The organism is Paenibacillus sp. FSL R7-0048 (assembly GCF_038004505.1).
In the GTDB taxonomy this organism is placed as follows: domain Bacteria; phylum Bacillota; class Bacilli; order Paenibacillales; family Paenibacillaceae; genus Paenibacillus_AQ; species Paenibacillus_AQ odorifer.
The window spans coordinates 1,095,759-1,326,444 of sequence record NZ_JBBORF010000001.1; the positions used below are offsets into that span (position 1 = coordinate 1,095,759).

The window sequence follows — 230,686 nt, forward strand, 5'->3', positions numbered from 1 at the left end:
GCACAGCTTATCGTAACGGACATCCATAAACCAGCCGTTCAACGTGCAGTAGAGGCCTATGGCGCCAAGGCTGTAGATCCAGGCGATATCATCAGTGTAGATTGTGATATTTATGCTCCTTGCGCTCTTGGAGCGACAATTAACGATGAATCCTTACGGGTAATCAAGGCGAAAGTGATTGCAGGAGCTGCTAATAATCAGCTGAAGGATTCCTCGCATGGTGATGCACTTCATGAGATGGGTATTGTATATGCTCCAGATTACGTGATTAATGCAGGTGGCGTCATTAATATTGCGGACGAGCTGAACGGCTATAATAAGGAACGTGCCTTTAAGCAGGTGGCGAAGATTTACGACAATATTACCCGCGTAATGGAAATTTCCCGTTTGAACGGAATACCTACTTATGCCGCCGCGAACCAGCTTGCAGAGGACCGGATAGCGCTATTAAGAAATAGCCGCAGCACCTTCCTGCGTAATGGTCAACATGCACTTAGCAGAAGATCGCTGCGGGGATAAGCTGTAAAAAAACTCGGCAAGCTCCATCCGATTACAACTTCGGAGGGACTGCCGAGTTTTTTATGTTCTTTTATTTCTACAAGAAACGTTTATTCTCTTTCGAGGACGGTAACGTGGTTTCTGCTTATTCCTAATTACTGAACCTTTTGCGGTTCTGGGTAAGTGACGCCGAAGGTGTCGACCGTCACCTTTTTCATGACTGGTGGCTCATCTGGACGATCAGAACCGTCACGAGGCAGGCTCACAATTCTTTTTACAGCTTCGATACCTTCAGTTACTTTACCAAAAGCGGCGTAGCTTCCATCTAGACTAGGGTAAGCTGCATCCATAATAAAGAACTGGGAACCGGCAGAGTCAGGAGCCTGTGATCTTGCCATGGATAGAACACCTTCTGTATGCAGAAGGTTATTGGTGAACCCGTTGCCAGAGAATTCTCCGGCGATACTGTAACCCGGGCCTCCCATACCTGTACCATCAGGGTCGCCGCCTTGAATCATGAAGTTAGGAATTACTCTATGGAATATAGTGTTATCATAAAATCCTTTTTGAATAAGTGAGATGAAATTGTTTACGGTGTTAGGGGCAACCTCAGGGTATAGCTCAGCTTGGATGATATCCCCGTCTTCCATTTCAATGGTTACTAAGGGATGACTTGCCGTAGCTGAAGGAACGCCTTCAGTTGGGGCTGCACCTTCCCCAGGTGCTGATCCGCTGCTTCCATTATTACTGCTTCCATTATTACTGCTTGCATTGTTATTGTTTGGCTTGTTACCGCAACCTGCCGCAATAACCATGACCAGGCATAACATGATCAGAAGAATAGCGGATTTTGTTCGTGTAGACTTCACTAAATAATCTCTCCTTTTTATTGAATAATCTCGTAGGTACTTCCCATAATACCTCCTTTGTCCTATTACATGCAAAGGTCAGTTATGACTTCTGGGATTGGCACATCTTAAAAAGAAGTTTACAATGGTAGGATGTTTCCAAAGAGAACATCGAGAAAGGATGTGCATAGGATGCTCTTTTCGTGGAAGCGGAATTTGATCGTGCTTTGGGTAGGGGTTTTCTTTTGTAGTACAGCTTATTCGATCTCGATTCCCTTCCTTTCCATTTTTTTGAGCGACGAACTTGGGGTTTCAAATCATTTGGAGATTTGGTCAGGGGTTAGTTTTGGAATAACCTTTCTTGCCAGCGCTTTAATCTCTCCCTATTGGGGTTCGCTAGCCGACAAGTATGGTCGGAAACCGATGCTTATTCGCTCGGGTTTTAGTCTGGCAGCTTTATACCTTATTAATTATTTTGTACATGATCCTTATGTTTTTTTGATTGTGCGTGTGCTGCAAGGACTGCTTGCCGGTTTTGTTCCAGCAGCTATTGCAATGGTAGCCACCAATACACCTGAGCATAAGACGGGGTATGCTTTAAGTATTATGTCTACAGCCGGAGCGACAGGTAGTATTATTGGACCATTAATTGGCGGTGTAGTGAGCTATTATACCAGCAACCGGATTGCTTTTTTATTCTCAGCGGGTATTGTACTTATCTCAGCGCTCATTGCTACTTTTTTTGCAAAAGAGGAGAACTTCGACCGATCGGCTCCAAGGTCACATGTAAGTGATGATATCAGGGAAGCGAGAAGTAACCGAGCTTTTATTACTTTGCTCTCGCTGGCGGGAATCAGTACCTTCTCCGTTATGATTCTGGAACCGTTAATCCCAATTTATCTACTGGACATGGGGATCTCCAAAAATAGTGCCTCGCTAAGCTCGGGAATCGTATTCTCCGCTGTGGGGATTGCTACGGTGCTGATGGCTCCGCAGTGGGGCAGACTCGGCAGCCGAAAAGGCTTTGGGATGATCTTATTTATTGGACTGATCGGGGGCGGCATCGGTAATATTCTGCAGTTTTTTGTTTCGGGCTATGTAGAGTTCGCTATCCTTCGCTTTGCTTACGGCTTGTTCTATGCAGGTGTGCTGCCATCAGTGAATGCTATGATTGTACAAGTAATTGAGCCGGGATTCCGTGGACGGGCCTTTGGCCTGAATCAGGCGGCATCTCAGCTTGCGACGATGGCTGGACCGATTATCGGCGGCTTATTGGGCGCGGTTATTCCAATTCGCTGGGTGTTTGTAATCAATGGAGTGATGCTGCTGGTAGCAGCGATATTGGTTAAGACCCGCAAGCTGGAAGCACAAATCGCCGCTGCTCGTCCCGCAGAACAGCCAACAACGATGCAGAGCTAACTGCTACCTCATTGAGCATGTCGTTATTTAGAAGAAACAACATAAAGCCACCGGGCTCACAGCCCGGCGGCTTTATTCATATTAAGCTGCTATTCTCCCTGCGAACCGTTCAAAACGTCTGTTCCCGGCATAACATCCACTGGCGGGGAGGCAGGGTCAATAATGGAATTTGGATATACATCGTCTGCATCTGGAACATCCTCCAGCGGCTGATCTTCTTCTTCCATCTCCAAGAGTTCCTCATCCTTAGTATAATCCGTATCATCTAGGGTTAATCCTGCGGTTTCAGCGGCTAGATATGCATCGGATTCCACCAGCTCATCTCTTTCGATTACATCCTTAGGTGAGTTTAAACCAATATCTGCTGCCAAGTATTTATCGCCAACCAAGACAGGATCTGCGTCATCATCAACAATATCCTCTTCATCCATATCAGCTTGTATATAACGTTCATATTCAAAGTCAGCTTCAGTTTTATTTGGTGAACTATCCATAGCCGTTCACTCCTTTTTTATGATAAAATTTGAACTTCCTATGTTTATCTTTACCCGTTTGACCATGATCGAATCGCTGATCCAATAAATGGGTATGTCTATATTGGATTAGTAAAAAATGGGTGAAAGCAAAAGCCGATGAAAAACGTTCTTTTTCGAGAAAATTTACAAGAATAGGCAGGGATAGTGCGAAGCTTGTCGAAATTAAGAAGCATATATGAACGTTTAAACAACTAATGAATTACTGAGGTGCTACGATGAAGTTGCCAAAGCCCAATATAGCGGCTGCTTTTTTATTAATTCTACTGCTGACCGCTATGGTTCCTTTTGGTACGGCGATAGTGAGTGCTGAATCATCAGACTCTACGCTGCCCAATTGGGAGATTAAATTTGAACGTATAGAAATAGATCATATTGAAGAAGCTGTGGCAGCTCTTGATGAAGAATGGACTCGTGTTATGCCTCATGGGAAAAGCCCAGAGACTCCAAGTGGAGCAACCTCAGCCTGGCTGCGGTTTACTTTACCACAAATTAGTGATAAATCTGCGTTATTCATAGATAAAGTATATGGAAATAATGTTAAGGCTTATTTAAATAACGAATTAATATATGATTCCGGAAAAGATTTTAATTTCAATGGCAGTAAGGTTTTCATTCCTCTGTCCAAAAGTGTTGGAGGACAACAGCTATATTTATGGACCCATGGTGGCAGCAAAGACTTAGGGATTCACGGCGAAATAAGAGTAGGCCAATACGATGAGCTGTTATCTGTTTATGTAAAGCAGGGCTTAATGGATCTGATCATTGGAACGACGCTTATTTTTATTGCGATTGTACTGCTGATCTGCTCGCTATTCATGAGAAAAGGCTATTTTTCAGGCGGATATCTATTGGTGCTGATTATTTTATCCATTGGCGTCTTAGTGGTAACGTATTCATCGTTCCTGCCGACAATCCTCGGCGATTATGGAGAGATCGTACTTGTTTTCTTTGATGTAGCTTTATATACGCTTTTGCCATCCTTTACATTTTATTTTGAGAAAATATTTGGTCCAGGGAAAAAGAGAATCGTTACACGATTCCGTAAGTTTCAAATTGTCTATTCTGTATTTTGTTTTTCCCTAATGGTTATTAATATTCTTTTGTCCTATCAGGTAGATGACTTTTATAGATTGATGACTACGAGTGTGCTAGGTATCCTTATGATTGTACAAATTATACTTTTGATCAGCTTAGCGTTTATACACGCGAACCGTGGCAATGTAGATGCTGTTATTTTTACTTCAGGGTTCTCAATATTTGCTTTCATGTCTCTTAGTGAACTGGTCATGTTCTATGCATCGGGGCAATCCTATCAATTATATTGGTGGAAATGGGGAATGGTGATTTTCGTAATTGCCTTAATCGTCATTCTGGGAAGAAGGTTTACTCGAAACCATGAACAGCTTATTGAATATTCCCATCAGCTTGAGAAGTTCAATAATGATTTGCAGCGCTCGGAGAAGATGGAGATTATTAGTGAGCTGGCAGCTTCGGTTGCCCATGAAGTACGGAATCCATTGCAGGTTACCCGGGGGTTTCTGCAGATTCTTGGGGAGCGTTCAGATCAAAAGGAGCGGGAATATCTGCAAATGGCAGTGACAGAACTGGATCGAGCTACGCTCATTATTACAGACTTCCTAACCTTCGCTAAACCAGGACTTGAAACCGTAGAGCAGCTTGATGTGTCTGAAGAGTTGAGGCATGTGACGGGTATTCTTTCTCCGTTAGCGAATCTGCAAGGGGGCGTCATTGAACTTAATCTGCAGCCAGGACTTTACGTTACTGGATCATCTGCCAAGTTCAAGCAAGCGTTTATCAACATACTCAAAAATAGTATTGAAGCTTTAAAGGACAATGGGCTGATTAAAGTCACAGCCTGGAAGTCTGGAAAACATATAATAATCAGTGTTCATGATAATGGGGAAGGGATGAACCGGAATGAGCTGGCTCGGTTAGGGGAACCATATTACTCCAATAAGACCAAAGGAACGGGGCTTGGACTGATGGTAACCTTTCGGATTATTGAGGCGATGGAGGGATGCACTGAGTTTCGCAGTGAGAAAGGGGAAGGGACTGAAATTATAGTAAAAATACCAGAACTTAGAAGAATTTAGAAGTAATTTATGATAATTCCGTTTTTTAGAAGGAAAGAGTGAGGGGCTGAGCGAAGTAGTACAGACAGAATATTGTTTCTGATACTTACTTCTGAGGTGCATATATGCGCTTGATGATTAAAGTCCTACATATAGCAATAGCTCTTACTCTCCTTCTGATAGGATATAGTTCAATTGTTGTATCAGCAGCGACCCCATATCCATCCCAAGAAATTACCAGTTGGCAGATGAGATGGGGCGATGGAACCGAAAACAGCGGCATAGAGGTTCCACAGAATAATGACCAGCAGTATTGGATAAATGTGAATGCTACGAAGGAAATCCCACATCTGCCATCAGGCGTATCCACTTCTTGGACTCGTATTTCCATACCTAACTTTAGTTATATCTCCCCTTCAATCTACATTGATACTTTATATGCTCTTCATGTGAAGGTGTATGTGAACGACCGTTTGATCTTCGAGGAAGATCGTAATTATATTAAGGATAACTATTCTTTGTTGTTGCCTTTGAGTCAAAGCGATAGTGGGAAAACATTATACATTTGGACTGAAACGCTGCAGGATAGAATCGGAATTAAAAATGAAGTAGTGATCGGTGAACACAACCTGTTAATCAATGATTATATTAAAAATGGACTCAGCGATGTGATTTTGGGCTGTGCTTTTTTTCTTGTGGCTATCGTTCTATTTATAAGCTCTCTATACATTAATAGGGACTATTTTTCCAGTGTGGCTTCACTAGCCGTTGTAATAGGTTCAACCGGAATTCTTTCGATAACCTATTCTCCTTTTATTTATACCTTTTACAGCGATTTAGGCGCGATTAGTAATGTATTTCTTGATTTGGCTTTATTCTCACTTTTACCGGCGCTTACTCTTTTATTTGAAAAAATATTTGGCAGTGGAAAATATGCGATCGTCCGTCGTTTTCGTCAATTTCAAGTCATTTACTCCTCATTTTGTTTGCTATGTCTTTTGATCAATTTTCTATCGAATAATAGCTATATTGAGTTTTATTATTTTGTATCCACCACTATTATCGGGTTCATCCTCATCCTTCAGTTCATCTTGCTGATCGTATGTGTGATTATATTTTCGCTTAAAGGGAATAGGGACGCTATCATTTTTGCCATTGGCTTTGGAACGGCTGCATTTACTGTAGTGTCAGAGTTACTGTGGTATTACATTCATAAGGGGAACTATGATTTATTCTTGTGGAAGTGGGGCATTGTTGCCTTCATAATCTCCTTGATCGTAATTCTGGAGCGAAGACTAGCCTATAGCCATCAACAGGTTGTTAACTATTCTAAAGAATTAGAGCGTTTTAACAACGAATTGCAGCGTTCAGAAAAAATGGAAATTATTAGCGAGCTTGCTGCATCTGTTGCTCATGAAGTGCGGAATCCACTCCAGGTAACTAGGGGGTTCCTTCAGCTGCTTAGCGAGAAATCCGTTGGTGAAGAGGAAATATTTATGTCGATGGCCCTTAGTGAGCTGGATCGTGCTTCCGGGATCATTACGGATTTCTTAACCTTCGCAAAACCGGAATTTGAGACGATTTCCAGTCTGAATTTGTATAATGAATTTAAGCATATTGAGAGTATTATGCAGCCGCTTTGTCATTTAAATGGAGGAAAAATGATTCTCGATGTATCGGGCGAATTATGGGTGAAGGGGAATTCCTCAAAGTTTAAGCAAGCCTTCATCAACATTATCAAAAATAGCATTGAATCTTTCCGTGACGAAGGGTTTATCTATATGTCGGTGTATGCGGAAGAGGAGAACGTAATCATTCATATCAAAGACAACGGGGAAGGGATGGACGCGGATGTCCTGCACCGATTGGGAGAGCCTTATTTCACTAAAAAGAATAAAGGGACAGGTCTTGGATTAATGGTCACTTTCCGTATCATCGAAGCTATGCAAGGTAAAGTGAAATTTACAAGCAAAAAAGGAGTGGGAACCGAATCCATCACCATACTGCCATTGGCAGAAGCTCCGGATGATTCTCACTCCTTAGGGGGTTAATCTTGTTGTCTTACCACGAACCGCGTGGTGCTGCGGTTGCCTTCAATACATCGGAAGTAGGACTTGGTGGAATTACAAGATAGAATTCGTTGGAGCCTTCTTCAACGGCTTTCAAGGTAACGCTGTCGGGAATGATTACGCCTAATGCTTCTTGGAGAGCCGCTTTTGGGTCTGAGAGTAGTCTTTTCTTGAAACTTGGATCTTCCCATGCCTTTTGAATGACTTGATTTCTAAGAATTGCTTCTGACATAATAATCACCCTTCCCAAATTGTATATATTTACCTTTAATAATATAACATAGCAAAACTACTAATACTATTCTTTTTATTACAAAATAATAGAATTAATGGACATTTTTTGACAACCAATGATATAATCCTCCGTTTAGCAAGAGCTGCTTGTCCGCTTCGATGGAATCAGAGATCTGCTGTAAGTTACTTACTAGCATGGAATGGAACGCAATAAGATGAGGGGCATCAAGGTCGGAAACTGTAACTTTGTTATGTGTGTCGTGTGCTAATTGCGTATAGGTATGTAGACCATTTGCAGTGAATAGATAAAATTCGACCTCTTGCGAAGTGAGTTTAGCTGCACTGCTGTTTGGCAGATGTTTGCGAGTTAGGGAGAGAAGACAATTATAGTTGCCTGCGGATAAATCTTCTTTCCAGTCCTCATAGTCATCCAGCATTTGCAGTGTAAGCAAAACCGAATGGATAAGCTCTTCAGCTTGCGGCACTAAATCACTCTTTCCAGACATCAGAAGGGCAGCAGTGCTGGATAGCTTGAGCGGACTGGCTTTATAGGCAATTTTGACCCGATCATTAAGAAAATAGTCACTGGTATTTTCGTTGCTAACACTATCTGCCCACTCCATGATATAACGATTAAATAAGATCCAGAAAGCGGATGGCTCCGGAAATAGTATCCGGTAGATATTTAAAAATTCGACATAAAGCAAATTTGCCAAGGGCAATTTTTCGTATGCGGAGGATTCTTGGCTGTCCATCAGGTCATCCTGTATGAAGAAATACAACATAAAAAAGACGTTGCCCATCGACATCTGGCGAGTAACCTCTGCAGAGATTCCGCATCCCTTCTGCAGCCAAAAGGGTAAAAGATAACATATGTAGTTTTTGTGGCTTTCAGCGTTAAATACGTTAAAATGCTCAAGATAGGACATACCTTGTTGATTTAGAGGTTCTGGAAATTCGGAAATAATCCGTCTGCTTTCTTGGAATACCAAGCGTAGTTCATCTTCGTAGTCATTTAGCCAATCCATAACAACCCTCCTATAAAATTTTTACGAAAATGGTTCTTTTGCCCTGATTATAGCTTTCTCTTTATTCCATTACAACTAAAATTTAGGAGGTATTAGCAAATATGGAATGGTATACTTTCGGCCAAATGCTTATGGCGATTCGAATGGGTCAAAAGGCGGAAACACCGGATGGCCGCATGGTTATGCGTACCTCCACAGGACTTTTTTGGATAAACGGAATCCTGCAGGGAAAAGTGGTAGAAATCAAAGACTATCTGTTCTCTGACCTATGGCGAATCTATGAGGATGAGGAAAGCCAGCAGGAGGGAATTGGCAGGGAACAACACGAGCAACGTGAGCGGGAGATGCTTGAGAATCAATATGAAGAGCTGCGCTGGGCGAACCGAAAACGTTAGTTCAACGTTCGATTACCCAACAGCAGCTATATAGAGAATCTTAATAAGAGGGATTAGGAACTTACGGATGCGGAGAGCTCTGATTTTAATGCTTCATATTGACTACGCAGGCGTTGAAGTTTCGAGATACTTTGCTCCAAGCCGCCGAGCCGGTTGCGTTCCGTCCACAAGAGACGATATTGGTGAAGGAGTACATCAAGATCATTGATTTGCTTCGTAATCAGCGCAGGATCAAGCGAATCTGGTGCTGATGTCAACTGTAGCTTGATTCTGCCAAGCTGCACAGCATGCTTCACGAAATGGATGCCATTACTCAATTCTTTCAGCACAAGAGCAGCATCCTCGCATTGAAGATCTAGCCCCGATAGCCGCGCCTCAATGGAGAGCAGATATTCTTCGAGATGATTGAAGTGTTCCTCAGTAAGCTTCTCTATGATTAGGAAATTGTCCAGATGGGTACGCAGCAGCAGGGACATTTCTGCATCATTCGAACGGTTGATACTGGATTCAAGCTGATAGTAATTGCCGAGATCCAGGAGCAGCTGGCCAATTCCCTCAGAACGATCTGCAAAAATAAATCTATTTAAATACTGTGCAGTATCTGCTTCCAGATTATGATCTACACTCCAGGATAGGGCTGCGCCGTAGGCGAAGCCGGCATAGCTGACCGGCAGATGCTGCCAGTGTCCAAAATCTCCCCAATCCGTAATGAGATAACCGATAGCACCGTTGTTTTTGCCATGAATAGCTGCACTGCGCAGATTGGCTAACATATTGTCCGTGCGTCCTGTAATGGAGTTCCATGAGCTGGTGCCTGGGCAGACATAAAAAGGAATACCTGCTTCACGGAATTTGAGCGTATCGGACTCGAAGGGATGCTCCGCGCTATAACCCCATTCCATAGCAATAATATCCTTAGGAAGCTGAGGAATCAGTTCGGGATGCTGGATAATGATATCGCCCCAGAATTGCATCGTTTTGCCACGTTTTGTAACCAACTCATAAATCTTTTGCAGGAATGATAAATAGAGTTGACCTTTGCCTTGTGTTTCAGCCAGAGCTTTGTTTTTACCAAGGCCGAGTTCATAGGTCTCATCGCAGCCTACATTAAACTGATTGGAGCTAAAGTAGGGCAGCAGATCGTCAAACATTTTGTCTAGCAGAGGTAGTACAGCAGGATCTTCGGTATCAAAAGTACCAGGGTGCATAAATAAGCCTTCTGGATAAACGTCCTGCGCATACAAATTCTTCGGAAGCATAAAGCCTTCGGGAATTTCAGCTAAAGCGTTGAATTCTGGACGAGAGAGCCAGCCCTCCATATGCCCAAAGCTGTTCTGATTGGGAACAAGCTCTATATAACGTGCTTTGCAATAGGCATCCAGAAGCAGGATTTCCTCTCCGGTAATTGGGGTTTCAAGCTCCCAGACTTGAGGGAAGGATTCATAAGCGAACGGAGCACCTTCTATATATAGCTGAAGTTCATTTATCTTCAAATCAGCCATAAGGTCAATGATCCGGTACAAGGTTTCTTGCTTCGGGATTTTATTGCGGCTGATATCTATGAGCAGGCCTCTGGCTCCAAAATCAGGTTCATCGCGAATATGCAACTGAGGTATAGATTTTCCACTTTGTTCTATGATTTGTTTCAGGGTTGCTGCTGCGTAGAAAGCGCCTACAGGAGAGCTATAGGAGACAACGATACCCTTCTGTTCGACAACAATCTCATAGGCCTGTGCAGACAATAATGGCACATAGTTAAAGTTACAGACAGATACAACGGTTGGACGTAAGCCAATGGATAAAGTCAGCTGCAGATTCAATGCTTGTGCAATTACTTCCTGTAGTTTTCGTGCAGCTGGCATGGCAGATTGTTCTTCCATATTAGGAAGTACGATGCTTCCGCTTGTTGGGAAATGGAAGGAGCCTTGTGACAATGTGATTTCACGCGGATTAGGGAAAAGCAGTAGTGTAGAATGATTAAGCATAGCGTGGACACCTCTTATTCATGTAGAATATGATCATCTTCACAATAACCTTATCACTACTAAACAAGGGGAGGAATGCCTATAATGTCCAAGCACATGGATTATATGATCAGTCCATATCCAATAAGAATTATTGATCCCAAGGTTGAATCCTCCAAGCTGAAGCTCAAGAATATAAGGGTGGGACAGGCAGGACATCTGCCAGGAAGAACGTTATTCCGTTCAGGTGTAGTTTTTGAGCACTGGGCCATTGTTTACATAGTGTCAGGTAGTGGCTCCTACATGGAGATTGGGGGAAAAGAGCAGCAGGTGCGTGAAGGCAGCTTATACTTTTTCCGCCCAGGTTACAGTTATAACTTTGGTCCACCACCGGGAGGCAGCTGGGATGAGTATTATATTAACTTTAATGGCACGCGTGTATCCGAATGGCTGGAATCGGGCCTCATAGCCGGGGGAAATGTTTTTCAAGCCCAATCTATAGTAGGTCTTACTACCTTATTTGAAGAAGTGCTGGAACGGATGGAGAGCGGAGAACCTGTAGATGCGGATCGGGCAGCATTATTGCTCGAAAGAATGCTGCTGGAGTGTTCTTTTATAATAGAAGAAAAAAGTTGGAATTCTCAGGCTGATTATATGCGTCAGATTCGGGAAGACCTGAACTTATGCATTTATGGTGAAATGGACCTAGAACAAATAGCGGCAAAACATCATGTTTCGATGTCTACACTTCGTCGTCTTGTTCGGCGCAGCAGTGGATACCCGCTTCATGAATATATTCACCGTCTAAAAATGGCGGAAGCCAAAAAGTTGCTTTTCAACACCTCATTACAAATTAAGGAAATTTCTAGTATGCTTCATTATAATGATCCGTTCTATTTTTCTCGTTTATTTAAAAAATATATGGGGATCGCACCCCAGCTTTGCCGGAATAACATTTAAATCGACATCATCCTACTAGAGTCCCAACAGCAATTGTTATAATTTGTATAATTGTTGTCGTTTTATAAGATATGTTGAAAATTATGGATTAATATTACATAAATACGTTAGTTCTTATTAACTATAGTGGATAAAATTCCAAATTTTAGTGATAAAACCTACTAAAAAAATAATAAATTTTTTGTAACTATTTTTCAAATGGAAGCGCAAACATGGGAAATGTCAACTTGTTATTGTGATTTTTCTCATGTATGATGCTTTTATCGAGCACAGTACAATCTTGCATTTTCCAAAAAACTGGAGAATAGGGTGGTGGGATGAAAATCAAACCAACTGTAGAAGACAAACTGATTGCGTATTACAGGTATTTTTCCTTGTCCCTCACATCACTCATGTATCTTCTAGATCAGACGGGACCTTCCATAATTTATAAATCACTTATTATTGCTATACTTGTTATGTTTGCACAAACGTTCTCATTTTGTTATCGAAGGCTACGCAGCAGGCCGAAGACTCTCGTCCTGGCTGTTAGTATAGAGATGGTGGGAATTATCGCATTGACCTTGTTTACGGGTGGGTACGAAAGCTCTTTTAGGCTTTATGTGCTAAATCCTGTATTGATTGCTGCAGGCTCATTGTCCATTTATTTTGGATGGTCGTTGCTCTTAAGTTACATCAGTATTTTTGCGGTGCTCTGTTATTTTTTTATCAATTCTGCGAACAGAAATTTTCTGGAAATTGTATTTATAAATGGGAATCTGTTTCTAACACTGGTACTTACGGTTATAATAATGCAGATCGTTAATCGGATGAAGCGGCAACGTGAAGAATCGAATGCTCGCACGAAAGAGACGATGGAGCATATCAAATCCCTGTACCATATCGTGGAAACCTCAAGCCAACATGATTTCATGAATATCGGTCAAGTGATCACCGATTATGTTGTTAAGCTAACGAAGCTGGATAAGGCTTTGTTTTGGTTCGCCAAGAAAAGCGGAGAACCAGCTCCGCAGAGCAGGCAGACCGGCTGGCAGCAGGAAGAGGAACAGTTCCTATTCTCAGAACTGGGAAAACATGAGCATGAATGGAGATTGCAGCGAGAGCCTATTTTTAGAAATCTGCCGGGATTAGGAGATTTCCTGCTGATGCCTGTACGGATGAGCACCCGTTTTGTAGGGATGATTGGACTCAAGCTGGAGTCTACAGAGGGGCTGGAAGGCCGCAGATGGTATATTCAACAATTGATATTCTTATCTGAGCTAAGTGCGAATATTCTTGAAAGACATGAGCTTGGTGTGATCGAGAACCGGTTGATCATCACGAACGAACAGAACCGGATTGCGGATGAAATGCACGACAGTGTATCGCAGAGCCTTTTTGGTATTGTGTATGCGACGCATTCGCTGAAGGAATCGTGGAAGAGAATGTCAGATCATGAGCTAGAAGAACAAATTGAGCTTATTCATGATTCTGCTACAAAGGTTGCTAAAGAACTGCGGATCACGATCTACAGTCTTAGCTCCAAGAAGAGTGGCGGTCCTACTTGGTTGGGCATGGTAAGATCACATTTGAAGAGCTTATCCAGGTTAAATGATGTTGATATTGATTTAAAAATAACGGGCGATGATTTCAGTCTCCCTTATCCTTACCACAAAGCGCTTTTTCGGATTATCTCCGAAGCCACTGGTAATGCCATCAGGCATGGTGCTGCCAGTCGAGTGGATGTAGAACTGTCTCTAAAGCCGACTTGGATTCGATTATTGATTTGTGATAATGGTGTTGGTTTTGATACTGATTTGTTATGGATTGAATCTGAAGATAGTGTAAGCGGACTTGGCATGAAGAATATGCAATATTTGACCCAGTCGCTCGGCGGCGACTTTCAGTTGTCCAGTAATGAGAGCACAGGAACAAGAATTATGATTTCGATTCCTGTCGGTGTAGCTGAATTAAAGAATGCATAAACTTTAGGCGGGAGGTCGTTTCTGTGAAAATCGTCATTGTAGATGATCATCCTTTAGTTAGAAGAGGACTGGCATCTGTCATTTCAATGCAGCCGAATGTGCAGTTTGCAGGTGAGGCAACGAATGGCCAAGAAGCGCTTCTTGTGATTGAGGAGACGCAGCCTGATCTTGTATTGATTGATCTTAAGCTAGCAGATGAATCGGGATTGGATGTCATTAAGACAGCACGTGCTCGTGGTATCGTTAGTAAGTTCATTCTGTTGACGTCATCTGCGAGCAGAGAGGATTTCCTGAAGGCTGAAGAAGTACTGGTAGATGGATATGTACTGAAAGAGGCGTTGCCTGAGGAGTTACTGTTTGCTATCCAATTGGTGCATAAGGGAAGAAAGTATTACGATCCTGGTCTGATGGAAGATAAAATGCGCATGAGTGGAAGCAGCCCAACGGATGAATTGACACCCAAAGAAAAGGAAGTCCTGATCGAGCTGGGGCAGGGCGCATGCAACAGAGAAATTGCTTCACGTCTTTTCATTAGCGAATTTACGGTGAAAAAGCATGTCAGTCAGATTTTAGCAAAATTACAGGTGGCTGATCGTACACAGGCAGCGCTTTATGCAAATGCTGTCGGATTAACCAAATATGAAATGTCATACGAGTGAAAATTGAAATAATTCGTAAGCATTGTACATGAACACGGACAGGTTGTCCGTGTTTTTTTGTGCGTTAAAACTTAAATCAGCCCTATATATGGCACTAAAGTATACCTAATCCCCCTCTTAAGAGGTATAACGTCTTACTCCAAAGTGAAGAGGAAAGTGATGGTATGAGCCATGTGGCGAATGGTGTGGATTGATAGAATTAAAGCAACAACTGAAACTTTCATGAATGCTTTCAGAATGTAATTTTAGCGGAAGGAGGGTTACTGTGGAAAAGACGATTCTGGATTACATTAACCTGATTAAAAAAAGGTTTTGGCTCATCATGGTGTTCGTTTTGATCTCCTGTGCTACGACTTACTATGTTAGCAAAAACTTCGTTGAACCCGTCTATTCCGCTTCCGGACAGCTACTTGTCAACAACATTGCCAAAGCTCCCGAGAGCAACAATCTTAACGATTTGAGCTTTAGCCTGAATTTAATTGAGAGTTACAAGGAAATTATGAAATCACCAACCATCATGAAAAGCGTAATAGAAAATCACCCGGAGTTTGGTCTCACGGCCGATGAACTAAGTCAGAAGCTTGAGATTAAAACTTCAGAGAAGAGTCAGGTGATCAACCTCAATGTTCAGGATGAAAGCTACACCAAAGCTGCCGGGATCGTAAATGCGGTATCGCAGACATTCATTCGTGAATTGCCGTCGCTGATGAGGGTAGACAATGTTACCTTGCTGACACCGGCCGATCCGACTGATGTTCCAGGGCCCTCGAACGGCGGGTTTGCGATGAATCTCATCATTAGCTTTGTTGTATCCCTTATGGCTGCCTTAGGAATTATTTTGCTGATGGAAACACTTAACGGCACATTAAGGTCTGAAAAGGAAGCGGAATATGACCTTGGTCTACCGGTAATTGCTTCGATCGCAACCATTCGCAAACGTGATTTGGGTAAGGCGGCAGGCGACACCAGAGTGAAGGAGGGTGCTTATGTTGCGGCTAAATAAGAGTCTGGTTACAGACGTTAATCCATCCTCGCATATCTCCGAATCGTTCCGATCACTGCGCACATATATACGTCAGCTTGAACTAGCGCAGGGCGGCGGAGGAAAAGTGCTGCTCTTTACATCAGCAGAAGCTGGGGCAGGCAAGACGACAATCTTGTCGAATCTCGCGGTTTCTTTCGTCCAGGACGGCAAGAAGGTAGCGGTGGTTGACTGCAATCTGAGACATCCCGGTCTTCATACCGTGTTTGAAGTAGAGGGGAGTGACGGGCTTGCGGCTTATTTAAGTGGGCAAGAGGAAGCAGATAACATCGCAGTCCTCGGAAACTTAGCCAATCTGTCAGTCATCCCGGCGGGAAAAACTCATGTTAGTCCGCCGGATTTGCTGGGGAACTCCAAAATGACCGCTTTGCTTGAGGAACTAAAAGAAAACTACGATCTGATCCTGCTGGATTCTCCTTCGGCAGTCGATTTCAGTGATGCTCGTATATTGGCACCTCAAGCGGACGGCGTGATTCTGGTGGCCAGATACGGAAAGTCCAAACGGGAATCGATTCGCAAAGCGAAGACGCTGCTTGAACAGACCGGCTCTAATCTAATCGGAATTGCCATGAACCAGGCGAAGTAAATGTTTATGCTTTCGAAGGAAGTTTTGCTTGAAGTCAAATTATTGAAGCTAATGCTCACAAAACTTAAGTTTATGCTTTCGAAGTGAGTTTTGTACGAAGTCAAATCATTGAAGCTAATGCTCACAAAACTTTTAGGAGGTAAAGTGCGATGAAAAAGGTAAAAAAAGTAATCATACCCGCGGCAGGACTAGGTACGCGCTTTCTTCCTGCAACGAAAGCCATGCCTAAAGAAATGCTTCCGATTATCAATAAACCAACCATTCAATACATTGTTGAGGAGGCTATTGCTTCCGGTATTGAAGATATCATCATTGTTACTGGTAAAGGTAAAAGAGCCATTGAGGATCATTTTGACAATGCGTTTGAGCTGGAGTCTAGGCTTCTGGAAGATGGAAAGCTGGATCTGCTTAAAGAGGTTCAACGTTCAGCTAAGGTAGAAATTCACTATATCCGCCAGAAAGAACCGAAGGGTCTGGGGCATGCCGTATGGTGTGCAAGACGGTTTATCGGAGATGAGCCATTCGGTGTCATGTTAGGCGATGATATCGTCACAGGAGCCGTACCTTGCCTTAAGCAGCTGATCGATCAATATGAAGAAACACAAAACTCGGTTATCGGAGTTCAAGAGATTCCTGATGAATTCACGAATCGTTACGGTATTATTGAACCGGATTTGCAGGACGGTAAATTGTATCGGGTTAACAATTTTGTAGAGAAGCCGCCACTAGGTACGGCACCTTCCAATCTTGCGATCATGGGCCGGTATGTGTTTACGCCGAAGATCTTTAAGTATCTCGATTTGATGGAAGAAGGCGCTGGCGGAGAGATCCAGTTGACAGATGCCATTCAGAAGCTGAATCAGAGCGAACGGGTATATGCCTATAATTTTGACGGAACTAGATATGATGTCGGCGAGCGGCTTGGATATATTTTGACAACACTTGAATTTGCACTGCAAAGCGAAGATTTGCGCTATCCGGTGATGGATGCAATGGCGGAATGGCTGAATAAAATGGGACAAACCAGCTTGAGTAGTTAAGTTGAGTTCGCAAAATTTTAGATGAGGAGGATGAGCATGCAAAAACTGCCGGAAGACTACGAGGCGGTCCTGCCGAAACTTTACATGCTGCATACCGATGAGAGAAGGAAAGAAGCAGAGTCCTATTTGATAATGAAACGGATGATCGATATCTTTTTTTCCGCTCTTGGTCTTCTCGTGTTAATGCCATTATTTGTTGTCGTGGCGATTCTGATCAAGCTGGAGGATCCGAAAGGAAAGGTGTTCTTTCGGCAAAACCGGGTTGGGAAGAATGAAAAGCAATTCCCGATGTATAAGTTCAGATCCATGGTCAGTAACGCTGAGGAGTTAAAAGAAAACCTGATGGCCTATAACGAAGTGAGCGGTGCCATGTTCAAGATTAAGAACGATCCGCGGATCACACAAATAGGGAGATTCCTGCGCAAGACGAGCATCGATGAGCTACCTCAGCTGTGGAATGTGCTGATAGGTCAAATGAGTCTGGTCGGTCCTCGTCCTCCGCTGCCAGAAGAGGTGGCTCAGTATACGGATTATGACAAACAGCGTTTGACGGTTACTCCAGGTTGTACCGGATATTGGCAAGTAAATGCCCGAAACAGTGTCGGCTTCGACGAAATGGTACAGCTGGACTTAACCTACATCCATATTCGGAGCACCATGCTGGATCTAAAAATCATTGCTAAAACCGGACTGATGTTACTCGGTTCAAAAGATGCTTATTAATAATGTGGAAATTAGGTGAATGCCGATGCGTGAATACGGAGACGTTCCTAAGCTTTCCATTATCATCTGTACCTACAACAGAGCACCTTTATTGATCAAGACGCTTCAGTCACTTTTAAAGCTGGATCACTTAGAGCAGGCGGAGATCATTGTTGTGGATAACTGTTCCAAGGATGATACTGAAGCTTGCGTCAAAAAGTTTATAGGAAAGCATGGAGCTGATGTGGATATCCGCTACATGATGGAGCCGATGCAGGGGCTTTCAGCGGCTAGAAATACAGGAATTCTGGCTTCCAAATCGCCGCTGATTGCCTTTCTCGATGATGATGCGATACCTTGCCAGCGTTGGATAACAACGATTGTCAGTACTTTCGAGAGTAAACCGGAGGTCATGGCTATGGGAGGCAAAATCGCTCCGATATTTGAAAGTAAACGTCCGGACTGGTTGATTAAACCCTTTGAGCTTCCGTACACGATTGTTGATTTAGGTAGCCGGATTAAGGAATATCCCAAGCAACTTCATCCTTGTGGGGCCAATATGGCGATGCGGAAGCTCGTATTCGACATCAGTCTTTTTCCCCTAGATCTCGGAAGAAAGGGTGATTCTCTGCTCTCTGGTGAAGAGACCTGGTTATTCGGACAGATTCAAAAAGAAGGGCATTCCATCCTCTACCATCCGGAAATGGCGGTTGACCATTTCGTGCCGGCGGCCCGTTTGACGGAAGACTGGATTATGAGGCGCTATTATAGCCAAGGTATCTCTAACGCTATGAAAAGCGAAGGACTAAAAGGCAAGCTGCTTCTAGTGGGAAAGACAGCCGCTAAGCTCGTGTATATCCTGGCTGATTCTATCCTCTCAAGAAGTAAAGGAAGAAGGCTTTTGAATAAATGCAGGCTGGAGAGTATTCGTGGAACGCTTCATATGATTCTCAATCGGGAGAGGCATTCCGCAGCGGGGTGAGGGATTAACATGACAAATTTTGAGTGGGGCTCCAAATTAAATGTTTTGCCATACGGGATGCTCTATCTCATGTCGGCCCTGTTCTTTGGAACGGCGGTCATCTACCAGCCGATGATTGCGATAGCTGCCGTGCTTCTGATTATTTTGCTGGGAATCTCGATTTCACGGCCTGAACTGATCAGTTATTTCGTTCTAATCACAACGGCAATATCGATTAACTTTTTATATGATGGCAGCATGTTCGGAATGGAGATACTGTCCCTTTATAAATTGGTTATCGTGATGCTGCTTGTTCCTTGTATTCTTGTCAATGGCTTGCGGTTTCGTCTGAGTCACCCCTTGTGGGCAATGGTAGCGCTGCTGGTGATTACCTTTGGGTCTTCGATCTGGCTGCCGGAAATGACCTCATCCATTGCAGTTAAAGCTTTTATCGGTCTATCCATTCCATTCGTATTTTTATTAATCAACTGGAAAAAGAATGTAGCCGAGCTGCAAATCAAAATTATCTGTATGCTTCCCCTTGTTAGTGTAGTGGTTGGTTTGTTGCTGCAGCTTGCGCATGTTCATAATTTTCTCAACATCGAGTATACAGGCGCTGTACGGATTCAGGGGGCTAATATTCCTGCGCATCTAGCGATGCTGGCCTTTATGGGAGTAGCGATTCCATTTATAGAGGTGAAGCGGAATCCGCAGCAAGCACGCTTTTTCTATATCATGTTAGTTCTAAATTTCTTTATCTTGATTGGAACAGGAACAAGAGGGCCTATATTGGCACTTGGACTTACCGTTCTCTATTACTTCTATGATATTCTCCGCCAATATTTGAAGGGCAGAACCTATCTGCTAATTCCGTTGATGGGTGCATTTTTCCTGATTATGGTCGCCGTTTTCTGGCAGCTCGATAATTTTGAGAAACGTTCCTTTGAGAGACAGACAGATACGGCTGTTGATTTATCAGGAAGGTCAGAGGCATGGGAGTATTTTTTAAACAAGGCTGCGGACTCTCCTTGGTCTGGTAGAGGGCTTGGAGCAGTGACGGTAGCAAATGATGGAACATTGTATAAGGGTTTTGTAGTTCCGCACAACGAGTATATCCGCTTTTACTTCGATGGGGGATATATTGGCGCTATTCTGTTGATGTTCTCTTTATTGGCTGTATTTATTCTGGTGTACAGAGCATTGGCTCCGCCGATCAAACCTTATTATCTGTTATTTATTGCAGCGTTTTTAATCTACTCATTCTCCGATAACACGCTGTCGACGGTCCAATTTATTATTCCGTTCTGTTGGTACCTGAACTGCCTGTATCGATCTTCACAGCCAACCGATTCCCCACAAAAAGAAGTGATACGATGAGTCAAGTGAATATGTTCGATGTCAATTTTGATAACTATGATTTCATGGATTTGCTTGATTACATTGATAAAACCATTCAGGAGAGGAATCAGTCTTATATCCTCACTTGCAATGTAGATCATGTGATCAAGCTTCGTAAGGATAAAGAATTTCAAACGGTATATTCGAAGGCAGGCGCAGTTGTTGCTGACGGAATGCCACTGATCTGGGCATCCAAAATGCTAGGCAAGCCGCTTAAGCAGAAGGTATCCGGCGCGGATCTATTTAATCGATTGGGCAACGCCTTTGAGCAAAGGAAGTACCGGCTGTTCTTCTTAGGCTCAGCTGAAGGCGTGGCGGAACGGGCAGCGATGAATTTGAAAACAGCACATCCCGGAATAAATGTGGTTGGCTGTTATTCTCCATCCTATGGATTCGAGCACAATGAGGAGGAGAATGAACGCATTATAGAAATGCTGACAGAGTGCCAGCCAGATATCGTGTTTGTTGGTGTAGGAGCACCTAAGCAGGAAAAGTGGATTTACCGCCACTATACCTCTTATCAAGCTCCGATATCGATCGGAGTGGGAGCGACCTTTGATTTTCTGTCAGGCTCAGTGAAACGAGCGCCTAGCTTCATGCAGAAAACAGGGTTCGAATGGTTCTGGCGGCTTAGCCAGGAGCCGGGCCGGCTCTGGAAAAGATATCTTGTGGACGATGCACAATTTCTACTTTTATTACTTAAGGAACTGCGTAAGCGGGATAAGGTGAAGGAAGGAGGCTTGGAATGAGTGTATTTACGCCCCCATCACTTAGGTTCATCAAGACAGTTGGATTAATAGGGGGGACTGCTGCTGTAGGTGTCTCTCTTCCGCTGATCATCGGCTTCTCCAGTGCGATGCTGAGTTCATCGAACAGTCTGCAGGGAGCCATTCTCTCAGCCATCCTATTCCCAGCTTTCTTGTTAGCCATACTTAGACCGAAAATGCTGGTTGCTTATACCTTGCTAATCTGGGCCGTAGCTCCAGAGCTGCGCCGCATTGCTGACTGGTCAGAAGGAGTGTATCACTCTGTATCCTTGCTGAGCTTAGCTCCCTTGTTAACCGGTGTAACCTTGATCATTCCGCTGCTGAAGGAGATTCATAATATTCAAAAAGCCTCCACGCGGATCATGTTAATGTTCGCAGTTGCGCTGGGTTATGGTGCTTTAATCGGTTTGGCTAAGAATGGCATGGGCTCAGTTTATGACTTAGCGAATTATATTGTGCCACTGCTGTTATTGCCGTACTTTGCCGTCACGAAGTTCAAGCCGAAGGATATCGATCGACTGCTTACCGCTTTTGCCAATATTGCAGTCCTAGTTGCCATTTACGGGATTGTTCAGTATTTGACGGTGCCACCTTGGGATGTGTTCTGGATGAAACATGCGGATATGATGTCCATCGGAAATCCATATCCATTGGAAATCCGAGTGTTCTCTACGCTGAATTCGCCCGGACCGGCTGCAACCTTCTTAGCGTTTGCTTTAGTTCCGATGATACTGGAGAAAAAATGGCGGGGAACATTGCGCTGGATCGGCGTTCTGCTAGTTGTAATCTGCCTGCTGACTACTTTGGTACGTGCGGCATGGCTGATACTCCTGGTGATGCTGCTCATGTATATTGGAACCTCTCCTTCTAAGGGAAAGTGGAAAACCTTGATCCAATTAGTTTTTGTGGCTGCTGCGTTGTTCTGGGTTGTGCCGAAATTGCCTGGTGCCGAAGGACTGGTTGCTCGGGTAGAGACACTTTCTTCTGTTCAAGAAGATCACTCTTATAATGAACGGCTAAGCTTATGGCAAAACATGCTGCCGATGGTTGCCGCCAATCCAGTAGGTCAGGGAATTGGTAGTGTAGGCCAAGGGACTAAGCTTGGTAATGACGGCGAGCTTGGAGAGTACGGAATTATGGATAACGGAGTTATCGCTTTACTGCTTACCTTTGGTGTTCTGGGTGCTGTTTTCTTCTTCGGAGCTTTAGGCGCAGTTGTCAAACAGATATTCGCTAGAGTAATCAGCAGGGACCAATTGCAGCCCTACGCCCGACTTGCGTTAGCTACTTGGACCGGTGCGATTGTCAGTCTAGTTTCAGATAATGGGTTTCCCGGACTCAAGGGATACTTAATCTGGATGCTGATCGGTCTTGGCCTCAGCGCAAGGGAGATTACTCAAAGTAGAAGGAAGGGAACACCGTATGCAGCAGTTGAATGCAAAATCTCTCCCCGCTAGAACGATCTGGTCATCTTTTAGATTGTTCGCCAAGAGCAAGGACAACAGCTCGGCAGCCGTAAAAACTATGTTTGTCAGTGTCATGATCCTATTGATTAACATGTTAACTGGTGTACTGACCGCACGTTATCTTGGACCGACAGGTCGTGGGGAACAGACGGCAATGATTAACTGGTCACAGTTTCTGGCGTTTAGCATGAGCTTTGGCATTCCTTCAGCTCTCATCTATAATGCTAAGAAAAATCCGGAGGATGCCGGAGTGCTTTATCGTATGGCATTGCTGCTCGGTACCATTTTTGGAGTCATAGCGATGATTATAGGTATCGTGGTCTTGCCTTATTGGCTGAAATCCTTCAGTCCGGAGGTCGTGACCTTTGCTCAGTGGTCTATGATTCTGTGTCCGATTATAGTGATCTCTCAAATTAACAATGCAGCTTTTCAATTCAGAGGTGAATACAAGAGGTTTAATTGGATTCGCTATCTAGTGCCGTTGCTTACACTGACGATGATCGGGATATTGATCGCGCTGGATCAGATGAATCCATTTACAACTGCAGTTGCCTATCTTCTTCCGGGAGCTCCGCTGTTTATTGGAATGACGATTTCCTTGCTTCGTACCTATAAGGTGAAGATGAGAGGGGCCTATCAGAATTTAAAAAGATTGTTTACTTACGGGCTTGGTTCCTACGGCAATGACTTGCTTGGCAATTTCTCTACCTATATCGATCAGATCGTAATTGCCGGTTTGTTAAGACCTGCTGATTTGGGGCTGTATGTAGTGGCTGTGAGTCTATCACGAATGGTTAATTTTTTCTCAAGCTCAATTACGATCGTGTTGTTTCCTAAGGCTTCTGAGCTGTCCAAAGAACAGGCAGTTGAGTTAACATTCAAAGCCTTCCGAATAAGTACGACCTTCACCATGCTTGGCGGAGTATTCCTGATGCTCTTAGCCCCTTTAGTAATTCCGTTGATGTACGGCAAAGACTTCAATGCGGCATTAACCGTGTTTCGCTTATTGCTCCTTGAAGTGACCATTAGCGGAGGGACGATCATACTGGCGCAGGCATTTATGGCGTTAGGCAAGCCAAAAGTGGTTTCGATGCTTCAAGGTTTCGGCTTACTTTTGGTTATCCCAATGTTGTTCCTGCTCATCCCTAAATTTGGCTTACTCGGAGCAGGGATAGCGATGTTGTCATCAGCAATCCTGCGATTTTTCTTCATTGTTCTCAATATAAAGTACACCTTAAAAGTTAAACTTCCGCGGCTGCTCATTACCCGGGAGGACATTCAGTGGATGAAGACGACGATGAATTCTTACATTCGCAAGAAACCTATGGATATGAATGGATAATGCGAAAGATAAAGGAGGAAACCTTCATGGATTCAGTAAAAAGCGTGGTAGGCGGCCAAGGCAATTATCCAATATCGGCTGTCATCATCGCTCAGGATGACGAAGTTCGAATATCTAAGGCCATACAATCCTGCAGGTTATTCGCCGACGAGGTGGTTGTGATTGACGGAGGCAGCAAAGACGGGACAGTACAGCTTTCTGAAAGCTTGAATTGTCGTGTATACGTCAACCCTTGGCCCGGATATGCGAAACAGAGGGAGTTCGGAGTAGAACGCGCGGTTCATGATTGGGTCTTCCTTATTGATACTGACGAAGTGGTCAGCGACGAGTTGGCCGCGAGTATTCTTGAACTGAAACCGGGGCTTATGGATCAATCGGTTGCCTATTCTATCTACCGGATTGGCGATTTCATGGGCAGATGGCTGGATCGTGGCGAATATCTAGTGCGCCTCTACAACCGCAAAGCGTATGGAATTCGAAATAGCTTGGTGCACGAGATGCCCGAGGTCTCTGAAGAGCGAACCATACGTTTGACAGGAACCCTCTGGCATTATGGTTACCGCAGTATTAACGATCATGTGGCACGTTTCAATAAGTACACTGACTTGGAAGCTGAAAGTGCGTATGCCAAGGGCAAACGATTTCGGGTCAGTCATCTGCTGTTAAGACCACCAGCCCGTTTCCTGCAAAAGTATTTCTTACACGGGTTGTTCAAGAAGGGAATGTCAGGTTTCGGAGTATCCGTATTCTGGGTCATGTATGAATTCATGGTCGGCTTCAAGCATTACGAATTAATTAGATCGGGAAAGCTGACTCAGCACAATGCGAAGACGAGTCAGACCGAGAAGGAGAATAAAGGAGAGAGAAGCTATGCCGTACAGTGACGGATTGAACATTATGACGACAGGCCTTAGCTGGCCGTCGCTACAGCCGGGTGGGCTTAACACGTATTTCAAATCCGTTTGCGAGCAACTCTCCTCACGTAATCGGGTGCATGCGCTGATTTGCAGTCAAGAGACGCCTGCTACCCCTGAGGAATTGATTATTCACAATGCCGGAGATCCAAAAGATGGGATCTGGAAACGTAAGGATGCTTTCCAGCGTAAGGCGGCCGATCTGATGGGAGAGGGCAGTGGTCGTATAGATATTTTATACACTCACTTTGCTCCTTATGGTATTGGTCCAGCCCTGGAAGCAAAGAAACGTGGGATTCCTGTAGTGATGACTTTTCATGGCCCATGGAATGAAGAAATGAAAATCGAAGGCCAAGGCATTAAGCACCGGGTCAAAACAACCATCGCCAAATCCATTGAACATAGAGCCTATAAGCTTGCGGATAAGTTCATCGTGCTTAGTGAGACGTTCCGCGATATTCTCCATAAGCTGCACGGAGTGCCACTACACAAAATTATTGTGATTCCAGGCGCAGCTAATGTGGAACGTTTTATCCCCGCTACGAATCGATTGGCGATTCGCCGAACCTTGAATTTACCTGAGGGAGCAACAACCGTGCTGACTGTCCGGCGGTTGGTCAATCGGATGGGACTACTCCAGCTGCTTGAAGCCTGGAAGCAAGTTGCGGAGCGATTCCCGAATGCAATTCTGCTGATTGGTGGTAAAGGGCCGTTGCGGGGGGAACTGGAAGAAAAGATCGCCGACTATGGCTTAAGCAACAAGGTAAGGCTGCTAGGCTACATTCCTGATCATGAACTGGCCTCTTATTATCAGGCAGCGGACATGTTCGTGGTTCCCTCACAGGCATTGGAGGGCTTTGGTTTGATTACCGTTGAAGCCTTATCTTCAGGATTGCCAGTGATGGCTACACCGATTGGCGGCAATAAGGAAATTTTGCAAGGCTTCCGGCCGGAGCTGCTATTTAAGAGTTCAAGTAGCGACCACATGGCTGAAGGCATGATCCATATGCTTAGCAATCGAAAGCTGCTTCCGAGCCGGGATGAATGTAGGGAGCATGTACTGGAGAGATACACCTGGGAGCATGTTACGGATCAAGTAGAATCCGTGTTCCTACAAGCCTTAGGAGAGGAGGTGACCACGTAATGCTTAGAGTGGCCTATATAGATCACACTGCTAAATGGAGTGGTGGAGAAGTTGCCCTGTTTAACATCCTTACCCATATTGGAGAACAGATCGATCCCCTGGTAATCCTGGCTGAGGATGGTGCCCTGGCTGAACGGCTACGAGAAAAAGGGATGGATGTCCGTATTATTCCGCTGGATGAGAGCATCAGAAGTCGTGGTAGAAATGCAGTTAACTTGGGAGCACCTGCTGCAGCCTTCAAGCTGTTGGCTTATGGCCGCAAGCTTGCGCCGCTTTTAAAAGCGGAGAAGGTAGATTGCGTGCACACCAATTCCCTGAAATCTGCATTATACGGAGCCATCGCTGCAAAAATAGCGGGCGTTCCATTGATCTGGCACATCCGGGATCATATTGGAGCTCCTTATTTAAAGCCAATCGTTGCCAAAGGAATTCGTTTGCTGTCGCGTCTGCTCCCAAATGGAGTCATCGCAAATTCACATTCTACGCTGAATGCTTTGGAGCTGCCGCGTTCGAAAAAAACGCTGGTCGTATACTCCGCTTTTGCTAAAGCGATTGGTAATGGAATCGGTATGCGGGACCAGAAGGATTTTAACGTACTGCTAGTTGGTCGATTGGCGCATTGGAAAGGTCAGCATATTGTGCTGGAAGCCGCAAAAAGCTTTAAGAACGAACCTCGTGTGAAATTCTGGCTGGCCGGAGACGCTCTGTTTGGAGAAGAGGCTTATAAGCAGGAATTGCTGCAAAAGATAAAAAACGACGAGCTTACTAATGTAAGCATGCTAGGGCATGTGGATGATATCCAAGGCCTTATGAATACTGCTGATTTACTGATTCACACTTCGGTAACTCCTGAGCCTTTTGGCCAAGTTATCGTTGAAGGAATGGCAGCGGGATTGCCGGTGATCGCCTCCAATGAAGGCGGGCCGGTAGAAATTGTAGTTCAAGGTGAGACAGGGCTACTGATAGAGCCTGGTGACGCGGCGATACTGGCAGACTCCATTAAATGGATGCTGGATCACCCAGAGGAAAGACGGCGGATGGCGGACAATGGGATGAAACGAGTGAAAGAGCATTTTGTTATCGAGAATACGGTCAAGGACATCGTTGACTACTATAAAGGTTTGTTGGCGGGCACCTGACAGATGATATGACGCGGTAATTCTGAAGATGATGCTCCATAAAACTTTGAGGATGATTCACATGAAAATTGCGATAGCGCACGATTACTTAATCCAAATGGGCGGCGCGGAAAGAGTGGTGGAAGTCTTTCATCACATGTATCCCGAGGCTCCAATCTACACAACGGTTTTTAACGGAAGCCGCCTTACTGACAATCTCAAAGATGCGGATATCCGTGCCTCCTGGCTGCAAAAGATTCCGGGGGTAAAGACCAATTTTAAAGGGGTGCTGCCACTTTATCCAATGGCCATCCGTGATTTGGACTTTCGCGGTTTCGATATCGTCCTGAGTTCCAGCAGTGCTTTTATGAAAAGTATTCAAGTTCCTAAACATACGTTTCATCTTTGTTACTGCCATACGCCTATGCGCTTCGCATGGGATTATGACACCTACATGGAACGTCAGTCGAATTCCGGGCTGTTCAAAAAAATGCTTAAGGTATACATGCAGCAGCTCAAAACGTGGGACCAACGGACTTCCAAAAATGTGAATCAGTTCGTAGCCAATTCTTCAGTAGTGAAGACGAGAATTCAGAATTATTATCACCGGGATGCAGATGTCATATTTCCACCGATTAATACAGCCCGGTTTACAAGCTCTTCTACCATTGGTGACTACTATTTAATTGTCTCCCGGCTTGTTTCCTACAAGCGGATTGATCTGGCAGTAGAGGCTTTCAATCGTAACGGTCTTAAGCTTTATATCGTAGGGGATGGACCGGATCGCAAGCGTCTCGAAGGCATGGCTAAGGATAATGTATCGTTTCTGGGCCGGCTAGAAGATGAACAAGTAACTGGAATGATGGCACAGTGTAGAGCATTTATTTTTCCAGGAGAAGAGGACTTTGGAATTACACCGCTGGAAGCGAACGCTGCAGGAAGACCGGTAATTGCTTATCAAGCAGGTGGGGCACTAGATACTATTATTCCTTATGTAAATGGTGTGTTCTTTCAGCATCAAGAAGTGGAGGATCTACTTAAGGCTATTTATGAGGTAGAGTCCTACGCTTGGGATATCGATCAAATTATGGAGCATGCACGTAAATTCGATGAGCAGGCGTTTATGGTTAAGTTCAAGCAGTATGTTGAGCAGGCGTACGTCAATTTTCTAAAAGGAGGATGATTATATGAAGCTGACAGTAATCGGTACTGGGTATGTGGGTCTTGTATCTGGCGTGTGCTTTGCACTGGGCGGACATCATGTCATCTGTGTGGATAAGGACGAGGAAAAGATTAAGAAGCTGAAACAGATGGAATCGCCCATCTATGAGCCGGGAATCGAGGAACTGATTGAACTGAATCTTCGTGAGGAACGGTTATCTTTTTCTGCAGATCTTCAAGCGTCGGTGCGCCGTTCAGATATTATCATTCTTGCTGTAGGTACGCCATCATTGCCTAACGGTGAAGCAGACTTAACCTACATTGAGGGTGCAGCCGCTGAAATCGCCAAAGCGATGGAAGGGCACAAAATTATAATGACTAAATCTACAGTTCCAGTAGGAACAAATGAAAAAATCTCTCAAATGATCTCTAAGTATACCCAACATTCTTTTGATATCGTGTCTGCACCTGAGTTTTTACGTGAAGGGTCAGCGATTCGCGATACCCTCCATCCTGATAGAATTATCATTGGCCTTGATAATCCAGAGCTGGAACCAACAATGCGCGAGCTTCATAAGGGTTTCACAGAAAATGTATTTGTAACAGATATACGCAGTGCTGAAATGATCAAATATGCTTCGAATGCATTTTTGGCCACGAAGATTTCCTTTATTAATGAGATCGCCAATATTTGTGAAAAAGTGGGAGCTGATGTAACCGAGGTAGCACAAGGAATGGGTATGGACCAAAGAATCGGGTCATCCTTCCTGCAGGCTGGTATCGGTTATGGAGGCTCCTGTTTCCCGAAAGACACTAATGCGCTCATTCAAATTGCGGGCAACGTCGATTACGAATTCAAATTATTGAAATCTGTAGTCGAAGTGAACAAGGGACAACGGTTTATGATCATCTCCAAGCTGCATGAATCACTTGGCAGCCTGCGCGGTTCGACGATTGGGATATGGGGGCTTGCCTTTAAGCCTAATACTGATGATGTCCGCGAAGCTCCCGCCAGAGAGATTGTTGAGGCACTGGTGGCTGAAGGGGCAACAGTCAAACTATATGATCCAATCGCAGCTACAAATTTCAGGCAGCAATATGATCATCCGCAGCTTCGCTGGTGCAATCTGCCTGAGGAAGCGGCTGAGGGCAGCGATGCCGTATGCCTCTTGACCGATTGGAGCCTACTCAAGGATATTGATCTGCATCAGCTGGCGAAAAGCATGCGCAATGGGGTGCTGATCGATGGACGCAATGTGTATTCCAAGGAGCAAATTGAGGGTACCGGCCTCGTTTATCATTCTGTCGGTCGCCCGCAGATGGGTGGATTGAGCGGTTATTCTGCTAGTGTGGCTGGAGCGGTTTAATCTAAGTTATATTGATTGAACTTGTGATTTTTCTATTTAGGGATGAGCCGTGACTCCAGAGAATGTTTGGACTTCCAGCCCCTGTTGTCTGCAGATTTCCTGATTTTAACCGCTGATAGCGGTAGAAATCCGCAGACAAAGGCGGACGCTAACGCTCTTACAGTTCCCAAATTCCCCTCCGCCCCTTCGTTCCCTTATTTTAAGGTTCTAAGCAATTTATAAAGTTAGGTACTCTGATTATATACCGCAGTAGCATTTGTAGTTGTCATTGTCTCTGTCTCTGTCTCTGTCTCTGTGGTGGCAACTAGTCTTGCTCTTGTAGTTGCAGTTGTTCTTACAGTTGTTGCAGTTGCAGCTGCCTCCCCCGGAGCAGAAGCAAATCTTTAGAAAAACGTGCTTGCTTCCGGCTGGTACAGCCCGGTACGCACGGATCAGTGTTAAAAAGTAGTTGGTTAGGTTAAGAACGGAAAGGGAATTTGGAACTGTAGAAACGGAGTGTTCGCCCGAAAGATTTCCGTAGGAAAGCTAGCTTCGAAAGCATATGCTATCCTCGGATTTCTACCGCGAGAAGCGGTTCAATCAGGAAATCTGAGGATAACAGCGATCGGAAGTCCAAAATCCCTTGGAGTGGTTTCTACCTAACAAATTTTTTTAGTGCATCCGCTCGAAATAAGGCTAAGTGGAAGCTGACGTTTTGATAACAATTCAAATATGCTCGATTTCCATAATTCAAGGAGGGTTCATTCTATGAAAATGGTACTTCTATCAGGCGGTTCAGGTAAACGGTTATGGCCGTTGTCCAACGACTCACGTTCAAAGCAATTTCTAAAGGTACTTGAAAGCCCTCAAGGTGAACCAGAATCCATGGTACAACGTGTCTGGAGACAGCTGGAGGAAGCAGGGATGGCAGAATCATCTTATCTGGCCACCGGCCGTGGCCAAGTAGAAATGATACAAAGCCAGCTGGGAAGTCATGTGCCGATTATCGTTGAACCGGAGCGTCGGGATACTTTTCCGGCTATCGCCTTAACAGCTACCTATCTTTATTCAGTGGCAGGTGTTTCTCCAGCGGAGACGGTAGCAATATTGCCTGTTGACCCTTATGTAGAAGCATCTTTTTTCGATACCATAGCTATGCTTGAGGGGACCATGCTGGAAAGTGGAGCAAATCTGGCTCTAATGGGTGTTGTTCCTGAACATGCCTCAGAGAAATACGGATATATTATTCCTACCACCGAAGAGGCGGGGGAAAATGGTTTTATGAAGGTGAGTCACTTTCAAGAGAAACCTGACCGCATACAAGCAGAACAGCTCATCGAGCAAAATGCCTTGTGGAATTGCGGAGTGTTTGCCTTCCGCTTAGGGTACTTGTTAGATATTTTGCAGCGTAAAGGGTTGCCTTTAGGATATGAAGAATTGCAGAAGCAGTATAAGCTATTGTCTTCCATCAGCTTTGATTATGAAGTGGTGGAGAAAGAAGAACATATTGTGGTACAGCCGTATGATGGATTCTGGAAGGATCTTGGAACGTGGAATACGCTGACAGAGGAAATGAGCAGCAAGCATGTAGGAAAAGGTTTTGTGACGGCGGATTCTGAGGGGACTTGCTTGATTAATGAGCTGGACATTCCGATTACGGTAATTGGTGCGAAGGATCTGATCATTGCGGCTAGCCCGGATGGGATTCTAGTTACCCATAAAGCTGAGAGCCCACGGATTAAAGAAGTGCTGAAGACCTTTGAACAAAGACCGATGTACGAGGAACGCCGTTGGGGTCATTACAAAGTTATTGATTATGTGAAATATGATGAAGGCAATGAAGTGCTGACCAAACGGATTTTTATATCCGAGGGGAATAATATCAGCTATCAATTACATCGCAAGCGTAGTGAAATTTGGACAATCGTCAGCGGCGAAGCAAGTATTGTGCTGAATGAGAAAAAACATAATGTGAAGGCTGGGGACGTGGTACGTATACCGGAAGGAACGAAGCACGCGATCCTTGCTTTGACGGATGTTGAGTTTATAGAGGTACAGACGGGGTCTGAATTAGTAGAAGAAGATAACATACGTATTACTTTAGACTGGAATGATATAGAACTACAACAATTCATTTCATAGGTCTAACCTATCTATTTAACCAATTCAAAATTTCTTGAAACAGGTAAATTGACTCAATTATCAAAAAAAGTCATAAAAACACTAAATATATCATTAATTGTCGTCGATACTTACGGTAAGAGAGATTATTTCTCTTAAATTGAAAAGGCAAACCTATCGAAAGGTAGGGACGCAAAGCTATAGGGCCTTCGAAAGAGTGGCAGCCTGGCTACCGAAAGGGAGATTATTTTGAAAGCTTACCGTACGTATCGATTGTTTGGTGCATTTCTGTCACTCGTCCTGTTTCTGACTGCACTTCCGCTTGCTGTTGGAATTTCGCCGTCTGTTGTCATAGCTGCTTCAAATTCTGGAACGCCAGTTACCCCAGGTGCCTCACCTGAAGCCGTAAAGCTGCTTAACTATTTTTACTCGATCTCAGGAAAAGGTATTATTGCCGGTCAACATGACTATTTAGAAAGTCCAGATGAAATTAACAATATGCTGAAGGGAACCAGCGGACAATATGCGGCTCTTCACGGTTATGAAATGGGTGCGATCAGTGGCCAGTCCGAAGCAACGATGGCTTGGCAACGTCAAAATGTGGTGAACAGCGCCATCAACTGGAATAAAGCGGGCGGGATCGTAGCTATGACTTTTCATGCTAACCTGCCGGGCACCTCTTATGACTGGGATAATGTGAAAAAAACACTTAGCCAGAGTGAGTTCGATAGTTACGTTACACCGGGTACCAAGCAATATAACAATCTGATCGCTGAGCTTGATAAGGTGGCCGTCTCTTTAAAAAGCTTGCGCGATGCCAACGTTCCGGTGCTTTGGAGACCCTATCATGAAATGAACGGGAACTGGTTCTGGTGGGGGAAGAAAAATAACTTTTCTAAACTATGGAATATTATGTATGACCGTTTTGTTAACGTTCATAAATTAAATAATTTGTTATGGGTATGGAGTCCGAATGCTCCCAATGTTTGGTCAGATCCTTATGCGCTAACTTATCCAGGTGCTGATAAAGTAGATATTCTGGCAGCAGATATATACGAAAATGATTACCAGCAAAAATACTATGACAGCTTATTGAGTCTAGCCGCAGGCAAACCGATTGCGATCGGGGAAAATGGTGAAATGCCTAATCTGGAGAAGCTTCAGCAATCGCAAAGTAAATGGACGTATATGATGAGCTGGGGAAAAATGCTCTACGAGAATAACAGTGCAGACACAATCAAAACATTTATGAATAGCAACTATACCCTGACCAGAGATAAATTAAATACTGGTCTGGCACCGACACCTAGCGCCGCACCAGCGCCGGCACCTTCTGAAGAAGAGGGGGAGGCAGCAATTCCTCTCGCGAAGGGGCTTGCAGGAGAGTATTACAACAACATGCAATTGTCGGGAGCAGCAACTCTTAACAGAACTGATGCAATAATCGATTTCAATTGGCGGCAAGGCTCCCCGGATGCCGCCCTCGGGATTGATCGGTTCTCCATACGTTGGAGCGGTAAAATTAAGCCATTATATAATGAGCAATATACATTTTACACTACCTCAGATGATGGTATCCGTGTCTGGGTGAATGAGGAATCCGTGATTGATAGTTGGACTAAGCAAAGTGGTACTGAGCGTAAGGGCACTATAACGCTGAAGGCTGGCCAGCTATATGATATCAAGGTGGAGTATTACGAGAATGAAGGCGATGCGAGAGTCCGCTTGATGTGGGAAAGTGCTAGTCAAGCTAAAGAGACAGTTCCAGCAAGTGCACTTTTTCTTCCGGATGTCTCCTGATTGATGAAAATTAAAGGTCGATCCTTAGTGGCTCTGCGTTATTGCAGAGCTACTAAGCTATAGTCCTCATTAGGTCAGAAGACGATTGTCCGATAACAGGTATGTTTTTAACACCTGTGGAGGCAGTACAGCTACCGAAAGGAGGATTTATTTGCGTAAATATTATAAGAAAAATAGATTGTTGTTTACTATGTTACCGGTCTTTATTATTTTTTCCTTGCTGCCTTGGGGAGAGGTTAAAAGTCTTCCGAAGGCTATGAGTGTTTCTTCCTCCCTACCTCCGGCTATACCAAGTAATCCTTCGGCTTCTGAAGAAGCCAAGCAACTGCTAAGTAATTTGGTAAATCTACGTGGCAAAGGGCTCTTGTCCGGCCAGCATGATTATCTAGAAAGTCCAGATGAACTGGTTCATAAGCTGAAGAATACTTCGGGACAAAATGCTGTTCTACATGGTTATGAATTAGGGGCGATTAATAATCAATCCGAAGAGACGATCGCAGAACAGCGGCAAGCTGTTATAGACAGTGCAATTGAATGGCATCAAGAGGGTGGCATTGTAGCGATGACCTTCCATCAGAGCTTACCGGGAACCTCTCCAGAGTGGTCCAATGTAAACAGAAGTCTCAGTCAAGAGAAATTTAATGCTTATGTTACACCTGGGACAGCTCAGTATAAGAGGCTAATCTCAGATCTAGACGAGGTTGCTGGATATTTGGGTCAGCTGCGTGATGCCGGAGTTCCGGTCTTATGGCGACCTTACCATGAAATGAATGGTGGTTGGTTTTGGTGGGGGAAAAAGGACAATTTTTCAGAGCTGTGGAGTATTGTCTATGATCGTTTTGTAAACACACACAAGCTAAATAATCTACTGTGGGTGTGGAATCCGAATGCGCCGAATGAATGGTCAGATCCATATGCTGCATATTATCCCGGTGGGGATAAACTCGATGTTCTGGCTGCGGATATCTACAATAACGATTATAAACAGTCCTACTATGAGGATCTGCTCGCATTGGCCGAGGGTAAACCTATCGGAATCGGGGAGAGTGGGCAACTGCCGAACCCGGATGTATTAACTGAGAAACAAAATAAATGGGTCTATATGATGACCTGGGGAAAATTACTGACAGAAAATAATACACTACAGTCAATTAAAAGCTTTATGAAAGACTCGTTTATAGTATCAAGAGAGGACTATGTTCTCACAACAGGAGATCCTTCGATAGCACCCGTAACTCCGGTAACCCTAACGGGTTTAACTGGAGAATACTATAACAATACTGATTTAGAGGGAGAAGCGGTACTTATCCGCAATGACCGTAAGATTGATTTTAATTGGCATGGTGGGTCTCCTGCCTCAGAGATAAATGAAGATCACTTTTCTGTACGCTGGAAAGGGAAACTCAAACCCGAATTCAGTGAAAAATATACGATTTCGGCATCCTCTGATGATGGAGTCCGTGTCTGGATTGACGGAAAGCTGATCATCGACAATTGGAAAAATCAAAGTGCAACCCTTCATAAAGGAAGTATCCCACTCACAGCCGGAACGCTTTATGATATCCAAATTGAATATTATGAGAATGAAGGAGATGCCAATCTTCGTTTGCTATGGGAGAGTTCCAGCCAGAAGCAGCAGGTAATTCCACAAGGGGCATTGTTCCTTCCTTAATCTAATGAAATGATAGGGTAAGACATTCCGGAAGAAAGAGAGGACCTATGGATGGGAATAACGAGGAGAATATCTAATAGAAAAAATAAGATATCTGCAAACAAACCATTACTGTTATTACTAAAATTCGCCGCATTAACCGTCTTGTTTCTGTTGTCTGTCTCTGTCTTCGGAACGAATAGGACAAACGATTATAAGGTAGGTGCCAATATACCGAGACTATCTGCAGGAACTGATGCTGCAGCAGAAATACCGGATGGTACTGTGATCTGGAATCTGGGACAACATGATGGCTCAGCAGCTGAATTCGCTGCGAGTGGCACTTCTGGCAGCAAGAAGGAATTTAATGTTACTTCTTCGGTGCTCAAATCATCGGCTCTTCAGAGCTTGCCTGCAGGCTTGAATGGAAAGACCCAGCCGGAATTAACGATCACCTATCAGCTAAATAAGATCCCGGAGAATGGGGTCTTATTTAGCGTAGGTATTCTGGATGCTTATAAATCCGTGCCGCAAATGAGTGTGTTCTCCAATCATCAATTGTCGGGGATCATTCAAATTGCGGGCGTTGCTGGCACAGAAAGCGAATATAACTTTCAAAAGACCTATGAATTATATATTCCCAAGGAGCAATTGAAGATAGGAACGAATGAATTGAAGCTGCAAACGGTTCGCTGTTTATATTGCAGTGACAAAGAAGACGAATATTCCTGGTGGACTTGGGATAATCTCCGTTTAGAATCTCTTAACGCTCCAATTTCTGAGCCTATCCATGGCAGCTATACACTGACGGGAACAGTAGTGAATAATAAACAATTTTATTTCGATGAAGGTGCAGTTACGCACTTGCCTTATGTTATCAAATGGCTAGGGATGGCTTATAGCGGGAATGTGATGCGTACTAGCTGTGCCAGTGATGTCGGGAGATCCTGCTCGGATATGATGGAATATTACAAGGTATTGCAGGATTACAACATGCAGGCGGTTGCTTTGTATTTGCATACTGGTGATATTAAGCTTAAGGCAGATGGATCGTTGCCTGCTGACGCGGAGAAAAAGTTGACAGATTATTTTGAGCAATATAGCCCCTATTTTCAATATTATGAGGTAGATAATGAGCCGGGATTATTCAATCGTTCTAAGGCAGTGAACCTGGCGATTGCGGACTGGCTGAATAAAAAGGGCAAGCAAATCGCGCCCCATTTACAAACTGTTGCTCCGGGCTGGGCATATTGGCCGAGCTACAGTGAGGATTCTTGCGGTAATCAGAAGGGAACTGGGAAGGAATGTGGAGATCCGGATGGCTGGGAACGTGATCCAGAGCAACGTATGGAGCTGGAGAAGGTTACGGATTTGACCAATGGACATTCCTACGGTGACTCTTATATTTTTAGTAATGGAGGAAGCTTTACTGAGAATTTGAAGACCTTCACTGGTGCAGACAATGGACTCGGCAAAAAAATGCTGACCACTGAATTTGGTACCTCGGACAGTCATGTGGATGCCTATCAATACGGGGCAACGGAGCGGACAGCGGCTGTATTCGACCGGATCATGCGTGCACATATTGGTTATGCGGATATGTTTGTGCAGCATGCTGCTTTTTTTAAGGATTTCAGTTTATTCAAATACGGGTTTAATTTAGAAGAGCATGATCCGGCGACCACAGAGATTTATTATACAAAAGAAAATGAGGATTCACGTGTCAGCATCATGAGAAGGCTCAGTCTTGCCTATGCTACACATGGAGCTCCGCTAACTTATCAAATTGCCAACAAAGATGTGTTAGCCGACAAACTGGTATATGTTCGGGCCGTGGATACTTCTACATTGAAGCCTCTTGCGGGAAGCGGAGCGACCTCAAATAAGGTGCTGGTTAATTTCGTTAACTTTGAATCTACTCCACAAACTGTGAGTGTAAATGTGACTATGCCGAAAAACGGGGTGTATGAAGGGGAACGTTTTGGAAACGGGAATACGTATGAAAAAGCAAGAAGTTATGTAACAGGTAAAAAGGCTACTCCTACGTTAACCTTTACGGAGACCCTTGCTCCAGGAGAGGCTGTGCAGTATATTTTGCAGCCTTCCTCTGAAGTAAAGCCGTCGGCACCTAAAGGATTCAAAGCCGCAGCAACAAAAGGTTTAGCTGTAAAATTAAATTGGTTGGAGGCACCAGGAGCAAGCTATGAGCTGCTTCGCGCTGAAGGTAGCGGCGGGGAAATGAAGGTGGTGGCCACCGATGTGAAGCTTACAGAATTTACGGATCATAATTTACGTGAAGGGACGTTATATACCTACGCGGTAAGGGTATCCGGCTCTAATTTACTGTCCGATAAAGTTCAGATTACAGCCACCGGACTGGTTCCTCTGGATCGTACTAAATGGAAGGTATCCTCAAATGTGAATACGGCAGCATCAGCTCCTAGTCTGGCTATCGATGGGGATCGGCGCACGCGCTGGGATACGGGGAAACATCAGGTTTCCGGTGAGTATTTTCAGATTGATCTGGGTGAAGCACATGAAATTGAAAGAATAGATTTGGATAGCACGTTATCACCGTTTGATTACCCAAGAGACTATGTAGTCTATATTTCTGACGATGCTCAAAACTGGAAAAAACTCACGTCTGGTAAAGGTACGAAAGAGCTTACTAAGATATCCTTTTCTAAAGTGAAGACGAGGTATGTCAAAATTGTACAGAACGGAGCCGGCGGGAATTATTGGTCTATTCAAGAGCTACAGGTGTACTCCAGAGAATAAGCAATTATTTGAATTTATATAACTGTTAATAGAGCATACTAAATAACCTCAGCGGGATCCTTCTCCCGCTGAGGTTATTTTTGTGCTTTAAATAAAATGGAGACCTGACATATAAGGTAAAGGAATTGCCTCAGATTCCCCTGAGGAATCAGAGGTACGAAGCGGGCTCGCTGGATCAAACAGCAGCGAGATCAGCTCCTTGTCGTCCACGGACGACAAGTCGAGGCTACGATTGCGGCATACTTCCGTCTGCCGCAAAAGCGCTTCCCGGTCTGCGATGCAGACCGTCCCGCTATTCGCGCCGGCGCTTAAGGAGGCGCCGGCGTCCCGCAGAAGCGCGAGCAGGCTGCGCTCCTGCCACGGCACAGGCACTTGCAGCGTGCCAACGCCGCTGCACAGAGCCGCCTTGGCCAGCAACGCCGCTACCGCTTGCGGCTGGCCCGCCCATTCCACCGCCGTCGCTGGGCTCGGCGCCGGCACATCCGCCGCAGGCACAGCCATCGCGGCGAACCCCTCGATGCTGCCGTCCCGCACGGCTACGAGTGTGCGCTGGGACAAGCCCAGCACACCCGCGTAAGCCTCGGCACCCAGCAGCAGCGCCAGCTCACCCGGACTGTACACCTGTCCGGCTTCGCGTTCATTCAGCAGCCGGTTGACGGCGAAGAAGTCGCCCGGCTGCATGGGCCGCAGCGTCCATTCTTCCCCTGCTGCGGCAGCAAGTGCGTGAGCCGAGCTTGCGTTCAGCTCGGCCAATTGCGTACCGCCGAACGGTACGCATCCCGCTCGGGTATACAGCGAGCGGTCACCCGAGACAAAGATAAGCGATGCGCCGGCATTCGCAGCATGGGTCTGGCATAGCTGTAGAAGCTGACCGGCTAGTCCCTGTCCGCGATAAGCAGGATCTGTGCAAACCGCGCCGATGGAGAACACGTTCAGGAGAGCTTCTCCAGTGCGGATCGTGGAGGGCACTAATCCCATAAAAGCAGCGATGTTACCGTCCTCGGCAACGGCTGCATAAGAGTGAGTGTAACCAGGGCTAAAAATCAGCGGAAACAGCTCTTTCATAGAAGTGTCGCCAGCTTTACGAAAGATGGAATGGGCTAGAAGAGCGGCTTGCTCCAGCTCCGCAGGTGTTATTAATCTCAATTGCATATACAGTCAGCCTCCTTATATGTAAATACGAGTAGGGTAGAAAGGAATTATTTTAAGTATAAGCCCCAGCGGATGAAATCTTCAATCCTGCTTATATTATTCAATGTCTCAAAAGGAGGTGGATAAGGGTAATAACGTACATAAATAAGGAAGCTTATATTTTAAGCTAGAAGCGAAAGGGAAGTGAATAAACGGTGACCCAACTTGCAGATAATATCATATTATTGCTGGCAGCTCTCTTACTTGTAGGTGTGTTTTCCACCAAATTCTCCACTAAATTTGGAATGCCAGCTCTAGTGCTTTTCCTTGCTGCGGGGATGGTACTGAGTCAATTTATCTTTTTTAACAATGCTTCCTTAACACAAATGGCTGGGATTTTTGCGCTGGTTGTTATCTTGTTCGAAGGTGGGATGCAGACCAGTATTAAGGATATCAAGCCTATTATTCGGCCGGCATTATCCTTATCCACGGTAGGCGTATTGTTAACGACAGCTATCGTTGGGGTGTTCGCTAAGCTGATTCTTGAGGTGTCATGGGCAGAAAGTTTTTTGTTCGGAGCTATCGTGGGTTCGACTGATGCGGCTGCGGTCTTTTCGGTATTAGGCGGTAAGAATATTGACAAACGACTGACCTCGACACTCGAAGCGGAATCAGGCAGCAACGATCCTATGGCGGTATTTTTGACAGTATCGCTGATCGAATGGATTCAGCATCCGGATATGGCGATATGGGGACTTGTGCTGTCCTTTATATGGGAGATGGCAGTTGGTTTGGTGATAGGGATTGTACTTGGTAAAGTCGCAGTATATCTTATCAATCGAATTAACCTGGATTCTACGGGACTTTACCCGGTATTGGCAATTGGATTTGCTGTCCTAACCTACGGCTTATCTGCACTCGTTCATAGCAGCGGCTTGCTGGCTGTCTATGTAATGGGTCTTACCCTTGGCAATTCCGAGCTGATGTATCATCGAACCATTATGAATTTTAGTCATGGCTTTGCTTGGATGATGCAAATATTTATGTTTATATTGCTGGGTCTACTGGTATTTCCACAGGAGCTGGCAGAGGTGGCTTGGCAAGGTATATTGCTGTCCGTCATTCTGATGGTTGTGGCAAGGCCAATAGGAGTGTTTATAAGCTTGCTCTTTTCCAGATTCTCTATTCGTGAAAAAACACTAATTTCTTGGGCCGGCCTGCGCGGAGCCGTTCCAATTGTGCTGGCAACCTATCCGCTGCTAGCTAATCTTCCCCACGGCCGACTGTTCTTCAATGTGGTATTCTTCGTCGTGCTGACCTCAGCAGTGATTCAAGGAACAAGCATTTCACCGCTGGCTTCCCGGTTGAAGCTGGTGGGGCAAGAGGATTCAGCACAGCCATCCCTGATGGAGCTGGTCGCCCTTGGCAAGACGGATTCCGAGTTCAACCACATAGGAATTGAACCTTACATGCCCATTGCCGGGCAGAAAATCTCCGATATCGGACTGCCAGATGATATCTTATTTACTGCTATTATCCGGAATAAAAGCATTGTCACCCCCCATGGCAGTACCGTCATTAAGCCAGGGGATACTGTATATGTCTTAAGTCCAAAGAGCAAACGCGATGAGATGAGGGCTTTTTTCCGGAGTCAGAAAGGGAAGACGGCGGAGGAAAATATATCTTTGATTTAAGTCTAGAAAGAGGACGTTATCCAGAGTGTGACAGAGATAATAGGCGTTATAACAAAAGTTATGCTAGAATCGGCAACATGCAAATCTTCAGAGTGGTTGCAAAAAGCAAAAGGATGTGTTAAATTGTATATAGATTTAGAACGAGTCTAAATACAATATAATAAATTAACCATAGGAGGTTTTATTAATGACTACACAACTAAAGAGCCAAACTGAACTGCACGCTGCTTTGAACCGCCAGACCGCGAACTGGTTCCTGCTTGGGGTAAAGCTTCATCATTATCACTGGTATGTTAGCGGATCCCAATTCTTCACGCTGCATGAGAAGTTTGAAGAACTCTACAATGAAGCTGCTGGTTATGCAGATGATTTGGCTGAGCGCCTGCTTGCTATTGGTGGACAACCTGCCTCCTCTATGAAACAATATCTGGAGCTTTCCGATTTACAGGAAGCTCGTGGCGGCGAAGATGCCAAGGGTATGGTAATGGAGCTGGTTAGAGACTTTACAACTGTTTCTAAAGAACTGCAGGCTGCGATTGCTACTGCAGAAGAACTGGCTGATCAACCCACTGCGGATCTGCTGATTGGTATTAGAAGCAGCATTGAGAAACATGCTTGGATGTTGAATGCTTTTATCGCCTAAGACAACATTCTTATAAAGGATAGAACCACAAAGAGCGCCTGCGTATAGGATACGCATGGCGCTCTTTGTTTTGTTGTTTTACTGCTGAACACAACTATTTAATAAACACACCCCCGAAGGGAACTACCTCGCGTAGAAATCGTTTAACAATTCCATCATCGTTGTTATCTCTTTCGAATCGGCGGTTCTGACGTCCTGCCTGAAACAGCACAGGCCCGTGACCTGTCATCTTCCAGTGATAGCTCATATGCTGGCTAGCCAAATGGTTGCCGTAAACGGTGAGCTCCAGCTTGGCATTCTCAGGGTAGGCAATAATGCTGCCTGCATCGACATAAAGGGGGTTGGTCGGGTGCAGTACAGCTTCACAGACCGTACCCTCCGTCAGTATGCCAATCATGCCATTGCCCGAGAATTTCACTTTTACAATGTCCCGTGTAACGAGCACATTCTTCATGCTTAGCACTCGGGTCTCCAGTGAAATACCTATACTGTAGAAGAAGAGATGCTTAAAGTCGTACAGCAGATCGCTTTTGCCATCGAGCTGCAGGATTTTTATGCGATAGCCTGGTGGAAGGGCGGCGACGAAATGGCAAGGACCTGCCATATCGGAACGAATCAACTTTCGCTTGCGGTATATGCCCTTCACATCCATAAATCTGTCCGCTCGTCCTGAGGAAGGACCTTGATAAGCGATAATTTGTTGTGGATGGAGTACATGAACCTCTTCCTTCTCCTCAAGGGAGAAGGCTACGGCTTGTCCGCTTCCACTGTCGCTTTCATCTTGGATATCGATGTTCATAGTTCATCTCCCTCATGCTGTGACTGTGATCTTCAATGAATACGTAAGACTAACGCAGACGGTCGCCTTTTCGCGAACGGTAAAGCATGCTGAAACGAATAAAACGGATCAGTATAAAATAACCTAGGATTAGTCCAATCCCTGTAAAAATAGTCACTTTGATTTTATGATAATATTCTTCGCGTGCCGTCCGGTCATTTTTTAATTCATCAACCATCTGCGTTAGTTGGCGATTCTGCTCTTGTAGGCTTTCGTTCTGTATCCGGTAAGCTTCTATCTCCTGCGTGGTATTCGCGAGCTTATCCTTTGCCTGCTGAAGCTCTTCAGCGGTTTGCTGAAAACCTTCCTTTAATTCATTCACTTCGTTTGGCAGCTCGGAGAAATTTTTAACTCCATTATAGATATCACTGAATATATTAGCTTTTGCTACAGGAGCTGGCAGGCATACAGTAAGCGTCAGCAAGAACAGGAGCGAATATAACAGCTGTAGATATGCTCGGGATTTATGTTGTTTCATCTATATAATCACCACCCAATTTAGGCTTGTAGTTCTTTTATTTTAACACAGCTTGACAGCTTCTGACAGCGTACGCCATGGGACTGGTAATGCTTATAATGAAAGTAATTTTTACCTCCTTAAGGTTTTCGTTTACTCATTATTAAACACGATCGGTCCGTGATTATCTCGATTGAGAAGAGGTACTATTTATCGTATACTTTGGACGAAAGGGGCTGCTGTCGATTGAACAAATGGCTTAAAACAATATTGCTTCTGATCGGATCTGCTTTTTTGACTAGATTGATCCCATTTTCATCTTTGTTTCGGAATTTAGACACGATGATTCATGAATTTGGTCATGCTCTGATGACCTTACTACTGTCGGGTAGTGTGCTGAGGATTGAATTATACGCAGATCATAGCGGTGTAACCTATTCAGCTATTCAAGAAGGGGGCAAGGCAATATTAGTTTCCCTCTCGGGTTATTTGCTAGCCTCCTTATTTGCACTTCTGCTCTTCTATTTATACAGTAAGGGACGCCATGATTGGGGCCTTATCTTAGCTACGGGTGTGGCGTTGATTATGCTCCTGCTATACGTGCGAGGAAGCTTTGGCATGATGTGGTTGGGCGGATTTATTGCGCTAAATATTCTAATGCTGGTGGTTTGGAAGAAGGCCAGCAAATATTATTATTTGTTATTGGCCTTTTTAACCTTGGAGGAGTCTGTAATGGGAAGTTTATTTCTGGTATACGCGGCTGCTGTATCACCGTCCCGTGCAGGAGATGCCAGCAATCTGGCAAGAATGACTCCCATACCCGCTATATTTTGGGCTACACTGTTTTTTATATTTTCTCTGTTGTGTGCCAAATGGGCACTGGGACTATTTTTCAAGCGAGAGCGAATGCAGACTAAATTAGGGAGTCGATGAGAAAAAAACATAAAATTTTCGTCATAAATAGACAAAAGGAGTTGTTTTTACAAGAGTCAGTCTACTAAGCATGTAGAATGACTCTTTTTTTGTCGATAATATAGAACCGAACATACATTCCATGACATGGAGTTGTCCGCCATTATTGGTACATTAATAGAAGACCCAAAAAAAGAAAGAGGTGGAAATAATGATAGAAAGTATTCATCCCGTATTCACATGGAGTCAAAATCGTATTTTTGCAGGCGGCAATCGTAAGGTTATTTTGCTTGTCGAATGGAAAGGGAGTATACCTGCAGAGCACAGCCGACCCAGCAGTTATAAAGTGGTTGCGCGTGAAATTGAGCTGCGGGTTTGGCTTGAACCCCATGTAACTTTTAAGCGTTCGTATGGGTGTGAGTTTGAAGTCGGTGAAGGCAGATCGCTACTTCTTAAGCTTGGCAAAATAAAAACGGGGCAACGAAAGTTTATTGCTTTGGAATTCAATATCTCTACTACTATTGCAGGTAGATATGAAGCTCTTTCCTTACAGTGGAAATATAAAAAGCCAACCGTAGAGCGTGTTCAAGAGCTTCCAGTAAAGGTTCTTGAGCTAGAATACACGCATCATACTCAGGTTCTGAGTGAAACCTGCTGCTTTCACGTAGAGAAACATCTGGAATTGTTAAAAACAGCTGAAACGATTGAGGAGGCAACCACGTTGCAAAATGAAGGACAACATAGTCAAGCTCATGAAAAGCTTTGCCGTCACGCAGATAAATTACTATTACTAGCCGTGCGTTCTGGAGATCCTTTACTACTTAAAGAGGCCGAAATGTTGTATAAACAGATTGGATTCGAGTATCAGAAGCGGGGGAAAACTGCTACTGGAAATTGATATAGGACATACAACTAGAAGATGCATATTGACGAAAAAAGACCTATACATAAATTTGTTTTGTCAGCGGGTTCGGCGGAAAATAATCAGAAGAATTGTAATATAAAATGTGGTAACATAGTAAAAAAGTTCTATCACACTATTACTTTTTTTCATAAAATAATGGGTCTATTTAACCATAAATCAAGGGGAACTGAATATGACAGACCGATTAATCCGACTGATGCGCATTATTACACTTGTTCAAGCCAAGCCAGGGATATTAGCCCGTGAATTGGCGGAACGCTGCGGCAACAGCGAGAGAACGATATACCGGGATATGGACGCGCTTAGCGCCATGCATATTCCTATAACCCACCTTGGACATGGAAAAGGCTATGCTTTTATTGGCAATTTTGCACTTTATCCTTTGGATTGGTCGGAAGAAGAGGCGTCTGCGTTTTCGCAACTACGCTATATTATGGAAGATATTAAACCCGTTCTGCCTATCGATTTTGAAGGCGCTTATGAAAAAGTAGTTGCAGCTGAATACAAGCGAAAGGCGGAGCGGGAAGAAACGATAGAACGTGCAAGAAGAGAAGCAGGTACAAGCTGGTTGGAAAGAAGCGGTGCACAGATGGAGCATCAATCTTTTTTAACACCTATATTGGAGGCTTTATTAAAGCAGAGGAGTATTCAAGCGAATTATTGTGAGAATGCGGTGGAGGAGAAAGAAATAACCATTGATCCTTATTGTTTAGTCCCACTGGAAAATCGTTATCATCTCATTGGATTTTGCCATCATCAGGGTGTTATTCGTACATATCATATCAACGATTTTTCAAACGTGAAGCCACTAAACCGCTGCTTCTCAAAGGAATCATTTGATTTGCAAGCTTTTATGAAGCAAAAATGGTCACTTGACCGCGATAGTTTGCAGGTAGAGTTTAAAGTGAAATTTTCGGAGCGAATCATGGAAGGGCTAAAGAGAGAGGATCTGCCCTATAAGCCGAATAAAGTAGACCGTCAAGCTCGGTGTTGTTATTTTAAAGTCGCGTTGGAACAAGATATTGCGTTTGTCCGCTGGATTAAGAGATTCGAAGAGGATGCTGAAATCATAGAGCCGTTATATTATCGTGAAGTGCTCAGGCAGCAGTTGGAGAAATGGATATCACAATATAAATAAGATGGATTCTCACCTTCAAATGAAATATTCGTTTACATATATTGTTACAAATCAAAAATTATAGAATATTTCTCTTGTTTGGTGAGTCTTTTTATAATATCATCATACATTAAATAACATAATTATAATTTATAGGGTTATTTCTATCCTCGAATTTGACCTTTGTTCAATTTTATATAGAAGAAAAGTATTCTTAAGATTCATTTGATTCTTAAAAATGAATATATTAATCCGGGTGAGGTTCCTGGGGGAGTGGATTATCCATTATGTTGAATGTACTGGGCTTTAACGTGAAGAATTAATATCATTCGTGTTAGGTGTCTTTGCAGCCCTATTTAGGGGTGTCAGAGGCATCTTTTTTGTGTGCAAAAAGCCAAAATCATCGTTGTATATTGTCTAATTATAACAATATATAACTAAACATATACAAACACAACTGTACTTATAGAAAAACGAAAAACTGTATGCTAGAATAGCATCTAAATATATACATACGAAATTGGGAGGAATGGAAATGTTTAAGAAATGGGCACTCTCCGTGATGGGGATATTGGCAATCCTTCTGGTTGTGAATTTATCTGCAGGTTCAGGTGTAGAGGTGCAAGCAGCCACCAAGAAGACCGAAATTATTGTTTCCGCAGCGGCTAGTTTGCAAGACAGCCTGGATAAGATTGCTCTCCTTTATGAAAAGAAACATCCCGATATTGATTTGGTTTTTAATTATGCAGCATCCGGCACTCTGCAAAAGCAGATTGAGCAAGGGGCCCCGGCGGACCTGTTCTTCTCTGCAGGTGATAAACAGATGAATGCACTGGTGGAAGGTGGACTTATCTCCGATCATAAGGTTCTGCTTAAGAATCAATTGGTTGTAGTTGTACCCTCAGATTCAAAGGTCAAATTAACTACGATTACTCAGCTTACGGATAAAGCTTTTAAGAAGGTGGCAGTGGGACAGCCTGAATCTGTGCCGGCGGGTCAATATGCTCAGCAATCGCTGGCAGCGAAAAAGGTATGGGATCCGCTGCAAAGCAAACTCGTATTCGCCAAGGATGTACGTCAGGTTCTCTCTTATGTAGAAACAGGAAATGCCGATGCCGGTTTTGTCTATAAGACAGATGCGCTTACTTCAAAGAAAACTAAAATCGCTTTGACGGTCGGTCCCCATGTACACAAAGCCATTAATTATCCGGCAGGCATCGTGAAGAGCTCGAAGAATCAAAAGGCAGCTAAGGAGTTGTATAGTTACCTTCAGAGCAAGGAAGCTAATGATATCTTTGTAAGTTATGGCTTCCTGCTTCCTTAAATAGAAATTACGAGTAGAAGCGGGTGGAATAAGGTTGGAAATAAACTGGACTGATTTCTTCGCCCCGGTATGGCTTTCCGTAAAAATATCTGTGATTACCAGCATTATTGTATTCATTTTGGCAACAGCTGCTGCGAAGGCCATGGCAGGCCGGAAGTTTCCTGGCCACAGCTTGGTAGAGACTATAATGCTGCTTCCACTCGTTTTGCCGCCGACGGTCGTAGGATTTGTACTTTTAGTTATTTTAGGCCGACGAAGCTGGATCGGTAGATGGTATGAACAGATGACGGAGCAGACGATCCTGTTCACATGGGGGGCAGCTGTTATCGCTGCTGTAGTTGTAGCTTTTCCACTCGTATATCGCACAGTGAAGGCGGGTTTCGAAGGGATAGAAGCAGATCTTGAAGATGCAGCGCGGGCACAAGGGGCAAGTGAACTGCAGGTACTGCGCTATGTCACGCTGCCGCTTGCGGGCCGGTCGCTGGCAGCCGGTTATGTTCTTGGCTTTGCCCGCGGTCTTGGGGAGTTTGGCGCTACCATTATGGTAGCTGGCAATATTCCGGGCCGTACGCAAACCTTACCCACAGCGATCTATGTTGCGGTAGATGGAGGCAATATGACGCTCGCGTGGATGTGGGTATGCTCAATTATTGTTATTTCAGCCGCTATGCTGATGTTTGTGAATCGGCGTTCTTAAAAAACACCAGACAGCGATTCTCCGGTTATGGGAGAGTTGCTGTCTGGTGTTTTTGGTTTGAAGCGGGCGGCTTGAGCAGATGCTGGGCAAGTGGAAACCCGGCGACTTTGATGCAGCTTTTAGCGCCGCCAAATTTTGATGGGAGTCTGTGAGTTAACTGCATTCTATACAGTTATTCGGTCTGCATAAGGGAACGTTCTAGTTTTAATTGTATTCTATACAACTAAAACTAGAAAAGACGCCTATGGGGTAGTAAATCAAAAGAAATAGGTGTACCAAATACAGTTATATCTAATTTGCTAGTTGTTCGAAGTTATATAGTTGTACGAAATACAGTTAAACGCTTCTGCAGATTGCTTCCTTCTTCTGTCTGCGACCATTAAGTCTCATAAATTATCGTCCCAGTTTCCGTGAGATCATATCCGTGAATGGATCCTAGCTCACTCTGGAAGGCTGGTGAACGCAAAATATCAATCACGGCAGCGATCCATTGCTCATGCTCCGGTTTTTTTATCATCACCAGGTCGTAGCACTCCTGAATCATAGGAATAAAATCAACGCCGTCGACAATCTTGGCGGCTTTCTCGGTGCCGATGGCTACATCAGCTTCTCCCCGGGCCACTTTACCGGCAACTGCCAAATGGCTGTTCTCCTCGTTCATATAGCCTGATAGGCTGGCTGCTGGAATGCCATGCAATCGAAGCTGTTCATCCAATAATACGCGTGCACCTGAGCCTCGTTCTCTATTGATCAGCGTGAGTCCATCCTGCTCTAAGTGAGACCATTCCTGAATACCTCTGGGATTCCCTTTTTGTACGTATAAACCAGCACTTCGGGTTAGCAGGCGAACTACAACATAAGAACATCCGACGAGTATTTTACGGATATAGGGTAGGTTGTATTCTCCAGTATCCCCGTCGAGTAAATGTGTGCTGACAATGTCCGATTCCCCTTTATACATGGCAATCAGGCTGTCTAGACTCCCGGCATAAGAACGAAGAGGACGTTCAGTAGGCAGAGCCCGTTCTAAATAGGTAGCTAGAATATCCAGTGACATATCCTGACCTGTAATCACCAAGCTGTGTCCTACAGCTTTAAGGTGAGGAGATTGTGCTGGCATTTGAGCTGGATTTGTACCGGAAAAGGCCAAGGGGATTGCTGGTGGAGTCTGGCCCATTATAGTAGTAGGGTTAGCGGTAGACACCCCACTCCGTGTATTTTGTTTGTAGGCTTCCAAATCGGATTGATCCACGCGCATTTGTTTTCCTACACGGTAGGAGGGGAGCTCCCCTTTTTTAATTAGATCATATACTTTTAATTTTGATATTTTTAATAAGCGGGCAATTTCTTCTGTCGTATAGGATGTATTATCGGACATCACAAAAGCCTCCAGAACTTCATATTAGGACAAGACTACCCTATTTTGAAGTCCTGTGCAATTAGGCTATTGTTGTTTCCCAGCCTGTTGTGTACTGGATAATTTGATCAACTCAGAGACAGTGACAAATCGAAAGCCTTTCTTTTCTAATTCGGGCAAAATAATTTTAAGCGCTTCTCTAGTTTGTGACTGCCCGTGCACATGATCATGAAACAGAACGATGTCTCCATTACGTGCATTTCGAATGACCTTGTTCGAAATACTGTATACCCCTGGGCGATTCCAGTCACGTGTATCTTGATGCCAGGACCATAATATGGGCTTCAAGCCCATATTGTTAGACAGATCTACTAAGGTCTCGTCATACATGCCACCTGGTGGTCTGAACAGTGAACTATGTTTACCGGAGACTTTTATAATCTCTTCTTCGGTCAATTTTAGCTCCTGCTCAAATTGGGCTTCATTAATAGGTCTTTTAAAATAAACGTGATTGTAGGTATGGTTAGCTAATTCATGCCCCTCAGCAATCACTCGTTTCGCTACCTCTGGATAGGCTGCAATTCTTTTTCCTATCGCAAAAAAGGTGCATTTCGCATGGTATTGATTCAATACCTTTAAGATTTGATCGGTTTCAGTAGGGTCAGGACCGTCATCGAACGTCAATGCAATCACTTTTTGGTTAGTATGTACTTCCCAAATCATGTCTCCTCTTTTTTCGTAGTAGTCGCGGTTTTTGCTTGGACTGCCTAGAGCAGAGTTCGTGAAGCATAAAAAGAGTGTAAGGGTGATCATCATAATTTTGCTGCGAGTTTTCATCATTTCACCTGTTTTTTTTATTTTAGAGTGCTCCTTTTGGGGGTCGGTATATTCATAGTTTAAGTTTTGTATAGACAACCAGTCTTTTTTGGTGCTCTTTCTTCTTTCTACTATCCTTCATGTACAGGTTATGAGATTCATTTTGGCTTCTGATGATTACATAGTTATCGACATGCCCGTTTATAATTAAATTAGCTTTTGTATTTTGATGTGAAAATAGTTATGAAAATGCCTTATAATGAAGTACTATATACAGACATTTGGTTAGGGGTGGGAATATGACACTTATTGAAAAAAGAGAACACCGGCAATATCCGGAGATTACCCGCCTTGAAACGTCGAGAGCTGCTTATGAGCGTGATTATTCACGCCTGATTCATTCGCCTACTTTCCGTAGGCTACAAGGTAAATCACAAGTATTCGGAGCAGGGACGGGTGATTATTACCGTACGCGTCTGACTCACTCACTTGAAGTTGCGCAGATTGCCCGTGAGGCGGCGAAAAGTCTGCTGCGATCGTATCCAGAAGTGGAAACCACTAAGGCGGAGAATCCGGGTCTTGTTATCGATCCAGAGGTAGTGGAATGCGCAGCTATCGCTCATGATTTTGGCCATCCTCCCTTTGGACATAAAGGGGAAGAAGTGCTGGATAATATTTTGGAACAGCTTATTGAAAAGAAAACTAACGAAGCTGCGCTGCAATCAGGCGCAACGGGTGTGGATCGGCTGCTGATCCATGAGCAGATGAAGCAACGTTATGAGCATTTCGAAGGCAATGCCCACAATTATCGGCTGATTATGTTTCTGGAGAAGCGTGAAAATATTGATGGCCTAAATCTGTCGGATGCTGTGCTGCTAGGCATAAATAAGTATCCTTTTCCCGGCACCTCGCTGAAGAAGGGGATGTACCTGAACGAATGGGGATATATTTCGGAGATCCGCAAAGAGTGGGGAATACCAGCAGGTAAGAAAACGTTGGAGGCTCAGCTTATGGACCTTTGTGACGATATCGCTTATTCTGCACATGATCTGGAGGATGGGATTAAAGCCGGAAAGATTGAAGTGCATGAACACTTTATGCATGATTCTTATATCCAACGGTTAATCGTGGAGAAAATCACCACGCTCGAGGATTTCTTCTGGAAGGGCTGGGAAGAGGAAGGCATTCGCGCGAAGGTCGAGGAAGTGCTCAGTTCATTTCTTCGGGTTTGGAAGGAAAAAATGCCAACCTGTGAAAACGACTATTCCCGCACTCGACGTGAAGTTAAGGCTTATTGGGTAAGTACCTTTGTCGCAAGCTTGGGAGTGATCCAAGATGGAGACTGGAAGAAGGTCACCTTTATAAAGGAAGGAAAAGAAGATGAAGATATGCTGCGGACCGTCAGTGTGTTGAAAAGCTTCGCATGGGTCACTATGATCCGTGATTTGCGTGTGCAGCGGCTGCAGAAACGTAGTGAGTGGATTTTGCGCCGACTATGGGGAGCATTTCTGGATCCACAGACCTCTAAAGCCATTATTCCATCGGATTGGCTGCAGCGCTTTGAGAAAGATCAGAAGCAGGCAAAGCCGATTTGGACTTGGGAGCATATGGTGATTGATTATATCGCAGGGATGACTGATGCTTTTGCAGAGAAAATATATAATGAGCTGTACGGACTGAAAGTCGGCTCGATTTATGATTTGGATTAGAGGCTCTTAGACAAGTAGTCCCTGCTGTTCATTTAGATCATCTAAATGAACAGCAGGGGCTATTTTTATAAGGATTATTGATTTAAATACCACTCATATGCAGTTTTTTCAAGATTAACCACAAATTCTTCTTTCCCGTCTATATAAGCTCCAATATCCTCTGGGAATTGTTTGGCAAGAGTATCTTTTAAATCTCCGTACTGTTTAACCGCCTCCGGATATGATCGAAGGTAGTCTCTTACAGCCAGATGACGACCGATATCTATCTTATTATCCATTTGGAAGACATGAACATGATGGGTTCTGCTATTTCCGCCTTTTCTGAAATATCTTCTGCCACTGATACCGAACTCACCCATACATTCATAACCAAGTGCTGTCATTTGCTGGTTGAACTCATCTACAGCTTCGATATTTCGTACTACTGGCATTATATCTATGATTGGTTTCGCTTTGAGTCCGGAAACAGAAGTGCTGCCAATGTGGTGAATATCAACGAGGGCATCAGCAAAGATATCTTTAATCTTCTGAGCTTCTTCGTTGAACATTAGACTCCATTGTTCGTTAAATTCTGTGACCGTGACCTTCATTGCACTAACCCTCTCTTTATGGATAACTTTGGATTTTCTTATTATAGAACAGATGTTCCTGTTTTGTAAAGCTTATTATTAATATTGCCGGTCATAATCAACAAGATTTAGAGAAGGTGTGCCTGATGATAAGTAAGACTTCACATTTTCGGTAAAAATATTAACGATCCGGTCAGCGTATTGATCTGTAATTCCAGCGGAGTGTGGAGTGATAATAACCTGCTCCATAGACCAAAGCGGATGATCCTGCGGAAGGGGTTCGGTCTCAAAAACATCCAACCCAGCACCACGGAGTTGTCCGCGATTCAATGCATCGATCAGCGCCTCTGTATCGGTAGTTGCGCCCCGGCCAATGTTAATGTAATAGGAGCCTTCTTTAAACGCGGAGAAGCTGGTGGCATTAAATAAATGCTTGGTCTCATCGGTAATAGGAAGGGTATTGATGATGAAATCGCCTTGACTTACAGCTTCGGATAAACGATCTGTTGTATAGATTTGATCAAAGTCTGCGACTGGCTTACCGGAACGGCTGACACCGATAGTCTTCATCCGGAAGGCTTTAGCAATTCTGGCGGTTTCACTGCCGATCGCTCCAGTTCCAGCTATTACGGCTGTTTTACCGAACAGCTCGCTTTCACTGCCATCAGATTTCCAAATCCGGTTCTGCTGATTGCGTACAGCTGTATGCAAATTACGGGTGAAGAGAAGAATGAACCCGAAGATTACCGCAGAAATAGGTTCGGCATGAACTCCGCTCCCACTGGTGAGCAGGATTCCTTGTTGCTTAAGACGATCGAGAGGAAGCTTCTCAATACCAGCAGACCAGGACTGAACCCAGCGAAGGGAGGACTCAGGGCGAAGGAGTGTATCCGAAATACCTTTTGCCCAGCCAATTACAATTTCTGCTTCTGCAAGCAGCTGCAAATCCGGATTTTTTGCGTCTCCTTGTGTAAATGTATAGCCTGGGGCAGCCGCTTTGATCCTTTCCTGCTGCTGAGATGTAAGTGGTTGTAGACATACTATAGACTTAGTCATGATGTGTTCCTCCTACTTTGTGGTTTAATGGATATGGATCATGTTATAGGTTAAGAATACCAAATCTATTGGAGAAGGTGAAATTGACCATGGATGCTAAAGCATCAGAGAACGAATCAGAACGGCTTTTTTTAGCTGTGAAATTACCTTCTGAGCTGCAAGAAATAGTGGCGCAGGCATGTTCAAAGCTATCTGAAAATTTTGATTTTGCTAAATGGACAAATCCGCAAGATTATCATATTACCCTGCAATTTTTAGGAGATACCCCAAAGGCCAAAATTCCAGATTTAGTGAAATCCTTGAGGCAGACTGCGGGTCAAGGCAGACCCTTCAATCTCTCTTTGGACAAATGGGACACATTTGGTCTTCCAGCTTCCCCAAGAGTCCTGTGGATAGGGGTTTCCGGCGAAATAGAGGCATTAAATCAATTAGCTGCCAGAGTGCATTCAGCGACGTTTCCACTAGGTTTTTCAGGCGAATCCAGGGCCTATAAACCGCATCTTACTGTGGCTCGAAAGTACCGGGGAAAAAATTCATATGATGATAAATTGCTGGAAAATTTACTGAAATTGGATGATGATTGGAACCTAAAAAACTATCAGAGAGACTGGACGATTGATAGTTTTGTGTTGTATGCTACCAGAATGTATGCCATTCCTATGTATGAAATTATTGAAAAGTTTACAGTTTAAAATCGATAATAAAGTTTTCAAAGCTTCCGTTTTCGGTTACATACAATAGGAATGTGCCGTGAAATAGGAGGAATATCATGTTAATTTTTAAACAAAACCGCTATATTGCGTTGCTCGTTGGCGTTATACTAGTGTGTTTCTCTGCCATAAGCTTATTGCAACCCGAACAAGTTGCGGAAGGGAAGATGGACAGGGTGCAGATGGATAAGTTGCAATCCACTAGCCGTGCATCCGTACTTTCTCTTTTGCAAGATGAATCGAAGTCTAGTATAACGAGTAGCATTACGAGGGGCATTACTGAAGTTACACAAGCCAATAAGCTTAATAACACATTCAGTCTTTTAAGTTCCGCTTGGAAACCGGCGAAGGGTGTGGAATGGCTTAGTGTAAAAAAATTAAAACAAAAAAACACAAAAAACACATCGAACGTTTCCATTATTCGGGTGAAGGCTGATGTAGTACAATCCAAGCCAGCTGCGCAAAAAGCGTCGCAATTGGCGGAAACAGCAACAAAGAGTAGTCAGGCGACAGCGAAGACAGTCTCGGCTTCTCAGAAACATCCCCTCACAACATTGTACTTCTCTCGGACAGAGCTATTAAGCCAGGAGCAGCAAAGTAAAGCAACCCGGCGCTACGCTGTATCCGAAGAAGAACTGCTTCTGCTACAAAAAATTGTAATGGCAGAGGCGGAAGGTGAACCGTACAAGGGCAAGGTGGCAGTTGCCAACGTTGTTCTGAATAGGCTGCGGTCAGCCAATTTCCCCGACACGATATATAAGGTTATTTATCAGAAGAGCCAGTTCAGCCCTGTAGCTAACGGGCGTCTTAACCGTGTGAAGCCTAACGATGATAGTATTAAAGCGGTGAATGCTGCACTCTCCGGAGTAAAGGAAGTTCCCGATAATACTTACTTTTTCTTGTCGCTAAAACTTGCACAGGATCTGACCGTACATCATACACAGACTTATGTTAAAACCATTGGCAATCATACTTTTTATAAATAAATTTGGTGGATCTGTGAACCTCAGCGCTATATAGGGTAAACTAAACTATATGAATCTGGAGGTGGAAGATAACCATGAAAATCACTTATTATGGACATTCAGCTCTGCTGGTAGAGACGGAGAACGTGAAGGTTATTATTGACCCTTTTTTGTCAGGCAATCCGAACTCCGGTATTTCACCTGCCAATATTTCAGTTGATGCCGTTCTGCTTACTCACGGCCACTCTGACCATTTTGGAGATGCTGTCGAAATTGCCAAGCAGAATGATTGTCCGATCTTTGCGGTGTTTGAGCTTGCCGAATATTGCCGGATGAAGGGTGCACAAGTAAAGCACATGAATATAGGTGGTAGTCATACCTATGCCGGGATGACTGTGAAATTTACGCAGGCATTTCATTCCTCATCCATTCAGGAGGGCGACTCTTGGATTTATGCTGGACAACCCGCGGGGATTTTGTTGACGATTGAGGGCAAGACGATTTTCCATGCGGGGGATACCGCGCTATTCAGCGATCTGCGCCTCATTGGAGAAAGGAATGCGATTGCCCTGGCAGCTCTGCCTATAGGCGATATGCTAACCATGGGACCAGATGACGCCTTGCTGGCCGCACGCTGGCTGCGGGCGGATAAGGTGATCCCGCTACATTACAATACATTTCCGGATATTGCTCAGGATGGTGCTGATTTCTGCGATCGCCTGCACCAAGAGGGAGTAGAAGGTTTCCCGCTTAAAGCTGGTGAGAGTGTAGAAATTTAAACCAACCCGATTTATATTAAAAAAAGCAGGTAGCCGGGAGAAATTCCCTGACTACCTGCTTATTCTTTAAGGTGTAATACATACAGGTTCTTCATTACGTGCTTGCGCTCTAGAGCCTCTGATTTCAGTTGCCTCGCTTACGGGGTTACCTAACATCTTCAGAACAGTAGTCGCACAGCTTTGCGGTTGATGTTTATCTGGAGCGAGACGTCGTCTGCGTTGCTCTTCCAGAACTGAATATTCACGAAGCATCATAGTGAACCATTTGTTCACTACTTCCGAGTCGAGCACCTCTGCCAGCCCAAGCTCTACGAAATATTGGCAGTTTTTCTCTTCCTGACCTGGAATAGCTTTATAGAAAAGCATCGGAATTCCTTTGGCCTGACCTTCTGTGCAGGTCATCCCTCCAGGCTTCGTGATCAGCAGGTCTGAGGCATCCATCAATTTATTGATTTCACTGCTATATCCCAGAATTTTAACATTGGGATGATTAAGCAGTGGATTGGACTTCATTTTGGCGATTAGCTTCTCATTGCTGCCCATACAGAACACGAGCTGAATATCATCCATTCTGGCGGTGAGGGAATGCATAATCTCTTTGCCGAACATTAACCCCCAGCCTCCACCCATAATGAGTACGGTTGGGATATCAGCCAATCCCAGTTCCTTGCGCAGCAGCGTCTTGTTGGAGCGTTCCCAGAACTTTGGATGCACTGGGATGCCAGTGACGGTTACTAGCTCTGGAGCGATCCCACGGCCTGTCAGAATGGATTTGACGCGTGGGGTAGATACGAGATAACGATTGACCTCGGAATTTACCCAGCTCCCATGTGCATCATAATCTGTAATTAATGTATACAGAGGCACATTTAATCCACGACGCTTTAGTCTGGAAATGACCGCAGCCGGAATGGGATGAGTGCAGATAATCAAATCAGGCTTTAGCTGTTCGATCACCTGTGAAGCATGTGTATAAAAAATCCGGTGAAGCGCCATTTTAGTCAACGGGTTCAATGATTTATGATATTGTGTCTTATACATCATGCCGACCAGCTTAGGCTGGCTGCTAACTGTTTTGCGGTAAGCGGAAAGAATCCAAGGGGCGACCGTCGGGTTAAGAAATTTCCCCAGCTCGATGACTCGGCACTGGACATCCGGATTCAGCAGCTTTATTCCTTCGGCCAGAGCATAGGCTGCTCCTGTGTGGCCCGTACCGAAGCCTTCCGAAAACAGCAGTACTCTTTTCTTTCGCATAAGTTCACCTGCTACTTTCCTTTTCTATAGAAATGCTTTCCTTCTTCTAATTATACTAGGAAATCTATACTATACTCACATTATACAAGTAAGACGTAAATAGAAAGTTAAAACCCTGCAATAAATAAAAAAATAAAAGGTTCGCCCAAAGTATTGCAAACTAGAAAACAACATGATAAAGTAGTGAATGACCAATTGACCGGATTAGTAAAGTGGTCAGAAGTCAGCGGGAACGATATTTTCTGGAGAAAGGAAGTGTGCACAGGTGGCAGTGGTGGATCGAAGACAGCAGGTGCTTCAGGCCGCAGCGAAATCTTTTTCATTATTTGGCTATAAGGCAACTACAATGGATCAGGTTGCTAAGATTGCAAATGTCGGTAAGGGAACCATCTACACCTTTTTTACAAACAAAGAGCAATTGTTTGACGAGATCCTGCGCGATATGATGATGGAAATGAAGACGATAGCTGAACGGGAGATCAGGCGAGACAGACCTTTCTTTGATAACTTGCATCGTGTGCTGGATGCTCTGCTTGAGTTTCGAAGTGAGCAGGAGCTATTCATAAAACTTTCCCAGGAGAATCGCGAATTCGGTACGCCGCAGGCTGGAGAAGGACTCGAGAAGATCGAGAACGTAGTTTTAGAATATTTAGAACGGGAGGTGCAACAAGCGCTCCAACAGGGAGAAATCAAACCTTGCGATCCCAAAATCGTCTCGGTAGTCATGTTCAGATTATATATTGTATTGACTGCTGAACTGAATAAAACACATACTCCCTTGGACAAGGAACAGATCAAGATGTATTTTCATTTGTTTCTCGCCGAAGGATTGGCACAGTAAGGGTTGATTCAGGATAGGGATGGCGTTCTCAGCATCACTCGATTCGCTTTCCCTTAACAATTCTCAAGATGATTAGGCATTGAAGAAGAGCCGCAAGGCATTTTTTTATACCCTGAATTGACCGAATGGGGAAAACAGTCACTTAGTGTTACGTAATATTTCGCAAACAAAGCATTTTAAAGAGAGCATAAGCTCATAAGGAGAGAACCAGAATGAAATCATTATCCGTATTTACCAAGGATCTTGGCGCAGCCCTTAGAAATCCGAAGGTGCTGATTCCAATGATTGCTATCCTATTTATTCCGGTGATGTACAGCGGATTCTTCCTGAAGGCATTCTGGGATCCGTATGGCAAGATGAATGAACTTCCGGTTGCTGTGGTCAACCAGGATGTCGGCGCTAATTATGAAGGCAAGCAACTACAAGCCGGTAATGATCTTATAGAAGAGTTGAAGGTAACCGACGGCTTCCAGTGGAACTTCGTTTCCCTTGAAGAAGCGGAAGCAGGAATGAAGGACAATACTTATTATATGTCGATCATTGTTCCGGAAGACTTTTCTGCCAAAGCTACTACTCTTATGGATGATGAACCACAGCCGGCAAAAATTATTTATGAGCCAAATGAAGGTTATAACTTCTTGGCTGGTCAGATCGGTGGTACGGCTGTAGCAGAAATTAAAAATAAAGTATCTGCTAAAGTAACAGAAGCTTATGTGGAGTCTGTATTCAATCAGATTACAGAAGTATCTGATGGATTGGGCGAAGCCGGAGATGGTGCTTCCAAGATCGCTGATGGCGCTGGTAAGCTAGATGACGGAGCCTTGAAGCTGAAAGATAATCTACTTGTACTGACAGATGGTACAGGTAAACTTCAAAATGGTGTAGAACCCCTTACACAAGGCGTGACTGATTTGAATGCAGGTGCTACGGCGCTTAAAACAGGATCAACCACGTTGGCAAGCGGATTGCAACAATTGTCTACTGCACATACGCAACTTCAAGACGGTGTTGCCCAAAGTTCTGCCGGCAGTAAACAGCTTAGTGACGGCTTGAAACAAGCTGTAACAGGTGCTACACAGCTTCAGGCGGGAACACAGTCTGCTGTGGATGGTACTTCTAAACTACAAGCAGGAACACAATCTTTAGTTGATGGCAGCGCGAAGCTGGAAGCGGGCTTAACTTCTTCCGTAGATGGCAGCGCGAAACTGGAAGCGGGTTTGCAAGCTTCCGCCGCAGGCAGCACGAAGGTAACTGAGGGTGCTAAAGCGGTAGCTCAAGGATTGGAGCAATTGGCACAGGCTAGTCCTGAGCTGGCACAAAATCCAGCGGTACAGAAGCTGCTGGCAGCTAGTGCAGCCGTGGCACAAGGCAGTGAGCAACTGCAACAAAGCCAAGAGCAGCTGGCACAGGGTGCTACTGCACTCCACAGTGGGCAAGAGCAACTGGCACAAGGTGCAACTCAACTGCACTCGGGGTCACAGCAGTTAGCTGCTGGTGTAACTCAGTTGCATGATGGAGCTAAGCAATTAAATGCTGGTAGCACACAGCTGTTGACAGGACAACAAAAACTGGCACAAGGCGCATCTGCACTTGTAGCTGGTGGCGATAAGCTGAATGCAGGAATGCAACAATTTGGTGCGAAGCTTAAAGAAGCTGCAGCTGGAGGCAGCAAGCTGGCTGAAGGCGGTAAAGCACTTGGTGATGGTACCTCAAAACTACTTAGCGGTGTAGGCGAACTAGGTTCCGGTATCAGTGCGGTAGCAGATGGTTCGAAAAAACTGGCTGATGGCGCAGGCGAGCTGAAAGATGGTATGGATGATCTGAAATCTGGATCAACAGAACTGGCAACTAAGCTTGGCGATGCTGCTGAAAAAACAGGCAGCGTGAACAAAACAGATGCAATGATGGAAATGTTCGCACAACCAGTTGTGGTTGAGGATAAAGTTGTGAATCATGTTCCGAACTATGGTACAGGTTTTGCTCCTTACTTCCTATCCCTTGGATTGTTTGTAGGTGCTTTGATTTCAACAATTGTTATTCCAATGCGTGATTCGGCTGTCCTTGGTGCTAGCCGTATGAACCGTTTCATCAGCCGTACGCTTACCTTCACAATCATGAGCTTCATCCAGTCTATGCTGGCTGCTGTGGTTGTATTGTACGGACTTGGACTGGAAGTACAAAGTAAACCGCTATTCTTCGTATTTACATTCTTAACAAGCTTAGTTTACACATGGGTAGTTCAAGCGATTGTTACTTGGATGGATCAACCGGGACGTTTCGTTGTTATCGTTATTCTGATTTTCCAATTAACAACTAGTGCCGGAACATTCCCACTTGAATTGATCCCTGACTGGATGAAATTCTTTAATCCACTGCTTCCAATGACTTACACAGTTAGTGGTCTCAAAGCAGTAATTTCTACAGGTGATTTCAGTGCAATGTGGGGAGATGTAGGTATCCTGGCAATCTTTGGTCTTGGATTCCTTGCTCTTACCTTCGCTTACTTCATGACACGTAGCCGTGAGAATGAAGTTGGAGTGAATAGTGAACAAGTTTTGACTGTATAAACTGATAAATTTTTTGAAAAAAAAGTATAAAAAAGCGTCTCCTCTGGGAGACGCTTTTTTTGATTTAAAATCATAAAAACCCTTTTTCTTGCAAACATATTAGAAGGAGTGAAAAATCTTGTAACGCTTTCATTGCATATGCACTTATGCGTTATTTATGTATAATTATGCAACATGAAGTTTTTTTAAACTTTTACTCGCTAAAGCTGTGATGCAAAAACAATTGTTAATCAGCATCATAAAAAAGTTTAAATTGCGCTGATGATACCTCGGTGATAAAATAATAGCACTAATCTGGATTGAATAATTATTAAGATTTTCATGTGAAAAATTTTCCTAACACATTGCATACTTTATAATAGAAAGGTTGCGTTCGATGAAACACACTGAACTGCCCGTAAAACAGGGCCTGTATGATCCCCAGTTCGAAAAAGATGCTTGCGGCATGGGATTTGTAGCTCATATTAAAGGCACACCGTCTCACAATATCGTAAGTAATGCTTTGACAATGCTCTTTAATATGGAGCATCGGGGAGGCCAAGGTAGCGAACCCAACTCTGGTGACGGAGCAGGTATCATGCTTCAAATTCCGCACCGTTTCTTTGCAAGCGAAGCTCAGAAGCTAGGCTTTGCTTTGCCGGAACAAGGCCATTATGGCGTGGGCATGATCTTTTTATCTCATAACGAAGAAGTTCGGGCGCAGCATGAAGCTCTCTTAAGCAATATTATTGCTGAAGAAGGTCAAATAGTACTCGGCTATCGTGATGTGCCTACCTATGATGAAATGCTTGGCAAGACAGCGAAAGCTGCTAAGCCTTTTGTGCGTCAAGTATTTATCGGCCGCTCGGCTTCGGTCACGAATGAGTTGTCTTTTGAACGTAAGCTTTATGTAATCCGCAAACGTGCAGAGCTTGCCATTCGTTACGGTGGTGCAGAAGAGGATGAATCCTTCTATATTCCAAGCTTGTCGTGCCGTAAGATTGTATACAAAGGCATGCTGACTACAGAACAAGTCGGACAATTCTACCTGGATTTGCAGAACGAAGAGCTGGAATCAGCGATCGCGTTAGTTCACTCCCGTTTCAGCACGAACACCTTCCCAAGCTGGGAACGTGCGCATCCCTACCGCTTTATGATCCACAACGGTGAGATCAACACCTTGCGTGGTAATGTGAACTGGATGCATGCGCGCCAGTCATTGTTTAAGAGCGAAGTGTTTGGTGAAGATCTGAACAAGATCAAGCCTGTTATTAACCCGGATGGATCGGACACTGCAATGTTCGATAACACCTTTGAGTTTCTCTATTTGAGCGGACGCTCCCTGCCACAGGTAGCCATGATGATGGTTCCTGAACCATGGAGCAATCATGATAGTATGGATGCTGATAAAAAAGCATTTTATGAATACCACAGTACTCTAATGGAGCCGTGGGACGGGCCTGCTGCAATGGGCTTTACCGATGGTATACAAATCGGCGCTATTCTGGACCGTAATGGCCTGCGTCCTGCTCGTTATTATGTAACGAAAGACGATATGATTATTTTATCCTCAGAAGCCGGTGTACTGGACATTCCAGCAGAGGACATCTTATATAAAGACCGCCTGAAACCTGGACGCATGCTGCTCGTGGATACGAAGGAAGGCCGCATTATCTCCGATGAGGAAGTTAAATCGGCTATCGCCTCTGAGAAGCCTTATCGCCAGTGGCTGGATGAGCATTTGATCAGTCTTGATGAGCTTCCGGATGCACCTGAACTGCCAAATCCTAAGCATGACAATGTACAACAGCTACAGCAGGCTTTCGGCTATACTTTTGAAGACTTGCGCAAGGTGCTTGAGCCAATGGCATCTACTGGTGCTGAAGCTGTCGGTTCCATGGGTTATGATGCTCCGCTCGCCGTATTTTCGGACCGCCCGCAACGTCTCTATAACTATTTCAAACAAATGTTTGCTCAGGTAACGAATCCACCCATCGATGCCATTCGTGAAGAGCTGGTTACATCCACAACGACTACGATTGGACCAGAGCGTAATTTGCTTAAACCGGAACCGGAAAGCTGCCGCCAGATCTCGCTGCAAACGCCAATTCTTTCGAACGAAGATTTTGCTAAGATTCGCCATGTTCGCCGTGCAGGCTTCAAATCGATGTCTATTCCAATTCTTTTCCCGGCTGAGCTTGGGGCAGAAGGATTACGCATCGCGCTTGAGCGCATGAACGAGGCTGCTGACCGTGTTATGGCAAAAGGGCATAACATTCTGATTCTGACTGACCGCGGTGTGGACAGTGAGAATGCTGCGATTCCAGCTCTGCTTGCGGTATCGAGTCTGCATCACCATTTGATCCGCCAAGGAACACGGACGAAGGTTAGTATTTTGCTGGAATCCGGTGAACCACGTGAAGTCCATCATTATGCGCTGCTGCTCGGTTATGGTGTGAGTGCAGTAAACCCTTATCTGGCTTTTGAAAGCTTGGATGACATGATCGGCCAAGGCTTATTGCGGGGAATCTCGCATGAAAAAGCAGTGAAGAACTATATTAAAGCTGCGACTAAGAGCGTAGTTAAGATTCTTTCCAAAATGGGAATTTCGACGATTCAATCTTACCGCGGTGCGCAGATTTTTGAAGCTGTCGGTCTGAACTCTGAGTTCGTGGATCGTTACTTTACTTGGACACCTTCCCGCATTGGGGGGATTGGCCTGGAGGAAGTGGCAACTGAGGCGCTTATCCATCATAACCGTGCTTTTACAGAAAAAGACGGAAATGATAAGGTGCTTGACTCCGGTGGCGATTATCAATGGCGTAATGATGGGGAAGAGCATCTATTCAATCCACAGACGATTCATCTGCTTCAGCACTCTGTGCGTAGCGGGAATTATGATATGTACAAGAAATATGCTGCCCTTGTTCAAGGAGAAAGCGAGAAGCAATTGACGCTTCGTTCCTTGTTGCAATTCAAGTCAGCCTATGAACCGATTCCACTGGAAGAAGTAGAATCTGCATCGTCCATTATGAAACGGTTTAAGACGGGTGCAATGTCCTTTGGTTCCATTAGTAAGGAAGCACATGAGACACTGGCCATTGCGATGAACCGTATCGGTGGTAAGAGTAATACGGGGGAAGGCGGCGAAGATCCAGCCCGCTATATTCCGGATAGCAATGGTGATTCACGTCGCAGTGCGATTAAACAAGTAGCTTCTGGACGTTTTGGTGTTACCTCGAACTACCTAGTTAACGCTGATGAGATCCAGATTAAAATGGCTCAGGGTGCTAAACCAGGGGAAGGTGGACAGCTTCCGGGACGTAAAGTTTATCCTTGGGTCGCTGAAGTACGTGGCTCAACAGCAGGTGTCGGTCTGATCTCACCTCCACCGCATCATGATATTTACTCTATCGAGGATTTGGCAGAGCTGATCTATGATCTGAAAAATGCAAATCCACGTGCAAACATTAATGTTAAGCTCGTATCGGAAGTTGGAGTGGGTACGATTGCTGCGGGTGTAGCCAAAGGGCGCGCTGATATTATCTTGGTTAGTGGCTATGATGGAGGTACAGGGGCATCGCCGATGAACTCCATTCGTCATGCGGGTCTTCCGTGGGAGCTTGGCTTGGCTGAAACCCATCAGACATTGATGCTCAACAATCTGCGTGACCGTGTAGTTCTGGAAACAGATGGTAAAATGCTAAGCGGCCGCGATTTGGCTGTAGCTGTATTGCTTGGGGCCGAAGAGTATGGTTTTGCCACTGCTCCGCTAGTATCTGTTGGCTGTATAATGATGCGTGTCTGCCAAATGGATACTTGTCCGGTTGGTGTAGCTACACAGAATCCGGATCTTCGTAAGAATTTTACCGGTGATCCGCAGCATGTAGTTAACTTTATGACCTTCGTGGCACAGGATCTACGTGAAATTATGGCAAGTCTCGGCTTCCGTACAATTGAAGAGATGGTAGGCCGTACCGATTGTCTAGACGCAACTCAGGCGTCGAAGCATTGGAAGAAGAAAGGCATAGATTTGAGCAGCCTGCTGCATACACCGGAATTACCGGAAGGAAGCACACGCTTCCGCAGTAAATACCAGAATCATGGTCTGGAAGAGACACTGGATGTTTCGCAGCTGCTCGACCTGGCAGCACCTGCACTGGAATCAGGTACGGCTGTTGAGGCATCACTGCCAATCACGAACGTTAATCGTGCCGTCGGAACTATCCTTGGCAGCGAGCTGACCCGCAAGTATGGGGCCGCAGGTTTGCCGGATGATACGATTCGGCTTCATTTCACCGGTTCTGCTGGTCAAAGCTTGGGTGCATTCGTGCCTAAGGGAATCACGCTTACGGTGGAAGGAGATTCCAATGACTATGTAGGTAAAGGATTGTCGGGTGGTAAGATTATTATCAAGCCATCTCCGAAAGCTACCTTTGCTGCTGAGGACAATATCATTATCGGAAATACTGCATTCTACGGTGCAACAGGTGGAGAAGCTTATATTAACGGTATCGCTGGTGAACGTTTTGCCGTCCGTAACTCCGGAGCGAAGGTTGTTGTAGAAGGCGTGGGTGACCATGGCTGTGAATACATGACTGGAGGCCGAGTGGTTGTCCTTGGTGAAACTGGCCGTAACTTTGCGGCAGGGATGTCAGGCGGTATCGCTTATGTCTACGACCCAGATAGAACCTTCATCGGCCGCTGCAATCTCGAAATGGTACTGCTCGAGAGAGTGGAAGAGTCTGAGGAGATCGAAGAGCTGCGTGAGCTGATTATCCGCCATACCGAGCTTACAGGTAGTGCGGCTGGCGCACGAGTACTGAATCAGTGGGCAGATAGCTTGCCGAACTTCGTTCGTGTCATTCCGAAGGATTACAAACGGATGATGGAGCAAATTCGCAAGGTAGAACAAACCGGATTGACCGGAGAAGCTGCGTTGATGGCTGCATTTGAAGCAAATATGCGCGAGCTTGCCCGTGTTGGCGGTTAAACTGTTGTTCTTGAATGAAATAGGAACTAAATGAATAAGGGGACCTGACTCTTCCTAATACCGGAGAAGTCAGGTTCCTTTTTTAGCTGGCAGACTCTTATCCTCTAGTGATTTTCGAAAAAAAGGGTATATGTGGTAAACTAGGTTATAGATGAAAGGAAGTGAGACTATGTCGAATACAGAAATATTGATGGAGCCTGTTGCCCGCCTGCAGGGAGTCACCAAAAAAATCGGCTCGAAAACGCTGGTGAGCGATTTAACGCTGGACATCCCGCCTGGACAAATCTTCGGTTTTTTGGGACCCAACGGAGCAGGTAAGACTACTACAATACGGATGATGGTAGGGTTGATTTCCATTAGTCGTGGAGACATCTTGATCTGTGGCCGTAGTATTAAAAACCATTTTGAAGAGGCTATCGCAAATATAGGGGCCATTGTAGAAAATCCAGAGATGTACAAGTTCCTCACCGGTTATCAGAATCTGCGCCAATATGCACGGATGGTGCCAGGGGTAACAAAGCAACGGATAGATGAGGTTGTCGAGCTAGTCGGACTAGGTCAAAGAATTCATGACAAAGTTAAGACCTATTCGCTAGGTATGCGTCAGAGGCTGGGAGTGGCTCAAGCACTGCTGCACAGACCCAAGCTGCTGATTCTAGATGAGCCAACCAACGGGCTGGACCCACAAGGGATACGCGAGCTCCGAGACTATTTACGCCGTTTATGTCAGGAAGAAGGAACAACTGTATTCGTCTCCAGTCATTTACTTTCCGAGATGGAGCTCATGTGTGACAGCGTTGCGATTATCCAAAATGGACGACTGGTGGATGTGAAGCAGCTGAAAGGGGTAGGCAATACTGTAATGCCTCTGGGAGAAACCTTGTTCGAGGTTGATAATGCTGAGGCTGCGTTAGCCCTCATTGGACGTGGAGTATTTAAGAGTGGGGGACTTGTGCTTGAGGCAGAGCGTGAGGAGATTGCAGAATTAAATGCCAAGCTAGTGGCAGGTGGGATTAAGGTGTATAACATCAGAACCCTTGCCCGTACGCTGGAGGATCAATTCTTAGAGGTTACAGGAGGTGAAGGAATTGGGTGAGTTTACAGCTCTCATACATAATGAGAATATCAAAATATACAGCCGTGTCCGCACATGGATTATGCTGCTTATTCTTGCAGTGATGAGCGTGCTGCTTCCTGCGCTTATTTATTTCACAAGCGAAGGCGATTCATCGCTTATGGGGCTTTGGGACAACTTTCAGATGACGGTGAGTATTGCGTTCTTCTTGAATACAATCTTTACCGTTGTAGTGGCTTCTGACTCCGTAGCGGGCGAATTTACCTGGGGAACCATTAAGCTGCTGCTGATTCGCCCGTGGAGTCGCTCCAAGATCCTGCTCTCGAAATATATTTCCATGGTGTTATTCAGTTTGCTTAGCACCGCAGTATTGATTGCTTTTGGGTTTGGTGCTTCGTTAATCTTCTCCTCATCTTCGGGAGATACGATGTCATCCATTACGGCTTGGAGTCCAGCGGAATATTCCTTCCTAGATCTCCTATGTCGTTACATTGAGCTTTTCCTGACTGCTGCTCTGGCTTTCATGGTATCTAGCGTATTCCGCGCAAGTGGGCTGGCTATTGGATTATCCTTATTTATTATGTTTGCCAAGAGTATTTTTACGGTTATTTTTAGTCCAGAACGGTTTGAATGGGCCCAATACTTGATCTTCACACATATGGATCTAAGAGGTTACCTATTGTCGGATACGGGTCCGGGGGGCTCAACACTTGGCTTCTCCATAGCTGTATTAGCGGTGTACTATATCCTATTCCTGGCCATTTCCTGGATTGTCTTCCGTAAAAGGGACGTTGCTTCATAGAAATAAGTCTAGCCGGCCTCAAGTGTTCCTTGAGCTTTGGAGGAGCGCTTGGCTGCCTTGTCCTTTTTCATATTACTTTTGGGCTCACCTGCTTTTTCAGAGGTGGGCTGTTCTTGCATGGCAATGGAGCCATTCAGGAGGCTGCCTTCCATAATGCTAAGTGCTCCTGCTGAAATATTGCCATGCAATTCTCCGGTTCCGGTCATAATGAGTCTGCGATCTGCCGTAACATCCCCGTATACTTTGCCGGCAATCACGATTTCTTCCGCTTTAATACTGGAGCGCACTGTTCCTTCTTCTCCTACAGTCACGACACCACTGCAAATAATCTCACCGCTAAAGGTACCCTCAATCCGCAGGTTTGTATCACATTGCACCTTACCCTCCAGTGTTCCTCCATGCCCAATTAGGGAATCGGTAGATTTAAAGGGGACACGCTGTTGCCGTTTGTTCCACATTTATAAATTCCTCCTATTTTGAAATTAAATGCAACCCTTTAGGGTTTGACATACGCCAAAGGGTTGACTGTTTTATTCTGCTTCACAACCTGAAAATGAAGATGAGGACCTGTGCTTCGGCCAGTGCTTCCAAGCAAGCCGATTTTCTGCCCTTTGCTAACCTTGTCTCCCGCAGATACGATCATTCCGTTCAAATGCATGTACCAGGTTTCCAATCCATTTGAATGCTTAATCACGATGTATTTTCCGCGTGCGCCCATTTGTTCCGCAGTAATAACCTCGCCATCTAAGGCAGCATATACAGGATCACCGATGTTCCCAGCAATATCGACACCGGAATGGAACGCAGACAAACCTTTGAATGGATCTGAGCGGTAGCCGAAGCTTGAAGAAATGACTTTGGACTCGGTAGGCCAGAGCGGTACAGCGTTAAGTTTAGCCTTTTCTGCACGGGCCTTTTGAGCTTGCAGATTTGCCTGTACGTTATTCTCATGCTCTGCCTGTGTGATCGTCTGTGTGATACTTTCCACCATTTCATCAAGCATCCCGTGAATCTCCTCAAAGTCATCCTTAGTTTCTTCCACCAAGCTCGTAGCGTCGTTCTGATACACCGCGATGTATTCTCCACCAACCTGCGGGGTGAGTGTTTTTGGAAGGGCTGCGGTGATGGCCCCAAAGCGGAAACTTATAGCGGATAGAGAAGTGGAAGATGAGTTCTCTTCTGTACTCTGCTTAAAGGAAGTCTCTTTAGGAACAGGAGAAGAAAGACGGTTCGATAAACCTAATGTTGAATTTGAAGTGGCCGATCCAGCTTTTGATCTTTCTGTTGCGGATTTCTCCGGTTGAGATTCATTCGTGTCTGTAGCGGCAGCAGCACCTTTGCTTTTGTTAATCAATGCTTGCAGCTCCTGTTCCAGTGCATTTACACTCTTCAGCTTGTCTTTAATGTTATCTGCCTCTTCCGAAAGTTCGCTGACCTGGCTACGAAGCTGTGTTAAATCTTTATCCTTGTCGGCGACCTTCATTTCCATGCGGAGATTGGTTAGCGATAGTGCGGCTGCCTCGGCTTCTAGCTGTGAGATGGACTGAGAGGCATGGAAATGCATAGAGGTGACCAGACTGGAGATAGACAGGGCTGCTGCTGCCGGTAAGGCGAACGCTAGCGGTTTGGAGATGTGGAGCTGTTTGACTGGACGTCCGGCATCCCTTACGACAAGCAGCGTAATCCGTTTATGATCTGGCTGACTCTTCATGGCTTCTCCTTTCTGCGGCTTATGGCAGCCGCTTGCGATACCTGAGGCTAACGACTTTTCTTCCATTAGGCTCATCCGAATTGTCCTACTACTCTATGTATTCCATATCTTTCAGGAACATGACAACGGTTTGTTTGAATAAAGAAGGAGAGTTACGGCAAAACCTGTACTAGAGTCATCGCAGAGAGTCTATTGCATCTGTTTTTATTAATTGAGGGGGTAGAGAATTGAAGATTTTCGCGATAATTCTAATTCTTTTTATCATACAGATTGCATTGATTGTATTTCTGGAGTACCGACGCCCGCAAAGGGCTATAGCATGGTTGTTTATTTCCTTCTGTTGTCCACCGCTCGGTCTGGCATTCTATTATTTTCTAGGTCGTGACTACAGACAGAATAGAAAATTGAACAAAAGATGTACTTCACTCTTCCGGGAAATCCGTTCGTATGTCACTGGTAAGATTAAGGTAGTAAAACAAGCGTCGGATACTGGAAACGCTCAGTTTGAGAATAACGAGGGTTTATTGGTTTTGCTTGCAAAGCTCTCGGAAGGGCCTATTACAGGCCATAACAAAAGCAGAGTGCTGTCAACTGCAAGAGAAGCTTACGACGCTATGCTGGAAGCCATGGAAGAGGCAAAAGAACATATCCACATGCAATTTTATATTTATCGTGATGATGAGATTGGAGAACAGTTTCAGGACGTTATGATTCGAAAGGCGCGGCAGGGAGTAAAGGTGCGTTTGCTTTGTGATGGACTGGGCAGTCATCGATTAAGCCGTAGGTTTATTCGAACCCTGAGAAATGCCGGGGTGGAGTTCCACTTTTTTTTACCTCCGATTAGTTCTTTACTGGATCGTCGGTTTAATTTCCGCAATCATCGGAAGATCCTAGTGGTGGACGGATTGATTGGTTTTACGGGGGGAATGAATATCGGTGATGATTACTTAGGAAAGGACGCCAAGATGGGTTACTGGCGCGATACCCATCTGCGTTTAGAAGGAGATTCTGTTTATTATATTCAGTATGTCTTCCTGAAGGATTGGAGACTGGCCTCTGGTGAAGGTATGAGTCATCCTCGTTTGTTCCCTGAGCACTCTTGCAAGGAGCAAGAAGCCGTGCAGATTGTAGGAAGTGGACCGGATGCTGCGATCGATGCTTCTCAGGAGATGTATTTTGCCGCTTTTTGCTCTGCTAGGGAACGGATCTGGATTACTTCACCGTATTTTATTCCGGATCCTGCGATTTGTCGTGCTTTGAAGAGTGCAGTCCTTCGTGGAGTGGATGTTAGAATCATCATTCCGGCGAAGCCTGATAATAAGCTTGTTTATCATGCTTCTTTGTCTTATCTGGAGAATTTACAAGATGCAGGCGTGAAGTTCTATCGCTACACCAAAGGATTTATGCATGCCAAAGTCATGATAGTGGATGATCTGCTGGGTACGGTGGGAAGTGCGAATCTGGATATGCGCAGCTTCTATTCTAATTTCGAAATGACAGCGGTTTTGCTGCATCCTGAGACGATAGCAGAGCTAGTCGCGGGGTTTGAAAAGGATCAAAAGAACAGTGAATTCATTGATCCTGTAAAATTTAAGGAGAGAGGGAGAATTGTCAAACTCGGTGAAGGGCTATGTCAGTTGTTATCACCGCTGTTATGACCGGAAAGAGGACTAAATCTGAATTTTTCGAAGGATAGTACGTGTTCCATTCATTATTAGAGCATATTTTGTGATATAATAATTGTATAAGAAGAAATGTAAGAAAGTATAGATTGTAGTTATACTTCCGAATGTTTCAAAACTATACTGTTAAATTGTAGGGGGAGTTCTATGAATGTGAGTCCACAAATGTTTACCAAAGAGGAGCAGAACAAACTGCAGAAGACCGGTGCCCATAAAATGGCTAAGTTCGCGCAGCGTATGATCATGTTATCCGTAGGGGCCGCCATGATGGCTGTTGCACTTGAGATATTCCTAGTACCTAATCAAATGATTGATGGCGGGATTACCGGTATCTCCATTATTTTATCACATTTATTTGACATTCCTCTGGGTATATTATTGACACTGCTCAACCTTCCGTTCCTGTTAATCGGTTATAAGCAAATCGGTAAGACATTTGCCTTATCTACCTTATATGCGATTTTACTTATGTCTATCGGCACTTCAATGCTGCATCATGTAGAGGCCTTTACAGTTGAACCGATGCTTGCTGCCGTGTTTGGCGGTATCATTCTAGGTGTAGGTGTTGGATTGGTTGTACGTTTCGGGGGATCTCTAGACGGTACAGAAATTGTTGCGATTTTGGTAGCCAAGAAGCTTCCCTTCTCTGTAGGTGAAGTAGTTATGTTCTTCAACCTGTTCATCTTGTCCGGAGCTGGATTTGTGTTCGGTTGGAATAACGCGATGTTCTCCCTGATTGCTTATTATATTGCATTTAAGGTTATTGACATCACCCTTGAGGGTCTGGATCAATCGAAATCAGTATGGATTATCAGTGATAAATTCCGCGATATCGGGGAAGCTCTGACAGAGCGTCTTGGACGTGGTGTTACTTATTTAGATGGAGAAGGCGGATTTTCCGGTGAGAACAAGAAAGTGATCTTTGTAGTTATCACCCGTCTGGAAGAAGCTAAGCTTAAAACCATTGTTGAAGATTGGGATTCTGATGCATTCATCGCAATAGGTAACATCCATGATGTTAAAGGTGGCCGCTTCAAGAAGAAATCCATCCACTAGCGTAGCTCTTAAGTATCATTAACTGAAAGAAGGTATTTTTACGGATAAAAAAGCAATAAATACGGTGAACAAAGCTCGGCCTGCCGTATTCTTATATAGTATACCTTCTGTCCTTGAGTGGGACGCCAAATAAGCTCGTAGCATGTAGTTGATGCTGCGGGCTTATTGCTGTTTTTAGGGTCTTTTTTCTATGGGATTGCTCCTTTATGGGAGCTTAGCAATGAGCTGTTCAACGGGCTGTGGGGGCACTTTCTCTAAAAGATCTCCCATACGCAGAAGGCGTTCCTCGATATTGAGCAGATGAAAATTAGAGGGAGATACATTTTGCTGAACCTCCTCCCATAGCAAGGGTGTAGAAACTGTAGCAAGTGGTCTTGCACGTGGTGTGTAAGGTGCAGCTAATGTTTTGCCGCTATAATGCTGGAGGTAGTCAAAATAGATTTTATCTCCGCGATTCTTTTTTAGACGTTCCAGGGTGAACAGGTTGGGATGCTTTTCGGTGACGTAACGACCCACAAAATGCCCGATTTTCCGCAATCCATCAAAAGTAACGCCAGTCTCGATAGGGACAATGATTTGCACCCCGGTAGCACCGGAGGTTTTGGGTACAGAGGAGAGGCCAAGGGAGGTTAAGACCCCCCCAACGATCGCAGTTGCTTCCATGATACGAGGTTCGATTTCAAGTGACGGATCAAGATCAATCATCCACTCACAGGGCAGCTCGCTGCCTACATAATGCAGGGAAGGGTGGAATTCCAAAGCGGCGAGATTTCCCAGCCAAATCAGCTCAGGTAAACCTTGCAGCTTGATATAGTTAATATTCTCGTGCACAGCGGTTTGGACAAAGGCCGGGAGCGGATCAGGTGCATTTTTTTGATAAAAGGACATTCCAGAGATGCCGTGCGGATAACGAATGACGGTAAGCAGCCGGTCTCGGCAATAACGCAGCAGATAGGGAGAGAGTGCAGCGAGCTTTTGCAGATAAATCCGTTTGGTAATGCCACATTCGGGCCACAGCAGCTTCTCTGGGTTAGTGATGATGATTTCTTCTCCGTCTATGGTAATTGTACCTTTGATCGCTGCCGGCATCGGGGAAACTCCTTTCTGTGATAGGAATGAAGGTATTATGTGTCAGTCTGCTCCTTTTCATGAAAAAAATATTCCCAAAGTGTCCCTTTTGGATGATCATAAGACTTATAAGGATATACGTTAATGAGAAAGGGGAGTTTGCTGATTTTGGACGGGATCGAGCACACTGTTGTTCGGGTACAGTCAGGCGAGGTAGATTCCTATGCCTTGATCGTCGAGGCTTTTCAAAAGCCGATTTACCGCTATTGCTGTCGGCTGCTTGGGAGCCGTACTGAAGCGGAGGATGCAGTACAGGAAATTCTGGTAAAGGCATATCAGCATATAGGCACATACCGCCCTATCGCGAGCTTCTCTTCATGGCTATATAAAATTGCCTACCATCATTGCCTCAGTCTGATCCGCAAACGTCAAAGCCAAATAAAGTTTATGGCGCTTTTTCAACCAGATCCGCCTGCAGAAAGCCCGGAACAGTTGATGGACCGTTACATATTTAACGAACATCTGACTTTTGCCCTCGAGAAGCTGAAGACAGAGGAGCGAAACCTGTTAGTACTTAGAATCTTTGAGGAACAGAGCTTCCCGGAGATTGCGGAGATTCTGGATAAGAATACTGATGCTGTGAAGAAAAAATACAGGCGAACGATTACGAAGCTTGGCAAAATGCTGAATGCTCAGAAAGGGGGAACGGAATGGTGCGGCAACGAGGCTTTGTTGAAGAGAAAATGATCAAGAAAATGGATGCGGTAGGGAGCTGCCAAGAGCTGGATGTAAAAGCAGCTGTTATGAAGCGGGTAAGAGCAATTCATGAACAACAGAATAGGATTGACGGTGAAAGGACGAACATCGTTATCGAGCTGAAGCCGTTCCCAGAACCGGAAGATCCTATTATGCAGAAGCAAAAGGAGATGCCCCAACACCCGTCTAGGTTTAGAAAAAGAGTGCTCACAGGAGTCTCCGCGGCTGTATTGCTAGGGATTATCGGGTTGGGTGCTTTTCAGCTATCTGCTGATGGAGATTTATCGGAACAAGGTAGCCAGGTTACAATTGATATCTCAAAACCCCAAGGTGGTAATATTACACTAGTGAACAGCGGAGGGAAGGCTGTTGTGAAGACGGTGCATAATAATACGCCTGATCCGACAACCTCGCCTGCGATAGAGAAGTATCAGAGCTTATCTATGACTTATAAAGAGCAAGTGCTTGCTCGTTTAAACACTGGGGAAATGGCTGCTTATTATGTGAAGGATGCTGAATTAAATAAGCTGGAGTTAGGGTTAGGCTATGGAAATCAATTGCAGTTTGCTTTTATTTCGCCGGTGTATTCGAAATATCAAGACTTCGTAAAAGAATTAAAAACGGTTGGCGATTTCTGGCCAGGGTTGCCTTCCTCGTTAGCTGATGGTTATGAATTCGAGCAAGGAACTTTTAATGCAGCTCCCCTATACAAGTCGCTAGACACAGAATATGAAGAAATCCTTGAACAATTTCAAAAAAAGGCTACAACCGATAAAACTGGACAAAACTTGTTTATGGAGAAGATAGCTGCAAATTCCATAGATAATGCTGAGGTTACCTACCACAACGGAGATCAAAGAATTACACTATCCTTAAGGCAGAGTGTTTTTAAGGGTTATACCATGCAAGTGTCTATCTTGGAAGGCCAGACTGCTGAAAAATGGTCTGTGACAGGTACAGGTAAAGAGGCAATATTTATCGCGGCGGGTACTGGAAAAGGGAAGAATGCTTGGTCTTCTCAGAATCGATTGTATTGGTATGATGAAGCCACCCAGATGGTTCTTTCTCTGAGCGACAAGCAGGAGAATAAACTGACTCGTGAGCAATGGCAAAAGATTGCCACCAGTTTTATTCACTAGCTACTGTTCTAACTGTACATTAGGAGAAGCTGTCTCAAAAGTAGTGAATTCTACTTGGGAGGCAGCTTTTTTATGGAATAGGGGAATAATGGATTTTACTGTGCCATGTGACGATATGCCACGCGTAGAGTTCTATGCTAATGGTTGGGACGGTGGGCGATGTGCGATGTGCTATGTATGATTTTCGTGCGGCTTGCAGTAGATGATTTGTGGAATTAGTGGTATATGTGACGGTGGACTATGGGCGATACGTTCTGTGTTTGTACAATGTATAGAATGCTTTAAACTAATTAGGGAAAAACTCCCTGAAAATAGCCGCTATTTGCTCTAAATGAACGAAATCAGGGAATTCCTCCCTAATAATCAGGAGAATTGCTTTATTCGTTGCCGAGTTGGCTGAATTTCAGGGAAGTTTTCCCTAATTATAGGTCCGATGAACAGAAATATCTGAGGTTTAGGGAGAAATTCCCCAATTGTTCTATAAGTACTTCACTTATTGCATCATTAGGAGCATCACTTGATGCGTCACTTGTAATGTTAAGAACAAAAAAGAGGCTTTCCCAAGCAACTATTTCATGGCTTTTGGGACAGCCTCTTTTTTGTGAGAAAATGTCCCTTTTTCTAATGTTGGATTGTTATAGAAGTGTAGTTAAAAAACAGGGGTGAAAATACATTTACCTTATTGAAGGAGAGGATGTTAGAAATTGAAGCTCCATTCTGATTTCAAAAAAACAGTTATCGCGTTCTCTGCAGCAATCTTGCTGGGAACAGGAGTGGCCGGGGGTGTGGATGTACCCGGCTTGTCTCTTACAATTGCGGCGGCATCAGGAGCGCAGGTTGCATCACAAACCGATCAGAAGACCCAAAAGGAATTGCAGGCACTCGTAGCTGGAGTGAAGGAAGGTACGCTTTTGGCCTACTACGTACGGGATAAAGTCTACAATCCACAGGATGCGATCAGCTTCTCTGGCAAAGGGTTTGTTTTTAAGGACTATAAATCCTTTGCTGCGAAGTTTAAAGCGCTAAGGGGTCCGTCTATTCCGCAGCCCGGAAATCTTCCTAAAGGCTTCACTCTGGAGAGAGCCATCATCTATCCACCGGCTGTAGCTAATGATTCAGAGCTGTATTTGCAACTAGAGCAGGAATTGAAGGCAGCAGCGGTTGCTGGTAATTCTAATAAACAGTTGTTTAGTAAAATCATCAGCTGGAACCAGACGAATTTGTCTATGCAGCTGTATGCCAAAGGAAAAGCCAATTTTAGCATTGTAACTGGGTCGCCGCCCGCCAAACTTCCGGAAGGAGCGGTACCTTTTGTAAGAGCCTCGGAATCTAAGAAAGAATTAACGGTCAACGGCAGGAAAGTAGTACTTACAACTGATTCCGCTAAAGACGCAAGCTTTAACACAAAGCTAGTATGGCTGGATAACTCAGGCACGATACAATATACCCTTTCAGACAATCGGGCCAGTACGCTGACGACAAATGAAATGCTGGCGGTAGCTAAAACCATGATCAAATAACCAAGGGGTAAAGGAGGATATTATAATGATGATTAAGAAAAGCGCGGCGATTACAGCCATAAGCTTATTAGTATTGATGAGTGCGGTGAGTGGAACAGCAGGCGCAGTGCCTGCGGGGAGTAATAATAAAAGTAAAGCTACCGCACCCGTTGAGCAGAATACGCCCATATCTTCAACGATTGAAGCTTTGATTGCCAAAGAAAATACAGTTCCCTTACAAGCAGGCGAACTTAAGATCCTGTATGTAAATGATAAGAAATCTAATCCACATGAAACCTTGAGTATAAGCTATATGCCATATAGATTCAGTTCTATAAACGAAGCGGCGCAGAAGTTACTTTCATTAAGCGGGAAGTCACTCCTGATACCTACTTCTCTACCAGAGGATTATAAGTTACAGGGTGTCGTTTTAAATCCAGTGATTCCAATGTTTTTTAGCTCAGAGTATAAAACCCTTAGGGATCAGTTAAAAGCTAAAGCCCAAGCTGGTGGTAAAAAGGTGATTTCGCAAAGCTTGAAGTGGAGCAATACAGAAACCTCTATCACCTATCTACGAAATGGAGAGAGGTTGAATTTAAGATCTGCACCTGCATACACGCTACCGGAAGGGGTGACTTTGGCCCAGCTGCCTGGGGATCAGGATGAGAGCTTGACCCTCAACGGGGTTGAGGCGATTTACACAGTTTTTGGGCCTCATCACGGTGATCTTAAAGTCCAGCTGGTATGGTCCAGTGCTGATGGAAGTGTCGATTATACACTTACGAGTACAAAAAATACTGCGCAGACAAAGGCAGAGCTTGAGGCCCTTGTAACAAGTTTTACAGCACAATAAGAAACGTCCTCCCATTTCAGATTGGGAGGACGTTCTTTTATCCTTTTTGCTCCATTGTGCATGCCTCCGGGGGAAGATCCACTTTAGCTTGAGTAACAGGCTGACGCAGAGTGCCCGAGGTGTTCCATTCCAGAAAATGAACTTTGAAGACGAGCTCCGGCTTTATCCAAAAAGCACCCTTACCTCGTTGTGGAACATCTGCAAAGGGCATCCGATCCAGCTTAAGGCGGTGTGCCTCCGCAGTTAAGTCGCGTTTATCCTGCACAGTCAATTTTCCCGGACCGGCATGTCCGATATAATGCAAATTTCCTTTATCATCATAAAGACCAAGAAGCAGTGCGTTGACGATACCGTCACGGAACGTCACACCCCCGGCTACAGCTGTAATATCAGAACTGATTTTGCGTTTCTGCCAACGTTTATCTTTTCCGCCCGGAGCATAAGTGCTGTTGATGTCCTTGCAGACGATTCCTTCCAAGCCCTGGTTCTGAGTGGCGGCGAACAGTTCTGTAGGATCGGTATAACTTGGCACAGCTTGAACATGGGGATGCGGCAGCAGAATGTCACTTAACAGCTGCTGCCGCAAGAATAATGGTTGATCCATCGTCGATTGGCCATTATAAAACAGAATATCAAATATCATATAAATGACAGGAACCTGATGCCTAACGACGGAAATCGTGGAACCATTTTTCAAACTGTCCCTCCGCATCACCTCATGAAATGAGGGTTTGCCGTCCTTGAGTGCGATAATCTCACCATCAAGAATCACGGAGTCAGCCTTGCAGTAAGCAGATACATCAATAAGTTCTGGATATTGCGTGGTACGGTAATTGCCACGTCTGTTAATAAGCTGAGTAGTGCTTCCATCGTAATAGGACAACATCCGTACGCCGTCCCATTTAATTTGTGCGATCCACTGGTCACCTGCTGGAAGCTGCCCAGCCAGTATAGGTTCAAAAGGAATAATGGGCTGAAGCTTCATCCGCAGAGCCTCCTAAGATACGGTTGTTTTGCTTTTCGTGCTGCGGCGTTTCGGTTTTGGTGTGATGACTGGAGTCGGCCCGGAGACCTCATTTTGCTGCTCCGCAGGTTCCGCGGCGGTTGTTTTGGTCTTGGCTGTTTTTCTTTTGGCAGCAGGAGCCGCTTTAGTTTTGTTTTTTGTGTTGCCTGTTAATGAAGGACCAGGGTCTGAAGGAATATGCTGCACAGCTTGAATACTAGCCTGCAAGGCGGCCATTAGATCAATCACATTGCTTTCCTGTTTAGCAGGAGCGATATGAAATTCCTCGCCTGCAATTTTATGTGAGATCAGATCAAGCATACGCTGGCGATAATCATCGGTATATTTTGCCGGATCAAAAGGAGTGGATAGCTGTGAGATCAGCAGCTTAGCCATTTCCAGCTCTTTATCGTTCACTGTCCCTGCTTCGGGCAGACCAGGCACTTGCGAGATCGGCCGTACCTCATCAGGATAAAAAATGGTCTCAATCGCAAGGCAATCCTCAAGCACACGGATCGCTGCCAGACTGCTTTTTGAGCGGATTGAAATTTTGGCGATGCCAATTTTACCTGTCTGCTTCATGGCCTCCATAAGAAGTCGATAAGCATTTGATCCTGCCTGATCCGGGGATAAATAGTAGGTTTTTTGAAAATAAATAGGATCGATCTCCGTCAGGTCTACAAAGTCGAGAATGGAGATGCTTTTACTGGTCTCGTCGGATAGTTGATCCAATTCCTCTTTGTCGAAGAGCACAAACTTCCCTTTTTCATACTCATATCCTTTACCGATCTCTTCCCAAGCAACCTCTTTGTCACACACCGGGCATTTGCGTACATACGACAGCGGGCTGCCACACTCCTTATGGATATAACGCAGAGAAATGTCCTTGTCTTCCGTAGCGGAGAACATTTTAACCGGAACATGCACAAGCCCGAAGCTGATGGCTCCTTTCCAAACGGTATGCATGAGAAACACCTCCTGATCTAAGTTGATTTGCTTTGGGTTAGTATGAGGCAGGAAAGGCTTTTCTAGCCGGGTGCATTTTTTGAGAAGCTTGGGAAAAAATAAACTCGGACCTGTGAAGTTGAGGAGGAGAATCTAAGGTATGGAACCAAGAGATAACGAATGGAGCGATGCGCTGAGCGAGCAGGATATTCCGGCCACAGTTGTGGATTGGGAGAGCATTATTGCGTCCACGGAGGCCAGTCAGGTTTCCGATTCGGAAAAGCTGGATGCGGAACGAACCCTCGAAGATACGTCACCCTTAGAATCGTAAACTTTAGGAAAGATAAAGGAGGAGAACAGTTGTGGACGTCAAACGGGCACAGGATATTTATGCTTCTAAAGAAACTGTAAGTGTACATTTGGATGGGGAGCCTGTATGGATTGAACATGTGGATGAAGAGAACGGAATGGCTACGGTACAAGTTGGCTCTCGACCAACCAATACGCACACTGTGGGTGTTGAACGACTCGAAGAGCAAGAGCACTAACAAAGGTCTACTTAGAGCGTACGTTAAAGCTGAATTATAGTTTTTAAAAAAAAGAGACTTTTTATGCTTAAGTTTGCGTAAAGGTCTCTTTTTTGATTTGGAGCATAACTGACGTCAAGGTTGACGGTGTAAGATTTAAACCAATATATTGGATCAGGCAGGACAGTCCATTATTGTTGCGCTGTGTTCAGGAGTTATTGCCACAGTATTATTCTTTCAAGCTACAGATATGGTAGGAGCAGCATGAGCGGATTAGCGGCAGTCGAAGCCACCCAAACCCTAGAGGTATTATTCGCATTATTAAGTGAAATGTTGATCCTGTCTTCGCCTTCACCTTCTTTATTGTCATGGGGAGGAATCTTAGTCATTATCCTTGGAATGATTCTACATAGCCTTTTCTCGCAGCGTTCGGTATCGAAATTCAGCTTAACCACGCAAGTGAAGAAGAGGGCTGTACCTCCTTCGGCTTAAACAATGGGCAGGGACAGTTGTTGCGGTGGATGGACCATACCGATATAATTGAATGTAATGGTTTTCGACAGGTATATTTTAAAAGGTGGTAGTTGTAGTTGGACAAAACAGTCGAAACGGTGTTCACTTACCGTTCTTATAATCTGCAGGATACGGAGCAACTGGCAAGTGCAATAGCTGCTGCTTCAACGGCAGGCATGGTTATCGGTTTGGACGGTGATCTAGGCGCAGGAAAAACGGCCTTCTCGCAAGGTTACGCTCGCCATCTTGGAGTGAAAGGGATCGTAAACAGTCCTACTTTTACTATTATTAAAGAGTACGAAGGTCGTCTGCCGTTATATCACATGGATGTATATCGGATTTCACTTCAGGAAGCAGATGAGCTTGGATTGGATGAGTATTTCTATGGTCAGGGTGTTTGTTTGGTAGAATGGAGTAGTATTATTACGGATTTAATGCCGCCGCGGCATATGCATATATACATGGAAACAGTTGGACCGGAGGAACGAATCATTACGGTGACCGGAATCGGGGAGCCTTATGGTGAACTTTGCCGGGAGCTGATCCAGAAGTGGGGTTAATAAAAATGACGAACGAGAATACAGAGCCGCGCAAGCGGCTTTTAGCGCTGGATACATCAACTGCCGTATTGGGGGTTGCAGTGACCGAGAATGGAGAATTATTGCATGAAATTAATGCTTCCGGTGAACGGAATCATTCGGTGCATTTGCTGCCGATTATAGAGCAGGCGCTGCAAGCTTCGGGAACAACCGTTGCTAATCTGGGCGGGATTGCGGTTGGTGTGGGCCCGGGATCTTATACGGGAACACGGATCGCGGTTACCGCTGCCAAAACACTGGCTTGGGCATGGAATGTCCCGGTAGTTGGTATTTCGAGCCTGCATGCTGTGGCATGGGGGGGGTATGAAACAGCCCTTAAGAATAAGACGAGAGCAGAGTCAGGACAAGCCACTGCGAACAGTGGCTACGGTCCAGACTGGATCATTCCACTGATGGATGCGCGTCGGGGACAGGTCTACACAGGATTATTCGCAGCGGATGGGAATAGTTCTCTTAGCCGCCTTGAACCTGATGCCATCCGGTTGATGGCCGACTGGGTGGAGTACTTGGCAGAACGTTTACAACAGGCTTCAACTGAAGGAACTAAACCAGCTATTCTATGGTTTGTTGGAGAAACCGCTGTACATGGCAGCGAAGAATCACTACATCCGCTGGCGGAACTCGGCACTTCTGTAGCTATTCCATATGAGCTGGAGGGCCGCTGGACAGGCTTCCTTGGTGAAGCCCGGCTGCAAGTAGAGAATGATGATATTCATAGCTTGATCCCTAACTATACTCAGATTTCGGAAGCGGAGGCCAATCTGCGGTTAAGTAGTAAAGGAGGCTTAAAACGATGACGGAAGTGGAATCATTGAGAGCACAAGAGGCTGACCTTGTTTTTCGTCTGATGAAGCTGGAGGATATTCCGGACATTCTTATTATTGAGCGCGAAGCCTTTACCATGCCGTGGACGGAGGAAGCTTTCCGGAATGAGCTGACGCATAATCATTTTGCTAAATACATGGTCATGGAGCTGGCAGGTCATATAATTGGCTATGCTGGAATGTGGGCTATCGTGGATGAGGCGCATGTGACGAATATTGCCTTACTCGAAGCTTATCGTGGACGTAAATGGGGGGAGCGCCTGTTGGAGGAGTTAATGAATACAGCCTCTTACGTAGGCATGAAATCCATTACGCTTGAGGTGCGGGTATCCAACGAGGTAGCTCAGAATTTATATCGTAAAAAAGGCTTTCGTTCTGCCGGTACACGCAAAGGATATTATTCCGATAATCGCGAGGATGCACTCATTATGTGGGCGGATCTACCGGAGTATAAGGAGCATGGCTATTTGGAAGGAAGCGTGGACTTGAAATGAAGACAGAAACGGGCGCAGCTCAACCTGTACTAATACTTGCTATAGAGACCAGTTGTGATGAAACCTCGGTGGCCGTGGTCAAAAACGGATCAGAAGTGTTATCCAACATCATCTCGAGTCAAATAGAGACACATCGTGCTTTTGGGGGCGTGGTGCCAGAAGTGGCTTCCCGTAAACATGTGGAGGTAATTACGCTCGTAATCGAGGAAGCGCTCGCCAAGGCAGGCGTTACACCCGAACAATTGACTGCGGTAGCGGTGACTCAAGGCCCGGGTTTGGTGGGAGCTTTACTGGTCGGGGTAGTAGCAGCTAAAAGCCTTGCTCTTGCATGGGGCAAGCCGTTAATTGGCACGCATCATATTGCAGGCCACATCTATGCTAACCGTCTGGTTGCAGAGTTGCAGTATCCATGTATGACACTAGTGGTGTCAGGTGGACATACGGAACTGGTTCATATGGAGCGTGAGGGTGAGTTTCGAATTATCGGCCGCACGCGTGATGATGCTGTAGGTGAAGCATATGATAAAGTGGCTCGGGCGCTAGGGTTCCCTTATCCCGGCGGACCCCATGTAGATCGCCTGGCACGCGAAGCGACGGAAGTTGTTGCATTGCCGCGGGTATGGCTGGAGCCGAACTCTTATGATTTCAGCTTCAGCGGTCTAAAATCGGCGGTGCTGAATGTGGTGAATCAGAGCAAAATGAAAGGTCTTGAACCCAATGTCGCAGGCATCGCCCGGGGGTTCCAAGAATCCGTAGTTGAAGTGCTGGTGGAAAAGGCGGTACGCGCCGTTAAGGCCACTAACTCCAGACAGTTATTGCTCTGTGGGGGGGTCGCTGCTAATGGCGGACTCCGCTCGGCATTAATTTCGCGCTGTGAAACGGAGGGCATTGAACTTATTATTCCTCCACCGGTGTATTGCACGGATAATGCGGCGATGATTGGAGCGGCTGCATACGTGAAGTGGCAGCATGACGGTGGAATACCGCTGGATATGGTAGCTGACCCTGGATTCTCACTGGAACAATGGTCTGTATCTGCCTATTGACATCATTTGGAGCTAACGAGTATAATCAGTTCAATTAAACAAGCAAACGCGATGAGCGGAAGTAGTAAGGATACTCTGGGATAAGAGAACTGCGGGTGGGTGCAACGCAGTCGAAGGAGTCCTGAACTCGTCTGGGAGCGGAGCGGTGGAAGCATTACTGGCAATTGTCGCCGGAACGTTTGTACACCGTTTACGGGTAACCTCCGTGATAGGGTGGTCTAGTACCTAACATACTGGACCGTAGAGTGGATGTTCAATTGGAATCGGCAGGAACTTAGCCGATACAGAGCATCAACAAGAGTGGTACCGCGAAGGTTAACAGCCTGTCGTCTCTTGAATGAGATGGCAGGCTTTTTTGTATGGATTTAGAGTGGTGAGTAATTTATATAATACACGCTAAGAACGGGAGTAGTAGAGTTTGACGGTGAACAGAGAGCTGCGGGTTGGTGCGACGCAGTCACCGGATTTCTTGAAGCTCGCCCGGGAGCGGAGCGGCGGAACAAGAGTACGCTGCCTACGGCTGTCCTCGTTATCGGACCTTTCCGGATTTAAGCTGGCACGCCAGCTTGAACCGGGAAGAAGAGCTGGACGCAGCTTTAAGGCTTGTTATTAAGACAGCCGATGCGTCAAAAAGAGTGGTACCGCGGAGGGGTAACCCGCCGTCTCTTTATTAGAGACGGCGGGTTTTTGCGTTCTTGTAGAAGAAGTCCGGGGAATGGACTCATCGCTACATAAGACGCCAAAAGTGAACACTCTGCACATTGTGCAGAGATTCATTTGTTTCAGCTGCCGGCAGCAGTGGGTGGGAAATGAGCAGAACCACAAGTCGACGTGTGGTTCTGCGCCGAAGCATAGGATAGAGATAAGGCATCCAATTACATGAAAACAAAACTAGGAGGAATTCAGATGATTATTCCAGTTAAGAAACGTATTCAAATTTTCGATACGACCCTGCGTGACGGTGAGCAGGCCCCTGGGGCTAGTCTGACTCCTGAACAAAAAATATTACTGGCCTATAAGCTCGCTGATCTGGGTGTTGATGTAATGGAGCCGGGGTTCCCGGTATCGAGTCCTGGAGATTTTGCAGCGGTGCAGACGATTTCGCGCAAGGTGCGCAACGTGGAGATTTCTGGTTTCGCGCGGGCCGTAAAAGGAGACATCGATGCTGCAGTCCGGGCGACTCAAGACGCTGAACGTCGGCGGATTCACTTGTTCATCTCCTCTTCTGATATTCATTTGCAGCATCAACTGCGTATGAGCAGAGCTGAAGTCGTAGCTAAAGCGCGCGAGATGACGGCTTATGCGCGACAATTCTGTGATGTAGTTGAATTCACGGCCATGGACGCTGCGCGGACAGGGATTGATGATCTGATTGAAATGGTTGAAGCAGTTATAGAGGAAGGGGCCTCCATTATTAACCTGCCGGATACAGTAGGATACGCATTGCCACATGAATATGGCGAGATGTTCCGGAGAGTGCGGCAGGGAGCAAGAGGCGGCGGCAAGGTCAGCTATAGTGCCCACTGTCATAATGACTTGGGGCTGGCTGTAGCTAACAGTCTGGCAGCGATTGATGGAGGGGCGACTCAGATAGAAGTCACCGTGAACGGTGTAGGCGAGCGCACAGGGAACTGCGCACTGGAAGAGCTTGTTATGGCGCTTGAAACCCGCGGCGATGCAATCGGTGCAGAAACAGGTATCATGCTGGATAAACTGTATGATACTTCCCGGCTGATTAGTGGAGCGATGCATTTCCCAATCGCCTATAACAAGCCGGTCGTCGGAAGAAATGCCTTCCAGCATGAGTCCGGGATTCATCAGGATGGCCTGCTCAAGGATCGTAGTACCTATGAGATTATGGATCCCGAACGGCTGGGCATCCCCCGCAGCATGATCATTCTGGGCAAACATTCTGGCAGACATGCGCTGAAGGATCGGGCTGCGAAGTATGGAATAACGCTGGAGCCTGCGGAGCTGGATGCACTTTATGAGTCCTTTAAAGAGACCGCTGACCGTCAAAAGGTCGTCAGTGATGACCAGCTGCTGCAAATGGTAAGCAGTACAACTGGACAACAAGCTCAGGTCTATGAGCTGGGTGAGGTTCAGGTATTGGCGGGCAGTGCCCAGCGCCGTGTAGCTGCAGTTACGGTACGCCATCTGCAGACTGGCCGGGAAACGTCACATACCAGCACTGGTGAAGGTCCGCTTGAAGCGATTATCGCCGCTATTGGGCAAGGGATTGCTGAGGAGATAGACTTTGCAGGACTCGAGCTTCATTCGCTTGGAAGCGGAGAGAATGCGCAAGCAGAAGCAGCGGTGATGGTGGAGTGGGAGGGCCTTAAATTCAGAGGCACGGCCACTCACCAAGATATAATTATGGCGGCAGGCATCGCTTATATCGCAGCCTGTAATGCCGCCCTGCTCTCTACACAGATTGTCTAAAATACGACGTGCCCGCTGTCAGTTTAGGAGATAGCGGGTTCTTTTTTAGCATAAAATCAGTCTTGTAAAATGGGGTTACGTCTTTTGTCAAGTTGTGGACAACGTTATCCACATATTCTGCCTGAGTTGTGTAAAAAGTGCGTAAAATCAGCAATAACGGCTTTTTTCAAAATGCTCTAATAAACAATTTTGTTGGCAATGAAACACTGTGAGAATTGTGGATAATGTGGATAGATCCGTGGATAATAATTCCTTTTCCTTGAAAATACCGATTTAACGCATAAAAAAGACCCCGAAGGGTCTTTTGAAGTAGGGAGTTATACACGAAACCTGTGTATAGAGCTGTGGATAACTATTTATGAACAAATCTAGAACGATGAAAAAATATTTATAAGGAGGATTTACATTATTCGTCAGCAAGGATTTCCCATTCGCTAAAGAAATCTGTCAGCTGAGATTTTTTGTTCTTCAGGTCCTCTTCATAACCTTGAAGTGCTAAATAATCCTGATAAACTTCAGGTTTAGTCATTTCATGCTCTATAAATACGATTGATTCTTCAAGTGAGGCGATGTTCTCCTCAAGCTCTGCGATACGCCGTTTGCGGTTACGCTCTTCACGCTTAGCCTGCTTGTCTGCTTCAAAAGAGGTTACAGCGCTTTTTTCAGGTACAGCAGCGTCCTTATTAACGTTTTTAGTAGCTAGTTCAGCGGCATCTTTTGCAATCTCTTCTAATTCTCGTTTCTTCTCGACATAGTCATCGTAGTTGCCGAGGTATTGGTCGATCCCTTCGGGATGCAGCTCCAGTACCCTTTCCGCCATTTTGTTCAAAAAATAACGGTCATGGGAGATGAACAGCAGGGTGCCTTCGAAATCAATTAAAGCAGATTCCAGAACCTCACGGCTGACCAGATCCAAATGGTTGGTAGGTTCATCGAGAATTAGCATATTTGCACCGCGGAGCATTAGTTTAGATAACGAAACCCGAGCTTTTTCGCCGCCGCTGAGTGCGGAAATCTTCTTAAGAACATCCTCTCCGCTAAAAAGGAAATTACCAAGGATCGTACGAATTCTGGCTTCCTCGATCATTGGATATTCACTCCACAGTTCTTCCATAACCGTATTTTGTGGATTAAGGCGGGTCTGTTCCTGATCATAATAAGCAATTTTTACTTTAGTGCCCCAATTCACCGTTCCAGCAGAAGGCTCACGGGTTCCGGTCATACACTGCAGCAATGTGGATTTACCGATACCATTGGGACCGATCAGGGCAGCAGTCTCCCCACGACGAAGCTCAAAAGAAGCGTCCTTGAATAAAGGTGAACCTTCATTAAAGGCAACCGCAACATTGCGCACTTGAAGCACCTCTTTTCCAGACATGAAGTCTGGCTCAAAGGAGAAGCTAGCCTTCTTCAGATCGCCCATTGGACGATCTAGACGATCCATCTTCTCAAGCGCTTTGCGTCTGCTCTGCGCACGTTTTGTGGTGGAAGCCCGGACAATATTTTTCTGAACGAAATCCTCCATTCGAGAAATTTCATCCTGTTGCTTCTCATATTGCTTCATCCGTGCTTCATATTCGGCAGCCTTCAAATCTACATAACGACTGTAGTTACCCGTATAACGCCGGGACTGGTGCCGCTCGATCTCTACAATAGTGGTCACGAGACGGTCTAGGAAATAACGGTCATGGGATACAACCAGAATCCCGCCAGCATAGCTGCGGAGGTAATCCTCCAGCCACGTTAACGTTTCGATATCCAGATGGTTAGTAGGCTCATCCAGCATCAGAAGATCTGGAGCCTGAAGCAAAATACGGGCCAGCGCGAGCCGGGTCTTTTGGCCTCCACTAAGGGTAGAAATGGGTGTATCTGGTGGGAAATCACTGAAGCCCATGCCGTGTAGGACACTGCGAATCCGTGTATTCATTTCATAGCCGCCGTGGTCCTTGAACCAATCCGAGCGCCGCGCATATCGTTCAAGCAGTTCTTCGTACCGCTTGGGGTCTTCCGCGAGCTTAGGATCAGCAATACTTATTTCTAACTCTCTCAGCTCAGTTTCGGCTTCGATCAGCGGAGCGAAGACCGCCATCATTTCTTCATGAATGGTTTTGTCAGATTGCAGTCCGCTATTCTGAGCTAAATATCCGATTGTTGTTTCTTTTGATTTATGAATTTGACCGCTGTCATAAGACATCTCACCGGCCAGAATTTGTAGAAAAGTTGATTTGCCGGCACCATTCACACCCACTAGCCCGACACGTTCCTTTTCATTTACCTGTAGGCTTATGCCATCCAGTACGTTCTGTATACCATATGATTTAGTAATTCCTGTCGCTTGAAGAAGCATAACGATGAAACCTCCACCCTTGCATATTTCGCCTTGGTATTTATCCCTCAGCCGTATGAACAACTTATTCTATAGTTTACATGAAAAGCGTTTCCCAAGCGAGGGTTCGATCTAATGTAAGGAGGGAATAACGACCTAGTCCGATAACACAGTTCTATCCACCTTGGCGAACCGGGGAGAAGAGTGGTAAACTGGATTTACAAACAAGGATAAGCTAGGGATGAATAAGAGGGGGAGGCCGACAATGTCCAGCAAGGAGTCGGAGATCTCCAAAGTAAAGCAACAATTACGAACGGAGAAGACCATCGCCCGAAACGAGCTGTCTTCGGACCAGAGAAGTAAACTATCATCTGAAGTCTGCCACTATGCATTGGAGTGGCTGGAGACGAAGGGTATAACTTCACTAATGGCCTATGTGTCTTTTCGTTCAGAGCTTGATACCCGCCCACTTATCACACAGGCGTGGAAAGATCAGCGTAAGGTGCTGTTGCCGCGTGTAATTCCAGCAAGTGGTGAAATGAGTGTCCACGCGGTGAATGCATGGAGCGATTTAGAGCCGGGGGCTTATGGAATCCATGAACCTATTGTCTCCAGCAGAGATTTATTAGAGATTGAAGAGATTAAGCTACCTGCTGTTGTGTTCGTACCAGGGCTAGCATTTGATCTTCAAGGCGGCAGGCTTGGCTACGGTCGAGGATACTATGACCGGCTACGTGCGTCTTGGGAGAAAGCCGGGTACGTTAGCGCACAGCCCCCGATATGGATCGGGTTAGCTTACGGCATGCAGTTGGTTCCAAGGGTGCCGATGGATGAGCATGATGCTTTAATGGACATGCTGATTACTGAAAATGGTATAGTGCACTGCCGAAAAGGAGAGTGAGCCATGGAATTGACCCATTTCAACGAGCAGGGAAGAGCTCGTATGGTGGATGTGAGTGAGAAGGAGATTACGAAGCGGACAGCTGTCGCGCGGAGTATGATCAAGATGGCTGCTGAAACGCTGAGCGCCATTAAGAGTGGCAAGATCAGCAAAGGTGATGTCCTTGCTGTTGCACAGATCGCCGGGATTATGGCGGCTAAGAAGATGTCAGACTGGATTCCGATGTGCCACCCGCTGCCACTTACCGGTATTGATATCAGCTTCTCCGATAACAGCGAAGATGAACTTTATATAGAAGCAACAGTCCGTACTACAGGAAAAACCGGAGTAGAGATGGAAGCCTTAACCGCTGTTTCTGCCTCAGCACTAACGGTGTACGACATGTGTAAGGCTATTCAGAAGGATATGATTATCGGACCGACGCTTCTGGTATCTAAGAGCGGGGGCAAGAACGGAGATTATGCGCTCGAATAAGTATCAACTGCTTTTGTTCGAAGCGCTGAGGCGAGCAGGCTGAACTGTACAGCCAACTATACATATAGAGAGGAAGGACAAACCTATGGCGTGGAAGACAGCAATCCTAACGGCCAGTGATAAAGGGGCCAGGGGCGAACGGGAAGACACGAGCGCCCAGGTTATTCGGGAGCTGGTGGAAGAGGAACTAGGTGGCGAGATCATTGAATATCGAATCGTTCCCGATGAACAAGATGAGATTATCGCAGCCTTGATTGAACTGACAGACTATTTTCAGGCAGATTTGGTACTGACCACCGGAGGCACAGATCTGGCAATTCGTGATGTAACCCCGGACGCTACTCGACGAGTGGTAGAACGGGAAGTGCCTGGGCTCTCAGAAGCTATGCGAAGCACAGTGATGCAAAAAAACCGTGCAGCTATGCTTTTTCGTGGGATATGCGGCATTCGCGGTCGCACGTTGATTGTCAATTTACCTGGAACGCCGAAGGGTGTTCATGAGAATCTGGCAGCTATTATGGATCAATTACCGGAAGCACTGCTCATGGTAACTGGCCAATACCGCCAATAACCCTTTGTCATCTTCTTGTCACGTCACAATGATAATCTATTTATAGAAGAAAGTGGATGTAACTGTGACATAAGTTATGGTATTATTAAATTAAAGTAAACGATACCATGAACGGACAGGTGGACAAGGAGGAATAATAATGTTTAGTGGAATTGGTACTCCTGGTATTATTTTGTTGGTCATACTGGCACTTCTGCTCTTTGGCCCAAATAAACTGCCAGAGCTAGGCCGTGCAGTTGGACGAACCTTCCGTGAATTTAAGGAAGGCGCGCGTGAAATCATCGGGGATAATGAACCGGTGAAGAAGAGCGAAGCTCCTGTGCCGACGGCCCCGCAAACGGTCGCTGCAGATATTCCTCAGGACAAACGCCTGCCGGAATAATAGAAGATCTTTCAATGGGGCAATCTCAGGAGTCTACTAGACTTGAGGAGACGCCCCTTTTTCTTTGCTTTCCGCAGCAACGGACACTGCTTTGAAGAAAGTTAGTGTTATCTTTTTTACTCTTGTCATGGGATGGTGTCTGGATGTCTCTGAAATCGGAAGAAATGTCGGTGGTGGATCATCTCACCGAGCTGCGCAAACGGATTATCTATGTGTTAATTGTATTTGTCCTTGGATTAATAGGCGGTTTATTTTGTGCAAAGCCTATTTACGATTATTTGATTAGCACGGACCTGGCGCAAGGTTTTGTTCTGCATGCATTCTCATTCTGGGATGGCATTGGGATGTACATGAAGATCGCGATGGCCGTTTCGCTAGTGATTTCTGTCCCGTTTATTGCCTACCAGCTGTGGGCATTTATCAGTCCGGGCCTGCGGCCGGAGGAGCGAAGTGCGACACTTCGTTATGTTCCCTATGTGTTTGTTCTTTTCCTTATCGGTCTTTCTTTTGCTTATTATATTGTTTTTCCAATGGCACTTTCGTTCACGATCTCAATTACCAGAAGCATGGGACTGGAAGAGACCTACGGGATTGCACAGTATTTTAACTTCATGTTCAGCCTGGTATTGCCGCTGGCATTGCTGTTTGAACTTCCATTGCTGGTGATGTTTCTGACCAAACTAAGAGTACTCAACCCGCTACGCTTGCGTAAAATGCGTCGGTACGCCTATTTCACGCTTGTTTTTATTGCTGTAGTTATCACGCCCCCGGATTTTATCTCAGACTTTCTGGTGACGATTCCACTGCTCATTTTGTATGAGTTCAGTGTATTTTTATCTGCATTTGTCTATCGCAAGCAACTTGCTGCGGACGCGGCACGGGATGAACGGTATGTTCAGAAGCAAGAGTGAGGAGAGAGGCTGCCGCTAAGTAGATTTTCTACGAATGTGGCAGCTTTTTTGCTATAAGTTGATTTCATTAGTTGGATTGAATACACTTAGTAAGTAATTGTTATCGATCGATCAGGATCATTAGATGCAAAGGTCTAACCATTCTAGCAACGTTCATATCTATAAGGGGTGAGAGGAAAGCGCTGGAATCCTACGCATATTTTCAAAACCCGTGGATACAATGTAATAGAGTGTGTGCTTGGACAAGCATTGAAACGTATTTTTTTGCGAAAACTAATACGAATTTGTGTAAAAAGACTTGAAATCCGGGCTCAAGTTGAGTATCATAAAAATTGTTGTTAGCACTGCACGCTGTTGAGTGCTAACGCTCTTGAAAAATAGGAGATGGGCTGGAGATTAGCAGGGTTCCATTGATATTTTTCAAGAACATCACAGCATTCTAAGCTTGACCGGTAAGTTCTAAACTATGTTTTGAAGCAAAATAACATAATTTTAAAGGAGGCTATTTTTTCATGATCAAACCATTAGGTGAACGCGTATTGGTGCTACCGAGCGAGCAGGAGGAAACAACTTCATTCGGGATTGTACTTCCGGACTCCTCGAAAGAAAAGCCACAAGAAGGAACTATTATTGCAGTAGGCAGCGGAGCTTTGAAAGATGGAGTACGTGTAGCACTTGAAGTTAAAGAAGGCGACCGTGTTCTTTTCTCAAAATATGCAGGAACAGAAATCAAATATGAAGGTAAAGAATATTTGATTATGAAAGAAAGCGACATTCACGCGATTCTTGACTAAGCAAGAGTCGATCATAAGCTAAATCTAAACTACTTAAAGTAATATGATATACAAAAAATTCTAGGAGGTAATTACACAATGGCTAAAGAAATTAAATTCAGTGAAGAAGCTCGCCGTTCTATGCTTCGTGGTGTAGATGCTCTGGCAAACGCGGTAAAAGTTACACTTGGACCAAAAGGCCGCAACGTGGTGCTTGAGAAGAAATTTGGTAGCCCACTCATCACTAACGATGGTGTAACGATCGCTAAAGAAATCGAACTTGAAGATGCATTCGAGAACATGGGTGCTCAACTGGTTAAAGAAGTTGCTACTAAGACTAATGATGTAGCCGGTGACGGTACTACAACTGCAACGGTTCTGGCTCAAGCTATGATCCGCGAAGGTCTGAAGAACGTAACTGCTGGTGCTAACCCAATGGTTATCCGTAAAGGTATCGACAAAGCGGTTCGTGCAGCTGTTGAAGAATTGCAAAAAATCGCTAAGCCTATCGAAGATTCCCAAGCTATCGCTCAAGTAGCTGCTATCTCTGCTGCTGACGATGAAGTAGGTCAATTGATCGCTGAAGCTATGGAAAAAGTAGGTAAAGACGGTGTTATCACTGTTGAAGAATCCCGTGGATTCGCTACTGAGCTTGAAGTAGTAGAAGGTATGCAATTCGACCGTGGTTACATTTCCCCATACATGATTACTGATACAGATAAAATGGAAGCTGTTTTGGAGAATCCATACATCTTGATCACTGATAAAAAAATCAGCAGCACTCAAGAAATTCTTCCATTGCTTGAAAAAATCGTTCAACAAGCTAGACCGCTTGTTATTATCGCTGAAGATATCGAAGGCGAAGCACAAGCTATGCTGATCGTGAACAAACTGCGTGGAACATTCAACGCTGTTGCTGTTAAAGCTCCTGGCTTTGGCGACCGTCGTGAAGCTATGCTGCAAGATATCGCTGCCCTGACTGGTGGCCAAGTGATCACTGAGAAGCTCGGTCTTGATCTGAAGAGCACTTCCATTGAACAACTGGGTAACGCACGTCAAGTACGCGTAACTAAAGAAAACACAACAATCGTAGACGGAAGCGGCGACAAAGCGGACATCAATGCACGCGTAAGCCAAATCCGTGCTCAACTGGAAGAAACAACTTCCGAGTTCGACAAAGAGAAATTGCAAGAGCGTCTGGCTAAATTGGCTGGCGGCGTAGCCGTTGTCAAAGTTGGCGCTGCAACTGAAACTGAACTTAAAGAGCGCAAACTTCGCATCGAAGATGCCCTGAACGCAACTCGCGCAGCGGTTGAAGAAGGTATCGTATCCGGTGGGGGTACAGCTCTTGTGAACGTATATAACGCTGTTGCTGCTGTAGACGTAACTGGCGACGAGAAAACAGGCGTTAACATCGTGCTTCGCGCGTTGGAAGAGCCAATTCGCACCATCGCAGCTAACGCTGGTCAAGAAGGTTCCGTAATCGTGGACCGCTTGAAAAAAGAAGCAGTAGGTATCGGCTACAACGCTGCTACTGGTGAATGGGTGAACATGTTCGAAGCGGGTATCGTTGACCCTGCTAAAGTAACTCGTTCCGCGCTTCAAAATGCTGCATCCGTAGCTGCTATGTTCTTGACTACTGAAGCAGTTATCGCTGACAAGCCTGAGCCTGAAAAAGGCGGCGGCATGCCAGATATGGGCGGCATGGGTGGAATGGGCGGCATGATGTAAGGAAATCATTATCGAAGCAATTCGATGATGAGTTTCCTTGAGAGGAAACACCATTTGACCACATAGTACAAAAATGAGAGACCTTTCATAAGTTCATTGAACTTTTGAGAGGTCTCTCATTTTTTTTGTGGGTATAATTTAATCTAATTCTTGCTCTAAAACAGTTTTTACTAAACGACGTACTTCATCAGTTGATCTTGTATCCATTAATTGATTTCTTAGTTCGCCTGCGCCTCTAAATCCACGAACATAGATTTTGAAAAAGCGAAGAAGTGGTTTAAATAAACGTGGCTCGAGTTCATTTGAATATTTATCGTGAAGATCCAACTGTAAAAGAAGTAAATTGAGAAAATCCTTCGCGCTGTGTTCTTTAGGTTCTTTTTCAAAGGCAAATGGATTGGTGAAAATGCCGCGGCCAATCATGACTCCATCAACGCCGTATTGTTCTACTAATTTTAATCCTGTTGCGCGGTCAGGAATATCTCCATTAATAGTTAACAACGTATTTGGAGCAATTTCATCGCGTAATTTTTTTATTTCAGGGATTAGTTCCCAGTGTGCCTCTACTTTACTCATCTCTTTTTTTGTACGAAGGTGAATGGAAAGGTTCGCAATATCTTGTTTCAATATATGTCCTAGCCAGTCGCGCCACTCGTCAATATCAGAGTATCCTAATCTTGTTTTAACACTAACCGGCAATCCACCTGCTTTTGCTGCTTGAATAATTTCTGCTGCAACTTCAGGATGTTTTATTAATCCAGCACCTTTTCCATTCGATGCGACGTTTTGTGCTGGGCACCCCATGTTTAAATCGATACCACGAAAACCAAGTTTTTTCATATCAATGCTCATCTGTTCAAAAAATACGGGTTTATCACCCCAAATATGAGCGACAATCGGTTGCTCATCTTCTGTGAACGTTAATCGACCACGTACACTGTCTTTTCCTACAGGGTGACAATAGCTTTCTGTATTTGTGAATTCTGTGAAAAATACGTCGGGTTTTGCAGCTTCACTAACGACGTGCCGAAATACAACATCTGTGACATCTTCCATGGGCGCTAATATAAAAAACGGCTTCGGTAAATCAAGCCAAAAGTTTTGTTCGTTACTCATATTATCTCCTCTTGTTGTAATATATAAAAACGATATAAGGATAGCAAAGTCCTATACCCATCATACATAGTATCATTTTTTTTCGTTTGATGCACAGAATCAATGATATGAGAATGTTCATCCACGGCTATTTGTTTATAATCTGTTTATTGATACTTGTTATAATCCTGTAGATGAAAAGTTTGTAATATAAAGTCGAATCGTGTTAACGAATCGATTATAGACAAACGACATAACGCATCCAAAGAACAGGGGGATAAGCAAGTGAACAAAAAGCAATGGATAAGCTCTATATTGGCTGCTGCTGTATTATCAAGCCCTATTCTTATGCCGACCAAAGGATCGGCAGCGGCTTCCTTTATTGATATTGATGGCTCATATGCAAAGAAAGCGATTGTTGAGCTATTCGATCAGGGGATAGTGACCGGTGTCGGAGAGAGTAAGTTCTATCCTACGTCGAATATTACAAGGCAGGATTTTGCAATTATTTTAGCAAAGACATTAAAGCTGGATGTTTCAAACCCTCCTGCACTGCCAACCTTTCTGGACGTTCCCACAAGCAACTATGCATACAGCTATGTAGAGGCAGCTGTCAAAGCCGGATTGATTAAGGGTACAGGCAGTAATCTTTTCGGTACGGGGCAAAATTTATCACGTCAGGATATGGTCGTCATGTTCGTGAGAGCATTGGGGGTCAATCCTACGGGTAAAGCTGGAACTTTGCAATTTGCTGATAGTAGCCAAATTGCTGATTATTCTAGGGATTTTATAGCTGCCGCTGTGGAATATGGATTGATTACCGGATATAATAATTTTTTTAATCCTGATGCCAAAGTAGATCGTCAGGCCGTAGCTCTAGTAGCTTCTAAGTTTCTGAAGTTTAAGGAGAACGGAAACACTGAGCAGCCCGCCTCCACCCCAACTGCTCAACCGAGTAAAGAGCCGGTAACAGTGCCTACTCCTGTTGTTGGAGGATCTTCCTCTTCGCAAAGTGAGCATAGCAGCAATTCAGATACAAATGCACCTATGGTTGAAAGTACCAAGTTCGAGGCGGTCGACAACTACAACGGGACACAAGATCAGCTTCGCGGGTTAGCGGGAGCCATCGGGGAGCAAGGAGCAGCGGTACAAGCCTACCTGTGGACGGATGCGAATGAGAACGGTGAAGTAGATGCCGACGAATTAGGAACAGCCATCGCTTTAGGCACTAGCGAAGCAGACGGATCTGTGAATGCGGCCAATATTGGGGATCTGAACGCAGGAACGTATCGTTTCGTGATTACCGCTAAGGATTCATCCAATAATGAATCAGCGAAGAACGCTGCCCATGCGGTTACGGTGACCTTAAGCAAGAACGAAGTTCCGGATACGAGTGCACCAGTAGTGGACGCAACTAAGTTCGAAGCGATCGACAACTACAACGGGACACAAGATCAGCTTGGCGGGTTAGCGGGAGCCATCGGCGAGCAAGGAGCAGCAGTACAAGCCTACCTGTGGACGGATGCGAATGAGAACGGTGAAGTAGATGCCGATGAGTTAGGAACAGCCATCGCATTAGGCACCAGTGAAGCAGACGGATCTGTGAGTGCGGCCGATATTGGGGATCTGAACGCAGGAACGTATCGTTTCGTGATTACCGCTAAGGATTCATCCAATAATGAATCAGCGAAGAACGCTGCCCATGCGGTTACGGTGACCTTAAGCAAAAACGAAGTTCCGGATACGACTGCACCGGTAGTGGACGCAGCCAAGTTCGAGGCGATCGACAACTACAACGGGACACAAGATCAGCTTCGCGGGTTAGCGGGAGCCATTGGCGAGCAAGGAGCAGCGGTACAAGCCTACCTGTGGACGGATGCGAATGAGAACGGTGAAGTAGATGCCGACGAATTAGGAACAGCCCTCGCATTAGGCACTAGTGCAGCAGATGGATCTGTGAGTGCGGCCAATATTGGGGATCTGAACGCAGGAACGTATCGTTTCGTGATTACCGCTAAGGATTCATCCAATAATGAATCAGCGAAGAACGCTGCCCATGCGGTTACGGTGACCTTAAGCAAAAACGAAGTTCCGGATACGAGTGCACCAGTAGTGGACGCAACTAAGTTCGAAGCGATCGACAACTACAACGGGACACAAGATCAGCTTCGCGGGTTAGCGGGAGCCATCGGCGAGCAAGGAGCAGCGGTACAAGCCTACCTGTGGACGGATGCGAATGAGAACGGTGAAGTAGATGCCGACGAATTAGGAACAGCCCTCGCATTAGGCACTAGTGCAGCAGATGGATCTGTGAGTGCGGCCAATATTGGGGATCTGAACGCAGGAACGTATCGTTTCGTGATTACCGCTAAGGATTCATCCAATAATGAATCGGCGAAGAATGCTGCCCATGCGGTTACGATTGAGCTTGTTAATGGTGTTCTGACCACACCTACGGTTACTAGCTCTATATATGGCTTTGACGGAGGCGGCGGTTCAAAAACAAAACAACTGATAACGGGTTCTACACAATCGCGCATTCGCTTCGACTTTTTCTCCGGAGAAAGCTTTACGAATGCTGAAATTCAGGTAACGCTGGAAGGCATTACCTTTACCACAAACGACTATTATACCATTAGTGGATGGACACATCCGACGAGTGATCAAATTAGCAATAATGGGCATACGTTAACTTTCACAGGAAGTAACATAGGTGTTTCGGATATCGCTTTTGAACTTCATAATAAAGTGATGCCGGCACCCGGGACCTATCTCATTAAGTTCAAAGCAGATGCGGATGGACCTGGAACAGCCAGATCTTATTCCGAGGAACAAGTCATTACCTTAATTATTTTGCCACCGGCTTAAACTAGAAGCTTCTCATGAGTTCTTTGAACTTGTGGGAAGCTTCTTTTTTATGAAAAATAGGATTGCTCAATATAGTCTAAATGAGTATTATGAGTAAGGTATGTTCATATAAAAATAGAGATAAACAGGATGGAGAGCACCATGAAAACAACACGTCAGAACGCATTGATTTTCTCGTTCACTTTTATGGCTTTTATTCTGGGTACGACGGAGTATATTATTGTTGGTTTACTCTCTGAAATATCCTCAAGCCTCGGAGTTACGCTTGCGACAGCCGGGGGATTGGTATCTGGCTTCGCGATTTCTTATGCCATTGGCACACCAATTATGATGTCCTTGTGCAGCCGTGTTCCAAAACGGATTACGATTCTTGTATCACTTGTATTGATTTTACTGCTAAATTTGTGGAGTGCTGTAACTGGAACTTACAGTATGCTGCTGGTGACTAGAATAGTTACTGCCATACTATGTGGCTTTGTTCTTTCTGTAGCCATTACGGTAGCGAATGAAGCGGTTGATCAGGAGAAGAGAGGCAAAGCGATTGCTACAATTTTGAGTGGTTTTGCTATTGCGAATGTTTTTGGTGTGCCGATCGGTACTTTCGTCGGGCAGTTTTTTAATTGGCCAGCAGCGTTTGTTCTGAATGGGATATTAGCTGGAGTTGCCATAGTCCTAAATTATATCTATATTCCACGCCAATTACCGAAACCTGTGCCTAGCTCACTCAAGGATCAGATCGGACTGCTCACAAACGGCCGCATTATTCTTGCATTTCTCATTCCGGTTACGGCAGTGGGAGCCGTATTTGTGATGTACACTTACATTACACCTATACTGGAGCAAGTCATGAACGTTCCTAAAAGCTCAGTTAGCGGTGTGCTGTTTGTATACGGAATTGCCACGATTGTCAGCAACTGGATTGGTGGCAAGGTTGCGACCGGGAATGCGGTTAGTAAGCTGAGATTCGTGTTCCTTATCCAAGCTGTGGTCTATGTTATCTTTAGTATGACCGCATCTGTTTCCATTCTAGGAATGATTGTGCTAATGGCTCTAGCCATGATGTCGAGTATTGTGAGCGCCCCTGCGCAGCTCTATTTGATTGACTTAGCTAAGCAGTTCTCACCAAAAACGAAGGATCTTGCTGCCTCATTGAATCCAGTAGCCTCAAACCTGGGAATTGCAGGCGGGTCCGCGATCGGTGGAGTGGTTGCCGGGCATGGAGGATTAATCTCTCTTCCTGTAGCTGCTGCCATCCTGGCGATATTGGCCTGTGTGATTACGTTGATATGTTATAAGATGGATCATCAAAGCCAAGCAGCGGTCATCACTCAGCATCATAACTTAACCTAATGAGATGATATAAAATATCCCGGCTTCATACGAGTTCATTGAACTTGTGTGGAGCCTTTTTTATATGGAAAGCTTCAAAGCGTTGACTTCCTACAGATTCAGTGCTAAACTTATCTTAAGTTAAAGATATTTAAAGTGAAGATAAAAAAACTCGATGTTATCCACCAAAGAGCTTGTACAGTAGAAAAAGATCTTTTTTTTTAAGTGATATCTTAATATTAAGATAATTAAACTAAACCTTTTTGTTCTTGGGAATTATATTACGAGTCAAAATCAACTAAACATTAGGAGTGTATAACAATGAGAAACTTAAAAGGCATTCACCACGTTACAGCCATCACAAGCAGTGCAGAGAAAAATTACGAGTTTTTTACTTACGTGTTAGGTATGCGTCTAGTGAAGAAAACAGTTAATCAAGATGATATTCAGACGTATCATTTGTTTTTTGCAGATGATAAGGGCAGCGCCGGAACAGATATGACCTTCTTTGATTTTCCTAACATCCCTAAAGGGGTTCATGGAACTAACGAGATTGCGAAAACATCCTTCCGGGTACCAACAGATGCAGCATTAGACTACTGGGTTAAGCGTTTTGATCGGCTTGCAGTGAAGCATACCAGCATTAAAGAGCAATTCGGCAAAAAGACATTATCCTTCGTAGATTTCGATGATCAACAGTATCAACTTATTTCAGATGAATTGAATAAAGGTGTCGTATCAGGTACACCGTGGCAAAAAGGACCTATCCCTTTGGAGTATGCAATAACTGGCTTGGGACCGATCTTTGTACGAATTGCTGATTTCAACTACTTCAAAGAAGTATTGGAGAAAGTGATGTTGTTTAAAGAAATTGCTCAGGAAGAGACGTATCATTTATTTGAAGTTGGCGAAGGCGGAAACGGTGCACAAATTATTGTAGAGCATAATGAGTTCTTACCGAATTCACGCCAAGGTTTTGGGACTGTTCACCATGCTGCTTTCCGTGTAGAGGATCGTGCGATGCTGGACGAGTGGACAGAGCGTTTTGAAGGCTTTGGATTCCAAACTTCAGGATATGTAGATCGTCACTTCTTCGAGTCGTTGTATACACGTGTTGCACCACAAATATTGTTTGAGCTTGCCACTGACGGGCCAGGATTTATGGGAGATGAGGAATATGAGACCGTTGGCGAGAAGCTTTCTTTGCCACCTTTCTTGGAACCTAAACGTGAGCAAATTGAGAAGTTAGTCCGTCCTATTGATACCGTTAGAAGTACGATCGACTTTGTGAAAGAGTGAAGAAGGGGCTGAGGAAATTGATTTCAATGGATCCAAAGCACAACAGTGAACGGGAAAATTATAAATTATTAATTGGCACTATTATTCCTAGGCCAATAGCCTTTGTCACAACACAATCAGAAGAGGGTCTCTTAAATGGTGCACCTTTTAGCTATTTTAATATCGTTTCGTCTAATCCTCCAATGGTTTCATTGGCTATTCAAAGACCGGCAGGTCGTTTAAAAGATACAGCCCGTAATATTTACGATAATCAACAGTTTGTTGTGCATATTGTAGATGAGGAGAATGTTGCGAAGATCAATCAGACTGCAGCCACATTACCTGCTTCTGAAAGTGAAATTGAATTGGCGAATCTTACACCGATTCAAAGTACAAGTGTAGCTGTGCCTGGCGTTTTGGAAGCGAAGGTGCGGATGGAGTGCAAGCTTGTTCAAGCAATTCCTCTAGGGGGCGAAGAACCTGGGAGTGACTTGTTTATTGGCGAAATTGTTCAATTCCATATCGATGAATCGATCTATCAGGAAGGGCATATTGACCCGAGAGTTCTAAACGCTGTGAGCCGTTTGGCGGGAAATAATTACGCAACCCTTGGAGAGATTTTTACAATAGATAGGCCGGAATAAGCAACTATAGAATAGACCTGCTAGTAAGCAATGAAGCCTACTTAGCAGGTCTTTTTGTGTACCGAAGCTACAGCTCGTCCGCAACCCCCAACAAAGCAATCCCTAGAATCACAACGATAATAACGGCATATTGTGCCTTGCTTAGTTTTTCTTTGAGGAAGATTCGCGATAATATTACGGAAAAAATGCTGTATGAAGCAATAAGTGGTGCCGCGATAATCGCGTTGCTGGACATAGCAAATACGTAGAAGAATTGTCCGGTCGTTTCCAGAATGGCTGCGAAGCCCTTATCCCGTTCTTTAAATAGGTTGAACTTTACCTTTTTAAAAAATTTCAGGTATGTAAAAGACAAGATAGCACATATAAAGAAGGTGTATTCATACGCGAGCAGAGCTGCTTTTTCGCTAATCAGGCTGAGTTCATCCAAATAAATAGCATCGGCAAAGGTGCCAAGTCCATCGATTAGGCAGTATAGGATTGGAAAAATGATGGCGATCACGCCAATCTGATATTTTTTATCAATCTGTGTGGTGCTCTTTTGAAGCGCTTGGTGTTCTGCTTTCTTTTCCAAGATGGCGATCCCGATAATGCCCAAGGTGATAACGGCAACACCAACGATTTCAAGCGCCCCTAGCTCATGGGTGAAAAAGATAAATAATAATATCGTCGTTACAGCGCCAGATGAATTTTGTACGGGGGAGGCAATGGATAACTCAATATATCTGAGTCCAATATAACCAACTGCCATCGACAGGATATAGAGTGCAGACACAGGGAAATATCGGATTAAGTCCATAGGATCAAAGGTTAATCCTTGAATGAGCATATAAGCTGTTGCGTGAATACCCATGACTATCCCCACGATAATGACAATCTTAATATGGCTATACCGATCCTGACTATCGGTCCCCTTTTTATAAAATAAGTCAGCCCCTCCCCAAGCGAAGGCTGTTAATAATGCAAACATAAACCACATAATCATTGCTCCTTGCTGTAGATTAAAATCCCCGCCGATTATACCAGATTAGATTCTACACAGGGTGCTCATTTCATCACACATAAAAAATACACCCTCTAGAATCGACCGGACAAACCAAAGGTTTATCAAATGTCTATTCTAAAGGGTGTACTTCATAACATAACAGAGGGGTAAGGCGCTATCTTAACGTAGAGTTTTCAATGCGCCACTCCAAGCCAAGACTTGATCCAGCATCCCATTAAGATTGGTAAGATGCAGATCCGCTGGTTTAAACACAGTTCCGTTCTCGAAATCAGTGAACAGTGACAATGCAGGGTGTACACGAACGTCTGCTACAGATAGTTCTCCCAAGATTCCGCGTAGATGTTCAGCTGCACGAGCGCCCCCTACGGAACCATAACTTACGATACCTGCTGCTTTATTATTCCAAGCTTCACGGGCATAATCGAGCGCATTTTTCAGTGATGCAGAAATACTGTGGTTATATTCTTGTACGATAAATACGAAACCGTCTAGTGTAGCAAGTTTAGTGTTCCATGCTGTTGCTTGTTCAGTTGCATCAGCCTCACCCAATAGTGGAAGCTTGAAATCTGCAATATCTATGATCTCATAATTAGCATCCCCGCGTGCATCCGCAATCTTTTTAACCCATTCTCCTACTTGCGGGCTTAAACGACCTTGACGAGTACTTCCGAGAATAATACCGATGTTTAATTTTGACATTGTTTGTTCCTCCTCAATTTTTGTTCTACCAAATAGTTTGTCTAGAAATCCCATGAAGTACACAACCTTTAAAAATTATTTATCTCAAGAGTAGTAAACTCTGGTTGTCTTTAAGTTAAGTATCTTTAAGATGAGATAATAATACCGCACATAGTGTTCTTTGTCAAGCAACTTTATAATAGTTAGTTTATAGCTTTGCTTCACCTTTACAAAATTAGTTGTTAGGAATATAATTGTTTAAGCAACTATTAAAACAGTGTTAATTGAGAAGGGATACGATCATGACGACAAAGCATAACCAATCCGAGCTTACGTTAGGATTTATGATGGGCACGACTTATCGTAAATTAAGCATGTTATTTCAAAGTGGGCTGAAAGAACATGATATAACACCGGAGCAATGGTCAGTCCTTTTTCATATTGACAGAACGGAAGGTTTGATTCAGAAGGACATTGCTAAGCGCTCTGGTAAGGATAAGCCAACTACAACGCGAATTCTGGATCATTTGGAAGGAAAGGGACTGATCTATAAAAGAACCGGTGAGAACGATCGGCGTTCTTTTAAAGTCTATATTACGGAAAAAGGAAGGTCTCTGGTGAAGGAAACCGTTCCTATTGAAGATAAGGTGACAGAAGAGATTATGAACTGTATTTCTAGTAAGGAATATGAGTTGCTCATGGAATTGCTGCTAAGAATAAACAATCATGTAGATCAAATAACAGATGGAGAGTAGGAAGGCAAGTTATGTTAGAACAACAAGAACTACGTACGAAATTATGGACCAAATCTTTTATTGCTTTAACGATTAGTGCTTTATTTTTATTTATGAATTTACAGATGCTGTTATCTTCATTTCCGTCTTACGTAAAAAGCGAATTTCAGGCCGGAGATATCATGGTCAGCCTCGTTACCAGCGTCTTTGCATTAACTGCGATCGCTTCACGTTTTATGACCGCTTTTCTGATGCGAAAGGTTAGCCGCAATGTATTATTATATATTGGTTTAGCAATTGCCGCCGCTATAACTGGCCTTTATGTTGTAGCAGATTCCATTGGCTCGCTGCTGCTGATGCGTGTGGGCTATGGGATTGGATTCGGGATTGCCAGCACGATTATTCCAACGATTGTTTCGCAGATTATTCCGAGCAAAAGAATGGGTGAAGGGATAGGTTATTTCGGTTTATCCACCAGCCTGGCGATGTCGATCGGTCCAATGATTGGCTTGAATGTGATGAAACAATCAGGTTTTGGAACACTGGCTATGATCGGTATGGTAACTTTACTTCTTGCTTTTCCAGTACTTTTATTTTCTCGTTCACTTCCAGCGCAACCGAAAAAAAAGCCTACCCCAACTCAAAGCGAATCCACCAAACCTCTCAAGGTTCCGTTTAATACAAAGTTAGTATTGCCCGCCATTCTAAATGTCATGTTGGCAATTACCTACGGGGGATTGCTAAGCTTTATCGCTTTATTCGGCGAATCAGTTCATCTGGAGCAAGTGGGTTTGTTCTTTTTATTTAATGCGGTTACAATCATCATTATAAGACCTATCTCCGGCAGATTATTTGACAAAAGAGGACCAGCTTCTGTCCTAATTCCGGCGGCGGTTTGCGTCGTTGCAAGCTTAACTGTGCTTTCTTATACGACCTCTATGCCAATGCTCATCGTTTCTGCACTGCTATATGGACTTGGTTTCGGTGCTATTCAGCCAACGATCCAGGCTTGGATGCTTCGCACCTCAACACCTACACAATATGGTATGGCCAACAGTATGTTTTATAATTCAACGGATTTGGGTGTAGCCAGCGGAGCCATTATTCTGGGGGCAATCTCGGCAGCAACTGATTATGGGATAATGTATCGTTATTCGGCTGGGTTTATGGTGTTGTTCCTTATCGTGTATGTGGGAATTCAGATTAACAAGGCTAGAGTGAATCCTTCAACCTTAAGTCAATAGGGTTCGGAGATTAAGCCAATCTTTATCTGCTATTCATATTATTTTAAGCTAAGAGGGTTATAGTAATCACATAACCCCCTTATAATATAGACTTTGACCCTGCCGGACGTTGGCAGGGTCCTTTTTTTGTGTATGAAGAGAAGAAGTAAATTATGTCGATGCACTTTTCTGGTGGTATGGATTATGCTTAGAAGAATAGGAATCGAAGGGGGAGAGATTTGCGGATGAATATGACATGGAACTTAGATAGTTTATACCCTTCCTTTGAATCGGAGCAGTTAAAAAGGGATCGCAAGCTACTGGGCCAGCATATACAAGATTTAAAGCGGTGGGCTGAGCACCATTTGAAAGTAAAAGACGTTACAACCATGCCTGTGGAGGGCTTTTTAAGAATTTATAATGATTATAAAAGCATATATGTATGCTTGTTAGCTTATGCAGAGTTAACACTCAGCGCAGATCGTAGCTCCGAGGAAGGCATGAATCTTGCTGATGATATTGAGGAGGCCAATTCAGAAATCATCGGGGTAGTTGTGGCTTTTAAGCGCTGGTTTAGCACTTGTGATCATATGGATGAGCTTATCGTTAGCTCACCTTATCTAATGGAGCATCAATTTTATTTGCGAGAACTCCTGTTACAATCCCGCTATGAGTTAAGCGAAGAACTTGAAATGGCCATAGCCAAAATGCAGAGTACCGGATCCAAAGCATGGAGCAGACTGTATATGGAGAGGACTTCAAGTGCACTTGCAGATTTAGTGGTAGATGGGGAAACTAGACAAGTGACACTTGCGGAGCTAAGAAGTATGGCTTATGAGAATAATGCCAGCTTAAGAAAAGCTGCTTATGAAGCGGAGGCAGAAGCCTGTAGTCTTATTGCTGAGGTCTGCGCAGCCAGCTTAAATGGCATTAGTGGTGAGGCGGTGACGATTTATGGCATGCGGGGTTATCAATCTTCTCTGGAAAAAGTGTTAATCGCTTCGAGAATGGACAGTGAGACTTTAGCCGCTATGCTCACTGCTCTTCGGGAGAGCCTGCCAGCCTTTCATACCTATTATAAAAAGAAAGCCGAGCTGCTGGGACATCCGGCAAAGCTGCCTTTTTACGATATTTTTGCACCAGTCGGTGTAGAAAACGGGAAAATTACATACGCTAACGCCAAAGATACAATCATCTCGAGCTTCGCAACCTTTAGTGAGGAACTGTCTTGTTTTGCTCAGAAGGCTTTTGATCAGCAATGGATTGATGCAGAACCTAGATCAGGCAAAGGGGGGTATGGACTTTGCATTGATATTTTTCCGATTGGCGAGAGCAGAATTATGACCCAGTTCACCGGAAATGCCATAGATATTAGTATCCTTGCCCATGAGCTCGGCCATGCCTATCATAGCTCCTGTCTGGCTAATGAAACGATGCTGAATACGGATTACCCGATTCCGATTGCTGAAACGGCTTCGATTTTTTGTGAGACGATAGTGAACCATGCCATAATTACAAATTCAACGGAGAAGGAAGCTCTGCTTATTCTGGAGAGAAGTATTTCTGATGCCGGTTATTATCTTGTAGACTTTTATGCCCGTTATTTATTTGAGATCAAATTATATGAGAGAAGAGCATTAGGCCCGCTGTCTGTTCAAGAGCTAAATGAATTGATGATTGCCTGTATGGTGGAAGCCTATGGTGAGGGCATTGACCCGGGTACAATCCATCCGTACATGTGGATGAACAAAGCTGGATATTTTATGGCTAGTAATGAATTTTTGAATTTTCCGTATTCCTTTGGTTTGTTATTCTCTAAAGGGCTGTACGCGGAATATTTAAAGAGGGACGAAGAGTTCGCCCCTAAGTATCGCCAGTTCCTTAGGGATACCAGCAAACATAATATTGTTGATGTAGCAAAAACAATGGATCTAGATGTTCACTCCATCGACTTCTGGAGAAGTGCATTGAAGCTAATAGAGAGCGACATTGGGGTGTTCATCGCTAAAGCCTAAACAACTCTCCAATTATGGTCACAGGTAGCTTCAATTTGGCCATGCTTTTCAATGTAGTCCGTGACAATTTCAGATATGTCGATCATAATTTCTTGAACAATCGGTTTACCCTTATACATCTCATAATCTCCGCCACCGCTGGCTCTATAATTGTTCATAACAACCTCATATTCTTTAGAGTCCTCTATAGGCTGTCCTTGGTACAGCAGATGGAGGACTCTTTCGCCTGCAGGTCTAGCGGTATCAAGCTCGTATTGTATTCCTTCCCACATATCATAATTGTAATGCTGCGGTTTAGGCTCGATGTAGGCGGGGTTAACGATTATTATTCCGTTTTCGTCTTGTTGGAAATAGTTAGCGGTTTGTTCTAAGGCCTCTCTAATATCTTGTCCTGTCAGTCTTAGGACGGTTAAGGTGTTGGGATAAATGAAGTTCGATAAAATGTCTCTGCGTGTGATGGTTTCGCTGAAACCCTTGCAATCGTTACTGAGTAAGGCTGCTGTAGAAATATCTACGCCAGTAGCCTCCATTTGTACCTTATTCATAAATTCTATAAAAGGGTGGTCAGCTAAGCGGCATTCATCAGCACTGGAAATAGACAGGTCCCCGATAACCGTTCCTATTCTCTCATCCAGCCAAGTTTGTGTTTCTGATTCAAGAGTACTGTTCAGCTCTAGGATTACATCATCTGCAGCTGTTGTCTCATTAGCGTTAAGGAGCTCGGCATGTTTACGCTGAATCTTCCAGTGTGTATTTTCTTTTTGGAAAATAACCGAAATTTTACCGAGGGAAAGTCCATTACAACCAGGTTGTATGATTGTAACACCGTTCAACTCCCCAGCTATGGAGCGGTGCTGATGTCCGGTAATTAGCACATCTATGCCCTCTACCTCTGTACACATGGCGTAGGCTTGATTCTCCCCCGTTAGTCTTTCTACAGGTTCTCCACTGCTTAGATCGCGTTCGAATCCGCCGTGGTAAGCTACAACGAGCAGATCAGGCTGCTCTTCTGCCCGTATAATGGCACACCAATGCTTTACAGTCTCTAGCGAATCCTCAAATTGAAGCCCTTCAATATGGCTAGGGTTCTCCCAGTGGGGGATGTAATGCGTCGTAACCCCTAGAACGGCTACTTTGATTTTATCTACCCATTTGATGATATAGGGTTTACCAAAGGCGGGTTGATTTGTCGTGTTATCTATAATTCCAGCTGATAACCAAGGAAAGCGGGAATCCTGAACAGCTTTATTCAGCAGAGTTTTGCCAAAATTGAATTCATGGTTGCCAATAATTGCAGCGTCATATTTCAATTCATTTAGTGCAGCTATGCCCGGATTCAGCTCATTACTATAATGTGTAGCTGCATAATAAGTTAACGGTGTGCCTTGAATAAGATCACCGTTATCTATAAGGATCAGCTCAGGAGTATGGGATCTTTCTTGTTTAATGAGGGTAGCAATTGTTGCTAAGCCTGCTGGTCGTTTCTCCCCCGTGCGGTAATCGACGGGCCCAAAATGTCCATGTAGATCACTTGTTACGAGGATTTCACAGGTTATTGAATTCTCTTTATTCATAGGTAGCCCCTCCTGATAATAAGTTCAGACCTCATTCTAGCAGATAATTTGGTAACTTTAAGAGATTGGAATAAATTTTACATATATTTGATGCTTGGTTGCTATTGATTTAATAAAACACATCTATAGTTTAGAAGTACTCAAAAATAAAAATAGAAAACAGTGGAGGTCTTTCGTTTGAGAAAAATCAGTAAATTCGTATTGCCGCTAATGATGTCTATTACATTGCTTAGTGGTTGTGGCGCTAACAACACTACAAATAATGCAAACCAAGGATCGACGGACGGGGCAAATGCACCGAAGGAAACGGCAGCTCCTGTAGCAGAGGGTTATGTTCCAGAGAAGCTTACTGTACAATTTGTTCCTTCTCAAAATGCAGATACGCTCGAAGCTAAAGCGAAACCTCTTGAAAAATTACTGGGTGACAAGCTCGGTATTCCTGTAGAAGTAAGTGTCTCTACTGATTACAACACCGTTATCGAAGCTATGTCCTCTAAAAAAGTGGATGTAGGTTTCCTTCCTCCAACTGCTTACGTGTTAGCTAAAGAAAAAGGAGCAGCTGAGGTTATTCTTCAGGCTCAACGTTTTGGTGTAAATGATGAAACCGGTGGTCCAACAGATGAATTAGCGGATTTCTATAAATCTATGATTATCGTCAAGAAGGATTCTGCGATCAAATCGGTTGCCGATTTGAAAGGTAAAAAAATTGCCTATCAAAACGTTACATCCTCAGCAGGTTTTGTATGGCCGGCTGCAACACTAATGGATGCAGGACTTGATCCGTTGAAGGATGTACAAGCCATTACGGTTAAAGGTCATGATCAAGGCGTGCTTGCTGTGCTGAATGGTGACGTAGATGCAGCAGCTATTTTCCAAGATGCCCGGAACACGGTCGTTAAGGATTATCCAAAAGTATTTGAAGATACTCAAGTTCTCGCCTTTACTGATAAAATTCCTAACGATACGATTTCGGTCCGTTCAGATATGAATAAAGAATGGATAGAAAAAATCCAGCAGGCATTCATTGATATCGCAGCTGACACAGAAGGCCATGAGATTATCAAAGACATTTACTCTCATGAAGGTTATGTGAAATCACAAGACAGCAACTTTGACATTGTTCGCGAATACAACAGTAAAGTAAAAACAGAGTAGAACAGGCCGTTCAAGGATACAACGATGTTGGTGTATAACAGGCATTAAGGATAGCCAGCTCCGGATTCCCCCCCGGATCTGGCTATCTCTTTTATACGAATATACGAAAACACATAAAGGGATGATTTCATGATAGAGCTTCGTAATGTATCCAAAACGTATCTAAACGGAACCAAAGGATTAAACAACATTAACCTGACCATTCCAGCCGGAGAATTTGTAGCTATTGTTGGTCTTTCGGGAGCAGGGAAGTCGACCTTGCTGCGTTCCATTAACCGGCTTCATGATATTTCCGAAGGTAATATTCTTATTAACGGGCAGTCCATCACGAATGCAAAAGGAAGCCGGCTACGAATGATCCGTAGGAATATCGGAATGATCTTTCAAAGCTTCAACTTAGTGAAACGTACGACGGTGCTTCGTAATGTTTTGGCAGGACGGGTGGGCTATCATTCCACACTGCGGACGATACTTGGCAGATTCCCACAAAAGGATATCGATTTAGCCTTCGAATCCCTTGATCGGGTAAATATCGCCGAGAAGGCCTATACACGTGCAGATCAGCTATCTGGAGGTCAGCAGCAACGTGTAGCTATTGCCCGTGTTCTTGCGCAGGAGGCACAGATTATCCTCGCAGATGAACCTGTAGCTTCACTAGATCCGCTCACAACCAAGCAGGTTATGGATGATCTAAAGAAGATTAATATGGAACTCGGGATTACAACCATTGTGAATTTGCATTTTATTGATCTGGCTAGAGAATACGCTACCCGGATTATTGGGCTCCGGGCAGGAGAGGTTGTCTTCGATGGTCCTGTATCAGAGGCAACCGATGAGAGGTTTGCTGAGATTTACGGCAGACCGATTCATCAGGATGAGTTGTTAGGTGAGCCTGTACTCGGAGGCGTGTGAGATGAGTGTGAATGCAGAGAAGCTACATCCCAAACCGCCAAGGAAGATAAAACATTATTTCACAGCCATTATATTAGTAGTATTACTGTGGAGAAGTGCTGTCTTAACCGATTCATCCTTCGGGGAGCTGATCTCCGGTCTGCCGAATATGCTTGATTTGCTTAAGGAAATGTTTCCCCCGAACTGGGGGTATTTTGACAACATTATAGATGCGATGCTGGAGACGATCCGGATGGCGCTGGTTGGCACAACGTTTGGTGCCATTCTTGCAGTTCCGGTTGCGCTGTTGTGTGCAAGCAATATTACGCAAAGCCGTTGGCTTCATTATCCGGTCCGTATGCTGCTGAACCTGATCCGCACGATTCCCGATCTGCTGTTGGCTTCTATCTTTGTGGCCATTTTCGGCCTCGGTGCGCTTCCTGGGATATTTGCTTTGACGATATTTTCGTTGGGGCTGATCGCCAAGCTTACCTATGAAACGATGGAGACGATTGATCAAGGACCTTTGGAAGCAATGACTTCAGTGGGGGCTAATAAGATTCAACGCATTATGTTCGGAGTCATTCCACAGGTACAGGCTCATTTTATGTCTTATGTCCTATATGCCTTCGAGATTAATGTTCGTGCTGCGGCGGTTTTAGGTCTGGTAGGAGCGGGTGGGATCGGCCACTATTATGAAGTCACCCTAGGCTTTTTGGAATACGATAAGACTTGCACCATCATCTTGTTCACATTAGCAGTAGTACTGATTATTGATTATGTAAGCACTAAGCTGCGGGAGAAATTAATATGAGTAAATCATGGAATACCCTTGTCCCTAAACCCCGTAAAAATCGTTTTCGTTGGCTGATTTATGTAGCCCTAGCCGCGTTATATATTTGGGCTTTTTCGGGAGTGCCGTTTAATGGATTCAAAGAAACCGCCGGGATCATTACTAAAGCAATTTTTGCCGGGATATTCTCACCTGACTGGGCCTTCGTTTATTTACCAGATGGGGAGGATCTCCTTCGGGGATTGCTTGAGACGTTAGCTATTTCAATCCTAGGCACTTTTATCTCGACCTTTTTATGTATTCCTTTTGCATTTTGGGCTGCAGTTAACATGAGCAAGGGAAAGATAATTTCAGGTTCCGGCAAGCTGATGTTGAGCTTTATACGAACCTTCCCTGAGATTATTATGGCTTTGCTGTTTATCAAAGCTGTTGGACCGGGTTCTTTTGCAGGTGTGCTGGCTCTGGGACTACATTCGGTGGGCATGCTCGGCAAATTGTTCGCGGATGAGATTGAGAATATCGACAACGGTCCACTCGAAGCTTTAATTTCTTCTGGTGCCAGCCGCATGCAGGTATTGTGGTTTGCGGTGTTGCCGCAGGTGCTGCCGGGATTCTTATCCTATACCTTATATAGATTCGAAATTAACGTTCGTTCGGCTACAATTCTAGGTGTGATTGGAGCAGGCGGGATCGGCACACCGTTAATCTTTGCGCTCAGTTCACGGAATTGGGACCGCGTGGGGATTATACTGCTAGGTATCATTGCGATGATCACAATTATTGATTTGATTTCCGGCAAGATCCGGAAGAAGCTGGTGTAACCGAGTTGCATAATGATATGTGAGACAAAGACCTCCTTAGGGTATGAACCGAACCTAGGGGAGGTCTTTTATGATATGATCCATACTATATTGGACCATTCGAAAATGTATGAAAAAGTAATAATTATTTTTTCTGAAACATATGTTGGTCTATCCGACTTGTACCAAAGGAGTTGAAGGTTTGGAATCTGCGCTTATTGGCAGCTTTGTATCGGCAATGGCTACCGTTCTTGGAGCATTTCCGATCCTGTTCGTGAAGAGGTTATCCGAGAAGTGGAAAGATATCCTCGTAGCCTTCACTGCGGGGATTATGGTGTCCGCCTCCACGTTTGGACTCATGCCGCAATCGATCAAAGAATCGGGGATTATCGCTTTAACCTTGGGCTTGATTACCGGAGTGCTGCTGCTTGATTTAATTGAAAATAACATCCCGCATATCGATGTGGAGAATAAGCCCGGTTATACCAATATGGATTCAAAAGCGCTGCTTGTTATGATTGCGCTGTTCATCCACAACATACCAGAAGGCCTCAGTACAGGTTTCAGTTATGCCAGCGAACAGGCCAGTTTAGGTCCTACCGTGGCGATTGCCATTGGCGCACAGAATATGCCGGAAGGTTTGATTCTTGCGGTCTTTCTGATGAATTCGCGAACTAGCAAGCTAAAAGCCTTAGGAATCGTTACACTTACCGGCTTGATGGAGATGGTATCTGCGGTGATCGGGTATTTTACTGCCAGTTACCTGCATAATGTTGTGGGTTATGGTCTAGCTTTTGCAGCCGGGGCTATGCTCTTTATCGTCTACAAGGAGCTGATTCCGGAGAGTCATGGCCATGGTTATGAGCGGCCTTCGACGTATTCTTTTATTTTTGGATTATTGATCATGGTGTACATCACGCAGATATTTGGGTGAGCAAATAGAACTCTAATCTATAAAAAAGAAGACCAATGAAATGCCAGAGCAGCTTTAAGCTGCCTGACCTCATTGGTCTTTGTCTTGTTATAACTAAGCTTTATCCCCGCAGAATTGCCTCAATTTGCTCTAGTTCTTCAGCGCTAAGCTCTGGGGCATTTAAGGAAGCGACGGCATCTTCAATCTGGCTTACCTTACTTGCGCCGATCAATGCAGAAGTTACTTTGTCTCCACGGAGTACCCAAGATAACGCTAGCTGAGACATTTTTTGTCCACGTGCAGCAGCAATCTCGTTCAGTTTGCGAACCTTGCCGATCGCCTCTTCAGTAATGGCATTCTCAGACAGGAATACACTTGGGCCAGCGGCACGGGAATCAGGAGCGATTCCGTTTAGATAGCGATCGGTTAGTATGCCACCTTGTAGCGGGGAGAACACAATGGAGCCGATGCCTTCTTCAGACAATACATCCTGCAAGCCATCTTCAATCCAGCGGGACATCATGGAATAGTTTGGCTGATGAATCAGGCATGGCGTGCCAAGTCGACGCAGAATTTGTGCCGCTTCGCGTGTTTGTTCAGGTCCGTAATTCGAAATCCCGACATACAGCGCTTTACCTTGGCGTACCACGAGGTCCAGCGCAGCCATTGTTTCTTCCAGTGGTGTATTTGGATCTGGGCGGTGGTGATAAAAAATATCAACATAATCCAGTCCCATACGTTTTAAGCTTTGATCTAGGCTGGAGACGAGATATTTTTTGGAGCCCCATTCACCATAAGGACCAGCCCACATATAATAACCAGCTTTAGTAGAGATAACCATCTCATCACGATAAGGGGTCAGATCCTTTTTAAGAATTTGGCCAAAACTTTCTTCGGCGGAGCCTGCGGGTGGACCGTAATTATTGGCAAGGTCAAAATGAGTGATTCCAAGATCAAAAGCTCTTCTTACCATGGCGCGGCCATTCTCAAATAAGTCGTTGCCGCCAAAGTTATGCCATAGACCAAGCGAGATCGCTGGCAGGAGTAGACCGCTCTTTCCGGTGCGATTATATTTCATATTGTCATATCTGGTAGCGCTTGCGTTATACATGATTTATTCCTCCTATAAACACTTATTACTTAGTACGTTACGTCCTTATTGTAGCGAAAGATCGCGGACAAACGTATGTCAGCAAGGAAGAAGTTTATAGTACAATGTCATTTTCGAGATGACGGCTACGGTATTCTTTTGGCGAACAACCTTTCACCTTCTTGAACATCCGTGAAAAGAGTAAGGGGTCCTGATAGCCCACAGAACGTGAGATTTCACCAATCGTGCATAAGGTCTCTGTCAGCAGCTCGCACGCCTTAGCGATGCGGAAATTTAATAAATACTGCTGGGGTGGCATACCTATTGTCCGTTTGAACAAGGAGGATAAATATTTGCGATCCAGCTTGAGCGAAGAGGACATCATCTCAACCGAAATATTTTCACAATAATGTGTATGCAAAAAGTGCAGGCATTGCTCGACGTAAATACTCTTTTGACGTGGTAAAGGAAGTACATCTGGAACTGCTGGCACCGCTCGAAGTAACAGAGAAAAGAACTCATACATAATTGCTTTTAGAGGTAGATCCAGACTGTCCGAAGCTTCAGCTGCTTGTGTCAGGAGCTCGTATAAATTCGGCATAAGCTGTTCATCCATTGGAAAGATCGGATGCTCAGGTGACAAGGCGGTTTTGGCCAAAATATAATCAACCTGCTCCCCGGTAAAAGCTACCCAAGAATAGGCCCATGGATTTGCTATGTCTGCTGTGTAGGCAGTTACGATATGCGGATAGGTGAGAAAAGCTTGTCCTGGCTTAAGATAATGGGTCTGTTCACCCACAGTAACTTCACCTGTTCCTGCATGGATAAAATGTATTTTATATACGTCACGGACCCCAGGTCCAAAAAAATGTCCGGGAAGACACTGCTCCCGCCCCCAGTAATGGAGATGCAGGTCGGGATTGCCTCGGAAGGGACGCTCAGAATTATAGTTAAATATCGCCATGGATGATTCCTTCTCTTTCTTCTATAGAGTTAATCAAGGTAGTTGTACCCGCTTACTTTTATTATACAGCATATTTTAGAAGGAATATTAACTCGGAATTGCAGACAATTCAAAGATCGTAGTTTATCCCTGTCCAGTTTGGTTAAGTAAGCTATGAAGCTGAACGTATGAGCTAACTACATCAATAGGAGGTAATGGAGATGAATAAGAGAATAGTGGGTGTCTTTGCTGCCGAATACGAAGCTTCGCGAGCTATTGAGGAGTTGAAGCGTCAGGGCTGTAGGACAGAGGATATTTCGATTATCGCGAGAAATAAAGCGGACGAGGAAACTCTTAGAGACGAGTCAGGAACCGTGGCCCCGGAGGGTATGGCTACAGGTGCAGCTACTGGTGGTCTGCTGGGTGGAGTAACGGGGCTGCTGATGGGAATTGGCGCTTTGGCTATTCCTGGTATTGGACCTATTATTGCAGCCGGACCTCTTGCGGCAACACTAGCCGGAGCGGCGATAGGAGCAGGCAGTGGCGGGTTAGTCGGCGGACTTATTGGCCTTGGCATCCCTGAAGAGGAAGCAGAGAGCTACGATAATTACGTGGATGAAGGTCATATTCTAGTAATGGTGGATGTGGAAGGCGAGCAGAAGGAGCAAGAAGTGAAACAAATCTTCGCAAAGTATAACAGCCTGAACGCAGAACGCTTTGAGAAAGTTGCTAATATAGATCCATTAGCGAGTGAACGTATTGGAAATAAATAAGAAGCAATTAGCATTCAGTGTAAAAAAACAAAACAGGCTATCTCACTAGCAAAGGATACTGCTAGTGAGATAGCCTGTTTTTTGCGGTTTTATAGAGAGACAGCATTTTGTCTAACAGTCTGCGCAGCCGGTATTTCTTTTCCTGGCAGGAAATGAATGCTGCGGATATAGCGGATTGTCCGGCTCTGTGCCCGCATGATTACCGAATGTGTCTCCGCGCGTTCTTTGCCGATAAAACGGACACCGTTCAGGAATTCACCTGACGTTACACCCGTGGCGGCAAAGAGGACGTCGCCCGTGCCAACCATGTCTTCCATGTATAGCACTCGCGTTGGATTGGCAATTCCCATGCGTACACAGCGCTGTAGCTCTACTGGTCCATCCGGGAGCAATCTGCCCTGCATTTCACCACCAAGGCATTTCAGTGCAGCGGCAGCAAGAACACCTTCGGGTGCTCCGCCGGAACCCATATATAAATCGACATCGCTGTCTGGCAGTGCAGCCGCAATAGCGCCAGCGACATCTCCGTGACCAAGCAGCTTAATTCGTACCCCGGCTTCACGCAGGCTATTAATCAGCTGCTCATGCCGTTTGCGATCCAGCACCATTACGGTTAACTCGGAGAGGGATTTGCCAGTGTAATGGCAGGCTTTTTGCAGAGTGATCTCTACAGGGTCCTCGAGTCTAAGCTTACCGGCAAGCTCGGGCCCGCAGGCTAACTTCTCCATATAAATGTCTGGGGCATGCAGCAGGCTGCCTTTATCTGCTATAGCAATAACAGATTGCGCATTATGCAGGCCGCAGGCAACAACCTCAGTTCCTTCGAGAGGATCGACGGCTACATCGACAGCGGGACCTTTTTGGTTCCCGACTTTCTCACCAATATAGAGCATTGGAGCATCATCCATCTCTCCTTCACCTATCACAACAGTTCCGTCGATGGACACAGAATCGAACATGGAACGGATCGCAGTCGTGGCTGCATCATCTGCCGCATTTTTATCGCCCCGCCCAATCCAACGAGCCGAGGATAAAGCACCTAGTTCAGTTACCCGTACAATCTCAAGGGCCAGTTCGCGCTCCATTCTAATTCCCTCCAGTGCATTCTATATATTTTGTAAACTGAAATTTAGATATAACCCATAATAATACCAGCGGTTTCTTCTATAGCCTTGTCAGTAATATCAATTACAGGACAGCCCAGCTTGTTGAACAATGAAGCGGCGTATTCCATCTCTTCGGTGATCCGCGCCAGACTTGCATATTGGGAACCTGTCGGTAATCCGAGAACCTTAAGCCGCTCAGAGCGGACCTTCAGCATGTACTCGGGTTTCATGGTTAATCCGATAAGCCGGTTCGGCGGCAAGCTTAATAGTTCTTGCGGAGGACCAATCTCCGGGATAATCGGATAGTTAACGACTTTTTTTCCTCTATGGGCCAAAAAGATGCTAAGCGGTGTTTTTGAAGTACGGGACATGCCCAGCAGAACGATATCGGCTTTGAGCATGGCGCCCAGATCACGGCCGTCATCACAGGCGACGGTGAATTCTATAGCTTCTATGCGGCGGAAATAATTCTCGTCGAGCTGGTGTAGAAGACCTGGCCGCTGCTGAGGAGCATCGTCGAAGGTATCAATGAAGGCCTGCATCATAGGGCCCATGATATCAACGATCCGTAAATCAAGACGTACCGCTTCCTCGCGGATCATTTCTCTTAATTCTGGCTGCACTAATGTATAGGCGACAAAACCTTTATGCTGAGCTGCTTCTTCCATAAGCTTGCGTAGCTCGTCTTCATGCCTAATATTGCCGTATCTTTTAATGGTGACCTGCTGATTCTGAAATTGGTGAATAACGGCCTGCACGACAGCCTCTGCCGTATCTCCTATAGAATCCGAGCATATCGTTATTAAGTTGGAAGATTGCTCGATGCTCATGGGTTCCTCCTGTTATCCTTTGGCTTCAAGTTCGAGGAGAAGTTTGATGATGGAGGTTTTTGTTAAACGTCCTACCACATCCAGTTTTGTACCGCCGTCTTCAGCAGCGCTGGGAACAACCACCGGCAAACTGTCTACCTCGTGAAAAATCATCTTATGTGCAGCTTCAAGCACCGGCTCATCCGGTGAAGTTGTGACCACTTTGGGCTGGCGCGTCATAACCATGCTTACGGGCATGGAGACTGCACCGGGGTTACCCAAGGTTACCTTTAAGAAATCCTTACGTGAAGCAACGCCCGTGAGTTTACCCTCTTCGTCACAGATAATAAGAGTGCCTACATCCTGTAGAAAAAGCGTAACTACGGCATCTTGAATAGTTGTGGTCTCACGGATAACTATAGGTACACTTTGAATTTCTTTGACCATCGTTTCCTGCAGCAGATAACCGCTTCCCTGACGACTGGATGATTTCAATCCTGGGAAGTACCCGACCTTCGGCTTGGCGTCGATATATTTGAGCATAACCAAAACAGACAGATCCGAGCGAATTGTTGGCCGGGTAAGATTCAAACTTTCGGCAATCTGTTCGCCGGTAATCGGAGCTCTTTTGTTAACGATATCGATAATCTCTATTTGACGTGATGTCAGTTCGATCACAATTCCCTCCACTTCCGATAAAAAAGGCATTCCTCTTTAGAAAAGAAGCGCCGTTAAGCGAATCCTCCTTTCATATATGAGTCATATTTAGCTGTGTTTAATTTAACTTGTTTATATAATACGCAATAGTGGTCATAAATGCAATATATAGTACGTCATATATTTGATTTTTTTAACGCAACAGTGTTGATCTTCTTTTTTTGCAGTAATTGCTTTAGAGCATCAGCATTCACTAGGATTGTTCCGGCAATGATGGTGAACACTCCGAGAATCGTAATCCAAGATACGGACTCCTTGTAAAAGAAAAAGCCTACACCCACCGCAATCGGTGGAGAAATATAAAGCCAGGTAGAAGGAAACACTGGGTTGGTCTTAGCTACGAGCCAGTAGAACAAGGTATGGCCGACCATGGAGCCGATAACTGTGAGATAGAGCAGTGAACCTGCTGTTTCGAATGAGAAGAGAAATGCAGGATGTACTTTTTCCGTGGCAAAAGAAAGAATGAATAACAGCGCACCGCCATACATCATTTGAGCCGCATTCAGCGCAATCGGTGAGACCTCAGGCATACTGTTAATTACTTTTTTGGAGTAAATCGCACCTACAGCATAGCAACACTCTCCAATTAGGACTACGGCGCAACCGATGAGCCACAGTGGTGAAATATCAATGGCGAGATTGGGGAGAACCAGCAGCAGTACGCCAGTGAAGCCGATGATGCAGCCATATAGGGAGATGGCGGGTGCTTTTTGCCGAAGAATAGAGGTTTGGAGCAGCAGGATCATGATCGGACCAGTGGCAGAGAGTACAGCTGCAAGCCCTGAAGAAACATATTGTTCAGCCCAGTAGAGACCCGCGAAGGTGCCGAAGGTTAGAGCAGACCCGGTGAACAACATTTCTTTGCGCAACAGCAAGGAGAAGCTGGCTTTACGTTGCCAGACCATCCATAGGAATAGAACAGCGCCCGCGACAAAAAATCTTAAGCCCGCTGAAAAGAAAGGAGGCGCACCGGCATCTACACCGATTTTGATAGCTAGAAAGGTCGTGCCGAAGATCAGACATACAAGTGCATAAGCAAATAAGATCATTTTGAAAAGTCCCCTTTTGTGTGCTTTATAAAATATAAGAATTTATAAGCTGGCATTTTGTTAATCATAAAGGGGAGAGGACAGAACAGATTGCCTTGTGTAGAACAGATTAATTCAGAAATCGTGTACAATATGATTACAAGGTTGTTCGGAGAGGAGTTGTAGCCAGATGAAAAAGGTTGTGGGAGCGGAGCATAATCATCCTTTGTTTCGGCAGGTCTATGAATTTCTATTAAACCGCATGGAGCGAGGGGAATGGGTCGCACATGATAAGCTTCCTTCTATACGGCTGCTGGCGGAGGAGCTTAAGGTACATCGACTGACCGTATTCAAAGCGTACAGACGGTTGACGGAGGATGGAAAGGTTTATGTAAAAGATAAATCAGGATATTACGTGGCACCCATAATCTCGCTTCCTGCTATTGAAGTAGGAGCCGCAGTATCGGCTTATGCGCTCACTAATCCGCTGTCTGATATTCAGAGAGTGCCAGTTAAGTATCAGTTCTCGCAGGCGCTGATTGATCCGGGGCTGCTGCCGAATCTTTTTCTATCTGACTATGTCAAAAAAGTGTTCGATCTATATCCCAAGGTAATGGGAACGTATGCCTCGGTCCAGGGGGATAACGAGCTGCGTGAGACGTTAAGCCACCACTTTCGGAAGCAACATCGGCTGCAGTTAACTTCGGAAGAGCTGCTTATTACCTCGGGTGCGCAGCAGGCGATCAATCTGATTGCCCGGATTGTGCTTGGTCCTCTGGATACGGTGCTTGTGGAGCGGCCTACTTATAGTGTTGCTATGGATATTTTTCGCCGGGAGGGGGCACGGTTGGTTCCGGTAGAGATCACTCCGGAGGGATATGATCTGGAGGAAGTAGAAGCTTTGATGAAAAAGCATAAACCGCGTATGTTCTACATTAATCCAACGCATCACAATCCAACTGGATACACGGTGCCTGTGCAACAGCGCAAGCTGTTGGTAGAACTGGCCGAACGTTATCGCTGTTTACTGGTGGAGGATGACCCGTTCCGCGATATGTATTTTGATGAGGAGCCGCCGCCGCCCTTTTTTGCTTATGATACGGAGGGGTGGGTGATCTATATCAGCAGCTTCAGTAAATATGTAGCCCCTGGCTTACGAATCTGTGCGGTGGCCTGCCGATATCCATTTATGGAGCGTCTGATCACGGCCAAATCACTCGCGGACAATGGCACTCCGCTGCTGAATCAAAAAATATTTCTACATTACTACACCTCCCCACGCTTGCAACAGCATCTCGGTAAGCTGCGCATTGCACTTCAAGTGCATAAGGAAATTGTAGAAGAGGAGCTGGCGGGGACTGGCTGGGAATGGACGACTCCGCAAGGCGGACTAAATCTATGGGTGAAACTACCGGAGCATCTTACGATGGATCGCCTGTTTGCTTCAAGTATGGCGCAGTCGATCGCTTTTGTTCCTGGGGAGTTATTTGATCCACTGGGGGAAATGAAGTCAAGGCTTCGCCTAAGTTATTCCTTTGCAAGCGAAGGGGTGCTGCGCGAAGGAATACAGCGTTTGATTGGGATCGCGCACAGTCTGTGAGTGGTACAGCAGGTATGGGGGATTAAAGAAGAGGATATGAGGAGTTAAAGAAGATTAGAGGAATTAAAGAAGAGGATATGAGGAGTTAAAGAAGATTAGGGTAATTAAAGAAGAGGATTAGAGGAGTTGCTACCGGATAAACTTGTATCACTTGTTTGGGAATTCCTGTAACACTTTCCACATTTGCTCCGTCTGTAAGGTAAAGAAGGGGGTTATCAAAGTGCGAAAGATCAATTTCCGAAAGATCAATTTCCGAAAGATCAATTTCCGAAGTCCAATGATGATATTTCTAGGTGTCCTATTAATATTTACGGCTTTGCTGACGGTACGGCCCTCGGTCACTTACGCCTGTTCCTGTGTTATGCCTGCGGAGCCACTGGAAGCTCTTGAGAAAAGTACAGCTGTTTTTGTCGGGAAAGTAGTGGATATGAAGGAGCCGTCACAGGGGAACATAATTTCTTCTGCTGATCCAGTAAAGGTAACCTTTGAGGTGGATTCCAGCTGGAAAGGGGTCAAGGGGAATCAAGTTACATTAACTACGGCTTTATCTTCTGCAAGCTGCGGCTTTGAATTTGTGGAAGGGGAAAGTTACATTGTCTATGCTTATGCTAGAGACGGCGGAGACTCTGGTAATCTGGAGGCTAGTTTATGCAGTCGAACTAAGCGGCTAACCGCTGACTCAGTGGATCTAAAAGAGCTGGGACCGGGTATTTCGCCTACAACGCCTACCGCTTCTCCGGAGGTAACTCCGAATAATTCACCGGAGTCAGGAGCTGGGAGTAATGAGCCTGATCAAACGGGGAACCCGGCTGGGGACAGTGATTCCTTTCCACTTGTTAATGTGGGGATTAGTGGAATAATTATCGTTCTAGTGGCTATAGCTGGGGCTGTTCTATACCGTCGTAGAAATGATGGAACGCGCAAAAAATGACTCTAACTGTAGAGTCACGTCATGTAATGTAATGGTGGGATCAAGTTAGGACGTAAGAATATATAAGGGGTTGTGATAAAATAAGCGGTCGCTCGGGATAAACATCCGAGCGACCGCTTATTTGTTTGAGAAGACCTTGAGTAACTGGTGTTGGGCTGTGTTGGTGGACCAGTGGTGGAGTATGTTGGTGGGCGAAAAGGTACTGATGCTAATGCTGGTGTGTGCTGAAGGGCGGCGTAGGTCTAGAGTTGGTATGTGTGGAAGGGCGATGCAGGTCTAGTGCTGGTGCTGGTGCTCAAGTGTAGCTCGGAACCATCTAGAATCAATAATTAGGGAAATCCTCCCTGATTTTATCGTGTTTTACTCATTATTAGCGATAATTGGGGAATTGCTCCCTAAAATTCTGCGGAAATTGCCTTTTTTGCCTATAATCGGCTAATTATTAGGGAGAAATTCCGCAAAAAGTTCAATATGTGCTTATAAAGTTCGATTATTAGGGAGAAATTCCGCAAAAAGTCCAATGTGTGCTTATAAAGATCGATTATCAGGGAGAAATTCCGCAAAAAGTTTAACGCGCGCCAATAAAGTTCGAATTTGAGGGAGAATCTCCTTAAATATCAGTTCAAGGAGGGCAGAATTTTGTGAAGCAAGTTGAACTTTAGATTGTAAGGTAAAGTAAGGTGAATTCCGTGTAGCAAGGTTAATTTGGGTGATGTGATTAAGGTGAATTTAGTGAGTTAATGATGAATTTTTGCGATGTAAGTTGAAATCTGTTGAAGTCAGTTGTGATGTCACTTGAGTTTAGATCGCAAGCCTACCTCACCCTCGTCACACCCACCCAAATAACCGGGCAAGCTGAGCGACAGCAAAGGTTACTCCGATGGCGATACCCAGCGGAATGACTGCTGAGAGAACGGCCCACTTCATGCTTTTTGTTTCCTTGTAAATGTTCACGAGTGTCGTACCACAAGGATAGTGGAGCAGGGAGAACAGCATCATGTTGAGTGCGGTCAGCCAGGTCCAGCCATGTGAGAGAAAGACATCTTTGATACTGCCTAAGCTGTCGATATCAACCATAGCGCCTGAGGACATATAGCCCATAAGCAGGATAGGCAATACGATTTCATTCGCAGGAAGTCCAAGAATAAAGGCCATGATGATAAAGCCATCCATGCCAAGCAAATGTGCGAACGGATCAAAGAATGCAGCCATATGATTCAGTACAGAATCGCCGCCAATAAACAGATTGCCTAGAATCCAAGTGATAATCCCGGCAGGGGCAGCAACGACGATAGCCCGAGTAAGTACGTTAAGGGACTTATCTTTGGAGGAAATAAGTATGGTCTTCCAGATTTGTGGACGGCGGTAGGGAGGAAGCTCCAATGTGTAATGTGTGGGAACCCCACGCAGCGCAGTTTTGGACATGACCCAGGAAACGGTTAAGGTAACAATGATGCCGATTAGAACCATTCCCATTAGGACGGAGGCAGTGGTGAATGTACGAAGCGCGCCTGTCGTAGCGGCTCCTGCCATAAATAAGGAAGACAATAAAATCAGCGTGGGCCAGCGGCCGTTGCAAGGGACAAAATTGTTGGTCAGTATAGCCAGCATTCGTTCACGCGGCGATTCGATGATTCGTGTGGAGAGGATAGCGGCCGCGTTACAGCCGAAGCCCATGGACATGGTTAAAGCTTGCTTGCCATGACCACCTGATTTTTTGAACAGTCGGTCCATGTTAAAAGCAACGCGTGGCAGATACCCGAAATTCTCAAGCAGAGCGAATACGGGGAAAAAGATCATCATCGGTGGCAGCATGACACTGATTACCCATGAGGTGCCTCGATACAAGCCAAGCACAAGCACGCCGTGCAGCCAAGCTGGGGCATGGAGAGCCTCAAATCCCGCTGTCAGATATCCTTCGATGAAGCCAAAGAAGGAAGCGAGCCAGCTAGAAGGGTAGTTAGCCCCGGCAATCGTAATCCAGAATACGACACCGAGAATGGCGAGCATGATGGGAAAACCCCAAATTTTGGAGGTCACGATATTATCCAGCTTGTAAGTGCTGTTCAGTTTCTTCTTATCCCGATAAGTAACTGCATCTCCGCAGATGCCTGCGGATACGCCATATATACCACTGACAATCTCATCCCGAATGGCTCCGCCGTCAGCGAGCTTTTTTGCGGTGGACAATAGGGAATCTAGAGCGTCAGATCCCTTAGTGATAGGCAGTGACTCCATGGCCGATGACCTCCTTTGCTTCGGGTAAATCCTTGCTTTTCATATGCTCTTTAAGTGAAGTAAGCAGGCTGTCATCACCGTCCAATAAGCGCAGTGCAATCCAGCGAGCGGGATATTTGGTACCGATGGTTTGCTCTACCAATGGTGTAAGCTCGGCAATTCCCCGTTCGATCTCTTCGTTGTAACTAATCCGCAGCGGCTGCGCTGTGAATGAGCCTGTAGCCACTCGCTCCACTTGATCCAATAAGGCATCGATCCCTATTTTATTGCGTGCCGATATCGCAACGACGGGTACGCCGAGACGTTTGGAGATACTCTTCAGGTTGATGTCGATGCCCAGCTTACGTGCTTCATCAATGAGGTTGATGCAGACAACCGCCCGTCCGGTAATCTCCAGCACTTGCAAGGCAAGATTGAGATTACGTTCCAGCGAAGTAGCGTCAAGCACTACAAGTGTCACGTCTGGCTGTTCAAAAATAATATAATCTCTAGCCGCTTCTTCATCCGCGGAATTTGAGTATAGGGAGTACGTTCCTGGTAAATCTACCGCGAGGTATGAATGGTTATTGTGTTTGAATTCGCCTTCGGCAGTAATGACGGTTTTACCTGCCCAGTTTCCAGTATGCTGTCGCATGCCGGTTAGCAGGTTGAATAGTGTACTTTTTCCGGTGTTAGGGTTGCCTGCAAAAGCGACGGTGAACTGACTCATGCTTCTACACCTCCAATTAATTCTCCGAATATTAAAGAACTTTCTTCTCTACGCAGTGCAATGGTCGTATTGCTTACCCGAAAAGCTATAGGATCTCCTAATGGACTACGCCGCAACACCTCTACGATATTCCCGACTACGAACCCGAGGTCCAGTAATCTTCTTCTAAGCACTCCTTGAACTTCAATGTCGCTGATGCGCAGCGTGCTACCCTTTGCAGCCTCTGATAAAGGAATAGTTGTTCCAGTCATGAGATCCCTTCTTTCATTTATATTTTTACCGCCTACGGTTTTTATTTTGTGTATTAGAACATTTCTTGTAGTCTGGCACAACATTAGTATATGGCAACAACTTTGTCCCTGCAACAAGAATGTTTCCCTTAGGCAAAATAAAATTAAGCAAAAAAAGCCCCTGACGAAAGAGGGCTTGTACGCTCTTTTCCGCAGGGTTGAGCTTAATTCCTAATTAACATAAAAATTACGACCAGCTGCCAAAATCAAGTGTACGTCCGGTCTCGACCAAGGTTTTAATATTACTCAGAACCTGCCACCAGGCGTTGATACTGCCAGCATATGAAGGATCATCAGGATGCCATTCATCGTGGATAAGCGTAAGCTTAGTAGTTCCACCCACCGGTTCAAGCAGCCAAGATATACGCGATTCATATCTTTCTGTACCCTTATGATAGGAGGGGCCGACCTTATGCGTGAAACGAAACGCTTTTTGTGGAGTGAACTCCAGCAGAGTCCCATATACATGTATCGTTTCATCGCCATCTGCACCGGGACCAACATATTCAAGCAATTCACCTTCTTTAAAAGTTGATTGGATTACGCTCCCGTAGTAAATCTGTTTAGTACCTTCGGGAGAGATCAAAGTCTCCCATACCTGCTCAGGTGTTCCGCCAATATAAAATTCATAGTGAAGTTCTTTCATTCCTTATTCCTCCTTGGTTTGTACAATCATTTATTCCCTTAGACTTGTTTACACTATACAAAAGGATCACTGACAACTACGGTCAGTGATCCTAAAATAATCATTTTAAGTCTTATAATAAGCTGCCAGATCAGTAGCTATAGCGGACAGCTTTTGTTTCAGAGCTAAAGGCTCTAGGATTCGTAGTGTTGATCCATAAGGCAACAAGAAGTAAGGCGCATAAGTCAGTAAGGAGGTCTCATCGACTTGAAAACGGGCTTGTCCGTCAATGCGCTGCACCAGCGCATGTCCAAACAGCCAATGACTGCATAGATCGTTCAGGATTCCTTCATCGGCGGCGATGACTACTGCTATGAGTTTCTCTGGAGTATTTGGTGTGGGCAGCAAGCTTTTTAATAAAAAATCCCGTGCAGAGAAGTCAGCAGGACGGGCAAACAGAGCTTCTGTGCGGTGCAGTTCAGTTATTCTATCGACTCGGAAAGACCGAATTTCTTGCCTCTGATGGCAATAAGCAACGGTGTACCATTGCCCTTTCCACAGGACAAGTCCATAAGGATCAATAGCGCGGGAAGAAATCGTCTCCCCGTTTCCCTTCCGATATTCCATCTGGAGGGTATGTCCGTTCGCCGTTGCTAATTCAAGCTCTTGCAGCAGGTGGGGAAGCGGCGCAGCAGGGGAGTGGATGGTTTCTATCCCGCTCTCATGACGCTCCATCTGTTCTAATTGCTGCGCATTGCTGTACCGTTTCAGTTTGGCGATTGCTTGATCTAGAGCTTCTACATAAGGATATCCAGTTCCCCGCGCAAAGGAGGCGGCTTGCAGGAGGGAACGTTGTTCGTCGGAGTCAAAGAATAACGGGACCTCGGAAAAATGCTCCGGAAGGCTATAGCCACCACCAGGTCCACTATCCGCGATAATGGGTACGCCACTGATGCATAACGCGTCGATGTAACGATAGATAGAGCGGACACTGATCTCTAGCGCTTCTGCTAGTTCCCCGGCGGTTCTTCCCCGTTGCTTGAGCATCCAGAGAATGGATAACAGGTGATCAGCCTTGGACATAAATCAGGAACCTCCTTGCCTCATTAATTAGTAATAGCTCACTAACTATAGCAAATTGCCTATTGATCAGCTAGAGAACCTTTTGGTGCTGCCATAAGTTCCAAGCCGCGAAGTACATCCAGGGTTACGATTCTTTTCAACATGGTGTTACACCATTATTTTCTTGAGACTATGAATGTACCGTGATCTCGCAATAAGGAAATAGATAGTTTGCACAACCAGAAATACAGCAGATGTAGTAAGCACGGGCACAGTTACATTTGTGATATTAATCTGTTTCAGTATCGGGCGTATCACGACAAGGGTCTGAATGGTGGCAATAATAATCGGAATATAGAAAAGCACAGAAATCTGTTTGGTAGCAGAAGCTGACATTTCTTTAGTACTTAAACCGATTTTGGACAAAGCATTATACATTTGCTTATCTGTATTGAGCTCAGTATGAAGCTTAAAAAAGAGAAAGCTGGCCGATGAAAGCGAGAAGATCAGTGCGATAAAAATCCCTATAAAGCTAAGCATGGCGGCTCCCTGTTTGGTCGATAGATAGCTGTCTGCTCGCGATCCCAGTATAGAGCTGTATTGATGGTTAGCCTTGTTAGCGGCTTTATTCCATTGGATAAGGTCTCTGGTGACAACAGCTTCAGCTGAGCTGTCATTAGGTGTAGGACCGTCCCATGCAGGGATTTTGTATAGATATTTCACATAAGGTCTCGTGTACTTCTCTGTTGAATTAGAAATCTTATGATATAAGTTGTCATCTACGATTAGAAGTGAGGTGGCCATTGGATCTACTGGATGCACCTTTGGTGTTCGTAATTCTTTTAACATCAGTTCCTCATCTTTTTGAACCTTCAAATGAATCGCTCGATTAGCAGCATAATTCTGTGAATCCATATGTGGGTTCAGCAGTAATACAGCTTCTTTTTCAGACAAGGGTCCAACCTCGGATACATCCATCTGTAAGCCCAGTTGATTGAACTGTGAGCGGGAGATCAGATCAATTCCAAGTATTATTTCCTTATCGATTCCTTGAATGGAAGCAGAGATTAGATCTACTTTATTCTCTGTATACTCGACTTTAGCATTCTTTAATTTAGTGTGAATGGGCTCTAAATCTGGTGCTTCATCCTTCGGATCATAAATCGTATAACTCACAGCGAATGGGGATTTTTTATAGAGGTCTGAGTTCGCTTGATTAATCGATAAAAGAATTCCCGAAGCCATACAGGCAAGCGAGGTAACCACAGTTACAAGGAACAGCATTCTTGCATTGTCTTTAATCTTATAACTCATCTCGGAAATCCACAGCAGATTGGTTCCGCGCCATAACCGTTTGCGTCTTAGTTTTAGTAGGCGAATGCCCAATACAGATAACTGAGAGTAGAAAAAGTAGGTTCCAGCGATACCTGTGACAGCGGCGACTAATAGTGAGGACGGGGACAATTGCTTCCGAATCGCGAGAGCGCCGACGGTCAACAGTAGAAGCCCAAAGAGCGAGAACAACAAGGAGACACGGGGTTCTTTTTTAGGTTTAACATTTCCCTTAAGCAGTTCAAGAACTTGATGTTTACGAATGAACAATAATGTGAAGATCGAAATGACCAGAAATAATGAAATGAAAGAGATAGAAGTAATCATTAACGCCTTCATTGGCCAATAAAAGGGTAGTGGCTCCATGCCCATAATTGTCGTGCTTAGCAGCAAGAATAACTTGGATAAAAGCATGCCGAAAGACACACCTGTTACTATAGAGAGCAGTCCGATCAGCATGTTTTCTATAAGAATCAGCTTGTTGATCTGGCCAGGTCGTGCGCCTAAAATCATCAGTATGCCGAACTCCAGATTACGCATTTTCAGAAATGCGCTAATCGAATATAGTACGAAAAAGAACGCAAAGATAAACACAATGTAAGAAGCAATTTGCATGCCGGAGGCTGAATTCGCACCCAGCGCGATGTTCGTAATACTAGGGTGATAAATAAAGACTGAATAAGAGAAAAAGATCATGACCATAAAAGCACTGCTTAAGAAAAAAGCAAAATAAGCGCGCGAATTACGGCGTACATTATTAAACGCGAATTGAGGAAAGTTCATGACTATTCCCTCCCCAGAACGAAAGTGTATCGATAATCTTTTGGAAGAAGGCCTGACGGTTATCTCCCCGGTGAATTTCCGCTGCTAGTTTGCCGTCTTTTATAAAAACAATTCGGTTGCAGTAGCTCGCTGCCAGTGGATCATGTGTTACGAGCATTAGCGTGGTGCCTTCTTTGTGGTTAATATCTTCCAGCGATTCCATCACCATCCGCGAAGAATTGGAGTCAAGCGCACCCGTAGGCTCATCGGCCAATATAATCGAAGGAGAGGTGATGATCGCCCGGGCAATTGCGGTCCGCTGACGTTGTCCCCCTGAAATTTCATAGGTGCGTTTGCTCAGAATATCGGTAATGTTTAAGCGTTCAGCGACTCTTTGAAGCAAGATTTCCATCTGTGAGAGCTTACGGTTATCCAAAGTCAGGGGCAGCACAATATTTTCGGCGACGGTTAACGTCTCAAGCAGGTTGAAGTCCTGAAACACAAAGCCTAGCTGTTTTCGGCGAAAGTGAGCGAGCTCTTTTTTATTCAAAAGATAAGGGTTGCTGCCATTGATATTCACTTCGCCAGAGGACGGCTGGTCGATTGTGGATACCATATTGAGCAGTGTTGTTTTACCGCTACCAGACGGTCCCATAATTCCGACAAATTCACCTTTTTCAATATTAAGATGAATATCGGTGAGGGCTTGGGTCACTATTTTGCCGGGGTATACCTTATGAAGTCCTTTGACTTCCAATACGTTCATATCATTCATTCCTCCAATACAAAAATGATTTCATCCGCCTTATTCGGGGAACGGGTTATGTATATAATTTATAAGATCGAGAGATTAGCTGCTATGGATTTACCTTAAGGTTTCCTTACAGAGACGTTAAGGTTATGTTCGCCTTTCTCCTTGTGGAGAATGGGTTGAGAGATAAGTAGCCTATAAAGAAGAAGGAGGCTTCAAAGCCATGAATAATGACGACGAAGTCCCCTCAATATTATTTCTGTAGATGATCACTGTTGCTAAAAATAAGCCGCACACGGGTTCCTTTCCCGAGCCGGGACTGAATATCCACCTTGTGTTCGAGCCTGTTGCAAATCTCCCGGACGAGATACAGCCCCATCCCTGTCGATTCATGATAATGTCGCCCGCGGTCACCCGTAAAGTAGGGATTAAAGACCCGCTTCAGATCCTCAGGAGAAATGCCGATCCCTTGATCGGTAATATCCAGAATCGTGTCGGTGCCCACACGCTGAGCTGAGAGGGTAACGGTCTTGCCAGTACCGGAGGTATAGTTTACGGCATTGGTTAAGATTTGGGCCAGCATAAACATTAACCATTTAGCATCGCTATATACCGCGAGATTGGCATCCACCTGTACATCTACTTTTATACCCCGGCGTATGAATAGTCTGCGATTTTCGGCTACCGCCTCACTAACGGTTTTGCGCAGAAGTAACGGTTCAACTTGAAAATCATTTTCAAATCGGTCAAGTCTTGAAGTGTAGATAACCATCTCCAGCCCTCTGCGCAGACGTTCCAGTTCCTCCTGAATACTTGCGGCTGCCTCCTCTTCAAGATCCTTTAGCGTAAGCTGAATTACAGAGAGCGGGGTCTTCATTTGATGAACCCAGCGATTCATGAATACGATATGCTGATCCATCTGGCGCGCATGCGCATTCACTTGCTCCTGATACTGGCGGTCAATCAGCTGCAATAACTCATGGATAGCTTCTGAAAGAGGAGTATCTCCTAAGGAAACAAGATGTTTTTGGAGCATGTCCATAGGTTCGCTTAATGCTGCATACAATCTCCGGTGCTGAACGTATCGGTAGCCTAGATATAGCAATAGAACTACGGTACTCAAGGCGATTCCATAAAGCATGATAGAGATCGGTCTGTTCTCACCAGACAGCCAATACAGCAAAGGGATAAGCAGCATCTGAAGCAGATAGAATAGGATCAGTGAGATCTGGTCTCTCCAAAAAAGCCTCATGGCGTATCCTTAGAAACATTAAGCCGATAGCCAGCGCCTCTTACGGTTTCCACAATGTCGCCAAGACCGAGATCCTTGAGCTTTTTGCGGACACGGGTTATGTAGACATTTAATGTATTGTCATCTATGAAATGCTGATCCTTCCACATGAGATCGAGCAGACGCTCCCGGTTAACCACTCGTCCTTCCTTAAGCAGTAAAGCTTCCAGTAGAACCGCTTCCTTTTGGGTTAGCTCACTCGTGTGCCCGTCGTATTGGATCATATATCGTTCAGGATAGAGGATTAAACCTCCAGATTGGAGTTTATGCTCTTCTTGAGTCTGTGAGTATGAACCATATGCTCTACGTATGTGGCTGCGGATTTTGGCAAGTACAACCTCATAGTGAAAAGGCTTAGTGATATAATCGTCCCCGCCATTCTCAAGCGCCATCACCTGATCCATTCCACTATCCCGTGCAGAAATGAACAGAATCGGGCAGAGTGAGAGGGAACGAATCTGGCGGCACCAGTAGAACCCATCGTATTTAGGCAGATTGACGTCCAGTAAGATAAGGTCAGCCGAGCTTTCATTAAAAGTCTCCAGCACCCTGTTGAAATCTTCTACAATAATTGTACGGAACCCATATTTCGATAGGTACGTGCTCAGCAAGCTTGCCAGCTTGGCATCGTCCTCTATGATTAGAATCGTCTCCATATTTTCACTCCTTTGTTCAGTTATACAGTAACATGGACAAGGAAAATTATGCAAAAAGAGTACTCGTATTCGTGGTCAACGTAAGAATCTAGCTAGATTTATCGAAGGGGAATTTAGCTGATCTAAGTCTAGCTGGCCTAGCCTAGCTGGCCTAGTCTAGCTGGTCTAGCCTAGCTGGCCTAGCTCTAGCTGATCTAGCTCTAAGCAATCCAGATTTCGCTCAAGCGGATTATCCAGACTTAATTGCACTTTGTACACTTATTTCTGCGTAGATCGTCCCTAGAAGCCGTTTAGTTGCACTTCGTGCAGCTAAAAAGGGTGAATTCGGTGCAATTAAAGGAAAACCGGAAATCTAACTGCACGAAATACAACTAACTATCTTTTGAAGGAGCATTCTGAGGAAATAGTTGCACTAAATGCAGTTAACGGATGCGTGGAGCTCATAATTATCGCTTGAAAAAGCTTGATCAGTGACTATTTCCTCCGGAAGAAGATCGCCCACTCCAAAGCTTTCTCTAATTGCACTTTGTACACTTATTTCTGAGTAGATAGTCCTTAGAAGCCATTTAATTGCACTTCGTGCAACTAAAAAGGGTGAATCTAGTGGAATTAAAGGAAAACCAGAAATTTAACTGCACGAAATACAACTAACTATCTTTTGAAGGAGCATTCTGAGGAAATAGTTGCACTAAATGCAGTTAACGGATGCGTGGAGCTCATAATTATCGCTTGAGAAAGCTTGACCAGTGACTATTTCCTTCGGAAGAAGAACGCCCACTCAACAAACTTACTCTAATTGCATTTTGTACACTTATTTCTGCGTAGATCGTCCCTAGAAGCCGTTTAGTTGCACTTCGTGCAGCTAAAAAGGGTGAATCTAGTGGAATTAAAGGAAAACCAGAAATTTAACTGCACGAAATACAACTAACTATCTTTTGAAGGAGCATTCTGAGGAATAGTTGCACTAAATGCAGTTAACGGATGCGTGGAGCTCATAATTATCGCTTGAAAAAGCTTGATCAGTGACTATTTCCTCCGGAAGAAGATCGCCCACTCCAAAACTTTCTCTAATTGCACTTTGTACACTTATTTCTGCGTAGTTGGTCATTATAAGCCATTTAATTGCACTTCGTGCAACTATAAAGGGTGAATCTAGTGGAATTAAAGGAAAACCAGAAATTTAACTGCACGAAATACAACTAACTATCTTTTGAAGGAGCATTCTGAGGAAATAGTTGCACTAAATGCAGTTAACGGATGCGTGGAGCTCATAATTTTCACTCAAGAAATGTTTGTTTTGTGAACGTACGGATCATATTCGGTAGTATAAAATAATAATAACTAATTATGATATATGCTTCATTTTGCTTCCCCCTTAATATGAAATTAAAGAAAGGGGCGTGGAAAATGAACATTAATTTTAGAAGCTACCGTTCTGAAGATCTGCTGAAGGTACGTCATTTTCTTATACAAAGTTATAGTAAGCTAAAGACTCCAAATACCTGGCTTATAGACCGCTGGGAATTTGTTGCTTTTTTTCAGGAGACGAGAAGTGGAACGCTGGAGCAGTGGGAACAAAAAGTGGGCTTATGGGAGTATGAGAATGGAGAGCTTGCAGCTGTAGTGTGCAGGGACGATGGGTTCTATTTTCAGTGTGCTGAGATGAATCCTCCGGAAAAATTACTTGAAGAAATGTTTGCTTTTGCTGAACAAAAAGCTGAGGAAGAGAACGGTGGTTACGTAGAGCTGTATGTGCCAATACCGGAGAATATGACCTCTGCGGCGGAGGTTGCTCGTAAGAGGGGGTATCATCAAACGGGTGGTAAGGAAAGCGCAAACTCCTTGCGATTGGATAAGGAATTTCCTGTGGAGCTCCCCTCTGGCTTTAGAATATGCAGCGGAGATGAGATCGAGGTTACTGCAAAAGCGCTTGGACATATCATGGCCTTCGACTATGCAGAAACGGCGGAGGCAGAGCTCACGCTGCTACATTATGGGAATATGAGTAACGCTCCAAGCTATAATCCGCAGCTCGATCTTAGCGTTGTGAATGACGCGGGCGAAGTGGTTTCCTTTTGTAATATTTTTTGGGACAGCAGCAATAGAATTGGTGCTCTGGAGCCTGTAGGCACATCCATTAATTATCGAAAGCTGGGACTGGGACGGGCGGTTCTACACGAAGGATTTAACCGTTTAAAACAACTCGGAGCTAGTAAAGTTTACGTAGGTTCTATGCAGCCTTTCTACGAGAAATTGGGCTTTACTACAGAAGTTTGGTTGCAGGTGTGGGAATATTCAGGTCACACAGATTAAGTTGCACCGGCTGCTCCTAACATTGGATCTGTCAGCAGTATCTAAACTGGCAACGTTTTATGAAAAATCCCCTTGATGGGTAAGTCATCAAGGGGATTTTTGGGTTTGAGCTCGGCAATCATATGCTGCAAAGTAATCTCATACGTCGCACAGCAATCATACCGCTATAGCAATTATGCGCTGCAAACTGCCTCTGATTGCACTTTGTACAATATTCTTAGTAGCCGAAGCCGAAGCCGAAGCCGTAGTCGAAGCCATAGCCGAGCAGTAGCTGAGCCAAATCACAAAGCTCAGCACTCGCAACTAGCCGTCTGGCCAAGAGATTTTATTGATATTTGACTACAATTGCATTGCTGATCTGACGCCCAGGGGACGTAAGATATTTGCCGTTGTAGTAGAGCCCGCTGGATGCACCACCATCCAGATTCATGGCTTGATACGCTCCAGCTTGCTTCATCATTTCTGCCAGCTGTGGGATGGTGGCTCCACCAGTGGTCAGTAGAATGAGCTTATGGTCGCGTGTTAATCCGAGCGCGCTGCGTGCTCCGCCGCCGGTTAAGATTTTTGGATCTTTGAAGCCTTCTGCCGCGACATTTAGGGATACCTTGCCGTTCACAAGAAGACGCGGGCCGGCTTGAAGAGCTCCTTCCATGGAGCCGGAAGCGAAGCGGCTTGTGAAATCCAGCCCAGGAATCAGTGACGCCAGATGGTTGCTGTCATAGGTAAAAATCGTCCGGCGATCCCCGGAGCTATTTTTAAGCATTTTTCCGCCGCTGACAATGTAACCGTATGGAGCTTTGTATGCTCCTTTTGTATAGGCATCAAAAAATGTTCCGTTAATCGCAACTACGGCATTATTACGTTTAGCCAGACTGCTTAGGTCCTCCACTTTTCCGACCGTATTTCCAGCCAGTACGACATCAAGTTTCACCTTAGGATGCAGCAGGGACACTGTAACCGTCTGGGCTTTGAAGGATCTGCCGCCAACTTTGAAGGTTTTACTAGCGCTGACAACTGATGAAGAATCCGCTTTGATTAGTGCGCCGGACTGTACAGGAACAGTGGTTGCAATATCATTACTCTTAAGGGTTAATGAAGAGGCTTCCTTATCCCAAGTTAATTGAATGCCAAGCGTTGTGCTGATAAAAGACAACGGGATATATACCGTGCCATTATCACTGAAAGCAAGATCAGTTAGTGTAACCGACTTTTCATTGACGAGCGCAGCGGTTTGACCTAATGTAAGCGTTATGGTGGTGTCTGCATTCGTAATGCTTATACGTTTTTCGTTAGGATTCCATACAGACTGTATACCAGTGAAGCTATTTAAGAGACGCAGTGGTATGTATGAATGGTTATTCTTGTCCACATAGACGGTGTTTTTAGGAACTGGTGTTGCACCAACAGTGGATGGGCAAGTGGCGACAAGCGGAACGAGCAGTAAGAAGGTAAGAAACAGAGTGGACCCTAGCTTTTTCATCATAAACAATTACTCCTTATCTTGTAGCTGTTGTAAAAAACGACAAGGTTTATTATACCTCATGTTCAAAAACTTGGATAACCTTTATTTTTAAATGTTCATAGGGTGAATCTGATAGAATATAGATTATATTATTTATATTAGCACTGAAATTGCACTGAGATTAGCACCATAACTAGCACCATAACCAGCATCACAACTGCCACTAGACTCAATAGCTAAAAGGAGATTTTTATGACTACGATAGGTTTAATTCGCCATGGAAGTACCGCGTGGAATAAAGAAGGCAGAGTGCAAGGGCATACGGATAATTCATTGGATGCTGAAGGCCTGCAACAGGCACAACTACTGGCTGAACGTCTTAGCACAGAACAATGGGATTACATATATTCAAGTGATTTACTCAGAGCGCGGCAAACGGCAGAGGTTATTGCAGAAAGATTAGGCCTTGAGATCACGGGTTTAGCGCCGGGCATTCGAGAGATGTATGCGGGACTTATTGAAGGAACTACGCAGCAAGAGCGGATTGAACGATGGGGAACCGATTGGAAGACGTTAGATTTGGGTTTGGAAACTCCAGAAGCCAGCGAGCTCAGAGGCAGCGAAGTCATTGAAGAAATTGCGGCGAGACATCCAGGCAGTCATATTCTGATCGTTAGCCATGGTGCAATTTTACGCAGTAGCCTTAGAAGACTACTTCCAGAACTGGACGGCACAGTATTATTGAACAATACGTCAATTACGCGAATAACAAAATCCGAATCGGATGGCTCATGGAACTGCGAGTTATATAATTGTGCGCGGCATTTGGAGAAAGAGTAAGTGTTCAGATAATGTTCAGAGCTTTTTTATATATTGGTATCGCAGTACAGTAAGCTAATTATTTGTAGTTCAGAAGGATGTGCGAATTAAAGGTGGTAGAGGTTCAGATTTATTTACAAACGTTAATGTCCATTATCATCGCAGGGGTTGTAGGTTATTTAGTAATGAGATTTTACCGGGATGCTGCTAGTAAGGAACCAAAACAAAGAGCAGTTTACACGGGCCTTTCCATTATAACTATTGTCGTTGGATTGTGGGCAATGCATCAGCTAGGCAAAAAATCCTTAGAAGAAACTATAGAGGTCAATGGGGCGATTTTCACTCCGTTATTGATATACGCGCTTACGATAGCTGTTTTAATGTTTTTGCTTACACGGCTGAACCTTGTTTTGGCGGAAAGAGAGCAGCTTAAGGAACTTGCCTATAAGGATGGCTTAACAGGGCTGTTAAACAAGAATGGAATGGATCACTTTTGGGATCGCTGCAAAGTAAATGAGCAACTAGCCGTATTGTTTATGGATTTGAACCGGTTCAAATCAATCAATGACAGCTTAGGACATCATGTGGGCGATTTACTGCTGCAAGAGGTGGGAGGAAGGTTAAGTCAATTCTCCAGCAAAAGAAAACGCCATATTTTCCGTATAGGCGGTGATGAATTTGTGATTGTAGCTAAAGGCTGCAATCAGAAGGAAGCGGAGCAGTTAGCGGTGCAGATTCTGGAGAAGACGACCAGACATTATCAGCTGGGAGAGCACAACCTCTTTGTATCTGCGAGCATAGGCATCAGCATTAGTCATGGCAAGGTGGATCATTTCAGGCTGCTGCACGAAGCAGATACAGCGATGTACACCGCCAAACAGCTGGGTACAGGTCGTTATTCAGTTTATAAAAATTAGTTTGTTAAGTGTAAAATATAAGCGTCAGCCCTGGACATAAATAGATGTCTAAGGCTGACGCTTTTTTTTAGGCTCCCGGTGTGTGAAACTTGTGGGGGACTTGCTTGCGTCCCTTCATCAAGAAGAGGCAGAGCAGGGCAACCGCCATACTAATCGCTGCTACATAGAACAGGATGGAGTAATCAAAAATATCAATCATTAGCCCCAGCAAAGGTGGCGAGCTGATCGCTGCCAGTGAAGAGACCAAATAATACATCCCTGTTCGAGTACCGATACTCTCCTCAGTTCCCGTTGCAACAACATAAGGATAAGAGTTGATGTTGATACAAGCCCAGAAGATTCCTCCTGTCAGGAGTAACGCTCGAAGCACCAGCAGGTCCTGTGCAAACCCAACAAGCGCAAAGACCGTCATCAGGCCACATACGCCGACGATAATGATCTTCTTTTTCCCGAATCGCCCACCCAGCCAACCGCTCGGAATAGCGAACAGCACAAAGGCAAGGGAGAAGAAGGTAAGGGAGAAGGAGGCTGCTTGTTCACTGAGGCCCAGATGGTTTTTTCCATACAATGTAAACAAGGTTTCGACCCCTTGATAAGCTACAAACCAGAAGAAAATCGCTGCCAGTAGAAAGACTGTAGTACGATCCAGCTGGCCGCGAAAGGAGACTCTGGAAGGCTTAACTATCGTCGCAGAAGGGCTCCCCGCTGTATCGGATAGAAGCGTAGGGCTTATATTCACACCATCCCGTTTTTCTTTGATGAAGCGCGATACGATAAACAGACATAACAGGGTAATCAGTCCAGCAACGAGAAATGGCAGCGCAGGATTTGATTTATAGAGGATCGAACCCACGCCGAAAGCCAGAATTGATCCGAATCCACCCATGAAATTAATTAATCCGTTAGCCTTTGTACGCTGCTCTTCAGGTGTTATGTCGGGCATGAGAGCGACGGTAGGGGAACGGTATAAACTCATGGCTTAATTCATCAGCATCATAAATAAAAGCAGTGTAAATAGTCCGGTATGAAACGGAATCAGCATAGTCAGCACGGCAGCGAAGGGCATACCGATCATAAGATAAGGCATTCTGCGTCCAAAACGCGAGGTCGTGCGGTCACTCCGATTGCCGATCCAAGGCTGCAAGAATAAGGCGAAGTAATTATCAATCGTCATCATGAAGCTGATTAGGGCCACGCTATGTACATATTTTTCGAGGAAAAAAGGTACAAATGCGTTATACAGACTCCATGTAATGCTGATGCTGAAAAAGCCGAATCCGAGCAGCCAGACTTTTTTCACACCATCACACTCCCTTGTCAGCCAGAAGTCCAGCGAGTAGGTCTGGATGATCGGTAATAATGCCTGATACACCAGCTTCAATTAAATATTTCATCCGCTCGGGATCGTTAACGGTCCAAGGATGGTAGACAACGCCATGCTTCGCCGCTTCTTCGACGAATTCAGGCAGTACTGCAAAATGATATGCATGCAACGCAGTCGCTCCAAGTGTAGCAGCATAGTCCCAAGGACGATACAAGCCTTCCCCGTATAGAATTCCTGTTCTGATCTCCGGTGCCAGCGACTGACAGTAAGCTAGTGAATAATGGTTGAAGCTCGAAAAAATGACGCGATCGCTCATCTTGAAATCCCGTACGGCCGCGATCACTTTTTCCTCCATACCCGGATATAAAAAAGTGCCATTTTTAAGCTCGATATTTAGGATGGTATCTCTACCTTGCAGCAGATCTAATAAATCTTCCAGCAATGGAAGGCGCTCATCTTTGAATTCAGGTCCGAACCATGAGCCTGCGTCCACTTCCAGCAGTTCTGCGAGTGTATGATCCTTCACATAGCCGGTTCCGCTTGTTGTGCGGTTTAGAGTTTCATCATGAATGAGGACTAGGCCGCCATCCTTGGTCATTTGTACATCAGTTTCTATTCCGGTTGCACCCAGCTCAAGACCTTTGCGAAATGCTGCCATAGTATTTTCTGGACACACTGCCGACGCTCCACGATGCGCAAAATTAATGATGTTGTTCATAAGTTATTGTCCCTCCAACTTTAGTGTTTGCTATGCCCCTATAGATGGGGGCTACTTGTCATATTCCACAGAGAGTAAAGTAACCCTGTCTGGAATTCTAATTCAGTTGTTCATAGCGCCATACGGGATTCGTTCCAAAAGTCCAGCTTCATAGATGCTCCGCAGCTTCAGCTCGGGCATATGAATATAACCGATATAACAATCGCATACCTTCATTCGGCAGCTTCTAACCGCAGAGAGACCCTCTAGCCCATCACGGTAAAGATTGCCTATGACACCTCTGTCCTTATAGCAGCGTTTCACAAGCCCAGCGCCCTGTACGTAAAAAACATCTTTTCCTGCATTGCAGGCTTGGCCAAGGCTTTCATAATCCATAGCATTCACAGAAAAATGTGGATCAATCTCGCTAAGGAAGACAAAATCCTCAGCTGTATAATAATCAGGTTTATCTTTGTAAGCATTGACCCATAAGTACACGTTCTCTGGTAACGCAGAACGAAGTGAAGCTATAGCTGAAAAAGCGCTGCGTATTCCAACGCTTCCCACACTAAATGGAACGTCGTTCTCATATAAAGTCAAACATTGCGCCAGAAATTTATCCTCCCGCACTTGTCCGGGGTGGTAGGTGGCCCAAAAGGCCACTTTTTTACGATTCAGCTGGGAGATGAAATCCAGGTTGGCAGATAGGTTGGTCTGAATCGCTACCTTCTCTACATGGTCCATATTGGAGAGGGCAATCATTGCTTCTTTGTACCAGCGATGAATCAGCCCTTCGCCATAGGGATTAAAAAATATAGAAAGCCGATGACCTGCCGCACCTTGCTCAGAGGCCCACGCTACAAAGGCTTCCAGCCCCTGGCGGTCCTTGGCGAGCGTAGCTGCGCTGTCTCTTGTTTTGCCAAAAGGACAATAGGGGCAATCATAGTTGCAGGACGTGAGGGAACTGCGGTAGTAGAGAACCGCATTCATGGCAATACGAACCTTTCCATCTGCTCTCGGATCTCCCCAGAAATAAACCAATCCCCAATCGAATCAGAGTAACCCATCCCTTCGGTGGTAAGGCGCAGGATGCCATCTTCCTCTTGCCCAAGACCGGAATGAAGCAGGTTGGACAGCTCAGGATAATCGCTCCAGAGCGATTGATCGAAACGCTGGCTGTAATCTTCAAGCTTCAGCCCTTCGCTATGTAGAATCGCCTTCAGAATAAAGCGGCGTTTCTGTTCTTCAAGACTCAGCACAATCCCGTAATCCGCAGTATCGTAACGATCCGTCGCCACGTAATCAGCAATAATGCTCTCGGTTGCTTTACGGCTTACCCCATAACGGGAAGCGTAATGCACATGGCGGGTGTAGGATCTTGCTCCGCAGCCCAATCCGACCATTCCTTCTTCTTGGCAGCTATAATCGAGAATGGGTTTAGCTGTTCCTGCGTCTTCCTTGGCGAAACGACGCATGGAGTATTGGCGATATCCTCTCGCTCTAAGCAGCTGCCCAGCGGCTTTGTAGCAATCTAGGCGAATATCGTCCTGACGCTGGATATCACCAGGCTTCACAATCGTATGCTCACGGGTGTAGAGCGGATAGATGAAAATTTCCTCTGGCTCAAAGCTGATCGCTTGATTGAGCGAATATAGCCAAGAGTCGACCGTCTGCCCCGGAAGCCCGTAGATCAGATCTAAATTTAGTATGGGAAAATCATATTTCCCCAGCAGATCTAGTGCCCGATATACCTCATCCGGATTTTGTGGGCGATAGATGGCCGCCGATTCAGCAGCGACAAAACTTTGGATGCCCATGCTGACCCGATCCACCGTATACTCTTTTAGAATATTCAGCTTCTCTTCGGTAATCGTCTCCGGTGAAGTTTCCACTGAGATGGAGGCTGTATTTGTGTCCAGTCCCATCGTATCAACGGCAATGTGAAACAAGCGGCGGAGCTGATCTGCTGCCAGCAGGGTGGGAGTTCCACCGCCGATCGCAAAACGCGCATAAGGTTTATGTCTGGTGAATTCCGCCCATTGCTTTGCTTGGCGTTCCAGGGCATCCACGTATGTGGCATGAACATTTGCGCGTTTATCAGGCAGGGTAAATAGGTTGCAGAATCCGCAGCGTGCGCCACAAAACGGAATATGCATATATAGAAAGAAAGATTCCGCAGGCTCATCACGCCAGAGTGTTTCTAGCGGCATCGGAGGCTGCAAATCCCTGTAAGCCGTTTTGTGTGGATAGGAATACAGATAAGAACGGTAAGGGTGAGCAGTAATGCTGTCTTTCCACTTGTGAAGCTCTTCTAAAGAGAAGGACGATAACGTCATATCAGTTCTCCATCCTTTCCTTGTTATAAATATTATAAAATAAACTCCCGATAAGGGACGTTCCATACCGTCTCGTGGGCAAGGCGATGCCCCTGATAGCCATCTTCCCCATAAGCGGTTCCATGATCTGAAAAAGCCAGGCAGAAGACAGGATTGCCGCGTTCCCGGAACGCATCGAACAACCGGCCCAGTTCACCGTCCACATAACGAAGAGCGGCGCGCTGGCTGTCTACGGAGTCTTTTTTAGCACCAGGTACAAAATAATGATTTGGTCCGTGAATGGCAGAGACGTTGAGGAACATAAACAATCTTTGCTCGCTAGGAGTATCCTTTAGCAGCTTCAAGGCATGGTTCACCTGATGCTCTGTGGAACGCGGATTGGTCACACCGAAGGTCATCCGCCAGTAGCTTTGCTGGAAATAGCTTGGCAACACACGAGCGAGTGGATTTTTTTTGGTGAAAAAAATAACACCTCCAATACAAACCGTGCGATAGCCCTCGGCAGCAAGTCCTGACACGATATCCGGCGTATCGAACAGCCATGTATGAGGATGCGTCTTCATTCCGGTATTTCGGGAATGGAACATACGGATATGCTCAGTCTTATCCGTTGTAGCTGGAGTAGGCAAGAAGCCGCCGAAAAAAGCGTGATGGGCCGCATAAGTAAAGCTGCCGGGAGTATGTCTTTTCTCCCAGGATCCCGTTCCGCACAGGTTCGGGCAGTTCGCTTCCTCCATAGTAGCTGCATCGTATCGAAGGGTATCAAGTGTGATCATTAGAATGTCATGGGTGCCAACGATAGTGTTCATATCCATTAAGAGGATCCTTCCTTTATAAGCGGTGTTGAGGGATGAGTAATATAGTCTCTGGCGGTCAATACCTTCATTTCCCATTCGTAGGTGCTGCAGCCACGGTATTTTACATCGTACAGCAAATCGCCAAATGGATTAACATCGGCGACAAAACACTGCTGCGATCCTCCAGATATCAGCACGTCTATCCCGGCAACTCCAGAACGGGGAAATGCCGCCAGCGCTTGCAACGCGGTATTTCGTACCTGCTCCTGTATGAATTCTGATAAACCGGCTTCTGAAGGAGACATCCGCTGGCTGCGTAAATGCAGATTCGTAATTGGGGTGGAACTTACACGAGCAATTGCATGACAGGCCTCGCGGAGAACCACGAGCTGGCGGATATCGAAGGCTTTGCCGTTATGGCCGATCTTAGGGATCCATTGCTCGGCATAACCACCATGCCGATAAATCCAGTTAATAATGCCGGAGATCGTGGCGGTATCTGTGTATCGCCGCAGTTTACCGGAATTATAGTAAATGGGCGGTCGGGTGATGTAATTCTCGACCCCCACTGTAGTTAAGGCAACTTCGGCACCTGTAACGGGATGGAGCTGATAGGCGATCACCCCGGAAGCGGCAGAGCCGAAGGCTAGCTTAATGAATACCCGGTGCATTCGCCGGGAGATCATCATCTCACGGAGAGAGGCATAGTCGGTAGGCTGTTGTTCCTCGCCTAATGGACGAGGAATAGTGATGCCTGCCTCACTCAGAATCTGTTGTGCCCGCCGTTTATCGGTCATGGCCGCAATGTCAGCGGGGTCATTTAACCATAGCGAGCCTGGACAAACCTCTTTGGCTTCGCGCTGTAGTCTAGCCAGCATGCGGCAATAACCGCGGAACCATTGCGAAGGATGATGCAGGACACCCTGCATCTCCTTCAATTGATGGGCTACCTTCACACGGAGTGGGCGCGGATCAGGTCTTTCAGCGTAGGGATGCAGCGAATCGTCAACATCAACGGCATCAGGTGCGCCAAGAGCGATTAAGGCACGTTCTACTTCAAAGCTGTTGCCAGGCGATTCCAATCTCAGCAGCGGGGGAGCCGCACTGAGATCTATTCCGTTATAAACAGCCGGCTGGCTGGATAACTGCTGCTTCTGCACTTCCAGCAGATCACCTAACGATTGGCCTTGCAGAAATTCAGCGTACGATAAAATGATGGCAGGTGGCATTCCGAGATCGGAACGTGCTTGCTGAATGCCGCTAGTCCGTTTATCCCCAGGAATACCGATAACGATCATCGGCCGCATAGGGGGCTCACTCTGTGATGGAAGGATAACGCCAGTCTTCCTCATCATCGCTTTCCTGTTTGTCGCTGACATCGACAGGTAATCCACTCTGCTGCCACCGGCTGATCATCTCGTCGGACATAAAATGATGGCTTAGATTCAATGCTTTTAGTCCCTTGATTCTCTCGCTGGCAAGAAGCAATTCAGCACCTTCGTCGCTGAGGGTACCCAGAGATAGATCTAGCGTATCCAGCTGATCTAAGATAGGCGCATTTGCTACTGCACCGGCGATTTCATCTTGTATTTCGCTATTTTTTAATCCCAGATAGGTAAGTTTAGGGAACTTTCCTACTTCTATAAGAGGTAGAATATCTGCGAGGCTTCCGTCAAAGCCGTAGTTATCTACGCCAAGATATAGTTCCAGCTTACGTAAATTCGGCAATTGGCTGGCTGCAATATTTTCAAGTACGGCTTTACTTAAGCCGCCACTAATAATTATCAGTTCCTCCAGCTTGTCATGCTTTAGCTCTGAGAGGCTCAGCTCATTCCCGCCTTGAATCGTGAGTGATTGTAATTCTGGAAAAGTAGGGAGCAGCGGTGATAGATCGCTTTGGGTAATCCATGAAATCTCGCATTCCTCATAGCCCATCTCACCAATAAAAAGCTTGCGTAAAGCAGGGAAGCTGGCGCTATGCGTAACCAGTGCCTCTACAACCTCTTCCGAGCTATTCTCGTAGGCTTGCCCCCAATCACCGATAATTAGGCTGGTCAGCGACGCACCTTCAGGGCTGCTGCTTAACTTCTCAATTGCTTCGCCAATTCTTTGACCTTCTTCGAATTCGTCGTATCCAATACTAAGCTTTACTTCCGTCATGGGTGTTCCCTCCCGGAAAAATTTAACTTCGAAAATACCCTATCATCTGTAGCCGAGGGAGTCAAATAGCTGAATATAACTATAGTTAAACTCTCCATATTATTGAGGTGAAATTTTGTGGTAGGTTTATACTAGAGGCAATTTTATTTTTTTGGAAGGAGTTATTCGTATGAAGAATAAACTTCAGGAATGGATTATTGAGACGGATATAATTAAAATGCAAGAGGCTCTGGAAGCAGGTTTAATTACCTCAGAGGATATAGTTCAAGTATATTTGGAGCGGATCCATAAATACGATATAGACATAAACTCTATTTTAGAAATAAATCCAGAGGTTATACAAATCGCGCGAGCACTCGATAAAGAACGAGCAGAAAAAGGGAGCCGCGGGAGCCTGCACGGTATTCCTATTTTATTGAAGGATAATATAGACACCGCGGATAAGATGCATACGAGTGCCGGTTCTGTAGCTTTAGCTGGATCAATTGCGGCAAAAGATTCATTTGTAGCGGCCAAGCTTCGATTGGCGGGGGCTATTTTACTTGGGAAGGCGAATATGTCGGAGTGGTCTAATTTTATGTCTAGTACAATGCCTGCGGGATATAGCTCGCGGGGAGGGCTTGTACTGAATCCGTATGGACCTGGGACGGTATTTGTCAGTGGTTCCAGCTCTGGGCCTGCGGCAGCCGTAGCAGCGAATCTGGCAGCAGCAGCGATCGGAACGGAAACCGCAGGATCTATTGTCGGTCCAGCCAGCCAACATGCTCTTGTCGGAATCAAACCTACGGTGGGATTAGTGAGCCGTTCTGGAGTCATTCCCATTTCAGTAAGCCAGGATACCCCTGGGCCTATAGCTAGAACGGTTACAGATGCGGCAATTATTTTAGGGGCGTTAACCGGAGTGGATGACAACGATTCAGCAACATTTTCAAGCGAAAAATACGCTTATACAGACTATACTTCAAGTTTAGATAAAAGCTTTATACGACAAGCAAGAATAGGTATTCCACGGCATTATTATAAGCATTTAGACGCTGAGAGGCTTGCAATTATGGAAGCAGCTATCTTGACCTTAAAGAATGAAGGGGCTACCCTTATAGATCCTGTCACAGTACATGTTGAACAACAGAATTGGAATAATGATGTGATTTGTTATGAATTTAAAAAAGGGCTCAACCAGTATTTAGCACAAGTAGATGATTCCGTTCCGATTCACTCTTTGCAAGAATTGATAGCCTATAATGTAAGACATGCTGAGATTGCCTTGCAATATGGGCAAGACACCCTGACAAGATCAGAAGAAGTAACTTTAACTGAAGAAGCCTATCAAGAGAAGAAACAAGAATACAAGGAATTAGCACTTGAGCAAGGAATAGATTATGTGTTGGAACAATATGGTTTAGACGCCTTATTGCTGCCTGGTGATGTAGATGGCATGTATATTGCGGCACGCTTAGGTTATCCATTAGTTACCGTTCCGGCGGGATATGTATCTCAAGGCATTATTGATGCGGATGGGGATTCGACCAAGGGACCTTTTGGTGTTGTTTTTTCCGGAAAAGCTTATAGCGAGCCTACGCTCATAGCCTTAGCATACGGGTTTGAACAAGCTACGTATCACCGGATTCCTCCTCAATTGGAGTAGAATTAGGCTAACTTAGAATAGAAGGAAGCGATCAGTTTGAAGTATTGCCTGGAATGTGGGACAGAGTTAGTAATGAAAGAAAGTGAAGGGGAAGGGCAGGTACCTTATTGCAATGCGTGTGAAATGTTCCGATTCCCTATTTTCAGCACGGCGATTAGTACAGCAGTATTAAACAGGGAGAAAAACAAGATTTTATTAATTCAGCAATATAATCGGCCAGACTATATATTACTCGCAGGATACGTGAACAAAGGTGAAGATGCGGAAACGACTCTCGTACGTGAGGTAAAAGAAGAGGTAGGACTTGATATTGTCGCTTATGAATATATGCGCAGCTTGTACTTCGCACCATCCAATACGCTAATGCTGAATTTTATAGGTGTTGCAGATTCGGAGGACTTGAGCCAGGTGAGTACTGAGGTTGATCATGCTGAATGGTTTACCTTGGAAGAAGCCGCCAGAGCGATTAAAAAGAACAGCCTAGCCGAAACCTTCTTACTGGCGATTATTGAGAAATTGAACGCGGGACAGGTACAGGTCAATCCGGTAAAAGGAACGGTTTAAAATGTAAGTCTATAACTCAAAAGTGTTTATGAAAAAGCAGAAAGGAGCCCGGAGGCTCCTTTTTGTTTTTTCATGCAAGGGGGGACTTAATTAAGCTTATACACACGAGCTTCATAAGGACGAAGCTGAATTGTGTTTAGTTCTTCTTCTGGATTTACTTCGTAGTTGGCAATAAGCAATTCCTTCGCTTGGAATTTCACAGTAGAAGGAAGTTCGAAGGTCGCGGGCTCTCCGAAGAAATTCAATACAACCAGTAGCTGTTCTTCTCCAAGAGTACGCAGATAAGCATATACCTGTTCATTCTCCTCAGCCAGAATTGTATAACTTCCGTATACGATAATCTCATGCTGCTTACGCAGCTCAATTAGCTTCTTATAGTAGTGGAAAATAGAATCGGGATCTGCCAGAGCCTGCTCCACATTAATATCTTCGTAGTTAGGGTTCACAGCCAGCCACGGTGTGCCGGTGGTGAAGCCTGCCTGCGGTTCCGAGTTCCATTGCATCGGCGTACGGCCATTGTCCCGACCTTTGATGTAAATGGAATTCATGATTTTTTCTTCCGAGTGACCGGCAGCCAAGTATTCCTTATACATATTTAGAATTTCAATATCCTTGTAGTCATCGATGGAAGCAAATTGTACATTTGTCATGCCGATTTCTTCACCTTGATAGATGTAAGGTGTACCTTGGAGTGTGTGAAGCAGTGTTGCCAGCATTTTTCCAGACTCTTTCGGGAACAGCTTATCATCCCCAAAGCGGGATAACATACGCGGCTGATCATGGTTGTTCATATACAAGCTGTTCCAACCCTTACCGTCCAGTGCAACTTGCCACTTGGAAATAATGGACTTAATGTCCGCCAGTTTCCAAGGCTGTACATTCCATTTACCTCCAGCACCGGAATCGACATCCATGAGCTCGAAATGGAATACCATGTTCAGCTCGTTTCGATCCTCGGAAACATACAGTGAAGCTTCTTCTGGAGTAACATTAACAGCTTCGCCCACTGTCATGATATCGTACTTGGATAGCACCTCACGGTTCATTTCCTGCATATATTCATGTACGCGGGGACCGTTAACGAAATAGTCTCCACCGAAGTGGTAAGTAGGCTGTTCTACGTTACTTTCCGTAGAAACGCTAGGTAATTCCGGTACTTTGGAGATCAGGTTGATCACGTCCATGCGGAATCCGTCAATTCCTTTATCCAGCCACCAGGTCATCATATCATAGATTTCCTGGCGCAGTTTTGGATTGTCCCAATTCAGGTCTGGTTGTTTTCTGGAGAAGAGATGGAGGTAATATTCTTCCGATTTCTCATCCAATTCCCAAGCCGATCCGCTGAAGAAGGAGCCCCAGTCGTTAGGCGGCTGTCCGTCCTTACCAGGACGCCAGATATAATAATCACGATAAGGATTATCCTGCGATTTGCGGGACTCCACGAACCAGGCATGTTCATCTGAGGAATGGTTGACCACAAGGTCCATAATCAGCTTCATGCCGCGGCTGTGAAGTCCAGCTAGCAGTTCCTCCCAATCGGAGAGCGTTCCGAAATCATCCATAATACTTTGATAATTACTGATATCATAACCGTTATCGTCATTAGGCGACTGGTACACTGGGCACAACCAGACTACGTCGACACCAAGATGATTTAGATAATCGAGTTTCGAGATAATCCCTTGCAGATCACCAATGCCATCCCCGTTACTGTCTTTGAAGCTGCGGGGGTAAATTTGATACACTACGCTTTCTTTCCACCATTTCTTATCCATGTATAACTCTCCTATCTCTCTATATAAATCTTAGTTATTTAATGGATCCAGATGTTAGTCCGCTGATAATCCATTTTTGCGCGAACAAATAGACGATGAGCATCGGGGTTAATGCGAGCAGATATGAAGCAAATGCTAAGTTAAAATCCGTGCTGAACTGGCCCTGGAAGACATATTGTACAAGCGGAAGCGTGTAGGAATCTTGATCTCCGAGCAGAACCAGCGGTAGCATAAAGTCATTCCAAGTCGATAAACAAGACAGGATACCGATTGTTGCACTGACAGGAGCGAGGAGTGGGAAAATAATCTTCCAGAACGTTCCGAAGGTCGATGCGCCATCTACTGTAGCCGCTTCTTCCAATTCATACGGAATGGAGCGGATATAGCCGGTGTATACAAAAACGTTAAAGGCCAGACCATAAACAACGTATAGAATAATAATCCCTACAATATTGTTCATGTGCAGATCCGTTGTCACTTTGACCACAGGCAGCATAATAATCTGGAAAGGGATAAACATAGCACTGATAAAATAGAAGTAAAGCACTTTGAAAAATTTCCGCTTCATATTACGTGCAATAGCATAGGCTACCATGGAGTTGGTAAGCAATATGAACACAACAGTCGTAATAGTAATAATGGTGCTATTTCCTAAAGCATTGAAGAAATTCGTTGCCTTAATCGCATTGGCGAAGTTCTCAAAATGCAGGCCAGTCGGCAGCGAAAAGATAGATTGAGCCATTTCTTCGGGATTCTTGAGCGCGATGGCAATAGTCATGTAAAGCGGAAAAAGAATCAGCAGTGAGCCTAGGGCGATAAGCGTCGTTACAGGCCAGTTGGTTGATTTTTTGATCATAAGTCCATCTCCCGTTTCTGCAGAAATTTAAGCTGAAGGGCGGAGATAACGACGATCACGATAAAATAAATCACGGCGTTCGCCGATTGGTAGGCAAATTCTCCGCCTTGGAAGCCGCCTGTGTAGATTAAGTGGGCAATGGATTGAGTTGAACGTCCTGGTCCCCCACCTGTCAAAGCAACGATTTGGTCGAATACCATCAGGCCGCCCTTCATCGCGAGTACCATATTGATCGTGAAGAAGGAAGCAAGCATTGGAAAAGTAATGCTCCAGAATTCTCTCCAGCGGCTAGCGCCGTCCAGATTGGAAGCTTCGTAAAGATCATGAGGAATGGTCTGCAGACCCGCCAGATAGAGAATCGTGTTATAAGCAATCCCCTGCCAAACGGCTACAATGACGATACCGATCCAAGCCCAGTCCGAGTTACCGAGAATGTTCTGTGATAAAAATTCACTGCCGAGTTTCGCACCCCAAATAGGGAATACATTAGCGAACAAGTAGTTAAAAATAAAACCGACAATCAATACGCTAAGGATATTAGGAAGGAAATATACCCCGCGGAAAAAGTTTTTGGCTTTAATTTTCGCATTTAGTCCTAACGCAATCAACAAGCTGATGATGTTGATAAGAATAGTGGTCAGGATGGCATATTTAAAAGTGAACACATATGAATTCAACACATTTTCGTCTTGAAAAATGTTGACGAAGTTCTTAAATCCTACGTAATCAAAGCTGTCACTAAAGCCGTCCCAGTTTGTGAACGAATAATATATACCCTGCAGTGCAGGAAAGGTATGAAAGGCAAAGAAAAGAAGTAATGCCGGTATAGTCATCAGATAAAAGGCGACTCGGCGTTTGGCCATCATGTAATCCTCCTCATTGTAAAAGCGAAAGAGAAGAGGGGAAGCCCCGTTCTCTTTCGCGGTTCATGTTTGTCTGATCTGGTTATTTCCGGTCAGCTACTTTATCCCATTCTGTATCAAGCTGTTTTAGGTAAGCATTAATATCTTTCTTTTGTAAGAAGGCTTGGTTGATGGTTTCAACTTTCATTGCACTTGGAATGTAGTGGTCAGCAAAGTCAGCGAGTTTACCTGCTTCAAAAGATGCTTTGAATCCGTCCATCGTTGGATCATCCTGTGTTACACCTTGTACTGCTGGGAATGCTTTTTGTTCGTTGATGTATAGGGTGACATTCTCAGGTTGAAGTAGGAAGTCAATGAATTTCTTGGCTTCTTCTTTATGTTTAGTGTTCTTGGAAATAGTCAGTAATGTGTCTACGCCAGAAATGACCTTAGCATCGGCAGCATCATTTGTCGCTGGGAACGGGAATACGCCAAGTTCAATGGATGGATTGGCTTTCACGATTTCTGGAATCGCCCATACGCCTTGCAGGTACATTGCTGATTCGCCTTTAGCGAATGCTGTGTTGCCGTCATTGTAATTCTTTCCAAAGATATCTTTCTGTCCGTATTCCGTCAGCTTAAGCAGTTTTTCGGCAACCTCGTTAAAGCTGTCTGCGAAGGTTACAGTGCCTGCTGTACGCTCCTTGAAGAAATCATTACCTTTAATGATCGTTGAGAGGGAATTGAAAGGTGTAAGTGTTGTCCAAGCATCCTTAAAAGTCAGATAGAAAGCATTCTTACCGCTATCTTTGAACTTTTGAGCGACAGCCATGAACTCATCCCAGGTTGTTGGTACGGTAACGCCCGCTTCAGCGAACATCGCTTTATTGTATATGACCCCACTTGCATTGGAGGAGAATGGAAGAGCATTCAACGTGTCTGTACCCGTCAGGTCTTTCATCATTTGGACATAGGCAGGTTGAATATTCTTAGCTAGCGGATCAGAAGTGAAGTCTTCAAACAGACCGCTTGCGGATAAAGTTTTGTAGGTGTCGGTGGCACCCATACCCACGACATCAGGAATGTCTTTTTTAGCCGCACGAGTCTTCAGCACAGTTTCAGCATCCGGCGGGTTCACTTGAGTGACTACGATGTTCGGATTGGCTTCATTAAATTTCGCGACTAGCTTGTCGAAGGTGGCTTTGGCTTCAGACTTACCTTGGAAGAATTCGACTTTTACCTTTTCACCGGAGGAATTCCCACTGCTATTTGTGCTGTTGTCAGCCGCGTTATTGCCACAGGCGCTAAGCACGGACATAGCCACTAGGCTAACCACTACAGGTTTGATTGTTTTTTTCATGATAATTCCTCCTAATAATTTGTTATTCTGATGATGAAGAGAAGGGTAAACGTTTACTCTGAACATATACTTAAAAGATATTCTGCTACTTATAGGCGGAGGATATACATTAAGATAAAGAGTAAACGTTTACGTTATATTGACAAAAGACTTAGGTAAGTGTTCTTACCGTTTGTCTTTCCACAATTAAGTGGTCGACGATTCTGCTATTCACAGTCTCGCCCGTTTCAATCATTTGGATCAGTTTTTCCACAGCGATCTTACCAATATCGTACAGTGGCTGACGAACTGTAGTTAACGGCGGAATAACCATTTTAGCCATTCCGAGATCATCGTACCCCATAATAGAGATATCTTCAGGAACGCTTAAACCATATTTGATGACAGTGGAAAGGGCGCCAATCGCCATTTCGTCACTAGCGGCAAAGACGGCAGTGAGATCAGGAGCTTGATCCAAGAGAGCTTCCATTGCAATACTCCCACTTTCATAATGAAAGTCTCCAAAAGTTAGATAACGGCTGTCAAAAGGTATGCCATTTGCCTCAAGTGCTTTACGATATCCCTCAGCTCTGGGTGCACCCGCAATAATATCGTTTTGATCTCCGCTGATCATGGCTATTTTTCTGTGACCTTTAGAAATTAAGTAAAGGATAGCATCATAGGCAGCTTGGTAATCATCTACTTTTACGTAAGGTACACTGGCAAATTCCGTTTGGGAAGAGACCAGCACAACTGGGATTTTCATGGTTTCTAGCACATCGTAATATTCTTTCTTCAAGACTTCACTTGAAAAAATAATGCCATCGACTTGCTTCTCTCTGAGCAACTGCAAATACTTCAGCGTTCGCTTACCATCCTGATCGGTATTACAAACCATCACACTGTAATTTCGGTCATTGGCCAATTCCTCAATGCCTTTAAGCAGATTGGAGGAGAAAGCTCCGGAAACACTTGGAAACATTACACCTATAGTCTGCGTACGCTTATTGATTAGGCCACGAGCAATCGCGTTAGGTTGATAACCAATTTCTTTGATCGCCTCATTTACCTTTTGTTTCGTTTTGTCCGAATACCCACTTAAATTGTTTAGCACGCGAGAGACCGTGGCAATGGAAACGTTCGCTTTCTGTGCAACATCTTTAATCGTTGGGTTCATTCTTATGAGCTCCTTAAACTACGGTTATCCTTGAATTAAACGCTTACGTAGTGAATAATGAATTTATATTCAACGAACAACGTAAACGCTTACCCTGAATATAAATCCTGATAGGTATTTTTGTCAACTCTACTTAAATATAAAAAAATGATCAAAGCTACGTAAAACCAAGAGTTCTTTTAATAGAATGAAAGCGATACATATACCAAAAAATTACTTAAAATAATGGAGAGAGCACAGTTTAGTTTTAGGTGATAACTTGATTGTACAGATCATTTGTACATGTAATTGACAAAAGAATATTGGAGGTCTAACATTTAGAGAGTAAACGCTTACGTAAAACTTTTAAATATGACATGCAAGCCCTGGTTTTAATGATTTACTCGGATAAGGAGTTGTATTTATGAATATTTATCTCGAGATTCCGGATGTGGATAAGCACTTTCCTTACCGCAGTTTACTTTGCAATGGTGATACGTTGTGTTATCCGCATTGGCATAAAGAAATTGAAATTATCTATGTTACCAAAGGAAGCCTGAATCTGGGAATTAATGATACCCCTATTCACATGGAACAGGGCGAGGTTCAGTTTATCAATGGTGGGGATGTGCATTATTTTCTCTCTTCCCCTGAGAGTGAACGGGTAGTGATTCAATTTGACCTGAATTTGTTTCAAGAAGTAGCCGCTTTGAACGGTAATGACTACTCACTTCGTGAGGTCTTTACGCTTATGGAGTATTCCAGTTCTAGATGGCCCGTGGCAACTGCCGCGAAGGTCAAAGGGCTGATTGAGAGTATTTACGAGGAAGATGTACAGCGAAGAGAAGGGTATGTTTTTCTAATCAAGGCTAGATTATTTGAACTGCTGACCGTTATTTTACGTGAGGTACCGAAAAGTCCGATCAATAAACAGCCTAAGTTCTCAGAAGATACACTGAATCAATCCAGAGAAACACTGGAGAGACTAGAGCGGATTTTTATTTATGTGGAGCAGCATTATCAGGAGGCTATTTCGCTGAATGAGGTAGCTAATTATATGGGTTTTAGTCCTTATTATTTTACCAAATTGTTCAAGAAAAACACGGGCATGACCTTTATCGCGTTCTTAAACGAATACCGGCTTAACAAAGCCAAATGGATCTTGATCAATGAAGATCTGCCGATGTCTGCCGTGGCGGAAGCAGCCGGGTTTGGCAGCGTGAAGACCTTCCATCATTTTTTCAAGGAAGCAACGGGGATATCCCCGCTGAAATACCACAAGACAATATTCGGGAATAATACAGCAAGATTACAGGAAGAAAGCCCTTCCTCAGATTTGTATGATAGAGATATCAAAACAGGAATAAGTGGAGGTTAGACCAGAATGACTTTAACAGTAGGAATTATCGGCTGCGGAGGTATTGCGAACGGCAAGCACATGCCAGCGTTAAAAAAAGTAGAAGGTGCGCGAATGGTTGCTTTTTGTGATATCGTCGCTGAACGTGCCGAGAAGGCAAAAGCGGAGTTTGGAGATGAGCAGTCCGTAGTTTACACAGATTATAAAGAGCTTCTTAACGATGCAAGTATAGATGTGATTCATGTATGTACGCCGAACATTTCCCATGCGGAGATTTCCATTGCGGCTATGGAAGCAGGCAAACACGTAATGTGTGAGAAGCCGATGGCTAAAACCACGGCAGAAGCACAAGCGATGATCGAGGCCTCAGAGCGAACTGGGAAAAAGCTGACCATCGGTTATCAGAACCGTTTCAGACCAGATTCAGCTTATCTGCATGCGGTATGTGAGAATAATGAGCTTGGTGAGATCTATTACGCCAGAGCTAAGGCTATCCGTCGTCGCGCTGTCCCAACTTGGGGTGTGTTTTTGGATGAAGAAGCGCAAGGCGGCGGTCCGTTGATTGATATCGGCACCCATGCGCTCGATTTGACCCTGTGGATGATGGATAATTACAAACCTAAATATGTCGTGGGCAACGCTTATCATAAGCTGTCCGGTCGTAAAAATGCTGCAAATGCTTGGGGCTCGTGGGATCCTGAGAAGTTTACAGTGGAGGATTCCGCCATTGGATTCATCACTATGGAGAATGGGGCTACCATCGTCTTAGAAGCAAGCTGGGCACTGAATACACTCGATGTCGGTGAGGCCAAAACGGTACTTTGTGGGACTGAAGGCGGAGCAGATATGGAGAAGGGTCTGCGCATTAACGGAGAAGCCTACGGTAAAACCTTTGAAAAGCATATCGGTCTGGATGCCGGTGGCGTCGACTTTTATGATGGTGCAGGAGATGATCCTGCGGTGATAGAGGCAGCTCAGTGGATTGACAGCATTGTAAATGACACCGAGCCTGTAGTGAAGCCGGAGCAGGCGTTGGTTGTGACTCGCATCTTGGAGGCTATTTATAAATCCTCTGAAACTGGAATGCCTGTGTTTTTTGAATAATCAAGCAAATTCGATGGTCATAGATAAATATGAACTAGGAGCGTGTCTCAAGTGACAAGAGTAACCGTATGGAATGAATTCCGTCATGAACGTCAGGAAGAAAGAATTCTTAAGGTCTATCCGCAAGGTATTCATGGACAACTGGCAAGTTTTCTTCAAGAGGCAGGACTGGACACTCAGACAGCTACGCTGGATGAACCAGAGCACGGACTGACGCAAGAGGTATTGGATAACACGGATGTACTGATCTGGTGGGGACATATCGCCCATCATGAAGTAAGTGATGAGATTGTAAATCGTGTACATGCGCGAGTGCTGCAAGGTATGGGACTTGTAGTGCTTCATTCGGGCCATATGTCCAAAATCTTTATTAAATTAATGGGCACCAGCTGCGATCTGAAATGGCGTGAAGCTGAGGAGAAGGAGCGTCTGTGGGTCATGGATCCAAGTCACCCGATTGCTGAGGGCATTGGTGAATACATCGACTTGGAGCAAGAGGAAATGTACGGTGCGCATTTTGATGTGCCAGCACCAGAGAGTCTTGTATTTGTCGGCTGGTTCGAAGGCGGCAACGTCTTCCCAAGCGGATCGACCTACCGTAGAGGCAGCGGGAAGATCTTTTATTTCCAGCCTGGTCATGAATCTTATCCAACCTATTACAACAAGGATATTCAAAAAGTTATCATCAATGGCGTGAACTGGTGTGCACCAACGAAACGTGACTATCCGGTTTACGGACATTCTGAAGCCTTAGAGCCTATCAAAGAAAAGGTGGTCGTATAAATGAAATTAGGCGTATTTGATCCTGTATTTGGAAGCTTGAGTCTTGACGAGATGCTAGATAAAATCGCCGCCGCAGGTTTGAATGCGGTAGAGATCGGCTCGGGCGGTAATCCCGGTAATGCTCACTGTCCGACAGATGAGCTGCTTGCGAGCGAGTCAGCACGTCAAGAATATTTGGAAAAGTTCACGAAGCGTGGCATTATGATCAGTGCCTTCAGTTGCCATAATAACCCGATTTCACCAGATAAAGAAGAAGCCCGCGCCGGGGATGAAATTCTCCGTAAATCGATCAAGCTGGCTTCACTCATGGGTGTTAAGGTCGTGAACACTTTTTCGGGAACGGCTGGGGACAGCGATGAGGCAAAAGCACCGAACTGGCCAGTCACACCTTGGCCTACCGTGTACAGCGACATCAAAACCTGGCAGTGGGAACATAAGCTGATCCCTTACTGGAAGGAAATCGGCAAGCTGGCCGAGGAGCATGGCGTTAAGATCGGTATCGAGCTGCATGGCGGCTTTCTGTGCCATACCCCTTATACGATTTTGAAGCTTAGAGAAGCAACCTGCGATGCTATCGGAGCTAATCTGGATCCGAGCCATCTGTGGTGGCAAGGTATTGATCCTGTAGGTGCCATTAAGATTCTCGGTAAAGCTGGCGCGATTCACCATTTCCATGCCAAGGATACTTACTTGGATCAGGACAACATCAATATGTATGGTCTGACCGATATGCAACCTTATGGCGATGTGCAGACCCGCGCATGGACCTTCCGCTCCGTTGGTTGCGGTCACAGCATATCTGAGTGGTCAGATATCATGAGCGCGCTGCGCACTTACGGTTATGATTACGTGGTGAGCATCGAGCATGAAGACCCTCTTATGACGGTTGACGAAGGCTTCCAACGTGCAGTAACCAATTTGCAATCCATTCTTATTCATGACCAGCCTCAGGGTATGTGGTGGGTGTAAGGTCGAATTAGAAAGCCTTGATTCTCTATTTAGAGAATCAAGGCTTTTTTTTGCGTGTAATGGGGATGTAGGGAGAGCGGGAGAACGGGAGAACAGGAGAACGGGAGAGCGGGAGAACGGGAGAACGGGAGAACGGGAGAACGGGAGAACGGGAGAACGGGAGAACGGAAGAGCGGAAGAGCGGAAGAGCGGAAGGAAGAACGGAAGGGAGTAGAAACGAGCTGACAAAGAGATAGGGAGGAGGTAGGGACGAGTAGTAGCTAATAAGAAACGAACTAGAAACTAACCAGAAATGTACTGGAAACAAACTAGAAACCAACCTGAAACTAACTGGTTTGCCAAAGGACTTAGATGCAGCTATTCGCGTGTTTTAGGGTTTTTGGAGCGAGTTTCGGACCCGAGAGACCTTATTGGTCCCGAAGAGCAAGGAATTCGAGGGTTTTTGAGCAAATAACTGCGCTGGAGTCCGATAGCATCTCAAAACAGCGAAATAGATGCAAATAGGGTCTCTGGGGTCCGCGACTTATGCGCTGATGCGTTAGCTATTTTTCAACGGTAAATCGTAGTTAGTTTGGGGGCTGGTGCGTTGAGCTTCGGGAGAATGGGATACGGGCAAATGTGCAGCGCAGTTAGTTTGGGGCTGGAGCGTCAGGAGCGTCAGGAGCGTGGTGGAGATGTGGTAGAGATGTGGTAGGTAACTGTGCTAACGGACTTAGATGCAGCTATTCGCGTGTTTTAGGGTTTTTGGAGCGAGTTTCGGACCCGAGAGACCTTATTGGTCCCGAAGAGCAAGGAATTCGAGGGTTTTTGAGCAAATAACTGCGCTGGAGTCCGATAGCATCCCAAAACGGCGAAAATATTACAAATAGAGTCTCTGGAGTCCGCGACTTATGCGCTTATGCGCTAGCTGATCTTCGACGGTAAAATCGTAGTTAGTTTGGAGGCTGGTGAGTTGAGCTTCGGGATAATGGGATACGGGCAAATGTGCAGCGCAGTTAGTTTAGGGCTGGAGCGTCAGGAGCGTGGTGGAGATGTGGTGGAGTTGTAGTGGAGATGTGGTAGGTAACTGTGCTAACGGACTCAGATGCAGCTATTCGCGTGTTTTAGGCCTTTTGGAGCGAGTTTCGGACCTGAGAGACGTTATTGGTCGTGAAGAGCAAGGAATTCGAGGGTATTTGAGCAAATAACTGCGCTGGAGTCCGATAACATCTCAAAACAGTGGATTTGTTGCAAATAGGGTCTCTGGAGTCCGCAACTTATGTGTTTATGCGCGTGCTGATCTTTACGTATCTAAAGGCCGGCTTTTTGTCGTGCTTTCATTGGTTACAGTATTGCAATCTCTGCGTCAAGCGGGAGTGGACGAGTTGAAAAGAATAGGTACAGGCTGGTACGCAACATATTTGAAATGATTTCGTCTTTATATAACGGAGGTGGAGCAAGATGAATTTATGCTTTTCGGGAGGCCGGTTTCAAACTTTTTTACAGCGGAACATTAAACTGATGCTTGTATTTGGACTTTTGTTCGCTGCTTGCTTTACAGGAGTTGGAAGGGTGGAAGCTGCTGGCTCAGATCTGATCATCGTGAACAAAAAAACAAACAAACTCGCGTATTTCAGTGACGGCAAGCTGGTGAAGACTTTTCCGGTTGCCACAGGGAAGTCGAAGGAACTGACGCCAGAAGGTAGCTTCAAAATGGTGGTTAAAGTAAAAAACAGACCCTACTACAAAGAGAAAATTCCCGGTGGGGATCCGGCCAATCCGCTTGGCGACCGCTGGCTGGGGCTGGAAGTGAACGGTACCTATGGCACGACGTATGCGATTCACGGCAATAATAATGAGTCATCGATAGGGAAGTATGTTAGCGCCGGTTGTATTCGAATGCATAATGATGATATTCATTGGCTGTATCCAAAAGTAGCCAAGAATACTCGAGTTATCATTACAACGAGCACACTGGCTATGGAGAATATTGCAACTAAAAACGGGTACTCTGTGGGAAGTAATAAGTTTGCGGGGACTTTTGAGATCAATGGGACGACAACAAAGCTGAAGGATCCTTTTATATTGGAAAATTCCCGTGTGTTTGTTCCGCTGAGAGAATCCGTGGCCTTACTGGGTGGTACTTTGCAGAGTGAAGCGGGGACAGGAGCACTGATAATTACGATCGGCAATCGTACGGTGACACATAAGCCATTATCCAATAAGGCTATTGTGAATGGGAAATCCATTACGATTTTACCGTCTCGCAATGAAAATAACCGATTACTAATTCCGCTGAGTATCCTGCCTGATTTATTTGCTGTTCAGGTGCAGTGGAATGCGCAGACTCAGGTGGTAAAGATTAAGTTATAATTGTTCTTGACCTTTTATTTCTGATTTAAATTGTTATATACTGTACTTATTCTAAAATACGGACAATTACGGAGGGCCACCGACTGATGAATAACTAACACGTTTCCTGAAACAGACCATAAAGTTTGTGAAGTGCATATGCACAAGTCACGGAGCACCCGCGCAGGGTGATAACGGTCAGGGATACGTGTGTCGGTCGGGGGTCTTACGATGTTTTTATATGGATAGTTCTATCTATTGTGTTGGTTTACTCTGCATCCAGCAGGTGAATACGGCCGTAGTCTATCCATGTCTGGGCACATTCCCCCTTCATACGCTATTCGACCGCAGACCGTTGGCTGCGGTTTTTTATTTGCAATGAAATCGGAGGAATGAAAGATGACTATAATTAAAGTGAAGAGTTTACGTAAGGAATGGAATGGGATCCCTTTATTTAAGGAGGTATCCTTTGAGATAGCAGAGGGAGAGCGCGTGCTTTTATTCGGACGAAACGGGATTGGCAAAACCACACTGCTTAAGGGGCTGATCGGTCGGCTTACTTTTGAAGAGGGAAGTATCTATCATGGTTTGCCATCTGAAGAATGGGGTGTGCTCGATCAACAGCTTGAGGTACCGGGGGAAGTAACCGCATTGGACTACGTTCTTTCAGGGTCAGCACAGCTGCCTGAATTAAAACGCCAGCTGGAAGCCCTCAGTCAGAGACTGCAGGAGCAGAAAGCTGATAACGAAGCTGAATTGGCTGAATATGCAGAGGTGTACGATCGTTACTTGCAGCTTGATGGATATGGCTGGGAGGTCAAAGCGGAAAAAAGTCTAAAGCAGCTCAAGCTTGAACATGCAGTCTGGGATTTGCCATACGCCTCACTTAGTGGAGGGCAAAAGACACGGGTGCAATTAGCAGCATTATTAGCCCGGCAGCCCAAGCTATTGATTCTGGATGAACCGACCAATCACATAGATGGAGAAACGATGGAGTGGTTGGAGCATTGGGTGTGCACCTACCCTGGAACCGTGTTTTATGTATCACATGATCGTACATTTATTGATCGAACTGCGACGTCTGTGCTGGAGCTTAGTCCGGAGGGATGCCGGCGTTATTCGGGTGGATATACACAATACCGGGAGCAGAAGACTATAGAGCTGAGAACATTGGAGGGACAGTATAAAAAGCAGGAGCAAGAAAAGGAGAAGCTGCTGGAGAGCATTAGGCGGTATGCAGAATGGTTCCAGCAAGCGCATCGTGCTGCCGGACAAAATGATTTTCTGCGTTCGAAATCCAAGAAAAATGTGTCTCGTTTCCATGCCAAGGAAGCTGCACTGGAACGGTTAAATAAGAACCGTGTAGAATTGCCCCGTGAGACTGGCAAGCTGAAGATGAAGCTGGAAAGCGAAGAGTTTCTGGCAGATTCTTTACTGACACTCCGTGAGATAGAGTTTGCCTATGAGGGGAGTGCGCCTTTTCTTAGGGATTTCAGTTTGTCGCTAAACCGGGGAGACCGACTGTCTATTCTGGGTCCTAATGGTGTTGGAAAGTCTACGCTGTTGAAATTGATTGCAGGGATCAATAAGCCTACAAAAGGTGAAGTGCGGCTGCATCCACGGACGACAATCGGTTATTTTGCACAAGAGCTAGATAACTTAGAAATGAACTCTACGATTCTGGATAGCTTGCTTGAACTGCCGGGAATGACCCAGACGGAGGCACGGACGATTCTGGGTTGCTTTTTATTTACGCGGGACGATGTATTTAAACGGATTGGGGATTTGAGTCTGGGGGAGAAATGCCGTGTGGCTTTCCTCAAGTTGTATTTTGGAAAAGCAAATCTATTGGTCTTAGATGAACCCACTAATTATCTGGACATTGATACTAGGGAACGAGTAGAAGAGGCACTTATGGTGTATCCCGGCGGGTTAGTAATGGTCTCGCATGACCGTTATCTTCACTCTAAAGTGGCTAATCGCTTGGTGATATTAGAGCCGTCTCAGGCACCAAAGTTTTTTCAAGGAACGTATGCTGAATACTTCGAAAAAGACAGAACCCGTCTGCTTACTGGTATAGAACAGGCTCGGGAGGATGACCTTGCCCTCCTGCAGCTGCGTCTGAATCAGCTGATTCAGAGTAGCAGTGTGGATTCTGAGGCGGAGAATGCAGCGCTAGTGGCGGAAATCGTTAATTTGCAGCGACAAATACAGGAACTAAGGGGCGAGGGGAAACCCTTATCCTCCTAAGCTGATAAAAAACACAACCTTGCTCAGGATAAATTTATCTTGGGCAGGTTGTGTTTTTAGGTAGGAGTCGTAAGGTGTAAGGTGTATAATTTGGAGGAATGTGGATTTTTTTAGCGATAAAGAAACCTTGAGAGGATGGTTGCAGAATTGCTGAAATTGGGCTCTTTTATATTGGAATTACTTCGATTATGTATATTGCTTGTGCTGACTTTATTAGTTTTGGGTTGGGCAGAAAGATTGATCTATCAATTGATATTTGGTCAGCCCGTGTATAACTGGAGTATGGGACTCGGGAATTTATTGTTATTTTTTATGCTGTACCGGAATCATTTTCAGTTTAAAGGCTGGTATAAATCAGAGAAGAATCAAAAGCTAACGCTCCTCACCACAAGAATAATCACCGTAATTTCTATAGGACTAATAATCCTGCCGATAGGGCTAGGCTGAGCTTATGAAGATTAGAATCATTGGAGCTTGCGGCAGCGGCAAATCCTATATCGCCCGGGAGTATCTAAAAAATACGGTGTAGAGTATTACGAGACTGACAACTTGGTATGGGACAGAAGTGCCGAGAATTTGCGCTTTTCAGTTGAAGCAAGAGATGCCCAATTGGAGGAAATCCTTGATAAACCCTCATGGATTCTGGAAGGCGCACATTACAAATGGGGACAAGAGAGTTTTAAAGCTGCTGACTTAATCGTTATTTTGAATCCTAATAAAGTGATCAGGGATTTGAGAGTGTTTACAAGGTTTATAAAAACAAGACTGGGTTTAGAGCAAGCGAATTACAAGCAGTCATTTAAGAATCTGTATGTGATGATTTTTGAATGGAACCGTGGATATGATCAGGAGGCCGCACATAGGATTATAGAGTTAACGGATACTCTGTCTGATAAACGGGTAATTGTGAAAAATAACAAAGAGCTGGAGTCCATTATCCAAGAGCATCTGAGGAAGGGATTGTTAAATAGGGATTGAGCGACAAAGTAAATGATAGAGAGAGGAGTGCTTGCATGGATAACATTCTACCCGAGCATTTGGATCAGGAGAATTTTATAGGGTTTTGGAAAAGAGTGCTGGCTTCCATTCTTGATTTCTTGGTCATTGGAATACCTGGGGTTATCGTATACTTGATACTCAATTCATTAGCTGTTTCATTACACTCGGAGATACCTATTATCCTGGAGTACATTTTGTTTATCGCATTTGATATCTTTATGATCGTTAGATTTGGCGGAACTCCAGGGAAGCTGATTTTAAAAATAAAAATTGTCAATGAGCAAGGGAATTACCCTACAGTGAAGGAAGCTCTGATTCGAAATGTTTTTCGAATGATTAGTATGATTCTTTCAATGGTAATTGCGGTCAGCAGCTATGACTTTACCGTTATTTCCGCCAAATTATCCTTATGGTCGGATTTGGCTTTTGACCTCACTCAAATCCTGGGTCCAATCATGCTGGTGGATTACTTGTTGGTTGGATTACATCGCCGTAAACGTGCGATTCACGATTTGCTGGCTGGCACTTATGTTGTTGAGAAATCCGCAATTTGAAGAATGCTTTTCACCAAGCATTCTTTTTTTTATATTAGGTATTTTACTATTAAATATTTTAGTGTTAAAATACTTTTATAAGCAGCCGATCATCATGAATGCCAAAGGAGAACCTCTTGGAAAATCCAGATATTTTTAAGCTAATACATGCAGTTGAATTATTTACGAATGAAGTTATTGTCCGATGGATGAACGCATTTGATCACAATATTGGGATATCTCCAGTTCTAGTCTTGGGCGAATTGAATAAAAAAGGCCCCTTGAAGCAGACTATTTTGGCTAAGAGACTAGGATATACGCCGGGAGCAATGACTAACATTGCTAATCGCCTAATTAAGCAGGGGATGGCCGAGCGAAAATATAACGAAGATGATCGACGGAATGTACTTCTATCTATCACGGACAAAGGAAAGGACGTTCTGAAGGAAGCACAGCTTAAGGGACAGGAGCTAAGAGCTGAAATGTTCCAAAAGCTCAATGAGGAGGAACTGCAGCAATTCTTGAAAATCTATGAGAAGTTGTTAACGAGCTTTGATAGCTCTGAAACATAAACCAAGTCATCTTAGAAGCACAATAACATTATAAAGGGGTATGAACATGGGAAGAGTTCAAGGTAAAGTTGCATTAGTAACTGGAGGCGCTTCAGGTATTGGCTTATCAGCTGCCACTCTATTAGCTAGAGAAGGAGCAAAGGTTGTTATTGCCGATTTTAATGTGGAAGCAGCCAAAGAAGCAGCATCTAAGATTAAAAATGAAGGCGGAGAAGCTGAAGGTCTTTTCTTAGATGCCTCCCAAGCGGATTCGATCAAGGAAGCTGTTGACTTCACAGTTGCTCAGTATGGCACCATCACAATATTGTTTAATAATGTAGGTCTAACTAATCTGCAAAAAGACCTTGATGTGGTCAATATAGATTTGGAAGAGTGGGATCGCCTGATGAACGTAAATACCAAAAGTGTTCTGTTAGGCAGCCGGTTTGCTATTCCTCATATGATTAAAGCGGGCGGAGGCTCGATCATTAACACAGCTTCGATGTCAGCATTCGCAGGGGATTCATTGCGTACTGCTTATGGCTCCTCTAAGGCAGCTGTTGTGAACCTTACTCGTTACATCGCTACACAATATGGTAAAGACAAAATCCGTTGTAACGGGGTGGCACCAGGGCTGATCCTAACACCTGCCGCTGCAAGAAATATGCCGCCAGCGGTATTGGATATTTTCCAAAAATTCAACGCGCTTCCTTATCACGGTGAAGCTGATGATATCGGCAATACGGTTTTGTTCCTGGCATCGGATGAATCCAAATTCATCACAGGCCAAACGATTGAAGTAGAGGGTGGCCACTATATGTCTAACCCAAGTATCACGGATTTCCAGAATTACATGATGGAAGCTAAATCTAAATAAAAGATTATGTGTAATTAAAAATCCGGTCCATGCTCGAATTTGTCGAGCGGGACCGGATTTTTGTTTATTTTAATGAATTAGCTTACCTCTAAAACTGCCTGCATAAAGGTCTTCAAAGCGGAGGGTTTGGCATTTGCGATCCATTGCTTTAACTCATCAGTTTGACCATTCACATACCATCCAAGCTTCTCTTTTAACTCTTGGTCAAAGACTTTAGGTTGATTTTTTCGTTCCGCTAACAGTTGTTTAATCATTTGTGGCCAACGGTATCCACTATGACCAAAGCTGTGTTCAGGATAACGCTCAGCAAGTGTCATTACCGAAGAGAGTGATTCACCAGCGTATAATTCTGCCGCCAAAAAGCTGCCAATAAAACGATGGCTATCATCATACTTTAGGGCGATCGCGAATTGTTTACGAGCTTCTTCCAGCTTCCCTTGTTGCATGAGGGCTGTGGCGTTAATAGAAAGTACATAACCGTTAGTATTGGGTCGGTTTAGTTCGTTGTAGTAGGAATAATATTCGTTATACGACTTCCAGTCCGCATGGTCAAAATAGTACTGCGATAATGTGAAGGCGTAATTAGTAGAAGGCTGTAGTTGTATTAGCTTTTCGAGTAAAGGAATCGCCTTATCTTCTAATGTTGTATCCTTTGTGAGAGATGATTTTGCCAGCATCAACTTTACTAGCATGTGCAGGGCATGAACATCCTGTGGGTCATCGGCAATATTTTTTTGGTACATTTCTAGTGCCTGATCCGTTTTCTTATCCAGTAAGAGTTGGTCAGCCGTAGTAAGCTCTCTTTCCTTGAGATAAAAGAACGGCAGATTGCCGACGGTGTCTTCGTTCAATCTGTAGCCATTACTGCGGGTAATCAAGTGTCCATCTGCATCTAAGGCTTCAATATTCCAAGAAAAGCGCACTTCGGGATTCATAAATCCGAGAAGGGAGAGGGGATCAATAGATTCCCAGCCATCTCCACTGCTGCCATAGGAAAAACCGCCGCCATCGTAAAGTTCTTCTACAGGAATGGAGATATGGTTATCTACAATACGATCCCGAATTTGTACGCCCAACACGGCCCCCTCCCCGCCACCGCTTAAACGATAGTAAGCTGCTCCTTCAACAGATTTCCAGCGGAAATCTATGGTCTTGCCTGTTAGGGTTTCCTGATTAATGGGAGACTGTAGCTCAAGCAGAGGTTGTAGAACTATGCTCTCATTCAACCCGTCATCTGGTTTAACTTCAATCCAATCGTCATATTGTACAGGCCAAGTCCAGCCGTCGATCTGATCATAGCCAAGTCCAAGCTGTAACTGATAAAAGCCCGGAATCACACCGTGAAATTCGAAACGTCCTTCAGTATCTGTGACGATTCGGTAGGGTTCAGCAGAAGTGATGCTATGGTTAACTTCGCTTTCAGCGCGGAGAAAAATACCAGCCCGCGGAACTGGGGTGCCATCGCTTCTTGTAAGGGTACCGGAGACGACAGCAGTTGAAGTATTTCCCATATCTATAGCAGACTGAATTGCGGTTCGAAGCGATTCCAGCTGTCTTTCAGTATCCGAAGTCCCAGCTTCTGGTGCTGCTGCTGATCCTGTATTGTCTCTGGAGCCTTCGTTCGAACTGCTGGTGGCAGCGTTCATTTGTTTATGAATATCCTGCCAGAATTTTTTGTAGCTCTCCAAGCCATCGTTTACTACGGTAAGTGCTTCCTGCGCTTCGCCTTTTGTAAAGAGTAAACGCCCGGTAAGCCATGCTTTTTGTGCGTTTAGCTCTTCCTGAGACTCGGATGGAAAGGGGGTTTGTTCAAGAATTGTTTCAGCGGTTGTTATATCGCCACTATTTAGGGCTCGCTCCGCTCGAAGGAGCTCCAGCTGTTTAGCTACAGAGGAGCTGCTGTTTAACGGTTTCGCTGCGGTGATTAGCGCTTGATCTCCATCTTCCTTTCGGCCAAGAGCATCATATTCATAAGCTAACTGCTTAGCCGCAAATATACGTGTATTATCCGAAGGCCCCTCAAGGATATATTCCTCAAGTAAAGGTACTATGTCCTCCGGTAATAAACCGGAACGCTGGGTTTCATCATTACTCCACTGGCTCATCGAAGGACTGACATTAACGTCATATCTGTAGGGATCATAGCTGTGATCCTTATCAAGGATGTTTGTGCGGATTAGCTCCATACGTTTACTCCCGGTTGTGGAAGCCAGCTTTTGCAGAAGATCAGTCCTAGCTATGTTAGATTGAATAGCTGTGCTCTGATCTATCTGCGCCTGTGAAGGTAAGAAGTTAAACAGAAGAATAAGCAGGGAGGCAGGGAGCAACACGAATAACACCAGATGTTTGATTTTTATCTTAATTCTCATGTTTTTTCACCGCCTGCTCGTAGATATCCTTCCAATACGTATTTCCTCCAGCTTCGATTAGTTCTCGGTTCGCACGCTGCGGGGTGTTTTGTTGTGGCTGTTGTTTAATCTCTGGCTGATGCAGGGTCAGCGAAACGATTAGAATAATGGCACCGATCGCACCTATAGGTTTGACAGGGATCTCAATTTCCTTATTCCACAGCGCCAATAAACGGGCTCCAAAGGTTGGAGGGTGAGTCTGCTTAATGACCCGGTCGTGTCCAGTGAACTGGAGGTTTTTTAATTCTTCATCAAGCTGCTTTTTGACCACATCGCGTTCTGTATTCATAAGAAATGTCCCTCCTTCACCAAAATCTTTTTTAAGAGCGTCCGGCCTCTGGCGAGTCTGGATTTGATCGTATTTTCAGATGTATTTAATTGCTCGGAAATTTCCCGGATGCTCATCTCATGAAAGTAATATAAAGTTAGACATTCCCGGTATAGATAATCGAGATTTTTCAGGGACTCGGTGAGCCTGACATTATGCCATTCCACCATAAAAAGCTCTTCTGCTCCGGCTGTGAAGTCAGCATCCCCGTTGGTTTGCAGCTCTGACCCTCCCGCCGGGAAAATATTACGCCAGCTCCAAGTCCGTTGCCTCATGCGACAGCGATTGACCACTATCCGTATCAGCCATGCCTTCAGCCGGTCCGGCTCCTGTAACTGACTCATTTTGGTATAAGCTTGAATAAAAGTATCTTGTACCGCTTCTTCGGCACTTTGTCTATCTTTAAGCAGTAAAGAAGCGGTTCGCAGCAGCATATCTCCATATTCGTCCATTAACAGGCGGAGAGCTGACTCATCTTTTGCCACAATTCTCTCTATAATATTCAGATGCAGCTCCCCTCCCTTTACTAATAAGATGCGGCTTGGAGGATTAAGGTTGCGTTTGAATGGAAAATTCTTCAACAAATGTCGCATTACAGTTCGTGTACTCAGAAGGACGCAGGAACGCCGGATATGGGTTTACTGTTGGAATCTATTGCACAGAATGCAATGGATTGCTTTTTAAGCAGGATGATCTCCTTTCTATTGTACGTTCTGCAATGAAACCTTCGAGGCAGGGAATGACGTCTAAGGTCATATGGTTCATGAGTTTATGAGCTTATGAGTTCACGAGTTTATAGTTAAATGGAGTTATGTGGAGATTTTAAAAGAGAAACTTACTTGAGTTAGGTGTCGGAAAAAAGGGTTTTATGTAGAAAAATAGAGTGTGTATGAATTTATATTTGTAGATATGGGTAAAAGAGGGTTGGCCAGAAAAATTGCCGCTATCCTGCAACTATTTGATTTTCACCTCGTCTGTATGTTCAGTTTCATTTTTTGCAAGTCGACTTTAAGGTAATCCACTAAGGAGATGACATCATGTCAGTACAGATAAAATTAATAGCAGGCTCTATCCTGCTCACAGGAATGATTGGGCTTGCTGGATGCAGTTCGAATAATGAGGCGGGGAATTCAGAATCCCAGGCAACGGCGCCAACAGAAACGGCTGTAACAGCAACCTCTGAGCCGGAAGTTAGTCCAGCAAGCACCCCAGCAGCAACTGCACCAGAAACTGCACCAGAAACTGCACCAGCAGCGACTTCCTCCCCTACGGAGACTGATAAAGATTCAACCAGCTCAAATTCACAAAATAGCGACAAACAGCTTAAAGAGTTATTCGAGCTTGCCAAAAAAGGGAAGGTGCCTGGTGTAAAATATGCCGCTCATACCGGACTCATTGATGAGGTCGAAGCGGATTGGGGCAAACCTGATCAACAAGAGTCAGCGGGAAAAGGTATTTATGCTACCTACACTGACAGACATGTCGTGTTTGGATTTAATAAAGGAAGTTTAATCTTCGATGTTCGTTCAAGTGATTCCGCGCTGCAAAAGCTGACGCTGAAGCAAATTGAGGCAACACTCGGTAAGCCTGACGATACCAAAGTGAACGGAGAGGATAAGATTTACACCTATCAAGCCAATGACCAATACCAGCTGAAATTTATTATTCCAAGCTCGACCGGTACAGTAGATCACATATCCGTATTTAGTGAACAGGATTCTTTTAACAATATGGCTGGGTAAGTGGCATGGGTTAGAAGAGGAGAGAGCAATCATGCAGAGGAATCTGTGGGTTGCTCTTTTTGTATGTTCTTTTTTGAGGTGGAGTAGGCCTTGGACGGACTGTTATAATGAAACCAATGAGCGGGTTCGGGGAAAGTGAGGTTCTATCATGCAGCTGGAATTAAATGAAAGTGAATATAAAGTGACCGCAGAAGGGATAACGATAGAATTATTCCCAAAAGAATTTACGCTTTTTCAGTTCTTGTACAAAAATAGAGGGCGTACATTCAGTCGAGAACAACTGTTAGATAAAGTATGGCCGCTTGAATATCCGGTAGAGCGAACGGTAGATGATCATATTTATCGGCTTCGTAAAAAGCTAGGCAAGCTTCAAGACTTAGATATTAAGACTGTTCGGGGATTTGGTTATAGTCTGACTATGCAGGAGCCCTCAGCTGCTATGGCCAATCCGACTACATATGACTTAGAGATGCAAAAGACGATGCGGGAAGTATTCAAGAAATATCACCTATATGGCCAAGGTCGCTCGATGTTAATCCTCGCACGCCAACAGGATGTTTTGGGGTATGCGATGGATCCGTTTTATTCGATCTATATTCATTTTGTACAGGGAGATTTGGATTGGCTGCTGAACACAACCGAGGTGGGGATAGAGGAACGGTTTTATTCCTTATTAATCTGTTATGTTCTATTGGGTGATCCTAAGAAAAAACTAGAGTTCTGCGAGTTAGTCCTTGAGAAAAAGATTCTTTTGCCGCCTCAGCATCGAGAAGTGGAGATCCTTAATATTCTGGATTTGTACATACTGGCTGGGCAACCGGAAAAAGCATTGGAACGACTAAAGCTAACATATGAAGTGATTAAAGAGCCGGGGTATGAGAGTTTCATTCCTATTACGGCGACCTCAGAAATGCTTGCACACTTGTGGATGGGAACAGAAGATCACGTAATAGAACGGATGGCAACAGACATTGAAGCGCTTTTGCTGGAGAAACCTTATTTGCGTGAGATCGGCAGTTATAAAGTTGCAAGGGGCTTGTGGTTTCTGCGGCGCCAGTCTTGGCGTGAAGCCGAGCAACTGTTGGATGAGGCACTTCAGGTGCTTGAGATGTCAGGGTTCGTGCCGATGCGGATATATGCATTATACCGAATTGTTCACTATTGTAACCAATTTCCACCCAAGCCAGCTTTGTATCGCAAATATGTGAATTTATTTGAACGAGAGAAGGAAGAGCGGGGGTTCCATCGGTTAGAACAATCCTTGGATACCGTGCTTACGAACCTTGTGACCGCCCCCTGACCGCCCCCTGATAATTCTCTGACAATTCTCCATTACATTAAGGTCATGCTAATAAGTTCTTAATTGTAATTTGGAGGAATGTTTAATGAATGCTTCAACACAAGCAGGCACGAGCCTGCTTAAGAACAAGGTGTATATGCGTGTGTACAGCGCATTTGCGACAGCGACCTTTGGGGATTGGTTCGATGCCTTGGCGATTCAGGTACTCGTAGGGTACCGCTGGCAGGCCAGCCCGCTAATGCTGGCTTTGATTCCGGTCTCCATAGCTTTGCCGGGGATTTTGCTGGGTTCGTTCGCAGGGGTAGTGGCTGACCGACTGAACAAGCTGAAGCTGATGCGGATGTGTGATCTGCTTACGGCACTGTTAACCGTATTCGTATTATTTGCACCTAGTATGGTGTGGTTGCTCCCATTACTGATGTTGCGTGCTGCCATTTCTACGTTAAACGTGCCTGCTCAGCAGTCGATGACCCGTAGTATGGTTAGAGAAGACCAACTGCTCCAAGCTACCTCGCTTAATGGGCTTGTAAATCAAGGCTCAAAAATCGCAGGACCTTTACTGGGCGGTTTCGCGTTGTCTGTTCTTACGCCTCAGTGGTGTATATTGATCAATGCTTGTCTCAGAGGCTGCTCTTATTTGCTCTTACTTACCGTTAAAAACAGTGAGGCAGGACAAGTCAGCTCAGAAGGTAAAGGTGATCAAGAGGAGCGTGTTGCTCTCCGCACGATGTGGAAGGAAGGCTGGAGCTTTATGCTGCGCAGCAGACTGCTTCTAAACAGCATGCTGTTTGGTTTAGTTGGTGCGTTGGCCATTCAGATGATCGATTTCCAGTTCACTAGTCTATTCAGAATTATTGCACCTTCTGAGGAATCTATGCTGGGCTGGCTTGTTGCGGCAACAGGCGTGGGGGCTGTATTCATGATCATGGTCCTGAACAAATTGAACAGGGGAACAGGCTACGGCTGGAAGCTGGGTACGGGTTACGCGCTTATTGGTATATCGGTCGGAGGGCTGGGCCTGCTTCAGCCGGGAGTCTCCATCCTTACTGTATTGCTGCTAGGATTTTTATTGGGTCTCGGGAATGGAATGTTTATGATCACCTTCAATTATTGTCTGCAAAAAGAAACACCCCCGCACATGACAGGGCGTGTGTTCGGTATTCAGAGTACCATTCTTAGCGGTGTTATGATCGGCGCGCCACTCCTTGGCGGAGTGATGGTGCAGGTTGCTGGGCCTAGCCGTATCTTTTTGAATTTTGGCATCGTAATCGCTCTGATTGGTGTGCTGGGCATCGCATTCGGGCGCGTGCTGTGGCCTACGCAGAAAGAGAAGAGCGATAGCTCTGCGGAGCAATCTAGGACAGTTGAGGTGATGGAGGGGGGCTAGGAGGTAGCATGCTAGTCTAGCTAGCGTGACTTCCTAGCCGATCGCTTGCGGGACTAGAAAGTTTGAGTGGGAGAGAGAAACTAGCGTGACTTTCTAGCATTTAGTTGCAGAATGTGCAGTTAAATTCCCTTTCAGCGATCGAACTGGGATTTAGTTGTACTTTGTGCAGTTATTATTTGATTTTCTCCCTTTTAGTCTAGGAAAGATGATTTTTAGCTGCACAGAGTACACTTATTTGCTCAGGAGGCCTCTTTTACCGCTTAATAGTTGTATATAGTGCAATTAAGAGTCTCCTTAGTCATAGTCGCCTTAATATGTGACTTCTCAGTGAGCGATTTCTCAATAAGTATCTCCTTAATAAGTGACCTCTCAATAAGTTATTACTTTGTGATCTAAAGCAACTGCTGCACGAAACGTTATAAGTTACAATATTACCTAGCCCGATAGGACAGTTTCTCGTCCATAAGGGCTTTTTTAGTGTGTAGAGGAGATTGGTTAGAACATTAGAATTTGTAGAGGTAAAGGAGGGAAAGGATGGCTACTTTTATTTATATGGTGAGGCACGGTGAGTCGCCCAAACTGCCCGGAGGAACTGAAAGGACTCGCGGACTAACCGCGAAAGGGGAGGCAGATGCCCGCAAGATAACGGAAAAATTACGTCTGGAAGGAATTCAAGTCTTCTATTCAAGTCCATACCTTCGGGCTATACATACGATTTCTGGATTGGCGCAGGAGTTAGGAGCAGAGATTCAAAGTGTTGAAGACCTGCGGGAGATCCATTTCTCGGACGGAAGTACGATTATGACTGATCAGGAACTGTATCCATTACTGGCAAAAATGTTTGAAGATCCGGATTTTGTCCCAGTTGGTGGGGAATCCATTCATGCGTGTCAGAAGCGTTCAGTTAGTGTACTGGCAGAAATTCTGAGTAATCACAGCGGTCAAAAGGTTGCTATTGGAACTCACGGGGCAGTCATGACGCTTATGATGAACTATTTTGATGCCAAATATGATCTGAATTTTTTACTTCAAACCACAAAGCCGGATATTTATAAAATGGAGTTCACAGGCGGAACGTTAGTGGGTGTGGAGCAGTTATGATTATTGGGGGCTGCCAACAAGCGGCCCGAGCATCATCAACCTGAGACTTACGGACTCAGTTGACATTATTCACAGATTATTAGCCTTTGGAGCATGGTTTCGGACTCCAACGTCGTTATTCCTTAAAAAGAGCACCTTATTGGGTATTTTTTATACCAATAGCGACTCTGGGGTCCGTTCTCATCCCAAAAGTGGGGAATTGCTGCATATAAGGTCAGCGGTGTCCGATAGCGGCTTCACACGCGTAAATATGCACGTGTAATTGCGTACAGATAAATAGATACACGTAAATGGGTACGTGTAACTACGTACAGGTAAATAAGCACGTAAACTACGTACACGTAAATACGTACAGATAAATAAGTTCGCGTAAACTACGTACACGTAACTATGTACAGGTAAATAAGCACGCATAAATGCGTACAGGTATAAGTACGTGTAAATACGTTTGTGTAAATACGTACAGGTATAAGTACGTGTAAATACGTTTGTGTATATGCGTACAGGTATAAGTACGTGTAAATACGTTTGTGTAAATGCGTACAGGTATAAGTACGTGTAAATACGCTTGTGTAAATACGTGCATGTATAAGTACACGTAACTACATACGCGTAACTACGTACACGTAAATACATACGCAAAAATATGTACGCGAAAATATTACCGAATCAAACGAAAATGGGTAAGGGGATCTGGATTAAGTAAGGTCGGCTTGTGACCAGTACTTCCACTATGAAAAATACGGATTCACAAGCCAAGCTGTGTTTATTCATAATGTTGGTCTGGCGTTAGGCTAGGATAGCTAAGGCCCTGACTTTTCTCTACTCCTAGAATAGATCTATCTACGAGCTATAGATCTATCTATAAGCTATAGACCTATCAACAAGCTATAGAGCATCTACAAGCTATAAAATCGCTTAGTATTCGCAGTCAATAACTCTTCCGCTTCACCGGGAGTGTAACCATGGAGCGCTCCCCAAGCAGCGGCGACTTCCCGAATCATAGACGGATGGGTGATTTTCCCTGCAAAAGGTCCTTCGAACGGCCAAGGACCATCGGTTTCAGCCATGATTAGTTCTGGTGGATAACGGCGGGCAAGCGCCTGTATCTCCGGCTCATACAGGATATCCGGTGTGAAGGAGATATAGTAGCCGTTCTTCATCATGCGGGCAATGGCTTCTTCCGGACCTTTGAACCAGTGGAAGTGGGCATGCTGTATGTTATGTTTCTCCAGGAGATCACAAGCAATAAGCGCATCTTCATAGACAGCATGCAGCACCACAGGTTTATTGAGATGGGAAGCTAACCCAAGCAACTGATCCAGCAGCTCAATATAGGGCTCCATATCAAAGGTTTCGCCCCGTTCTAAGGCTTCAGCACGCGAATAGTAAGGTAGCCCGATTTCCCCCACAGCAATATAATCCTCACTAGATTGACTCTCAATCCATTTCAGTAGAGCAGCCAGCTCAGCATCCTGCGGCAAGGGTTGCTCTGGATGAAAGCCATAAGCTGGACGGACCACGCCGGGATTTATGGCTGCAAGTCTTTGGGTGCGTATACAAGAGTCCAAGTTCATAGAGACAGCGATAAGGGCTTTAACTCCCATTTCAGGCAGTTCACTCAGTATCTGTTCGGCAACTTCAGGTTCATATTGCTCTAAATGTATATGGGCATCAATCATAACTGTTCACCCTCCACGTAAGAAGCTAATTCCTCATGAACCTCAAAGCGAATAGAGTCGGGTTCCATTCCATCATTTCCCGGTTTGTAGGCAAAAGTTAGTGTGCCAATACTCTCCAGAAATCCAATATAAACATTTGTTTCCGCCTTTAGCTTGCCCTCTTCCACTATGTAGTGAGTAACAGCACCAATGCCGGCTTCTTCGCCTAGATTGCCATCCTCAGCACGATCTGGATATCGCAAAGTCACCATGGATGGAGTTGAGCCTTTAACTTGAATTTGAATCAGGGCGTCCCCTTTTTCATTAGAAATTTTTGACGTAACCAATGCGGAGGCAGCTTTATCTGCAGAAGGGACAGTGACTTCTTCCCACTGGTTAGGCTTAATCACGTGAAGCTCTTGCATGGACATGCCCGTACCTGTTCCAAGCCACAGAATGACAACGATTTCTTCCTGCCCATCCTGATCGACGTCGGCATAATGAATCTCAGGAGGGTAACTCAGCAATCTGGGTGCTTCCCAATCAAATGTATGCTTGTTACCGTTCACCTCTACAACAAATCCCTCATAGGTACCGCCATCTTTAAGGGCAGCATACAGCTTCACTTGGTCATTTTCTGTAGCAATAGCAAGAGGTTCGCTGGGTGTTCTGACGGTAGTACTAACATCCCCTGATGTTATTAATACTTCAGTTTCAGCTGCATTCAGCTGCGCAGTGGCACCAGACAGAGAGTTTAAGGAATCGGCTGGAATATATAAAATACCGTTTCGTAGAATAGCTGGTCCTTCAAGCGAGGTTTGATATCCGTCAGCTTGCATATACTCATTGTCCGGTTTCAGAACATAACTACTGCTTCCATCAGAGATGGTTAAGGTCTTTAAGTTATTATCCCATTTTTGTTCTGAGGTGTAGTATTCCATTAATACTTTTGCAGGTACATAGACCTTATCGTCTAGGAAAAAAGGGGAGAGAGTAGGAAGAACGGCTTCGCCGTCGACGATTAGTTTCAGTGGTGCTGAAGTAGCTTGTGTTTGGTTAATAGCCATTGTTGTATCCATATCTATGGTTGCCGATGCTCCGCATCCGGCCAAAAAGAGCGTGATAGCTCCGATAGCGATGATTTTATTCATAATTACCTCCAGGATAAAGTCCAGTCCCCTTAAGTATAGAATAAAACAGCGCGTTGTAGGTCACTTTCTATTAACAAAGAGAATACAAGCTTGTTACAGTTCGCTAGTTTTTAATAAAATGCAGGCATCCACGCAATAAACGACGAGTGTAATAGAAAGAAATGAACAAAAGTAAGGAGAGGCAGAGACCGATTGGAAGGCTGAGAATGTTCGGTAAATCATAATCTGGAAAGGCATTTAGTCCTATTCCTTGGATGCCAACAATACCTAGTACACCACCGATAGGTGCAATGATTGCACAGACAACACTCCCCACGGCCCAGACACTAAGGATTGGTACACAGAATAAGATGATGGCTCCTTTGGCGATGTTTTTGAGCACAGTGGCTCCTGACAAATGAGTGCTTTTTTCCATGTAAACTCTCCTTTATGGGTTTAAAAATACAGTTCGGTCAACTTGCGACTTAAGATCCACCGTCAGACTTTTGCTATAGCGGATTTCCCCAATGGTACAACCCGGTCCGACGATGATTTCTTCACCGCACACAAGGTCAGCTGTCGTCCGGTATAACGTTATGTTAGTTCCTTCAATTGTTGTGCAGGTAAGTTTTCGAAAAGGGTGCATCAGCGCATTAATCAACTTGGAAGAGGGTTTAACGATAATGTTACCGCCAGCTCTCATAACCTCGACAGTGCTTCTATTGCCTAAACGGATCTCAATCGATGAATCTGCAGTTAGTCTCTTTATCTTCACGGCACCTTCAGCATAAAAAGTCCCAGCTGCAGCATTTTCTGCTACGGACATGTATCCAGAAGAGCGGAGATTATCTGCTTGGATATTTTGAACGCGCAGACTCCCTAGATTGTTTACCTGATTGGCCTTACAATTCCCCCCAATTGTACAGTCACCAGATACTTTGAGTTTAGAAGTCGAGACGCTCCCTTTGGTACTTAAGTGGCCAAACACATCAACCGTGACCGCATTAATATTCTCTCGAACAAACTGCGAACCTCTTACCTTCAAGGGTGGATCGATCATGTCAGTACGTTCATAAGTATTGTTATTATTGGACATTTACAGTACCGTCCTTCGAAATATATTTTAATGATTAAAATATATATTCATTATAATATATAGTCAATATAATAATTTGGGAGTTAAAGCTAAATAAACACTGCCGTCAGTTTCCTGACAGACAGTGTTTATAGAAAATAGTATAGCTGATAAGGAGCAAAATGAAGGCTGTTAGTGCATCATTTGTTCCATCAATTTATTTATTTGTTCTAAAGTTCCGGAGATTTTATTCAGATCAGGGGTAGGAAATGCTTCAAATATTGTATGGATACGCTGATCACCTTGTTCTGTAAGGACAATATTGACAACTCTGCGGTCTTCTTTAGTCCGCACCCGTTCAATAAGTCCAGCTTCCTCAAGCTTATCGCACATGGAAGAAGCGGCTCCGGGTGTAACCACGAAGCGTTCAGAGATGTCAGTAATGTTCAAGCTTCCGGTAAGCCGGAGTTGAAACAGCAGCATGATCTGATTGTGAGTCAGGGTTTCCTTTTTAGTGATCATATCAATGAAAAACTGGGATTTCTGCTGCACATTTGCCATAGATTCCATGACCTTATGGATAGCATTTTGTTTCTCTTCCTTTGTGCTCATAACATTGCCTCGCTCCAATTTACTTTAGTTACTAAAATATATAGAAGCTATAATAAGCTTGTCAAGTTGCCGGGTTACTGTAGCTTGGTTAGAAAGACTGAAATTAGCGCTGGAACTCTTCTTTTTTTATGTCTTGTAATGAAATTGGAAATGTATCGTATTAACTGATGAATTTACTTAGCTAAGTGAAAATGTGGTGGGAAAGGAGAGTTCGATTGATGCATGAGCGCGCATTGCTTCATCCTTTTGTAAAAGAGAATATACAGGAAAATACTGACATAGATGTTTTGTTCACAACGGTTTTTGAAACCTACTATAAAAGAATATTCAACTACATCGCTTACCGGGTTAGTTCTCTTTATACGGCTGAGGATCTGACAAGCCTCGTTTTTGAGAAAACGTTGGCGAAACTATCGACCTATTCTCAGGAAAAAGCTCCTTTAGAGGTATGGCTATTCGCCATTGCCAGAAATGTGGTCAATGATCATTACCGGAGTTTTAAAAGGAAAAGTTTCTTTTCGCTGGATGCCGTCAAGGAACTGGTTTCTAGCAGGAAAGATCCGGAAAGCTTGATCCTCCAGGGAGAACGTAGTGGAAGGCTTAACGAAGCCTTAAATACATTGAGCTCAAAGGAGCGGAATATTGTGGCTCTAAAATTTGGTGCTAATCTGAGAAATAGAGAGATTGCCCAGGTTACGGGAATTTCGGAGAGCAATATCGGTGTGATACTCTACCGGACTATGAAAAAGCTGAAGACTGAAATAGGGAGCGTGGAGCAGCTATGAACAGTAAAGACATACAGCAGAAGTTCTCAGCAGATTTAGATGAAAGTATATATGGAGCGGCAAATGATTTAAAGGGTGCTGGGGAGTACAAGGAGCTGCTGGAGCTAGGCAGGGTTCTGGCCCATAAAGATCTCAGCGAGGGCTCTGACAAAACAGCCATTCTGAATAAGGCACGGAGAAAGTATGCCGGCCAAAAGGAGGAGAAAGGATTGCATACAAAACATAGATTAAGACGTCCTGCTGTTATGCTGGCAACTTTGCTAGTGGTTAGCGTATTAAGTGTAACTTTTGTGCAGCCGTCATTTGCGCAGGAGCTGTTAATGAAAGTATTGCAAACGATAAACTTAGGCCATATTGTAGCCCATGAAGTAGAATTTTCTGCGGATTCCAACGTGATTCCGGATGACTTAAAGGGGAAGATTTTTGATAGCAAAGGAAATGCGCTTGTGACCCTCGACGCTGCTCAAGAGGCAGGTGATATCTACAATGCTGATGGGGAAAAAATCGTCGGAGTTGAAGACGGCAGACTGGTTACGCAATCTGAGAGGGATCAAGAGAAAGAGGAATTGCTGATTGAGAGGGATTCTAGCAAGCTAAACGAATATACGATTTTTGATGTGGGCTTACCGGCGTATTTACCAGAGGGTTATACCTTTGATCGTGCAGAGTTTTATAAGGATAGCAATGGTGATGTGATCAACAGCAAATATATTAATTTATATTTTGTTAATGAAGCTACCGATGAGATCATCTCGATGCAGCAGCGGCACGCGGATTCCGAAACGGCTTATGAGATGTCGACGGATGGCACCATCGAAAAAATGAAGATTAACGGAGTTGATGCTGTATTGGTTAATGGAAAAGGGTTGGACTGGGAAGCCAATGGAGTGTTATACGGTGTAACATCTGCTAGCTTGGACAAGAATGATTTGATCAAAGTTGCTGAGTCTATCCGCTGACTGATTTTTTAGAAAGATAGGCGGTTACTATTCGAGTATATACGGGTAAGGGGATGATCCATATGGATCTCCCCTTTTTCGCTTTATTGAGGGCACATGCAAACAACGATTGGGAGAATATAGCTGTACTTCGTACAACTATATTTCTGCGAAACAACGCTTCGATGGATATAATTGTATTTCGTACACTTATTTTCACGATTTACACCACTATAGGAAGTTTCTCTGCTTTTTAGTTGTATAGAATACACTTAAAATCAGAGTAAACCCTTTTGCATACGGAATAAGTGTACAGAATGCAGTTATCTCATAGATTTCGGCAGGGTCCGGCCAAAGCTGGTGTGAAAAGCTGAAGATCAGCTTCCACCGCCCATAATCTGCTCAAGCAAAGCTGAAGATCAGCTTCCACCTGCGCATAATCTGCTCAAGCAAAGCTGAAGACCAGCTTCCGCCGACTTCATCTACTCCAATAAGCCGCTGCAGAGTAAAAACACCAGGCAGCGATTCTCCAATAACCGGAAAATCGCTGCCTGGTTGTTTTTTAAAATAAATCGAACGATTTATTCTCTATTTACCAATACATAGTGTAAGACCGAAGGAGGGATTGAGAGGGATGAAACATCCAAATGAATATTCTCAGCTCATTGCGCTTACGCTAGCCGGCAGCCGTGAAGCGTACAGTGAACTATATGAAGCAACGATTCGGGATGTGTATCAGACCGTTCATTTTCTCGTTCGCGAAACCTCCGATGTGGATGATGTTGTTCAGGAGATTTATATTCAGGTGCACCGGTCGCTTGAGCAATTTGACGTCAATCGTCCTTTTAGGCCTTGGCTTATGGGGCTGGTTATGCGGCAAATTCATGCCTATCGAAGAAAGAGATGGACGCATCTCCGAATGGTCAAAAAAGTAGAGCAGACTGATCTAAGGATGGAACCTGATTTCACTAGTGATGTTGTGGACAGGTTAGCTAACCACCGTCTACTAGCAAGTGTTGATCGTCTTCCATTTAAGCTGAAGCAGGTGATTATTCTGCACTATTTAAATGAATATTCACAGGAAGAAAGTGCCGCGATACTGGGTATCCCTCTGGGTACGGTGAAATCCCGTATTCATGCTGCACTGCATAAGCTTCGTCAGAAGCCAGAAAATCATACTCTTTTTAAGGGAAAGGTGGAGGACCTGCATGAATTTCAATGAAGAGTTACGGACAGTTCTGCAGGAAGAGGCGAGAAATCTAAGTGCCCCACCGGAACTGAAGGAGCAAATACTAAATCAGACCGAGACTAGGTTAGGGGGAAGACGAATGAAAAAATGGCTTGTAGCAAGCATTTTGGCGGCTGCATTATTAATTCCTACTGGAGCATATGCCGGATATAATTATTTGGCGGATACCCTGTATGGCTCACAAGCAACTGCTGCTACGATTGGAGTAACCCAGCAACAATATGACAGGCTTGAAGCCAAACTGCAGAGCGCGAAGCAAAGTTTTAACGAAGAGGAATTCACAAAATTGATGTCATTACTAGAGGAATTGGGAGCTTACAATCTGCAAATGGCCGATGCTGAAGGAGTCTTTCACCTGGAACAGTTAAGTGCGAAGGATCAAAAGGCATATAACGATTTACAGGTTGAGCTTAAACCTTATTTTGAGAAAATGAATGAAACGGAAATCCCTAAGGCAAAGTCGGCTGTCGTTGATCGTGATACTTTCTGGGATGGCTTGCTGGAAAAAGCAGAACAGAGGCTTACTAAAGAAGAGTTTGCGGAGATCGAACAATTAATAAATGAGTTGCAAAGCTATGATGCCAAGGTATTTGATGCAGATGGAAGTGTTCATATGGATCGGCTTTCGAAAGAGGAGATACAAAACCAAGAGAAGTTAATTGAAGCGCTCGGCCCTTATATAAATAAGCTGGACATGATGATTAAACCTAGTTCTTAGTTGAATTTAAATGCATGTATTGAATAACGATGGATAGAAGTAGCATTAGAAAAGCCACCAGAAAAGGTCTAATACACCTTGTGTTCTGGTGTTTTTTTACATTCGGCTAATTTGTATTTTATACATCACTAATTGAATAAATGTATAATCAATTGAGTCAAAAAAAGTATTTGACCACTGGAATAATTAGACATATTATTATTTAAATACTATTGATCTATATATGAATCATGATGGCGAAAGGTGGCTTTGATCATGAAGCAGATGACCATTCGTGCAGAACTGGCGGACTACCTCAAGAAGAATGGAATAACAATTAATCAATTCGCAGAGGTATCTAAAGTGAATTCGGGCACAATTAGCAACATTATCAATGGGAATCGTCCTATAGCCATGCAGCAATTAGATCGGATTACAAAAGGTATGGGATTAGAGGAAGGCTGCTTTTACGATATGTATGTGGAGGAGTGTTTTATACATTCCAATCCCAATTGGAGACGTCTTCGACCTTTTCTATATCGCTGTGCTGAACTAGATAAGCTGGAATGTATAAGCCGGGTGATTGGAATCATGATGGACAGACTATCTTATACACACCCGTTGTTTGATACAGCAGAAGATTTCTTTGCACAAGGGAAATATGAAGCTGCAGCGTTGTTATACCGGAGTGTGGCGGAGAGTGAGAAGTATCAGCATTCAGAGCGGCTGGCTTTTTGCCAATACAGATTGTTTACGATTGCTCTAGGGGGCGATCAGGATGTGAATTTGCGGGCAGCGGTGCAGTTTGAGGGTTTTGTAAATCGGCTTGATGAAGTTGATCAGCTTGACGCACTGAAGGTTCTGGCGAATACATATAGCGCTTTGAGGCATTGGGATAAGGTAATGGTAATGACTAAGGAATTGGGCAAAAATGCATCCATTCAATATAATTATAATAATGAGCGAGCCAGAAAAAACGGGGTACAAAAGGAACCTGCAATGCCCTTATTTTCATATATTTTATATTCTTATGTGTTACGTTCAGTAGTTTACAGAGAGCTTGGAGATTATGATAGAGCATTACATTATATCAACCTTTACATGGACATGAGCTGGATTCGTGAGGATACGGAGGAAGCTTTGCAACTTATGAATCAATGTATGGGTTGGGCGCAGGCTAATATTTTTTTGCTGAAAATTTTAAAAGGTGATGCAGCAATGCTTCCGGAATATGTGACCTATATTGAAGATAGGAAAGAAGAATTTCTTCCAGGCCTGTTCAAAATCCTTCAGGCAGCCAACCACTATGATTTTAATGTGGATGATATTCTTCAGCGGTTTGAGCCAGAAATATCAGATTTTAGAGATCAGCAGAGAAATCTTAAATGTTATAATCGACAAATTATCGAAGACAGATACACTTTTTTTATGGCTGAAATAGCATTGTATTATATAAGAAGAGGAAAATATGAGCTTAGTATAAAATATATAATGGATAGTTTAGAGAATTCTGTAAGGATTAATAACGAATCATGTATAATTAAGTGTGTCGGAATGTTTGAGCAGCTTCGGCATATTGCATCTTTAGAAACGCAGAAAGAGTACCAGAATCTGCTTAGAATCAATGAAAAGAAAAATTGCTTTGTTATTGACAGTGCTTAGTAGTGATAGTTTCATAGAAGATATCAATCAAGAGAGTTCTCAATTAAATCTGGTATCGCTTTTTTTTTGAATTCTAGTAATGCACTTCAATGTAAAATTAAGAATTTGACATATACCTCTAGAATATTTCATTAGGGAGGTAGTGTTAATGAATGATCAGGAAATTATCCAAAAGAGAATAGAGGGTGCTAGAAACAAACTTTATTTGATGGAGAGGCAACATGGAGGGCTTTCGCATCCAAATGTGATCAGACAGTCCATGAGATTAGATGAATTAATTAATCAGTACAATAAAGCAGTACATAGTGATAACGAGAATTGAAGAGAATGGTTAAAACACCCTACATATGATATTGCAACTTCTGATGAAGTATAGAGCCAGCGCTGTGCGCGGGCTTTTTGGCTTGAACTACAGGCGGCGACTAAATTAAGTTCTAAATTTGATTCTAAGTCGGTTGAAGGCTTCTTATTGATTTTTTTTGTACGAATAATTAATATTGCAAAACTTATTCAGTCATATTTTATTTTATTACAGGCTGCTACAATAATAAGTAACTTGTTTTTTAGGAGATGAGATATGGATTTTTTTATAAAAAACACTGCGTTATTATCTGCTTCTATAGCTGCTGGGGTAGGGCTACTGACACTTATTACAAATCTATTATTGACCTTGTCTAGAAGTAAATATGAAGAGACTAATAATTATCATAAAACTGTGACTGATAAGTTAGAAAAAGTATATAATCCTTTGATAAAAAAAACTAGAAGTAAAGAACTTCAGCGTTATTTAATAGATAGTGAAACTGAAACAATAATAGAGAAGTATGGTTATTTATTATCCTCTTCTTTATTTGAGGATTTTATGATATTACTAGAAATTGAACAATATCACAGAAGTTCAGAGAATATTTTTGATATAAGGAAGGAAGTTATAAATAAATTATCGATAGTTTCTACTCTAGAAAATTCCCGAAATATAGATTTAACTAATGAGCAGATTAATTTAAGACAGAAAATAATTAGGGATTTAGATCAAGAATTTAGAGAACTCAAGTCATACAATGAATCAAGCTTCAAGAAATATAAAAATAAAATGAGTAAGACATTGATCCAAGATATAAAAGAAAAAAGTATTATCACATTTATTTTTCTTAGTGTACCTACTTGGTTACGAGCTGCAATTTTTTTTTATTTAGAATGGATTCAGAGAAATTATAAAATTTCAGGAAATCCTTATAAAGATGGTATTTATTTTATTTATATTATTATTGTAATGTTGACAAGTATATTTGGATTGTCGTGGATCATTTTGAAAGTATTAGAGAAAATTAATAATAAACTAGGAAGGATAACGAATAAGTATACCTCACTAGACTATGTTCCAGAAACCGGGTTTTATTTTTGTAGAATCACTAAAGAGAATTTATTAAAAGAAAAGTACACACAATTCGGATATCCTCAATTATTAACTTTTACACAACGAGTACGTTTTTTATTTCATTCAAACTTTTGCTGGGAAAAATCAAAGGGAGAGACCAAAACTCCTGATACCGAAATAATACAAGAGAATTTTAATCCTATGTGAAAAGTTGAAGGGAAAGATACGACTTTAAACGATTAGAATTTTTATTTTTTTAAAAAGAATTCGCATCCGATGCGGATTCTTTTTCTATTAAGCAACTATTCCATACTCCAAGACCCACGCTTGTCATGCCCGTCTGCATATTGCGGCCAAGTCCCTCATAGACATGTACTAATCAATGCATTCAAAACAGGTTAAGGGGATGATGTCATGCGCCGGATAACATGGGTACTCGCGATCATTATGAGCGTGGCCCTGGTGATGACGGGGTGCGGGAAGAAGGATGCCGCTTCCGTAGTCAAGGATTTGAACAATGTGGCTGACAAGTTGGAAAGTAAGCAGGGAACGTACCAAGGTTCTGGCACAATGACCCTGTATACCGGGGAACAGCCGCAGGAGTATAAGGTAGAGGTATGGTACAAGAATCCTTCCTACTACCGGATCAGCTTGGCAAATGTTCAGAAGGATATTAAGCAGATCGTACTTCGTAATGATGAGGGAGTATTCGTACTCACACCAAGTATGAATAAGAGCTTCCGCTTCCAAAGCGATTGGCCGGATGATCAAGGGCAGGTCTATCTGTATCAGACGTTGGTTCGTGGCATAGTTTCGGATAATAATCGCCAATTTGTGGAAGATGGGGATAACTATGTGTTCGAGGTAGCCGCGAATTATCAAAGCAATGCCCTTGTACGACAAAAGATTTGGCTTGATAAAAAGACTTATGAACCTAAACAGGTTCAAGTCTCGGATTCTGAAGCGAAGGTAGTTGTAAACGTGAAGTTTGACACCTTCAAATTCGATACGGATTTCACCAAGGATTCTTTTGATATGGAAAAGAACATGGCCTCGGGTAAGTCCGCAGAGAGCACAGTAGCTGAGGTTGATGAGAATGGTAATCCAATTACAGCTCCTGAAGGCCAAGAACCGGCTGAGCAACCAGTGGCTGCAGAGCTTGGAGACTTTGGGATCATTGAACCTGATTATATTCCAGCTGGTGTAGAGTTTAAGGACTCGCATAAATTGGAGGGCAACAAAGACCATGCTGTTCTCATCCGATATGATGGGATTTATCAGTACACTATTATGGAATCCCGTCCACTGGACCGTGCGGTAGCACTGGCGCCTGGAACCCTGAAAGACCTTGGTTTTACATGGGGAGTTCTGAGTGGGGATGAGCAGCAGACATTGACTTGGATGTCTGAGGGAGTAGAGTACCGAATTACAAGTGCCAATCTTCCTGCTAATGAAATGATGCAAATTGCCGCTTCTATGGAGGCACAATCGGGTAAATAATAAAAAGTAGGCGGATACTGCGTTTTGTGGGATTCTTTCCTCTACAACGTAGTATCCGCTTTTCTTTATTTGCCGGGGCTCCAGCACACATTGACAGCCACCTTCTGTAGCATTACCATTGGTACTAAGACAATGATTAATGCAATGCAGCAATGACGTTTTACTACAACGTAAGAAGGTGACTTGAAGTGCAAGCAAGCTATCGACCGACAGTAGCCGAAATTAATCTGGATGATTTGCGTGCCAATTACGAAGCCTTTCGCCGCTACTTGCCGGCAGAGACAAAGTTTATGGGATGCGTCAAAGGAAATGCGTACGGCCATGGAGCAGTGGAAGTGACACGGGAGCTGGAAAGACTCGGAGCAGATTATGTTAGTGTGGCTTTTTTGGATGAAGCATTGGAGCTGCGTCAGGCGGGAATACTGATTCCTATACTGGTGCTTGGCTACACTTCCCCAGAAGGAATAGCCGTTGCCTGGGAGAACCATGTAACTGTAACACTGTTCACACCGGAGGTACTGGAGGCTATAAGACAGCTTCCTATAGATCCGGAACATCGGCTGAAGGTGCATATCAAGATTGATAGCGGGATGGGACGACTGGGTCTTTTACCAGCTGACGCACCTGCATTTATCTCTGAAGTGCAGTCTGTTGCGCAGGCGGAGCTGGAGGGTATGTTTACCCATTTTGCCAAGGCAGACGAACAAGACAAAAGCTATACACTGGAACAGCATCGACGGTTCATGAGCGTGGCGGAAACGCTGCGGGAGCAGAACATTCAGATCCCGATCATACATACGGGCAATAGCGCTACGGCCATTGATTCACCTTATTTATCCAGCAACATGGTGCGTGTAGGCATCAGCTTGTACGGATTTTATCCCTCCACAGAGGTGAACCGTCAACTGGTAGAACTACGTCCGGTATTGACGCTGAAGACGCAGGTTGTATATGTCAAAAGCCTGCCTGCCGATTGGGGCGTCAGTTACGGCACTAGGTACATCACAGAGAGCGAGGAGATTATTGCAACGCTACCTGTGGGGTACGCAGATGGATATTCCCGCATGCTAACTGGCAAAGCGGAGGTGCTAATACGTGGACGCCGCGTTCCTGTCGTCGGAACAATCTGCATGGATCAGTGTATGGTATCACTCAAATCTTTCGCTGCAGAAGCGGAACAAATTAAAGCAGGCGAAGAAGTTGTTCTCATCGGCCGTCAAGCTGACGTGATGATCACGGCAGACGAGTTGGCTCTCCAGCTTGGAACAATTCACTACGAGGTTATCTGCATGTTGGCTCATCGGGTGCCCCGCGTTTATATAAGTGAAGGCACACTTCCTAAATTAGTAAATGCTCTGCTCACAAACTGAAAGTTCTTGACAGTGATGTTATACAAGGGAGAAAATAGAAGGAATTGTATCGTATTAGGAGATGTGACTAAAAGCCTATACGAACCACCATTTCTAGTTTATAATGGGATGCAGCATACTTGATATACTGGCGGCATATATTCCTTGTATAAAATTCCTTGTATATTGTAACACTGGAACACAAGGGCAGAAGGTTTGTGGGGGTGGAAGAGAAGGTGGCTAATTTGCAGAACACCAAAAGAATCATGATCAGCTTGCCCGATCATCTCTTGCAGGAAGTGGACGGAATTGTTCAATTGGAGAATTCCAACCGGAGTGAATTGATTAGGCAGGCCATGAAGCTGTACTTGAGCGAACGGAGGAAACGTTCCATCCGGGAGTCCATGCAGCGCGGCTACATGGAAATGGCTAAGATCAACTTGACCATGGCATGCGAGGCTTTCCTCGCGGAGGAAGATGCAGACAGCACTCTTGGCCGCTTAGTAAGCGGGGTGTAGACATTGATCGTTAAACGTGGCGATGTTTTTTTTGCTGATCTTTCGCCGGTTGTAGGTTCTGAACAAGGCGGAGTAAGGCCAGTTCTGGTCATCCAGAACGATATTGGCAATCGCTTTAGCCCGACGGTAATTGTGGCTGCAATCACAGCCCAAATCCAGAAGGCTAAGTTACCTACACATGTGGAAATTGACGCAGCTGCTCATGGCTTTGACAGAGATTCTGTTATTTTGCTGGAACAGGTTAGGACGATTGACAAACAACGCTTAACTGACAAGATCACCCACCTTGATGATGAAACGATGAAAAAGGTGGATGAATCGCTGCAAATCAGCCTTGGTCTGATTGATTTTTAATCACCCTAGGTTATAGATAACTCATGAGATTGGCGCTCGGGTACGAATCCGGGCGTCTTTTAATGTGCGTTTTTGCGTATAGTAAATAAAGAATCGTTAGGTCTTCACTTTTTGAAAATGATCTGATATTATTAGACCGTACGGTCGGTTTAGGAGGTGCTTAGAATCAAAGGACGCTCAGACGGAGAAGAAACTAAAAAAAGAATTGTGCGCAAGGCCACGCAGTTGTTTGTACAAAAGGGTTATGCTGCCGTAACTATGAATGAAGTTTGTGTAGCCTCGAATGTCAGTAAAGGCAGTCTGTATCACCATTTTCCGAGCAAGGATGAGCTTTTTCTATTTGTAGTGGAAGTGGATACGTTAGAGTGGCTGCAAGCGTGGGATGATAAGAAACAGGAAATTGTAGGGATCGAAGAACGATTTTATGCGTTAGCCGAACACTACGCAAATGATTTTCAGAATCCATTGATTCATGCGCTCGAGGAATTCTCCAGAAGCAGATGCCACCCGGAAGAGATTAGCAAGCGGCTTTCACTTCTTTATGAAGCAGCCTCACATGCTTGTCGTGATCTTTTGAAGGAAGGTATTGAAACGGGATATTTGGTAAAGGGCGACTTAGAGAACTATGTAATCATCGTGAGTGGCATGCTTGAAGGGATTGGAAGAGTTTCTGAATTCTCGATTCATGAGAAGACCCAGGAGGATATAAAAAAATATTACCGGGAAGCAGTAAATTTATTATTACAAGGGATCCGTACGGGGTAAGATAACGAGGGGCATGAAAAGAAGCTTTACATTCAGGAACTTGAAGCTGAAGCTTCTCAAAGGCACCGGAATAGGAAGGGTTATTTTTTTATTATTATTTAGACCGGATGGTCGGTCTTAACATGCATAATATTCGAAGTTTTGGCTTTAAACACACGGAGGGTTAATACAATGTCATTGTTACTTAGAAACAGAGGCGCTATGCTGCTTGTTATGCTTAATATTTTTCTGGCTTTTACTGGAATTGGGCTAGTAGTCCCAATAATGCCAACCTACATGAATGAGCTTGGGATCAGCGGAAGTACTGTCGGGCTCTTGGTCGCCTCCTTCTCGCTTGCCCAATTATTAATATCGCCATTTGCCGGCAGATTATCCGACAGAATCGGTAGAAAAAAGGTGATTGTAGCAGGCTTGATCGTGTTTGCGATATCGGAGCTGATTTTTGGTCTGGCCAATGTACCTTGGCTCTTGTTCGTTTCGAGATTGCTTGGTGGTGCAGGAGCTGCTTTAATTATGCCGGCAGTTATGGCTTATGTAGCGGACACGACTTCTTTTGAAGAGAGAGCTAAAGGAATGGGGCTAATTAATGCAGCCATTACCACCGGCTTTATTATTGGTCCTGGGATTGGCGGTTATCTTGCTGAGCTTGGAATGCGGGTACCCTTTTTCTGTGCAGCGGGTGCAGCTGGAGTTGCAGCTCTAATTACAGTTTTAATTTTGCCTGAGTCTCTATCTGAAGAGAAACGTAAGGAAGCGACGTTATCAAAAAATAATCAGGAAAGCTTCTTGACGCAGCTGATGCGTTCTTATCGCGAACCGTATTTTTTCGGCTTAATTATTGTATTTGTCATGGCTTTTGGGCTGGCTAATTATGAAACGGTGTTCGGATTGTTCGTGGACCATAAATTTGGCTTTACGCCTAAGGATATCGCTTTTGTAATTACCTTTGGTTCTATTGCAGGTGCGGTGGTGCAGGTGTCCGCGTTTGGCTGGATCTTGAATAAATTCGGGGAGAACAAGGTGATCTCCACTTGTCTTATAGTCTCATCATTGTTTATTCTGCTGACCTTGTTTGTAAGCGGCTTTTGGGCGATTATTACGGTTACCTTTATTGTGTTCTTTGCAATGGATATTCTGCGCCCAGCAGTAGGTACACAGCTTTCCAAAATGGCCGGAGAATCGCAGCAAGGTTTCGTAGCGGGAATGAACTCAGCTTATACAAGTCTCGGAAATATTGCTGGGCCTATCGTCGCAGGTTATTTGTTTGATCTTAGTATTAACTTCCCATATGGGGCAGCCGCGCTCGTTCTGGCTTTGTGTTTTGTATTGTCACTGAGTTCCGGCAAACGGGGAATGGGACAGCGGGCGTAATCGCCGAATCCGGGCTCTGACCACTCCACCATACCTCGCGATATGCGCACAGCGGTTCAGTACAAAGCGCGCTATTCGGGCTGGTCTTTGGTGCAGAGCCGAATCTGTGATACTATTTTAATTATGAGATCAAGATATGTATAAGCAGATTGTGTACGGGAAGAGGGATACTAATGGCGGTAGATAACAGCAATACGGAAGTCATTACGGATGAGGCAAACGCACAGCGGGAGCAGGAATTGATAACCGTAGCGATTGCCAAGGAATTGAACATTAGTCTGAAACAGGTACGCACTACGGTAGGACTGTTGGATGAGGGAAATACCATTCCGTTCATCGCCAGATATCGGAAGGAAATGACGGGTGAGCTGGACGAGAATGCGCTTCGTGATATTGAAGAACGGCTGGGTTATCTTCGCAATCTAGGCGAACGTAAAAAAGACGTTATACGCAATATTGAAGAGCAGGGCAAGCTGACCAAGGAGCTTCATGAGCAAATTATCAATGCGGTCAAGCTTCAGGAAGTAGAGGACTTGTATCGTCCCTTCAAGCAAAAGCGTAAGACGCGGGCTAGTGTTGCGAAGGAAAAAGGACTTGAGCCGCTTGCTAACTGGATCTTGGAGCAGCAAAGACAAGGGGATCCACAGACTGAAGCATCGAAATATATTGATGTGGAAAAGGGAGTAGAGAGCGCAGACCTAGCGCTGCAAGGCGCACTGGATATCATTGCCGAGAACATAGCAGATGATCCTGCGATCCGCTCTTGGGTTCGCCAGTATACAGCAAGTCAAGGTATTCTTGTGTCTGAAGCAAAGGATGCAGAACAAGAATCTGTATACGAAAATTACTATAGTTACCGTGAACCTGTACACAAAATGCCACCTCACCGCATCCTAGCAATTAACCGTGGTGAGCGTGAAAATATATTAAAGGTAGGCATTGAGGTCGTCACTGATAAAATTCATGCCTATATCGCACGGAAGATCATTAAAGGGCCATCCCCGGTGAAGGAACTGCTGGAAGCAGTGACTGAGGATGCCTACAAACGTTTGATTGCTCCTTCTGTAGAGCGTGAAGTTCGTGGAGAGATGACCGAACGTGGGGAGAACCAGGCGATTTCGATCTTCTCTGGCAATCTACGTAGCCTGCTGCTGCAACCGCCAGTAAAGGGACGTTGTGTGCTGGGTGTTGACCCTGCATACCGTACTGGCTGTAAGCTGGCTGTTGTAGACGATACAGGTAAGCTGCTAGAGGTAGCTGTGACCTATCCGACGCCGCCGAACAACAAGAAGCTCGAAGCTGCTGCTAAGTTCAAAGAGTTGATTGCTAAGTACGGCATTCAGCTCATCGTAATCGGCAATGGTACAGGCTCGCGTGAAACGGAGCAGTTTACAGCAGAAGTGATTGCCGAGATTGGCAATCCAGAGTTGGCGTACCTGATCGTTAATGAAGCGGGAGCGAGTGTCTATTCGGCTTCCAAGCTGGCGCAGGAGGAATTCCCGGATCTGGATGTAGCGGAGCGCAGCGCGGCTTCTATCGCCCGTCGTGTGCAAGACCCGCTGGCGGAGCTGGTGAAAATCGATCCGAAAGCTATTGGTGTGGGACAGTACCAGCATGACGTCTCCCAAAAGCATCTGGAGGAGAGTCTTAAAGCCGTCGTGGAATCAGCGGTAAACCATGTTGGCGTGGATGTGAACACGGCATCTCCTGCCTTGCTCTCTTATGTGGCAGGGGTTAATGGAACAATTGCTAAGAATATCGTTAAATTCCGGGAAGAGAACGGCAAGTTCACGACTCGGAAGCAGCTGCAAAAGGTACCTCGTCTAGGTGCCAAGTCCTATGAGCAATGTATCGGCTTCCTGCGGATTCCGGGTGGAGACAACACCTTGGACCGCACGCCTATTCACCCCGAGTCCTATCCGGTGGTGGATCGTTTGTTCCGTGAGCTAAGCCTCGATGTGAATAAGCTTGGCAGCAAAGAAGTGGCCTCACAGCTTGAGGTGCAAAATGCCGAGGAGCTGGCTGTGAAGCTGGATGTCGGCGTGCCTACGCTGCGCGACATCCTGGAGAGCTTGCAGCGTCCGGGCCGCGATCCGCGCGAGGAGCTGCCGCTGCCGATCTTCCGCACCGATGTGCTGAAGATCGAGGACCTGGTTCCTGGCATGGAAATGCAGGGAACCGTCCGCAACGTTATCGATTTCGGCGCATTTGTCGATATCGGCATCAAAAACGATGGGCTGGTGCATATTTCCCAGCTCAGCGGCAGCTTTGTGAAGCACCCGATGGACGTTGTCTCCGTAGGAGACAATGTTACCGTCTGGGTGATGGGGGTTGACCTGAAGAAGGGCCGGGTCAGCTTGACGATGCGTCCGCCGCGTGTTGAGGCGGGAAGCGTAAAGTAGACAGATCGCAGGGATCCTCAAAGAACGACAACAAGAAGCCAGTCTCCATTATTGGGGACTGGCTTCTTGTTGATTATTTTCAGCTGGAACCCTTTTTGTCATTATAGAAGTGAAGGACGTGCACTCTTTGGGTAAGTTTAGAGTAACAGTTGAACTAATGGCTTATTACTAGGAGGAGATAGATGTGGGAAATCCATTGAAAGAATTAAAAAATAGTGTGAATGGCCTGAAGCAATCCCTTGACGGAGTTAAGCAATCAGTAGAGGGGTTGAAAGAACCTATAGATGAGATGAAGGGAAACATTCAGATCACGTTGGAGCTGGCGAAGGACAGGTCTGAGGGATTCAAATCGGAGATCAATCGTATGAAGGAATGTGTGGAGGAAACTAAGCTGGTTGTTAATGAGGCGAAGGAAACGGTAATGGAGGCGGGTGAGGTGCTTTACACTCAGAAACGCTATAAAAGATTGTTGAAGAAGCAAAACCGAAAAATGCAGCCTGCAAAGGCAGGCCGCCGTTTACTATAATCAGCCGGAAGTCCAAACATTTACCGCAGTTACGAAATCTTTTTAATTATAGGAATGAGAAGGAACCGCATTTAAAAAAATCTGCAACAGCTCATTTACCGAAGCCTCCATATTGGAACGTTGCTCAGCTGCAAGCCAATCCTCTTGAATGATGATATAGCTGCAGGAGCTGCTTTTTAAATAGCTGTATATTATTTGTGCTTCGTCAATTTCATGGCGGCCGATCGCTGCCGGGGTCTGATTGGGTTCACTGTGAAAAGTGGTCATAATCGCTGACTTTATTGCCGCTTGCAGGTGGGTGATATCCGGTTGATCATATTGTAGCTTGGTATGGGACAGGATACGGTTGCCCTTGAGCAGAATGAGTTTAAGCGTCTGTTCATTCATGGCCTCAAGAACAGCAATATTCTGATTCTCTTGAGCGAATTCGATGACCTTCTCTTTGTGAATCAGGAAGCTAACAGCTCCAATATAATCCCTGTATTTCGCGGCGGTTTCGAAGTCATAGTGCTCCGCGGCCACTGCCATCCGTTGCTCCATTTCCTCGAGGATGCTGGAATCTGAGCCGTTTAGTAAGCCAATGACCCGATCAATAATTTTATTATATTGAACAGCGGCATCTCCGCCTGCACACATCCCAATGCATAGGCCAAGCGAATGGTTTAGGCATAGGGAATTTTTAAAGCTAGGGTTGCTGCAAAGGATTTTTGAGCTTTCTTTAATGCCTTGTACTGCCCGTTCAACCGTGCTTCTGCTTGTATAGGGACCCAAAACCTGAGTGCCTTCTTTGACCGCAGGATCATACGTAATCTCTAACGAACGTATTTTTTCATTCGCTCCTATTACGATATAGGTATAAGCCTGCGGATTTTTCATTTTTTTATTGTACATGGGTTTGATCTCTTTAATTAATTTGCATTCCAGCATAAAGGCTTCGAATTCGGTATCCGTAAGGATGATTTCCAGATCTTTAATATTTCTTACAAGCTGCTTAACCTTTGGGGAATGAGATTTTGAGTTTTGAAAATAAGATTGGACTCTCCGTTTTAACTGTTTTGCCTTGCCAACATATATAATATGACCGAGATTATCCTTCATGAGATAAACGCCGGGAGTTAGGGGAAGGCTTTTAAGTTTTTCTGTTAAATGAATGGTAACCCCGCCCTCTCATAAGAGTTGTATGATTGATAGTTTTAGTATAAGCTTGCAACCTTCATTTGTTCAAATCAGTCTAAAGAGTGAAGGATCGAAGCTAAGGAGGGATATTATGTACTTCGCAAAAAAAATCGGTGGGCTGGCGCTGATAGCAGCAATGTTATGGCTTACAGCATGTAGCGGAACGCCAGAAGCAGGGACGGAGCCGAAGCAGACGCCAGAGCATTCACAAGAGCAGACGCCAGTGCAGACGCAAAAGCCGATACCCGAGCAGGCACCAGAGCAGACACAAAAGCAGACGCCAGAGCAGACATCAACTGCACAGTCAGCGGCTACTACGGAATCACCACAGGAGACTGAGACATCAAGTACGGGGCAGCCGCAGGATCTAGAGGGATTACCGCCATCAGTTGAGGAAGCAGCGACGACGGTTATAAGGTCAATTAAAAACAAGGATATGAAGCAATTAGCGGCATGGGTACATCGGGATAAAGGGCTACGTTTCTCTCCATATGCATACGTGGATACAAAAAATGATCTTGTATTCACCCGGGAGGAAGTAGAAGGATTAATGAATGACTCTACCAAAAGAGTCTGGCGAACATTTGCTGGCTCCGGTGATTTAATCGAGCTGACATTTGCAGATTACTACAAGCGGTTTGTTTATGATGCGGACTTCATTCAGAAGGCCGAAATTGCTGTGAACAAGGGGCTTGGGCAAGGGACGACGATCAATAACTTAAACGAAGTGTATCCTAAGGAGCAATATGATTTCGTTGAATATCATATTGCTGGCATCGATCCTTCTGTCGAGGGAATGGATTGGCGCAGCCTGCGTCTAGTCTTCGAAAAGATCGGAGAAGACCATGCATTAGTCGGCATTATTCATGATCAATGGACGCCTTAGCTTACGGACCCAGATGATGCTATTATGGACGCCTTAGCTTACGGACCCAGATGATACTATTATGGACGCCTTAGCTTACGGACTCAGATGGCGCTATTATGGACGCTGTTTGCCTGCTTCAACTTATTATTCACGTCCGTTGGTATACGCTGATCCTTACGGACCCAAATGACGTTATTCGCGTGTTTTTAGCGATTAGAGCACAGTTTCGGACTCCAGTGCAGCTATTCATTACAAAAAGGCACATTTATGGTGCTTTTTGTGCCAATAGCGACGATGGAGTCCTTTAGTAGTCCAAATGTGCGATTATACTGCGAATAAGGTCATCTGGGTCCGATAGCTACTGCAACCCCATCCGCTGCAAATCCATCTGTTGCACACCTAACTGCTGCACACCTAGTTGCTGCACACCTAACTGCTGCACACCTAGTTACTGAACACCTAGTTACTGCATACCTAACTGCTACACACCCATCTGCTACGTTCGCATACCGCAAACATTGGAGCATCGCTGACCTGTATTTTGTTTTTGGCTACCTGCTTTAGCGGATTTTCATATCCATTGATATACGCTGAGCCTAACGGACCCAGATGACGCTATTCGCGTGTTTTTAGCGATTAGGGCATAGTTTCGGACTCCAGTGCAGCTATTCATTAGAAAAAGGCATATCTATGGTGCTTTTTGTGCCAATAGCGACGGTGGAGTCCGATAGTATCGTGAAATTGGCATTTTTCTGCGAATAAGGTCATCTGGGTCCGATAGCAGCTGCGTCCGTGCAAATATGATCTAATCTCGCGAAGTTTGATGTTCATCCCCGTCAAGTAGCTTTATGCACACAAAGATGATCGAATCGCTCGTAGTTTGATAATCATTACTACCAAGTAATCAGCATTTCTGAGCCTGAGTTAGCTTGCGAACCCAGCGACGTTATTTGCAAATTTATTGCGATTGGAGCACAGTTCGGGCCCAGTGCAGCTATTCGTTAGAAATAGGCCCATATTGGATATTTTTTAAGACAATAGCAACTATGGAGTCCGATAGCGGCTGCATCCGTTACCTTATCATTCAGAGTTTGGCGTTGGGATAAAGGGAGAAGGAAGAACAAATAAGGGATGCTTCAGCAACCATTATGATGGCTTTTGAGGCATCCCTTATTTGCTTATAAAAATGAACTTAGATACCTGAGGAAAGGGAAGAGAGGCGAAGGGGAACTTTGGGACTGTAGGAGCGATAGCAACCGCTGCTAAGATTTCCATGGGAAAGCCATCTTCGTAAGCATAAGCTTCTCCGTATCTCAGCCGTCATAAACGGTAGCTGGAAGTCCAAATATTCACCGCGGCTGCGACTGACCCTTAACTCTAAAACCCTCAAGTTCGATTTATATTATTGTGCCGCGCTAGACGAATAAGAGGCGGAGCCAGTTACAGGTTGAGCGATAGCTTTGTATCCATCTGGCAGATAAGTGGCAACAGATGCTTTTGTGATCACCTGCGCGTACATTTTCCCTGGTTCAGGAGCAGTCACGTTAAAGTAAATCACAGCCGTATTGTCTTTACCAAATTCGATTCGCTCAATCACCAGCCCATACCCGGGGTTAGGTAGATTATTAACGGTAAGGGTGGCTTTATTTACGCCTTCACCCGCTTTGGTCAACGTAACCTCTGTTTCGTAGGTTGGAGTAGTGGGACTGCCATTAGATACAATTACACGTTTAGCAAAAGCGGCTGCATCATAGATCAGAGCGGCTGCTTCAGAGCGGGTAATAGCATCATTCGGCCGGAAACTACCGTTCTTATCGAGTGTGGCAATATGTGTATTCAGCAGGATCTGGAGACTATTTATAACCTCCGTAGAGAGTTTATCGCCATCCTTAATATCTACATACATCAGCGTAACAGGGAAGTTACCTTTACTTTGCAACGCTTGCGTCAATAAGTGCGCGAACTGAGCACGGGTGATAGTTCCATTAGGATCCACTGTCCGGTCGAGTGAAAGGCCATTTTGCTTGGCAGTCAGGAAAGCCGAAGCATACCAGGCCTTGTCGTTCACTTTATCAAAATAATCACTGGCTTTGGAAGAACTACTACCTGCCGCTGGTTGCGGAGTCAGATTCAGACCCCCAACGATGAATTGTATCCCTTGCGCAAAGCTTACTTTAGATTTAGGAGCAAACTTATCTTTGTCTACTCCGTTTATAATCCCCTCTTTATGCAAAGAGTTGATTTTTGCTTCCGCAGGATCACCTTTCAAATCTGAAAAAGCAAAAGCGGATGCCCCAAAAGACACACTCGCTGCCAAAATGCCGCAGGCTATAGTCATTTTTTTAGCGTTATTTATGAATAATGGTTTTTTCATTTGCGTCACCTCCATACTCTTAGATGGTAGATTAGACCAAAATGTTGCATAGAATTTAAAATATTATAACGGTTCAAGTAAAATATTATCCACGCAGTAGCGATTCGGCACCATCTACATAAATTTCAGTTCCCGTCACATGTAAAGATTCATCCGATGCGAGAAATAATACCAGATTGGCAACCTGCTCAGGCTTACCCGGTGCATTTTCCAGCGGATGATTACCTTCCGGAAACTCCACAGGAATCTTCACTTCTTGAAGATCATCGCTTTTATACGTATTATCTCCAATTTGTGTATCGATTGATCCAGGACAGATGGCATTTACACGGATGCCGTATTGCGCCAGCTCTAGGGCAGCCATTTTCATAAAAGCAACTTGTCCTGCCTTGGAAGATGAGTAAGCGGAAGCGCCAATGTTCGAGAATACTCGGTTGCCGTTAATGGAGCTGGTGATAATGATGCTGCCGCCATTTTCTTTCATGTGGGGGATGGCGTATTTTACTGTGGCAAAGGTGCTGCGTAGGTTGGTATCCAGTGTCTGGTCCCAATCTTCGATTTCTAGTGTTTCGATGGGAGACCATGTACCATTAATGCCAGCATTGGCAAAAACAATATCAATCTTCTCGGCCGCCTCTCCAACCTTACGAATACTTTCTTCGACCAGACCTGGATTGGAGACATCGCATTCAATTACTGTTGCTGTACCGCCAATAGATTCAATCTCACGTTTAGTTTCATAGGAATCCTCGGGAGTGCGGTCAAGCATATATACCCTAGCTCCCTGTTGGGCAAACCGTATCGCTGTAGCTTTTCCAATACCGGAACCAGCACCTGTAACCACTGCAACTTTATCCTGTAAACGTTTATCTGTCATGATGAATTTCCTCCTCGGCGTTAAATTTCTTATATTAGTAATTACATACCCGGCATAGCTGAATCTAACCATTTGAACTGGAGGGTGGAACAACGTGGATGGATATATTACTATGGAACATAAGGATGTAAATAATATAAATTCAGATAAATTTAGATAAATCTAGCTCATGATAGGGGAACTATAGATGATTCAGCAGCAGGGAGCAGAACGGATTAATGTGGGGATATTTGCCCATGTGGACGCTGGGAAGACAACAACAACGGAGCATATTTTGTATGAAAGCGGTCGCATTCGAGCGCTTGGCAGCGTAGATACGGGGACGGCATTGACGGATTCTATGGATGTGGAGCGGCAGCGGGGGATATCCGTACGGGCGGCATTGGCTTCTTTTGCTTGGAAAGGTGTGCAGATTAATCTGGTCGATACCCCGGGGCACGTCGATTTTCTGTCCGAAGTTGAGCGGTCTTTGCGGGTGATGGATTGTGCGGTGCTTGTTCTTTCAGCCGTGGAGGGTGTGCAGGCCCAAAGCGAGATGATCTGGAACGCGCTGCGCAAGCTGGGAATCCCCACACTTATTTTTGTGAACAAAATGGATCGTGTAGGTGCTGACCCTGAAGCTGTGCTGGCAGAGGCGCGAAATTATTTGTCTAGTGATATTATTCCAGTTCAGCAACCCATCGGCAAAGAGAAGGAGTACATAGGAGCAAGAGATTTATGGGAGAATGAAGCTGATGCTAACAAGCGAACAGAATTATTAGAGGCTTTAGCTGAACGGGACGAAGAGCTGTTGGAGAAGTATATGTCTGGTAGTCCGATTGATTTGGCTGAATGGAAAAAATATATGAAAACAGCCTCCTCATCAGGTCGCTTTTTTCCGATGGTTTATGGCGTCGCCGCCAAGGGGCTTGGGATTACTGCCTTGCTGGATGCGATGGTTGAGTATTATCCGCGCGCTGGTGGGAATGTGGAGGGTCCGGTGTCAGGCATCGTATACAATATTCAACGTGATAAAAGTATGGGACGGATGGCGTTTGTCCGCCTGTATGAAGGGACGATCCGTAACCGCGATACGCTGTTGAATTATACGCAGGATATTCAGGGAAAAGTGACCCAGATCCGCAAGGTCGAAGGTGGTCGGATCGAGGATGTCGGAGCGCTTGAAGCGGGAGATATTGCTGTTATCTATGGTCTTTCCGGGGTGCGCATCGGAGATGTGCTCGGCCATCCGGGGGCCATTCCGGAGGAGGCGAAGCTGGCTGTACCGCTGCTAACGGTGCGTGTATTCTGGGAGCCAGATATGGATGACCATAAGGTTATCGGGGCGCTGCAGGAGCTGGCGGATGAAGATCCGCTTTTGGATGCACAGTGGCTGCAGGATGAGCGGGAGCTGCATATCAAAGTAATGGGACCGATTCAGCTGGAGATTCTGAACAGTGTTCTGGAGGAGCGATATGCGCTGAAGGTGACCTTCGGTCAGCCTTCTGTCATTTATAAAGAAACGCCAGCCCGTGCAGGGGAAGGTTTTATCGCTTATACGATGCCGAAACCGTGCTGGGCGATTCTACGCTTTCAGATTGAGCCTGGACCTCCGGGCAGTGGTTTAGTCTATGATTCGATAGTGCGGAGTTCCGATCTGCTGCCGCAATACCAGAGCGAAACCGCACGCCGTGTACCGGAAGTCCTACAACAGGGTTTGTATGGCTGGGAGGTTACCGACCTTAAAGTGACCTTGACCGAGGGACAGCATCATGTATGGCATACCCATCCGCTGGATTTTGCTGTGGCGACTCCGATGGGAATTATGGACGGACTCGCTCGGGTAGGCACTAAGCTTCTGGAGCCGATTCTGCAGGTTCGCATCGTGGTCCCTGAGGAGAATGGCGGCCGGGTGATGAACGACCTCGTGCAGATGCGCGGCACGTTCGAGCCTCCCGTGCTGCAAGGCGAACGGATGATTATCGAAGGACGTCTGCCGCTGGCAACGTCACTTGATTATCCTGTCAGCTTAAGCTCCTACACGAAGGGGCGCAGCACGTTTACTTCTTTTTTTGACGGCTATGAAGAATGTCCACCAGACGTATCTGCTGAGCGCACCCGCCGGGGCGTGAACCCACTTGATCAGGCGAAATATATATTAAGCGTGCGAAAGGCACTGCAAGGGTAAATTGAGGTAGAAGGACTATTGAGACTAATAGGCAGGGTGAAGACAAAGGAGCGTGTCAGCGATGTTAGTACTAAGATATACTCAGAAATTATTAAAAGATATGAAAGTAGCTTCAGTAGAAGTAGAAGACATCTCCTCCTTTTTTAGTTGGCATGTGAATATTATGCAACTCAGAAAAAAACATATTTTATTTGTACATGATGCAAGCCGGTTATGTATATTATTGGATGGAATAAGAAGTGGTCAAGCTGATAAATTGGTTGAAAAGTTCAGAATAGAACTTAAGGAGTATTTATTGCAGGAGGGTTTTAAGAAGCAGCTCATAAATCAGTATTTACTAGAGGCCGGAGAAATCACTATATCCCGTACAAATAATAAAAGTGTACTTGGAACAATGAATGAAATAACACTATACAATTCGGTAGCTCAAAGTGATTTCAGCTTGCTTGAGAGGAATAAGTGGTTGAACACTATTATATATAAACCTATTGATTATAAAGAGCCCATTAATGTCTTTAGAGAATCCTTAAATAGTTACTATTCATAAGCAAGTACTGTCAATCTTGGACTAGCTGAAGCTTTTATCGGAAATCTGAGGGGGATATAAATTGAAGATTAGAGAAGCAACAGCTAGTGATATAGACGGGATCGCTTTTGTCCACGCTGCGAGTTGGAAAACCACGTACAGAGGGCTAATATCGGACGAGTTTCTCGATAAAATCACCGTGGAAGCAAGAAGAAAGCTCTGGATTCGGAATTTTGAAAACCCCAATAAAGACGAGGTTATGTATGTGGCCGAAGATGGGGCTGGGACGATTATTGGTTTTGCAAATGGAGGAGCGCGAAGAGGGTCAGATCTCTCTGATCTCTATGATGCGGAGCTATATGCACTCTATTTGCTTAAGGAACAGCAAGGAAAGGGTCTTGGAAGGCAACTCATAAGAAGCGTAGCACAGAATTTATTGGAGAAAAATTATAGCTCGTTCATGACTTGGGTGGTAACAGGAAATCCCGCGATTCATTTCTACCACAAAGTGGGTGGGCAATCTGTTGCGACAAAAGAAGTGAAGATTGGGAATGAGATTGTTGAAGAGATCATGATCGGGTGGAGGGATATTGGGGTTGTTGGGGATTAAGAGCCAAGGAGAGCGATGTGCAGAAGCTTTTAACTGTATTTTGTACAACTATAATCCCACAAATAACCCGCCAAAGGATATAACTGTATTTCGTACACCTATTTTTGTGATTTATTACTCTATGGGCACATTTTCTAGTTTTTAAGTGTACAGAATACAATTAAAGTCCTGATGATCCCCTTTGGATGCGGAATAAGTGTATGAAATGCAGTTATTTTACGAGTTCATTAAGCTCCGTGCACAAAACTATCTAGAGAAGGCCAGGTTTTTTTCGCTAAAAAATAGGATGAGTTAAAGGTTGTGAGAAAGTGAGCGATAAACAAGCACGGCTATTACGTATGGAGCAACTGAAAAAAAGAGTGAAAATAGAAAACCCACTAGGTTCTCTTTACAGTGAGTGTATCGAAGCTTTAGGTCCCAACACAAGAATATATAGTTTAGAAAAGTCGTCCGAGATTGTATCTATGATGGAGAGTATAGTTAATTTCACACAGTGGGCGCGGATTGACTGGGAATCTATTGATCAAAAGAAATCCTTTAAGACGCCGGAAGAATTGAAAGACATAGAATCTATTTTATTGCGTGATAACTATTTTATTGTGTGGAATGAGATCAATCTTCCGGTAGTGGAAACTAATTTAAATAATATTATAAATAACTTCAATGATGTTATTGCTGTTGGATTTGATACATGGATTATAAATATGGATAAAGGAATTATCATTGAAAGCTATCACGAGGGGGATCTGACAGTGGGTTGGATCACGCCTCCCTCACTACCAGCTTAACCATAGGCTCTAATGGATGCATAGAGAGTGAAAAATGTACGTAATTCACACTGCGCTAATAACCTCAAGTTTATTCTTCCTACACGGAACAAGCTTACATTAAGTATAAGAGTTTTAATATAAAGTATTAGCCTATAGACTCTATTCCCCCTCAGACTCAGCCTTCTTCCGCGCCCGGAAGCGCCGCACCTTCATAAGGTTGCCACAAGCTTTGTCATCGCAGTACCGCTTGGAGCGGTTGCGTGTATCATCATAATAGACCCAGAGGCAATCGGGATTCTCGCAGATGCGGAATCTTGTGGGTTCTTTTTCAAGCAATGCCTCGGCAAAAGACGCCGCAATCTCCGCCATCACCTGCTCCCAACCGCTATGAAGTGGCAACAGCTTTATTTCCGCTTGCTCGTCGCCTTTCCACACAATTCGCCGTGTAACAGGACCCTTGTCCAAATAGATATTGAGCTGTTCAAGCATTTCTCCATACACCGTGTTTCCTTGCACAATAGCCTGTACCCAGTTCCATAGTAGTGAGCGAAGCTTTTTAAGCTGCGCCATTTCTATCGTGTTCGGCATCTGTGTTTCTAAAAGAGAATACTCCTTCAGCCATTTAAAAACCCATTCTTCTTCATCGAGCCTGTCCCGATCTTTATTCTTATCTCCTGTTCGCCAATCCCGCCAGTAGCTGTTAATGAAATCCTCCCACAACACGGTCTGTTCATCCTTTCCGATTCAACGCTCATTACAAATCATTGTAACAGTTAAAAATAAGTTTAGCTAGTTACTTGAATACAATCTGGAAATATGCTACATTTCTTTTGTAACCACTATATTATGGTTTAAGTCGTTACATATTAGTTCGCTTTGAAGTAGTTCTTTTTGAAGCTACACCATGAAGTTTATGTTTACACAAATTTTTAGGAGGTTGAACATGCAAAATAAAATCAGTGAGGTCTTGCTCCAAAATTGGGATTATTGCATGGATATCGAGGATTGGGCTCCGCCGCTTAGCGATGCGCTGGAAGGTGTGGATAGCAAACAGGCTCTCTGGAAGCCAGAGGGTGGGGCGGCCAATTCTATCTGGGAAACGGTTAACCATCTAACTTATTATAAGGTGCGTTTGCTGCGAAAGCTAAAAGGGTTGCCCAAACAACCCGATGCTGAAAGCAACGATGATACCTTTACTGTAACAGCTGAAGGAGAAGAAGCATGGGCGAAAGCCGTTGCAGACCTGAAGGACGTGCATGCTGCTCTTAGAGAAATCATTGAAGCGTTGGAAGAAGGCGCGTATGATTGGGGCGGTTCGGGTCATGCGCCAGGGGAAGAGGTAATGAGCCTTATCCTACACGATTCTTACCATACTGGACAAATTATTATGCTGCGTAAATTGCAGGGTTCATGGGTGTCCAACCGTAGTTTTAATTAGAACCTCCACATTTAAAAATACAAGCCGTACACTGCTATTCCGGTATACCCGGGTCAGCGGAGGTACGGTTTTTTTGTGTGCAACTCTGGTAGGCACGAGTATATATTCTATATTGTTTTTTTGGTTGATTTGGATAAATTAAAACGCGATATGGATATGGGCTCAGAAACTAATCACTGATATCATATAATCCAAAGGCTGAATTAACAAATAACTAGAGCTGCAGATGATTCCTGAAGATTTAAGGGTCATCTTTTTTGATGAGGAATCAAGTCTATCAGGCGGAAGGGAGTGTAAAGATTGACGAGGTTTGGACAGTTAAACACATTGCGTAATCAAATTTTCCTGGGTTTCATGTTTGTCATGGTGATCGTACTAGCCACGGTTGGTTTTTTTATGTACGGGCAAGTTTCGGTTCTATTACGCAATAGTGCGGAGAAGCACATTGAACAGACTGCAGTTCAGGCAACGGGCAAATTGGATGTACTGATCCGGCAGATTAATACGTTGACGGCGCAAGTGGCAACCAACGCCTCCATTCAGCGATTGCTCGCTCAAGAGGCCGAAGGAAAGCCGATCAGTTTCGCCGAACGTCAAACCATCCAGCAGGAAGTACGTAAATATGAGGCGTATGCGACAGGGATTCGTTCCATTGAGCTGTATGCAGGTGATTATCAGAAATTACTCTCAGTTGATGACGCCAGCCTGAACAATCGAGTATCCGAAGAATGGATCAGCCGGGTGGACGAGGGCAAAGGACGTCTCGTATGGTTTGGACTTGACCCGCGGAATTCGGATATCGTCATTGCGATTCGTAATATTAGGCTGATTGATCATTCATTCACGAAAGCTGGCTATATTATGGTTCAAATTGAGAAAAGTTACTTCCAGCTTACGGATGAGGTGGACAGCTCGCAGGCGGAAACGCGTGAATTAATGAGATTATTTGATGAAGCGGGACGGCAAATTTCTTCCGATTTTTCCGTAAATGTCAATGCAAATAAGATACTGGATCATGGAGGAGAAAAGGTTGAGGTTGGCGGAGAAGACTACATTGTAATTCAGAAGCAGTCCAAGGCAACAGGTTGGAGGCTAGTAATCCTCACTCCAGTTGACTATACGACAGAGGGGATATCTGTCCTTCGTACAGCGATCATCGTATCCGGTGTTGTTGGCAGTTTATTGTTTCTCATCTTTACTTTTATTTTATCCACGATGATTACACGTCCCATACTGAATTTGATTAAAGTGATGCGCGGTTCGCGATTTGGAACCTTGAAACCGATTTCAGTCACTTCTACCACTATGGAGATCAATGAGCTCAATAATACTTACAACCAGATGGTTCACTCTCTGAATGAACTAATTGAAGTCGTCTATCAGAAGGAGATCGTCCAGAGTCGCACAGAATTAAAGGCACTTCAGGCTCAAATCAATCCGCATTTCTTATTTAATACATTAGAAGCATTCTACTGGGCCCTCGATGAAAAGGGTGAGGAGGAATTAGCTCAAATTGTGGTTGATATGTCGGGGCTTTTTCGTTATGTCATCAATCGAACTGATGATGATGAATGGGTGACTATCGGCGATGAGCTCGACCATGCCGAAAGATATTTGAAGATTATGGAGATGCGTATGCTCGACAGGTTATCCTGGCGGATTGAGTCAGATGAAGCTTGCCGAAGTGTCCCGCTACCGAAGCTGTTAATCCAGCCTCTTGTCGAAAATGCGATTCTTCATGGCGTAGAGCAAAGGGTTGGACCGGGGACAGTCATGCTAATTGTCAGACCTTCAAGTCGTCCGGGATATACATTGGTTACGGTAACTGACGATGGTCCAGGGATGGATGCAGCAAAGATATCGTCTATCTATCACACCATGGAGAAGGGGAGCATGAGGTCTTCCAAAGGGACTGGGATTGGTATTGCTAATATAGAGCGGAGACTGAAACTCAGTTACGTAGACAATACGGACGGGCTTGAAATACGAAGTGAAGAAGGTTATGGAACTAGCATCTCTTTTGAAATACCGAATGAACCTGGAGAGGGGAAAAACACGTGAAAACTATACTCATCGTAGATGATGAACCGAGAACAAGAGAAGGGGTTCGTAAAACATTAGAAGCCTGGTCATCCGGTCAATATCGCATCGAAACCGCAGCAAGCGGTGTTGAGGCACTGGCATGGCTGCAAAATAACGAAGTTAATCTGCTTATTACCGATGTGCGCATGCCTGAGATTGGAGGGCTAGAATTAGTTGAAAAGCTGAACGAAATGCCTCATCCTCCAGTGGTTATTGTGATCTCCGGCCATCCTGAATTTGACTATGCACAGAAAGCCTTGCAGTTTGGTGTAGTTGAATATTTACTGAAGCCACTCGATAAAACGAAGCTGGTCCGAGCAGTGGAATTAGCATTGAAACGCAAGGATGATATTTATCGAATCGAACGAATGGAGAAGCTGATCGATCCCAAGCTTATGGAAACGGTACAGCAGGAGAAAGTGTATAGCACTCAAGTGCGTGAGGCACTCCAATACTTAGACGAACATCTTCACGAATCGATATCCATGCGTGATATAGTGGATCAATTACACATGAATGCCAGCTATTTCAGCGTCCTTTTCAAAGAGCAGACGGGACTGACTTACAGTGAATATGTAACGAGAAGGAGAATACAACGAGCCAAAGAACTACTGGTGAGCACACGGTTGTCCATTGCTGAAATCGCGGAACAAGTAGGCTATCAGACGGCCAAATATTTTGTGAAGGTATTTCGTGCACTCGAAAATGTTAGTCCAGGGCAATACCGCCAGAACGTCATGACCACGGAGGAAAGAATCCAATAATAGTGGTATTAGTCCCAATCCTTATGACCTTACGACATCATGGGATCCAAGCTACAATTTAGTTAAGCGGTTACAAGGCCGCTAGACAACAATAGAAAAGGGGTTGTAAGCGTGCGCAATAAAAAATGGACAATATTGTTCTTAACGATGTGCCTCGTTCTTGTCACAGCTGGTTGTGGTCAAAAAGATAACAATGCAGGTGAATCTAAAGGTAGTGCAAATGGGGGAAGCGACAAAGTCACCGTTAACTTCATGCATTTATGGCCAGAAGGTGTTTCTGCCGGACAAAATAAAATTGTTAATCAAATCATTAAAGAATATCAAACAGAGCATCCCAATGTTGTAATCAAGCAAGAGGTTCTGGACAACGAGCAATACAAAAATAAGCTGAAGGTATTATCTGCTTCTAACGAATTGCCAGACGTTGGGGTAACTTGGGCCGCTGGCTTTTTGCAGCCTTACGTTGAAGGAAATCTGTTCGCACCTGTAGATGACTTGTTGAATGGTGAATTAAAAGACAAGTTCGTCGCAGGAACTACAGAAGCTTATGCTATTAACGATAAAACGTATGCGCTTCCACTTGAGTTTAACATCGCACCTATCTACTACAATAAAGCTATTTTTGAAAAGTATAATCTTGAGGTTCCACAAACCTACGATCAGTTTAAGCAAGTTGTAAAAACACTATCTGATGGGGGCATTGCACCGATTGCTCTCGGCAATAAGGATCGCTGGACAGGATCGCTTTGGTATATGTATCTAGCTGATCGGATCGCAGGCCAACAGGCACTTGCAGGTGCGATCAGTGGATCAGGCTCATTTATGGATGAAGGATTAGTAAAGGCGGCATCAGAGGTCCAATCACTTGTAGACAGCAATGCATTTGTTAAGGGATTCAACGGTTTATCAAATGAAGAGGCAAAATCAGAGTTCGTAAATGGCAAGGCGGCAATGTACATGATGGGATCATGGGATCTGCCAAACTTCACAACGAATGAAGAAATTCCACTGGAATTCCGTAATAGTGTTGGTTTCTTCAAATTCCCGACAGTTGAAGGCGGGAAGGGAGACATTAACAGCTGGGTAGGTGGACCAGGTGTAGGATTATTTGTTGCTGAGAACTCTGAGGTAAAAGAAGAAGCAAAATTATTCGTCGAGTATTTCGTATCCAAATGGGGAGAGCAATCCGTAACTGGAGCAGGTGTTATTCCAGCTACGAAGGTGGACACCGCCACACTGGATCTACCACAGCTCTACATCGATTTGTTTAACGAAATGAACAAAGCTAGCAGCATCACTTTATTCGCAGATGTTCAAATGCGTGCCAATGCAGCAGAAACGCATCTGAATATGATCCAGGCTCTTTTTGGCAAAGCGGTGACGCCAGAGAAGTATTCCGAGGAGCATGACGCGGCCATCTCTAAAGGCAACTAAAGCTTCGACAACTAGGCGAAGGGGACAATTAGCTTATCCGGCAGCGTGATGCCGGATAAGCCTTTCCTCAAACGGTTTATGAAGGAAAGGAGTCGGACACTTTGGATAAAGTGATGTCTAACAAAAAAATAATCGCGTTATATGTATTTCCCGCCTTGCTTCTCATTCTGGCTATTGTATATATTCCGATTGTTCTAACGGGTTATTATGGACTGAATAAGTGGAATGGCATAGGTGCTCTGACTTTTATCGGATTTGATAACTATAAAGCTTTGCTAACAGACCAAACCTTCTGGAATAGTGCTTGGCATTCTCTGCAGTTAGCGTTGTTTTCTACCCTAAGTCTCATTATTTATTTGGCAATTGCTATGGTATTAGCCGCCCGGATCAAGGGAGCTAACTTGTTTCGCAAAATATATCTGATTCCGATGCTGCTATCGTCCGTTGCGATTGCGCAGCTTTGGCTAAGAATTTATCATCCGACGAACGGAATTGTGAACAGCTTATTAGTATCCATTGGTTTTGCTAATCCTCCTGCATGGCTTGCAGAGCCTACATTAGTTTTGTTTGCTTTATTTATTCCCATTCTGTGGCAATATGCTGGTTTCTATATTCTGATCTATTACGCAGCACTCAAGAATATCCCGACCTCTCTGGAAGAGGCAGCAAAGATTGACGGAGCCTCTGCCTTACAAATCGCTTGGAAAATTAAGCTTCCACTCGCAATGGAAGTCATTAAAGTTACGATTGTTCTGGCCGTTGTAGGTTCTCTGAAGTATTTTGACTTAATCTTTGTTATGACGGATGGAGGTCCTAATGGCTCTAGTGAAGTGATGGCGTCTTATATGTATCATCAGGCTTTTCGGGCTTATGATTTTGGCTACGGGAGCGCAATTGGTTTCTTCCTGCTCGTCATCTGTCTCGTCATTACTTGGGTCATTCGCAAATTAACTGCTACGAAAGATTCGATCCAATACTCATAAGGAGGGGCGCTTCATGATGTCTGGAACTGCAGGAAGGCTAGAAATCGGGCCAAAGACAGGCGGCGCTGGCACGGAGATCACACGTAAATTAGGCTACTCATTGCTATATATCGTGTTGATTGCCGTTGCTGCTCTGCAATTGTTTCCGCTTGTATGGCTGCTGTTTTTCTCATTAAAAAATAATCAGGAAGTGTTCAACCTTCCTGCTCTATCGTTGCCGATGAATCCTCATTGGGAGAATTACGCGAAGGTCTGGAATGTAGGGAACATCAACGTGTATTTCTTCAATAGCGTATGGATTACCATCGTGGCTACGGTGTTAACGGTTATCTTCGGGAGCTTGGTTACGTATGCAGTTACCAGGATGAAATGGAAGGGAAGCTCGTTCGTACTGGGATTGTTTATGGTAGCGATGATGATTCCTGTTCACTCCACGCTTATTCCGTTATTTAGTATATTCAATAAGATTGGCTTAACGGATCACCCTTTGTCACTTATTTTGTCTTATGTCGCTTTTAACATGCCGATAACGATTATGATTTTGCTGGGTTTCTATTACGCACTGCCACGCGAAGTGGAAGAGGCTGCAGTAATTGATGGTTGTTCCGTGAACAGAATGTTTTTTAGAATTATACTTCCTATGACAAGCTCGGTGATCGCGACTACAGCCATTATTAATATGATCTATAACTGGAACGAATTTATTTTTGTAAACACATTTATTAGTTCTGATTCTTACAAGACGCTGACCGTGGGGGTGCAAAACTTCATTGGTCAATATACGACAGATTGGGGTGCGATCGGGGCAACGCTTATGATCAGTATTTTGCCTATCCTGATTACATTCCTGTTCCTCAGTAACCGTATCGTTGAGGGAATTGCGGCGGGTTCGGTTAAAGGGTAAGTAGAAAGAAGACCTGAATTTCTCAGCTCGAAAAGCTGAAGAGAATTCCGGTCTTTTTTTTAATCCAATCTAGAATTTTGATTCAATCTTGAAAGCCTCGGGTTAATGGAGGCTATCAAAGATGAACATTCGAAAGGAGAGATTGCTGATGGAAACGGGCTATAAGGATAGAAGTGTTGAAGTGGAGCATAGGGAGGTACAACGGAAATCGGATTCCAGCGTTGTCGCATCTACCTTTATTAAATATGCTGCTTACATTATTATATTTTTTGGTTTTCTGTTCTTTTTGGTTAAATATGTATTTCCTAAGTTTTAATAAGGATTGATTCTTAAGGCGGAGTCTTATTGTTTCTCTGCGATGATCTTTTTTATTACTGCTATAGTTTCTGGTGCAGCATTCTCCAGCATAAACTCAATTGCAGCGAACTGCCGCATAACGTACCTGTGCTCAAGCTTTTCTAAAGGGTTGAAAAAGCCTTCCGGATAATCGATAATCTCCAGATCCCGCTCCGTGACCTGTCCTATGTATTCAAAGGCGTATTCGAATGTACCTTCCGAAATATATAAATCGACGATTTCTTCAATTCGCTTGCGATCAATATGATCCACGACAGTTAGATAATTAGGTGCACTCCAGTAGGCCCCATTTAGACAAGCACCACTTTGGATGTAGTCTTGTCGGATCGCTTCGATGTTCTTGAAGGTGTAGAAATCCGATGCCCAGCGGGAGCGGTCAGGGAATGTGACTATGACATAGAGATTATAATTGTCCTCTTCCTCAGTCCCACTTTCCGGAGACAGCTGTATATGTCTTGTTCTACTGATCATAATTATAAGTCCCCTTTCTTAACAAAAACGGCTACCGTCTTTTTAAAAGACGGTAGCCGCTGCTTTAAATATGTCCTAGATCTTAATCATCCGAGGCTATAACTTCATCTCATTACTCGATTCCGCAGAATTACGATAAAAGAACCAGCACTCATTCAGCAGCTTGATCTGACGGCGGTCTTTTTTGTAATAAGCTTTCATTAGCTGATGGCAGAGCCACTGTGGCAAGCGAATCCCTCCTCTAACAACTTACGTAAGTTAGAATATGGAGAAATAAGCCTAAAGGTGCGGATTACAGTAGGCTTTCTGCTTCCTCTTCGTACCACTGCTCCAATTGAGCCTGTAGTGCTCGTATCTCAGTAAGCAGGGAGATCAGTGGGTAGTTCTTCTGCTCTTGAACAGAGGCGAAGGCTTGTTCCAATCTATTGATATAATCCAGACCGGACTCCAGGGAGTAATCCTCACGTAACAGATCCAGCGAATCGCACTCGGCGATGGCTAAGGGCAGATCCGGAACATTATCGGCTGTCAGCTTGTCGATTTCTTTGTTCAGGCGTAAATTGAGCGCACTTAGTTGGTACGCATATTCCTCGGGCATTTCCACGAATTGTAATTCTTGATTTTGCTGCAAAATTACATACCGCATTTTCGGCATTGTTCATTCTCCCTCCGTACTTGTCTTCCTTCTTGACAGTTTAGCCTATGCACAAGTTACAATTCAAGTAGAGATCTTATTTCTCGTGGAAAGGACTTGTGATAGAACGCTATGGAAACTATGAGCAACGAAGAGCTGCAGCTGTGGATTGAGCAGGTATCACGGGACATCTTTGGCGTGCCGTTTAGGCATAAGGCCAGCTTTAACAGCCGGTTGTCCTCAACGGGCGGCCGATATTTTACCAAAAGCCATAATATAGAGATTAATCCCCATCAGCTTGCCATGTTTGGCAGAGAAGAGACGGAGCGGATTATAAAGCATGAGCTCTGCCATTATCATTTGCATTTGGCTAAGCGAGGGTATATGCATCGTGACGCTGATTTCAAAAGCCTGCTGGCGCAAGTCGGCGGAAGCCGCTACTGTCAGACACTGCCGGGTGCAAAAGCTCGGAAGCCGCTGCCCTATCGATATAAGCTTGTATGCAGTGCCTGTGCCATGGAGTATCCGCGTAAGCGAAAAGTAGACCCTAAGCGTTATCGCTGCGGTAAATGTTCGGGCAAGTTGAAGTTATTTATTTTATAACCAAACCTAATAATCCGACAAAAGAAACAGCTTGCTGAGGCGAAATGATGCATCCTTCTAAATCTTTGATATCCACGATCAAGCCACTGAACTCGCAGTCACTAAGGTCGATCCCATTAAGCTTTGATCCTGACAATGTGGCTTGATCCATATTACACTCGCTGAAGCTGATTTTTTGGAAATTTGACTGATAGTAGTCGGAACTCATTAATGAGCTGTTCTCAAAAGCAACCTGCTTCAGATTAGCGAATCGAAACGTAGCAAAATCCCCGATACAATCTACTACCCGAACATTCTGGAATCTGCCTCTTGTAAAGTCTGTGCCGATGAGCTTGCAGTTTCTAAATTCAGTTCGATGAATAATGCCATTCGTAAAATCCACATTGGATAGATCACAGTGATCAAATATCACGTCCATAAGCTCGATCCCAGTTAGGGAGCACTCCGTAATCGTTACATTTTTAAAAATCACGCGATCAAAGCTGACCTTATTAGCCTCTTGATTATCAATAACCGTATCGCTGATGCTGCAACAGCTGAATTCGTCCTTGGTTTGCAGCGAATATATTTGCTCAGGAAGAAGAGAGTCTGGATCTGCTATTTTTGGCGAATCAATTTTGAAATTCATATGTACCTCCGTTTGTTTACTCCTTGCGGGTAGCTAAAACTAACTATCATCGCGTTAAACCGATTTGTCAATCTTCATGAAGGTTGTAGGGATTGGATATCCGTACAAATACACCTTTTTCTGGATAAAATCGCACATCGTTTTGTAAGCGTTCTCAAACTAATATGAAAAGGAAGTCCATATTAATTAGAGGGGGCACATGTATGAAACGAATCAGGTCCGCAATGGCGGGTCTGCTCGCGCTGCTGCTGATTTTTTCAAGCTTGCCTGTAATGGGAACCGGTAGTGGTTCCGTGGGAGCAGAAGGAGTTGGAGGAACAGGCGCTGAGCAAATTCCATCAGGTACGGTACTCATCAAGAATAAGTGGAAAAACAACTTTTTATATGAGACATCCGCAGGAATCGTGCGTTATGGCATGACCAATCCAGCCGATGCTTCAGCGCATTGGACGGTTGAGACGGTGAACGGGCTGTCACGAATCAAGAATGTGAAGACAGGCCATTACATTACAATGGCTGGTAACAACGGCAAAGAGGATTCACTTAAGGCGGCAGAACGCCAAGGTTCAGGAAGTGTTGCGGATCAGTGGCTAATCGATACTTCCAATCGCAATGGATACATGATCATCCGAAGTGCGATTGTGCCAGAGGGGAAATTGGTTATCCACGAGGAGAATCAGCTTGGTTATGCGCAAGTAAGCTCGGATATCAATGTTACGTTTGAGAGTCCGCAGTGGGCTTTTATAGATCCAAATGCAGCACCTGTACGGCTAGAGAGTCGTCTCCGCCCCGGTCAGGTAATGTATGAAAGTGAAGGGAATGTTCTTTACGGTAAACAGCCTGTCAGCAATGAAGCGGCCCAGTGGTATCTTGAATCAGGGACGGATGACGGAACAGTAATGATTCGCAACCGTGCGACAGGTCATTATATTAAGCAAAATGAAGTGACCTGGGCTGGGGTTTTTTCGCAGGAAGTCGATATGGATCATGTGAAGCTAAGTGAATGGGTCCAAGAGCATGCACCAGGCCCTGATGGGACGGGCTTCATTACCCTTCGTAACAGTGGTTTAACTGAAGAGGGGAGTCCATTATGGCTAAATCCACAATTCAGCGATGACAATAATGTGCGATCTAACAGCTGGCCGGGCTCAGCCTCTAATCCAAGCGCGCAGTGGAGAATCGTGCCTATTTCCGAATTACAGCCTGTACGTCTGGCAACTTATACGGATGCACAAGTGGCTACAGATTTCTTATATGAATCCGCAAACGGCGAGCTTAAGCATGGAATTATTACACCAGATGCCGCTAACACCTCTGACTATCTATGGTATATAGAAGATTATGACGGCAATAAGCGTATTCGTAATGCGGCAACCGATCATTATGTTTCTTATAGTGAAGGTACTGCAAAGGCCTTGCAGATTAGCGGAAGTCAGCCGTCGGATCAATGGATTTTTAATGATTCCGATGATTATGATGATTACCAGACGCTTCAGAATCTCGAAAGCACAGGCATTTATTTGTCTACATTGGGTGGAGAACATGCGGGTGCGATTGGGGATGCGACTTCTTTGAGCGCTCAGTGGCAGCTTTTAGATCCTAACACACCGACTGACGGCACAGTGCCCTATTACCGGATTCAGAATGGCTGGAAGTCATTTTATTGGTATGAGAGTGTTGATGGTCTTTTAAAATATGGAAATATGCAGAAGGACGGCTCCGATCAGTGGCTCGTGGAGAAATATAACGGCCGCAAGCTGTTCAAAAACAAGAAAACAGGCCATTACATGAACACGATGAATATGCCAAATGGCCACCTTCAGGTCACAGAGCTTCCAGACAGAAATCATGTGGAACGAGAATACATCTGGACAGGCAAAAATGTTGGGAACAACACCTACGTAATCAGTAGCGTTCTCGACAAGGAACCTAATAAAATCCCAGAGAAGTATATTTCACTTCAAAACCTCACTAAATATGCTGAGTACGGAGTGATCAATCCAGGTTGGGGCAGTCCGCAGTGGAGATTTGTTCCGGTCACCGAGAAAAAACAAGATTTGTTCCGTTTTCAGCTAGATGCTGTAAATGGAGAGGATCAATATCTTAAGGACGGTCCTTTGCTGACTTCTTCAGCCGCACTAGAGGAATTGCCAGAATCCAAGACGGTTACTGAAGCTGTCTATGCTGACCAGGACTCTGCACACTCTAACCAAAATCTTGCACCTCTAGCAGCTGCCAACGAGGATGTAACAGTAGGCCAGGCTACTTATGGTCCACTTGATTTGAATGACGATTCCTTTGTCTGGCAGTTGCAAGAAATAGCGGGCAGCAATGGATCGGTGAAGATAAAAAATAAAGGCACTGGACGTTATCTCTCCCTTGAGCATATAGGTGGGGCTGTAGATGAGATTGATCCTAAAGTTAGCGTTCAAACTTTGCAAACAGTGTACGATGTATGGGCCAGCATTAAGTGGAAGGTTGATATGCAACCGTCCGGTGTGACTACCATTATGAGCTCATGGGCTGGTCACTATATCTATGGTGCGCCGGATGATAACGGCAACCCAATTCTCCGAATCAGTAAAGCTGCAGATACAGCGGAAAAAAGCAGTGCACATTTTACTGCTGAAGCGGTTGAAGCGATTGCTCCGCCACTGCCTGATTACCCTGTAAGATTCAAGAATGCAAGAAGCGGAGAGTATTTATACGAAAATGAGCGTGGGGTTGTTCTGTATGGGCAGCCGTCAGCAGACAATGGATTTTCGCACTGGAATGTAACTGTACAGGAGGGTAAACAGACGATCACCAACCGGGCAACAGGTCATTTTTTAACGCTGAATGGTGATTATTCATATTTGGAGAGCAGTAGTACAGAACCTGCTGTAGACGGAGCCTCTGCCTGGGAAGTAAGCTTGGCTTCCGATTATACACATTACACCATTCGTAGTCTCTTTGGAGAATACGACGATGAATTAATAAACATTGCCAATAAGACAGGATATGCTGAACGTGCGCTTTTGCTAGAAAGTGAGGGTACGGCACTATGGACACTTGAGGCGGCTCCACAGGAGTTTACTACTCCATCTGGAGAACTGGGCAATAACAATACAACTACTCCAGTTCAAAATGATACCAACATCATAACCATTGTACCGAAAGGCATGGCTGGTAAAGTATTGGCCGAAAAAGAGGGGGCTGTCCTATATGCAGATGCTTCCGATATGGCGGCTCAATCCCAGTGGCTGGTCCAGGAGATAAACGGACGCAAACGGATTATGAATGTTCAGACACAACATTATCTTTCGCTCAATGAATCGGGCCAAGTGGTCTTGTTAGCTGCTGGAGATACAGAAAGATCCCAATGGAAGCTGGAAGAGAAGTTAGGTTATGCTCTTCTGCTAAGTGCGAACGGAACAGGTCTTCTTTCTCACAGCACATCGGCTGTTCAGCTTGGTTCTGCTGCAAATGGAACTGATAGTGAGCTCTGGAGCTTCTTACCTATCCCTGCTGATGCAATTTATGCAGGAGGAGAAGCATTCAAAGGGGAACGTGTTATACGGTTTGCAGTCAACGCCCAGCAGGCTGGGGAATACGATGCTGTTATTCGATACAAAAATACCGCTGCTGCCGCAACGGATCTGGCACTAGAGGTGAATGGATTAAACGAAGGGGGCAAGGTTAGTCTTGGCAAGTCTGCCTCTTGGAAGACTGTAGCGGTAAAACTGCAGCTTCGTGCAGGCATCAACACGGTTTCTCTAAGCAGTGACAACGTGAATTGGAGTAAAGTAACCCTTGATAGCCTGACCGTAAAAAACAGCGTAAACAAAACATACCGTGGAGCAACGGTTCCATATATCAGCTATGAAGCTGAGGATGCAGCAACAAACGGAACGTTGATTGGTTCGTCGCGGAAATATCTCAGCATGGCTTCCGAGGCTTCTGGACGACAAGCGGTGGCCTTAAAGAATACGGGAGATTATCTAGAGTTCAAGCTTGCAGAATCAGCTAACTCCATCGTTCTTCGATATTCTATTCCTGATAGTCCAGATGGGGCTGGTGCGGAAGAAACCTTGACTCTATATGTGGATGGAGTTAAGAAGCAGCTTAAGCTGACATCCAAATATGCTTGGGAATATGGCAGCTACCCATGGTCAAATGACCCTCGCCAAGGCAGTGGACACCGCTTCTTTGACGAAATCCACGCTCTGATTGGTGATGCTCCTGCCGGAGCAACTATTCGCTTAGAGAAGGGAACAGGAGACAACTCAGCTTCTTACGTCATTGACCTGGTGGATATGGAGCAGGTTGCCCCTGAGTTGGCTCGCCCGGACGGATTTATTTCCGTAACGGATTTTGGAGCGGCAGCGAATGATGAGGGAGATGATACCGCAGCCTTCAAGGCAGCCCTTGCCGAAGCGAATGCGACAGGTAAAGGTGTGTGGTTCCCGGCGGGTACCTTTAATGTCGGTGAGGGTCTGCTGGATCTGGATACCGCTGAAATACGTGGTGCCGGCATGTGGTATACGGTTCTGAATGGAGCTAAGTTTTATGGTCACGGCGGTAAGGTTGGTGTTTACGATCTGATGATTGAAGGCGGCATTAACGAACGGGATGATGAAGCGATCACCAACGCTTTCCATGGTGCTTTTGGCCAAGGTTCGATTATACAGAACGTTTGGATAGAACATACCAAAGCAGGCTTGTGGTTAACTCAGCCGATGGGTGAAAAGGCGCGTACGAATGGTCTGTACATGGCAGGTCTGCGGATCCGCAATCTTATGGCAGACGGGATTAACTTTGCCGTAGGGACTGGCAACAGCATGATGGAACAAAGTGACATCCGCTATCCAGGGGATGATGGAATCGCAATGTGGTCGTTTACAGACGGCAAGTTGACGGATGTGAATGGTACGGAACGTACACCGAGCTATAATAACACGGCACGTTTTAATACGGTATCCTTGCCTTGGTTAGCGGATAACATTGTAATCTTTGGGGGGAAAGATAACAAAGTCCAGGACAACGTGGTAAAAGACACTGTGACTAATGGAGCCGGGATTGCAGTCTCTACCCGTTTCACCGCCGAGCCCTTCCAAGGAACAACGGTTGTGGAGCGAAATACCTTGCTTAGAACTGGCAGCTACGATTCCGGTTACGGCGTAAATCTGGGTGCGTTATGGCTTTATGCTGGTGAGAGTGATCTGAAAGGAAAAGTACTCATTCGCAACAATACGGCACTGGACAGCACTTATTCGGGGTTGATTGCTCAAGGTGATCTAGAGGGAGATACTCTCACTTCCATTGATGGAGTTGTGCTGACGAATAATGTATTGGATGGCGCAGGTACAAGCGGTATAGAAGTTACGAAAAATCTGAAAGGGAGTCTGCTGGTCGACAACATGATTATTCGTGGTGAACGGATGAACCTACTGACCAATGCCTCTCCTGACTTAAGCATTAAAGAACAAAATCAAGGAATAGCCTCAGCCATTAAACCGTTCTCTATCAAACTAGCAGATGGACAGAGCGGGCCTGTGGTATTAGAGCAGGGTAAGTCAGCTACGCTTAAGGTACTAGATAAAGAAGGCAGAGATATTACCGCACAAGCTACTCTAAATATTATGAGCAATGAGATTGCTACATTTACCAACGACAGTCTTAATGGAATTAAAGCGGGTATCACAGACTTCACGGTAACTGTGGGCAGCGAGAAGAGGGTCTATACAATTGAGGTGCTATCACCTGGCGGGATAGATCCTGTAGACCCGATCGATCCTGTGGATCCAACAAGTACTCCCAGTCCGACGAGTACTCCTAGTCCAACGAATACTCCAGAACCAACAAGTACTCCTGGTCCAACAGACCCTACAGGGTCAGTGAACCCTATTCAAACCGGCACACCGACCGCTACACCAGCACCTACGCCAGCAGCTAATCATGATGCGCTGCTAAAAGCTAAGGCGACTGCAGGGCAGGCTGTTATCGAGATTTCAGCTAACGGTGACGGCACAGCCCGGTTTAGTGCAGATGCTTTACGTAAGGCGGCGGCACTTAGCCCCAAAGCTGTGCTTGTTATTGAAAGTGGGGGGATGAGCTACCGCTTCCCGTTAGAGCTTGTGGAGAGTGTGCTCAAAGCCGCACAAATGCCGGCAGGCACACTGGAATTCAATGTAAATTCGCTAAGCGGAAAAGGATTGGAACAACTGCTTGCCAAAGCTAAGCAGCAAGGCTTTACTGTGCAAGGAACACCGGCTAATTTCACTCTAAAGGTAACGGATGGAAAAACCTCTGTAGCAGCAAGCGGGTTCGGTACCACTTATGTAGATCGTACATTTATGCTTAAGGAGGCGCTGGATGCGAAGACAGGTGTAGTCCTTATTTACGATGAACAGACGGGTTCCTTCCGTTATGTACCTGCATTGTATGAGCTCGTTAATGGGATGACCAAGGTTACGGTTAAGAGCAGTATTGCGAGCAGTGTATTTGTCGCTGCGCTGCACCCTGTGACTTTTGGGGATATTGCTACACATTGGGCGAGAAATGAGATTGAGGGACTTGCCAGCCGACTGATCTTGACCGGACAATCCACAGATACCTTTGCACCTCAGAAATCTGTCAGTCGTGCCGAGTTCGCAGCTATGCTGATTCGATCGTTAGGTCTTGTAGCTGCGAACACGACGAAGACCTTCAGTGATGTGTCCGATTTATCTTGGTATGCAGCGGACGCCAGAGCTGCTGCAGCCTTAGGACTGGTTCAAGGCTATGAGGATGGAACCTTCCGTCCGAACGCCCCTATTACACGGGAGCAAATGGCTGTTATGGCAGCCAGAGCAATGAAGCTGCTGAATCTAGAAGCTGAAGGATCTAGAGCAATCGTTGCTACAGATGTTTTCAGAGACGCTTCAACTATTTCCTCATGGGCTAAAGAAGCAGTGTCTGACCTGGCTGCAAAAGGTATTATGAAAGGTCAACCATCAGGCAGCTTTGCACCTAGCAGTGATACTAGCCGTGCAGAAGCCGCCGTAATTCTTGTACGGTTGCTTAGAGCAGCTGAATTATTGAATTAGCTACCGCGGTAGAAGCTACAAAATGGCATAAGTAAAAGGACAGCAGAGCAGCGATCCTCCGGTTATTGGAGAATCGCTGCTCTGCGTTTTTGACGATGGCAGGCCTGCTATAAAAGCTTATGAGCAAGCGAAAGCTCATTGACTTTGAGTAACCCATTCACTTGCATAAACACCAACACCAACATCGCCGAGCTATCATTGGCTGAGGCTTACGGACCCCAATGACGCTATTGGCAAGTTTTTAGCCTTTTGGGCAGGGTTTCGGACTCAAGTGACGCTATTCGTTCGAAAGAGGCTCATATTTGGTGTTTTTCGTGCCAATAGAGGCAATGGGGTCCGATAGTATGCCAAATATGCGATTATGCTGAGTATAAGGTCAACTGGGTCCGATAGTAGCTTCATATCCGATTTCAATGCAGCCTTATTTCAGCTTTCCCATCGATAGATTGACTCTGTAATTTCCGAACTTCAGCAGTTCGTCGAGAAAACTATTCAACTCCTCTTGGCTTCCGGTACGAACACGTATCCAGTAGCAGCCTTCTCCGCTGACCCTATGTATTTCTTTTACACTATCATGCTGCTTTGCGAATGTCTGAAAGGCTGGGTGAACCGTATTCGAACCCAAAAAAACAGTAATAAAGGCATGAATAGTCTCCCCAACCTTATCCGGATTCCAGCGTACCGTGTAGCCTTCAATCACTCCGGTGTCCTGCATTTTGCGAATACGTGCGCCCACAGCCTGACCGGTCATATGCACTTGCTGCCCAATATCTTTGTGACTGATCGTGGAATCTTCAATTAGAAGCTGCAGGATGCGAAAATCCACATCATCTATAAAATAAGAACTCATTATTATCTAAAATCCTTTCTGCATGAAAGTAGAACGAGCCAATCTTTTTCCAATCTCAATGTATTCTGTTTCAAGGTCCAACTATAATTAATTGTAGCAGAAGATATCTGAAAGAAAGAAGGGCTTCCGATGAAAATACAGCATATCCGCAATGCGACCCTATGGCTAGAGTATGGTGGCAGTACATTTTTAATTGATCCTATGTTGAGTGAACAGGGTGCTAATCCACCTATTTTTAATACTGACAATGATCGCCGCAATCCGCTCGTTCCTTTGCCGGGAGCCGTAGAACAATGGCTGAGTCCTAATGCAATTCTTGTCACACATCTTCATCAGGATCATTGGGATGCTGCTGCCATTTCTTTGTTGCCGCATGATCTACCACTATTATGTCAGGAAGGAGATGGAGATAAATTAGCGAAGCAGGGGTTTGAGCATACCACGGAAATTAGCGGTTCTCTGACGTTTAATGGAATAACTATAACACGTACTGATGGACGGCATGGCACTGGAGTGACTGGTAAACTTATGGGTAAGGTATCCGGGTTTGTGTTTCAGGCGGAAGGCGAACCTGTTCTATATGTGGCTGGGGATACGATTTGGTGTGATAAGGTGAAAATGGCATTGGATGCTTTTAAACCTGAGGTGACCGTTGTGAATGCTGGTGGTGCGCAGTTTTTAAGCGGATGCCATATTACAATGAATGAGCAGGATGTCGTAGACCTATGTGAATATGCTCCTTCTACTAAAGTGATTGCTGTGCACATGGACGCCATAAACCATTGTTTGGTTACCCGAGATAAGCTAAAAGCTCATTTAGAGAAGGAATCGTTGGGGGATCGGGTACAGCTTCCGCAGGATGGAGAATGGTGTAATCTATAGACGGAGAGGGATGGAAATCTCTTTAAAAAATCTAGCAAGCGGCCGAATAATAGCATAAATTTGAAAACGATCACAAAAATTATTTTGCCCGCTTGACTAGACCTTGAAATCATGATAAATTAATTCATGTTCACTTGTAATGTTCCCTGATAGCTCAGTTGGTAGAGCACTCGACTGTTAATCGAGTTGTCACAGGTTCGAGTCCTGTTCGGGGAGCCATTTTCATGGAGAGATACCCAAGTGGCTATAAGGGGACCCTCTGCTAAGGGGTTAGACTGCGTAAGCGGTGCGTGGGTTCGAATCCCACTCTCTCCGTTCTGAATTACATAAGAAGAGCTTCCATTCTGGGAGCTCTTTTTTTGTTGTGTAAATTTATTTTTCGGTTGCTATATGCGATTCTGAGAACGGTGAATTCAATATTTTGGAAGGGGAATGGAGTGGAGGGATCGAATGTTTATTTGATAAGTGTGAAGATTTTAAAGGAGGAGCATGAAAACTATAAATCAAATACAAACAAAACCGTCAAGCCGATATGATAGTTTTGATCCGGATCAAGAGGGAAATAAAAATACTATTTTTGCCGACATAATAATTGATGATAGGTCTCTTTACCAAATGTTAAAAAAATATGATAGGGTTCCTTCGCTCGGGTGGGGTAGTGAAGAGCATCAAAGGAAAATGATTAATTATTTTTTGTTAAACGAAATGCATGAATATTTGTACTACAGGTACCCAATATTAGTCTGTCCCTGGTGTGGCGATGAAGAATGTGGCTTTATATCCGTATTTATTGAGAGAGAAGAGGATCTTATTATATGGAGAGATTTCAAATTAGAATCCGGTAATAAGACTATTGATATAGGCCCTTTTTGCTTTAAATGGGATGAATACGAAAAAGTTATTAAAGAGACATTTGGAACTGCGGGGATTCAATAAAGTAAACCTGAAAACCCATGGAAGAGATGTGCTCAAATAATTTATATGGGAAAGATCTATGAGTGAATCCAATAACTACATGATCAAAGGAGTGGAATCAAAATGGAACTGTTTAAGCAGATCCCCTTGTACAGATTTTTGGCATTATGCAATGAAAGTGGTATGGAAAAAAACATATTAGACTGCGGGGCGGGAGGGGATTCACCTCCACTAAGTTTGTTTGCAAACTATGGATACAGTACATACGGTATTGAGATGAATGACGAACAAATTAAAAGAGCTAGTCAGTTCGCAACTGAAAGAGGACAGAATCTAAATATACAACAAGGCGACATGAGACAGTTGGCACTAAGTGATGAGTCGATGAGTTTTGTGTATTCATATAACTCTATTTTTCATATGAGAAAACAAGATGTGAAAAAAGCGATAAATGAAATGAAACGCGTTCTAAAACCTAATGGATTATTATTTGTGAATTTTTTAACCCTAAAGGATTTTAGAGTCGGCGATGGAGTTGATTTGGGGGATAATCAGTTTGAACAAATGGAAGACGATGAATTCGTAATACACTCTTATTATGATTATCATGAGGCGGATTCTATGTTTGATGATTTGCAGTTAATATACAAAGAAGATCGAGTACTGGAAAGAAAGTTTGAAGGCGAATGGATACGACAAGGATTTATCGATTACATATATAAAAAATAGCTGGATGCTGAAGAACATATTAGTAGCTCCGAAAAAGCTAGATAGCTGCGAACAATACGTTCACGCCGTGGACCACGAGGTGTTGGTTCGATAAAGGTAAAGGTTTGAAGAAGAGTTAGCTAGGTGGACAACCCCGCGAGTCTAATGCTAGCGACTGTTTCCTAGGTAATAAGTCGGAAATAAATAAGGTTATTTTTATATGTTTCGATGAAGCGAACTATGAACTATATAGGAATGAATTAAAGAGATTTTGTTAGAATTTTGATGTTTACCAGAAAAGGAGATGTGCCAATGAATAACAGATCAGATTTGCTAAATCAGTTTAAGGAATGGAATGGATTTGTTCTAGAAATTATTGATTTAGATTGGAAAACACCCATCGCTGAAAGAAAATGGACCATTCATGATGTTGTTAGTCATATTTTGTTATGGGATAAATACTTCTATGAATCGACGATCGAACCGATCGCATGCGATAAAGCGATAACACTTCAACTTATTGATTTCGATCAATTCAATAATGATGCTGTTATATATGGTAAGACAAAAACCAAAGACGAATTAATAGAATTGACTGTGAAGTATCGTAACTTAATATTAGATTGTATAAGTAGTCTTGAGGAGGGAAAATACTCAGGCAAATATGTGGACGGAAGGTTTTCCTTCGAGTCCTATTTAAAGGATTTTATATCGCATGACCTACATCATATGATGCAGATTAAAGAATTAAACAAGAAAATGATGAGTAATTGACTCGTGACGGAAGTGCAAAGAATGGAACTGACCACCCTAATTAGCTTTCTCTCACTCGAATTATTGTGTGGGACAGAGCTTTTTTTGCGCAAAAATAGAGAAACAACTTGACCAGTAACTCATAATAAACTCAAAAAACACATATCCAAAGAGACAAATGTTATATTATTTATCATTAAATGCAATCTGTAGGTAAAATTAAAGACTCCCCCTCTGAAAATCAAACTTTAAAAATCTCCATAATTCTCCTGTTTTCTTCTCTTTACCCACTTTCTATCTTTATACATCCCAAAGGTTTAACTCGAAATGTTATTTAATATAACATAAAATATTGAATATTATAGTAAAAACCTCAAATTTTACTGACGCATGTATAGTACTGTGTTAATATAAGTGACATAAAACGATGAAAATGAATGTAAGCTAAAGAAAGGTGTTTTTAAAAATAAATATGGGGATTGGGGGACGGCGATGGAGTATTTCATTCAACAGTTAATTAACGGGATTTCTGTAGGGAGCATCTATGCTCTGATCGCACTAGGGTACACCATGGTTTACGGGATTATTAAATTGATCAATTTCGCCCATGGAGATGTGTTTATGGTTGGGTCGTTTATTGGATTGTTCAGTGCCAGGTACTTGGCTTCAGCAGGGCTTCCTCCGATACTGGTCTTACTTATCTCATTGGTGATTTCTATGACAATCAGTGCGTTGCTGGGGATGTCAATCGAACGGCTAGCATACAAACCTCTACGAAAAGCTTCACGAATCGCTGTGTTGATTACTGCAATTGGCGTTTCTTTTTTGCTGGAATACAGCGGTGTGTTTGTGCTTGGTCCTCAGGCTAAAGGATTTCCGGAGATTCTTAATAAGCAGCAATACAACTTGTTTGGTTCCTCGATTCAGGTGGACTCCAATCAAATCATGATCTTGGGGACGACGGTTATTTTGATGATCATCCTTCAGTATATTGTGCACCGAACAAAGATTGGTAAAGCGATGCGGGCCGTTTCTTTTGATATGGAAGCAGCACGGTTGATGGGGATTAATGTAGATCGGACCATTTCAGCCACCTTCGCTATAGGATCTGCACTTGCGGCAGCAGCAGGCGTTATTTTCGGAATGACTTATAATTCAGTGGATCCGATGATGGGGGTGCTTCCGGGTCTTAAAGCTTTTGTGGCTGCCGTTCTAGGTGGCATTGGCAGTATTCCTGGTGCTCTGGTAGGGGGACTTCTGCTGGGCACAGTTGAGACAGAGGTTTCTTCTCTGGGATACTCTTCATGGCGTGATGGTGTGGCATTTGCTGTACTCATCCTAATCATTATCTTTAAACCATCCGGGCTATTTGGTAAAAATGTCCGCGAGAAAGTGTAGGGAGATGCCTATGAAGAAGATAAACAAGTCATTTTGGATAGGCATTGTATTTTCTGTCATGCTATATATCGTCATTCAAGTTCTTCTAACAACGGGAATATTTGATGATGTCATGGAGTCTACGCTAATTCTAATTTGTATAAATGTCATGCTGGCGGTGTCTTTGAATCTGATTAATGGGATAACGGGGCAATTCTCAATCGGGCATGCTGGATTTATGTCTATTGGTGCTTATGTTTCTTCCATTTTAACTTTAAACTTTGAGATGCCATTCGTGCTGGCGCTAGTGATCTCTGGACTGGTTGCTGCATTTTTCGGTGTACTTATCGGGATTCCGACCTTGCGGCTGAATGGAGACTATCTGGCGATTGCTACGCTGGGATTTGGTGAGATTATCCGGATTGTCCTGCTCAATACAGAATATGTGGGCGGAGCTTCAGGTCTTAGCGGCATCCCCAATCAAACGACTTGGACGATTATGTTTCTGTTCACACTGGTCACGATTGTTGTGATCAATAACTTTATACGTTCCACTCACGGCCGGGCTTGTATAGCGATTCGGGAGAATGAAATTGCTGCTGAAGCGATGGGGATTAATACAACTTTGTACAAAGTCATTGCTTTTTCACTTGGAGCATTATTTGCGGGAATAGCGGGTGGTCTCTCTGCTCATAAGTTCTACGTCATCAATCCTGGCAGCTTTAATTTTCTGAAATCATTCGAAATTCTAGTCATGGTAGTGTTAGGTGGGCTAGGAAGTACAAGCGGGGCCATCGTGGGTGCGATTGTACTGACGGTGCTCTTCACGGTGCTTCAGGAATATCCGGAGCTGCGGATGATTATTTACTCGGCGATTCTAATTCTGATGATGATTTTTCGGCCTAAAGGGCTGCTTGGCAGCACGGGTTTTTCTTTCTTGAAATGGTCTAAAAAGGAGGTCAAGCCAAGTGACAGCATCAACAGTGGAAGTGCTTCTTGATGTTCAACAAGCAAGTCGTGCATTTGGCGGGCTTAAGGCGCTTAACGAGGTATCTCTCCATATTAATAAAGGCGAGTTGATTGGGCTCATCGGACCTAATGGCGCGGGAAAAACAACCCTTTTTAACTTGCTGACAGGTGTATACCCGCCTTCCAGTGGCGATATTATCCTCAGCAATCAGGCAGTAGGCGGGATGAAGCCTTATCGGATTAACCGAAAAGGGGCAGCGCGGACATTTCAGAATATCCGTCTATTTACTTCTATGACGGTGCTGGATAACGTTAAGATCGCATTTCACCAGCATGCCAGACATTCAATGTTCACTTCCATGCTCCGTCTGCCTAAGCATTTTGTAGAAGAAAACGAAATTACGCAAAAGGCTATGGATATTCTCAAAATATTTAATCTTGCCGATCAATGTGCTGAATGTGCCGGGAATCTTAGCTATGGAAATCAAAGGCGTTTGGAAATTGCTCGCGCGCTTGCAGCAGGACCTAAGCTTTTGCTATTGGATGAACCAGCCGCAGGGATGAACCCGAATGAAACTCGGGATCTAATGAATCTTATTGCCTGGATCCGTGAAGAGTTTGAGTTGACGATCCTGCTTATCGAGCACGATATGTCCCTGGTTATGGGGGTGTGTGACCGGATTTATGTGCTGGACCGCGGAATGTTGATTGCTGAAGGTACGCCCGTTGAAATACGGAATCATCCCAAAGTGATAGAAGCCTATTTGGGACAGGAGGCGTAGTGGACCATGCTTAGCGTACAGGGGATCAATGTATATTATGGGGCTATTCATGCCTTGAAGGATTTAAGTATGAATGTAAAAGAAGGCGAGATTGTAACTCTAATCGGCGCAAATGGAGCAGGCAAGTCCACGTTGCTTAAGACGCTTTCGGGACTGCTGAAACCCAAAACAGGCAGTATAGATTTCATGGATAAATCTATTACGAATCAGAGTGTTCAGTCCATCGTAAAACAGGGGCTTATTCATTGTCCGGAAGGCAGGCGTGTATTTGCTAATATGTTTGTGGAAGAAAATCTGGAGCTAGGAGCTTTTTTACAGGATTCAGGCAGCTTAGCTGCTGATTTTGCCAAGGTTTACTCCACCTTCCCGCGTCTTTTAGAAAGAAAAAAACAGCTTGCCGGCACATTATCCGGCGGGGAGCAGCAGATGCTTGCTATGGGGCGCGCGATGATGGGGCATCCCAAGCTTTTATTATTAGATGAACCCTCGATGGGGCTTGCTCCATTGCTCGTTCAGGATATTTTTCGGATCATCCAGGAAGTAAATGCCTCTGGAACAACAGTACTTCTTGTAGAACAAAATGCCCATCAGGCGCTAAAAATTGCTCATCGGGCTTACGTTCTTGAGACGGGCAGAGTGGTGCTTGAGGGAGATGCCAAGGAATTGGCAGATTCGGAAGAGATCAGAATGGCTTATCTGGGACATTAATTCATCGGCTAGTTCACAACAGCATCACAGAAAGAACCTATAAAATATTTATTTTGGGAGGCTGGAAGAGGATGAAGAAAATCGGGGCCATATTGCTGACTGCGTTACTGGCTGGTGGATTGCTGGCAGGCTGTGGGAACAAGACAGACAACACTACTGCTGAAGGTGGGAATGCTGGTGGAGGGACCATCAAGATTGGAGCAGACCTTGAGCTTACAGGCGGCCAGGCTTCCTTCGGTGATTCTGCACTCAAAGGGGCAAAGCTGGCGGTAAAAGAAATTAATGACGCAGGTGGAATACTCGGCAAAAAACTTGAGCTGATTGAAGCGGATAATGCTTCCAAGTCGGAAGAGGCGACACGCGCAGCGCAAAAGCTAATTACTACCAATAAAGTTGTAGCTATTATAGGTGCAACTACATCTACGAATACACTCGGAATTGTTCCCGTTGCTCAAGAAAAAGGCATCCCGCTGGTTAGCTCCTCAGCCACCAATCCCAAAGTAACAGTTGATGAACGTACTGGAGATTTGAACGAATGGGTATTCCGGGCCTCTTTTATTGATCCTTTCCAAGGTGAAGTAATGGCTAACTTTGCTAAGGATACACTTAAAGCGAAGACGGCTGTTATTTATACGGATGCTTCAAGCGATTATTCCAAAGGGCTGCAGACCTTCTTTAAAGCAACGTTTACTAAGAACGGTGGCTCAATCTTAAGCGAAGAATCCTATCAACAAAAAGATTCTGATTTTAAAGCCGTATTAACACGTATTAAAGAAGCTAATCCCGATGTTATTTATCTTCCAGGCTATTATGAGGAGGTCGGCAAAATCGTAAAGCAAGCTCGCGAAATGGGGATCACCGTTCCGTTTATGGGCGGGGATGGCTGGGATTCACCTCAGCTGGCTGAGATTGCCGGAGCGGATGCCCTAAACAATACGTTTATGTCCAATCACTATTCACCTGAAGATAGCTCGCCAGAAGTAAAATCGTTCGTAGATGCCTTCAAGGCTGCTAACGGTGATCTTGTTCCAGATGGGATGGCTGCGCTTGGATATGATGCTGTGAAACTAGTGGCAGACGCGATTACACGTGCGGATTCCACAGAACCTGAGAAGCTGAAGGATGCACTGGCGGGGACAAAGGATTTACAACTGGCCACGGGTAAAATCACAATGAATGAAACGCATGACCCGGTAAAAGCAGCTGTGGTGCTAAAGTTTGTAGATGGGGTACAAACCTTTGAGGCAAAAGTAAACCCATAAGCGTTGTGATTAGAGGCGCGTACCTTTATTGGTGCGCGTTTCTTTTAGTTTAAACTTTTTTTAAAAAAAGGCTTGTCAAAATTCTTATGGTTTGATATACTCATTTTTGTTGTGACAAGAAAATAACTTGTAAAGCATGGCCCGTTGGTCAAGGGGTTAAGACACCTCCCTTTCACGGAGGTAACATGGGTTCGAATCCCATACGGGTCATATTATGCGGTAGTGGTGGAATGGCAGACACGCTATCTTGAGGGGGTAGTGGGTGTATACCCGTGGAGGTTCGAGTCCTCTCTACCGCATACAAATAAAAAGTAAGAAACCCTTTGTTCGCAGAGGATTTCTTACTTTTTTTTATAAGATTAGAAGTGAAATTCAGTGACGTCAGGTCATCTCTTAAAAGCCCCAGCATACTGGGGATAGAGCTGTCTTATGCAGTCTGGGCAGATATCATGAGTGAATTGCAAAGAAAGCTGATGCTTTAAGAAATGTTCAATGGTGATCCATTCATCCTTGGGATTACGAATACATTTACAGGAAGCACAGATTGGGATTAGCTCAAAAGATGATGGTAAGGTTGAACGGAGGTTTATGATCTCCGGATGAAGAGGTTCTTCTTTATAGGGGCCCACATCATATAGTGAAATTATAAAAGTGGCTTCTGGGTGCGGATCTGAGAGAAATGGGTAGATCTCCAAACGGAAGATTCGTTTCCCTTTATTAGCGGTTTGTATGGAGAATTCGGAAGTATAAACCTGATGCTCTCTGCGGAGTATATATTTCACTGATTCATAAAGCTTGGCCCATTGATCGGGATCGACAATCACATCTTGCATGAGCTCTGAGTAATACGCGCCAATCCATTTCTTATTAGTAGAAAGACCATATTCATGACTAAAGGCCTTCCACCTGCTGTTGGTGAACTGGATAATCCCATGACTGTTGATTACCACCGCATTGTGCGGTAAAGCTTCAAGTGAATGGATAATGGAAGATGATAAGCATTTTGACAAAAGTCACCGCTCCCTCCTAGAGATCATTCAGGATGATAAGTTAACAAAGGGGGCCAGACGGTATTCTAACAGATACTTGTCACCTGAGTCGCCTCTTATCGTCACTCCAGCCATATGATATAATCGGATAATACATAACAATACTAATTATATACTTTTTTACGTTATTTTGCAATAGGTAATTACGTAAATAAGTAATTTGTTTTTAGATGGAGGGCGATTCACCGATGCAGACCATATACGAACGTATAGAATACCTGATTAAGCAGAAAGGTTTGACCAAAAAATCATTCTGTGAGCAGTTAAATATCAGCACAGGTAATATGGGAGATTGGAAGCGGGGAAAGACTACTCCAGGAACACATAAGCTGATTGAGATCGGTGATTTTTTTCATGTTAGTCTGGACTGGCTCATTCTCGGCAAAGATACACCGGATACTGTACGAGAGAGCGGCGTAGACTATGATTTGAGTGATGTTCAGCTATCGGAAAGCCGAGTAGAAGAATTACTTCCAGCAGAAAAGAATTTTATCAAGGAATATATAGCTTTTGCTGAATATCGTAAACAGAAAATGGTCGACGAAGAATCTTAAAATCTGCATCTTTACTTTTGAGAAAAGTACATTTATAATAATGAATGTTGACCTCAAACAAATTTATGTTCATGTTTTACACACCGCGCGGTAGTGGTGGAATGGCAGACACGCTATCTTGAGGGGGTAGTGGGTGTATACCCGTGGAGGTTCGAGTCCTCTCTACCGCATACAGAATGAAGAAAGAGGCCTTGCGATGCAAGGCTTCTTTTTTTGTTCAATCCTCAATCACACAACCTACTTCTTTACAAGCGGCACGCATAGATTGGCTTCGAATCCTTCATCATCCGGACCGGACTTTTCCGTGTATTGGATGTAAAAGACTCCATCAGGGTTGAACTTATAACCGGAATCCGGCAGCCATTCATTATGTATATAATTCCAGGTATGTTGAAAAGCCAACTGAGGGAATCCTTTTGCAGTAAATATAGCATAGGTAGACGCAGGAAGTTTCTTATGAACAAGGCCTTCAGGGATACAATCTAACTGCTCGACTTCAACACAAAGGAAAAAATCAATATCCCATGCGGTATGCTCCCACAGTTTAGGCACGGATGTACGGTTCTGAAATAGACCGAGATAACAACCGCTGCTTTGAACTTTTGTGGGTATAGCATCAAATTTTGCATCAATATCCAGCTCGCCAAAAACATATTCCCAAAGATTCGCGTATGGCTCCCCGGATGAGTTTACATTTGTCCAGCCAATAACATTTAGTTCGGGTATATCAAGCAGTTGAACAGTCACCGATTGTCCCTCCCAGCAAAAATATTTCAACAATATTATAAAATATTCCAAGAGATTAAAGGGTGCTGATATATAGCGATATTATGACGTTCTTTCTAGTTAAAAAGGATACTTTACCGCATAACAACAGGGGGCTGTGTGATGTGGTGAGTATCCTTTTTCTAATGAATTATTTTAAAAGCTTGGAGATATCGGATTCGATCTGCTGTGGAGTGGTCTTAGGAGCAAACCGTTTTAGAACACGGCCATCTTGGTCA

Annotated in this window: 206 protein-coding genes, 5 tRNA genes, 2 pseudogenes, 1 riboswitch and 2 other annotated features (2 of these 216 only partly in view); of the genes and pseudogenes, 142 read left to right on the forward strand and 71 right to left on the reverse strand. The window is 44.6% G+C overall.

The genetic code is table 11. The features are described from left to right. Positions 1 to 519, forward strand: partial view of a Glu/Leu/Phe/Val family dehydrogenase gene (locus NSQ91_RS04670; RefSeq protein WP_076129277.1) — the final stretch only. 588 nt of this gene lie to the left of the window's left edge; the window shows 519 of its 1,107 coding nt (coding positions 589-1,107); its start codon lies off the left edge, out of view; it ends in the stop codon at positions 517 to 519. A 134-nt stretch (positions 520 to 653) separates the two neighbouring features. On the opposite strand, the gene NSQ91_RS04675 is transcribed toward NSQ91_RS04670, so the two are convergent. Continuing rightward, a complete protein-coding gene (locus NSQ91_RS04675) occupies positions 654 to 1,328 on the reverse strand; it encodes a peptidylprolyl isomerase (RefSeq protein WP_076305011.1) in 675 nt (224 codons plus the stop codon). Positions 1,329 to 1,538: 210 nt separating this feature from the next. Here NSQ91_RS04675 and NSQ91_RS04680 point away from each other — a divergent pair, with 210 nt between their 5' ends. Beyond that, positions 1,539 to 2,765: an MFS transporter gene (locus NSQ91_RS04680; protein WP_076129276.1), complete on the forward strand. Its 1,227-nt coding sequence runs from the start codon at positions 1,539 to 1,541 to the stop codon at positions 2,763 to 2,765. Between the two features lie 89 nt (positions 2,766 to 2,854). Here NSQ91_RS04680 and NSQ91_RS04685 read toward each other — a convergent pair whose 3' ends face one another. Beyond that, on the reverse strand, positions 2,855 to 3,259 hold the full coding sequence (locus tag NSQ91_RS04685; RefSeq protein ID WP_051490926.1) for a hypothetical protein: 405 nt from the start codon (positions 3,257 to 3,259) through the stop codon (positions 2,855 to 2,857). A gap of 257 nt (positions 3,260 to 3,516) precedes the next feature. On the opposite strand from NSQ91_RS04685, the gene NSQ91_RS04690 reads away from it, so the two are divergent. Together NSQ91_RS04690 and NSQ91_RS04695 are read left to right on the forward strand one after the other, a co-directional pair. Beyond that, positions 3,517 to 5,415, forward strand: a complete 1,899-nt coding sequence (locus tag NSQ91_RS04690; RefSeq protein WP_076304985.1) for a sensor histidine kinase — start codon at positions 3,517 to 3,519, stop codon at positions 5,413 to 5,415. Positions 5,416 to 5,528: 113 nt separating this feature from the next. Continuing rightward, positions 5,529 to 7,445, forward strand: a complete 1,917-nt coding sequence (locus tag NSQ91_RS04695; RefSeq protein WP_256717070.1) for a sensor histidine kinase — start codon at positions 5,529 to 5,531, stop codon at positions 7,443 to 7,445. A gap of 10 nt (positions 7,446 to 7,455) precedes the next feature. Here NSQ91_RS04695 and NSQ91_RS04700 read toward each other — a convergent pair whose 3' ends face one another. Together NSQ91_RS04700 and NSQ91_RS04705 are read right to left on the reverse strand one after the other, a co-directional pair. Then, complete coding sequence (locus NSQ91_RS04700; protein WP_170914256.1) at positions 7,456 to 7,695, reverse strand: NHLP leader peptide family RiPP precursor; 240 nt, start codon at positions 7,693 to 7,695, stop codon at positions 7,456 to 7,458. A 94-nt stretch (positions 7,696 to 7,789) separates the two neighbouring features. Then, on the reverse strand, positions 7,790 to 8,725 hold the full coding sequence (locus tag NSQ91_RS04705) for a hypothetical protein (RefSeq protein WP_076304986.1): 936 nt from the start codon (positions 8,723 to 8,725) through the stop codon (positions 7,790 to 7,792). A 101-nt stretch (positions 8,726 to 8,826) separates the two neighbouring features. Between NSQ91_RS04705 and NSQ91_RS04710 the strand changes: the two genes are divergently transcribed. After that, on the forward strand, positions 8,827 to 9,120 hold the full coding sequence (locus tag NSQ91_RS04710; RefSeq protein ID WP_076137149.1) for a hypothetical protein: 294 nt from the start codon (positions 8,827 to 8,829) through the stop codon (positions 9,118 to 9,120). Between the two features lie 53 nt (positions 9,121 to 9,173). Here NSQ91_RS04710 and NSQ91_RS04715 read toward each other — a convergent pair whose 3' ends face one another. Then, positions 9,174 to 11,105, reverse strand: coding sequence for a glycoside hydrolase family 20 zincin-like fold domain-containing protein (locus tag NSQ91_RS04715; RefSeq protein ID WP_076304987.1), 1,932 nt, complete (start codon positions 11,103 to 11,105; stop codon positions 9,174 to 9,176). A gap of 84 nt (positions 11,106 to 11,189) precedes the next feature. Here NSQ91_RS04715 and NSQ91_RS04720 point away from each other — a divergent pair, with 84 nt between their 5' ends. The 21 genes from NSQ91_RS04720 to NSQ91_RS04820 all read left to right on the forward strand — a co-directional run bounded on the left by NSQ91_RS04720 (position 11,190) and on the right by NSQ91_RS04820 (position 38,004). Next, positions 11,190 to 12,044 carry a helix-turn-helix transcriptional regulator gene (locus NSQ91_RS04720; protein ID WP_038568894.1) on the forward strand — a complete coding sequence of 285 codons (855 nt, stop codon included), beginning with the start codon at positions 11,190 to 11,192 and terminating at the stop codon, positions 12,042 to 12,044. 317 nt (positions 12,045 to 12,361) lie between these two features. Then, positions 12,362 to 14,008, forward strand: a complete 1,647-nt coding sequence (locus NSQ91_RS04725; protein ID WP_340916633.1) for a sensor histidine kinase — start codon at positions 12,362 to 12,364, stop codon at positions 14,006 to 14,008. Between the two features lie 23 nt (positions 14,009 to 14,031). Continuing rightward, positions 14,032 to 14,667 (forward strand): response regulator, encoded by a 636-nt coding sequence (locus NSQ91_RS04730; RefSeq protein WP_036676623.1) that lies wholly within the window; start codon positions 14,032 to 14,034, stop codon positions 14,665 to 14,667. 265 nt (positions 14,668 to 14,932) lie between these two features. Further along, positions 14,933 to 15,670 (forward strand): YveK family protein, encoded by a 738-nt coding sequence (locus NSQ91_RS04735; protein WP_076129269.1) that lies wholly within the window; start codon positions 14,933 to 14,935, stop codon positions 15,668 to 15,670. After that, positions 15,654 to 16,295: a CpsD/CapB family tyrosine-protein kinase gene (locus tag NSQ91_RS04740; RefSeq protein ID WP_076218270.1), complete on the forward strand. Its 642-nt coding sequence runs from the start codon at positions 15,654 to 15,656 to the stop codon at positions 16,293 to 16,295. The genes NSQ91_RS04735 and NSQ91_RS04740 overlap by 17 nt, the downstream gene beginning before the upstream one ends. A 149-nt stretch (positions 16,296 to 16,444) precedes the next feature. Further along, entirely contained in the window at positions 16,445 to 17,335 is an 891-nt protein-coding gene (galU, locus tag NSQ91_RS04745; protein WP_042185171.1) for a UTP--glucose-1-phosphate uridylyltransferase GalU, read from the forward strand. 30 nt (positions 17,336 to 17,365) lie between these two features. Continuing rightward, positions 17,366 to 18,058: a sugar transferase gene (locus tag NSQ91_RS04750; RefSeq protein ID WP_076129267.1), complete on the forward strand. Its 693-nt coding sequence runs from the start codon at positions 17,366 to 17,368 to the stop codon at positions 18,056 to 18,058. Between the two features lie 25 nt (positions 18,059 to 18,083). Continuing rightward, on the forward strand, positions 18,084 to 19,019 hold the full coding sequence (locus tag NSQ91_RS04755; RefSeq protein ID WP_036676610.1) for a glycosyltransferase: 936 nt from the start codon (positions 18,084 to 18,086) through the stop codon (positions 19,017 to 19,019). Positions 19,020 to 19,028: 9 nt separating this feature from the next. Next, on the forward strand, positions 19,029 to 20,375 hold the full coding sequence (locus tag NSQ91_RS04760; RefSeq protein WP_036676609.1) for an O-antigen ligase family protein: 1,347 nt from the start codon (positions 19,029 to 19,031) through the stop codon (positions 20,373 to 20,375). Further along, on the forward strand, positions 20,372 to 21,145 hold the full coding sequence (locus NSQ91_RS04765) for a WecB/TagA/CpsF family glycosyltransferase (RefSeq protein ID WP_036676606.1): 774 nt from the start codon (positions 20,372 to 20,374) through the stop codon (positions 21,143 to 21,145). Before NSQ91_RS04760 ends, NSQ91_RS04765 begins: the two co-directional genes overlap by 4 nt. Beyond that, the gene (locus NSQ91_RS04770; protein ID WP_076129265.1) at positions 21,142 to 22,620 is read left to right on the forward strand and encodes an O-antigen ligase family protein; all 1,479 of its coding nucleotides are present in this window, start codon (positions 21,142 to 21,144) and stop codon (positions 22,618 to 22,620) included. The genes NSQ91_RS04765 and NSQ91_RS04770 overlap by 4 nt, the downstream gene beginning before the upstream one ends. After that, positions 22,586 to 23,971: an oligosaccharide flippase family protein gene (locus tag NSQ91_RS04775; protein WP_076129264.1), complete on the forward strand. Its 1,386-nt coding sequence runs from the start codon at positions 22,586 to 22,588 to the stop codon at positions 23,969 to 23,971. Before NSQ91_RS04770 ends, NSQ91_RS04775 begins: the two co-directional genes overlap by 35 nt. Positions 23,972 to 23,997: 26 nt before the next feature. Beyond that, on the forward strand, positions 23,998 to 24,855 hold the full coding sequence (locus NSQ91_RS04780; RefSeq protein WP_038568901.1) for a glycosyltransferase family 2 protein: 858 nt from the start codon (positions 23,998 to 24,000) through the stop codon (positions 24,853 to 24,855). After that, positions 24,842 to 26,029 carry a glycosyltransferase family 4 protein gene (locus tag NSQ91_RS04785; protein WP_036676596.1) on the forward strand — a complete coding sequence of 396 codons (1,188 nt, stop codon included), beginning with the start codon at positions 24,842 to 24,844 and terminating at the stop codon, positions 26,027 to 26,029. Before NSQ91_RS04780 ends, NSQ91_RS04785 begins: the two co-directional genes overlap by 14 nt. Continuing rightward, positions 26,029 to 27,168, forward strand: coding sequence for a glycosyltransferase family 4 protein (locus NSQ91_RS04790; protein ID WP_036676593.1), 1,140 nt, complete (start codon positions 26,029 to 26,031; stop codon positions 27,166 to 27,168). The genes NSQ91_RS04785 and NSQ91_RS04790 overlap by 1 nt, the downstream gene beginning before the upstream one ends. A gap of 61 nt (positions 27,169 to 27,229) precedes the next feature. Continuing rightward, positions 27,230 to 28,330 (forward strand): glycosyltransferase, encoded by a 1,101-nt coding sequence (locus NSQ91_RS04795; protein WP_036676592.1) that lies wholly within the window; start codon positions 27,230 to 27,232, stop codon positions 28,328 to 28,330. A gap of 4 nt (positions 28,331 to 28,334) precedes the next feature. Continuing rightward, on the forward strand, positions 28,335 to 29,675 hold the full coding sequence (locus NSQ91_RS04800; protein ID WP_076129263.1) for a UDP-glucose dehydrogenase family protein: 1,341 nt from the start codon (positions 28,335 to 28,337) through the stop codon (positions 29,673 to 29,675). Between the two features lie 747 nt (positions 29,676 to 30,422). Next, positions 30,423 to 31,796 (forward strand): sugar phosphate nucleotidyltransferase, encoded by a 1,374-nt coding sequence (locus NSQ91_RS04805; protein WP_076129262.1) that lies wholly within the window; start codon positions 30,423 to 30,425, stop codon positions 31,794 to 31,796. A gap of 136 nt (positions 31,797 to 31,932) precedes the next feature. Next, a riboswitch (cyclic di-GMP riboswitch) is annotated at positions 31,933 to 32,012 on the forward strand. A gap of 12 nt (positions 32,013 to 32,024) precedes the next feature. Next, on the forward strand, positions 32,025 to 33,575 hold the full coding sequence (locus NSQ91_RS04810; RefSeq protein ID WP_340916641.1) for a glycosyl hydrolase: 1,551 nt from the start codon (positions 32,025 to 32,027) through the stop codon (positions 33,573 to 33,575). 151 nt (positions 33,576 to 33,726) lie between these two features. Beyond that, the gene (locus tag NSQ91_RS04815) at positions 33,727 to 35,247 is read left to right on the forward strand and encodes a glycosyl hydrolase (protein ID WP_340916644.1); all 1,521 of its coding nucleotides are present in this window, start codon (positions 33,727 to 33,729) and stop codon (positions 35,245 to 35,247) included. 51 nt (positions 35,248 to 35,298) lie between these two features. Next, the gene (locus NSQ91_RS04820) at positions 35,299 to 38,004 is read left to right on the forward strand and encodes a discoidin domain-containing protein (protein WP_340916647.1); all 2,706 of its coding nucleotides are present in this window, start codon (positions 35,299 to 35,301) and stop codon (positions 38,002 to 38,004) included. An 87-nt stretch (positions 38,005 to 38,091) separates the two neighbouring features. Here NSQ91_RS04820 and NSQ91_RS04825 read toward each other — a convergent pair whose 3' ends face one another. Further along, positions 38,092 to 39,156: a GNAT family N-acetyltransferase gene (locus tag NSQ91_RS04825; RefSeq protein ID WP_340916650.1), complete on the reverse strand. Its 1,065-nt coding sequence runs from the start codon at positions 39,154 to 39,156 to the stop codon at positions 38,092 to 38,094. 194 nt (positions 39,157 to 39,350) lie between these two features. Here NSQ91_RS04825 and NSQ91_RS04830 point away from each other — a divergent pair, with 194 nt between their 5' ends. Then, a complete protein-coding gene (locus NSQ91_RS04830; RefSeq protein ID WP_076279908.1) occupies positions 39,351 to 40,829 on the forward strand; it encodes a potassium/proton antiporter in 1,479 nt (492 codons plus the stop codon). Between the two features lie 187 nt (positions 40,830 to 41,016). Further along, the gene (locus NSQ91_RS04835) at positions 41,017 to 41,472 is read left to right on the forward strand and encodes a Dps family protein (protein ID WP_076129259.1); all 456 of its coding nucleotides are present in this window, start codon (positions 41,017 to 41,019) and stop codon (positions 41,470 to 41,472) included. 94 nt (positions 41,473 to 41,566) lie between these two features. Here the strand turns inward: NSQ91_RS04835 and NSQ91_RS04840 are convergent, their stop codons facing one another. Together NSQ91_RS04840 and NSQ91_RS04845 are read right to left on the reverse strand one after the other, a co-directional pair. Further along, complete coding sequence (locus tag NSQ91_RS04840; protein ID WP_076129258.1) at positions 41,567 to 42,271, reverse strand: AIM24 family protein; 705 nt, start codon at positions 42,269 to 42,271, stop codon at positions 41,567 to 41,569. A 49-nt stretch (positions 42,272 to 42,320) separates the two neighbouring features. Then, positions 42,321 to 42,788, reverse strand: coding sequence for a hypothetical protein (locus NSQ91_RS04845; protein ID WP_076129257.1), 468 nt, complete (start codon positions 42,786 to 42,788; stop codon positions 42,321 to 42,323). Positions 42,789 to 43,013: 225 nt separating this feature from the next. Here NSQ91_RS04845 and NSQ91_RS04850 point away from each other — a divergent pair, with 225 nt between their 5' ends. The 5 genes from NSQ91_RS04850 to modB all read left to right on the forward strand — a co-directional run bounded on the left by NSQ91_RS04850 (position 43,014) and on the right by modB (position 47,742). Then, a complete protein-coding gene (locus NSQ91_RS04850) occupies positions 43,014 to 43,700 on the forward strand; it encodes a M50 family metallopeptidase (RefSeq protein ID WP_076194197.1) in 687 nt (228 codons plus the stop codon). Positions 43,701 to 43,890: 190 nt separating this feature from the next. Further along, a complete protein-coding gene (locus NSQ91_RS04855; protein ID WP_076129255.1) occupies positions 43,891 to 44,577 on the forward strand; it encodes a hypothetical protein in 687 nt (228 codons plus the stop codon). A 199-nt stretch (positions 44,578 to 44,776) separates the two neighbouring features. Continuing rightward, complete coding sequence (locus NSQ91_RS04860; RefSeq protein ID WP_076129254.1) at positions 44,777 to 45,742, forward strand: helix-turn-helix transcriptional regulator; 966 nt, start codon at positions 44,777 to 44,779, stop codon at positions 45,740 to 45,742. A 508-nt stretch (positions 45,743 to 46,250) separates the two neighbouring features. Next, entirely contained in the window at positions 46,251 to 47,045 is a 795-nt protein-coding gene (gene modA / locus NSQ91_RS04865; protein ID WP_370511265.1) for a molybdate ABC transporter substrate-binding protein, read from the forward strand. A 40-nt stretch (positions 47,046 to 47,085) separates the two neighbouring features. Beyond that, a complete protein-coding gene (modB, locus tag NSQ91_RS04870) occupies positions 47,086 to 47,742 on the forward strand; it encodes a molybdate ABC transporter permease subunit (protein ID WP_172628881.1) in 657 nt (218 codons plus the stop codon). Positions 47,743 to 48,121: 379 nt separating this feature from the next. On the opposite strand, the gene NSQ91_RS04875 is transcribed toward modB, so the two are convergent. Together NSQ91_RS04875 and NSQ91_RS04880 are read right to left on the reverse strand one after the other, a co-directional pair. After that, positions 48,122 to 49,120 carry a substrate-binding domain-containing protein gene (locus NSQ91_RS04875; protein ID WP_076185042.1) on the reverse strand — a complete coding sequence of 333 codons (999 nt, stop codon included), beginning with the start codon at positions 49,118 to 49,120 and terminating at the stop codon, positions 48,122 to 48,124. 66 nt (positions 49,121 to 49,186) lie between these two features. Continuing rightward, a complete protein-coding gene (locus tag NSQ91_RS04880) occupies positions 49,187 to 49,936 on the reverse strand; it encodes a polysaccharide deacetylase family protein (protein ID WP_076129284.1) in 750 nt (249 codons plus the stop codon). A gap of 278 nt (positions 49,937 to 50,214) precedes the next feature. On the opposite strand from NSQ91_RS04880, the gene NSQ91_RS04885 reads away from it, so the two are divergent. Continuing rightward, the gene (locus tag NSQ91_RS04885) at positions 50,215 to 51,624 is read left to right on the forward strand and encodes a deoxyguanosinetriphosphate triphosphohydrolase family protein (protein ID WP_076129250.1); all 1,410 of its coding nucleotides are present in this window, start codon (positions 50,215 to 50,217) and stop codon (positions 51,622 to 51,624) included. A 74-nt stretch (positions 51,625 to 51,698) separates the two neighbouring features. On the opposite strand, the gene NSQ91_RS04890 is transcribed toward NSQ91_RS04885, so the two are convergent. Both NSQ91_RS04890 and NSQ91_RS04895 read right to left on the reverse strand, forming a co-directional pair. Continuing rightward, positions 51,699 to 52,214: a GrpB family protein gene (locus NSQ91_RS04890; protein WP_076279904.1), complete on the reverse strand. Its 516-nt coding sequence runs from the start codon at positions 52,212 to 52,214 to the stop codon at positions 51,699 to 51,701. A 78-nt stretch (positions 52,215 to 52,292) separates the two neighbouring features. Further along, on the reverse strand, positions 52,293 to 53,249 hold the full coding sequence (locus NSQ91_RS04895; protein WP_076129248.1) for a D-2-hydroxyacid dehydrogenase: 957 nt from the start codon (positions 53,247 to 53,249) through the stop codon (positions 52,293 to 52,295). 89 nt (positions 53,250 to 53,338) lie between these two features. On the opposite strand from NSQ91_RS04895, the gene thpR reads away from it, so the two are divergent. The 3 genes from thpR (at position 53,339) to NSQ91_RS04910 (ending at position 55,703) form a co-directional block, all read left to right on the forward strand. After that, entirely contained in the window at positions 53,339 to 53,941 is a 603-nt protein-coding gene (thpR, locus tag NSQ91_RS04900; RefSeq protein ID WP_076218347.1) for an RNA 2',3'-cyclic phosphodiesterase, read from the forward strand. A 77-nt stretch (positions 53,942 to 54,018) separates the two neighbouring features. Next, positions 54,019 to 54,945, forward strand: coding sequence for a cell wall hydrolase (locus tag NSQ91_RS04905; protein ID WP_076137184.1), 927 nt, complete (start codon positions 54,019 to 54,021; stop codon positions 54,943 to 54,945). Between the two features lie 74 nt (positions 54,946 to 55,019). Beyond that, positions 55,020 to 55,703 carry a metal-dependent hydrolase gene (locus NSQ91_RS04910; protein WP_076129245.1) on the forward strand — a complete coding sequence of 228 codons (684 nt, stop codon included), beginning with the start codon at positions 55,020 to 55,022 and terminating at the stop codon, positions 55,701 to 55,703. A gap of 66 nt (positions 55,704 to 55,769) precedes the next feature. Here the strand turns inward: NSQ91_RS04910 and NSQ91_RS04915 are convergent, their stop codons facing one another. Beyond that, a complete protein-coding gene (locus NSQ91_RS04915; protein WP_076129244.1) occupies positions 55,770 to 56,957 on the reverse strand; it encodes an MGDG synthase family glycosyltransferase in 1,188 nt (395 codons plus the stop codon). A gap of 265 nt (positions 56,958 to 57,222) precedes the next feature. On the opposite strand from NSQ91_RS04915, the gene NSQ91_RS04920 reads away from it, so the two are divergent. The 5 genes from NSQ91_RS04920 to NSQ91_RS04940 all read left to right on the forward strand — a co-directional run bounded on the left by NSQ91_RS04920 (position 57,223) and on the right by NSQ91_RS04940 (position 67,214). Beyond that, the gene (locus NSQ91_RS04920) at positions 57,223 to 57,798 is read left to right on the forward strand and encodes a TetR/AcrR family transcriptional regulator (protein ID WP_076129243.1); all 576 of its coding nucleotides are present in this window, start codon (positions 57,223 to 57,225) and stop codon (positions 57,796 to 57,798) included. Positions 57,799 to 58,010: 212 nt separating this feature from the next. Next, the gene (locus NSQ91_RS04925) at positions 58,011 to 60,365 is read left to right on the forward strand and encodes a YhgE/Pip domain-containing protein (RefSeq protein WP_076129242.1); all 2,355 of its coding nucleotides are present in this window, start codon (positions 58,011 to 58,013) and stop codon (positions 60,363 to 60,365) included. Positions 60,366 to 60,741: 376 nt separating this feature from the next. After that, the gene (gltB, locus tag NSQ91_RS04930; protein ID WP_076129241.1) at positions 60,742 to 65,337 is read left to right on the forward strand and encodes a glutamate synthase large subunit; all 4,596 of its coding nucleotides are present in this window, start codon (positions 60,742 to 60,744) and stop codon (positions 65,335 to 65,337) included. A 169-nt stretch (positions 65,338 to 65,506) separates the two neighbouring features. Continuing rightward, entirely contained in the window at positions 65,507 to 66,433 is a 927-nt protein-coding gene (locus NSQ91_RS04935) for an ABC transporter ATP-binding protein (RefSeq protein ID WP_232061156.1), read from the forward strand. Continuing rightward, entirely contained in the window at positions 66,426 to 67,214 is a 789-nt protein-coding gene (locus tag NSQ91_RS04940; protein WP_076185050.1) for an ABC transporter permease, read from the forward strand. Before NSQ91_RS04935 ends, NSQ91_RS04940 begins: the two co-directional genes overlap by 8 nt. Positions 67,215 to 67,222: 8 nt before the next feature. Here the strand turns inward: NSQ91_RS04940 and NSQ91_RS04945 are convergent, their stop codons facing one another. Together NSQ91_RS04945 and NSQ91_RS04950 are read right to left on the reverse strand one after the other, a co-directional pair. Next, entirely contained in the window at positions 67,223 to 67,672 is a 450-nt protein-coding gene (locus NSQ91_RS04945) for a bactofilin family protein (RefSeq protein WP_038568928.1), read from the reverse strand. A gap of 38 nt (positions 67,673 to 67,710) precedes the next feature. Next, a complete protein-coding gene (locus NSQ91_RS04950) occupies positions 67,711 to 68,991 on the reverse strand; it encodes a M23 family metallopeptidase (protein ID WP_076308898.1) in 1,281 nt (426 codons plus the stop codon). 161 nt (positions 68,992 to 69,152) lie between these two features. On the opposite strand from NSQ91_RS04950, the gene cls reads away from it, so the two are divergent. Then, the gene (gene cls / locus NSQ91_RS04955; RefSeq protein ID WP_076129238.1) at positions 69,153 to 70,583 is read left to right on the forward strand and encodes a cardiolipin synthase; all 1,431 of its coding nucleotides are present in this window, start codon (positions 69,153 to 69,155) and stop codon (positions 70,581 to 70,583) included. A gap of 240 nt (positions 70,584 to 70,823) precedes the next feature. After that, complete coding sequence (locus NSQ91_RS04960; RefSeq protein ID WP_248547977.1) at positions 70,824 to 71,663, forward strand: YitT family protein; 840 nt, start codon at positions 70,824 to 70,826, stop codon at positions 71,661 to 71,663. Positions 71,664 to 71,867: 204 nt separating this feature from the next. Here the strand turns inward: NSQ91_RS04960 and ligD are convergent, their stop codons facing one another. After that, positions 71,868 to 72,752 (reverse strand): non-homologous end-joining DNA ligase, encoded by an 885-nt coding sequence (gene ligD / locus NSQ91_RS04965; protein WP_076308897.1) that lies wholly within the window; start codon positions 72,750 to 72,752, stop codon positions 71,868 to 71,870. Between the two features lie 123 nt (positions 72,753 to 72,875). Here ligD and NSQ91_RS04970 point away from each other — a divergent pair, with 123 nt between their 5' ends. The 4 genes from NSQ91_RS04970 (at position 72,876) to NSQ91_RS04985 (ending at position 76,978) form a co-directional block, all read left to right on the forward strand. Beyond that, complete coding sequence (locus NSQ91_RS04970; protein ID WP_248547910.1) at positions 72,876 to 73,478, forward strand: RNA polymerase sigma factor; 603 nt, start codon at positions 72,876 to 72,878, stop codon at positions 73,476 to 73,478. Then, a complete protein-coding gene (locus NSQ91_RS04975) occupies positions 73,442 to 74,626 on the forward strand; it encodes a hypothetical protein (protein ID WP_076309555.1) in 1,185 nt (394 codons plus the stop codon). Before NSQ91_RS04970 ends, NSQ91_RS04975 begins: the two co-directional genes overlap by 37 nt. Before the next feature lie 704 nt (positions 74,627 to 75,330). Further along, on the forward strand, positions 75,331 to 76,146 hold the full coding sequence (locus tag NSQ91_RS04980) for a hypothetical protein (RefSeq protein WP_076305004.1): 816 nt from the start codon (positions 75,331 to 75,333) through the stop codon (positions 76,144 to 76,146). 25 nt (positions 76,147 to 76,171) lie between these two features. Further along, a complete protein-coding gene (locus NSQ91_RS04985) occupies positions 76,172 to 76,978 on the forward strand; it encodes a hypothetical protein (protein ID WP_076305005.1) in 807 nt (268 codons plus the stop codon). A 37-nt stretch (positions 76,979 to 77,015) separates the two neighbouring features. On the opposite strand, the gene NSQ91_RS04990 is transcribed toward NSQ91_RS04985, so the two are convergent. Together NSQ91_RS04990 and ku are read right to left on the reverse strand one after the other, a co-directional pair. Next, positions 77,016 to 77,963: an ATP-dependent DNA ligase gene (locus NSQ91_RS04990; protein WP_076305006.1), complete on the reverse strand. Its 948-nt coding sequence runs from the start codon at positions 77,961 to 77,963 to the stop codon at positions 77,016 to 77,018. Between the two features lie 12 nt (positions 77,964 to 77,975). Next, positions 77,976 to 78,947, reverse strand: a complete 972-nt coding sequence (gene ku, locus NSQ91_RS04995; RefSeq protein WP_076279894.1) for a non-homologous end joining protein Ku — start codon at positions 78,945 to 78,947, stop codon at positions 77,976 to 77,978. A 139-nt stretch (positions 78,948 to 79,086) separates the two neighbouring features. Here ku and NSQ91_RS05000 point away from each other — a divergent pair, with 139 nt between their 5' ends. The 8 genes and pseudogenes from NSQ91_RS05000 (at position 79,087) to NSQ91_RS05035 (ending at position 85,371) form a co-directional block, all read left to right on the forward strand. Further along, on the forward strand, positions 79,087 to 79,257 hold the full coding sequence (locus NSQ91_RS05000; protein WP_175617343.1) for a hypothetical protein: 171 nt from the start codon (positions 79,087 to 79,089) through the stop codon (positions 79,255 to 79,257). A 31-nt stretch (positions 79,258 to 79,288) separates the two neighbouring features. Then, positions 79,289 to 79,474: an H-type small acid-soluble spore protein gene (locus NSQ91_RS05005; RefSeq protein ID WP_036676525.1), complete on the forward strand. Its 186-nt coding sequence runs from the start codon at positions 79,289 to 79,291 to the stop codon at positions 79,472 to 79,474. A 148-nt stretch (positions 79,475 to 79,622) separates the two neighbouring features. Next, a pseudogene (locus tag NSQ91_RS05010) lies at positions 79,623 to 79,945 on the forward strand (multidrug resistance efflux transporter family protein). A 98-nt stretch (positions 79,946 to 80,043) separates the two neighbouring features. Next, positions 80,044 to 80,526, forward strand: coding sequence for a tRNA (adenosine(37)-N6)-threonylcarbamoyltransferase complex ATPase subunit type 1 TsaE (gene tsaE, locus NSQ91_RS05015; protein WP_076302849.1), 483 nt, complete (start codon positions 80,044 to 80,046; stop codon positions 80,524 to 80,526). Positions 80,527 to 80,531: 5 nt separating this feature from the next. After that, positions 80,532 to 81,362, forward strand: a complete 831-nt coding sequence (tsaB, locus tag NSQ91_RS05020; protein ID WP_076305007.1) for a tRNA (adenosine(37)-N6)-threonylcarbamoyltransferase complex dimerization subunit type 1 TsaB — start codon at positions 80,532 to 80,534, stop codon at positions 81,360 to 81,362. After that, entirely contained in the window at positions 81,359 to 81,883 is a 525-nt protein-coding gene (gene rimI / locus NSQ91_RS05025) for a ribosomal protein S18-alanine N-acetyltransferase (protein WP_036676521.1), read from the forward strand. The genes tsaB and rimI overlap by 4 nt, the downstream gene beginning before the upstream one ends. Continuing rightward, complete coding sequence (gene tsaD / locus NSQ91_RS05030) at positions 81,880 to 82,929, forward strand: tRNA (adenosine(37)-N6)-threonylcarbamoyltransferase complex transferase subunit TsaD (RefSeq protein ID WP_076099403.1); 1,050 nt, start codon at positions 81,880 to 81,882, stop codon at positions 82,927 to 82,929. Before rimI ends, tsaD begins: the two co-directional genes overlap by 4 nt. Before the next feature lie 42 nt (positions 82,930 to 82,971). Then, positions 82,972 to 83,266: a binding site (T-box leader), on the forward strand. A 52-nt stretch (positions 83,267 to 83,318) separates the two neighbouring features. Further along, positions 83,319 to 83,599: a binding site (T-box leader), on the forward strand. A gap of 236 nt (positions 83,600 to 83,835) precedes the next feature. Next, positions 83,836 to 85,371 carry a 2-isopropylmalate synthase gene (locus NSQ91_RS05035; RefSeq protein ID WP_340916687.1) on the forward strand — a complete coding sequence of 512 codons (1,536 nt, stop codon included), beginning with the start codon at positions 83,836 to 83,838 and terminating at the stop codon, positions 85,369 to 85,371. A 406-nt stretch (positions 85,372 to 85,777) separates the two neighbouring features. On the opposite strand, the gene NSQ91_RS05040 is transcribed toward NSQ91_RS05035, so the two are convergent. Further along, a complete protein-coding gene (locus tag NSQ91_RS05040) occupies positions 85,778 to 87,718 on the reverse strand; it encodes an ABC-F family ATP-binding cassette domain-containing protein (RefSeq protein ID WP_340916690.1) in 1,941 nt (646 codons plus the stop codon). A 244-nt stretch (positions 87,719 to 87,962) separates the two neighbouring features. On the opposite strand from NSQ91_RS05040, the gene NSQ91_RS05045 reads away from it, so the two are divergent. The 7 genes from NSQ91_RS05045 to groL all read left to right on the forward strand — a co-directional run bounded on the left by NSQ91_RS05045 (position 87,963) and on the right by groL (position 93,440). Beyond that, positions 87,963 to 88,598, forward strand: a complete 636-nt coding sequence (locus tag NSQ91_RS05045) for a 5-formyltetrahydrofolate cyclo-ligase (protein ID WP_076129225.1) — start codon at positions 87,963 to 87,965, stop codon at positions 88,596 to 88,598. Positions 88,599 to 88,601: 3 nt separating this feature from the next. Further along, complete coding sequence (gene moaC / locus NSQ91_RS05050) at positions 88,602 to 89,072, forward strand: cyclic pyranopterin monophosphate synthase MoaC (protein ID WP_340916693.1); 471 nt, start codon at positions 88,602 to 88,604, stop codon at positions 89,070 to 89,072. Positions 89,073 to 89,157: 85 nt separating this feature from the next. After that, a complete protein-coding gene (locus tag NSQ91_RS05055; RefSeq protein ID WP_036676512.1) occupies positions 89,158 to 89,643 on the forward strand; it encodes a MogA/MoaB family molybdenum cofactor biosynthesis protein in 486 nt (161 codons plus the stop codon). A 139-nt stretch (positions 89,644 to 89,782) separates the two neighbouring features. After that, a complete protein-coding gene (locus NSQ91_RS05060; RefSeq protein ID WP_036676510.1) occupies positions 89,783 to 90,025 on the forward strand; it encodes a twin-arginine translocase TatA/TatE family subunit in 243 nt (80 codons plus the stop codon). Between the two features lie 143 nt (positions 90,026 to 90,168). Next, entirely contained in the window at positions 90,169 to 90,936 is a 768-nt protein-coding gene (tatC, locus tag NSQ91_RS05065) for a twin-arginine translocase subunit TatC (RefSeq protein ID WP_038568942.1), read from the forward strand. Between the two features lie 512 nt (positions 90,937 to 91,448). After that, the gene (gene groES, locus NSQ91_RS05070; RefSeq protein ID WP_036676506.1) at positions 91,449 to 91,730 is read left to right on the forward strand and encodes a co-chaperone GroES; all 282 of its coding nucleotides are present in this window, start codon (positions 91,449 to 91,451) and stop codon (positions 91,728 to 91,730) included. A 78-nt stretch (positions 91,731 to 91,808) separates the two neighbouring features. Beyond that, positions 91,809 to 93,440 carry a chaperonin GroEL gene (groL, locus tag NSQ91_RS05075; RefSeq protein WP_036676504.1) on the forward strand — a complete coding sequence of 544 codons (1,632 nt, stop codon included), beginning with the start codon at positions 91,809 to 91,811 and terminating at the stop codon, positions 93,438 to 93,440. Positions 93,441 to 93,578: 138 nt separating this feature from the next. Here groL and NSQ91_RS05080 read toward each other — a convergent pair whose 3' ends face one another. Next, positions 93,579 to 94,556, reverse strand: coding sequence for a tRNA dihydrouridine synthase (locus NSQ91_RS05080; RefSeq protein WP_076129221.1), 978 nt, complete (start codon positions 94,554 to 94,556; stop codon positions 93,579 to 93,581). 264 nt (positions 94,557 to 94,820) lie between these two features. Between NSQ91_RS05080 and NSQ91_RS05085 the strand changes: the two genes are divergently transcribed. The 4 genes from NSQ91_RS05085 (at position 94,821) to NSQ91_RS05100 (ending at position 100,654) form a co-directional block, all read left to right on the forward strand. Then, positions 94,821 to 97,403: an S-layer homology domain-containing protein gene (locus NSQ91_RS05085; RefSeq protein ID WP_340916697.1), complete on the forward strand. Its 2,583-nt coding sequence runs from the start codon at positions 94,821 to 94,823 to the stop codon at positions 97,401 to 97,403. A 141-nt stretch (positions 97,404 to 97,544) separates the two neighbouring features. Continuing rightward, positions 97,545 to 98,753, forward strand: coding sequence for an MFS transporter (locus NSQ91_RS05090; protein WP_036676501.1), 1,209 nt, complete (start codon positions 97,545 to 97,547; stop codon positions 98,751 to 98,753). Between the two features lie 300 nt (positions 98,754 to 99,053). Continuing rightward, entirely contained in the window at positions 99,054 to 100,031 is a 978-nt protein-coding gene (locus tag NSQ91_RS05095) for a ring-cleaving dioxygenase (RefSeq protein WP_340916700.1), read from the forward strand. 17 nt (positions 100,032 to 100,048) lie between these two features. Then, positions 100,049 to 100,654, forward strand: a complete 606-nt coding sequence (locus NSQ91_RS05100; RefSeq protein ID WP_076187301.1) for a flavin reductase family protein — start codon at positions 100,049 to 100,051, stop codon at positions 100,652 to 100,654. 67 nt (positions 100,655 to 100,721) lie between these two features. On the opposite strand, the gene NSQ91_RS05105 is transcribed toward NSQ91_RS05100, so the two are convergent. Together NSQ91_RS05105 and NSQ91_RS05110 are read right to left on the reverse strand one after the other, a co-directional pair. Beyond that, entirely contained in the window at positions 100,722 to 101,630 is a 909-nt protein-coding gene (locus NSQ91_RS05105) for a DMT family transporter (RefSeq protein WP_076305589.1), read from the reverse strand. Positions 101,631 to 101,816: 186 nt separating this feature from the next. Next, complete coding sequence (locus NSQ91_RS05110; protein ID WP_036676495.1) at positions 101,817 to 102,356, reverse strand: NADPH-dependent FMN reductase; 540 nt, start codon at positions 102,354 to 102,356, stop codon at positions 101,817 to 101,819. A 281-nt stretch (positions 102,357 to 102,637) separates the two neighbouring features. Between NSQ91_RS05110 and NSQ91_RS05115 the strand changes: the two genes are divergently transcribed. From NSQ91_RS05115 to NSQ91_RS05125, 3 genes are all read left to right on the forward strand, one after another. Further along, positions 102,638 to 103,090: a MarR family winged helix-turn-helix transcriptional regulator gene (locus NSQ91_RS05115; protein WP_036676493.1), complete on the forward strand. Its 453-nt coding sequence runs from the start codon at positions 102,638 to 102,640 to the stop codon at positions 103,088 to 103,090. Positions 103,091 to 103,101: 11 nt separating this feature from the next. Continuing rightward, entirely contained in the window at positions 103,102 to 104,313 is a 1,212-nt protein-coding gene (locus NSQ91_RS05120) for an MFS transporter (protein WP_076303442.1), read from the forward strand. 224 nt (positions 104,314 to 104,537) lie between these two features. Then, positions 104,538 to 106,307: a M3 family oligoendopeptidase gene (locus NSQ91_RS05125; protein WP_340916708.1), complete on the forward strand. Its 1,770-nt coding sequence runs from the start codon at positions 104,538 to 104,540 to the stop codon at positions 106,305 to 106,307. Here the strand turns inward: NSQ91_RS05125 and NSQ91_RS05130 are convergent. After that, positions 106,304 to 107,881 carry a bifunctional metallophosphatase/5'-nucleotidase gene (locus NSQ91_RS05130; RefSeq protein ID WP_076303440.1) on the reverse strand — a complete coding sequence of 526 codons (1,578 nt, stop codon included), beginning with the start codon at positions 107,879 to 107,881 and terminating at the stop codon, positions 106,304 to 106,306. The two genes, NSQ91_RS05125 and NSQ91_RS05130, sit on opposite strands and share 4 nt — an antisense overlap. Before the next feature lie 177 nt (positions 107,882 to 108,058). Here NSQ91_RS05130 and NSQ91_RS05135 point away from each other — a divergent pair, with 177 nt between their 5' ends. The 5 genes from NSQ91_RS05135 to NSQ91_RS05155 all read left to right on the forward strand — a co-directional run bounded on the left by NSQ91_RS05135 (position 108,059) and on the right by NSQ91_RS05155 (position 112,454). Next, complete coding sequence (locus NSQ91_RS05135) at positions 108,059 to 109,036, forward strand: phosphate/phosphite/phosphonate ABC transporter substrate-binding protein (protein WP_280752534.1); 978 nt, start codon at positions 108,059 to 108,061, stop codon at positions 109,034 to 109,036. A 129-nt stretch (positions 109,037 to 109,165) separates the two neighbouring features. Continuing rightward, entirely contained in the window at positions 109,166 to 109,948 is a 783-nt protein-coding gene (gene phnC / locus NSQ91_RS05140; RefSeq protein WP_038568965.1) for a phosphonate ABC transporter ATP-binding protein, read from the forward strand. A 1-nt stretch (position 109,949) separates the two neighbouring features. Continuing rightward, on the forward strand, positions 109,950 to 110,741 hold the full coding sequence (gene phnE / locus NSQ91_RS05145) for a phosphonate ABC transporter, permease protein PhnE (protein ID WP_036676482.1): 792 nt from the start codon (positions 109,950 to 109,952) through the stop codon (positions 110,739 to 110,741). Next, positions 110,738 to 111,541: a phosphonate ABC transporter, permease protein PhnE gene (gene phnE / locus NSQ91_RS05150; RefSeq protein WP_248547903.1), complete on the forward strand. Its 804-nt coding sequence runs from the start codon at positions 110,738 to 110,740 to the stop codon at positions 111,539 to 111,541. The genes phnE (NSQ91_RS05145) and phnE (NSQ91_RS05150) overlap by 4 nt, the downstream gene beginning before the upstream one ends. A gap of 181 nt (positions 111,542 to 111,722) precedes the next feature. Then, a complete protein-coding gene (locus NSQ91_RS05155) occupies positions 111,723 to 112,454 on the forward strand; it encodes a ZIP family metal transporter (RefSeq protein ID WP_036676473.1) in 732 nt (243 codons plus the stop codon). Positions 112,455 to 112,554: 100 nt separating this feature from the next. On the opposite strand, the gene NSQ91_RS05160 is transcribed toward NSQ91_RS05155, so the two are convergent. Both NSQ91_RS05160 and NSQ91_RS05165 read right to left on the reverse strand, forming a co-directional pair. After that, positions 112,555 to 113,544: an aldo/keto reductase gene (locus NSQ91_RS05160; RefSeq protein WP_282579691.1), complete on the reverse strand. Its 990-nt coding sequence runs from the start codon at positions 113,542 to 113,544 to the stop codon at positions 112,555 to 112,557. A gap of 94 nt (positions 113,545 to 113,638) precedes the next feature. Further along, positions 113,639 to 114,487, reverse strand: a complete 849-nt coding sequence (locus tag NSQ91_RS05165; protein WP_076130624.1) for an AraC family transcriptional regulator — start codon at positions 114,485 to 114,487, stop codon at positions 113,639 to 113,641. 200 nt (positions 114,488 to 114,687) lie between these two features. On the opposite strand from NSQ91_RS05165, the gene NSQ91_RS05170 reads away from it, so the two are divergent. Next, the gene (locus tag NSQ91_RS05170) at positions 114,688 to 115,239 is read left to right on the forward strand and encodes a general stress protein (protein ID WP_038568969.1); all 552 of its coding nucleotides are present in this window, start codon (positions 114,688 to 114,690) and stop codon (positions 115,237 to 115,239) included. An 89-nt stretch (positions 115,240 to 115,328) separates the two neighbouring features. Here the strand turns inward: NSQ91_RS05170 and glpX are convergent, their stop codons facing one another. The 4 genes from glpX to NSQ91_RS05190 form a co-directional block, all read right to left on the reverse strand. Further along, positions 115,329 to 116,324, reverse strand: coding sequence for a class II fructose-bisphosphatase (gene glpX / locus NSQ91_RS05175; RefSeq protein ID WP_076130625.1), 996 nt, complete (start codon positions 116,322 to 116,324; stop codon positions 115,329 to 115,331). Positions 116,325 to 116,368: 44 nt separating this feature from the next. Beyond that, positions 116,369 to 117,175, reverse strand: a complete 807-nt coding sequence (locus NSQ91_RS05180; protein WP_076130626.1) for a pyruvate, water dikinase regulatory protein — start codon at positions 117,173 to 117,175, stop codon at positions 116,369 to 116,371. A 12-nt stretch (positions 117,176 to 117,187) separates the two neighbouring features. Further along, positions 117,188 to 117,862 (reverse strand): helix-turn-helix transcriptional regulator, encoded by a 675-nt coding sequence (locus tag NSQ91_RS05185; RefSeq protein ID WP_051490920.1) that lies wholly within the window; start codon positions 117,860 to 117,862, stop codon positions 117,188 to 117,190. A gap of 125 nt (positions 117,863 to 117,987) precedes the next feature. Further along, the gene (locus NSQ91_RS05190) at positions 117,988 to 118,920 is read right to left on the reverse strand and encodes a DMT family transporter (protein WP_340916720.1); all 933 of its coding nucleotides are present in this window, start codon (positions 118,918 to 118,920) and stop codon (positions 117,988 to 117,990) included. Between the two features lie 169 nt (positions 118,921 to 119,089). Here NSQ91_RS05190 and NSQ91_RS05195 point away from each other — a divergent pair, with 169 nt between their 5' ends. Continuing rightward, positions 119,090 to 120,499, forward strand: a complete 1,410-nt coding sequence (locus NSQ91_RS05195) for an aminotransferase-like domain-containing protein (RefSeq protein WP_076130628.1) — start codon at positions 119,090 to 119,092, stop codon at positions 120,497 to 120,499. A gap of 220 nt (positions 120,500 to 120,719) precedes the next feature. Beyond that, positions 120,720 to 121,430, forward strand: a complete 711-nt coding sequence (locus tag NSQ91_RS05200; protein WP_340916724.1) for a hypothetical protein — start codon at positions 120,720 to 120,722, stop codon at positions 121,428 to 121,430. Between the two features lie 828 nt (positions 121,431 to 122,258). Here the strand turns inward: NSQ91_RS05200 and NSQ91_RS05205 are convergent. The 9 genes from NSQ91_RS05205 to NSQ91_RS05245 all read right to left on the reverse strand — a co-directional run bounded on the left by NSQ91_RS05205 (position 122,259) and on the right by NSQ91_RS05245 (position 131,146). Next, positions 122,259 to 123,668: a nucleoside recognition domain-containing protein gene (locus NSQ91_RS05205; protein WP_076220490.1), complete on the reverse strand. Its 1,410-nt coding sequence runs from the start codon at positions 123,666 to 123,668 to the stop codon at positions 122,259 to 122,261. Further along, positions 123,646 to 124,377 (reverse strand): FeoB small GTPase domain-containing protein, encoded by a 732-nt coding sequence (locus tag NSQ91_RS05210; RefSeq protein WP_076130631.1) that lies wholly within the window; start codon positions 124,375 to 124,377, stop codon positions 123,646 to 123,648. The genes NSQ91_RS05205 and NSQ91_RS05210 overlap by 23 nt, the downstream gene beginning before the upstream one ends. Then, a complete protein-coding gene (locus tag NSQ91_RS05215; RefSeq protein ID WP_036679839.1) occupies positions 124,374 to 124,628 on the reverse strand; it encodes a FeoA family protein in 255 nt (84 codons plus the stop codon). The genes NSQ91_RS05210 and NSQ91_RS05215 overlap by 4 nt, the downstream gene beginning before the upstream one ends. Positions 124,629 to 124,854: 226 nt before the next feature. Continuing rightward, entirely contained in the window at positions 124,855 to 125,313 is a 459-nt protein-coding gene (locus NSQ91_RS05220; RefSeq protein ID WP_076104700.1) for an SRPBCC domain-containing protein, read from the reverse strand. Between the two features lie 105 nt (positions 125,314 to 125,418). Continuing rightward, positions 125,419 to 126,375 (reverse strand): helix-turn-helix transcriptional regulator, encoded by a 957-nt coding sequence (locus NSQ91_RS05225; protein WP_340916730.1) that lies wholly within the window; start codon positions 126,373 to 126,375, stop codon positions 125,419 to 125,421. Between the two features lie 147 nt (positions 126,376 to 126,522). Then, positions 126,523 to 128,469, reverse strand: a complete 1,947-nt coding sequence (locus NSQ91_RS05230; protein ID WP_076309218.1) for an FtsX-like permease family protein — start codon at positions 128,467 to 128,469, stop codon at positions 126,523 to 126,525. Next, on the reverse strand, positions 128,444 to 129,214 hold the full coding sequence (locus tag NSQ91_RS05235) for an ABC transporter ATP-binding protein (protein ID WP_036679832.1): 771 nt from the start codon (positions 129,212 to 129,214) through the stop codon (positions 128,444 to 128,446). The genes NSQ91_RS05230 and NSQ91_RS05235 overlap by 26 nt, the downstream gene beginning before the upstream one ends. A 238-nt stretch (positions 129,215 to 129,452) precedes the next feature. Beyond that, complete coding sequence (locus NSQ91_RS05240) at positions 129,453 to 130,451, reverse strand: sensor histidine kinase (protein WP_340916733.1); 999 nt, start codon at positions 130,449 to 130,451, stop codon at positions 129,453 to 129,455. Continuing rightward, the gene (locus NSQ91_RS05245) at positions 130,448 to 131,146 is read right to left on the reverse strand and encodes a response regulator transcription factor (RefSeq protein ID WP_076278054.1); all 699 of its coding nucleotides are present in this window, start codon (positions 131,144 to 131,146) and stop codon (positions 130,448 to 130,450) included. The genes NSQ91_RS05240 and NSQ91_RS05245 overlap by 4 nt, the downstream gene beginning before the upstream one ends. A 1,407-nt stretch (positions 131,147 to 132,553) precedes the next feature. Here NSQ91_RS05245 and NSQ91_RS05250 point away from each other — a divergent pair. Next, positions 132,554 to 133,459 carry a GNAT family N-acetyltransferase gene (locus NSQ91_RS05250; RefSeq protein ID WP_340916736.1) on the forward strand — a complete coding sequence of 302 codons (906 nt, stop codon included), beginning with the start codon at positions 132,554 to 132,556 and terminating at the stop codon, positions 133,457 to 133,459. A 325-nt stretch (positions 133,460 to 133,784) separates the two neighbouring features. On the opposite strand, the gene NSQ91_RS05255 is transcribed toward NSQ91_RS05250, so the two are convergent. Further along, positions 133,785 to 134,939 (reverse strand): phosphodiester glycosidase family protein, encoded by a 1,155-nt coding sequence (locus NSQ91_RS05255; RefSeq protein ID WP_340921407.1) that lies wholly within the window; start codon positions 134,937 to 134,939, stop codon positions 133,785 to 133,787. A 234-nt stretch (positions 134,940 to 135,173) separates the two neighbouring features. Between NSQ91_RS05255 and NSQ91_RS05260 the strand changes: the two genes are divergently transcribed. Further along, positions 135,174 to 135,761 (forward strand): histidine phosphatase family protein, encoded by a 588-nt coding sequence (locus NSQ91_RS05260; RefSeq protein ID WP_038568983.1) that lies wholly within the window; start codon positions 135,174 to 135,176, stop codon positions 135,759 to 135,761. Between the two features lie 77 nt (positions 135,762 to 135,838). After that, positions 135,839 to 136,657 carry a GGDEF domain-containing protein gene (locus tag NSQ91_RS05265; RefSeq protein WP_081392000.1) on the forward strand — a complete coding sequence of 273 codons (819 nt, stop codon included), beginning with the start codon at positions 135,839 to 135,841 and terminating at the stop codon, positions 136,655 to 136,657. A gap of 67 nt (positions 136,658 to 136,724) precedes the next feature. Here the strand turns inward: NSQ91_RS05265 and NSQ91_RS05270 are convergent. The 7 genes and pseudogenes from NSQ91_RS05270 to NSQ91_RS05300 all read right to left on the reverse strand — a co-directional run bounded on the left by NSQ91_RS05270 (position 136,725) and on the right by NSQ91_RS05300 (position 143,971). Continuing rightward, positions 136,725 to 137,957, reverse strand: a pseudogene (locus NSQ91_RS05270) (SLC45 family MFS transporter). Positions 137,958 to 137,961: 4 nt separating this feature from the next. Then, on the reverse strand, positions 137,962 to 138,699 hold the full coding sequence (locus NSQ91_RS05275; RefSeq protein ID WP_076129570.1) for a glycerophosphodiester phosphodiesterase: 738 nt from the start codon (positions 138,697 to 138,699) through the stop codon (positions 137,962 to 137,964). Between the two features lie 102 nt (positions 138,700 to 138,801). Further along, a complete protein-coding gene (locus NSQ91_RS05280) occupies positions 138,802 to 139,668 on the reverse strand; it encodes an STM4011 family radical SAM protein (RefSeq protein WP_340916740.1) in 867 nt (288 codons plus the stop codon). Then, the gene (locus tag NSQ91_RS05285; protein WP_076195182.1) at positions 139,665 to 141,014 is read right to left on the reverse strand and encodes an STM4012 family radical SAM protein; all 1,350 of its coding nucleotides are present in this window, start codon (positions 141,012 to 141,014) and stop codon (positions 139,665 to 139,667) included. Before NSQ91_RS05285 ends, NSQ91_RS05280 begins: the two co-directional genes overlap by 4 nt. 32 nt (positions 141,015 to 141,046) lie before the next feature. Continuing rightward, positions 141,047 to 141,829, reverse strand: coding sequence for an STM4013/SEN3800 family hydrolase (locus tag NSQ91_RS05290; protein WP_076129567.1), 783 nt, complete (start codon positions 141,827 to 141,829; stop codon positions 141,047 to 141,049). Further along, the gene (locus tag NSQ91_RS05295; protein ID WP_340916744.1) at positions 141,829 to 143,118 is read right to left on the reverse strand and encodes an STM4014 family protein; all 1,290 of its coding nucleotides are present in this window, start codon (positions 143,116 to 143,118) and stop codon (positions 141,829 to 141,831) included. The genes NSQ91_RS05290 and NSQ91_RS05295 overlap by 1 nt, the downstream gene beginning before the upstream one ends. 7 nt (positions 143,119 to 143,125) lie before the next feature. Then, on the reverse strand, positions 143,126 to 143,971 hold the full coding sequence (locus NSQ91_RS05300) for an STM4015 family protein (protein ID WP_340916747.1): 846 nt from the start codon (positions 143,969 to 143,971) through the stop codon (positions 143,126 to 143,128). 169 nt (positions 143,972 to 144,140) lie between these two features. Here NSQ91_RS05300 and NSQ91_RS05305 point away from each other — a divergent pair, with 169 nt between their 5' ends. Both NSQ91_RS05305 and NSQ91_RS05310 read left to right on the forward strand, forming a co-directional pair. Then, positions 144,141 to 145,616, forward strand: coding sequence for an amidase family protein (locus NSQ91_RS05305; protein ID WP_340916750.1), 1,476 nt, complete (start codon positions 144,141 to 144,143; stop codon positions 145,614 to 145,616). 36 nt (positions 145,617 to 145,652) lie between these two features. Beyond that, entirely contained in the window at positions 145,653 to 146,180 is a 528-nt protein-coding gene (locus tag NSQ91_RS05310; RefSeq protein ID WP_076186776.1) for an NAD(+) diphosphatase, read from the forward strand. An 86-nt stretch (positions 146,181 to 146,266) separates the two neighbouring features. On the opposite strand, the gene NSQ91_RS05315 is transcribed toward NSQ91_RS05310, so the two are convergent. The 5 genes from NSQ91_RS05315 to NSQ91_RS05335 all read right to left on the reverse strand — a co-directional run bounded on the left by NSQ91_RS05315 (position 146,267) and on the right by NSQ91_RS05335 (position 152,169). Continuing rightward, a complete protein-coding gene (locus NSQ91_RS05315; protein ID WP_076186774.1) occupies positions 146,267 to 147,955 on the reverse strand; it encodes a glycoside hydrolase family 13 protein in 1,689 nt (562 codons plus the stop codon). Between the two features lie 34 nt (positions 147,956 to 147,989). After that, positions 147,990 to 148,811 (reverse strand): carbohydrate ABC transporter permease, encoded by an 822-nt coding sequence (locus NSQ91_RS05320; protein WP_175617388.1) that lies wholly within the window; start codon positions 148,809 to 148,811, stop codon positions 147,990 to 147,992. Continuing rightward, a complete protein-coding gene (locus NSQ91_RS05325; protein WP_076186771.1) occupies positions 148,808 to 149,674 on the reverse strand; it encodes a carbohydrate ABC transporter permease in 867 nt (288 codons plus the stop codon). Before NSQ91_RS05325 ends, NSQ91_RS05320 begins: the two co-directional genes overlap by 4 nt. A gap of 82 nt (positions 149,675 to 149,756) precedes the next feature. Next, positions 149,757 to 151,013, reverse strand: a complete 1,257-nt coding sequence (locus tag NSQ91_RS05330) for an ABC transporter substrate-binding protein (protein ID WP_076186769.1) — start codon at positions 151,011 to 151,013, stop codon at positions 149,757 to 149,759. A gap of 151 nt (positions 151,014 to 151,164) precedes the next feature. Then, a complete protein-coding gene (locus NSQ91_RS05335; protein ID WP_076186767.1) occupies positions 151,165 to 152,169 on the reverse strand; it encodes a LacI family DNA-binding transcriptional regulator in 1,005 nt (334 codons plus the stop codon). Between the two features lie 403 nt (positions 152,170 to 152,572). On the opposite strand from NSQ91_RS05335, the gene NSQ91_RS05340 reads away from it, so the two are divergent. The 11 genes from NSQ91_RS05340 (at position 152,573) to NSQ91_RS05390 (ending at position 163,902) form a co-directional block, all read left to right on the forward strand. After that, complete coding sequence (locus NSQ91_RS05340) at positions 152,573 to 153,526, forward strand: AraC family transcriptional regulator (protein ID WP_076129560.1); 954 nt, start codon at positions 152,573 to 152,575, stop codon at positions 153,524 to 153,526. A 6-nt stretch (positions 153,527 to 153,532) separates the two neighbouring features. Beyond that, positions 153,533 to 154,609, forward strand: coding sequence for a Gfo/Idh/MocA family protein (locus NSQ91_RS05345; protein ID WP_340916757.1), 1,077 nt, complete (start codon positions 153,533 to 153,535; stop codon positions 154,607 to 154,609). A 51-nt stretch (positions 154,610 to 154,660) separates the two neighbouring features. Continuing rightward, a complete protein-coding gene (locus NSQ91_RS05350; RefSeq protein ID WP_076186759.1) occupies positions 154,661 to 155,392 on the forward strand; it encodes a ThuA domain-containing protein in 732 nt (243 codons plus the stop codon). Further along, positions 155,393 to 156,361, forward strand: coding sequence for a sugar phosphate isomerase/epimerase family protein (locus NSQ91_RS05355; protein WP_036680409.1), 969 nt, complete (start codon positions 155,393 to 155,395; stop codon positions 156,359 to 156,361). Between the two features lie 1,440 nt (positions 156,362 to 157,801). Next, a complete protein-coding gene (locus NSQ91_RS05360) occupies positions 157,802 to 158,713 on the forward strand; it encodes a L,D-transpeptidase family protein (RefSeq protein ID WP_076129557.1) in 912 nt (303 codons plus the stop codon). Positions 158,714 to 159,091: 378 nt separating this feature from the next. Continuing rightward, positions 159,092 to 160,942, forward strand: a complete 1,851-nt coding sequence (abc-f, locus tag NSQ91_RS05365; protein WP_076129556.1) for a ribosomal protection-like ABC-F family protein — start codon at positions 159,092 to 159,094, stop codon at positions 160,940 to 160,942. Between the two features lie 147 nt (positions 160,943 to 161,089). Continuing rightward, a complete protein-coding gene (locus NSQ91_RS05370) occupies positions 161,090 to 161,389 on the forward strand; it encodes a hypothetical protein (RefSeq protein ID WP_143763941.1) in 300 nt (99 codons plus the stop codon). Between the two features lie 27 nt (positions 161,390 to 161,416). Beyond that, the gene (locus NSQ91_RS05375) at positions 161,417 to 161,920 is read left to right on the forward strand and encodes a hypothetical protein (protein WP_339246703.1); all 504 of its coding nucleotides are present in this window, start codon (positions 161,417 to 161,419) and stop codon (positions 161,918 to 161,920) included. Between the two features lie 35 nt (positions 161,921 to 161,955). After that, a complete protein-coding gene (locus NSQ91_RS05380; RefSeq protein WP_076145486.1) occupies positions 161,956 to 162,495 on the forward strand; it encodes an RDD family protein in 540 nt (179 codons plus the stop codon). A 116-nt stretch (positions 162,496 to 162,611) separates the two neighbouring features. After that, a complete protein-coding gene (locus tag NSQ91_RS05385; RefSeq protein ID WP_036680418.1) occupies positions 162,612 to 163,046 on the forward strand; it encodes a MarR family winged helix-turn-helix transcriptional regulator in 435 nt (144 codons plus the stop codon). A gap of 46 nt (positions 163,047 to 163,092) precedes the next feature. Further along, a complete protein-coding gene (locus tag NSQ91_RS05390) occupies positions 163,093 to 163,902 on the forward strand; it encodes an SDR family NAD(P)-dependent oxidoreductase (RefSeq protein WP_076129551.1) in 810 nt (269 codons plus the stop codon). Between the two features lie 77 nt (positions 163,903 to 163,979). Here NSQ91_RS05390 and NSQ91_RS05395 read toward each other — a convergent pair whose 3' ends face one another. From NSQ91_RS05395 to NSQ91_RS05405, 3 genes are read right to left on the reverse strand one after another with little or no spacing between them, the layout of a single operon-like run. Beyond that, complete coding sequence (locus NSQ91_RS05395) at positions 163,980 to 166,271, reverse strand: carboxypeptidase-like regulatory domain-containing protein (protein ID WP_076303370.1); 2,292 nt, start codon at positions 166,269 to 166,271, stop codon at positions 163,980 to 163,982. After that, positions 166,261 to 166,599, reverse strand: coding sequence for a hypothetical protein (locus NSQ91_RS05400; protein WP_076129549.1), 339 nt, complete (start codon positions 166,597 to 166,599; stop codon positions 166,261 to 166,263). Before NSQ91_RS05400 ends, NSQ91_RS05395 begins: the two co-directional genes overlap by 11 nt. Next, positions 166,596 to 167,123, reverse strand: coding sequence for an RNA polymerase sigma factor (locus NSQ91_RS05405; protein WP_254857114.1), 528 nt, complete (start codon positions 167,121 to 167,123; stop codon positions 166,596 to 166,598). Before NSQ91_RS05405 ends, NSQ91_RS05400 begins: the two co-directional genes overlap by 4 nt. Before the next feature lie 552 nt (positions 167,124 to 167,675). Here NSQ91_RS05405 and NSQ91_RS05410 point away from each other — a divergent pair. The 4 genes from NSQ91_RS05410 to NSQ91_RS05425 all read left to right on the forward strand — a co-directional run bounded on the left by NSQ91_RS05410 (position 167,676) and on the right by NSQ91_RS05425 (position 172,168). After that, positions 167,676 to 168,380 carry a YjgB family protein gene (locus NSQ91_RS05410; protein WP_076305344.1) on the forward strand — a complete coding sequence of 235 codons (705 nt, stop codon included), beginning with the start codon at positions 167,676 to 167,678 and terminating at the stop codon, positions 168,378 to 168,380. A 148-nt stretch (positions 168,381 to 168,528) separates the two neighbouring features. Beyond that, the gene (locus NSQ91_RS05415) at positions 168,529 to 169,680 is read left to right on the forward strand and encodes a winged helix-turn-helix domain-containing protein (RefSeq protein ID WP_076220633.1); all 1,152 of its coding nucleotides are present in this window, start codon (positions 168,529 to 168,531) and stop codon (positions 169,678 to 169,680) included. Positions 169,681 to 169,765: 85 nt separating this feature from the next. Next, a complete protein-coding gene (locus tag NSQ91_RS05420) occupies positions 169,766 to 171,067 on the forward strand; it encodes an MFS transporter (RefSeq protein WP_076305345.1) in 1,302 nt (433 codons plus the stop codon). Between the two features lie 534 nt (positions 171,068 to 171,601). After that, a complete protein-coding gene (locus tag NSQ91_RS05425; protein ID WP_076305346.1) occupies positions 171,602 to 172,168 on the forward strand; it encodes a histidine phosphatase family protein in 567 nt (188 codons plus the stop codon). An 899-nt stretch (positions 172,169 to 173,067) separates the two neighbouring features. Here NSQ91_RS05425 and NSQ91_RS05430 read toward each other — a convergent pair. The 5 genes from NSQ91_RS05430 to NSQ91_RS05450 form a co-directional block, all read right to left on the reverse strand. Beyond that, a complete protein-coding gene (locus NSQ91_RS05430; RefSeq protein ID WP_076305347.1) occupies positions 173,068 to 173,850 on the reverse strand; it encodes a TatD family hydrolase in 783 nt (260 codons plus the stop codon). After that, positions 173,847 to 174,980 (reverse strand): copper amine oxidase N-terminal domain-containing protein, encoded by a 1,134-nt coding sequence (locus NSQ91_RS05435; RefSeq protein ID WP_076305348.1) that lies wholly within the window; start codon positions 174,978 to 174,980, stop codon positions 173,847 to 173,849. The genes NSQ91_RS05430 and NSQ91_RS05435 overlap by 4 nt, the downstream gene beginning before the upstream one ends. A 103-nt stretch (positions 174,981 to 175,083) precedes the next feature. Beyond that, positions 175,084 to 175,395, reverse strand: a complete 312-nt coding sequence (locus tag NSQ91_RS05440) for a hypothetical protein (RefSeq protein ID WP_076129542.1) — start codon at positions 175,393 to 175,395, stop codon at positions 175,084 to 175,086. A gap of 12 nt (positions 175,396 to 175,407) precedes the next feature. Then, positions 175,408 to 176,055 carry a hypothetical protein gene (locus NSQ91_RS05445; protein ID WP_076305349.1) on the reverse strand — a complete coding sequence of 216 codons (648 nt, stop codon included), beginning with the start codon at positions 176,053 to 176,055 and terminating at the stop codon, positions 175,408 to 175,410. A gap of 171 nt (positions 176,056 to 176,226) precedes the next feature. Then, the gene (locus NSQ91_RS05450) at positions 176,227 to 176,646 is read right to left on the reverse strand and encodes a MarR family winged helix-turn-helix transcriptional regulator (protein WP_076129540.1); all 420 of its coding nucleotides are present in this window, start codon (positions 176,644 to 176,646) and stop codon (positions 176,227 to 176,229) included. Between the two features lie 218 nt (positions 176,647 to 176,864). Here NSQ91_RS05450 and NSQ91_RS05455 point away from each other — a divergent pair, with 218 nt between their 5' ends. The 15 genes from NSQ91_RS05455 to NSQ91_RS05525 all read left to right on the forward strand — a co-directional run bounded on the left by NSQ91_RS05455 (position 176,865) and on the right by NSQ91_RS05525 (position 192,140). Then, the gene (locus NSQ91_RS05455) at positions 176,865 to 177,431 is read left to right on the forward strand and encodes a sigma-70 family RNA polymerase sigma factor (protein WP_076305350.1); all 567 of its coding nucleotides are present in this window, start codon (positions 176,865 to 176,867) and stop codon (positions 177,429 to 177,431) included. After that, on the forward strand, positions 177,428 to 178,390 hold the full coding sequence (locus tag NSQ91_RS05460) for a DUF4367 domain-containing protein (RefSeq protein ID WP_076305351.1): 963 nt from the start codon (positions 177,428 to 177,430) through the stop codon (positions 178,388 to 178,390). Before NSQ91_RS05455 ends, NSQ91_RS05460 begins: the two co-directional genes overlap by 4 nt. A gap of 613 nt (positions 178,391 to 179,003) precedes the next feature. Further along, positions 179,004 to 179,591 (forward strand): sigma-70 family RNA polymerase sigma factor, encoded by a 588-nt coding sequence (locus NSQ91_RS05465; RefSeq protein WP_076305352.1) that lies wholly within the window; start codon positions 179,004 to 179,006, stop codon positions 179,589 to 179,591. Beyond that, positions 179,578 to 180,336 carry a DUF3600 domain-containing protein gene (locus NSQ91_RS05470; RefSeq protein ID WP_076129536.1) on the forward strand — a complete coding sequence of 253 codons (759 nt, stop codon included), beginning with the start codon at positions 179,578 to 179,580 and terminating at the stop codon, positions 180,334 to 180,336. The genes NSQ91_RS05465 and NSQ91_RS05470 overlap by 14 nt, the downstream gene beginning before the upstream one ends. Positions 180,337 to 180,591: 255 nt before the next feature. Beyond that, a complete protein-coding gene (locus NSQ91_RS05475) occupies positions 180,592 to 181,977 on the forward strand; it encodes a helix-turn-helix domain-containing protein (protein WP_076305353.1) in 1,386 nt (461 codons plus the stop codon). Positions 181,978 to 182,125: 148 nt separating this feature from the next. Then, positions 182,126 to 182,299: an aspartyl-phosphate phosphatase Spo0E family protein gene (locus NSQ91_RS05480; protein ID WP_076129534.1), complete on the forward strand. Its 174-nt coding sequence runs from the start codon at positions 182,126 to 182,128 to the stop codon at positions 182,297 to 182,299. 255 nt (positions 182,300 to 182,554) lie between these two features. After that, positions 182,555 to 183,562 (forward strand): hypothetical protein, encoded by a 1,008-nt coding sequence (locus tag NSQ91_RS05485; RefSeq protein ID WP_340393446.1) that lies wholly within the window; start codon positions 182,555 to 182,557, stop codon positions 183,560 to 183,562. 207 nt (positions 183,563 to 183,769) lie between these two features. Next, entirely contained in the window at positions 183,770 to 184,855 is a 1,086-nt protein-coding gene (locus NSQ91_RS05490) for a LolA family protein (protein WP_076305355.1), read from the forward strand. Positions 184,856 to 185,043: 188 nt separating this feature from the next. Next, positions 185,044 to 186,225, forward strand: coding sequence for an alanine racemase (alr, locus tag NSQ91_RS05495; RefSeq protein ID WP_036686775.1), 1,182 nt, complete (start codon positions 185,044 to 185,046; stop codon positions 186,223 to 186,225). A gap of 215 nt (positions 186,226 to 186,440) precedes the next feature. Beyond that, the gene (locus NSQ91_RS05500) at positions 186,441 to 186,722 is read left to right on the forward strand and encodes a CopG family ribbon-helix-helix protein (protein WP_025698676.1); all 282 of its coding nucleotides are present in this window, start codon (positions 186,441 to 186,443) and stop codon (positions 186,720 to 186,722) included. 3 nt (positions 186,723 to 186,725) lie between these two features. Next, entirely contained in the window at positions 186,726 to 187,076 is a 351-nt protein-coding gene (locus NSQ91_RS05505; RefSeq protein ID WP_036686777.1) for a type II toxin-antitoxin system PemK/MazF family toxin, read from the forward strand. 156 nt (positions 187,077 to 187,232) lie between these two features. After that, positions 187,233 to 187,841, forward strand: a complete 609-nt coding sequence (locus NSQ91_RS05510; protein WP_081383506.1) for a TetR/AcrR family transcriptional regulator — start codon at positions 187,233 to 187,235, stop codon at positions 187,839 to 187,841. A gap of 171 nt (positions 187,842 to 188,012) precedes the next feature. After that, positions 188,013 to 189,212, forward strand: a complete 1,200-nt coding sequence (locus NSQ91_RS05515; RefSeq protein WP_076100052.1) for an MFS transporter — start codon at positions 188,013 to 188,015, stop codon at positions 189,210 to 189,212. A 173-nt stretch (positions 189,213 to 189,385) separates the two neighbouring features. Further along, entirely contained in the window at positions 189,386 to 191,614 is a 2,229-nt protein-coding gene (locus NSQ91_RS05520; RefSeq protein WP_076282047.1) for a Tex family protein, read from the forward strand. Positions 191,615 to 191,798: 184 nt separating this feature from the next. Beyond that, a complete protein-coding gene (locus tag NSQ91_RS05525; RefSeq protein ID WP_076129531.1) occupies positions 191,799 to 192,140 on the forward strand; it encodes a hypothetical protein in 342 nt (113 codons plus the stop codon). Positions 192,141 to 192,182: 42 nt separating this feature from the next. Here NSQ91_RS05525 and NSQ91_RS05530 read toward each other — a convergent pair whose 3' ends face one another. Beyond that, a complete protein-coding gene (locus tag NSQ91_RS05530; protein ID WP_076129530.1) occupies positions 192,183 to 193,238 on the reverse strand; it encodes a GIY-YIG nuclease family protein in 1,056 nt (351 codons plus the stop codon). A 169-nt stretch (positions 193,239 to 193,407) separates the two neighbouring features. On the opposite strand from NSQ91_RS05530, the gene NSQ91_RS05535 reads away from it, so the two are divergent. Beyond that, positions 193,408 to 194,202 carry a hypothetical protein gene (locus NSQ91_RS05535; RefSeq protein ID WP_076129529.1) on the forward strand — a complete coding sequence of 265 codons (795 nt, stop codon included), beginning with the start codon at positions 193,408 to 193,410 and terminating at the stop codon, positions 194,200 to 194,202. Between the two features lie 1,384 nt (positions 194,203 to 195,586). Here NSQ91_RS05535 and NSQ91_RS05540 read toward each other — a convergent pair. Next, positions 195,587 to 196,558: an S-layer homology domain-containing protein gene (locus tag NSQ91_RS05540; RefSeq protein WP_076187528.1), complete on the reverse strand. Its 972-nt coding sequence runs from the start codon at positions 196,556 to 196,558 to the stop codon at positions 195,587 to 195,589. An 85-nt stretch (positions 196,559 to 196,643) separates the two neighbouring features. Further along, positions 196,644 to 197,435 (reverse strand): SDR family oxidoreductase, encoded by a 792-nt coding sequence (locus NSQ91_RS05545; protein ID WP_076305358.1) that lies wholly within the window; start codon positions 197,433 to 197,435, stop codon positions 196,644 to 196,646. A gap of 187 nt (positions 197,436 to 197,622) precedes the next feature. Here NSQ91_RS05545 and NSQ91_RS05550 point away from each other — a divergent pair, with 187 nt between their 5' ends. The 4 genes from NSQ91_RS05550 to NSQ91_RS05565 all read left to right on the forward strand — a co-directional run bounded on the left by NSQ91_RS05550 (position 197,623) and on the right by NSQ91_RS05565 (position 201,526). Further along, the gene (locus tag NSQ91_RS05550; RefSeq protein WP_076305359.1) at positions 197,623 to 199,602 is read left to right on the forward strand and encodes a GTP-binding protein; all 1,980 of its coding nucleotides are present in this window, start codon (positions 197,623 to 197,625) and stop codon (positions 199,600 to 199,602) included. Between the two features lie 61 nt (positions 199,603 to 199,663). Continuing rightward, on the forward strand, positions 199,664 to 200,149 hold the full coding sequence (locus NSQ91_RS05555) for a DUF6933 domain-containing protein (protein WP_076305360.1): 486 nt from the start codon (positions 199,664 to 199,666) through the stop codon (positions 200,147 to 200,149). Positions 200,150 to 200,210: 61 nt separating this feature from the next. After that, on the forward strand, positions 200,211 to 200,738 hold the full coding sequence (locus NSQ91_RS05560) for a GNAT family N-acetyltransferase (RefSeq protein WP_076305361.1): 528 nt from the start codon (positions 200,211 to 200,213) through the stop codon (positions 200,736 to 200,738). A 308-nt stretch (positions 200,739 to 201,046) separates the two neighbouring features. Continuing rightward, positions 201,047 to 201,526 (forward strand): CDI toxin immunity protein, encoded by a 480-nt coding sequence (locus tag NSQ91_RS05565; protein ID WP_076303353.1) that lies wholly within the window; start codon positions 201,047 to 201,049, stop codon positions 201,524 to 201,526. A 141-nt stretch (positions 201,527 to 201,667) separates the two neighbouring features. Here NSQ91_RS05565 and NSQ91_RS05570 read toward each other — a convergent pair whose 3' ends face one another. Next, on the reverse strand, positions 201,668 to 202,231 hold the full coding sequence (locus NSQ91_RS05570; RefSeq protein ID WP_076305362.1) for a CGNR zinc finger domain-containing protein: 564 nt from the start codon (positions 202,229 to 202,231) through the stop codon (positions 201,668 to 201,670). Positions 202,232 to 202,451: 220 nt separating this feature from the next. Here NSQ91_RS05570 and NSQ91_RS05575 point away from each other — a divergent pair, with 220 nt between their 5' ends. The 7 genes from NSQ91_RS05575 to NSQ91_RS05605 all read left to right on the forward strand — a co-directional run bounded on the left by NSQ91_RS05575 (position 202,452) and on the right by NSQ91_RS05605 (position 209,429). Then, positions 202,452 to 202,946: a DinB family protein gene (locus NSQ91_RS05575; RefSeq protein ID WP_036686798.1), complete on the forward strand. Its 495-nt coding sequence runs from the start codon at positions 202,452 to 202,454 to the stop codon at positions 202,944 to 202,946. A gap of 300 nt (positions 202,947 to 203,246) precedes the next feature. Further along, a complete protein-coding gene (locus tag NSQ91_RS05580) occupies positions 203,247 to 205,007 on the forward strand; it encodes a cache domain-containing sensor histidine kinase (protein WP_038569068.1) in 1,761 nt (586 codons plus the stop codon). Next, positions 205,004 to 205,792, forward strand: a complete 789-nt coding sequence (locus tag NSQ91_RS05585) for a response regulator transcription factor (protein WP_076305363.1) — start codon at positions 205,004 to 205,006, stop codon at positions 205,790 to 205,792. Before NSQ91_RS05580 ends, NSQ91_RS05585 begins: the two co-directional genes overlap by 4 nt. A 111-nt stretch (positions 205,793 to 205,903) precedes the next feature. Next, the gene (locus tag NSQ91_RS05590) at positions 205,904 to 207,226 is read left to right on the forward strand and encodes an extracellular solute-binding protein (protein WP_038569072.1); all 1,323 of its coding nucleotides are present in this window, start codon (positions 205,904 to 205,906) and stop codon (positions 207,224 to 207,226) included. A 101-nt stretch (positions 207,227 to 207,327) separates the two neighbouring features. Continuing rightward, the gene (locus NSQ91_RS05595; protein ID WP_036686803.1) at positions 207,328 to 208,209 is read left to right on the forward strand and encodes a carbohydrate ABC transporter permease; all 882 of its coding nucleotides are present in this window, start codon (positions 207,328 to 207,330) and stop codon (positions 208,207 to 208,209) included. A 13-nt stretch (positions 208,210 to 208,222) separates the two neighbouring features. Further along, positions 208,223 to 209,113, forward strand: a complete 891-nt coding sequence (locus NSQ91_RS05600; protein ID WP_076219626.1) for a carbohydrate ABC transporter permease — start codon at positions 208,223 to 208,225, stop codon at positions 209,111 to 209,113. A gap of 121 nt (positions 209,114 to 209,234) precedes the next feature. Then, on the forward strand, positions 209,235 to 209,429 hold the full coding sequence (locus tag NSQ91_RS05605) for a hypothetical protein (protein WP_076305364.1): 195 nt from the start codon (positions 209,235 to 209,237) through the stop codon (positions 209,427 to 209,429). A gap of 26 nt (positions 209,430 to 209,455) precedes the next feature. On the opposite strand, the gene NSQ91_RS05610 is transcribed toward NSQ91_RS05605, so the two are convergent. The 3 genes from NSQ91_RS05610 to NSQ91_RS05620 all read right to left on the reverse strand — a co-directional run bounded on the left by NSQ91_RS05610 (position 209,456) and on the right by NSQ91_RS05620 (position 210,596). Continuing rightward, positions 209,456 to 209,941: a hypothetical protein gene (locus NSQ91_RS05610; protein WP_076280204.1), complete on the reverse strand. Its 486-nt coding sequence runs from the start codon at positions 209,939 to 209,941 to the stop codon at positions 209,456 to 209,458. 96 nt (positions 209,942 to 210,037) lie between these two features. After that, positions 210,038 to 210,169 carry a cortex morphogenetic protein CmpA gene (gene cmpA, locus NSQ91_RS05615; RefSeq protein ID WP_094903512.1) on the reverse strand — a complete coding sequence of 44 codons (132 nt, stop codon included), beginning with the start codon at positions 210,167 to 210,169 and terminating at the stop codon, positions 210,038 to 210,040. Between the two features lie 64 nt (positions 210,170 to 210,233). Beyond that, positions 210,234 to 210,596 carry a hypothetical protein gene (locus NSQ91_RS05620; RefSeq protein ID WP_036686808.1) on the reverse strand — a complete coding sequence of 121 codons (363 nt, stop codon included), beginning with the start codon at positions 210,594 to 210,596 and terminating at the stop codon, positions 210,234 to 210,236. A gap of 120 nt (positions 210,597 to 210,716) precedes the next feature. Here NSQ91_RS05620 and NSQ91_RS05625 point away from each other — a divergent pair, with 120 nt between their 5' ends. Beyond that, positions 210,717 to 211,178 (forward strand): SprT family protein, encoded by a 462-nt coding sequence (locus NSQ91_RS05625; RefSeq protein ID WP_340921410.1) that lies wholly within the window; start codon positions 210,717 to 210,719, stop codon positions 211,176 to 211,178. Here NSQ91_RS05625 and NSQ91_RS05630 read toward each other — a convergent pair. Beyond that, positions 211,168 to 211,806: a pentapeptide repeat-containing protein gene (locus NSQ91_RS05630; RefSeq protein WP_076282038.1), complete on the reverse strand. Its 639-nt coding sequence runs from the start codon at positions 211,804 to 211,806 to the stop codon at positions 211,168 to 211,170. The genes NSQ91_RS05625 and NSQ91_RS05630 overlap by 11 nt on opposite strands. Before the next feature lie 203 nt (positions 211,807 to 212,009). Between NSQ91_RS05630 and NSQ91_RS05635 the strand changes: the two genes are divergently transcribed. After that, positions 212,010 to 218,873, forward strand: coding sequence for an S-layer homology domain-containing protein (locus NSQ91_RS05635; RefSeq protein WP_340916803.1), 6,864 nt, complete (start codon positions 212,010 to 212,012; stop codon positions 218,871 to 218,873). A gap of 421 nt (positions 218,874 to 219,294) precedes the next feature. Here NSQ91_RS05635 and NSQ91_RS05640 read toward each other — a convergent pair whose 3' ends face one another. Further along, a complete protein-coding gene (locus NSQ91_RS05640) occupies positions 219,295 to 219,723 on the reverse strand; it encodes an Lrp/AsnC family transcriptional regulator (RefSeq protein ID WP_076277914.1) in 429 nt (142 codons plus the stop codon). A 129-nt stretch (positions 219,724 to 219,852) separates the two neighbouring features. Here NSQ91_RS05640 and NSQ91_RS05645 point away from each other — a divergent pair, with 129 nt between their 5' ends. The 13 genes from NSQ91_RS05645 (at position 219,853) to NSQ91_RS05705 (ending at position 228,378) form a co-directional block, all read left to right on the forward strand. Beyond that, complete coding sequence (locus NSQ91_RS05645; protein WP_076277915.1) at positions 219,853 to 220,605, forward strand: MBL fold metallo-hydrolase; 753 nt, start codon at positions 219,853 to 219,855, stop codon at positions 220,603 to 220,605. A gap of 143 nt (positions 220,606 to 220,748) precedes the next feature. Then, positions 220,749 to 220,824: transfer RNA gene (locus NSQ91_RS05650), tRNA-Asn, on the forward strand. Between the two features lie 7 nt (positions 220,825 to 220,831). Continuing rightward, a tRNA-Ser gene (locus tag NSQ91_RS05655) sits at positions 220,832 to 220,920 on the forward strand. 174 nt (positions 220,921 to 221,094) lie between these two features. Further along, positions 221,095 to 221,541, forward strand: a complete 447-nt coding sequence (locus tag NSQ91_RS05660; RefSeq protein WP_076220227.1) for an oxidoreductase — start codon at positions 221,095 to 221,097, stop codon at positions 221,539 to 221,541. 102 nt (positions 221,542 to 221,643) lie between these two features. Continuing rightward, a complete protein-coding gene (locus NSQ91_RS05665; protein ID WP_076282036.1) occupies positions 221,644 to 222,249 on the forward strand; it encodes a class I SAM-dependent methyltransferase in 606 nt (201 codons plus the stop codon). A 291-nt stretch (positions 222,250 to 222,540) separates the two neighbouring features. Continuing rightward, complete coding sequence (locus NSQ91_RS05670; RefSeq protein WP_340916815.1) at positions 222,541 to 223,002, forward strand: DinB family protein; 462 nt, start codon at positions 222,541 to 222,543, stop codon at positions 223,000 to 223,002. Between the two features lie 549 nt (positions 223,003 to 223,551). Beyond that, entirely contained in the window at positions 223,552 to 224,379 is an 828-nt protein-coding gene (locus NSQ91_RS05675; RefSeq protein WP_445670807.1) for a branched-chain amino acid ABC transporter permease, read from the forward strand. Between the two features lie 10 nt (positions 224,380 to 224,389). Then, on the forward strand, positions 224,390 to 225,358 hold the full coding sequence (locus tag NSQ91_RS05680) for a branched-chain amino acid ABC transporter permease (RefSeq protein WP_076128228.1): 969 nt from the start codon (positions 224,390 to 224,392) through the stop codon (positions 225,356 to 225,358). Next, entirely contained in the window at positions 225,327 to 226,109 is a 783-nt protein-coding gene (locus tag NSQ91_RS05685; RefSeq protein WP_076195260.1) for an ABC transporter ATP-binding protein, read from the forward strand. Before NSQ91_RS05680 ends, NSQ91_RS05685 begins: the two co-directional genes overlap by 32 nt. Before the next feature lie 6 nt (positions 226,110 to 226,115). Then, positions 226,116 to 226,817 (forward strand): ABC transporter ATP-binding protein, encoded by a 702-nt coding sequence (locus NSQ91_RS05690; RefSeq protein WP_076128224.1) that lies wholly within the window; start codon positions 226,116 to 226,118, stop codon positions 226,815 to 226,817. A gap of 71 nt (positions 226,818 to 226,888) precedes the next feature. Then, positions 226,889 to 228,079: an ABC transporter substrate-binding protein gene (locus tag NSQ91_RS05695; RefSeq protein ID WP_076099058.1), complete on the forward strand. Its 1,191-nt coding sequence runs from the start codon at positions 226,889 to 226,891 to the stop codon at positions 228,077 to 228,079. Between the two features lie 138 nt (positions 228,080 to 228,217). Continuing rightward, positions 228,218 to 228,289, forward strand: a tRNA-Glu gene (locus tag NSQ91_RS05700). 6 nt (positions 228,290 to 228,295) lie between these two features. After that, positions 228,296 to 228,378: transfer RNA gene (locus tag NSQ91_RS05705), tRNA-Leu, on the forward strand. 87 nt (positions 228,379 to 228,465) lie between these two features. Here NSQ91_RS05705 and NSQ91_RS05710 read toward each other — a convergent pair. Further along, the gene (locus tag NSQ91_RS05710; RefSeq protein WP_076128220.1) at positions 228,466 to 229,089 is read right to left on the reverse strand and encodes a hypothetical protein; all 624 of its coding nucleotides are present in this window, start codon (positions 229,087 to 229,089) and stop codon (positions 228,466 to 228,468) included. Between the two features lie 227 nt (positions 229,090 to 229,316). Between NSQ91_RS05710 and NSQ91_RS05715 the strand changes: the two genes are divergently transcribed. Both NSQ91_RS05715 and NSQ91_RS05720 read left to right on the forward strand, forming a co-directional pair. Beyond that, entirely contained in the window at positions 229,317 to 229,682 is a 366-nt protein-coding gene (locus tag NSQ91_RS05715) for a helix-turn-helix domain-containing protein (protein WP_076282034.1), read from the forward strand. Positions 229,683 to 229,769: 87 nt separating this feature from the next. Further along, positions 229,770 to 229,852 (forward strand) — tRNA-Leu (locus tag NSQ91_RS05720). Positions 229,853 to 229,919: 67 nt separating this feature from the next. Here NSQ91_RS05720 and NSQ91_RS05725 read toward each other — a convergent pair. Then, complete coding sequence (locus tag NSQ91_RS05725) at positions 229,920 to 230,429, reverse strand: GyrI-like domain-containing protein (RefSeq protein ID WP_076280058.1); 510 nt, start codon at positions 230,427 to 230,429, stop codon at positions 229,920 to 229,922. Positions 230,430 to 230,598: 169 nt separating this feature from the next. Next, positions 230,599 to 230,686: the 3' end of a glutathione peroxidase gene (locus tag NSQ91_RS05730; RefSeq protein ID WP_038569095.1), read on the reverse strand. The gene runs 392 nt beyond the window's last position; 88 of the gene's 480 nt are visible here — the last part of the coding sequence; its start codon lies off the right edge, out of view — the gene reads right to left on this strand; its stop codon occupies positions 230,599 to 230,601.

Bases quoted from the DNA above. Each gene is read 5' to 3' on its own strand.
- NSQ91_RS04675 (WP_076305011.1), bottom strand. From the start codon at position 1,328: ATGTTATGCCTGGTCATGGTTATTGCGGCAGGTTGCGGTAACAAGCCA.
- NSQ91_RS04680 (WP_076129276.1), top strand. From the start codon at position 1,539: ATGCTCTTTTCGTGGAAGCGGAATTTGATCGTGCTTTGGGTAGGGGTT.
- NSQ91_RS04685 (WP_051490926.1), bottom strand. From the start codon at position 3,259: ATGGATAGTTCACCAAATAAAACTGAAGCTGACTTTGAATATGAACGT.
- NSQ91_RS04690 (WP_076304985.1), top strand. From the start codon at position 3,517: ATGAAGTTGCCAAAGCCCAATATAGCGGCTGCTTTTTTATTAATTCTA.
- NSQ91_RS04695 (WP_256717070.1), top strand. From the start codon at position 5,529: ATGATTAAAGTCCTACATATAGCAATAGCTCTTACTCTCCTTCTGATA.
- NSQ91_RS04700 (WP_170914256.1), bottom strand. From the start codon at position 7,695: ATGTCAGAAGCAATTCTTAGAAATCAAGTCATTCAAAAGGCATGGGAA.
- NSQ91_RS04705 (WP_076304986.1), bottom strand. From the start codon at position 8,725: ATGGATTGGCTAAATGACTACGAAGATGAACTACGCTTGGTATTCCAA.
- NSQ91_RS04710 (WP_076137149.1), top strand. From the start codon at position 8,827: ATGGAATGGTATACTTTCGGCCAAATGCTTATGGCGATTCGAATGGGT.
- NSQ91_RS04715 (WP_076304987.1), bottom strand. From the start codon at position 11,105: ATGCTTAATCATTCTACACTACTGCTTTTCCCTAATCCGCGTGAAATC.
- NSQ91_RS04720 (WP_038568894.1), top strand. From the start codon at position 11,190: ATGTCCAAGCACATGGATTATATGATCAGTCCATATCCAATAAGAATT.
- NSQ91_RS04725 (WP_340916633.1), top strand. From the start codon at position 12,362: ATGAAAATCAAACCAACTGTAGAAGACAAACTGATTGCGTATTACAGG.
- NSQ91_RS04740 (WP_076218270.1), top strand. From the start codon at position 15,654: ATGTTGCGGCTAAATAAGAGTCTGGTTACAGACGTTAATCCATCCTCG.
- galU (WP_042185171.1), top strand. From the start codon at position 16,445: ATGAAAAAGGTAAAAAAAGTAATCATACCCGCGGCAGGACTAGGTACG.
- NSQ91_RS04750 (WP_076129267.1), top strand. From the start codon at position 17,366: ATGAGCATGCAAAAACTGCCGGAAGACTACGAGGCGGTCCTGCCGAAA.
- NSQ91_RS04755 (WP_036676610.1), top strand. From the start codon at position 18,084: ATGCGTGAATACGGAGACGTTCCTAAGCTTTCCATTATCATCTGTACC.
- NSQ91_RS04760 (WP_036676609.1), top strand. From the start codon at position 19,029: ATGACAAATTTTGAGTGGGGCTCCAAATTAAATGTTTTGCCATACGGG.
- NSQ91_RS04765 (WP_036676606.1), top strand. From the start codon at position 20,372: ATGAGTCAAGTGAATATGTTCGATGTCAATTTTGATAACTATGATTTC.
- NSQ91_RS04770 (WP_076129265.1), top strand. From the start codon at position 21,142: ATGAGTGTATTTACGCCCCCATCACTTAGGTTCATCAAGACAGTTGGA.
- NSQ91_RS04775 (WP_076129264.1), top strand. From the start codon at position 22,586: ATGCAGCAGTTGAATGCAAAATCTCTCCCCGCTAGAACGATCTGGTCA.
- NSQ91_RS04780 (WP_038568901.1), top strand. From the start codon at position 23,998: ATGGATTCAGTAAAAAGCGTGGTAGGCGGCCAAGGCAATTATCCAATA.
- NSQ91_RS04785 (WP_036676596.1), top strand. From the start codon at position 24,842: ATGCCGTACAGTGACGGATTGAACATTATGACGACAGGCCTTAGCTGG.
- NSQ91_RS04790 (WP_036676593.1), top strand. From the start codon at position 26,029: ATGCTTAGAGTGGCCTATATAGATCACACTGCTAAATGGAGTGGTGGA.
- NSQ91_RS04795 (WP_036676592.1), top strand. From the start codon at position 27,230: ATGAAAATTGCGATAGCGCACGATTACTTAATCCAAATGGGCGGCGCG.
- NSQ91_RS04800 (WP_076129263.1), top strand. From the start codon at position 28,335: ATGAAGCTGACAGTAATCGGTACTGGGTATGTGGGTCTTGTATCTGGC.
- NSQ91_RS04805 (WP_076129262.1), top strand. From the start codon at position 30,423: ATGAAAATGGTACTTCTATCAGGCGGTTCAGGTAAACGGTTATGGCCG.
- NSQ91_RS04820 (WP_340916647.1), top strand. From the start codon at position 35,299: ATGGGAATAACGAGGAGAATATCTAATAGAAAAAATAAGATATCTGCA.
- NSQ91_RS04825 (WP_340916650.1), bottom strand. From the start codon at position 39,156: ATGCAATTGAGATTAATAACACCTGCGGAGCTGGAGCAAGCCGCTCTT.
- NSQ91_RS04835 (WP_076129259.1), top strand. From the start codon at position 41,017: ATGACTACACAACTAAAGAGCCAAACTGAACTGCACGCTGCTTTGAAC.
- NSQ91_RS04840 (WP_076129258.1), bottom strand. From the start codon at position 42,271: ATGAACATCGATATCCAAGATGAAAGCGACAGTGGAAGCGGACAAGCC.
- NSQ91_RS04845 (WP_076129257.1), bottom strand. From the start codon at position 42,788: ATGAAACAACATAAATCCCGAGCATATCTACAGCTGTTATATTCGCTC.
- NSQ91_RS04855 (WP_076129255.1), top strand. From the start codon at position 43,891: ATGATAGAAAGTATTCATCCCGTATTCACATGGAGTCAAAATCGTATT.
- NSQ91_RS04860 (WP_076129254.1), top strand. From the start codon at position 44,777: ATGACAGACCGATTAATCCGACTGATGCGCATTATTACACTTGTTCAA.
- modA (WP_370511265.1), top strand. From the start codon at position 46,251: ATGGAAATGTTTAAGAAATGGGCACTCTCCGTGATGGGGATATTGGCA.
- NSQ91_RS04875 (WP_076185042.1), bottom strand. From the start codon at position 49,120: ATGTCCGATAATACATCCTATACGACAGAAGAAATTGCCCGCTTATTA.
- NSQ91_RS04880 (WP_076129284.1), bottom strand. From the start codon at position 49,936: ATGAAAACTCGCAGCAAAATTATGATGATCACCCTTACACTCTTTTTA.
- NSQ91_RS04885 (WP_076129250.1), top strand. From the start codon at position 50,215: ATGACACTTATTGAAAAAAGAGAACACCGGCAATATCCGGAGATTACC.
- NSQ91_RS04890 (WP_076279904.1), bottom strand. From the start codon at position 52,214: ATGAAGGTCACGGTCACAGAATTTAACGAACAATGGAGTCTAATGTTC.
- NSQ91_RS04895 (WP_076129248.1), bottom strand. From the start codon at position 53,249: ATGACTAAGTCTATAGTATGTCTACAACCACTTACATCTCAGCAGCAG.
- thpR (WP_076218347.1), top strand. From the start codon at position 53,339: ATGGATGCTAAAGCATCAGAGAACGAATCAGAACGGCTTTTTTTAGCT.
- NSQ91_RS04905 (WP_076137184.1), top strand. From the start codon at position 54,019: ATGTTAATTTTTAAACAAAACCGCTATATTGCGTTGCTCGTTGGCGTT.
- NSQ91_RS04910 (WP_076129245.1), top strand. From the start codon at position 55,020: ATGAAAATCACTTATTATGGACATTCAGCTCTGCTGGTAGAGACGGAG.
- NSQ91_RS04915 (WP_076129244.1), bottom strand. From the start codon at position 56,957: ATGCGAAAGAAAAGAGTACTGCTGTTTTCGGAAGGCTTCGGTACGGGC.
- NSQ91_RS04925 (WP_076129242.1), top strand. From the start codon at position 58,011: ATGAAATCATTATCCGTATTTACCAAGGATCTTGGCGCAGCCCTTAGA.
- gltB (WP_076129241.1), top strand. From the start codon at position 60,742: ATGAAACACACTGAACTGCCCGTAAAACAGGGCCTGTATGATCCCCAG.
- NSQ91_RS04935 (WP_232061156.1), top strand. From the start codon at position 65,507: ATGTCGAATACAGAAATATTGATGGAGCCTGTTGCCCGCCTGCAGGGA.
- NSQ91_RS04945 (WP_038568928.1), bottom strand. From the start codon at position 67,672: ATGTGGAACAAACGGCAACAGCGTGTCCCCTTTAAATCTACCGATTCC.
- NSQ91_RS04950 (WP_076308898.1), bottom strand. From the start codon at position 68,991: ATGGAAGAAAAGTCGTTAGCCTCAGGTATCGCAAGCGGCTGCCATAAG.
- NSQ91_RS04960 (WP_248547977.1), top strand. From the start codon at position 70,824: ATGGCTAAGTTCGCGCAGCGTATGATCATGTTATCCGTAGGGGCCGCC.
- ligD (WP_076308897.1), bottom strand. From the start codon at position 72,752: ATGCCGGCAGCGATCAAAGGTACAATTACCATAGACGGAGAAGAAATC.
- NSQ91_RS04970 (WP_248547910.1), top strand. From the start codon at position 72,876: ATGAGAAAGGGGAGTTTGCTGATTTTGGACGGGATCGAGCACACTGTT.
- NSQ91_RS04975 (WP_076309555.1), top strand. From the start codon at position 73,442: ATGGTGCGGCAACGAGGCTTTGTTGAAGAGAAAATGATCAAGAAAATG.
- NSQ91_RS04985 (WP_076305005.1), top strand. From the start codon at position 76,172: ATGATGATTAAGAAAAGCGCGGCGATTACAGCCATAAGCTTATTAGTA.
- NSQ91_RS04990 (WP_076305006.1), bottom strand. From the start codon at position 77,963: ATGAAGCTTCAGCCCATTATTCCTTTTGAACCTATACTGGCTGGGCAG.
- ku (WP_076279894.1), bottom strand. From the start codon at position 78,947: ATGCATACCGTTTGGAAAGGAGCCATCAGCTTCGGGCTTGTGCATGTT.
- NSQ91_RS05000 (WP_175617343.1), top strand. From the start codon at position 79,087: ATGGAACCAAGAGATAACGAATGGAGCGATGCGCTGAGCGAGCAGGAT.
- tsaB (WP_076305007.1), top strand. From the start codon at position 80,532: ATGACGAACGAGAATACAGAGCCGCGCAAGCGGCTTTTAGCGCTGGAT.
- rimI (WP_036676521.1), top strand. From the start codon at position 81,359: ATGACGGAAGTGGAATCATTGAGAGCACAAGAGGCTGACCTTGTTTTT.
- tsaD (WP_076099403.1), top strand. From the start codon at position 81,880: ATGAAGACAGAAACGGGCGCAGCTCAACCTGTACTAATACTTGCTATA.
- NSQ91_RS05035 (WP_340916687.1), top strand. From the start codon at position 83,836: ATGATTATTCCAGTTAAGAAACGTATTCAAATTTTCGATACGACCCTG.
- NSQ91_RS05040 (WP_340916690.1), bottom strand. From the start codon at position 87,718: ATGCTTCTTCAAGCGACAGGAATTACTAAATCATATGGTATACAGAAC.
- NSQ91_RS05045 (WP_076129225.1), top strand. From the start codon at position 87,963: ATGTCCAGCAAGGAGTCGGAGATCTCCAAAGTAAAGCAACAATTACGA.
- moaC (WP_340916693.1), top strand. From the start codon at position 88,602: ATGGAATTGACCCATTTCAACGAGCAGGGAAGAGCTCGTATGGTGGAT.
- NSQ91_RS05055 (WP_036676512.1), top strand. From the start codon at position 89,158: ATGGCGTGGAAGACAGCAATCCTAACGGCCAGTGATAAAGGGGCCAGG.
- NSQ91_RS05060 (WP_036676510.1), top strand. From the start codon at position 89,783: ATGTTTAGTGGAATTGGTACTCCTGGTATTATTTTGTTGGTCATACTG.
- tatC (WP_038568942.1), top strand. From the start codon at position 90,169: ATGTCTCTGAAATCGGAAGAAATGTCGGTGGTGGATCATCTCACCGAG.
- groES (WP_036676506.1), top strand. From the start codon at position 91,449: ATGATCAAACCATTAGGTGAACGCGTATTGGTGCTACCGAGCGAGCAG.
- groL (WP_036676504.1), top strand. From the start codon at position 91,809: ATGGCTAAAGAAATTAAATTCAGTGAAGAAGCTCGCCGTTCTATGCTT.
- NSQ91_RS05080 (WP_076129221.1), bottom strand. From the start codon at position 94,556: ATGAGTAACGAACAAAACTTTTGGCTTGATTTACCGAAGCCGTTTTTT.
- NSQ91_RS05090 (WP_036676501.1), top strand. From the start codon at position 97,545: ATGAAAACAACACGTCAGAACGCATTGATTTTCTCGTTCACTTTTATG.
- NSQ91_RS05095 (WP_340916700.1), top strand. From the start codon at position 99,054: ATGAGAAACTTAAAAGGCATTCACCACGTTACAGCCATCACAAGCAGT.
- NSQ91_RS05105 (WP_076305589.1), bottom strand. From the start codon at position 101,630: ATGTGGTTTATGTTTGCATTATTAACAGCCTTCGCTTGGGGAGGGGCT.
- NSQ91_RS05110 (WP_036676495.1), bottom strand. From the start codon at position 102,356: ATGTCAAAATTAAACATCGGTATTATTCTCGGAAGTACTCGTCAAGGT.
- NSQ91_RS05115 (WP_036676493.1), top strand. From the start codon at position 102,638: ATGACGACAAAGCATAACCAATCCGAGCTTACGTTAGGATTTATGATG.
- NSQ91_RS05120 (WP_076303442.1), top strand. From the start codon at position 103,102: ATGTTAGAACAACAAGAACTACGTACGAAATTATGGACCAAATCTTTT.
- NSQ91_RS05125 (WP_340916708.1), top strand. From the start codon at position 104,538: ATGAATATGACATGGAACTTAGATAGTTTATACCCTTCCTTTGAATCG.
- NSQ91_RS05130 (WP_076303440.1), bottom strand. From the start codon at position 107,881: ATGAATAAAGAGAATTCAATAACCTGTGAAATCCTCGTAACAAGTGAT.
- phnC (WP_038568965.1), top strand. From the start codon at position 109,166: ATGATAGAGCTTCGTAATGTATCCAAAACGTATCTAAACGGAACCAAA.
- phnE (WP_036676482.1), top strand. From the start codon at position 109,950: ATGAGTGTGAATGCAGAGAAGCTACATCCCAAACCGCCAAGGAAGATA.
- phnE (WP_248547903.1), top strand. From the start codon at position 110,738: ATGAGTAAATCATGGAATACCCTTGTCCCTAAACCCCGTAAAAATCGT.
- NSQ91_RS05160 (WP_282579691.1), bottom strand. From the start codon at position 113,544: ATGTATAACGCAAGCGCTACCAGATATGACAATATGAAATATAATCGC.
- NSQ91_RS05165 (WP_076130624.1), bottom strand. From the start codon at position 114,487: ATGGCGATATTTAACTATAATTCTGAGCGTCCCTTCCGAGGCAATCCC.
- NSQ91_RS05170 (WP_038568969.1), top strand. From the start codon at position 114,688: ATGAATAAGAGAATAGTGGGTGTCTTTGCTGCCGAATACGAAGCTTCG.
- glpX (WP_076130625.1), bottom strand. From the start codon at position 116,324: ATGGAGCGCGAACTGGCCCTTGAGATTGTACGGGTAACTGAACTAGGT.
- NSQ91_RS05180 (WP_076130626.1), bottom strand. From the start codon at position 117,175: ATGAGCATCGAGCAATCTTCCAACTTAATAACGATATGCTCGGATTCT.
- NSQ91_RS05185 (WP_051490920.1), bottom strand. From the start codon at position 117,862: ATGCCTTTTTTATCGGAAGTGGAGGGAATTGTGATCGAACTGACATCA.
- NSQ91_RS05190 (WP_340916720.1), bottom strand. From the start codon at position 118,920: ATGATCTTATTTGCTTATGCACTTGTATGTCTGATCTTCGGCACGACC.
- NSQ91_RS05195 (WP_076130628.1), top strand. From the start codon at position 119,090: ATGAAAAAGGTTGTGGGAGCGGAGCATAATCATCCTTTGTTTCGGCAG.
- NSQ91_RS05205 (WP_076220490.1), bottom strand. From the start codon at position 123,668: ATGGAGTCACTGCCTATCACTAAGGGATCTGACGCTCTAGATTCCCTA.
- NSQ91_RS05210 (WP_076130631.1), bottom strand. From the start codon at position 124,377: ATGAGTCAGTTCACCGTCGCTTTTGCAGGCAACCCTAACACCGGAAAA.
- NSQ91_RS05215 (WP_036679839.1), bottom strand. From the start codon at position 124,628: ATGACTGGAACAACTATTCCTTTATCAGAGGCTGCAAAGGGTAGCACG.
- NSQ91_RS05220 (WP_076104700.1), bottom strand. From the start codon at position 125,313: ATGAAAGAACTTCACTATGAATTTTATATTGGCGGAACACCTGAGCAG.
- NSQ91_RS05225 (WP_340916730.1), bottom strand. From the start codon at position 126,375: ATGTCCAAGGCTGATCACCTGTTATCCATTCTCTGGATGCTCAAGCAA.
- NSQ91_RS05230 (WP_076309218.1), bottom strand. From the start codon at position 128,469: ATGAACTTTCCTCAATTCGCGTTTAATAATGTACGCCGTAATTCGCGC.
- NSQ91_RS05235 (WP_036679832.1), bottom strand. From the start codon at position 129,214: ATGAACGTATTGGAAGTCAAAGGACTTCATAAGGTATACCCCGGCAAA.
- NSQ91_RS05240 (WP_340916733.1), bottom strand. From the start codon at position 130,451: ATGAGGCTTTTTTGGAGAGACCAGATCTCACTGATCCTATTCTATCTG.
- NSQ91_RS05245 (WP_076278054.1), bottom strand. From the start codon at position 131,146: ATGGAGACGATTCTAATCATAGAGGACGATGCCAAGCTGGCAAGCTTG.
- NSQ91_RS05250 (WP_340916736.1), top strand. From the start codon at position 132,554: ATGAACATTAATTTTAGAAGCTACCGTTCTGAAGATCTGCTGAAGGTA.
- NSQ91_RS05255 (WP_340921407.1), bottom strand. From the start codon at position 134,939: ATGAAAAAGCTAGGGTCCACTCTGTTTCTTACCTTCTTACTGCTCGTT.
- NSQ91_RS05260 (WP_038568983.1), top strand. From the start codon at position 135,174: ATGACTACGATAGGTTTAATTCGCCATGGAAGTACCGCGTGGAATAAA.
- NSQ91_RS05265 (WP_081392000.1), top strand. From the start codon at position 135,839: ATGTGCGAATTAAAGGTGGTAGAGGTTCAGATTTATTTACAAACGTTA.
- NSQ91_RS05275 (WP_076129570.1), bottom strand. From the start codon at position 138,699: ATGAACAACATCATTAATTTTGCGCATCGTGGAGCGTCGGCAGTGTGT.
- NSQ91_RS05280 (WP_340916740.1), bottom strand. From the start codon at position 139,668: ATGAATGCGGTTCTCTACTACCGCAGTTCCCTCACGTCCTGCAACTAT.
- NSQ91_RS05285 (WP_076195182.1), bottom strand. From the start codon at position 141,014: ATGACGTTATCGTCCTTCTCTTTAGAAGAGCTTCACAAGTGGAAAGAC.
- NSQ91_RS05290 (WP_076129567.1), bottom strand. From the start codon at position 141,829: ATGGATATGAACACTATCGTTGGCACCCATGACATTCTAATGATCACA.
- NSQ91_RS05295 (WP_340916744.1), bottom strand. From the start codon at position 143,118: ATGCGGCCGATGATCGTTATCGGTATTCCTGGGGATAAACGGACTAGC.
- NSQ91_RS05300 (WP_340916747.1), bottom strand. From the start codon at position 143,971: ATGACGGAAGTAAAGCTTAGTATTGGATACGACGAATTCGAAGAAGGT.
- NSQ91_RS05305 (WP_340916750.1), top strand. From the start codon at position 144,141: ATGAAGAATAAACTTCAGGAATGGATTATTGAGACGGATATAATTAAA.
- NSQ91_RS05315 (WP_076186774.1), bottom strand. From the start codon at position 147,955: ATGGATAAGAAATGGTGGAAAGAAAGCGTAGTGTATCAAATTTACCCC.
- NSQ91_RS05320 (WP_175617388.1), bottom strand. From the start codon at position 148,811: ATGATCAAAAAATCAACCAACTGGCCTGTAACGACGCTTATCGCCCTA.
- NSQ91_RS05325 (WP_076186771.1), bottom strand. From the start codon at position 149,674: ATGGCCAAACGCCGAGTCGCCTTTTATCTGATGACTATACCGGCATTA.
- NSQ91_RS05330 (WP_076186769.1), bottom strand. From the start codon at position 151,013: ATGAAAAAAACAATCAAACCTGTAGTGGTTAGCCTAGTGGCTATGTCC.
- NSQ91_RS05335 (WP_076186767.1), bottom strand. From the start codon at position 152,169: ATGAACCCAACGATTAAAGATGTTGCACAGAAAGCGAACGTTTCCATT.
- NSQ91_RS05340 (WP_076129560.1), top strand. From the start codon at position 152,573: ATGAATATTTATCTCGAGATTCCGGATGTGGATAAGCACTTTCCTTAC.
- NSQ91_RS05345 (WP_340916757.1), top strand. From the start codon at position 153,533: ATGACTTTAACAGTAGGAATTATCGGCTGCGGAGGTATTGCGAACGGC.
- NSQ91_RS05355 (WP_036680409.1), top strand. From the start codon at position 155,393: ATGAAATTAGGCGTATTTGATCCTGTATTTGGAAGCTTGAGTCTTGAC.
- NSQ91_RS05360 (WP_076129557.1), top strand. From the start codon at position 157,802: ATGAATTTATGCTTTTCGGGAGGCCGGTTTCAAACTTTTTTACAGCGG.
- abc-f (WP_076129556.1), top strand. From the start codon at position 159,092: ATGACTATAATTAAAGTGAAGAGTTTACGTAAGGAATGGAATGGGATC.
- NSQ91_RS05380 (WP_076145486.1), top strand. From the start codon at position 161,956: ATGGATAACATTCTACCCGAGCATTTGGATCAGGAGAATTTTATAGGG.
- NSQ91_RS05390 (WP_076129551.1), top strand. From the start codon at position 163,093: ATGGGAAGAGTTCAAGGTAAAGTTGCATTAGTAACTGGAGGCGCTTCA.
- NSQ91_RS05395 (WP_076303370.1), bottom strand. From the start codon at position 166,271: ATGAGAATTAAGATAAAAATCAAACATCTGGTGTTATTCGTGTTGCTC.
- NSQ91_RS05400 (WP_076129549.1), bottom strand. From the start codon at position 166,599: ATGAATACAGAACGCGATGTGGTCAAAAAGCAGCTTGATGAAGAATTA.
- NSQ91_RS05410 (WP_076305344.1), top strand. From the start codon at position 167,676: ATGTCAGTACAGATAAAATTAATAGCAGGCTCTATCCTGCTCACAGGA.
- NSQ91_RS05415 (WP_076220633.1), top strand. From the start codon at position 168,529: ATGCAGCTGGAATTAAATGAAAGTGAATATAAAGTGACCGCAGAAGGG.
- NSQ91_RS05420 (WP_076305345.1), top strand. From the start codon at position 169,766: ATGAATGCTTCAACACAAGCAGGCACGAGCCTGCTTAAGAACAAGGTG.
- NSQ91_RS05425 (WP_076305346.1), top strand. From the start codon at position 171,602: ATGGCTACTTTTATTTATATGGTGAGGCACGGTGAGTCGCCCAAACTG.
- NSQ91_RS05430 (WP_076305347.1), bottom strand. From the start codon at position 173,850: ATGATTGATGCCCATATACATTTAGAGCAATATGAACCTGAAGTTGCC.
- NSQ91_RS05435 (WP_076305348.1), bottom strand. From the start codon at position 174,980: ATGAATAAAATCATCGCTATCGGAGCTATCACGCTCTTTTTGGCCGGA.
- NSQ91_RS05440 (WP_076129542.1), bottom strand. From the start codon at position 175,395: ATGGAAAAAAGCACTCATTTGTCAGGAGCCACTGTGCTCAAAAACATC.
- NSQ91_RS05445 (WP_076305349.1), bottom strand. From the start codon at position 176,055: ATGTCCAATAATAACAATACTTATGAACGTACTGACATGATCGATCCA.
- NSQ91_RS05450 (WP_076129540.1), bottom strand. From the start codon at position 176,646: ATGAGCACAAAGGAAGAGAAACAAAATGCTATCCATAAGGTCATGGAA.
- NSQ91_RS05455 (WP_076305350.1), top strand. From the start codon at position 176,865: ATGCATGAGCGCGCATTGCTTCATCCTTTTGTAAAAGAGAATATACAG.
- NSQ91_RS05460 (WP_076305351.1), top strand. From the start codon at position 177,428: ATGAACAGTAAAGACATACAGCAGAAGTTCTCAGCAGATTTAGATGAA.
- NSQ91_RS05465 (WP_076305352.1), top strand. From the start codon at position 179,004: ATGAAACATCCAAATGAATATTCTCAGCTCATTGCGCTTACGCTAGCC.
- NSQ91_RS05470 (WP_076129536.1), top strand. From the start codon at position 179,578: ATGAATTTCAATGAAGAGTTACGGACAGTTCTGCAGGAAGAGGCGAGA.
- NSQ91_RS05475 (WP_076305353.1), top strand. From the start codon at position 180,592: ATGAAGCAGATGACCATTCGTGCAGAACTGGCGGACTACCTCAAGAAG.
- NSQ91_RS05480 (WP_076129534.1), top strand. From the start codon at position 182,126: ATGAATGATCAGGAAATTATCCAAAAGAGAATAGAGGGTGCTAGAAAC.
- NSQ91_RS05485 (WP_340393446.1), top strand. From the start codon at position 182,555: ATGGATTTTTTTATAAAAAACACTGCGTTATTATCTGCTTCTATAGCT.
- NSQ91_RS05490 (WP_076305355.1), top strand. From the start codon at position 183,770: ATGCGCCGGATAACATGGGTACTCGCGATCATTATGAGCGTGGCCCTG.
- NSQ91_RS05515 (WP_076100052.1), top strand. From the start codon at position 188,013: ATGTCATTGTTACTTAGAAACAGAGGCGCTATGCTGCTTGTTATGCTT.
- NSQ91_RS05520 (WP_076282047.1), top strand. From the start codon at position 189,386: ATGGCGGTAGATAACAGCAATACGGAAGTCATTACGGATGAGGCAAAC.
- NSQ91_RS05530 (WP_076129530.1), bottom strand. From the start codon at position 193,238: ATGAAGGATAATCTCGGTCATATTATATATGTTGGCAAGGCAAAACAG.
- NSQ91_RS05535 (WP_076129529.1), top strand. From the start codon at position 193,408: ATGTACTTCGCAAAAAAAATCGGTGGGCTGGCGCTGATAGCAGCAATG.
- NSQ91_RS05540 (WP_076187528.1), bottom strand. From the start codon at position 196,558: ATGAAAAAACCATTATTCATAAATAACGCTAAAAAAATGACTATAGCC.
- NSQ91_RS05545 (WP_076305358.1), bottom strand. From the start codon at position 197,435: ATGACAGATAAACGTTTACAGGATAAAGTTGCAGTGGTTACAGGTGCT.
- NSQ91_RS05550 (WP_076305359.1), top strand. From the start codon at position 197,623: ATGATTCAGCAGCAGGGAGCAGAACGGATTAATGTGGGGATATTTGCC.
- NSQ91_RS05555 (WP_076305360.1), top strand. From the start codon at position 199,664: ATGTTAGTACTAAGATATACTCAGAAATTATTAAAAGATATGAAAGTA.
- NSQ91_RS05575 (WP_036686798.1), top strand. From the start codon at position 202,452: ATGCAAAATAAAATCAGTGAGGTCTTGCTCCAAAATTGGGATTATTGC.
- NSQ91_RS05600 (WP_076219626.1), top strand. From the start codon at position 208,223: ATGATGTCTGGAACTGCAGGAAGGCTAGAAATCGGGCCAAAGACAGGC.
- NSQ91_RS05605 (WP_076305364.1), top strand. From the start codon at position 209,235: ATGAACATTCGAAAGGAGAGATTGCTGATGGAAACGGGCTATAAGGAT.
- NSQ91_RS05610 (WP_076280204.1), bottom strand. From the start codon at position 209,941: ATGATCAGTAGAACAAGACATATACAGCTGTCTCCGGAAAGTGGGACT.
- NSQ91_RS05620 (WP_036686808.1), bottom strand. From the start codon at position 210,596: ATGCCGAAAATGCGGTATGTAATTTTGCAGCAAAATCAAGAATTACAA.
- NSQ91_RS05625 (WP_340921410.1), top strand. From the start codon at position 210,717: ATGAGCAACGAAGAGCTGCAGCTGTGGATTGAGCAGGTATCACGGGAC.
- NSQ91_RS05630 (WP_076282038.1), bottom strand. From the start codon at position 211,806: ATGAATTTCAAAATTGATTCGCCAAAAATAGCAGATCCAGACTCTCTT.
- NSQ91_RS05635 (WP_340916803.1), top strand. From the start codon at position 212,010: ATGAAACGAATCAGGTCCGCAATGGCGGGTCTGCTCGCGCTGCTGCTG.
- NSQ91_RS05640 (WP_076277914.1), bottom strand. From the start codon at position 219,723: ATGAGTTCTTATTTTATAGATGATGTGGATTTTCGCATCCTGCAGCTT.
- NSQ91_RS05645 (WP_076277915.1), top strand. From the start codon at position 219,853: ATGAAAATACAGCATATCCGCAATGCGACCCTATGGCTAGAGTATGGT.
- NSQ91_RS05660 (WP_076220227.1), top strand. From the start codon at position 221,095: ATGAAAACTATAAATCAAATACAAACAAAACCGTCAAGCCGATATGAT.
- NSQ91_RS05665 (WP_076282036.1), top strand. From the start codon at position 221,644: ATGGAACTGTTTAAGCAGATCCCCTTGTACAGATTTTTGGCATTATGC.
- NSQ91_RS05670 (WP_340916815.1), top strand. From the start codon at position 222,541: ATGAATAACAGATCAGATTTGCTAAATCAGTTTAAGGAATGGAATGGA.
- NSQ91_RS05675 (WP_445670807.1), top strand. From the start codon at position 223,552: ATGGTTTACGGGATTATTAAATTGATCAATTTCGCCCATGGAGATGTG.
- NSQ91_RS05680 (WP_076128228.1), top strand. From the start codon at position 224,390: ATGAAGAAGATAAACAAGTCATTTTGGATAGGCATTGTATTTTCTGTC.
- NSQ91_RS05690 (WP_076128224.1), top strand. From the start codon at position 226,116: ATGCTTAGCGTACAGGGGATCAATGTATATTATGGGGCTATTCATGCC.
- NSQ91_RS05695 (WP_076099058.1), top strand. From the start codon at position 226,889: ATGAAGAAAATCGGGGCCATATTGCTGACTGCGTTACTGGCTGGTGGA.
- NSQ91_RS05715 (WP_076282034.1), top strand. From the start codon at position 229,317: ATGCAGACCATATACGAACGTATAGAATACCTGATTAAGCAGAAAGGT.